The following is a 230686-nucleotide window of genomic DNA, read 5'->3' as shown; positions in this document are numbered from 1 at the left end:
GCCACCGGCAAGGGCGATTGCTACCGTACTCATAGAGCCTCCTCCCTATCCATAGAAAACCGGCCCAGCGCTGGGCATGGGCCGGTGATGCTCACTCTTTGCCATCGAGACGGATTACGGCAGAACGCTCTCGGCTTTGGCCTTCACCTCTTTGACTGCATCTTCTGCAGCGGATAGGAGGTCAGCAGCCTGCTCAACCACCGCCTCTTTAGCCTTGGCGACCGGCGCCTTCTTTACCGGCGCTTTCTTGACCGGCGCTTTCTTCGGGGCTGCCGGTTTGGCTTCAGCGGCCGGAGCCTCTTCGTCCTGAGCATCCAGCAGTTGCTGCACTACTTCGGTCAGCTCGGCCATGCGCTTGGAGAGCTTGTCGATGTCCTTGCGAGTCGGGATACCCAGACTGGCTACGGCGCGGGCAACGCGATCTTCGAACACCTGCTCCAGACGGCCCCAGGTACCGGCAGTCTTGTCAGCTACCGCAGCAATCTTCTCGTCGGCGCTTTGACGGGTTTTGGCTTGCAGCGCTTCACCTTCCTGCACCAGCGCTTCAAAAATCTTGCCGCCCTCTTCCTGCGCCTTGGCATAGGCGCCCAGACCGGCCAACCAGATCTGCTGGGTGGACTCTTTGATGGTGGAGGTGAGTTGGTTGTCGGTCACGGAACCTGCCAGCGCTTTAAGTTTTTTAGCCATGATCTTCTCCTTGAATAACGACAGATAAATGTAATGGCGACAACGAAACTGCAATCGGGTTGTGGCATTACTGATTTTTCAACTTCAGTCTAGGGACAAAAAATAGAGGGTTCTACCTAATAACGGAACAGGCACACCACCGAAATTAGGGTTTGCTCACGAACCGACAATCAAATTGCGGATTTCCATATGAATCGTGATATATCTAACAACCTAGTAACACCCTAATCAGTAGCAGGATTCTCTTTATGAACTATTTCATTACCGGCGGTAGTGGTTTTATCGGGCGTCGATTGATCAAAAAGTTATTCCAACAGCATCCCGACTGTACCGTCTATTTTCTGATGCGCTCTTCTCATCAGGAAAAATTGCCAGAGCTGTTCTCATTCTGGAATGTGGATGAATCGCGCGCGGTCCCGGTTTTTGGCGACATGACGCAACCGCTGCTGGGGGTATCGGTCGAGATGCAGGAGCAGTTGATCGGCAAGATCGACCACTTCTTCCATCTGGCTGCCATCTATGATCTCAACGCCAAGGCGGGGATCCAGCAGCAGGTCAACACCGAAGGAACCCGCCAGTCCGTGCAGCTGGCCGAACGACTCGCGGCCCGCCAGTTCCACCACTGCAGCTCTATTGCTGCCGCCGGTCTCTTTGATGGTCTGTTTCGCGAGGATATGTTCGATGAAGCCGAACACCTCGACATGCCTTATTTCCAGACCAAGCACGAAGCGGAAGGGATTGTGCGCAACGAGTGCACCATTGCGTGGCGGGTCTACCGCCCGGGCATCGTTGTCGGTGACTCCAATACCGGCGAGATGGACAAGATCGACGGCCCTTACTACTTCTTCAAGACCATCCAGAAGCTGCGCCGTCTACTGCCGCCCTGGATGCCGGCCATCGGGGTTGAGGGCGGGCGCATCAACATAGTGCCGGTCAACTTTGTGGTCGATGCCATGGTGCATATCGCCCATCAGGAGGGAGAGGAGAACAAAACCTTCCATCTGACCGACCCCAACCCGATGCGGGTTGGCGATATGTTGAGCACCTTCTCCCGCGCCGCCCATGCGCCGGAGCCTGCGATCCGCATCAACGCCTCTCTCTTTAATTTCATTCCCCGCCACCTGACCGCCATGCTAATGACCATGGCGCCGGTGCGCCGTATCCGCGATGCAGCCATCGCCGATCTGGGTCTGCCCAAGGATGTGTTCCGTCTTATCAGCTATCCCACCCGTTTCGACAGCCGTGAAACCCAGCGGGTACTGAAAGGGACCGGTATCGAAGTGCCGCCGCTGCACAGCTACGCCTGGCGGCTGTGGGACTACTGGGAGCGTCACCTCGATCCAGAACTCTTCATCGATCGCTCCCTGCGTGGTCGGGTAGAGGGCAAGGTGGTGCTGGTGACCGGGGCCACCTCCGGCATTGGTCGTGCAACCGCACGCAAGCTGGCGGGAGCGGGGGCCAACGTCGTTACCATCGCCCGCGACGAGCAGAAGATTGCCGAGACTAAAGCTGAGTTTGCCGAGCTGGGACTGACCATCGAGATCTATCAGGGGGATCTCTCCAATCTGGCGCAGGCCGAGGAGATCACCGCTCGCATCGTGGCCGATCACGGCGGCGTCGATATTCTGGTCAACAATGCCGGCCGCTCCATCCGCCGCTCCATTGAGGACTCCTTCGATCGCTTCCACGATCTGGAGCGCACCATGCAGCTCAACTACTTCGGCGCACTCAAGGTGATCATGGGGGTGCTGCCCACCATGATCGAGAAGAAGAAAGGCCACATCATCAACATCTCCTCCATCGGGGTGTTGACCAATGCACCGCGCTTCTCCGCCTATGTTGCCTCCAAATCTGCCCTCGATGCCTGGGTGCGTACAGCCGCCTCCGAGTTTGCCGATAAAGGGGTGAGCTTCTCCATCATCAATATGCCGCTGGTGAAAACGCCGATGGTCGCACCGACCAAGGTCTATGAGCAGGTACCGATGATGACGCCGGAAGAAGCGGCCGATCTGGTATGCGATACCATCATCAACAAGCACGTTCGTCTGGCCACTCGCCTCGGGGTATTTGGTCAGGTGGTTCATGCCCTGGCACCGCGTGTCGCTCAGGTCATCATGAACACCAGCTTCCGCACCTTTGCCGATCCCAAGGATGGCGACAAGTCCAAGGCCACCGCCGATCAGGTTGCCGTCTCCACCTTCATCAAGGGGATCCACTTCTAAGCCAGCGCAGTTGCAAGGAAGATAAAAACAGAGCGGGCCCGCACATTCGGGCCCGCTCTTTTATTGTGGGGGATTGCCTATGGCCTAATTGCGAGCCAGCAGAGTGAGCAGCAGCGCCGTAGTGCGGCGCGAGTAGAGCAGGGTGAGGTGGCCAATGCCGGCCAGCTCGATATCTTCCATGCCCGCCAGACGCTGGCGCTCCTGCGGCATAACCACGTTATCGTGGCTGGTGCGCACCGAGATCCCGGGAACGCAGAGCGCCACAGAAGCAAAGCGCTGCAACCAGCCAGAGCCCGGCTCCATCTCCCGCGCATTGGCACCCACCCCCAGCATCGCCAACTGGCTGCCCTGATGGGGCGTTGCCAGCGTGATAAGGCTTGCCACCTTGTCGCCGCCATGGACCGCCAGATAGTCGCGGCAGACCAACCCCCCCATGCTGTGGCCGATCAGCACCAGCTGGCTGGCACCGGTTGTCGCGAGCACATCGTCAATTCGCTTGGCCAGCAGCGGCACCATCTCGTCGATATGACCAAATGGCGGCGTCAGGGTAATGGTGGCCACCACATGACCCGCAGCTTCCAGCCGGGCGCGCTGGGTACGCCAGATGCCGCGGCTGCAACCATAGCCATGGACCAGCAGTACCGGCCGTCTGCCGGGAGGTAGCCTGTCTGGCGCCATCAGCAGCGGCTCGAAGGGGAGCAGCCAGGTAAAGGTGTAGAGGTAGGCGAGCATCTCGCGTGCCATCATCTTCACTCTCGCCGGCATGCCGATGGCCGGGGAGGGGTAAAAGCGGGTAAATAGCCAGCTACCGAGTACCACCAGGCAACGCAGGGTGAGCAGAGCCAGGATCACAAACAGCAGAGTGACCAGCCATGAAAAATCCAGTACCAGATGGGCGATGCTCCCAATGAGCAGCACCTCAACCATCAGCAGAATAAACAGGTGTCGTACGATCGTCATGCCCCCATGATCCGGCGACATAGCCATAGAAGTCAAATGACGCTTTTCTACCCTGCAGGCCCCGTCACGCTTGCCCCGACATAGCCTTCCTCATTACCGTGTCAGGATATTTGCAATACTGTATATCCATACATATACTTGCATCATCATCAACAGGAGGAGGCCATCATGGCTGTTGAAATCAAATATGTTGTGGTTCGTGGGGGAGTGGAAAAAATGACTTTTGCCAGCAAGAAAGAGGCGGACGCCTATGACAAACTGCTGGATACCGCCGATGAGCTGATGGCACTGCTTGCCGGCGCCCCTGTCGAGATGACCCCGGAGCAGCAGGAGAGCCTGGCGTTTTACCTCGCCGAGCAGCGTGATCAGCTGCAAAACCTGCTGCGTGGTGGCAAGGTAGCGGCCACTGGCAACAAGGAGGAAGAGGCCGCAGCCAAGCGCAAGGAGAAGGCGCTCAAACAGGTGGCATAAGCAGTTTTTTGGTGGCCTATCGGGGTAACGGCTTGTATATCATTCACTTAAATTGCATTTATCACCATTTTTCAGGCTATTTACCCCGAAAATTTTTTAACAAAGGTGCATATTGATTGCATAAGGTAATTCAATGCCAGATTTCTGTTTCTGGCTGGTAACCAGTCAATCACACCTTTGACAAACTGGGCCAGGCCCTGTCTTTCGGTCGATACCACCGGCCATTTCTCTTCTTTTTTAACCAAGCAAGACCATGACTCATCAACCCATTCCCTTGCCGCCGGCCATGCCGCTTTTTGACAATCTCACTTATCTGGAAGAGGGCAATGCTCAGGTTAACCACTACCTCGCCAATCTCAGCCTCAACACAGTGCCTGATGCAGGTCTGGTCTATGAGCTGGCGGTCGACTGGCTGCTTGAACAGCGCCATAGCGAGAACAACTACAAGACCTACCGCAGCGAGCTGACCACCTTTTTGCACTGGTGCTTTTGCGAAGTCGCCATCAGCCCAAAGGCGCTGACCCGGCGCATCATGATGCGCTACCTCGACTACTGCCAGTCACCACCGGAGCCGCTCATCGCCTATCGCAACGTCGCCCAGTTTGTACAGGACAAAGAGTGGGGAGAGCGGTTACCCAATCCCCAATGGCGTCCATTTCTCGGTAAAAAGGAGCTGGGCCAGCCACTGCCATACCGCTTGAGCGAGCCGGCGATGAAGACCAAGCTCGCTATCCTGTCAGCCTTCTTCCAGTTCCTCATTCAGGAGGAGTACATGGATAGAAACCCGGCGCTGCTACTGCAACGGGTGAAAAAGCCCCTTGCACAGGAGGCTGACGATCAGGTGCAAGCCTTCAGCGAACTGCAATGGTCCTACGTACTGCAGGCTGCTGAAACACTCGCTCAAGACAACCCTGAACAACATGAGCGCAGCCGGTTTCTCGTTATCCTTATGTATGCCTGTTATCTGCGGATCTCGGAAGTGGCGGCCAGACCCGGCTTTACCCCCGTGATGGGGCAGTTTCGTCGTGACAGCAAAACCGGTGTCTGGGGTTACTACATACCGAGCAGCAAGGGGGGAAAACGTCGTACCGTCGCAGTCTCACAGGCGCTGCTCCACGCCCTCGAACGCTACCGTGCGTTTCTGGGACTCTCGCCCTTGCCGGCACCCAACGAGCAGACCCCGCTCTTTATCCGTCATAAAGCGGCAGCCCACGGCCGGGAACAGGGAGAACTGAATGCCAATCTGGGGATCCGTCAGCTGCGCGAACTGGTGCAGGCAGTAATAACCAAGGGTGCCGAACTGGCCGAGCTGGATGGCTTTTATCAGGATGGTGCCGAAATGCGGCAACTGACCCCCCACGCCATTCGCCATACCGGAATCACCCACGACATCAACCTCAACGGTCGACCGCTTTCCCACGTACAAGCCGATGCGGGCCACGACAGTATCGACACCACCTCCAAATACCTGCACACCAGCCAGAGCGAACGCCATGAGAGCGCTCAGCAAAAACCACTCGACAGGTTGCGATAAAGACCCGAACAAGTGAGAGATAACAAGAAATAAAAATCAGAGATAGGACTAACCAATGCCGTAATTTTACGGCATATTCCTCTCAATCGGCGCGAGCGCAATGGCTGCCACAGCGAAAGGGGGAGCCCAATACACATATTGCTCAAGCGTTTTGATAGTGAATACTTGTCTCAAAATAGGGTATTTGTGGTTTCAGAATATCGACCGAGGGGAGGGGTTGGGTGATTGCTATTTCGTGGTAGCCGAGAGAAATGGCTTGGCGCTTCAGCACAAAGTAGATAGCCATTTCATCTCTACATATCACCCCGATCAGTAATACGGAGGGAATTCCCAGACAACCATGCTCACACCATGCACTGGTGAGGGGTGTTATCTCTTACGAAGTAGGTTTTTTGTCAGTAAGGGGTTGGTTTAACAGCAATTGCCCCAACTTTCATTTAATGCCGATAAAGCTAGTTATCGGCATTAAGCCATTTGCTCTGTGTACAGATAGTCAGGAGGAAACCCAACACTTTGAAAAAAAAGGAAATCCATATGACAGTCGATCATATTGAAAAGTCAGAACACCTTGAAGCATTAGAGGTCTCTCTTCGGGAAGAATGGCATGCCATGATTGCATCAGGTGCGCCTAAAGCAGACATAATTGCTAAATCCAAAGCATATACCGCTACGTATTTTGCTAGTCAGAACTCAAGGTGCAAGTTTATCCAGCCTTATCGAGATGGGCGCTAGGTGCCGAACTCTACATTGAGGATGTGAATATGATTGAGCGTTTCAAAATTGAAAATGTGACTGAAGCTGATGCCTTCTTAAGAGATTTGCTAGCTAAATATGAGTATCGCTCTATGGATGAAGTGATTGTACGGGCACGCGAGCTTGTTTCGGATGACAATCTTCGTATGTACTTCATTAACAAGGCGAAAGAGATTCTTGGCGTCACAGCCTGAGTGGAATTCAGGCGAAACAATCTATCAAGGGGCCTCAGGCCCCTTTGTTCTACCTACAGGCCTGACTGCGCATAATGTATATTATGTTAAATGCAATATCTTGTTTTCTGTTCCCACTAAGTGAACTGTGTATAATGGCAACAATTGATCCTCTCTCCGACCGGATGTCTTAAGTGGCTGAATTAACATCAGAACAATTAAAACCTGCTTTTGCGATTGAACAGTTTCCAACCCTCAGCGAGCTAGAACCCATTCCGTTTGCTGCGCTGCAACCCAGAGCCATTTCTGCCATCAAACGGTTAGCCAGTTTTGATGGCGACTGCCCGGTCATGTTGCTCAACGGGTTCCCCGGCGCCGATTACGAAGATGTCTGCCGTACCCTCATTGCCGCATCCAACGGCAAGGATGGCGATCTGTTCGACCTCTGCTACACCGAGAACCTCAACAACCCCTTCAAACCGATCTGGCTGCGCCTGCAACCAGGCACAGGTATCGAGTTCTGCGAGATGGTTGGCGAATTGCTCAAGCTGATGAGCCACCACCTTGATGCCGAGCGTCTGGTGACCCGCATCATGCGCAAGCAGAACAATGATCCCAAGATTGATGACTTCCTCTCCGATCTGTCTGCCCATGTCGCTCTGGGTCTGGAGTTCCAGCATCCGGTGCTGATAAATCTGCTCATTCATCACGAAGAGCAAGAAGCGCCGGTGATCTACGGCCGCGACCTCAACTGGGATACCCTGTTTGGCTCCATCAACTACCAGACCGAGCAAGGCTCCGTCTATGCCAACCAGCACCTATTGGAACCTGGATTGCTACGTCAGGCCAACGGTGGTTATCTGATCCTGCAGCTGGATGAACTGCTTGATCAGCCCCACCTCTGGTTCAAGCTCAAAAACGCCATGCAAAAAGGCGAGCTGGACTGGAACGCCTATCAGGAAGGCAAGACGCTGACCCCCTTCTTCACGCCGGAAGCGACCCCCATCAAGCTCAAGCTCATTCTGGTGGGTGATCGTCTCGATGTGGCCGAGTTCCAGATGCTGGATCGGGATATGTCCGAGCGTATCTTCCTGCGCGCAGACCTAGTCTCTGAAGTGAACATCGAAGAAGATCTGCAGGAGTTTTTGCAATATCTCGCCTGGCTGCGCGAACGTTGGGAACTGCTGGATTTCACTCCTGCCGCCCTCGCCGCGCTATGCCGTCACGCCAGCCGTCTGTGCGATCATCAGGAGTGGCTCTCCCTCTCCGAGGTACAGCTCTCCGCCATCATGCGGATGGCTGACAGTCTGGCACGCGAACTTGAAGCTGACGTCGTCACCGACGAGCATATCCGCGGCGCGCTGGAGGAGCAGGATTATCGCCTCAACTATCTGGTCGAACAGTCCGATCAGGGGGTTATCGATGGGCAGATCCTGCTGCAGACCGATGGTGAAGAGATTGGCCAGATCAACGGCCTCTCCGTCATTCAGGTCTCCGGTCACCCATATGACTTCGGTGAACCGGTACGTCTGACCGCCACCGTTCATCTGGGTGATGGCGATGTGGCGGATATCGAACGCAAGGCGGAGCTAGCTGGTCATATCCATGCCAAGGCGATGATGATCATTCACGGCTACCTCTCCAACAAGTTTGGCGCCGAGAACCCCTCTCCTCTCTCCGCCAACCTGGTGTTCGAGCAATCCTATCACGAAATTGATGGTGACAGCGCTTCGCTGACCGGTCTGTGTGCCCTGCTCTCTGCCCTCGCCCGCCAGCCCATTTACCAGCACTTTGCGGTAACGGGTGCAGTCGACCAGTTTGGCAATGTGCAGGCCGTTGGCGGCGTCAACGAGAAGATCGAAGGTTTCTTCCGGGTGTGCAAGATCCACGGTCTGACAGGCAAACAAGGCATCCTGCTGCCCGGCACCAACGCCCAGCAGCTCAACCTCTCTGATGAGGTGATCGCCGCTGTCGAAGCCGGCCAGTTCCATATCCACCCGGTGGATCATGTGGAAGAGGCCATCGAGCTCTTGACTGGCTGTGTGGCGGGTGAACCTGACATGCCTGATACCCTGTTTGGCCGCATTCAGGAGCGACTGGATGAGCTGAACGGCAGTACGGCGAAAGTCGGGCTGCTGCGCGCCCTTCTTGATCGGCTGTTTGGCCGCTAATGAAGTGATCGGAGTTGTTTAGCGCACATCTGTACGCTAAATTGGCGCAGCTTTACTCATTTGAAGGAAACTCAGCGTGACCGTAGACAATTCGACCCTGGAAGCCCGCCTTTCCCTGTGTGAACAGGGCAAGAACTCTTTTACCCGTGAAGAGCTGCTGGCTTGCAGCCGTGGCGAACTCTTTGGTGAGGGTAACAGTCAGCTGCCCGCCCCCAACATGTTGATGATGGATCGCATCGTCAAGATCAATGACAACGGTGGCGAGCACGGCAAGGGCGAGATCCTGGCAGAGCTCGACATTACCCCCGATCTCTGGTTCTTCGATTGCCACTTCCCGGGTGATCCCGTGATGCCGGGCTGTCTCGGTCTGGATGCCATGTGGCAGCTGGTTGGCTTCTTCCTCGGCTGGAAAGGCGGCCCGGGCAAAGGCCGTGCGCTGGGTGTCGGTGAAGTGAAATTTACCGGCCAGATCCTGCCGACCGCCAAGAAAGTGACCTACAAGATCACTTTCAAGCGGGTCATCAACCGCAAACTGGTGATGGGCATTGCCGATGGTGTCGTTGAAGTTGACGGTCGCCCCATCTATAGCGCAACTGACCTGAAAGTGGGCCTGTTCCAGGACACCACCGCATTCTGATTGATGCGAACCTGAATGTGGCGAAAGCCACAGCGCAAAGGGGCCACGACGGCCCCTTTCCTTTTGTAATGAGTGTAATGAAGTAACTTACTTCATGAAGAGGCCTGAGCCCCGCCCTTCCATGGCATCTCGCCAACCACCAAGCCAGTGCCCACGGGCATCCAGACATTGATACGGACACGCTTCTTTCTGTTTGCCGACCACGCCAGCCTGATAACCACGAGCACGAGCTCTTTCCAGACGGTCCCGTTTCTGTCTCTTCATCATCTACGACCCTCTTCGTGGAACAAAAAAAGCGACCAATTCTTCATCGGTCGCTTTCATCTTTACCCCAGCAGGGAGGGAGGGTCAAACAAAAATTTCCATGCTAACCCCCCTCTGTGACATAAGGCACTGAACTCAATTAAATTTAAATTACAGGAAACTTATTCCTGATTTTTGAGTCCTTCCAGCTCTTCCCAGCGCGCAAATGCCTCCTCCAGCGCTGTCTCGGCAGCACTCAATGCGGCCAGTTTGGGCTGGGTCTGCTCGCTTGGCAGGGAGAAGAAACCGGGCTGGTTGATCTCCCCTTGCAGCGCGTCAAGTTCAGCTTCCAGCTGCTCAAGACGCGCCGGCAGACCATCCAGTTCAAGCTGCAGCTTGTAGGAGAGTTTTTTGCCTTTCTTCGGTGCTTCGCTCACTGTGGCTACCGGCTCGGGAGCCTTGACCGGTATGCTCTTGGCCTGTTGCTGAGCGCGCTGCTGCTCACGGGTCGCCATCATGTCGGCATAGCCGCCCACGTAGTCACTGATGCGGCCATCCCCCTCAAACAGCCAGCAACCGGTTACCGTATTGTCGATAAAGCGACGGTCATGACTTACCAGCAGCAGAGTGCCCGGATAGTCCGCCAGCAGCTCTTCCAGCAGCTCCAGAGTCTCGACGTCGAGGTCGTTGGTCGGTTCATCGAGGATCAGCAGGTTGCTGGGTTTAAGGAACAGCTTGGCCAGCAGCAGTCGGTTTTTCTCACCGCCAGAGAGCGCCTTGACCGGCGTTCTGGCCCGCTTTGGCTCGAACAGGAAGTCCTGCAGGTAGCCAAGGATGTGACGGGAGCGACCGCGCACCATCACCTCCTGCTTGCCCTCCCCGACGTTGTCCACCACCGTCTGCTCGGGATCGAGCTGTTCACGGTACTGATCGAAGTAGGCCACTTCCAGATTGGTGCCCTGACGTACCGAGCCACGAGTGGCATCTAGCTGACCCAGCAGCAGCTTGATCAGAGTGGATTTGCCGCAACCGTTGGGGCCAACCAGCGCAATCTTGTCGCCACGCAGCACCTGCAGATCCAGCCCCTCGAACAGGGTGCGCTCACCAAAGTCGAGCCCCAGCCCTTCAGCTTCAAATACCAGCTTGCCGGAGCGGCTCGCCTCATCGAGTTGCAGCTTGGCTTTGCCCTGCAGTTCGCGACGCTGGGTTCGCTCCATGCGCATCGCCTTGAGGGCGCGCACTCGCCCCTCGTTACGGGTGCGGCGCGCCTTGATCCCCTGGCGTACCCACACCTCTTCCTGAGCCAGCTTGCGATCGAACTCGGCATTTTTCAGCTCTTCGACCCGCAACCACTCCTCTTTGCCCTGCTGGTACTCGTCATAGTTGCCGGGCCAGGAGGTGATCACGCCGCGATCCAGATCGATGATCCGGGTCGCCAGCTTGTGGATAAACTCACGGTCGTGGGAGATAAACACGATGGCGCCACGGAAATCCTTGAGGAACTCTTCCAGCCAGTTGATGGCCTCGATATCCAGGTGGTTGGTCGGTTCGTCCAGCAGCAGCAGATCGGGATCACAGGCCAATGCACGGGCCAGCGCCACCTTGCGCAGCCATCCACCAGAGAGGCTGTCGAGGGTCACGTCAGGATCAAGACCAAGCAGGGTCAGCACCTGATTGATGCGGGTCTCGTACTGCCAGCCATTCTGATAATCGAGCTGCTCCTGCAGCTGGCTCATCTTGCGAATGTTGGCATCGGACGGGTCACTCGCCAGCGCCATGGAGATATGGTGATACTGCTTGAGCAGCTCACCGACGCCGGCCAGCCCTTCGGCGGCGTAGTCAAACACGGTGAGCTCGCTCGAAGTGGGCGGATCCTGCTCAAGACGAGTCACTTTCAAATCCTGCTGCAACACCAGACGGCCATCATCGAGCGGCAATTCGCCGGCAATCACCTTCATCAGGGTGGACTTGCCCGCCCCGTTGCGGCCCACCAGACAGAGGCGCTCGCCTCGCTCGATGGTCAGCTCGGCCTTGTCGAGCAACGGAAAATCACTGAACGACAGACACGCGCCGTGCAATGTTAAAAGAGCCATGTTCGTTCCTTATCTCATATGAAAAAACGGGCAACAGACTGGGTCTGCCCCCGTTTCATCGTCAAATCACAAATCAACCCTGACGAGCGAGCCAGCCCTTGAGCTCCACCAGCGTGAAGGGCCAGCCCAGCTCGCGGCCAGCCTCGTCCCGCAGCACCGGAATACGCACCCGATAGGCCTCAAGCCAGCCGGCATCGTCCATGATGTCGCAGCGGCGGGTCACATCGCCTGCCCCCGCCTCCTCCACCAGCGCCCACGCCTGCTCGCACAGGTGGCAACCGTCGGTGTGAAACAGGGTCAGCATCAGGCCTCAGCCCCGCTATCGGCATGGGTGATGATCCAGCAGTTGTGAATGTGCTGGTTGCGCTCGAAATCCTTCGGCCGGGTCTTGCCGGTGATGTTCTGGGCCTTGAGACCGACGGTCTCGAGACCGGCCAGATCCATCTTGAAGTGGCGCTTGTTATTGGAGAACACCAAGGTGCCACCCGCAGCCAGCAACCGCTTCAGGTGCTGCATCAGCAGCAGGTGATCGCGCTGCACGTCGAAGCTCTCGTCCATCCGCTTGGAGTTGGAGAAGGTAGGCGGATCGATGAAGATAAGGTCGTACTGCTCGTCCGCTTCAGACAGCCACTTCAGGCAGTCGGCCTGCACGAACTTGTGCTCCCGGCCCACCAGCGAGTTGAGGCGCATATTGTCCTGTGCCCAGTTAAGGTAGGTGCGCGACATATCCACTGTGGTGGTTTCGCTGGCACCACCAAGACCCGCGTGCACGGTGGCACTGCCGGTGTAGGCAAACAGGTTCAGGAAGCGCTTGCCCTTGGCCATCTGACCCAGCATGCGGCGGGTCTGACGGTGGTCAAGGAACAGACCGGTATCGAGGTAGTCGTAGAGGTTGACCCACAGACGGGCCCCATACTCCTGCACTTCCATCCGGTGCTGCTCTTCGGAGAGCTTCTGGTACTGCTGCTTGCCCTCCTGACGCTCGCGTACTTTCAGGATCACCTTCTCGCCGTCCATGCCGGTCACCTTGATGGCGGCCTGCACCATGTCGAGCAGACGCTGACGGGTCTTCTGGGCGGGGATATCCTTGGGCGCCGCGTACTCCTGCACCACCAGATAGTCCTGATAGCGGTCGATGGCGGCGTTGTACTCAGGCAGGTCGGCGTCGTAGAGACGGTAGCAGTCGAGATTCTCTTTCTTGGCCCACTTCTCGAGCGCCTTCAGATTCTTGCGCAGACGGTTGGCAAAGTCCTGCGCCACCTCTTTTTGCGAGGCGACGGCATCGAGCGCGATCTGGTAGTTACGCAGCTGACACTCGAGGGCACCGTTGAACAGGCGATACTGCTTGTCGGCGCGCAGGCGCAGACAGCTGAGCAGCTCGGGAGATGCGGACAGAATGGAGACTCTCCACCCCTGGAAGCTGCGACGCAGGGCATCGCCGAGGGCTTGATGCACTTCCAACAGGGCCGGGAATTCGCCAAGACGCTCGCCGTAGGGCGGGTTGGAGATCAGCATACCGACCTGACGGGCCTCCCCTTCCACAGCCGGCATCGGCAGCGGGTTTTCCAGCTTGGTGACATCGGCCTGCTTGAAGGTGATGAGATGGGCGACACCGGCGGCTTTGGCGTTATCACGGGCTTTGAGCAGCACGCGCGAATCGGCATCACAACCAAACAGTTTCACCTCGCAGCGCTGCATGCCGCGCTTGGCACGTACTTGTGCTTCCATCATCAGGCTTTGCCACAGCTCGCTATCGTGCTGCAGCCAGCGATCAAAACCGAAGCGCTCGCGGCGCAGGGCCGGAGCCATATCGGCGGCGATAAAGGCCGCTTCAATCAGCAGCGTACCGGAGCCGCACATCGGATCCATCATGGGCTCGCCGGCCCAACCGCTACGAGCAATCATGGCGACCGCCAAGTTCTCTTTGAGCGGTGCTTCACCTGTGCCCTGACGATAGAAACGCTGATGCAGCGCCGGGCCTGACAAGTCCAGCGTGATATTGGCCTTGCCTTTGCCCAGATGCGCCATGATGCGAATGTCCGGCGATTTCTTGTCCACGTCCGGGCGCACATGACCGCGCTTGGTAAAGCGATCGACAATGGCATCCTTGATCTTCAGAGCGCCATATTGGGTATTGCGAATGGAGGCGTTGGTACCGGTAAAGTCCACCGCAATGGTGGCGGTGCCGGAGAAGTGCTCTTCCCAGGGGATGGTATGCGCGCCCAGATAGAGATCCAGATCGTCGTTCATCTGGAACTCGGAGAGCACCAGTACGATGCGGGAAGCCAGACGGCTCCAGAGACAGGCCTTGTAGCCCACCGCCAGTTCGCCTTTGAAGTGGACGCCAGCCACGGTCTCACGGACCTGCTCTGCACCCAGATTGGTCAGCTCGTCGGCCAACAGGTTTTCCAGCCCCTTGGGGCAGGTTGCAAAAAATTCTTTCATCACGCTCACGGGGAACCCATAAAAATAGTCCCGCATTATACCTCATCAGGTCACTCTGAGCATGCAAAAGTGGCTGACAATGACAGGAGATACGGTGCAACAAGCGTCTATTGAACCCTTTCCGTAGAACCTTAAAAACCGCCAGTCCCCCCCTTCCCCGATTTTTCTCCTGCACACGTCGATCCAGTTTTAAAAAATCCACACACATCAACTTATTGGACAACAATTAGGAAGCATCGACCCATGTCACCCGGATACAAATAACGCCAGTGAACGAGTCACCCTTATGACCAAAACCATCCTTGTTGTGGAAGACTCCGCCAGCATCAGAGCCACCATTACCATGACGCTGCAAAGCGCCGGTTTTAGCGTGATCGAAGCGGATGATGGCAACGCGGCCCTCTCCCGCCTCGATGGCCAGCGGGTACATCTCATCATCTCCGACCTCAACATGCCGGGCATGGACGGGATGACACTGCTGCGCCATCTCAAGGCACAGGCAACCACCCGTTATATCCCGTTCATCATGCTGACGACGGAAGACTCGCCCGAGATCCGCCAGGAGGGGTTCGATGCCGGCGCCCGTGTCTGGCTGACCAAGCCATTCGAGCCGCTGAAGCTTATCGATGATGTCTACAAGGTGGTGCAACCATGATACGGGAGCACAAGGTATGAGTTTTGAACTGGATATTATGCACGCCCCTCCGACTGCCATTCTCACGGGGGAGTTCACCATCATGACGGTGGCAGAGCTGCAAGACGATCTCTTCAGTCTGCTCAACTTTCCTGTTGCCTTACTGGATTTGAGCCAGCTTGAAGCACTCGATAGCTGCGGCGCCCAACTTGTCGCCCTCCTCCAGCAAGAGGCCAATAACCAGGGCAAGCGGCTGCGGATCAAGACGGGAGATGGCAGTGAAGCCGAACTGGCGCTGGGCCAGCTCGGGTTGCTTTCGTCCCTGACCAGAGCGGAGGGGCCAGATGGACGTCAATAAAGCGCGCACCCTCTTTTTCGAGGAGGCCTACGAGCAGTGTGATCATCTGGAGCAGGCGCTCCTTGATCGCGAAAGCTACCCGGCCAATCCCGAAACCTACAATCTGATGTTTCGTACCGCCCATACCATCAAGGGTTCAGCCAGCATGCTGGGCCTCACCATGCTGGTACGCTTCGCCCACGCCATGGAAAACATGCTGGCACGGCTTCGCAGCGGCGAGTTGCAGCTCGATGAGCATCTGATCAACCTGCTGCTGGCCTGCAATGATCAGCTGCGTGACCTGTTGCAGGGGGCCGAGCATAACCCCGAGCTGCCGCAAACCGAAACCCAACAGATCCTGGCCCTGCTTTCCCAACTGCAGGGCCATCAAAGTTTGCCAGCCCAACCGGTCGTAGTGCCGCCACAAAGCGTGCTCCCTTCACAGGCTCTCAAGCGCTGGCATCTCTCTGTACGTTTTTATCCCTCGCTCTATCAGGATGGCTTCGACCTGCTGGCCTTTATCCGCTATCTCGGCAATCTGGGCGAGATCGTCTTCATCGAACCGGTCTGGCACGAATGGCCGCCCCTACAGCTGCTCGATCCGACCGAATGTTTCCTGGGCTATGAAATTGGCCTGCGCAGTGCTGAATCCCCCGAGCGGATCCGCAGTACCTTCGATTTTGTGGCTCATGCCAGCATCATCTGCCTGCTGACGCCTCATCAGGATCTCGCCGAGTTTGCTGCGCAAGGTGAACGGCTGGCCCAGTGGCGCAACGAACCACTGACGGCCCAGCTTGCCCGCTGGGAGGCTGCTGACGTCCTGACCCGTGAAGAGGCAGCCGCGATTGAACGGGGCGACTATCGCCGTAGCCAAACCAGCGAACCAGACAGCGCATCCGCCGCCCCTTCAGCATCATTTTCACAACCTGCGCAGCCAGAACCGGAACTGCCGGTAACACCTCAGCCCAAGCCCGCTCCGCTGCGCAGTGAAGGGCACTACATTCGCATTGAGGCAGCGAAACTGGACCGGCTGATCAACCGGGTCGGTGAACTGGTGATCGCCACCTCCGCGACAACCCTGCAGGCCAGATTGCGAGGGGATGCCGAGCTGGTCGAGTCGGTGGCCGCAGTCAATACCCTGGTCGAGGGGATCCGCGACGATGCCCTTACCCTGCGCATGGTGCCCATCAACGAGATCTTCAACCGCTTTCCGAGGCTGGTACACGAACTCTCCCAGCAGACCGGCAAGAACATCAGCCTGCACATCAACAACGCCGAAACCGATATCGACAAATCCATGGTCGAGAAGCTGACCGACCCCCTGATGCATCTGGTGCGCAACGCCGTCGATCACGGCATCGAGGATGAGGCGCAGCGCCTTGAGGCAGGCAAGGCGGCTGGCGGCGTGATCACCCTGAACGCTTATCACGACGCAGGCGCCGTAGTGGTTGAAGTGAGCGACGATGGTCGCGGCATCGATCGCGACAAGATCCTGGCCAAGGCCCAGACGATGGGCATGGCTCAGGAGGGAAAAATCCTGAGCGAGCAGGAGATATTTCAGTTCCTGTTCCAACCCGGCTTCTCAACCGCCAGCGGTGTCAGCGATCTTTCGGGTCGCGGTGTCGGGCTCGATGTGGTCAAACGCAATCTGGAGTCCCTGCGGGGCGAGACCACCATCGAGAGCCATCCTGGCCGCGGCACAACCTTCCGCCTGCGGCTCCCGCTAACCCTCGCCATCATCGACGGTTTTCGCATCGAGGTGGATCACTCCTCTCTGGTGATCCCCCTCGACATGATGCTCGAGTGCATTGATCTGCCGCCGGATGCCCTCGATACCCCCTCGCGCCAGATCAATATCCGCGGCGAGTGGGTCCCCTTTATCGTACTGCGCGAACTGTTTGCCCTTCCCCCCGCCGACGAGCCCGAGTTTGTCGTTATCGTCGACTATGCCGACAACCGCGCCGGCATTGTGGTGGATCGCCTGATTGGCGAAGTGCAGGCGGTGATCAAACCACTCGGAGAGCTGTTCAGGACGCTGCGATATGTCAGCGGTTCAACCATTTTGGGCAATGGCCAGCCGGCCCTCATTCTTGATGTACCACAGCTTATCGAGCTGGCCAGACGACGGGAGTTGCACTTGATCCATCAGCATGCCGATACCCACTCCGGCAGCCGAACCTGATTGACCACATACTGTTATCAACCGCTTTAACGGAGTCAAAACCATGGACTGGTTTCACAACTTGCAAGTCAGAACAAAACTGGTGCTCTCGTTTTCCATTTTGATGGTGCTGCTGGTGACCTTGACCGTCACCAGCTACTACTCCACCAAAACGATGGCACTACTGGTTAAAAACATGCACGCCAACCAACTGGTGCCCATTCGGGATCTGGCCAACGCCAACATGCAGGCGATCTACATGAACCGGGCTCTCTATCGCTACGTGCTGGAGACCAAGGAGGAGACCAGAAAGCTCAATGCAGGCAATATCCTGCGTTACGAGAGTCAGCTCAACAAACTGCTCGATGCCTATCGCAAAACCTCTTTGACCCAACCTGAAATCGATGCGCTGGCGCGCTTCGATCAATCCTGGATCACCTACAAGTCCTATGCCGATATGATCATGCGCACCGCGCAGTCGGACACCGGCGATAATGCCAACAACCAGAGAGCAACCCAAATCATGGCCGAACAAGGTCGCCCGGCCTTTGACAAGTCAGATGAGCTGCTGACCGAGCTGGTCAATATCAATAACCGCCTAGCCACCCAGTCGTTGCAAGATAGTGAAGATATCTATCAGGACAACCTGAGCTTGCTGATCCTCATCTCCTGCTCCGCCTTCGTTATCTGTCTGGTGCTGGCTATGCTGGTCACCCGCAGCATCTTGCGCCAGCTGGGTGGTGACCCCTCCTATACCGTTCAGGTGGTTTCCCGTGTCGCCGCCGGGGATCTCTCGACCCCGGTCAAGCTGCGCAGCGATGACAACAGCAGCCTGCTCTTTGCCATCAAGAGCATGGCCCATCGCCTCTCCGATATTCTCAACGAGGTGGGCGCCATGTCGGAGGCCATCGGATCGGCCTCTGAACAGGTCGCCGCCACCGCCAACTCACTGTCGCAAACCTCCTCCGAGCTCGCCTCCAGCGTCGAGCAGACCAGCGCCTCCGTCGAGGAGATGGCGGCCACCGTCAGCCAGAATGCCGACAATGCCAAGGTCACCGAGAACATCTCCACCAAGGCGGCCAGCAGTGCCACCGAAAGCGGCAAGGCGGTGGGCGAGATGGTTCACGCCATGAAGGAGATCGCCTCGCGCATCACCATCATCAATGACATCGCCAACAAGACCGACCTGCTGGCCATCAACGCTGCCATTGAAGCGGCCCGCGCCGGCGAACACGGCAAGGGTTTTGCCACCGTGGCGGCCGAGGTACGCAAACTGGCGGAGCGCTCGCAAAATGCCGCCAAGGAGATTGGCGAGCTGGCTGGCCGCTCGGTCAGCGTCGCCGAACAGGCCGGCACCCTGCTGCGGGAGATGCTGCCGGGGATCGATCAGACTGCCACTCTGGTGCAGGAGATCGCCTCGGCCTCCCGTGAACAGCGGGCCAGCGTCTCCCAGATCAATATTGCAGTGACCCAGATCAGTGATGGCATGCAGGCCTCCGCTGCCTCGGCCGAGGAGCTGAGTTCCACCTCGGAAGAGCTGAGCTCCACCGCTCTGCAACTGCAGGAGCTGATGCAGCAGTTCACCCTGCGCGGCGGCAACAACCGTCAGCCCACCCAGTTTCATGCCGCCGGTTACAGTGCCAGACCGGTCATCCCGAAAAAGAGCACGCTGAACCAACACCTGCACCATGACGACGATCTGGAGCGGGAAGTGGACGATGGCAAGTTCAGCAACTATTAGGAGCAGCCCAATGCGCACAACACATGCCCCTGATACTGTCACCTCCCACTTCCACTGCGTGACCTTCATGCTGGGAGGGGAGCTCTACGGGGTCGATATCGGCTGCATCCGCGAGATCATCGAGTTCGAGGGGATGACGCCGGTGCCCATGATGCCGCGCTTTGTCAGGGGGATCATCAACCTGCGGGGTGCCGTGGTGCCGGTCATCGACCTCTCGATCCGCTTTGGCCGGGGGCAGACCCCGATCCAGCCCACTACCTGTGTCGCAATCCTTTCACTGCCCAACAGCAATGGCGAAGAGCAGGAGATCGGCATGCTGCTCGACTCCGTCTGCGAGGTGCTGGAGATTGCCACCGACACCATAGAGCCGGCCCCGACCTTTGGCGCCCATATTCGCGGCGACTTCATCCAGGGGGTGGTCACCATCGCCCAGCAGTTCGCCATTCTGCTCGACATGCACAAGGCGCTCTCCATCGCCGAGCTGAGCGCCATGGCCGAGGCTACCACCAGCCAGCTCTTCAACAGCGAGCAAGGGGGCTATTAGTGGCGGCATCCCTCACCACCCCGGATCAGGGGCCGGTGCTCACCCAAAGAGAGTTCGAACTGTTCCGGCGCTTTATCTTCACCGCCGCCGGCATCGATCTCGCCCCCTGCAAGCGGGCGCTGGTGCAATCCCGCCTCGCCAAACGGCTGCGGGCGCTCAATCTCACCAGCTACTACGGCTACTGGGAGCGGATCAACCAGCCACAGAATGTGCAGGAGCGACAGCTCGCCATCAACCTGCTCTCTACCAACGAAACCTATTTTTTCCGCGAGGCACAGCACTTCAGCTGGCTGAAACACCATGCCGAACAACTGCACGCTAGCCGCCATCAACCATTGCGAGTCTGGTCTGCCGCCTGCTCCACCGGTGAGGAGGCCTACTCCGCCGCCATGGTGCTGGCCGAACAGCTCGGCATCAACGAGCGCTGGCGGATCTACGGCACCGACATCAATACCCGGGTGATCCCCTTTGCCCAGCGTGCCATCTATGCCGTGGAGCGGGCTCAACATGTCCCGCCCCACCTCTGGATGCGCTATTTTCAGCGCGGTCACGACGAATATGCGGGCAAGGTGCGGGTGAGACCCGAGCTGGCGAGAAAAGTGTCGTTCTCCAACCTCAACCTGCTCACCTGCGGCAACTTTATCGAGCGGGAGTTCGACGTTATTTTTCTGCGCAATGTGCTTATCTACTTCAACGAAGAGACCAAAGGCCAGGTGCTCTCCCAATTGTGTGAGCTGCTCAGACCCGGCGGATATCTGCTGGTCGGCCATTCGGAGATCATCCGCCAGCAGGATCTGCCACTGGTGCAGGAGGCCCCTTCGCGCTATCGCTGCCAACCTCAGCTTTTCAAGGATGAAACATGACCATACGGGTATTGATCGTTGACGACTCGGCGCTGGTGCGGGAAGTGCTGACCCAGATGCTGGGCAAGGCCGCCGATATCGAAGTGATGGGGGCGGCATTCGATCCCATCTTCGCCATGCAGCAGATGAAGAAGAGCTGGCCGGATGTGATCATTCTCGATATCGAAATGCCTCGCATGGATGGTCTCACCTTTCTGCGCAAGATCATGAGCGAACGCCCAACGCCGGTCATCATCTGCTCTTCCCTGACCGAAGAGGGGGCCACCATTACCCTGGATGCCATGGCTGCCGGTGCCATCTCCATCATCACCAAGCCTGCTGTCGGCATCAAAAGCTTCCTGCAACAATCGGCCAACGAGCTGATCCAGGAGATCCGTACCGCCGTCAACGCCAAGCTGCGCAACCTGCTGCCAGACCACCAGCAACCCGGCTTTACTCCCCCTCCCAAGCGCACCGCCGATGCCATGCTCTCGCCCCCGCCGGAGCGGGTCAAATTTCGCACTACCGACCGGATCATCGCCCTTGGCACCTCCACCGGCGGCACCCAGGCCCTTGAGTATCTGCTGACCAGACTGCCGGTTACCTGCCCGGGGCTCGCCATCGTGCAGCATATGCCGGGGCGCTTTACCGCCTCGTTTGCGGAGCGCTTGAACGGCCTTTCCAAGATTGAAGTCAAGGAGGCGGCCACCGGCGATCGCCTGCTGCCCGGGGTGGCGCTTATCGCCCCCGGTGGCAAACATCTGCTGATCCAGCGCAGCGGCACCCAATATCTGGCTGAGGTGAAAGAGGGTCCTCCCGTCTCTCGTCACTGCCCTTCGGTCGATGTGCTGTTTCGCTCGGTGGCGGTCAGTGCCGGTCACAACGCTCTTGGCGTCATCATGACCGGCATGGGGGATGATGGCGCCCGCGGTATGCGCGAATTGCATGACACCGGCGCTCGCACCATCGCGCAGGATGAGGCGAGTTGTGTGGTCTTTGGCATGCCCAAGGAGGCAATCGCCCATGGCGGGATCGATGAAGTGATGTCCCTTGCCCAGATAACCCAGACGCTTGGCCGTCCTGATTGAGAGGAACCACCATGTCCCTGGAACAATGGCAGGGCCGCAGCGCCCTGGTGGTCGATGACTCCCGTACCCAGCAGTATGAGGTGACCTGTCTGCTGCAAGATCTGGGCTTTGGCCAGATCCATCTCGCCAGCGATGGTCAGGATGCCCTCAACAAGCTGCAGCAACTGGAGCATGTCGATCTGCTGCTGACCGATCTCAACATGCCGGGAATGGATGGGGTCGAGCTCATCAGCCAGCTGGAGAAGCACACCGGCTATCAGATGTTTGTCGCCGTGATGAGCGCCGTGGATCGGGATGTACTGGATGTGATCCACTCCATCGCCGATGCCGGCACGCTGGAGGTGATCGGCGTACTGGCCAAACCGCTCAGAGCCCAGGATCTGCGCAACATGTTGCAGCACTGCGATCCGCGGGTCCATCGGGAGAGCAACAAATGGATGCAGCTCACCTTCACCAGCGACGATGTCCGCCATGCTCTGGAGCAAGGCCAGCTGGTTCCCTTTTTGCAGCCCAAGATCACCATGAGCGATGCCAGCCTCTATGGCTTTGAAGCGCTGGTCCGCTGGCATCACCCCGAGCATGGCACCCTGCCCCCGGTCTGTTTCGTTCATCATCTGGAAGAGGGGCCGCTGGCGCTCGATTTTTTCTACGCCTTCCTGCATGCCACCTGCGAGGCACTCAACAAACTCACTCTGCAAACCGGCCAGCTCAGCTGCTCCATCAACCTGCCGGTCTCACTGCTGACGACCGACAAGCTGGTGGAAACCATGGTAGAGGTCGTGCAGGGCCATCGCCTGCCCTGTCAGGCGATTATCATCGAAGTCACCGAGACCACCTTCATGTCCAACCTCGCTGTATCGCTCGGTACCCTCGCCCGCCTGCGACTGCGTGGCTTCGGTGTGGCAATGGACGATTACGGCACCGGCTACTCCTCGATGAAACAGCTGTCCCGCTGCCCGTTTACCGAAATCAAGATAGACAAGGAGTTTGTCCACGATGCCCATACCAGCCCCAAGAAGCTGGCCATCCTCACCTCCGCCATTGTGATGAGCCAAAAACTGGGGCTCAAAACCGTCGCTGAGGGAGTTGAGAGCGAAGAGGATTGGGATCAATTGGCCTTGCTGGGGTGTGATTTGGCCCAGGGCTATTACATCAGTCGCCCGCTGCCGGTTGAACAGATCGCCCACTGGTTCGGCGAGTGGCAGGCAAAAAACGCTATTTATCCGGAACAATAACCCTGATTGGGAAAATAATTTAAATTTAAGGTGTTATGTAATTTTGGCATGGAAAGAAAATACATCAGCATGAGGCTCTATATGATAAATCTGATCCGTCTTGTATCGATAAAAATGCGACTGATGCTCGCCTTTTTGCTAGTCAACCTGCTCCTGATCGGGGTTGGGTTTTACGGCAAGCAAAATACCTCGACCGTCAACGACATGTTGAATGATATGTATATCAACATGCTGATCCCGATAACTGATCTTTCCAACGCCAATATGCAGGCTATTTATCACAACCGATCGCTGTTTGATTATGTGATTGAGCCGACCAAACCGGGTATGGATGCCATCGCCAGTAAAATGGATGGCTTCGAGCAGAAGATGAACGAGCTGCTCAACAAATATCGTGCGACCGAGCTGACCGAGCCGGAAAAAGTGGTGCTGGCCGATTTTGATCGCGCCTGGCCCCTTTACAAAGAGGCGGCCAAAAAAGCGATGGCGGCAAGCTACGCCAATGATAACGACGGCGCGGTCAAATTGATGAAGGGTGAAGCAGCTGCAACGTTTCAGGTCGCAGATGACCTGCTCAGCAAACTTGTCGATATCAATCTGGGGATTGGTAAAAAGGCCTATGACGATAGCGATGTGATCGTCGCCCACATATCCACCGCGACCTATACCATCATCGCTATCTCGGTCGCCCTCTCGGTAGTGCTTGGCTGGCTGCTTAGCCAGAGCATCAACCTGCCGCTTGGCAACATCATGGAAGAATTGAAACAATTGGCCGCCGGTTATCTCACTGGCAGTGATAATCGTGACGGGCAAGACGAGATCACCCAGATGCAGATCTCCATGGGCAATGCCCGCCGCAGCCTGCGCAACATCGTATCCACCATGCAGCAAGCCGCCGAAGGGCTCACGGCCAGCTCCTCCCAACTGGTTGCCGCAGCGCAGCAAGTCAACACCAGCTCCCAGCAGCAATCACTGGCGACCGCCAACACAGCCGCATCGGTAGAAGAGCTGACCACCTCGGTCTCCCAGCTCTCCTCCTTTGCCAATCAGGCCAACAGCGTGGTCATGGAGTCCGGTGAAATCGCTCACGCCGGTGAGGAGCAGGTCAAGCGGGCGTCACAGGAGGTGGTGCGCGTTACCAATGCGGTCAACGATTCCGCCAAACAGGTACAGGGATTGTTTGATGACATCACTCGCATCAGCCAGATCTCGGTGATGATCCAGGGGGTCGCCGATCAGACCAACCTGCTGGCGCTCAACGCGGCTATCGAGGCCGCCCGGGCTGGCGACATGGGCCGCGGCTTTGCGGTCGTTGCCGACGAGGTGCGTACGCTGGCGGCCCGCACCACGCAGGCCACCCAGGAGATCAACGAGATGCTCCAGTCAATCCAGCAGGGGGCAACCGGCGCGGTCAAGGGGATGAACGCCTGCTCCGACAGCATGGGCACGGTACGCGAGACTACCGACAACTCCAGCCACACCATGGCGCAGGTCGATCAGAGCTCCCGCAAGGTGGTGGGCCTTATTCAGGAGATCAGCTCCATGCTGCATGAGCAGGCGGCAGCCAGCCAGCTGATCGCCCAGTCGGTCGAGGAGATCACCCAGATGTCGCTGGAAAACGTCTCGGCCGCCGAGAGCGTCAACCACGATGCCTCCCAGCTGACCGACATCATCAAACAGCTCGACGAGGGGATCCGCTTCTTCAAGGTGTAAGAGGGGATCAAAACAGGATCAGATGCAAAGTGGCGGGCAATCCCGCCACTTTTTTATTTCAACTTCACTCAGGGCAACGCCCCGTCTCGATTACCAGACACGCAATCAAGCCATTTGCCAAACAACGGCGGCATCACTATCCGGGAAAATGAAATATAAGCAAATAACGGGGTAACACTGTGAGGAAATAGAGGCAGATAAATGGAACTGAGAATGGCGGCGACAGGGCGCCGCTTTTAGTTGACCTGACGATTTTAGCTGACCTGACGATATTGCTCGGTCAGGACAATACGAGGGGTCATCCGGTTATTCATCACCTTGATAACGCCAAAACGGGACAAGGTTTTGCTGGTTGTCAGTACAAAATCCTGAGTCAGGTTCATGCAGACACTCGCCTGGTCGCCCGCTTCAATGACCATAAACTCCCCTCTGCCGTGGGGTGTATTCATCCAGACCAGATCGCCATTTTGTGGCGATATAACCGGGTGTTGTTCACCAAAAAACCAGCTTTGTGGCATCAGGGGTTTATAAAAACGGCTCACTGCGATGGCATTAAGTACCAACTGAACCTGATGAGGAATACTCCACGCCAGTTCTGCCGCTTTATCCATCAATTGATAATAGAGCGCCGCATCATCGACACAAAAAGGCTGGGTGGTAAATGAACTGGGTACCAATTGCCGCCCTTTATATTCGGTGGCAAATAGCATGTTATCAGACAGGTCCAACATCAGACGGTCATTCTGGGCATCATAGTGCCATTGCCAGCTATCGGTCGGTTGGATAAGCATGCGGGAGCCCTTACTTGATAATTACCAGTTGACTTTATTCCATATGCAGGAAATCAGCAACGTCAAATAAAGGGCTCCCCAACTATTTCTTAAATATTGGTCACAATCTCTTTGACCAGACCCGGCCCTTTATAAATAAAACCGCTATAAATTTGTACCAGACTGGCTCCGGCAGCCAATTTTTCCCGCGCCGCCATGGCACTATCGATACCACCGACCCCGATAACTGGCAGAGCGCCATCAAGCGCTTTGGCCAGATGACGGATCACCTCGGTGCTCTTGTGCTGCAGCGGACGACCACTCAGGCCACCCGCCTCACCGGCATGGGGCATGTCGTAAATCATCTCGCGCTCGAGGGTGGTATTGGTGGCGATGACACCATCGATGCCATTGCGAACCAGCGAAGCGGCAACCTGATCTATTTCCTCGAAGCTCAAATCCGGCGCAATTTTTACCGCCAGCGGCACATATTTTTTATATTGGGCAGCCAGTTCTTGTTGGCGGGTTTTCAGCGCGGCGAGCAATTCATCGAGCGCCTCGCCATATTGCAGCGAACGCAAACCCGGGGTGTTGGGGGATGAGATATTGACGGCGATATAACCGGCATGGTCATACACCTTGTCCATGCAGAAGAGGTAATCATCCTTGCCCTGCTCGATGGGTGTATCTTTGTTTTTGCCGATATTGATGCCAATTACCCCCTGATATTTGGCCTCTTTGACCCGCGCGACCAGATGATCAACCCCCTTGTTGTTGAATCCCATCCGGTTGATGATCCCCTCTGCTGGAATAACCCGGAACAGGCGCGGTTTGTCATTGCCGCTTTGCGGTCTGGGGGTAACGGTACCTACCTCGATAAAGCCAAATCCCATGGCCCCCAATGCATCAATACACTCCCCATCTTTATCCAGACCGGCCGCCAACCCCACCGGATTGGCAAAAGAAAGCCCCATAACAGTGACGGGGCGTTTCGGCAAATTCTGGCGGAAGAAACAATCGAGTGGCGTACCGAGAAGGCGGGGCAAATATTTCATGGAGAGATCGTGAGCCTGTTCCGGATTGAGTTTGAACAGGAAATGCCTGGCGATGGGGTACAACATCTTTGCTCCTTAAAGAAAGCCCCGGCAACTGGCCGGGGCTTTGGGTGTTATGCCGCTGTTATGCTTTCAGGCAATTACAGTGATCGGCAATTCAACTGGAGCAGGTTCAACTCTCGCAAGGCCACCGAGAACTTGGCGAACTCGTGAGTGCTGGTGGTCTTGAAGTCGGCCAACATATGGGTCCAACGGGACAAGAGTTGTTCATGCTCCGAAATCCAGTCGGCCAGTATGGTAGCGCATTCTCCCTGATCTTTGCACCCTTCCAGTACCACGGAAGTGAGGCTGCGCTGCTGCCAGTCCAGATCTTCGCGGAAGGAGGCTCGCGCCATCGCCTGCCAGTGGTTGCCAACCGGCTGATGGTTGATCTGGTCGAGGAACCAGTGCAGATCCAGCTTGGCGCCAAGGCGGTAGTAGACATTGGCGGCGCGCAGGATGTCGGTCTTGTGCTCCGCGGCAATCTGCGCCAGATCCAGAGTGGAGAAAAGGCTGCTCATATGAGCGACCTGACGGGCGATGGCCTCCGGCACCTGTTTCTCCACCAGCTTCTGCACTGCCAGCTTGTGCTCGGCTACTTCACTCTCATCCATGACCTCATAGAGGTGCTGACTCAAGGTTTCGAAGGCCGGACGGAAGAAGGCAATGTTCTCGCTGATGCTCCAGCTGCGGTTGCGGGCACGCAGGAACCAGCGGGTGGCGCGGCGCACAATGCGGCGGCTGTAGAACATCAGCTCGAGCTGGGTTTCTGCCCCCACCAGGTTGTCACACCCTTCGATGTCGCGCCACAGCCGGTTCATGCCAAACACCTCGCGGGCCATGGCAAAGCAGCAGGCCACTTCGGCGACCGAGGCTCCGGTCTCGTCCTTCATCCGGCTAGCGAAGTTGAGCCCCATGTCGTTGACCAGCATGTTGGCGACCCGGGTCGCAATGATCTCGCCCCGCAGCGGATGCTGGGCCAGTGCCGCACCGAACTGCTGCTGCAGTTTGGGCGGGAAGCTGGTGACCAGCATGTTGGCGAGGAACGGCTCGTCGGTCACTTCCGGGCAGTTGAGCTGCTCTTTCAGTACCATCTTGCCGTACGCCACCAGCACCGCCAGCTCGGGTCGGGTCAGCCCCTGCCCTGCCGCCATCCGCTCGGAGAGTTCCTCATCGGATGGCAGGAACTCCAGCGCACGATCGAGCTTGCCCTCCCGCTCCAGCCCCTGAATAAAGCGCTGCTGCTCTTTGAGTTGTTCAGAGCCGCGGAAGCTGGTGACCGAGATGGACTGGGACTGGCGATAGGCGTTGGTGATGACAATCTGCGCCACATCGTCGGTCATATCAAAGAGCATCTGGTTACGCTGCTTGAGCGTCATATCCCCGGCTGCCACCAACTGGTTCAGCAGGATCTTGATGTTCACCTCGTTATCGGAGCAGTCCACGCCGCCCACGTTGTCAGTAAAATCGGTATTGATGCGGCCGCCCTGACTGGCGTACTCCACCCGGCCAAGCTGGGTAAAGCCGAGGTTACCGCCCTCACCCACGATGCGGGCACGCAGATCGCGGCCATTGACCCGCAATGCATCGTTGCTGCGATCACCGACCTCGGCGTCGCTCTCGCGGGCGCTCTTCACGTAGGTGCCGATACCGCCGTTCCACAGCAGGTCGATATTCAGGCAAAGCAGTGCCTTGATCAGCTCGTTCGGCGCCATGCTGGCCTTGTCGGTACCGAGCAGGGTCTGCATCTCAGGAGTGAGCTTGATGGACTTGGCCGAGCGCAGGAAGATGCCGCCCCCTGCCGAGATCAGGCTTTTGTCGTAGTCATCCCAGGTCGAGGTCGGCAGCTCGAACAGACGCTTGCGCTCGACAAAGCTCCTGGCCGAATCCGGGTTGGGGTCGACGAAGATGTGCATGTGGTTGAACGCGCCCACCAGTCGGGTGTGCTCGGAGAGCAGCATGCCGTTGCCGAACACGTCGCCCGCCATGTCGCCAATCCCGACGCAGGTAAAATCGGTGGTCTGGCAGTTGATACCCAGCTCGCGGAAGTGGCGCTTGACCGACTCCCATGCGCCGCGGGCGGTGATGCCCATCTTCTTGTGGTCATAACCGACCGAACCGCCGGAGGCGAACGCGTCACCCAGCCAGTGGCCATACTCCAAGCTGATTTCGTTGGCGATATCGGAGAAGGTGGCCGTCCCCTTGTCGGCAGCCACCACCAGGTAGTAGTCATCCTCGTCGTGACGCACCACATCCTTGGGCGGGATCACTTCGCCAGCGATGATGTTGTCGGTCACATCGAGCAGACCGCGGATAAACAGGCGATAGCAGGCCTTGCCCTCTTCCTGAATAACGGCGCGGGGGGCGCCTGCCGGCATCTGCTTGCAGTAGAAGCCACCCTTGGCCCCCACCGGCACGATGACGGTGTTCTTCACCTGCTGGGCTTTGACCAGACCCAGCACTTCAGTGCGGAAGTCTTCTTTGCGATCGGACCAGCGCAGGCCACCACGAGCTACCTTGCCCCAGCGCAGGTGTACCCCTTCCACTCGTGGCGAGTAGACAAAGATTTCGAACTTGGGCAGCGGCAGCGGCATGTCGGTAATGCTGGACGGCGCCAGCTTGAAGGAGATGTAGGGCTTGATGTTGCCCGCCTTGTCCAGCTGGTAGTAGTTGGTGCGCAGGGTGGCGTCGATCATCTCCACGTAGCGGCGAATGATACGATCGTCATCGAGGTTGGCCACCTGATCCAGCTTGGCGGCAAGTTCCTCGTGCAGTCTGGCCCCGGTTTCCGCATGGCGGGGCATGGCCGGATTGAGACGCTGCTCGAACAGCCCAAACAGCAGGCCGGCGATATCGGGATAGCGGGTCAGGGTCTCTTCGATATAGGACTGGCTGAAGGAGACGCCGGTCTGGCGCATGTATTTGGCATAGGCGCGCAGCACCGAGACCTGACGGCCAGTGAGACCCGCCCCCAGTACCAGTCGGTTGAAGCCGTCATCTTCCAGCTGCTTGTTCCAGATGGCCGCGAAGGCCTCCTGGAAGCGCTGCTGGCTCTGCTCCAGATCGAACGGCTGATCGCTGTGTAACAGCATGGAGAAATCGAGGATCCAAAACAGCTCGCCCGCCGGAGTACGCACCTGATAGGGGGTCTCGCCAATGACACGCAGCCCCATGTTCTCCAGCATCGGCAACACGTCGGAGAGGTGGATAGGTTCGGTGCGGTGGAACAGCTTGAGGCGTACCCGGCGATCGTTCTCCTCTTCCTGAGCACGGTAGAACAACATGCCGAGTGGCTCGGCTTCACTCAAGTTGTCCAGCGCCATGATGTCGGCCACGGCAGAGCCCGGCAGCACATCTTCCTTGTAAGCGCGGGGGAAGGCGGTGCTGAAACGGCGACGCAGTTCGTTGCCGCGCGCTTCGCCATAGTGGGAGAGCAGCACGGAGTCGAGTCTGTCATCCCAGCTGCGGGCCGCTTCAATCAGGTTGTTCTGTACTTCGTTCACATCCACATCCACGTTGTTGTTGTTAACCCGCACTATGTAGTGAGTCCGTGCCAGCACGCCCTCGGTGAAGTAGACGTTGAACTCCACCTCTTCGCTGCTGCCGAAATATTGTTGCAGGATCTGCTGGGTCTTGATCCGCAGCGCGGTGTTGTAGCGCTCCTTGGTGACATAAACCATGCAGGAGAAGAAGCGACCATAGACATCGCGGCGCACAAACAGGCGCAGCATGTCCCGCTCCTGCATCTCCAGCACACCCAGACCGGTAGCCAGCAGCTCCTCTTCGCGGGCCTGGATCAGCTCGTCACGGGGATAGGTTTCCAGCACGTTCAGCAGCGCCTTGTAGGCGTGGGAGCCCTTCTCATGGCCGGAAGAGGCCATGATGCGCTCGAGACGATGGCTGATAAGCGGGATCTGGGTCGCACTGGTGTTGTAGATGGAGGAGGCATACAGACCGATAAAGCGATCTTCCCCCACCACCTTGCCATGCTCGTCGAAGCGCTTGATGCCGATGTAATCCACATAAGCCGGGCGATGAACACGGGATTTGCTGTTGGATTTGGTGAGGATCAGCAGATCCTGACTCAGCGCTGCGTGACGGGCGCTGGCCGGCATATTGCCAAGGCGCTGCCCCTCATCCTTGATGGAGTTCTTCATCAGGCCGAGACTGGAGTTCGCCTGCGGCAGGATCTCGTGATCCCCCTCCACCGCCTTGACGTCGTAGCGGCGATAGCCCATCAGGGTGAAGTTATGGGCCGCCACCCATTTGAGAAACGCGATGCAGGAGTTGACCTCCTCCTGACTCACCGGATGGTTGCGCTTTGGCAGCTCGTCGATGATTTCATTGAGCTTGGCCAGCATCGGCTGCCAGTCGCCGACCGCCAGCGCAACTTCGCCAGCCACGGATTTCAGTTCGGCTGCCAGCGCTTCCATCTGCGCTTCGCTGGTAAGGTGATCGATTTCGATGAGGAAGGCGGTTTCGACCGATGTCTGCCCGTCGGTATTGCCGAGATCCAGAATGGCGCTGATCTTGCCTTCTTCGCCGCGGATCAGGTGCAGCGGCTGGTGCAGCATCATGTGGGCGGTGATATTGAGACGCTTGAGCGCCATCCGGATGGAGTCCACCAAGAAGGGAGAATCCTGCAGGATCACCTCGACGATGGTGTGGGGGGACTGCCAGCCATGGCGAGTCAGCTCGGGGTTGTAGACCCGGATATAGGGTTCGGTTCCGCTACGCTGATTGAGGGCATTCCAGAGGCTAAGCGCCGCGCCGTAGAGATCGCTGTCGTTGCGATCATGCATGTCGGAGCTCGCCATGTTGCCGTAAAACTTGGCCACGAAGCATTCGACCAGAGAGGCACTCTTCTTGGGCAGTTTTTGATGGATCAGGCCGAGAACGTTTTCGAGCAGAACTGAGGTAGGGGCGTCTTTCAATGCCATTTTTATATTCCTTATCGGACGACATTAACCACCGACGCAGAGGCAACCACCCTGGTTACCCGCTGGTGCAGAGTTGTTGCGAAGTGTAATGGCTTGGATCAAGGAAGGCGAGAGAAGATGCTAACGGACTGTTAAAAACAAGGTGCAGATCACGGCTTAAACTGTGAGATATTTTGCCAACAGGCAAAAAAACAGAAATTCCCACTGCCTTTGTGCCACTTTTCCGGATAGATAGTGAGCACAATCAGATAATCAGTCGGTAAACTGTTCGTTTTTTGTTAACTTATGCGTTCGAGGCTGATAAAGCGATAATCGTCCTGCGTTTTGAGGCGAAAATAGCCATGTACCCCGCTGATAGCGACAAAAGGCCGGATTTTATCGATGCCAAGCTCGATGGTCAGCCCCTGTTCACTGCGCACCACCAGTCGTCTGGCGTGCCCCTGATACATCAACATCACCTCGTCACTGCTCAGCGACAGCCGAAAGGTAAATTGCTTCACGTTTACTCCCGATAGATGCCCTGTTTACCCCGCTGGCAAGCAGAGAGGATCAAAAAACGGGGCAGAGGATGACACTCCCCTGCCCCGTCGATGTTACTGCTGCAGCGCCTTGCTCACTTTTTCGAACAGATCCCGCGCCAACCCTTCGAGGTTGGCCAGGCGGGTCAGCTCGGCACGGATCAGCCCCTTGCGCCCCTCATCGAGTCGCTTGAACTGGATAAGCGGGGTGATGAGGCGGGAAGCGACCTGCGGGTTGACCTCGTTGAGCTCGATCAGCAGATCGGTCAGGAAGCGATAGCCGCGACCATCGATGGCGTGGAACTGCACCTGGTTGTTCATGGCAAAGCTGCCGACCAGTGCACGCAGACGGTTCGGGTTGCGAATGCTGAAGGTCGGGTGAGCCATCGCCTGCTGCACCTCGCTCAGCACATCTTCCGCCGGCTTGCTACCCACCAGACGCAGCCAGTTATCCAGCACCAGACCATCCCGGGCCCACTTGCCTTCAAAATCGGCCAGCAGCTCGGAGCGGCACGGCAACAGATAGCTGTTGGCGACCTGCAACGCCGCCAGAGTGTCGGTCATGTTGTCGGCGGCGGCATATTGTTGGCGCACCAGCAGGTCGGCACTGCCAGCATCGAGGGCCGCCAGATAGCCGAGCACCACGCTCTTGAGCGCGCGTTTGGCCATATCGGCATGCACCACCTGATAACCCGGCAGATGAAGGCTCTCGTAGGTCACCAGCAGCTGGTCGCCAAAGGCTTGCGCCAGCGAGGTGGTGATCTCGTTGCGCACCTGATGGATGGCATCGATATCCGCCACCTCAAACAGTTCGGCCAGGGTCGCCTCACCCGGCAGGGTCAGGATCTCCGCCTTGAGCGCCGGATCGAGTTCGGCATCTTCCAGAATGGCGATAAAGGCTGTCAGCAGGGTTTGGGAGAGCTCAACCCCCTGTCCATGCTGCACCCGGGCTACCCCGTCGATAACCGCCTTGTTGATCAGCATCTGCGCCGCATCCCAGCGGGCAAATTCGTTGCGGGCATGGCGCATCAGGAAGGCCAGCGCCTCATCGCTGTAATCAAAATGCAGCTTGACCGGCGCGGAGAAGTCCCGCAGCAGGGAGGGAACCGGCTTGACCGGCACCTGATCGAACACGAAGGTCTGCTCTGACTCCAGCACGTCGAGCACGTTGCCGATGGCCTTGCCCTGATACTGCAGCGCAATAACGGCGCCCTGCTCGTCATAGAGTTCGATATCGAGCGGAATGTGCAGCGGCAGCTTTTGCGGTTGATCCTGAGTCGGCGGCGTGTGCTGGCTCACGTGCAGACGGTAAACACCGCTCGCAACATCGTACTCGTCGGTCACGTTCAGCTCGGGGGTGCCGGACTGGCTGTACCAGCGGCGGAAACGGCCGAGATCAACCCCGGAGGCATCCTCCATCGCCTGCACGAAATCATCGCAGGTGGCCGCCGAACCATCGTGACGCTCGAAGTAGAGGCGCATACCCGCCTGGAAGGCGGTCTCCCCCAGCAGGGTGTGCATCATGCGGATCACTTCCGACCCTTTCTCATAGACGGTCAGGGTGTAGAAGTTGTTCATCTCGATCACCACATCCGGACGGATGGGGTGCGCCATGGGGCCCGCGTCTTCGGCAAACTGCGGCCCGCGCATGGTGCGCACGTTGTCGATGCGGTTGACGCCACGAGAGCCCAGATCGGAGGAGAACTCCTGATCCCGGAACACCGTCAACCCCTCTTTCAGGCTGAGCTGGAACCAGTCGCGGCAGGTCACGCGGTTGCCGGTCCAGTTATGGAAATATTCGTGACCGATCACCCGTTCGATATCGTTGTAGTCGTTGTCGGTGGCGGTCGCCGGGTTGGCCAGTACGAAACGGGAGTTGAAGATATTCAGCCCCTTGTTCTCCATCGCACCCATGTTGAAGAAGTCCACTGCAACGATCATGTAGATGTCGAGATCATACTCGAGGCCAAAGCGCTGCTCGTCCCAGCGCATCGAGTTGATGAGGCTCTCCATGGCAAAACCGGCGCGATCCAGATTGCCTTTGTCGACGAAGATCTCGAGAGCCACCTTGCGACCGCTTTTGGTGACGTAATGGTTGCGCTCCACGTCGAAATCACCGGCTACCAGGGCAAACAGGTAGCTGGGCTTGGGGAACGGATCCTGCCACTGCACGAAATGGCGGCCGTCGCCCAGATCGCCACTATCTACCTTGTTGCCGTTGGAGAGCAGGAAGGGATATTTGGCTTTGTCGGCGGTGATGCGGGTGCTGTAGCGCGCCAGAATGTCGGGGCGATCCAGATAGTAGGTAATGCGGCGAAAGCCCTCCGCTTCGCACTGGGTACAGTAGGCATCACCCGATTTGTAGAGCCCTTCCAGCGCGGTGTTGGCGGCCGGATCCAGCAGGGTGACGATGGTCAGTACGCACTCGGCGGGCAGATTGAAGATGGTCAGGGAGCTCTCGCCCTGCTCGTAGTGTTCGCAGGGGATGCCATCGATGGCGATGCTCTCTAGCGTCAGCTGCTCACCATCCAGTACCAGCGGCGCATTGTGCTCGCCGTTTCGGCGGATACGGGTAATGGCAGTGACCCGGGTCTGTGGCTCCTGCAGCTGGAAATCGAGGTCGATGGTGTCGATCCAGTAGAGCGGTGCCTGATAGTCCTGACGATATTTGGCCGTCATGGCCTGGGAGTGATCGTTCATTATTGTCTGCTTCCACGCTTGTTAAAGGCGAGAAAGAGGCTGTCACAACCAACTGGCAGGGTCAAACAATTTGCAGCAGACAAAAAGAAAGGGCGACTTGCGTCGCCCTTGCTCGTTATCTCAGTCAGATCAGCTGCGTTTGCCGGTCTTGGCCAGATCTGCCGTAATATTGGCCGCTTCGACCAGATATTCGTCAGGGGCCTCAAAATCGGCAGGCAGTTCATCCAGGCTCTTCACCGGCGGCTTGCCAAGGCGAGCCAGTCGCTCATTGGTACGCTTGAGCGCTTTCTCATCCTGCTTGGCCTGCTCTGCCAGACGTACCGCTTCATTGAGGGAGACTGACTTCTTGTCCTTCTCCTCCTTGTAGTCGGCAATGTCCTGCATCACGTAGGCAAACTCGGGATCCTTGGCGATGCGTGCATCGTGGGCCGACTTCAGCTTGGGCAGCAAACTGGCAAAGTTGCCGAGCTTGTCATACTTGGCCGACGCAATCTTGTCCCAAGGCAGAGCATTGAACTCGCGGCTCTCACCCGTCTCTTCCGGTGCAACCGGTGTCGGGAAGCTGATATCCGGTGCAACCCCCTTGTTCTGGGTACTGCCACCGTTGATCCGGTAGAACTTGGCGATGGTGTACTGCACGTGACCCAGCGGCTGCTCGTAGAAGTCGTAGACCTTGGCGAGGCTGCGATGCTGCTGCACCGTCCCCTTGCCGAACGAGTTTTCACCCAAGATCAGGGCCCGGCCGTAATCCTGCATGGCTGCCGCAAAGATCTCGGAAGCCGACGCGCTGTAGCGGTCGATCAGTACAGTCATGGGGCCGCCGTAATAGACGTTGCCATCATCATCGCCGTTGACCGTGATACGACCCATGTGATCACGGATCTGAACCACAGGGCCACTGCCGAAGAAGAGGCCGCTCAGGGCAGACGCTTCGGTCAGGGCACCACCACCGTTACCGCGCAGATCGATGATGAGGCCGTCGATTTTCTGCTTGTTGAGGGTGGAGAGCTCCTTGATCACGTCGTCGTGCAGATTGACGTAGAAGCTCGGGATCTCGATAACACCGATCTTCTTGCCTTCGGCGTTAATCACCTTCGACTTGGCCGCGCGATCTTCGAGGCGCACCTTGTCGCGGGTCAGGTCGATCAGCTCGGTCTTGGCGGTTGCCCCCTTGCCACGCTGGATCTCTAGCTTGACCTTGCTCCCCTTGGGCCCCTTGATAAGCTCGACCACGTCATCAAGACGCCAGCCGATCACATCGACAATCTTGCCATCGTCCTGCCCTACCCCGGTGATCTTGTCATCAGGCTTGAGGCGGTTGGACTTGGCAGCCGGGCCGCCGGGAACCAGCGAGCGAATGACGGTGAAATCATCCTCTGCCTGCAACACGGCACCAATCCCCTCAAGCGAGAGGTTCATCTCGGTATTGAAACGATCGGCACTGCGCGGAGAGAGATAACTGGTGTGCGGTTCGATGGCACGAGCGAAGGAGTTCATGAAGAGCTGGAATACATCCTCGCTCTCGGTCTGGGACATCCGCTTGATGGCGTTGTTGTAACGCTTGCCAAGCAGCTCCTTGATCTCGGGCCACTCCTTGCCGCTGAGCTTGAGGCTCAGGGCATCGAACTTGACCCGTTGACGCCACAACTCATTGAGTTCAGCCTCATCTTTTGGCCAAGCCGCCCCTTCCCGATCAAACACATAGTTGTCGTTCTGGGTGAAATCAAAAGGAGTATCGAGCAGTTTGAGGGCGTATTCGTACCGCTCATAACGTCGCTGCTGACTCAGGTTGAACATCTCGTAGGCGGGCGCCAGACGGCCTCTTTCAAGGTCGGTGTCAAAACCGTTACGGTACTTTTCAAAACGGCTGATATCAGAGGCCAAAAACAGGTTGCGGCTGTAATCCAGGTTCTCCAGATACTTGTCGAAGATCACGGAGGAGAAGGCATCATCCAGCTTGAACTGTTTGTAGTGCGAGCGGGTAAACAGATTGGTAATTCGCTTGCTGGCCGTAGCATGTTGGCTCTCTTGAGCCAACACAGGCAAATCACTCTCCTTGAGCACCGGCTCGATGGCCTGTGCAAGCCCGACAAACGCCAGGCTACAGGCAACGAGGGAAAAACGAATTACGCCATGCTTCAACATTTGTCTCCTTAGAGAACCAAGTGCTCTGATTTGACCCGCAGCATCATGCCGGTCTGCAGTTGGACCTGTACATCATCTTTGGTCACTTCCTTGATGGTGGCCGCAACCGGGGATTTACCCATAACAACGCGCACCCCCTGACCCACTTTCAGCGTAGCGGCATCCACTTTTACCAGCGGAGCTTCAGCGACCGGTGCTTTCTCCTGCGCTTTCGGCTTGGCAGCTACATCAGCTTTTTCGGTTTTGCGGGGAGCAGGACGACGCGGCTTCTTGGCCTTTTCATCCTTCTCTTTGGTATTGGTGCGACGGCTGGCAAAGACGCGCTCTTTGCTCTCTTTCAGAGCCTGCTTGGCGTGCTCGATGTGCTCTTCGGTCAGCAGTTCGCCCGGGTTACCATCCAGATCAACGCGAGCCTGACCGGCTTTGAGCCCATGCAGATAGCGCCAGCTGGAGGTGTATTGACGCAGTGCGGAACGCAGCATGGTCTTGGAGACTCTGGCATCGTCAGCAAGACGCTCGGCCAAATCCTGGAAGATGCCAATCTTGAGCGGCTTGGCCTCTCCTTCAGCAACGAAGCAGGCCGGGAATTTCTCGACCAGGTAGGCAACGATCTCTTTACTGTTCTTCAGCTTCTCAGTGTTTTCCATGTATAACCTTGGCTTTCAATAAACGCACGGGCACTTCCCGAGCACAACAAAGGCCCCATTATAGAGAGCTTGGGGCCTTTTGCGAACCATCTAGCAATGACTTAAAGCATGCTTTCCAAAATTTGCACCGTTTCTTCAAGACCAATCCGGTCTTCCTGGTCGAAACGGTTAAAAATCGGACTGTCGATATCCAGCACCCCGATGATCTCGTGACCCCGACGCAGCGGAATCACAATTTCAGCGTTGCTGGCACCGTCACAGGCAATATGTCCCTCGAACTGGTGCACATCATCCACCAACTGGGTCTTGCCCTGGGCAACAGCCGTACCGCAGACACCACGGCCAACCGGGATCCGGACACAGGCCGGCTTGCCCTGGAAGGGCCCCAGCACCAGAGTATCCCCTTGCAACAGATAAAAACCGACCCAGTTGATACCAGTCAACTCCTGATTGAGCAAGGCGGAGAGGTTGGCGAGTTTGGCGATCAGATCTGGCTCCCCTTCCAGCAGCGCCTGCGCTTGCCGGTTGAGGGTACGATAAAAGGCGTTCTTGTCACTCATGATTAAATGCACTTCACTCCCTGTAGACTGAAGGGAAGGTAACCTCTGAGACAAAAATTTCAAATATTTTTTCCAGAGTCCCCCTTCCCTGCCACGACATCACTATTCCCGAGCGACTGAAAGTGCCAGCTGCTGGCGCTGGCCATTGCTCCACTCAATATTGAGCAACCAGACCATCATGGGGGATGTGCAGCTTCCTACCAGCGCATTTGCCTGCCAGCCATTGCCACTTGATTCAAAATTGACAGGGATGGAGCCCATAAACATATCTCGCCCCTCGAGCCAGGCTTTGATCGGTTTAATCCCGGGGTCCCCGCCCTCCAATCGAATAATAAAATCGCGTTCAGCGCGCACAGGTAATTGTGAAATAGCAATTGCCATCGACTTTTCACCAATTAATAGGTCACAACTGCTGTGGGAAAGATCACAAATTTGATCTTTTTTGGGCTCGGAATTTTGTGCGTTATCGGCTGCAAACCAGGTGCGATAGCTCACCAGCGCCACCAGAACGGCCAGCACTAGCACAAGATGCATTACTTTCTGTGCAGTCAGTCTCTCTTTCATCAAAAACACCCTGTAAAGATGTAATAAAAATGGTCTTTTTTTGATCTCGAACAAGGTAAAACAAGCGTGTAAACGAGACCGGGCGGAGCCAAATATATCACTGTTTATACTGTTATTTTACCTGTCAGTTCAGTATCATTCCCATGGAGTTTTCATTTAGCCATCTTTTACTTTTCCTTTCGTTAACAGGTGTTAACAAGTGGTTGAAGATAGCGCGATGAAGTCCGTCCGGTTTGCCGGACAAAAAACCAAACAACAGCAGCATCGGAAGCGGAATATAACGATGAGCCATACAACTAACCATCCTGAGTACAACTACACCGTTGTTCGCCAGTTTACCGTCATGACGATTGTCTGGGGAATTGTCGGCATGTCGGTTGGCGTACTGATCGCAGCCCAGCTTATCTGGCCTGCTCTTAACTTCGACACTCCGTGGCTGACCTACAGTCGTCTGCGGCCCCTCCATACCAACGCGGTGATTTTTGCCTTTGGCGTCAGCGCTCTGATGGCAACGTCGTTCTACGTTGTTCAGCGCACCTGCCAAACCCGGCTGTTTGGTGGCCCGCTGGCGACCTTCGTCTTCTGGGGCTGGCAAGCAATCATCCTGTCGGCTGCCATCTCCCTGCCGCTGGGTTACACCTCCGCCAAGGAGTATGCCGAGCTGGAGTGGCCGATTGACCTGGCCATCACTGTGGTGTGGGTCGCCTACGCCATTGTCTTCTTCGGTACGTTAATGAAGCGCACCACTTCCCACATCTATGTGGCGAACTGGTTCTTCGGCGCCTTCATCATCACGGTCGCCGTGCTGCACATCGTCAACAACATGGAAGTGCCGCTCAGTGCCATGAAGTCCTACTCCATGTACTCCGGCGCCATGGACGCCATGGTGCAGTGGTGGTACGGCCACAACGCGGTAGGCTTCCTGCTGACAGCAGGCTTCCTCGGGATGATGTACTACTTCGTGCCCAAGCAGGCTGGACGCCCGGTTTACTCCTACCGTCTCTCCATCGTCCACTTCTGGGCGCTGATCTCCCTCTATATCTGGGCCGGTCCGCACCACCTGCACTACACTGCGCTGCCTGACTGGGCCCAGTCGCTGGGCATGGTTATGTCCCTGATCCTGTTCGTGCCCTCCTGGGGTGGCATGATCAACGGCATCATGACCCTCTCCGGTGCCTGGCACAAGCTGCGTTATGACCCCATCCTGCGCTTCCTGATCGTCTCCCTGTCGTTCTACGGCATGTCGACCTTCGAAGGCCCGATGATGGCGATCAAGACTGTCAATGCCCTCTCCCACTACACCGACTGGACCGTAGGTCACGTTCACTCCGGCGCGCTGGGCTGGGTAGCCATGGTCTCCATCGGTGCGGTTTACCACCTGATCCCGAACCTGTTCGGTCAGGGCCGCATGTACAGCATCAAGCTCATCAACGTCCACTTCTGGCTGGCGACTGTGGGCACTGTGCTCTACATCGTTGCCATGTGGATTTCCGGCGTGATGCAAGGCCTGATGTGGCGTGCAGTCAACGAAGACGGCACTTTGACCTACAGCTTCGTAGAAGCGCTGCAGGCCTCCTATCCCTTCTACTTCGTGCGCTTCCTGGGTGGCTGCTTCTTCGTCACCGGTATGCTGCTGTTGGCCTACAACGCCTATCGCACCATCACTGCGCCCAAAGGTTCCCTGGAACCTGTCGCCCAGCCAGCATGATTGAAGAGGTCCAAGAATGAGCAACAATAACCGTCACGAGATCCTTGAAAAGAACGTTCCTCTGCTGGTGGTGGCCATTATCTTCGCCATCAGCCTGGGGGGCCTGGTTGAAATTACCCCGCTCTTCTTCCAGAAGCAGACCACCGAGCCGGTGGAGGGCCTCAAGCCTTATACCGCACTGCAGATGGAAGGACGCGATATATTCATTCGCGAAGGCTGCACCAACTGCCATAGCCAGATGATCCGCCCGTTCCGTGCCGAAACCGAGCGTTACGGTCACTACTCGGTTGCTGGCGAGAGCGTCTGGGAACACCCCTTCCTGTGGGGCTCCAAGCGTACCGGCCCGGATCTGGCCCGCGTAGGCGGTCGCTACTCCGATGCATGGCACCATGCTCACCTCATCAACCCGCGTGATGTGGTTCCCGAGTCCAACATGCCTGCCTATCCCTGGCTCGACACCAATGTGCTGACCGGCGAGATGACTGGCAAAAAACTGGCGTTGTTCCGCGATCACTTCGGTGTGCCATATACCGATGCGGATATTCAGGGTGCAGGGGAAGCAGTTAAAGGCAAGACCGAGCTGGAAGCCCTCATCGCCTATCTCCAATCACTGGGCCATGCCCTGAAATAAGGAGCCTGAGATGGATTACGGCACATTTCGCGGTCTGTATACCCTGCTGTTGATGGCCATCATGATTGGCATCATCGTCTGGGCCTACAGCAAACGCCGCAAGACCTCTTTTGATGAGGCCGCCAATCTGGTGTTTGCCGATGATGAGCAAGCCGGTGCTGATAAAAAGAACGCAGGAGCGAAACAAGAATGAGCACTCTGTTTAGTATTTTCGTAACCGTCATCACCCTGGGGACCATCCTCGGCTGCTTCTTGCTGCTGATGTGGTGCCTCAAGGACAAGATGGGCGTTGAAGAAGGCAAGCCGATGGGCCACTCCTTCGATGGTATCGAGGAGATCAACAACCCGTTACCGAAGTGGTGGACCTACATGTTCCTCTTCTTCATTGTCACCGGTCTGGTCTATCTGGTCGCCTTCCCGGGTCTTGGCAATTTCAAAGGCCTGCTGGGCTGGCAAAGTTCCAACCAGGACGTACGCTCGCTGGCCGAGTCCAAGGCGGCAACCGAATCAGCCAAGGCTGAAGGTCGCGCCGTGGAGTACGACCGTGAGGTCGCCAAGGCTGACGAGATCTATGGCGCCAAGTTCCGTGAACTGACCTATGAGGCTGATGGCAAGACCTACCGCGCCATCACCGAAATCGCCAAGGATCCGGAAGCCCTCAAAGTGGGTCAGCGTCTGTTCCTGCAGAACTGCTCCCAGTGCCACGGCTCTGACGCCCGCGGTGGTCGCGGTTTCCCGAACCTGACCGACAGCGAATGGCAATGGGGCGGCCAGCCTGATCAAATCAAGACCACTATCATGGGCGGTCGTCAGGGTATCATGGCTGCCTGGGGTGAAATCCTCGGTAAAGACGGTGTGCAAGAGGTGGCGTCCTATGTGCTGAGCCTCTCCGGTCGCAAGGTCGATCTGGTCGAAGCCAAGAAGGGCGAAGCGCGCTTCACCATCTGTGCTGCGTGCCACGGCCCCGATGCCAAGGGCGGTATCGCCGTTGGTGCACCGGACCTGACCAACAACACCTGGCTCTACGGCGGTTCCCGCGAAGTGGTGGTGCAGACCATCACCCACGGTCGCCACGGTGTGATGCCGGCCTGGAAAGACATCCTGGGTGAAGACAAGGTACACCTGCTGGCTTCCTACGTTTACAGCCTGTCCCATCAGCCTGCTAAATAAAGGTCGCTCACATAAGTCGTAACATGTGATAAACACGTGATTACACAGCAAAAAGCCTCGACTCCTCGAGGCTTTTTGTTATCTTGTGTTGCAGAAAAGCTCTCTTACTCGTTAATCATTCGTTTCACGGCAGTAGCATCATGACCCAACCTGTATTCAAACCCTGGTATCGCCAATTCTGGCCCTGGTTTATCATCGCCCTCCCCACTGCCGCCGTTGTCGGCAGCATCTCTACCGCCATCATTGCCAGCAAGGATGGGGTCAATCTGGTGGCCGAGGACTATTACAAACAAGGGAAAGAGATCAATCAGGACTTGAGCAAGTTCGATCGCTCCGAAGCCCTCAATATCCGTTTCGCCCTTGAGGTCAACAGCCACGAGCTGACCCTCAAACCCGTTAGCGGCGACATCCCGCCGGGTCAGGCCCTCTATCTGTCGCTCTTCCACCCTACCCTGGCGGGGCTGGATAGCGAACACATGATCACCGCCGATGCGAGCGGTACCTATCGCCTCCATTTCGATAAACCGCTCACCGGTAAATGGCACATCCGGGTGGATGCGTTCAACCACGAGTGGCGCCTGCAAGAGACGGTACAACTGCCCACCCAGGCACCTGTCGAACTCGATCCGAAAGGACGCTAAGTCATGACCGGCTGTTTTCACTGTGGCGAGCCGGTTCCCGCCAATAGCGGCTATTCCCTCGAAATAAAGGGGATCGTCAGGCCCATGTGCTGCCCCGGCTGTCAGGCCGTGGCAGAGACCATCATGGAGTGCGGCCTTGCCAGCTATTACGACCACCGCACCGCCCCCGGCATCAAGGGGGAACTGGTGCCCGAGGAACTCGCCGCCCTCACCCACTACGATCTGGCGGAAGTGCAGCAGGAGTTTGTCACCGACAGCGGCACGGGTCGCGAGACAACGCGTGAAATCCAGCTCACGGTAGAGGGATTGACTTGCGCCGCCTGCGCCTGGCTTATCGAGCGGCATCTGATGACGCTAAGCGGTCTGCGCTACATCAACGTCAACACCACGACTCATCGCGCCCGTATCAAGTGGGACCCGGCCCAGCTCTCCCTGAGCGACATCCTCAAGGGCTTCGCCAAGATTGGCTATCGAGCCTACCCCTTCCAGACCCATCAGCAGGAAGCCCTCTACGCCAAAGAGGTGCGCAGCTACATGTTCCGGCTGGCATTGGCGGGGCTGGGGTCGATGCAGGTGATGATGTGCGCCGTCGCGCTCTACATGGACCTCTTTATCAGCGTCGAAGATGAGTTCATGGTCTACTTCAAGTGGATAAGCTTGCTGCTCTCCACCCCCATCATGATCTACTCGGCCCAACCCTTTTATATCAACGCCTGGCGCAGCCTGAAGCAGGGGCATCTGTCGATGGATGTCTCGGTATCGCTGGCATTGATCGGCGCGTTTATCGCCTCCATGTGGGCCACCGTGTTCAATACCGGTGAGGTCTACTACGACTCCATCACCATGTTCGTATTCTTCTTGCTGCTCGGCCGTTTTCTTGAGCTGAGGGCCCGGCGCAAAGCCTCCGAATCAAGCTCCAACCTGGCTCGGCTGGTACCCATCATGGCGACCCTGATCGACCAGGATAGCGAGCGTGAAGTGGCAGCCAAGACCCTGCAGGTCGGCGATCGGGTGCGGGTACTGGCAGGGGCGACGCTGCCCGCGGATGGCGTCATCGTGGCGGGAGAGGCAAGCCTCAACGAGGCGATGCTGACCGGCGAGCAGCTGCCGCTGTTCAAGCAGTGCGGCGATCTGGTCTATGCCGGCACCATCAATACCGATGCACCGCTACAGATCCGGGTGACCCACCGCATCGAAGAGTCGCGCATCTCCCAGATCATGCGCCTGCAGGATCATGCCCTCGATGACAAACCAGCCATCGCCCAGATGGCGGACCAGCTGTCGCGCCACTTTATTCTGGTGCTGCTTATCATTGCCGCAGCGGTCTGGACCTTCTGGCACTTCCACCAACCGGAGCAGGCATTCTGGATCGCACTTGCCGTGCTGGTGGCCACCTGCCCCTGCGCACTCTCGCTGGCAACGCCGACCGCGCTGACCTCGGCGACCGCCAATCTGACCCGCAACGGCATCCTGCTGCGCCGCGGCCATGTGCTGGATATATTGACCAAGGCCAACCGGATCGTGATGGACAAGACTGGCACGCTCACAACCGGTGAGATCCGCCTGTGCGCAACCACAATGCTCGGCACGCTCGATGCAGACCGCTGCTTGAGCATCGCACGGGCGCTGGAGGCCCAGTCCGAGCACCCAATCGCCCGTGCGTTCAGGCTACCCGCCGATGAAGTGGCACTATTGCCACAGGCCAGCGAAATCACGCCAGTCATCGGTCACGGCATTACCGGGCTGGTTGACGGCGTACGCTATCGTATCGGCAGCGCCAGTTGGCTTGGTATCGAAAGTGACGATAACGCCCAGCATGGTCTTGCCATCTACCTTGCCGATGAACAGCAACTGCTCGCCCGTTTCGAGCTGGATGACACCTTGCGCCCGGATGCCAAAGCGTTGATCGACGCGTTCAAGGCTGCCGGTCTGCAGACGACTATTCTGACCGGTGACAGCTCTCCCCAGGCTGACGAGATTGCCCGAACCCTTGGGGTCGACGAGCTGGTCAAAGGGGTGACGCCGGATGGCAAGCTGGCATATCTCAAAGCCCGTGAAGCAGAGGGCGAGATCAGCATCATGGTGGGTGATGGCATCAACGATGCCCCCGTGCTGGCCGGAGCGCACGCCTCCTTTGCCATGGCGGGCGGCACTGACCTGGCCAAAAACAGCGCCGATGCCATTCTGCTGGCCGATGATCTCAGTCGTCTGCTCGATGCCAGGAGGCTCGCGCTGCGCACCCGCAAGATCATTATCGAGAACTTTACCTGGTCCATCGGTTACAACCTGCTGGTACTGCCGCTGGCAGCCTGTGGTTGGCTGCCTCCCTATCTGGCCGCTGCGGGCATGTCGCTCAGTTCACTCATCGTGGTGACCAACTCGATGCGCCTCAACAGATAAGCAAACTGCAAGAAAATAGCTGAAATAGTTGCCTGCCTCCGATGCAGGCCACATTTTTGACCGATAGCGGCTGGCCCTCCTCCCGAACGGGGTTACCATGGAGGACGCTTGCCACGGATGAATGCCAAGGTACCTCTCATGAACATAATTTTTGTCCTGATCCCCATCGCCATTCTCTTCGTCGTCATCGCCGGCGTGGTCTTTTTCTGGGCCATTCGCTCCGAACAATTTGAAGATCTCGATCGCCAGGGTTCCAACATCCTGTTCGATGAAGATGAACCCCAACAAAAAGTGGTAAAGCCCTCCTCCCATGACTCACAACCTTGATCTGCTTGGTGCCCTGCTGGTAGGACTGGCAGGCTCGGCTCACTGCATCGGCATGTGCGGTGGCGTCTCCGCCGCCCTCTCCATGGCCATCCCGGCCGACAAGCAGCACTTCAGCGGACGCCTTGGCTACCTGCTCAACTACAACCTGGGGCGGATCCTGAGCTATGTGCTGGCAGGCGCGCTGGTGGGCGGCCTGCTCGCCACCACCAGTGAACTGGGCGCAGGCAAACATGCCATCGAAGGGCTGCGTCTGGTAGCCGCATTGCTGATGATCGCCCTTGGTCTCTATCTGGCCGGCTGGTGGCAGGGGATCCTGCTGCTGGAGCGCCTCGGCGCCAAACTCTGGCCCCATATCAAACCCCTTGCCGGCAAGTTTCTCCCCTTCACCTCGCCGCTGCAGGCACTCCCCTTTGGCATGGTCTGGGGCTGGCTCCCCTGCGGGCTCGTCTACTCCATGCTGACCTGGAGCGCAGCTGCCGGCTCTGCCGCTGGTGGGGCACTGATCATGCTATTTTTTGGTCTTGGCACCCTGCCGACCTTGTTTGCATTGGGGGGCCTTGCCGATCGCCTCAGATACTGGTTAACCCTGCGCAGTTTGCGCCTTGGCGGCTCTCTGTTACTCATTTTGTTCGGGGTTCATACCCTGTGGGTTGGCATAGCTGCCTTTTGAAACCCTATCCAAAACGGATGAGTTGGTGGTAAACTTGTTTGATATAAATCAATTATTCGTATGAGCCTATGATCCCGGAAAAGAAACCTGGCAGACGTATCCAGAGCGGTGGCTGTGCAATTCATTGCCAGGATTGCAGCATCAGTCAGCTCTGTATCCCCTTCACCCTGAACGACAACGAGCTTGATCAGCTCGATAGCATCATCGAGCGCAAAAAGCCGATCCAGAAGGGTGAGGAGCTGTTCAAGGCTGGTGATGAGTTCAAGTCGCTCTACGCCATTCGTTCCGGGACCATCAAGTCCTACACCATCACCGAACAGGGCGATGAGCAGATCACCGCTTTCCACCTGGCTGGTGACCTGGTCGGGTTTGACGCCATCAACAAGCAAGCTCACCCCTCCTTCGCTCAGGCGCTGGAAACGGCCATGGTGTGCGAGATCCCCTTTGAAGTGCTGGATGATCTCTCCGGCAAGATGCCCAAACTGCGCCAGCAGATCATGCGCCTGATGAGCAGCGAAATCATGGGCGATCAGGAGATGATCCTGCTGCTCTCCAAGAAGAATGCCGAAGAACGCCTCGCAGCCTTCCTGCACAACCTCTCGGTGCGCTTCTCCGAACGCGGCTTCTCTGCCAAAGAGTTCCGTCTGGCCATGACCCGTGGCGATATCGGCAACTATCTGGGTCTGACCGTCGAGACCATCAGCCGTCTGCTCGGCCGCTTCCAGAAGTCCGGTCTCATCAGCGTCAAAGGCAAATACATTACCGTGCTGGACCAGGTCGCGCTGGGCATGATGGCCGGAGCTACCCGTCCGCCCTGCGGCTGATTTTTCCCCTTACAACCCCGCTTTTATTCCGCTTTCCCGGCCGGATCCTTTCCTCTGGAATGTGATCCGGTACGTTCCAGCCCCCCTCCTCCTGCGCTAAGCTGTAATGACTAAGATTCTGCCGTCATTGGACTTTTCCAAGGAGGAGAAGATGGTCAAATATCAGAATATTCTGGTAGTTATCAATCCAGAAGAGGAGCGCCAAATCGCCCTCGAACGGGCCGTCAAGATCGCCGAGCTGGACGACAATGCCCGCCTGACCCTGCTGCTCACCATCTATGACTTCTCGTATGAAATGACCGCCATGCTCTCCGTCGAGGAGCGCGAAGAGATGCGTAACGGCGTCATCTCCCAACGGCGAGAGTGGCTGGACGAAATCCTCACCCCCTACCGCTCGCAAGGGATCGCTTGCGAAGTCAAAGTGATCTGGCACAACCGCCCCTTCGAATCCGTCATTCAGGAGGTGCTGGAGCAACGTCACGATCTGGTGGTCAAGGCCACCCACCATCACAGCTTCCTGCAAACCTTCATCTTTACGCCGACCGACTGGCATCTGCTGCGCAAATGTCCCTGTCCGGTGCTGCTGGTAAAAGAGGGGCACTGGAAACGGGGCGGCAACATCATCGCAGCCATCAACTGCTCCAGCGACGATCCGGATCAGAAACTGCTCAACGAGCGGATCACCCAGGAAGGTGGCGATATCGCCGAACTGCTCGGCTCCAGTCTCTATCTGGTCAACACCTATCCGGGAACCCCGGTCAATGTGGCCATCGAGCTGCCGGAGTTTGATCCCAACGCCTACAACGAGGCTATTCGCAAACACCACGAGACCCTGCTGCTGAGCCATGCCGACAAGTTCGGTATCGGCCATCTCTGGACCCGGGTAGCAGAAGGGTTGCCGGAAGAGGTACTGCCGGACATGGCCGAAGAGCTGGATGCCAATCTGATGATCATGGGCTGCGTCGGCCGCACCGGCCTCTCGGCCGCCTTGCTCGGCAATACCGCTGAACATGTGATCGACCGCCTTTCCTGCGACTTGCTGATCCTCAAACCGGCCGACTACAGCTGCCCGGTCGACAGCCGTCGCAATCAATCATAAGGTGCCTGGCACCTTGCCCTCCCCCGGGACATGGCTATAATAACGCGCTTATTTGTGTCCCGGGTTTTACGAGCATGCTAGAAGAGCTGAACGCCAAAGAAAAATACAGTTTCAACAAACTGCAAAAGCGCCTGCGGCGCAACGTAGGTCAGGCCATTGCCGACTTCAACATGATTGAAGAGGGCGACAAGGTCATGGTCTGCCTCTCCGGCGGCAAGGACAGCTTCGGTATGCTCGACATACTGATGAGCCTCAAAGCCAGTGCCCCCATCCATTTCGATCTGGTTGCCGTCAACCTGGATCAGAAGCAGCCCGGCTTCCCCGAGCACGTGCTGCCCGAGTATCTTGACTCCCTCGGCATCGAGTACAAGATTGTCGAAGAGGATACCTACTCCATCGTCAAGGAGAAGGTGCCGGAAGGTAAAACCACCTGCTCTCTCTGCTCACGGCTGCGCCGCGGTATTCTCTACCGCACCGCCCAGGAGCTTGGTTGCACCAAGATTGCCCTTGGCCACCACCGCGACGACATCCTCGAGACCCTGTTCCTCAACATGTTCTACGGTGGCAAGCTCAAGTCCATGCCGCCCAAGCTGGTGAGCGACGATGGCAAGAACGTGGTGATCCGCCCGCTGGCCTACTGCAAAGAGAAGGACCTGATCCGCTACGCCGATGTCAAAGCCTTCCCCATCATTCCGTGCAACCTGTGCGGCTCGCAGGAGAACCTCCAACGTCAGGCCATCAAGCAGATGATGCAGGATTGGGATCGCCGCTTCCCGGGTCGTATCGAGACCATGTTCACCGCCATTCAGGACGTGATCCCGAGCCACCTGCTCGACCACAAGCTGTTTGACTTCAAGAGCATCAACCGCGACTCCGGCATCATCGATGGTGGTGACAAGGCGTTTGATCCGCCCGAGATGCCAAAAGCACCGCTGCTGGACATCGACGAGATGGACATGCTGGATGTGATTGAAGTGCGCTAAGCCGCGCTCACAGGGCAAACGCCACACAATAAAAAAGGAGCGATAATCGCTCCTTTTTTGCTTTCTGGATCTTCCTGTTACCAACGTGACAGCGCCATCGGCATCAGCCCTTGTGCAACCAGGGGGTCAGTCGCAGCACCTCGCCCTGCAAACGCAAGGTACCACCCGCAAATGCACTCAGCTGCGCATTGCTCAAGAGCAACTGGCCATGCTGCCACGCAACGGGCTCCTGCCGGGCCCCATCGACAAGGTAGGCAGTCCCCTGCGGCTCGACCAGCGCGATCCGGATACCCTCCATCTTCGGCAAGAAGTACTTGCCGACCATGCCAGCCATCTTGTCCAGCAGCTGCTGCATCTGCTGCTGACGCTTGGCAAGCTCAGCCAGTGGCATGTCGGGAACGGCCGGCGCATCGGCCATCACCTGCACCGTCATATCGCAGGTCGCGTGCGGCTCTTTCAGGGTGACCGCAACCACCGCCTTGTCGAGATTGAGGTCGTCATCGAACGGCAGACGCAGCTCGCTGTCGATCGTTACCTCCCCCTTCACATCCTTGTCCTGCGTCGAGACCCGGGCAGAGTCGAGCGCACAGCGCTTGCCATTTTGCGGATCGGTCAGATAAAACCCCAGTCTGGCATGGCCAAACTCACCCTTGGCGAAGGTCTTCATCTGGCTGTAGAAGGCGCCATATTGCAGCTCCAGCACAGGTTGCCCAGCCATCGCCAGTGTCGGCAGCAGCAGGCTGGCCAGCAGGGTACGACGTACGGTAGAGATCACTCCATATCGACAGATCATTCAGCGTCCTTTTGCATCATGCATTGAAATGGTTGGGTCCTTCAGCCACCTCGTTAACCTCTACCGCCACCCCGCAGAGATCCCGATAGAGGATCCCCTTGCAGTTGAAGTAGAGCGGTGCCACCCAGATAAGACCCAACCCCATCGGGATCAGGGCCACAAAGAAGAGCGCAGCCATCACGCCGTGAAACAGCACCAGGCTCGGCCAGCCGCGCAAGAAGATCTTGAGCGAGACCACAATGGCCTGCGGCGGCGTCATGCCGCGCTCCAGCACCAGCGGCACGGTAAAGAGCAGCCCCATGCCGATCAGTGCGGAAGGGATAAACGAGAACATCACCGGCAACCCAATCAGTTCGAACAACGGGCCAAACAGGCTGGTGAGCAGACTGCCGAGCAGACTCAGCATGCCAAGGCGCACAAAGTGGCGGAAGAAGTCGAACACCTGGCTCGCCCGAGCGCGCACGCCGACCGACTGCTGCAAACCGAGCATGTCGAGGGCACTGGTCATGGGGGCCATGATGACGGTGATCAGCAGGCTCAGGACCATCGCCACATTCATCTGGCTGTCATCGCCGATATAGGGCACCAGCACCATGTTGCTGAGCAGGATCCAGATCGCCGTGACGCCGACAATCGCCAGCAGCAGGCCAAATCCGGTACGGCGGGTCTGTTGCCACCCCTCTTGAATGACCCCTTTCAGGTCCAGGCGATAACCCTTGTTCAAAGATTGCTCGAGAGAGCCGCCAATACGCATTCTGTTACTCAATTGACTATCCAACATCGAAAACGACCAAATCAGGTGGCACATTATAGCGACTTGGCCTGCTATTCGTAGTCGTTTTTCCTGACCACTTGCGGCCAAAAAGCCTTTAATTTCATGGATTGGCTGCATAGAATGCGGCCCTCTTTCAACATGATGGCCACTGGCTGGGGTGAGACTGGCGGATGATGAACAATCCACAGGTAATTGTCGCGCTGAACAAGATCAGCAAACTTTATGACGGCAAGGCGATATTGAGCGACCTTGACCTTGAGATCTATGACGGTGAGTTTCTCACCCTGCTGGGCCCCTCCGGCTGCGGCAAGACGACCTTGCTGCGCCTCTTGGCCGGGCTTGAATCGGTCGACGGTGGCACCATCCATCTGGCCGGTGACGAGATCACCCATATCCCCGCCGAACACAGGCACATCAACACCGTATTCCAGAGCTATGCGCTCTTCCCCCATATGACGGTGTTTGAAAACGTCGCCTTTGGCCTCGAGATGCAGAAGGTACCGGCCAGCGAGATCCGCCAGCGAGTCGAGGAGACCCTCGCCATGGTGCAGCTCACCGAGCTGGCCAACCGCCGCCCGGATCAGCTCTCCGGCGGCCAGCAGCAACGGGTCGCCATCGCCCGCGCCGTGGTCAACAAGCCCCGCCTGCTGCTGCTCGATGAATCCCTCTCGGCGCTCGACTACAAGCTGCGCAAACAGATGCAGAGCGAGCTCAAAGCGCTGCAGCGTCGCCTTGGCATCACCTTTGTCTTTGTCACCCATGATCAGGAAGAGGCACTCACCATGTCTGATCGCATCCTGGTGATGGAAGGCGGCAAGATCATTCAGCGCGGCACCCCGCGCGATATCTACGAATCGCCAGCCAATCTGTTCGTGGCCCGCTTTATCGGCGAGATCAACGTGATGGATGGTAAGCTGATCAGCCAGCGCGAGCCCGGTATCTGGCAGGCAGAGGTGGAGGGGCGCGAATGCCTGCTCCATACCACACTGCCGTTCCAGCCAGACGACAAGGTGCTGGTGCTGCTGCGCCCGGAAGATCTGCGCATTCTCGATCAGGATGACGATCAGAGCGGCGCGCTGCGGGGCAACATCCGCGAGCGCAACTACAAGGGGGCGACGCTGGATTCGGTGATCGAACTCGAAAGTGGCAAACAGCTGCTTATCTCCGAGTTCTTCGATGAGGATGACCCTGATTTTGACTACCGTCTGGGTCAGGAGGTGGCGATCCACTGGGTCGACAGCTGGGAGGTGGTGCTGCCCTATGAGCCTCACTAATCTGCGGGTATCGCGCAGCTTTGCCCACAACGGCTTTCGCAACACGGCCATCGCGCTGATCCTGGGCTGGCTGACGCTGTTCGTCTTCCTGCCCAACCTGATGATCATCGGCGTTAGCTTCCTGACCCGTGACGAGTCCGAGCTTATCGCGCCGCTCTTTACCCTGAGCAACTATGGCCGCCTGCTGGACCCGCTCTATTTCGAGGTGCTGCTCCACTCCCTCTGGCTGGCGCTGCTCGCTACAAGCATCTGCTTGCTGGTGGGTTACCCCTTTGCCTGGCTGCTGGCCCATCTGCCAGCTCGTATCCGCCCGCTGCTGCTGTTTCTGGTGGTGGTGCCGTTCTGGACCAACTCCCTGATCCGCACCTATGCGCTAAAAGTGCTGCTCGGCACCCGGGGGCTGATCAACGGCTGGCTGCTGGATCTGGGGCTTATCGAGCGACCGCTGCAGATGATGTATACCGAGGTGGCCGTCATCATCGGGCTGGTCTATGTGTTGCTCCCCTTTATGGTGCTGCCGCTCTACTCCAGCATCGAGAAGCTGGATGGCCGTTTGCTGGAGGCAGCGCGGGATCTCGGCGCCAACGGCTGGCAGCGGCTGGTGCGGATCATCTTGCCCCTCACTCTGCCCGGCATCATCGCCGGTTGTCTGCTGGTGTTCCTGCCCGCCATGGGGATGTTCTACGTCTCCGATCTGCTGGGGGGAGCCAAGCACCTGCTCATCGGCAACCTGATCAAGACCCAGTTCCTCAACAGCCGTGACTGGCCCTTCGGCGCAGCCATCAGCGTGATGCTGACGGTGCTGATGGCGCTCTTGGTCTACTGCTACTGGCGGGCAGGCAAGCTGCTTAGCAAGAAGGGGGAGCTGGCATGATGCGCGCACTGAAAGCTCTGTTCCTGCTGCTGGTGTTTGGCTATCTCTATGTGCCCATCGGGGTGCTGATCGCCAACTCTTTCAACCTGTCGAAATATGGCATCGACTGGCGCGGCTTTACCCTGGGCTGGTATGAGAAGCTGTTTGCCAGCGCCAGCCTGATGCAGGCAGCCCAGCACTCCCTGACCATCGCCGCCCTCACCGCCACCGCTGCCACCCTGATCGGCACCCTCACCGCCGTGGCGCTGTTTCGCTACCGCTTTCGCGGCAAGCAGTACGTCAGCGGTATGCTGTTCGTGGTGATGATGTCCCCCGATATCGTGATGGCCATTTCGCTCCTGACCCTGTTTGTGGTGACCGGCATTGCCCTGGGCTTCTGGTCGCTGCTGATCGCCCACATCACCTTCTGCCTGCCGTTCGTGGTGATCACCGTCTACTCGCGGCTGTGCGGTTTTGATGTGCGGATGCTGGAAGCCGCGCGGGATCTGGGGGCTGGCGAGTGGATCATCCTGCGCCGCATCATACTGCCGCTGGCGCTGCCGGCGGTGATGGCGGGCTGGCTGCTCTCCTTTACCCTGTCGCTGGACGACGTGGTGGTGAGCTCCTTTGTTACCGGCCCGGCCTACGAGATCCTGCCGCTCAAGATCTACTCCATGGTCAAGGTGGGCGTCTCCCCCGAGGTCAACGCCCTGGCCACCCTGATGCTGGTCGCCTCCCTCGGGATGGTGTTGCTAGCGCAACTGTTACTGCGCAAACGGCAGGGTTGACCCTGCCCGTTTCGTCCCCGCCATCTTTGGCGAACTCTGTCACGGTGGGCCGCAAGGCCCCATAACCCCAAGGAGTTGTTGATGACAATCCAACACAAGGCCGGCGCCCTGCTGGCAGCCGCCCTCACCCTCACCACCCCGCTACTGAGCCTGAATGCTCACGCGGCCGACGACAAGGTGGTCTACTTCTACAACTGGTCGGAATATGTGCCGGATGGCCTGCTGGAGCAGTTCCAAGAAGAGACCGGCATCAAGGTGATCTACTCCACCTACGAATCCAACGAGACCCTCTACGCCAAGCTGAAAACCCATGGCGACGGCTATGACGTGGTGGTGCCCAGCACCTATTTCATCTCGAAAATGGCCAAAGAGGGGATGCTGCAACCGCTGGATCGCGCCCAGCTGCCCAACTTCAAGCACCTCGACCCCACCCTGCTCAACCACGAGTACGACCCGGACAACCGCTACTCCATCCCCTATATCTGGGGCGCTACAGGGATCGGCATCAACACCGACATCATCGAGCAACCGGTCACCAGCTGGAAGCAGCTCTGGGCACCGGAGTGGAAAGAGAGCCTGCTGCTGATGGACGATGCCCGCGAGGTGTTCCATATCGCGCTGGTGCAGCTTGGCTATAGCCCCAACACCCAGGACAAGGCGCAAATTGCCGAAGCGTTCGAATACCTGAAAAAGCTGATGCCCAACGTCAAGGCGTTCAACTCCGACAACCCGGCCGACCCCTTTATCGCCGGTGAGGTCAATATCGGTATGCTGTGGAACGGCTCGGCCTACGGCGCCCAGCGCGAATACCCCTCCATCCAGATGACCTACCCCGAAGAAGGCGCCGTGCTCTGGATGGACAACCTCGCCATTCCGGCCAAAGCCAAGCATGTGAAAGAGGCCCACGCCCTGATTAACTTCCTGATGCGCCCCGATGTGGCCGCCAAGGTGGCCGAGGCTATTGGCTACCCCACTCCGGTCAAGGATGCCATTCCCCTGCTCACCCCGGCATTTCGCAACAACCCCATGGTCTTCCCGAGCGACGAGATCAAGCGCAAAGGAGAGTTCCAGTCCGATGTAGGGGACGCCTCCCGCCTCTACGAGCAGTACTTCCTGCAGCTGAAAGCCATGGTGGCCAAGGCCGGTTAAATCGGCGGTTAATCGGCCTTGATGGGGTTAATGGATAAGGGGGCAATTGCCCCCTTTTGCTTTTCTCGCGTCTTTTACACCTAAATACTATCTCCCTTCGATCACGAAAATACTCTTCAACTTAAAGTACATGCTAGAGATAGGAAATCACTCTTTTGCTTTTACTACAAATCCTCTATATGAACCCCTACTCGCTCAATTATCCAAGAGCTGGTTTCATGAATAATATTATTAGCTGCATCCTTGATGCCAGTTGCAGATTTTAGGGGGGTAAGTATGTTCTTCCAATTATTGCATTGGGGAGGTGGAATTACATCCCAATGAGTTGCATGTAAAACTTCATAGGAAAAATGAATCGACAGTTTACTCTTTGAATACATCAGTACTGTAGTGAGATTAAAGTAAGGTATTGATTCAAATTTTGGTTTAAAAGAAATGCTTATTATATTTTTATCATATTCATCGTTATTAGAATATTCAACGCCATCAATTACATCTTTTGTCACCATAACATTTTCAAGTTTGTACTGGTCATCACTCTCAAAGCCAGCCAATAAACTAGTTAAGGCATTTTGATAACGCGATGGTTTCTTTGGTAGTTTTTTGTACTCCTGTATTTCGTATTTAACTTGGGTATATGATGGTTTAGCAAACAACCCTAGCTTACTATTTTTATCTAGCCATTCGCCTAACAACTTTCCATTGGGCAATTCAAACTTTGAGAGATTTTGTGCATTAACTTCAAATATATCGGTAATATCAGATGGCCAGTGCTCTTCTAAGAGACTCTTATTGAAACTATCCAAATTGGCAAGAGCCTCTTCTTTCGTACAACAAAGATCGCTAGATTTGGTTTGGATCAAAGATAGCAATGTCGATGCTGAATTCGATTTTTCGATTACTGAATCATCAGCATTCTTTTGCAATCCCATATATTGGTTTATCAAATTGTGTGTTGATTCTTTTATTTCACCAAAATCTTCTAGCAATGTTGCCTGAGAAATGAATATAGGTGTCGGCGCCCCTCTTCGTTCAAGATCATCTGCGACATATGCCATTAGCTCATGATACTTAAGCTCATGTTCGCGTTCTAAAATACAAGTAAAGATACTTTCCGAAAAATAGCTAAGTTCAGGCCCTGCTGTAGACTCGGTATCTCCTCGTGACGAAAAGAAAAAATATATATTATTTAGGTGATTACTTGCTGCAGAATTTTTGAAATCCCGTTCATAGTTCGATTCACTTTTTATATACTGAGTGCCACTGTAGCATGCATCAACAAATTTTACGTATAACTTAGGGGATAGATTCCTAATAATCCCATCAAGATAGGTGTTACTTATTCCTGTTGTACCCTTTTTTGTCTGGATAAAATCAGAGCAAAGATAATAAAACTCGTTGTCAATCCTTTCGCCATGACCTGAAAAATAAAAAACCAACTCGTTTACATTCTTGTCCTTATGACCATTAACAAAACTAGTTATGGCCTTATTTATCAGATGGTACTCTTGGTTATCATTGAGATAAAGAATATCATCAAATGCTTTCACATCAGACAATACACTCTTGAATAATTCTGCATCATTTTTACAAGCAGGTAGATCGCTATAGGTATCATATTTATATTTAGATACCCCAATTATTATCGCTAAATTCAAAATGCCTCCCTAATTTTATAATGATTAGCACCACGTTCCATGTATGAGCTAGCATGCCTTGATAGCCCTAACTTTGATAAGATATCAAATGAGAATCATCTTGTTGAGTATAAAGTTATTTATCGTGCTGATTTTTTTTACTTCTTGATGAAGATCTACAAAATAGTGGTGCTTGAGATTAAAAAATGTCTTATTGGCTAGCGTAATTCAAAAAAGATGGGGCGATTCTGCACCAGACCTTTCAGTAACAACTGCTTTCTCTCTGCATAAGCGCCACCAAGATCCACATGCCCCCCAGTTGGCCAATGCTCGAAGGGTTATGCTGACAACAAAGTGGCCAACGCCGATTAATTCTGCGCTTTTTCATTACCCCTTAGGGGTGTAGATTGGCTGCGGGGGCAAGCGTTGCCCCCTCTCTTTTTTCATGACTGCCCGTGATGCTCCGCGAAGCAATCTTTCGCCGATATCGCGGGTGGCCTGAGCCAATCAGGAGTATTCATGTCCGATCTGACCCTCTTCTTCGCCCCCGGCTCCTGCGCCGTGGCGGTCCAAATCGCACTGCTGGAAACCAGCGCCCCGTTTACTGCCCGCCAGCTCAATCTGGCTGCCGGTGAGCAGCGTTCGCCCGAATACCTCGCCATCAACCCCAAAGGGCGGGTGCCGGCTCTTATTACCGAGCAGGGCACCCTGACCGAGACCCCGGCCCTGCTGCTCTATGTGGCGCAGCGCTTCCCTGATGCCAAACTGGCACCGCTGGACAACCCGTTCCTGCTGGCCCGCATGCAGGAGATCAACAGCTTCCTCGCCTCCACCGTGCATGTCTCCCACGCCCACGGTCGCCGTGGCAGCCGCTGGGCCGATGACGAGCAGGCCATTGCCGCCATGCAGCAGAAAGTCGCCAGCAATATGCGCGACGGCTTTGCCCAGATTGAACAGCACTATCTCGCCGGCCCCTGGGTACTCGGCGAGCAGTTCAGCGTGGCGGACATCTATCTGTTCGTGGTCGCTGGCTGGCTGAAAAGCGATGGGGTCGAGATCAGTGAATTCCCCAAAGTGGCCGATCATTATCGCCGAATGCTGACCCGTCCGGCGGTCAACAAAGCCCTCTCCAACTAAGTAAAAAATCAATAGAAAGGGTGCCGAGGCTCTGCTGGCACCCTTCTTTCTCTCTCCTCCCCCCGCCTTTGAGATCGTTTTCACATTTCCGTGGTTTTGCCGTGGCCCTTCCATCCTAAAAAGCCTATCTTTGCGCCATAACGCAACCGGTTGCGTAACCGGTTGCCTGATAAGAAACTGCGAAGGCGAAAGCCTGATGAGGTGCTGTATGAAACGAGGCGTACTGCTCAATGCTCCCCTGAGTGCTCTGGTGGCACAGATGGGTCACACCGACGAGATCACCGTCTGCGATGCGGGGCTGCCCATTGCGGCAGGGCCGGAGCGGATCGATCTGGCGTTGATGGCGGGCACCCCCAGCCTCGAAACCGTGCTGACCGCCCTGCTCACCGATCTGGTGGTGGAGAAGGTGATCATGGCGACCGAGATCAAGCAGATCAGCCCCGCCGCCCATCAGGCGCTGGTCGATCAGCTTGAGGCCCACGCCACCGCCCAGGGCAAGCCCATCGCCATCGAATACTGCCTGCACGAGGAGTTCAAAACCCGCTCCCGTCAGAGCAAGGCAATCGTGCGCAGCGGCGAGGTGACTCCCTACGCCAACCTGATCCTCTGCGCCGGTGTGGCGTTCTGAATCCTTCAAAGAAGGCCTCTTCAAGGAAGCTGCAAATGAGCACAACCTCCCCCCTCTCCCCCATTCTGGAGCTGACCGGGATCGTCAAGACCTTCCCCGGTGTGCGCGCCCTCGACGAAGCGGGCCTGCGGGTCTATCCGGGCCAGGTGATGGCCCTGCTAGGTGAAAATGGCGCCGGCAAATCCACCCTGATGAAGGTGCTGACCGGCATCTATCAGGCCGATGCGGGCAGCGTCAGCTATCGCGGTCAACCGGTTCACTTCAAGGGGCCGCGCGACTCTCAGGATCAGGGGATCAGCATCATCCATCAGGAGCTGAACCTGCTGCCGGAGTTGTCTATTGCCGCCAACATCTTCCTCGGTCGCGAACCGCGCACCCGTTTTGGCAGCATTGACCACAAACAGCTGCGCGAGCGGGCGAGCGGCCTGCTGGCGCGACTTGGTGTCAAACACGGGCCGGATACCCGACTCGGGGATCTCTCCATCGGCGAACAGCAGATGGTGGAGATTGCCAAGGCGCTGTCGTTCGATGCCAGCGTCATCATCATGGACGAACCCACCGATGCGTTGACCGATACCGAGACAGAGCAGCTGTTTGCGGTTATCCGCGAGCTGCGTGAGCAGGGTTGCGGCATCGTCTATATCTCCCACCGCCTCAAGGAGATCTTCGAGATCTGCGATCGGGTCACCGTGCTGCGCGATGGCAAGTGGATTGGCGAGAAGGCGGTGAGCGATCTGGATGAAGACAGGATCATCGAGATGATGGTAGGCCGTCGGCTGGAAGAGCAGTATCCGCGCCTTGAACGCGAGCTCGGCCCCGTCAGCCTGCAGGTGAAAGAGCTGGCCGGCCCTGGCGTGCGCGGGGTGAGCTTCTCCCTGCGTCAGGGGGAAATTCTGGGCTTCAGCGGCCTGATGGGCTCCGGTCGTACCGAGCTGATGAAGCTGATCTACGGCGCCAGCCCCGTCAGCGCCGGTGACATTACGGTGGATGGCCACGCGCTGGTGCCAACCAGTCCGGCCGATGGTCTGGCCGCCGGTATCGCCTATATCTCCGAAGATCGCAAAGGTGATGGACTGGTGCTGGAGCTGTCGGTGCGCGAAAACATGAGTCTGTGCGCCCTCGACGAGTTCATCAGCAACGGCAAGATCGACGGCAAGGCCGAACGGCAGGCGGTGAGCGACTATGTGCGCCTCTTCAACATCAAGACCCCGAGTCAGGATCAGCTGATAAAGCTGCTCTCCGGCGGCAACCAGCAGAAGGTGGCCATCGCCAAGGGGCTGTTGACCCGGCCCAAGGTGCTGATCCTCGACGAGCCGACCCGCGGCGTCGACGTGGGGGCGAAAAAGGAAATTTATCAGCTGATCAACCAGTTCAAGAAGGAGGGGATGAGCATCATTCTGGTCTCCTCCGAGATGCCGGAAGTGCTCGGCATGAGCGATCGCATCATGGTGATGCACGAAGGGCGCATCAGCGCAGAGTTCAACACCCGCGATGCCAATCAGGAGAAGCTGATGGCGGCGGCAGTCGGTAAACAGTGGCAAGCAGAGCAAGAGGCAGCACAATGACAACCCAAACCCTTCCCCGCCGCGGCATCATGAACAAGGCCTGGTGGATCGAGAACAAATCCCTGGTCGCCCTGCTGGTGCTGATTGGTGTCGTCTCCGCGCTCAATCCCAACTTCTTCAGCGTCGACAACCTGCTCAACATCCTGCGCCAGACCTCGGTCAACGCCATCATGGCGGTCGGCATGACGCTGGTTATCCTCACCGCCGGCATCGATCTGTCGGTTGGCTCTGTGCTGGCCCTGTGCGGTGCGCTGGCGGCGACTATGGTAGCGATGGAGCTGCCCATCTGGCTGGTGGTGCCCCTCACCCTGGGTGCCGGCGCCCTGCTTGGCGGCGTCAGCGGCCTCATCATTGCCAAGGGCAAGGTGCAGGCATTTATCGCCACCCTGGTCACCATGACCGCTCTGCGCGGCATCACCATGGTCTATACCGAGGGTCGCCCCATCTCCACCGGTTTCAGTGACGGCGCCGATCACTTTGCCTGGCTCGGTACCGGCTATCTGCTCGGTCTGCCGGTGCCCATCTGGCTGATGGCCATCGTCTTTCTGCTGGCCTGGTTCATGCTCAATCACACCCGCCTCGGTCGCTACATCTACGCCTTGGGCGGCAACGAATCGGCCACCCGTCTCTCTGGCATCAATGTGGATCGGGTGAAGCTGGCGGTGTATGGTCTGTGCGGCGCGCTCTCGGCACTGGCAGGGCTTATCGTCACCTCCCGTCTCTCCTCTGCCCAGCCGACCGCCGGCATGGGTTACGAGCTGGACGCCATCGCCGCCGTGGTGCTGGGTGGTACCAGCCTGATGGGCGGCAAGGGCCGCATCATGGGCACCCTGATTGGTGCGCTGATCATCGGCTTCCTGAACAACGCCCTCAACCTGCTTGATGTCAGCTCCTATTACCAGATGATCGCCAAGGCCAGCGTGATCTTGCTTGCCGTGATGGTCGACAACAAAAGTACCCGATAACAACGTAAAACACGCCACACACAAGGAATGAAATGATGAAAAAGCTCAATACCCTGCTCGCTGCCGCCATCATGTCCGTGCTGGGCACCGCCCAGGCTGCTGACCATACCCTGGCGATGGTGGTCTCCACCCTCAACAACCCCTTCTTCGTCACCATGAAGGAAGGTGCCGAAGCCAAGGCCAAGGAGCTTGGCTACGAGCTGGTGGTGCTGGACTCCCAGAATGACCCGGCCAAAGAGCTCTCCAACATGGAAGATCTCACCGTGCGCAAGGTCAACGCCATCCTGATCAACCCCACCGACTCCGAAGCGGTGGGCAACGCCATCCGTCTGGCCAACCGCGCCAACATCCCGGTACTGACTCTGGACCGCGGCGCCGCGCAGGGTGAGGTCAAGGCCCATATCGCCTCCGACAACGTGGCGGGCGGCAAGCTGGCCGGTGACTTCATCACCGAAAAACTGGGTACCGGTGCTAAGGTCATTCAGCTGGAAGGGATTGCAGGTACCTCCGCCGCCCGTGACCGTGGCGAAGGTTTTGCCCTGGCCGTGGCAGCCAACAAGCTGCAGGTGCTGGCTTCCCAGCCGGCCGACTTTGACCGCACCAAGGGTCTGAACGTCATGGAAAACCTGCTGGCGGCCCATCCGACCGTACAGGCCGTGTTCGCCCAGAACGACGAGATGGCGCTGGGTGCCATCCGCGCGGTGCAGGCTGCCGGCAAAGAGGTGATGATCGTCGGCTTCGACGGCACTGACGATGGCAAAGCCGCCGTGGCCAAGGGTAAACTGGCCGCCACCGTGGCCCAGCAACCGGCCCTGATCGGTGCCATCGGCGTCGAGACTGCCGACAAGGTACTGAAAGGCCAGCCGGTCGAGAAATCCATTCCGGTACCGCTGCAAGTGGTCAGCAAGTAAGTGATCGAGGGGAGGTTCGCCTCCCCTTTTCCCTCTCGTTCAGGTGCCTCCCGGCTTGGGCTCACTCAATCACTGTGTTCAAGCCAAGATGCATCAGGAGTAGTCAACATGAATCGTCTCGTCGTTCTGGGCAGTGTCAATGCAGACCACGTGCTGCGCGTTCCCCACTTTCCTCGCCCAGGTGAAACCCTGACCGGTCACAGCTATCAGGTGGTACCGGGTGGCAAGGGGGCCAATCAGGCGGTTGCTGCCGCCCGCCTTGGCGCCCCAGTCTCCTTTATCGCCCGCATCGGTGATGACGCCATTGGCCACCAGATGAAGAGCGGTTTTGCCAAAGACGGTATTGACGTGAGCGCCGTCGAGCTCGATCCCAAGCTCCCGACAGGTATCGCCATCATCTATGTGAGCGATGAGGGAGAGAACAGCATAGGTATCTCTGCCGAAGCGAACGGTGCCATCACCCCTGCCGTGGTGAAAAACCACGAAGCGATGATCGCCGCCGCCCACACCCTGCTGTTGCAGCTGGAAGTGCCGCTGGAGAGCGTCCATGAAGCTGCACGCCTGGCCCGCGCCCACGGTACCCGGGTGGTGCTCAACCCCGCCCCCGCCCGCCCGCTCTCCGCTGAGCTATTGGCACTGGTCGACCTTATCACCCCCAACCAGACCGAGGCCGAGCTTTTGACCGGCGTAAAAGTCACCGACGAAGCGAGCGCCCGCGAGGCGGCTGCGCGTTTCCACCAGATGGGCATTGCAGACGTGATGATCACCCTGGGGTCGCAGGGGGTCTATTGCAGCAACGCACAGCAGCAACAGCTGATCCCGGGCTTTCGGGTCAAGGCGGTGGATACCACTGCCGCGGGCGATACCTTCAACGGTGCCCTGCTGGCGGCGGAACTGGCCGGTGCCGATTTCCACAGCGCGGTGCGCTTTGCCCACGGGGCGGCGGCACTCTCCGTCACCCGGTTCGGCGCCCAGAGCTCCATCCCGAGCAAGCAGGAGGTCGACACCTTCCTGCTTGAGCAGACTGCGCAGGGGCACTGATGGCCAATATCAAGGAGGTGGCGGCGCTGGCGGGGGTGTCCACCACCACCGTCTCCCACGTCATCAACGAGACCCGCTTTGTGGCCGAGGAGACCCGCGAGCGGGTCTTCGCCGCCATGCGCGAGCTCAACTATGCCCCGAGTCTGGTGGCCCGCAGCCTCAAGGTGAAGGAGACCAACAGTATCGGCATGCTGGTCACCACCTCCAGCAACCCCTTCTTTGCCGAGGTGGTGCGCGGGGTGGAGCGTTACTGCTTCGAGCAGGGCTACAACCTGATGCTGGGCAACACCGAAGGTCAGGCGGAAACCGCCCTCTCCTACCTCAAGATGATGCTGCGCAAGCGGGTCGATGGCCTGCTGATCATGTGTAGCGAAGGACAGCAAGAGGTGTTCAACCAGCTCGACTGGCTCAAGAGCCTGCCGGTGGTGGTGATGGATTGGGGTCTGGTCAGCGAAGATGTGGATCTGATCGCCGACAACTCCTTCCACGGCGGTTATCTGGCGACCCGCCATCTGATTGAGCTGGGCCACACCGCCATCGGTTGCATCACCGGCCCCCACAGCCGCGCCCCCGCCAACCAGCGCCAGGCTGGCTTTGAGCAGGCGCTGCAGGAGGCAGGACTCACTGTCAATCCTGACTGGATTCAGGAGGGGGACTTTGACTGCGCCAGTGGCCATCAGGCGATGACCCGTCTGCTGGCATTGCCCGAGCGGCCCACCGCCCTCTTTGTCTGTAACGACATGATGGCGATGGGGGCCATCAGCGCCGCCCATCAAGCGGGGCTGGTGATCCCGCGCGATCTCTCCATCGTCGGCTACGACAATGTGGCGCTGGCCGAATTTATGTCGCCGCCGCTCACTACCGTCAACCAGCCCAAAGAGGAGCTGGGACGCCTCGCCGTCACCCGCCTGCTGGCCCGCATAAACGGCGAAGCGGTGGCTGACCACCTGATCACGGTTGACCCCGACCTGGTGATCAGACAATCCTGCGCCCCCGGCCGTCGGCGCAAAAGTAGATAACAACAAAAAAGGCGACTCATAGTTGCCTTTCTCTTTGCCGCCGCCTCTAGCGGTCGCGCATCTCCATCCAATTGTGCCCCTCGATCTGCTTGGGCTGATGGATGCCACACACTTCAAGCAACTCATCCACGTAGGCCGGCACCAGCAGGGAGGCGGGCCCGTAGCGTTTTTCATCGAACTGGCTGCCCACCTCGCTCGGCTCGAGATTGAGCTCTATGGTGTGAGCACCATTCAACCCCGCCTCGTGCACAAAACCGGCAGCCGGATAGACAGCCCCCGAAGTGCCGATGGAGATAAAGAGATCACACTGGGCCAGCGCACTGTAGATGCGATCAAGCCCGATCGGCATCTCGCCAAACCAGACCACGTGGGGGCGCAGCGGCTGGGGAAACTGGCAGCAGGAGCAGAGTTCCTCCTGATGAAGCTCGCCACGCCACTCGATCACCTGACCGGACTCGGGACAGCGGGCCTTGAGCAGTTCGCCATGCATGTGGATAAGGTTCTTGCTCCCTGCACTCTCGTGCAGGTTGTCGATATTCTGGGTCACCAGAGTCACGGTGCCGGGAAAAAGACGCTCGAGGCGAGCTAGCGCATAGTGGGCGGGATTGGGATGTACCTGAGGTTGCTGGAGCTGTTTGCGGCGGGAGTTGTAAAAGCGCTGCACCAGTTCCGGATCTCTGGCATACCCTTCCGGCGTTGCCACATCCTCGACGCGGTGCTCCTCCCACAAACCGTCGCAGGCGCGGAAGGTCTTGATCCCCGACTCGGCAGAGATCCCCGCTCCGGTGAGGATCACGATATTTTTGATTGTCTGCCCCATAACATGCTCCGTCTCTCCCTGCGCATTAGGTGTGACCTTAGCACAGGGTAAAAAGTGGCTCTATTCGCCCTTGGTCTTAGTAATGCCGTGGACAACCTCTGCAGGCAGCCACTCGTCCAGCACGCTCAAATCGAGGCGCGCAAAAACCATCTCGCGACCAGTCACCAGAGTCAGCGGCAGCCCCAACCGCTTGAGCATCAGCAACATGGGGCGGTTCTGGGCCAGCACTTCGGCCGTCCACTCGGCAATCCCCCCGGCTCTGGCCAGCAGCGCCAATGCCAGCAAGATCCGCCGTCCCGCACCACGATGCTGAAAGTGATCCGCCACGATACAGGAAAACTCAGCCCGATCAGGATGAAGGCGGCGACGAATGGATTGGGCCTGTGCCAGCGGACGTCCCGCCATATCCGTCAGCAACAGGGCAATCTGCTGCTCCGGGTTGTAGTCGAGAAAGTGTGATACCAGCTCTGGCGAGGGGGTTCTCTTGGCCCGCATAAAGCGCAGATAAATGCTCTGGGCGCTGAGATCCTCATAGGCGGCCAGCATCTGCGCCGGCTCGACCCCGAGCTGCTCGCGCAGCAGACAGGCTTCCCCGGAGAGATTCATCTCAATCGGCAGTGCCGAGCGGGCCACCGGATAAGGCCACCCCTCCAGCCCTTTGGCCAGACGCTCCCGCTGCATGGGCCAGCAGAGATAGCGGGGCATAGGCTACCAGCGCCCCGCGATACCGCGCTCTTGCCACATCTCGACATCAAGCAGGTTGTAGGGGTCATCCAGATAGATGTCGACTCCGAGTTCCCGCACCCGCGCCATAAAGCGGCCAAGCAGCGAATCAGCGCTCAACGACTCGATATCGGAGAGCATCCCCTGCCCCAGCAGCAAGGATTGCAGCGGCAGCCGCTCCAGCAGATCGAACGGCAGATGCTGGTTGTTGTCGAGCAGGAGCGCCAGCTTGCTCCCCGCCAGACTGGCCTGCAGCACCAGCGCAAAACGATCAGGATTGCTGAGCAGGTGATCACGGCGATGGATAAGCAGCGTCAGCTCGGACGGAGTTCGCGACTGCTCCGCCAGCCACTCCTTGAGCCGCTCCCAACGAGGTGGCAAGCCGCTTACGGCCAGCCAGACAGGTGCTGAAGTGGTGGGGCTAGAGAGCAGGCCCAGTTGTCCCAATACCTGACCCTGCCAGGTCGTGATGGTGCGGCGCTGACCGCTCAGTCGGCGCTGGCGCAGCGGGCCAAGATAGAGACCGCGCAGCAACCTGAGCAGTTCGTCGCAATCGAGCGGTTTGGCCAGCGCCGCCAGAATATTGAAGCCGGCATCGTGCAGCAGGCGACGAGCACCGTCTATCAGGGTTTGCTCATGGGCGGAGAGCAAAATGATCGGCAGTCCGTCTGACTGCAACTGTGGCTGGCCCATCAGCAGGCTGATGGCATCCTGATCCACCAGACTGAGATCGCAGATGAGCAGACGAGTGCTTCCCTCACCCAGCGCGGCAAGGCAGGCTTGCTCATCCTGCACCCAGTGACAGGTCAGCCCCAGTCCGGCGATGGTTTGCTGCAACTGCATCCCCTGAAACGGGTGATCTTCCAGCAGCAGGATCCGGCTGGCAGCAAGCCAGTTGCTCCACGCCTGATAGCTGGACAGCAGGCCCCCTTGCCAATCCTCTTCGATGGCGTAGATACCGTTATGCAGCTGAAGCTGGGGAAAGTAATCCGCCGTACGGTGCGAGTCGGGATCATAGAGCGCGATGGCCCCCGCCGAGAAGAGCCCCTCCCACTGCCAGCAGGCATCAGGCTGGGTGCGGTGCAGCGCCACATAATTTGGCAGCGTCGCCTGCTTGGCCATCTCGTAAGAGGCGCAATCGAGAGCATAGAGCGCAATAGGACGAAAACCGGCCAACCCGGGATCTTCCGAGTTAAGCAGCGCCAGCAGTTCTTCATCAGTGATGATCATCTTCAGCCCTCTTGGTCAAATGCTGGCTGACCCCATCCAGCGCCCGGGTTAACCTGACAGCCAATTCGCTGTGCTTCGATTGCTGCCACTCGTCAATAACAGTGACGATGGCGGTTGCTCCTACCATTCTGGCGGCCCCTTTCAATTTGTGTAAAGCGGCATTCACCCCTTGCTCATCCTTATTTGCCAGACACTGCTCCAGAGCCGCCAGATCGGCTCTGGTTGTATCCAGATAGAGCTGTGCCAGCTCTTTTGAGAGCAGCGATGAAGCTGCTGCAGGCTTGGCAATCGTCCCCTCTTTCTTGCCAAGCTGGTGCAGCATGGCGGCCAGCTCCCTTAACGCGACAGGCTTGTCGAGATGCCCGTTGCAACCGCACGATTGCAGTTCGATAGCCGCCTGTTCACTGAGATCTGCAGTGATCACATAGGCAGGCAGATTGCGCCAGCGAGGCGAGCCACGCAGCTTGCGGCAGAGATCGGCGCCATTCATAACCGGCATCTGCAGATCGGTCAACACCAGATCTACCTCGTGATCGGCCAGTACATCGAGTGCCAGCTGGCCATTGGCAGCGGTCAGCACCTCGGCCCCCAGCTGTCCCAGCTGTAGCTTGATCAGCTCCCGATTGACATCGTGATCTTCTACCAGCAGCACCCGCATGCCAAGACCGGGGCGGGTTGCCGAAGAGGGCTCTGTGACATCCAGCCTGGGTTGCAACAGATTGATGACGGTACCGGGCACCCAGGGTTCCCCCTGCCACTCCCAGTAATAGAATCCCTTCTCGTCGACCTGAGCCTGCAACCTGTGGTTTGCCGTGCCAGATACCTCAACCCCGAATCTTGCCAACCAGGGAGCGAGTTGCTTCACCTCATCAGGTGGCAGTGAGAGCGCCAGCTCTCGCACCTTGGGCTGCCAATGATGTGCCTGTTTGAGCAGTTTGAGCGGCAACTCGCAGAAGAAGCGGCTGCCGCCTCCCGCTCTGGGTTCGACATCTATAAGCCCCCCCATCTGCTCGATAAGCTGCTTGCAAATGGCGAGCCCGAGGCCGGTCCCAGGCGCCCTCAGCTGCCCCGCCACCGCGAACTGTTCAAACGGCATGAAGAGGGTTGGTCGCATCTCGTCGGTAATACCCGGCCCCTGATCATCCACACCAAAACGCAGGGTCGAGCCCATACTCTCGGCCCAGAGCACCACCTCGCCACGATGGCTGAACTTGATCGCATTGGAGAGCAGGTTGTGCAGAACCTGCTGAACACGATGGGGATCGAGGGTCTGCAAGGCGGGCATCGCCGGATCAAGCTGCAAACGCAATTGCAGCTGCTTGGCTCTGGCTTTGGTCCAGTGCACCGCCGCCACATGTTCGCACAGCTCGGTGAAATCGGTCGGCTGGGGCGAGAGCGACAATTTGCTGTTCTCATTGCGGCTGAAATCGAGCACATCGTTGAGCAGGCCGAGCAACTCGTCCCCGGCCTGACGGATCCGTGCCAGCGCCGAGCCCTGCTCCTGGGAGAGCGGGGTGCTGGCGAGCCACTCCAGCAGGCCGAGAATGGCGTTCATCGGAGTGCGGATCTCGTGGCTGATGGCCGCCAGAAAACGTCCCTTGGCCTGCACCGCCTGCTGTGCCTCTTCATGCGAGAGTTGCAGAGCCTGCTCCTGTTCAACCCGCGCCGTCACATCCTGCATGACCGCATAGATTCGCCACCCCTGTGGTTGGCTGCGACCACGCCCGGAGAGCTGCAACCAGCGCAGACCCTGCTCGGGATGGTGATAGCGCAGGGTACAGACGAAGGGCTTGCCCTCATGCAGCATGGCGAACATGGTACTGCGCGCCAGTTGCAAATCTTCGCGCTCCAGCAGGTCAAGCACCCGAGCCGGTTCACGGCGGATCTGCTGGCTGGCCAGCCCCAACAACTCGTAGCAGCCACGGCTGATAAACTCGATGGTGCCCACGCTCTCCTGAACCAGGAGGAATTGCAGCACCACCCCGGGCACGGTATTGGTCAAGGCACGCAGCCGTCGCTCAGCCTGACGCAGAATGCGGGCCTGCTGGCGCAGGGCGCTGATATCGGACAAGGCAATAAGATCGGTTGCTGGCGCCTGTTTCTCCAGTCGCAGCGGATGCTGCACATAGGCAAACACCTGCTCGCCAAGACTCAGCTCCCCTTCGCTCTTTTGTGATTGCACCTCGGGCAGCAGCAGTTCCGTGCCGTAACGCAGTGAAAGCCGGTGCCCCTGCTTGTTGGATTTGATCACCCTTCCCTGTTCATTACGCAAATAGACGGGAACAGGAAGGGCCTGAAACATGGTTTCGCGCAGCTCACTTTCGATTGCCAGCGCTTTTTCTGCCGCCTGCCGCTGGGCGACCTCGCGGGCCAGCTGCTGGCGCGAACGCCAGATCACCCCGATCACGATACCACTGATCAGCAGCGCTAGCGCGATGGAGCCAAACCAGGCACCATAACTGATTCCGGATTGCTGCATCACCACCAGACGGCGCCAACGCTGGTTAAGTTCGTCGATCTGGGTATTGGTCAGGGCCATCAGGTTTCTGTCTATCACGCCAGCCAGCTCGGTCTGATCCTTGCGAATGGCAAAGCCGAGTCCGAATCTGTCATCCAGCTCCTTGATCTGAAGCCCTTCCAGCAGATGGGTACGCTGCGGATATTGCAACTGGTACAGCTCGCTCAGCATGGCGTCAGCCTTGCCTTGCTGCAGCAACGTGATCCCCTGGCTCAGGTCATCGGTGCGGACCCATTCCTGATCACCCAGCTGTGCCAGCAGAGAGGGATCGTAGAGCGATTCAGGTACCAGGATTCGCTGTTTGCCCAGCTGGGAGAATTTGTCTGCGCTGATGGCGCGCTTGCTGATCAGAGCAAAACGGTTGATGGAGATCATCCGGCTGAAAGTAAAGTCATCGGCGAGCTCGGGAGACTCCGGCAAACCGGCCATCATGTCGGCCTCACCGCTGCGCAGCTTCTCTATCGCCTCGGCCTTGGTGGCCGCCGGCACCAGCATATATTTGAGGCCACTCTCCTGAGTTACCCAATTCAGAATATCTGCGCTCCACCCTTTTGCTTCGCCCTGATCGTTAATGCCACTGTAGGGCATCAGCTGCGGGTTCATCACCAGACGCACGACCCGCCTTCTGCCAGAAAGCCAGGCCTGTTCGGCGTCATTGAAATGGAGTCGGTTGATATAGAGCGCCCCCTGATCCATATAGCGGCTCAGGTCGGTATAGAGGGTACCGGCGGGCATATAACGAATGAGGGTATCGACAAACTTGGCCAGCTCGGGATCGTTGCGCATCATCAGGCGATAGCTGACCACCCGCTCATCACCAAGCAGACGGCGCAGACGCAGGCCATCGGCAGGATATTCGCGCATCAGGTAGCGCAGCTGGAGATAGTCCCCCAGATAGGCGGAGTTCTTCTCTCCCTCAAGAGCTGAATAGATACTCTCCCCTCTCCTCAGGGTTCTGAGCTCAGCCCCCGGATGCAATTCACGCAAAATTGCTCTGGTATCCGTGGCGGAAGAGACCAGAAACGTTGCCTGACGAAGATCACCCCGATAGAGAATGGCGGCATCCGTCTCCATCATCGGACGGCTGACCAACAGGCCGGTCTCCTCTCTACCCAGGGTGCCGATGTGGGGGATAATGTCGCATGCACCACGCTGCAAGGCGGCGCGGGCAGCCTGCCAGTCGGCCATCTCGGAGAGCTTCAATGGCACAGGCAACATATCGGCAAGACGGAGCAGGCGATCTTTTAGCAAGCCACCATCAGGGGTGACATAAGGCGGGGGAAGTGCAGCGGGGTAGCACACCTTGAGCTCTTTGATGGAGCGAAGGTAAGCCTGGGTTGCCGGATCAAGGGGAAGCATCATGGCCTGCAGTGGCATGGCCAGCATGGCTCCCAGCAATAATAGAGATTTTTTTATCATCGATAAGTAAAAGCCAGGCATTTGCCTGGCTTTTTATCACTCGTTGGGTTCAACATTTTCTACCCTGGCCTTGAGTTTCTGGCCAGGCCGGAAGGTCACCACGCGACGGGCGCTGATAGGAATATCCTCGCCAGTCTTGGGGTTACGTCCGGGACGCTGATTCTTCTCACGAAGGTCAAAGTTACCGAAGCCTGAGATTTTGACTTGTTCACCACGCTCAAGCGCTTGTCTGATCTCTTCAAAGAAGGCTTCCACCATATCTTTGGCTTCACGCTTGCTCATCCCGAGCTGGGTGAACAGGTGCTCTGCAATGTCGGCTTTGGTAAGCGCCATAGATCAATCCCTCAAGGATGCATTCAACTCTTCACCAAGGGCCCGCACGACATTGTCTACGGTCTCGGCAATCTCTTTCTCCTCCAGGGTGCGCTGGGTATCTTGCAATACAAGACTGATGGCCAGGCTCTTCTTGTCCTCAGCCATACCAGCACCCTGGTATACGTCAAACAAGTTTATTCCAACTACCTGATTTCCGCCAACTTTTTTAATTACTGCCAGAACATCCCCTGCCAGAACCTGACGATCAACCACCACGGCGATGTCACGACGGTTAGCCGGGAACTTGGATACTTCGGCAGCAACCGGTACTTTGGCCGGGGTCAGCTTGTCCAGCTCCAGTTCGAACATGACGGCGCGGCTCTTCAGACCCAACTTCTTCTCGAGGCTCGGGTGGATCACGCCAATGTGGCCAATCACCACGCCATTGCGCAGAATGGCGGCGCTCTGACCCGGGTGCAGGGCACTGTGTTCGGCACGCTCGAAGGTAAAGGTGGCTCCTTCGGCGGTCAAGTCCAGCACCGCTTCCAGATCCCCTTTCAAATCAAAGAAGTCGGCTGCGCGGGTTTTGATGTCCCAGTGCTCGTCGCTCTGGTTGCCGGTGATGATACCGGCCAGCATCGGCTCCTGACGGATGCCGTTCTCGGCGCTTTCATCCTTGATGAAGCGCAGACCCTGCTCGAACAGACGCACTCGCGGCTGCTGACGGTTCTGGTTGTAAACCACGGCCTGCACCAGACCCGGGAACAGAGAGACGCGCATGGCGGACATCTCGACCGAAATCGGGTTCGGCAGCACGATGGCGTCGCTCTGCGGGAACAGGGTTTGCTGGGTCTTGGGATCGACGAAGCTGTAGGTGATCGCTTCCTGGAAACCGCGATCAACCAGCAGGTCACGCACGCGCTTCAAGGTCACCTGCCCTTCTGCCTGCTCCACCATCGCCAGAGAGGCGGCGGGTTTCAGGTTCGGGATGTTGTTGTAGCCGTAGATACGGGCCACTTCCTCGATGAGGTCTTCCTCGATGGCGATGTCGAAACGCCAGGAGGGGGCCAGCGCGGTCCAGCCGTCAGCGTCAACGGTTACCTGCATGCCCAGACGGGTCAGGATCTCGACCACCTGAGCATCCGCCACGCTGATACCGATCACCTTGTCGAGCTTGGTGCGACGCAGCTTGATAGGTGCCGCTTTCGGCAGATGAGCATCGGATTTGACCTCGATGACCGGACCGGCTTCGCCGCCGCAGATATCCAGCAGCAGGCGGGTAGCACGATCCATCACCTTGGCCTGCAGCTCCGGATCCACCCCGCGCTCGAAGCGGTGGGAAGAATCGGTGTGCAGACCGTAGGCACGGGCACGGCCGGTGATGGAGAGCGGTGCGAAGAAGGCGCACTCCAGCAGGATGTCGGTAGTGGTCTCGGAAACACCGGTGCGATTGCCACCGAAGATACCTGCCATGCAGGCTGGGCCTTTGGCATCGGCAATCACCAAAGTGCTCTCTTTGAGCTTCACCTCGTTGCCGTCGAGCAGGGTCATCGGCTCGTCAGCGTGGGCACGGCGCACCACCAGTTCCCCTTCCAGCTTGGCCAGATCGAAGGCATGCATCGGCTGCCCGTATTCCAGCAGCAGGTAGTTGGTGATGTCGACGATGGCATCGATAGAACGAATGCCGCCACGACGCAGCTTCTCCTGCATCCAGAGCGGGCTCTGGGTCTGCAGGTTCAGCCCCTTGATGACTCTGCCCAGATAACGGGGACAATCTGCTGGCGCTTCAACCCGGATCGGGAAGGTGGCATCGATGGTGGCAACCGCCGGCGCCCAGGTCGGCTCGACTACGTCAACGCTGTTGAGCACGCCGATTTCACGGGCCAGACCCGCGATGCCGAGGCAATCGGCACGGTTCGGGGTCAGATCCACATCGATGCTGACGTCATTGAGTGCGAGGTATTCGCGGATATCGGTCCCGATGGGTGCATCCAGCGGCAGCTCGATGATGCCATCGGCTTCGACGTCGATACCCAGCTCGCTGAAGGAGCAGAGCATGCCGTGGGACGGCTGGCCACGCAGCTTGGCTTTCTTGATGGTGAAATCACCCGGCAGGGTCGCCCCTACTTTGGCCACACACACTTTCAGGCCCTGACGGCAGTTCGGCGCGCCGCAGACAATGTCCAGCAGCTCGGCTTCACCCACGTTGACCTTGGTCACCCGCAGTTTGTCGGCATCCGGGTGCTGGGCGCACTCGACCACTTCACCCACCACAACGTTGTTGAACTGGCCAGCCACCGCTTCCACGGCGTCCACTTCCAGACCGGCCATGGTGATCTGCTCGGCCAGTGCATTGTCACTCAACTCGGTGCGGACCCACTCCATCACCCAGGATTTACTGAATTTCATGTTCTCTCGCCCTTACTTGAACTGCTTGAGGAAGCGCAGGTCGTTTTCGAAGAAGGCACGCAGGTCGTTGACCCCGTAACGCAACATGGTCAGGCGCTCAACGCCCATGCCGAAGGCAAAGCCGGAGTATTTTTCCGGATCGATACCGACCGAACGCAGTACATTCGGGTGCACCATGCCGCAACCCAGCACTTCCAGCCACTTGCCGTTCTTGCCCATCACGTCCACTTCAGCGCTCGGCTCGGTGAACGGAAAGTAGGAAGGACGGAAGCGAATAGTCAGATCTTCCTCGAAGTAGTTGCGCAGGAAATCGTGCAAAATGCCCTTCAGCTCGGTAAAGCTGGCATGCTCGTCAACCAGCAGACCTTCAACCTGATGGAACATCGGGGTGTGGGTCATGTCGTAGTCGTTACGATAGACGCGGCCCGGCGCGATGATGCGGATCGGCGGTTGCTGATGTTCCATGGTGCGGATCTGCACACCGGAGGTGTGGGTACGCAGCATCAGATCAGGATTGAAGTAGAAGGTGTCGTGATCGGTACGCGCCGGATGGTGAGCCGGAATATTCAGCGCATCGAAGTTGTGGAAACCATCTTCAATCTCGGGACCACGGGCAACCTTGAAGCCCATCTCGCCAAACAGGCGCTCGATACGCTCGATGGTGCGGGTCACCGGGTGCAGACCGCCATTCTCGATGCGGCGGCCCGGCAGGCTGACGTCGATGGTCTCGGCAGCCAGCTTCTGATTCAGCACAGCGATTTCGAGGGCTTCACGACGCTCGTTCAGGGCATCCTGAACCTGCTGTTTGGCCTGGTTGATCACGGCGCCCGCGGCGGGACGCTCTTCAGCGGACAAGGCACCCAGGCCCTTCATCTGCTCGGTAAAAAAGCCCTTTTTACCCAGATATTTGACCCGGATTTCGTCGAGGGCGGCGATGTCGCTTACGCCCTCAATTTCGGCTCTGGCTTGGCCGACTACTTCTTCAAGCTGTTGCATGTCTTCCTCGTCACCACTCCCGGTACAGGAGCCTTTAGGCTAAATAAGGTCAAGAGGGGAATAATACAAAAAAAGCCCCTTCGCTGACCATAGTTAAGGCGCCCTTTTCTCCCTAGAAATCATTTTGTTATATCAAGTGAGTCTCGAATTCCCCCTACCCTTGTTCCAAATAGTGTTATCAACACCAAGTTTGTTGGCATATATACGCCCTATGAAGTCGTGTCGTATAGGTCCATCCGACCTTATGAGCATGAGCGTGGAAGCCAATGGATCGCCGTCAAACACAAAGAAATACAGAGGCTCCACATACCAGGTAGAGTTCCCACTACCCGACATCTGGTCTGCGGTCTTGTATCACGGTTCTGACGCTGGCGCGGGTCACTGCTGATGTGTCCATAGGACGAATCAGGGTGATAGATACTATACAACCCGACAGTTAACCCGATAATCGCTTATAAAGGGCATCACCCCCCCTCCCCTGTTTGGCTACTCCAATACGATCACGGGAAAGACCTGCTATAAACCACAAAATATAAACGTTGATTATCTGTCGGAGACGCTATGAGATCTACCTCCAATAAAAAGAGATGATGCCGATGACTCAACATCATCTCTTGTATTATTTTATTTAAAATAACAAAGCGAGTTAATAACTCTCGTTATATCCGAGCAAATTAAATTATGCATCCTTTGCCAAAAGATATTTGATCAATTGGGTGAACTGCTCTTGTGAGTTGATAGACTCAATCTTTAGCATATACTTGCCGTTGACGATAAATGTCGGGGTACTACGAATATTATATTTCTCTGTGTTACGATCGAACTGACTTACCATGGATGAAACTGCAAAGCTATCAACCGTTTTATCAAATGCCTCTACCTGTACGCCATTCTCTACAAAGAGCTTTTTAATATCATCACGATTTTGTGGAGCTTGGCGCTGTACCTGGATTTTATGAAAGAGTGATGGAGTTAACTTGCTTTCAACATTAAGTAGTGTTGAGGTTGCATAAGCCCGTTGCATCTCTTGGGCCATATCGCGCCCAAAAAAAGCGACCGGATTCTTCCTGATCGCTACCTCTTTGGGGAGGTCATGTTGTAACTGCTCAACGATGGGTTCAAATTTCGCACATGGCGGGCAGTAGTAAGAGAAAAACTCCAATACCTCTGGTTGAGCAGTAGCTGTTTGCTTGAGGACATCATAGTTGACCCCCTCTTTGAACTCTGGAGCCGCATTAGCGCAGGGAAGCATAACGATAGCAGCAAGGATCAAAAGAATTTTTTCATAAAACTTCCAGTTGATGGTCAGACAAAAATTTCATTATAGGAATTTCGACCTTGCTAAAAGCTGAACAAACATCAGCTCTTGTTACAAGAATTCCAATACATATGAGAACAATAGTTCATTAATTTTAAAACAAACTTATCAATATTAAAGTTAAAATGTAAAATCTGTTCTTACCTCAATGTTATCTTATTGGAAATTTCAGCATCAATATAACACCAAAACCCCGCAGATTCTGGACTTTTAACCCTAGTGGTTATTAAACAATGCAAAGAATAGTTTTAGGTATAACTATATATAACTAGGATAGGCACCAAGATGAATATTGATGAAAAATCGCAAAGGCAGCGTAACTATAAGTTACGAAAAAATTATTACGCTAGATAGATAAGATCAAACTTGATTTATAATTTTGAATTAATAATTTCAATTTTATTTAGTTTACTAGTGAATATATATACTGAAATCAAATATTACACCGACAAAAAAGGAGGCCTGAACCTCCTTTATTTTTTATAACAGAGCTGGATTAGACCAGAGCTGCTTTAGCTTTTTCAACCAGGGCGGTGAAAGCCAGCTTGTCGTGAACGGCGATATCGGACAGGATCTTGCGATCGATCTCGATAGAAGCCTTCTTCAGACCGTTGATCAGACGGCTGTAGGACAGACCGTTCTGACGGGCAGCAGCGTTGATACGCGCAATCCACAGTTGACGGAACTGACGCTTTTTCTGGCGACGGTCACGGTAGGCATACTGACCAGCTTTGGTTACCGCTTGTACCGCTACGCGGTAAACACGGGAACGGGCGCCGTAGTAACCCTTGGCGGCTTTCATTACTTTCTTGTGACGAGCACGAGCAGTCACACCACGTTTAACTCTTGGCATTTTTCACATCCCCCCTTATGCGTACGGCAGACAAGCGACAACACGTTTGTGGTCGGCAGCGGAAACAAAGAACTTCGGTCCCAGCTGACGCTTACGCTTACTGCTCTTCTTGGTCAGGATGTGACGCAGGTGGTTGTGCTTGCACTTGAAGCGACCTGAGCCAGTCTTCTTGAAGCGCTTTGCGGCGCCCCGGTTGGTTTTCATCTTCGGCATTTCATACTCCGCATTGTGAGTGACAACAAAATCGCAAGGCGAACCGACTCATGGGGCGAGCCCCATGAGTCAATTTCTTGTGGGCCTTAAGATTTCTTCTTAGGTGCGAGAACCATCACAGCTTGACGGCCTTCGACTTTCGGGAACGATTCGACTACGGCCAACTCTTCCAGATCGTTCTTGACGCGCTCCAGAACCTTGATACCAAGTTCCTGGTGTGCCATTTCACGACCACGGAAGCGCAGGGTGACCTTAGCCTTGTCCCCGTCTTCCAGAAAGCGAACCAGGTTGCGTAGTTTTACCTGATAGTCGCCTTCGTCAGTGCCAGGACGGAATTTGATTTCCTTGACCTGGACGACTTTCTGCTTTTTCTTCTGTTCTTTGGTGGTTTTGCTCTTTTCGTAGAGGAATTTGCCGTAATCCATGATCCGGCAAACGGGCGGCTCAGCGTTCGGACTGATCTCGACCAGATCCACTTCGGCCTCAGCGGCCAAGTTCAGTGCTTCCTGGATAGAAACGATGCCAAGTGCTTCGCCATCCAGACCAGCCAAACGAACTTCTTTCAGACGGATCTCTTCATTGATCCGGTGAGCGCGGGCTTGCGGTTGCTTGCCCAGTTTTTTTCCGCCTTTTATAGCTTATTCCTCCACTTTCTTTTGTCCGCGGGTCTGAACTTCCTGGGTCAACAGAGCGATGAACTCTTCAACAGGATAAGTGCCCAGGTCAGCCCCTTTACGAGTACGTACTGCAATCTGGCCGGCTTCAACTTCTTTATCGCCACAGACCAGCATGAAAGGTACTCGTTTCAAAGTATGCTCGCGGATTTTAAAGCCAATCTTCTCATTTCTCAAGTCCGCTTTTGCACGAAGGCCCGCATCATTCAATGCTTTGGCTACTTTCACTGCATATTCGGCCTGATTGTCGGTGATATTCATGACCACTGCCTGGGTCGGAGCCAGCCAAGCCGGGAACAGGCCTGCGTACTCTTCAGTCAGGATACCGATAAAGCGCTCGATGGAGCCCAGAATCGCACGGTGGATCATGACTGGCACGTGGCGCTCGTTATTTTCACCTACATAGGTGGCGCCCAGACGGCCCGGCAGGGCAAAGTCGAGCTGCACGGTACCACACTGCCACGCACGATCAAGACAATCGTGCAGGGTAAATTCGATCTTCGGACCGTAGAAGGCACCTTCACCCGGTTGCAGATCGTATTTCAGACCGTTGAGCTCCAGCGCTTCCGCCAGTGCCTGCTCGGCACGATCCCACATTTCGTCGGAGCCGATACGCTGTTCCGGACGAGTGGAGAGCTTGACCACGATGTTCTCGAAGCCAAAGGTGCCGTAGACGTCATAGACCATGCGAATACAGCCGGAGACCTCTTCCATGATCTGCTCTTCAGTACAGAAGATGTGCGCGTCATCCTGAGTGAAGCCGCGCACCCGCATCAGACCGTGCAGGGAGCCTGACGGTTCGTTACGGTGGCAAGAGCCAAACTCGGCCATACGCAGCGGCAGATCACGGTAGGATTTCAGACCCTGGTTGAAGATCTGGACGTGACCCGGGCAGTTCATCGGCTTGATGGCGTACTCGCGGTTCTCGGACTGGGTGGTGAACATGGCCTGGGCATATTTCTCCCAGTGACCTGAACGCTCCCACAGGACGCGATCCATCATGAACGGACCTTTCACTTCCTGATAGTCGTACTCTTTGAGCTTGCCGCGGATGAAGGTTTCCAGCTCACGGAAGATGGTCCAGCCATCGTTGTGCCAGAACACCATGCCCGGCGCCTCTTCCTGCATGTGATACAGGTCGAGCTGTTTGCCGATCTTGCGGTGGTCGCGCTTGGCGGCCTCTTCCAGACGCTGCAGATAGGCCTTGAGCTGTTTCTTGTCAGCCCAGGCAGTACCGTAGATACGCTGCAGCATCTTGTTGTTGGAGTCACCACGCCAGTAGGCGCCGGACATCTTCAGCAACTTGAAGTGGTGGCAGTGACGCATGTTGGGCACGTGCGGGCCACGACACATGTCGATGTACTCTTCGTGATGATAAAGACCGGGCTTGTCATCACGGGCAATGTTCTGATCCAAGATTTCGACCTTGTAGGTCTCGCCACGGGCAGCGAACACGTCGCGCGCTTCCTGCCAGGAGACCTTTTTCTTGATAACGTCGTAATCCTTGGCTACCAGCGCCAGCATGCGCTCTTCCAGGGCAGCCAGATCTTCATCGGTCAGGGTACGGTCAAGATCAACGTCATAGTAGAAGCCGTTGTCGATGACAGGACCGATGGCCATCTTGGTCTGGGGCCAGAGTTGCTTGATAGCATGACCCAGCAAGTGGGCGCAGGAGTGGCGCAGAATGTCCAGACCTTCTTCGTCTTTGGCAGTGATGATGGCCAGCGAGGCATCGGCTTCGATCAGCTCGCACGCATCCACCAGTTCACCGTTTACCCGACCGGCAATGCACGCCTTGGCGAGACCGGGACCGATGTCCGCAGCCACATCCATGACGGAAACAGAGTGGGCAAATTGACGTTGGCTGCCGTCAGGCAGAGTAATGATTGGCATTATATGTTTCCTTATACAGTGGTGACCCCTACCAAAGGTCACATGCGGGATGGAAAAGAGATTCAAAAAGGTGATGTTCTGGTTCTCCACAGCACTTTGCGAAGACGGCCCGCCATCCGAACGAAAGGTTCAAGGTGACAAACCAAGCCAAAACGGCCCCATGCTACCAGAAGTAACCGTGGCTGTATCGGGTTTGATGAGATTTTCTACAGTTAAATGAGACGCTTGCCGACTATTCACCAAGCAGCGGCTGCCAGTTGAAGTCAAAATCGCTGGCCCCCTCCTCGGCCAGGGCCAGTTGCTGCAGCACGTGCAGCGCCAGTTTGTTGCCCTTTTGCGCCGCCTGATAGAGCCACTGCTTCCCCTGCGAGAGATCGACACGCCCGCTCGCCCCCATCAGATGGAGCACCCCGACTTTCAGCATCGCCGGCACATCGCCATTGCGGGCGGCAAGATCCATCCAGTGAAAGGCTTCGCCCAGATCCCGCTTCACCCCAGCGCCGCGCAAATAGGCGTCCGCCAACCGGTACTGGCCAAAGGGATCGCCCGCCTGCGCCGACTGACGATAGAGTGTGATGGCCCGATTGATATCCTGCTCACTCCCCTGCCCCACTTCATGGCTCCAGCCCATCAGCGCCTGTGCCCTTGGTTGCCCTTGCTCGGCCAGCGGCGACCAGATCCGGGTTGCCTCATCAAAATGGCCGGTTCGCCAGGCACGGTTGGCCGATGCCAGCTCCTGCTCCGTGGTGAGCGGAACAAGCCGCCAGATAACCAGGGCGATCAGCGCAATGAACAGCCAGCGAGTCGTGGTTGGGCTCATATCGATTTCCGTGATCCAGTTCGCATTTTGTTTATGTAAACGAAATGTAGCCGCCGGATCAAGCCAGAGATGACCTACCGATGCAATTTAAAGTCGGGTAGTGACAAAGAGACTTGTCTTTGGTGAGCGATGATCACAGAATAACTGTATACGCATACAGTAAAGATGAAATTCATGGCCGGACGAGGCAGCAACCACAATATCGACCACCGTTTCAGCGGCCCGAGGCTCGAGACGGTCGACGATGGCTGGCACTCTTCCGATTGGGATGCCGCCTTCACAGCCTCTGCCCCCGGCACAGAAGTACGCGAAATAGAGGCCCGCAGCATTATCAGTTACAACAGCTCGCCGGATGTGCCTTTTGGCCGCTCCATCAACCCCTATCAGGGGTGCGAACACGGCTGCATCTACTGCTATGCAAGGCCCAGCCACGCCTATCTGGAACTCTCCCCCGGCCTCGATTTCGAAACTAAACTGTTTGCCAAGCTCAATGCAGCCGAGTTGCTGCGCCGGGAGTTTGCCAAACCTGCGTATCAGCCACAGAGCATCGTCATCGGCGCCAATACCGACCCCTACCAGCCTGTTGAGCAGCGCTATCGTCTCACCCGTCAACTGCTGGAAGTGCTGCTGGCCCATCGCCATCCGGTGGGACTTATCACCAAAAGCGCCATGATCCTGCGCGATCTCGACTTGCTGAGCGAACTCGCCAGAGAGGGGCTCTGTCAGGTGATGGTGTCGGTGACAACCTTGAACGAAACCCTGCGGCGACAGCTGGAGCCCCGCGCCAGCACGGGCGCCGGTCGCTTGAAAGTGGTCGAGAAGCTGGCCAGCGCCGGGGTACGGGTTGGTGTGCTAGCAGCCCCGATGATCCCGAGGCTCAATGAGCCGGAGCTGGAGCAAATCATCAAATCGGCAGCCAACGCTGGCGCCTGTTGCGCCGACTATATTCTGCTGCGCTTGCCTCACGAGCTGGCGCCGCTGTTCAGTGACTGGCTGGATGAGCACTATCCCGGCCAGAAGGAGGCAATTTTGAACCAGCTGCGGGCCAGCCGCGGTGGCGGGCTCAACAGTGCAACCTTTGGCACGCGGATGCGTGGTGAGGGACACTTTGCCGACCTGTTGTCCCAGCGCTTTCGCCTGATCAACAAGCGGCTGGGTCTTGGCAAGCGCCATGTTCAATTAAGGGAGGATCTCTTTATCCGCCCGGGCGAACAGCTGACACTCTTCTAAAAAGCCAAGGGCTGCGATGTAACATGCAAGCCTTCAGGGTGCGCGCTCATCCCTGCCCTGCTCCAACAGTTCTGCCGGGAGTCGTGACGGCTCATGGGCCACTTCCAGCGACTCGTCACCACGGGTTGGCAACTCTGCGTCACCCCATACCCGACTCCACCAGATCTCCCAGGTTATCCAACTGGTCATGTGCAGCTCCTGTGCGGTCAATGTGAACCACGCTGAGTGTGATGTCAGAATGCATCACTCGCCGGACAAGATAACGCGCTGTGATGACACGCCAGTGACAAACAAATTACTAAAAAACGTCACCTCGGCAGCATAGCAACCAGAACCATTGAAATCTGAAACTGCTCACAACTTCAGCGAACTCACCTTGAAATCCATCACAAATCCACCGGAATGCGATTGTGATTGACCCTGGTTGTGCCAAAGCTGCTCTGCCCATTTCAGGCATAGTCACAACAACAAGAAAGGGAAATAACAATGAAACACACAGCGGGAATGCTGGCGATCGCAGGTATGCTGATCGCCCCCTTGGCGCACGCCGATGTCATACTGCACGCCTTCAACTGGAAGTACAGTGAAGTGACCGCCAAAGCCGATCTCATCAAGAGTGCCGGCTATAAACAGGTGCTCATCTCACCGCCACTGAAGTCTTCGGGCAACGAGTGGTGGGCCCGTTACCAACCCCAGGATCTGCGCCTTGTCGACTCCCCCCTTGGCAACAAGCAGGATCTCGAGCAGCTGATCGCCACCATGAAGGCGCGAGGTATCGCCGTCTACGCCGATGTGGTGCTCAATCACATGGCCAACGAAAGCTGGAAGCGCAGCGATCTCAACTATCCCGGCAACGAGCTGCTGCAGAGCTACGCCAGCAACCCCAGCTACTTCGAGCGCCAGAACCTGTTTGGCGATCTGGGGCAAAACCTCCTCTCCGGTCAGGATTTTCATCCGGAAGGGTGCATCACCGACTGGAACAATCCGGGCCATGTCCAGTACTGGCGGCTGTGCGGTGGACCCGGTGACAAGGGCTTGCCGGATCTTGACCCCAACAACTGGGTGGTGAGCCAGCAGCAGGCCTACCTGCAGGCGCTCAAGGGGATGGGAATAAAGGGCTTTCGGGTCGATGCGGTCAAGCACATGAGTGATTACCAGATCAACGCCATCTTCACTCCCGAAATCAAACAGGGGATGCACGTCTTTGGCGAGGTGATCACCACGGGGGGCGCCGGCAACAGCGACTATGAAAACTTCCTCAAGCCCTACCTCGACAGCAGTGGTCAGGGCGCCTACGACTTCCCGCTCTTTGCTTCCCTGCGCGGCGCCTTCAGTTACGGTGGCAGCATGAACCTGCTGGCCGATCCGGGGGCTTATGGTCAGGCACTGCCTGGCAACCGTGCGGTCACCTTCGCTGTCACCCACGACATCCCCACCAATGACGGCTTCCGCTACCAGATCCTGAACCAGACAGACGAGTCGCTGGCCTATGCCTACCTGCTCGGGCGCGATGGGGGCTCGCCACTGGTCTACTCCGATCATGGCGAAACCCGAGACAAGGATGGCTTGCGCTGGCAGGACTACTACCTGCGCGCCGATCTCAAGGGAATGATCCGTTTCCACAATGCAGTACAAGGGCAACCGATGCAGCTGGTCGGCAGCGACAACTGCTTCGTACTGTTCAAACGCGGCAAGCAGGGGCTGGTTGGCATCAACAAATGCGGGCAGGAGCAGGAGTACTGGCTCGATACCGCCAAATACGAGATGAACTGGTATCGCAACTACCGGGATGTGCTCGATCAGAATGCGGTGATCAATGTGCAGAGCCAGTGGGTACGGCTGGCGATCCCTGCGCGCAGCGCCAGAATGTGGCTGCAGGAGTAATGATGCCCCGGCATCTCGGGCCCAGGTAAAGAAAATACACAGGCGAAGAAAATAAAAGAGCGACCACAAGGTCGCTCTTTTTATCTGCTGCAGCAAGGGGGAACGATTACTCGTCGCCCGCCTCGCCATCAACGGAACCGGCGGCGTCTGCTGCGGAATCAGTGCCTTCGGACACCTCACCCTCAGCAACCACTGCATCGTTCTCGTCTTCATCGCTTTCGGCGATGCGCTGCAAACCGACTACGGTTTCGTCTTCACCGGTACGGATCAGACGCACACCACCGGTGTTGCGACCGATAATGCTCACCTCGGCCACACGGGTACGCACCAGAGTGCCGCCGTTGGTGATCAGCATGATCTGATCGGTCTCTTCAACCTGGATGGCATCGATGACCTTGCCGTTGCGATCGTCCACCTTGATGGAGATAACGCCCTGGGTACCACGGCTCTTGGTCGGGTACTCATCGAGTGCGGTACGCTTGCCGTAACCGTTCTCGGTGGCGGTGAGGATGGCACCTTCGCCGCGCGGAACGATAAGGGAAACCACCTTGTCGCCAGCAGCCAGCTTGATACCACGGACACCGGCGGCGGTACGGCCCATCGGACGCACGCCCTTGAAGGTACCCTTGCTTTCGGTGCCTTCGCCGTTGTCGCTGCCATCATCGTCGTTGCCGGCATCGTCGTCGGTTTCGACCTCATCGTTGGCATCCGCATCGGCGCGACCGCTGCCTTCAGCGAAGCGAACAACCTTGCCCGCATCGGAGAAGAGCATGATCTCGTTGCTGCCGTCGGTGATATCCACCCCGATCAGCTCATCACCCTCTTTGAGGTTGATGGCACGGATACCGGAGGAGAGCGGACGGCTGAAGTCGGAGAGGCTGGTCTTCTTCACGGTACCGTTGGCGGTCGCGAAGAAGACATACTTCTCGGCATCATACTCCTTCACCGGCAGAATGGCGGTGATGCGCTCACCCTCTTCCAGCGGCAGCAGGTTGATGATGGGACGACCACGGGCGCCACGGGACGCTTCCGGCAGCTGATAAACCTTGAGCCAGTAGACCTTGCCGCGGGTAGAGAAGCACAGAATGGTGTCGTGGGTGTTGGCCACCAGCAGACGCTCGACGAAGTCCTCTTCCTTGATCCGGGTCGCGGACTTGCCCTTGCCGCCACGGCGCTGAGCTTCGTAATCGGAGAGCGGCTGATACTTCACGTAACCCTGGTGGGACAGAGTCACCACCACGTCTTCCGGGGTGATCAGATCTTCGATGTTGATCTCGGCACTGGACATGCTGATTTCGGTACGACGCTCGTCGCCATACTGGTCGCGCACGGCCAGCAGCTCATCGCGGATCACTTCCATCAGACGAACCGGGCTCGCCAGGATGTGCAGCAGCTCGGCGATGAGATCCAGCAGCTCCTGATACTCTTCCAGGATCTTCTCGTGCTCAAGGCCGGTCAGCTTGTGCAGACGCAGGTCAAGGATGGCCTGTGCCTGCTGCTCGGTCAGGTAGTAGTAACCGTCGCGAATGCCGAACTCGGGCTCCAGCCACTCGGGGCGAGCCGCGTCGTCACCGGCTTTTTCCAGCATGGCAGCCACGTTGCCGAGCTCCCAGCCCTTGGCAACCAGGCCCGCTTTCGCGTCAGCCGGGGTGGCACTGTGACGGATCAGTTCGATAACCGGATCGATGTTGGCCAGCGCAACCGCCAGACCTTCCAGGATGTGTGCCCGATCCCGCGCCTTGCGCAGTTCGAACACGGTCCGGCGGGTCACCACTTCGCGGCGGTGCAGCAGGAACGCATCCAGGATCTCTTTAAGGTTCATCACCTTGGGCTGGTTGTTATCGAGCGCTACCATGTTGATGCCGAACGTGGTCTGCATCTGGGTGTGCTTGTAGAGATTGTTCAGCACAATCTCGCCGGACTCGCCGCGCTTGATCTCGATAACGATGCGCATACCGTCCTTGTCGGACTCGTCGCGCAGGGCACTGATACCTTCGATCTTTTTGTCTTTGACCAGCTCGGCGATCTTCTCGATCAGACGAGCCTTGTTCACCTGATAGGGAATTTCGTGAACGATGATGGTCTCGCGACTGGTCTTCTCGTCCACTTCCACTTCAGCCTTGGCCCGCACGTAGATGGAGCCACGACCGGTACGGTACGCCTGCACGATGCCGGAACGACCGTTGATAATGCCACCAGTGGGGAAATCCGGGCCGGTGATGTAGGTCATCAGCTCGTCAATGGTGAGGTCGCCGTTTTCGATCAGCGCCAGGCAGCCGTTGACAATCTCGGTGAGGTTGTGAGGTGGAATGTTGGTCGCCATGCCCACCGCAATACCGGAGGAGCCGTTGACCAGCAGATTGGGAACCTTGGTGGGCATGACAGCCGGGATCATCTCGGTGCCGTCATAGTTCGGCACCCAGTCCACGGTCTCTTTGTCCAGATCGGCCAGCAGCTCGTGGGAGATGCGTGCCATCCGCACTTCGGTGTAACGCATGGCCGCGGCGCTGTCGCCATCGACCGAACCGAAGTTGCCCTGACCATCGACCAGCATGTAGCGCATGGAGAAATCCTGCGCCATCCGGACGATGGTGTCATACACAGCGATATCGCCGTGCGGGTGATATTTACCGATTACGTCACCGACCACACGGGCCGATTTTTTATAGGGCTTGTTCCAGTCGTTCCCCAGCTCGTTCATTGCATACAGAACGCGGCGGTGAACCGGTTTCAAGCCATCACGCACATCCGGCAGAGCTCGTCCTACGATCACGCTCATGGCGTAATCAAGATAGGAACTCTTGAGCTCTTCTTCGATGTTGACCGGCGTGATCTCTCTGGCCAGATCGCTCATAGAAAGCCTTAATCCCTAATTAGTTGTTCTTTGGCTTAAACAGCGCGACATGGTAACACACCAAGGCGGATTCCTTAAGCCACAAATCGGGCTGGTTTGACAAAGTCCGTCCGTTATAATGCCCGCCAGGACAATAGATTGCGCGCGAGTCACCCGCTCTGCGCGCCCTGCCACAGGATCTTCGATAAATGAACAGTGACGCCAATGTCGACCTGACCGAAATCGCCAAATTTGAAGCCATCGCCTCTCGCTGGTGGGACATGGAGGGGGAGTTCAAGCCACTGCACCAGATCAATCCGGTGCGCCTTGACTGGATAACCAACAAGAGCGGCGGCCTGTTTGGCAAGCGCGTGCTCGACATCGGCTGCGGCGGCGGCATCCTCGCCGAGAGCATGGCGCGCCGCGGGGCACAGGTGACCGGTATCGACATGGGCAAGGAGCCCCTTGGTGTGGCTCGCCTGCATGCCCTGGAGCAGGGGGTCGAGCTCGAGTACCGCCAGATCACTGCCGAAGCACACGCTGAAGAAGCGCCCGGCCAATATGACGTGGTCACTTGCATGGAGATGCTGGAGCACGTGCCTGATCCTGCCTCGGTGCTGCGCGCCATCGCGGCCCTGGTTCGCTCGGGTGGCCGTGTTTTTGTCTCCACCATCAACCGCAACCCCAAATCCTATCTGATGATGATCCTTGGCGCCGAGTACCTGATGAAGATGGTGCCCAAGGGGACTCACGACCATAAAAAGTTCATCATGCCCGCCGAACTCTGTCGCATGGGTGAAGCCGCAGGCCTGTTGGTGCGCGACATGAGCGGCGTCCACTACGCGCCACTCTCCAACAGCTTCCGGCTCGGTCGCAACGTCGACGTCAACTATATGGTGGAGTTCATCCGCCCGGAGCACGGCTGATGAGCGCCTCTCACCCGCAGCCCCTCGGCTGTGTGCTGTTCGATCTGGACGGCACCCTGCTCGACACGGCGCCGGATCTGGGCGCAGCCGTCAATCACGTGCTGATAAGCGAAGGCTTTGCGCCGCTTTCTGACGATATCATTCGCCAGATCACCTCCCACGGCGCCCTCGGGCTGCTCAGGGCGGGGCTCGGCGACGATCTGCTGGAAGAGCTGGGGGCAACCCGCCTGCGCAATGCCCTGCTCGACTACTACGCAGCCAATCTCTGTGTCGGCACCCGCCCCTATGAGGGGATGGTGGATCTCATCGAGTGGCTCGACGAGAAGCAGCTGCCCTGGGGCATCGTCACCAACAAGCCAGCCTTTCTCACCGAGCCGCTGCTGGCGGCTCTGCCACAGCTTGCCAGCTGTGGCGTTACCGTCAGCGCCGATACCCTGCCGGTACGCAAGCCCGACCCTGCCCCCATGTATTTTGCCTGCGAGAAGCTGGGGGTCGAAGCAGCGCACTGCCTCTATGTGGGGGATCATGTGCGCGATATCGAAGCGGGCCGCAATGCAGGCATGCGCACTGCAGTCGCTGGCTGGGGCTATCTCAATGATGAGGAAGATCCTGCCCAATGGGGCGCCGATCTGCACTTTGATACCGTGCAGGCGCTGCATCACTGGCTGCGCTACGAGCTGGGCTGAAGCTGCCAGTCGTAACGTAACAAGAGTTGGGGCATCAGGGGGTGATGCCCTTTTTTACGACCCTCTCCTGTCCCGAAAGCTAACGAGAAGAGATCGTAGGTGGATAGCCAAGGCAACTTTAACTGTCGCAAAGAGTCCATATGAAAACCTTGCTCCCGTTTCACTGAGGCAATTGTCAGCAAGCAGACAGAGAAAGTGCGCTTCACATTTTGCAGTGATAACCGAGAGCTGGACAGCTTTTGTCCCTTGTTGGGCAAGGGATAATCAGCCGCGGTTTGCTAGTAAAAAGGCCCCCTTTTCGCAAGCAAAAAAAGTTATTTAAATTTTCCATCTTCGATCGGGAGGCTTGCATTTGACGAAGCGGACGAATGAAAACCCGCTCACTGTGAGCAACCACTAACAGAGACAACAACACCCACAATTTATCCACAGCAAGCCAGTTATCCACACATTGCAATGCACAGTCGACCTCACTATCTTGTAGCTCGACATCAAAATAACACTATATCTTGTGATTCATCGCACAATAGTTACCCAACAACTGCACCGGCCTGTCCTCCTGTGACAGCCAGCAGCCGGGTGGCGTGCGATGGTTTTTCGGGAATCAACTAAAGGTCATCAGCCAATGAACTTGTTTGTGACGAAGCGTAACGGACACAAAGAACCCATCGATCTGGATAAAATTCACCGCGTGCTGGACTGGGCCGCCGAGGGTCTCGACAACGTGTCGGTCTCCCAGGTAGAACTCAAGTCCCACATCCAGTTCTATGACGGTATCCGTACCGCCGACATTCACGAAACCATCATCAAGGCAACGGCTGACCTGATCTCCGAGCAGACTCCGGACTACCAGTACATGGCAGCCCGTCTGGCCATCTTCCACCTGCGCAAGAAGGCCTACGGCCAGTTCGAACCGCCCCACCTCTACCAGCACGTGGCTCGTCTGGTCGACATGGGCAAGTACGACAAACACCTGCTGGAAGACTACACCCAGGCCGAATTCGAAGAGCTGAACGCGCACATGGATCACTGGCGCGACATGAACTTCTCCTACGCAGCGGTCAAGCAGCTGGAAGGCAAGTATCTGGTACAAAACCGCGTCACCGGCGAGATCTACGAGAGCCCGCAGTTCCTCTACATCCTGGTGGCGGCCTGCCTCTTCTCCAAGTATCCGAAAGATACCCGTCTGGACTACATCAAGCGCTTCTATGATGCGGTCTCGACCTTCAAGATCTCGCTGCCGACCCCGATCATGAGCGGCGTGCGCACCCCGACCCGTCAGTTCAGCTCCTGCGTACTGATCGAGTGCGACGACAGCCTGGATTCCATCAACGCCACCGCCAGCTCCATTGTGCGTTATGTCTCCCAGCGCGCCGGTATCGGCATCAACGCCGGCCGTATCCGCGGTCTGGGCAGCCCTATCCGTGGCGGCGAAGCGTTCCACACCGGTTGCATCCCCTTCTACAAATACTTCCAGACTGCCGTGAAGTGCTGCTCCCAGGGCGGTGTGCGCGGCGGTGCGGCGACCCTGTTCTACCCGCTGTGGCACACCGAAGTGGAAAGCCTGCTGGTGCTGAAGAACAACCGCGGCGTGGAAGAGAACCGTGTCCGTCACATGGACTACGGCGTGCAGATCAACAAGCTGATGTACCAGCGCCTCATCAAGGGCGGTGACATCACACTGTTCTCCCCGTCCGATGCGCCGGGTCTGTACGATGCCTTCTTTGCCGATCAGGACAAGTTTGAAGAGCTCTACGTCAAGTACGAGCAGGATCCTGCCATTCGCAAGAAGACCCTCAAGGCAGTCGATCTCTTCTCCCTGATGATGCAGGAGCGTGCCGGTACCGGTCGCATCTACATCCAGAACGTCGATCACTGCAACACCCACAGCCCGTTTGATCCGAGCGTGGCGCCGGTACGCCAGTCCAACCTCTGCCTCGAGATTGCGCTGCCGACCAAGCCGCTCAACAACATCGACGACGAGAACGGCGAGATCGCCCTGTGCACCCTCTCCGCCTTCAACCTGGGTGCCATCGACAAGCTGGAAGATCTGGAAGAGATGGCCGATCTGGCCGTGCGTGCCCTCGATGCCCTGCTCGACTATCAGGACTACCCGATTGCCGCCGCCAAGCGTGGCAGCATGGGTCGTCGTACTCTGGGGATCGGCGTCATCAACTACGCCTACTACCTGGCCAAGAACGGTGCCCGCTACTCTGACGGCTCCGGTCTGGCGCTGACTCACCGCACCTTCGAGGCGATCCAGTACTATTTGCTGAAAGCCTCCGTGCAGCTGGCCCGTGAATTCGGCCCCTGCCCGCTGTTTGGCGAGACCACCTATGCCCAGGGCATCCTGCCGATCGACACCTACAAGAAGGATCTGGATGCGCTGTGCAACGAGCCGCTGCATCTGGATTGGGAAAGCCTGCGCGAAGAGATCAAGTCTGTTGGCCTGCGCAACTCCACCCTGACCGCCCTGATGCCGAGCGAGACCTCCAGCCAGATCTCCAACGCCACCAACGGCATCGAGCCGCCGCGCGGTCTGGTGTCGGTCAAGGCCTCCAAGGACGGCATTCTCAAACAGGTGGTGCCCGAGTATGATCGCCTGAAAGATCAATACGAACTGCTCTGGAAGCAACCGAGCGTCGACGGCTACCTGCAGCTGGTCGGTATCATGCAGAAGTTTGTGGATCAGGCGATTTCCGCCAACACCAACTACGACCCGGCCCGTTTCGAAGGCAACAAGGTGCCGATGAAGCAGCTGCTGAAGGACTTGCTGACCGCCTACAAATACGGCCTCAAGACCCTCTACTATCACAACACCCGTGATGGTGCGGACGATGCCCAGACCGATCTGCAAGATGACGGTTGCGCTGGCGGGGCTTGCAAAATCTAAGTCACGGCAAGATCTGATAACCGGGCGGGAGCGACAAGCTCCCGCTCTCCTGTTTTCTCCATACAGACATTCTGGTAACCATGGCCTATTCAACTTTCTGCCAAACCCAAAACGACCAGCTCAAAGAGCCGATGTTTTTTGGCCAATCGGTCAACGTAGCCCGTTATGACCAGCAAAAGCACGAAGTGTTCGAGCGGCTGATCGAAAAACAACTCTCCTTCTTCTGGCGCCCGGAAGAGGTGGATGTGTCCCGTGATCGCATCGACTATCAGGCCCTGCCCCCCCACGAGCAGCACATCTTCATCTCCAACCTGAAGTACCAGACCCTGCTGGACTCCATTCAGGGTCGCAGCCCCAACGTGGCGCTGCTGCCGCTGGTCTCCATTCCGGAGCTGGAAACCTGGATCGAGACCTGGGCGTTCTCCGAGACTATCCACTCTCGCTCCTACACCCACATCATCCGCAATATCGTCAACACCCCCGCCCAGGTGTTCGACGACATCGTGACCAACGAGCAGATCCTGAAGCGCGCCGGCTCCATCAGCCACTTCTACGACGACCTGATCGAAGCGACCGCCCTCTACAACCTGCACGGTGAAGGGACCCATACTGTCGCTGGCCGCGAGGTGACCATCACCTTGCGCGAGCTCAAGAAGAAGCTCTATCTCTGCCTGATGAGCGTCAACGCGCTGGAAGCGATCCGCTTCTACGTCAGCTTCGCCTGCTCCTTTGCCTTCGCCGAGCGCGAGCTGATGGAGGGCAACGCCAAGATCATCAAAATGATCGCCCGCGATGAGGCACTGCATCTGACCGGTACCCAGCACATGCTGAACCTGATGCGCAGCGGTCAGGACGACCCCGAGATGGCCGAGATCGCCGCCGAGTGCGAACAGGCCTGCTTCGAGCTGTTCAAAGAGGCGGCCATTCAGGAGAAAGAGTGGGCCGAGTACCTGTTCCAGGGCGGCTCCATGATCGGCCTGAACAAGGACATCCTCTGCCAGTACGTCGAGTACATCACCAACCTGCGGATGGCCGCCGTCGGTCTGCAGCCAGCCTTTGCCGGCACCAAGCAGAACCCGATCCCCTGGATCAACACCTGGCTGTCGTCCGACAACGTGCAGGTCGCTCCGCAAGAGGTGGAGGTAAGCTCCTATCTGGTGGGTCAGATCGACAGCGAAGTGAATGCCGACGATCTGGGCGATTTCGAGCTGTGAGTGACGCCACCAACACGCTGACCCCTGCCCCACACTCGCCTGCCGAACAGCAGGCGGGACAGACACCACGGGTACATACCCGGGATGGCGTGCTGCACGCTCATCCCGGCGAAAGCGTGCTGGAAACCCTGGAACGCCACGGCCATCGGGTCGAGTTCCAGTGCCGCAGCGGCTATTGCGGTGCCTGCCGCACCCCGCTCATCGCGGGCAAGGTGCACTACCCCAATGTGCCGCTCGCCTTTGTCTCCCAGGGGGAGTGTCTCCCCTGCTGCTGCAAGCCGGTCGGCGCCATCAAGCTGGATATTCAGAAACGCTGATCCCGCTTGCAGCACCTCGTGCGCAGCCAAAGAGAGCAAAACAAAAAGCCGCCGGATTGCTCCGGCGGCTTTTTTAGATCCATCTCGATGCCTACTCGATACCTAAGTGGGCTGCTGGCTGCTCAACCTGCCAGCACAGACATTACAACCAGGGCGCGGCAGTCGGCCCGTGATGCAGACCCAGCTTCCAGACCCGGCCGAAGTGCTTGTAGTGACCCGCTGCGACACCGGCCTTCTCGCCCATGCCGTGATAGAGGTCGAGGTGGCCCTTCTTCACCGCGCCGCCCACATCCAGCGCAATCAACAAACGCAGCTGATGTTTGCCGGTCCAGTTGCCCTCTTTGTCGAGCAACGGCACTTCGGCGAGGATCGGGGTACCCATCGGCAACAGGGTCTTGTCGGCAGCAACGGCCGCCATCGGCAGCAGCGGAATACCGGCAGCGCCGATCACATCGTTGGTCGGACGGCGCTCGAAGAAGACATAGGAGGGGTTCTGCTCCACCAGCTCCTTGACGCTCTCCTCCGGCTGGCGGCTAGCCCAATCCTTGATGGCTTTCATCGACATCTGCTCTTTGGGCACTTCACCGCGGTCGATCAGCACCCGGCCGATACTCACGTAACCGTGACCGTTCTTGCCGCTGTAGCCCAGATATTGCAGCCGATCCTCATCGCCATAGTGAACGAAACCGGAACCCTGCACATCCATCAGGAAGTTGTCGATAAGGGATTTGCTGTAACCCAGCTCCAGCCCGCGGTTGGCCAGCGCCCCCTGATGGATCTGGGCCCGGGTCGGACAACGGCTGCCACAGTTGGGCATGGCATAGATGGGATATTTGTACTTGGCATCGGGACGACGACGCACCTCCAGCACCGGCGAGTAGTAGCCGGTGAAGAGCACGTTACCCATCCGATCCGCCCCGCCCAGCTGGGCCAGGCTGATACCGTAACGGGTGATGTCGGCAGGGTTGCCGCCATTGGCCACCCAGCGGGAGAGCTTGTGGTAGAGCTCACCATAACGGCGATTCATCTTGCCGGAGCGCTCCAGCACCAGCCGACTCTGCGGGCCAAACTTGCTGTAATCGGCTCGCGCACGGCTATTGACCCGCTCAACCCTGACCAGCTCCCCCGGCAAGGTGCCGTCCAGATACTGCTTGCCCAGATTTACTGGCACCTCGCAGTTAAGGAAACATCTGTTGTCGGTCTGTTTTTGGGGCACCTGATTTTGCTCAGAGTTGCCTGCACACCCGGCCAGACCCAGCACCACGGCGGTCAGCCAGTACGCGTGTTTATTCATATGTCCTCATATAACGCCAATAGCCATGCTCGGCGGGGAAGATGCCAAATTTGCAGGGGGAAAGCAAATGACATCAATCACTTGAAGAGGGATTTCGCCAAAGGTGACAGCTGGGTTATAACAAGGTGACAGGATGTGCGAGGTGATGGATGGAACAGCTCGAGATCTTCCCGCTGCAGAGCCCCTGCATCGGGGTCTGCGAAGTGAACAACAAGGGCTACTGCAAAGGGTGTTTGCGCAGCCGCGAAGAGCGTTTCAACTGGCTCGCCATGACCCCCGCCCAGCAGCAGGATGTAATGCGTCTGTGCCGCGCCCGCAAGGCGCGGGTCGAAGCCGCCCGCCGCAAAGCACAGGAAGGAGCTCAACCCGAGCAGCCAGAACAACCGGGCTGGGATTTTTGATCTTCTCTTGGTCTGTTACCCGCTTTCACTTCTCCTTTCTGCCACCCTTGCCAGCTCGCTGAACGCCACAAACAGGTGGTAGAAGGTGCTGGCTGGGGCATGGATTGTCAGCGGCTGACCGGTGACATCGACCTGATCGACCCATTGGCCGGGCAAGGCTGGCGTCAGGTAGTAGTGGAAGATCTGCCTCACCACCTCGCCAATCTGACGGGCAATCTCTGAGTCCCCTCGCCGTTCGTAGGCCGCCAGCAGCGCCTTGAGATGTTCGGTCTGGCACCAGAGCCGACTGGTCGCCCGATGGGGCTGTCCGTCATCGGTAAGCTCATCCATCACCAGCCCGGTCGGCCCGTGGCCGTGAGCGGTGGCAAAGCTGTTCAGGATGGCGATCCCCTCATCTATCTCGCGCTCACTCGGCCCACACGCCCATCCTTGTGCCAATGCCCGGTAACGGGCCAGCAGCCAGCACCACTCGTAGTGATGACCCGGATCGATCAGGTGCGAATCGGGATGAGTCGGGAGAAGCCGTTCATCGAAAAACTCCCGCAGCAAGATGGGCTCCAGAAAGTGCTGGAGAAACAGCTTGTAGATCTGATGGGCACGTACTTGCCAGCAGGGATCATCAAAGCTCTCGGCCGCCACCAGCAGTGCTTCGAAAAGATGCATATGGGGGTTTTGGCTGCGCAGCGAACCGGCTGGCCAGCTGGAGTGAAACCCGCCATACACAGGATCGGCAAAAAGCTGCACGATGGCCTGATAGCGCGACTCGGCCTGCTGCTGCCAGCACGGCTCGCCGCTCAAACGGTAGAGCCAGCATTCGGCCAGCAGGGCAAAGGCGTATTCGTAGCAGCACACCGCACTGTCGGCAGGAGAACCATCGGCATTAAGGGAAAACAGCTGGTTGCCGGCACCATCATCAAAATGCCTCATGCCGAACCTGGCGCAGCGCTCTGCCAACTCGCCTCCCTCATACCAGCCGAGCAGGGCTGCGTGGCTGAACACATAGATCTGCCGGCTCTGCACCCGACATCGGGTGGGTTGCCAGAGGGGCTCGCCAGCACCATCCAGCCCTTCGGCAAACAGCCCCCGTTCCCAATCAAATCCGCTTGCCCGCCAGTGAGGCAGCGCCTCCTCCACCAGCCAGCGTCGGCAGCGCTGTGCCGCCTCTCTTATCTCGTCATGCATCTCATCACCTCGCACATCTATCCAGCCCACGATCCAGTTCATGAAAAAGGGAGAGCCTCGCTCTCCCGTTATTTGCTCTCATTCTCCAAATCGGCCTAGAAGAGACCGATGGCGACCCCGACAAAGGCCACTACCAGTAACCCCAGCATTGCCTTGACCGGCGAGACATTGCGTCTGGCCATCAGATACCAGGTGCCCAGCACCACCAGCAGTGGCATCAGTTTGGGGAAGATGCCATCCAACATGGCCTGTACCTGAATATTGACCCCGTCCGAGGTAACAAAATCGAGCCCGGTGGAGAGGTTGACATAACTGGCGGCCACCCCGCCCATCACAAAGACCCCGAGCAGGGAGAGCGCCTCGCGCAGTTTGACCGACTCCGAACTCACCAGCGCCTCCACCGAGCCGGTTCCCATCCGGTAGCCCTTCATAAACAGCATGTAGGAGCCGGTGATGACGATGGCGTTGAAGCTGATGATATAAAAGAGCGGCCCCAACACGCTGCCGCCGGCGGCCAGCGCCATGCCGATGCTGAGCAAAATGGGCACCAGCATGCCCGGGATCATGGAGTCCCCGATCCCGGCGATGGGCCCCATCAGCCCCACTTTCAGGGTGTTGATGGTCTCGCCATCGATCTTCTCTCCGTTAGCCCGCTTCTCCTCAAGTCCCACCGCCAGCCCGTTGATGATGGCGCCAATCTGGGGCTCAGTGTTGTAGAAGGAGGCATGGCGTTTCATCGCCTCCATCCTCTCCACCTTGCCGGGATAGAGCTTCTTGAGTGCCGGCATCATGCCAAGGCAGAAACCGAACGATTCGAGGCGCTCGAAGCTCATGGAGGATAGGTTGTACATCATCCACGAACGCCAGCAGGCACGCAGATCCTTGGGAGTGAGAGCCACCGGCGCATTGTTCACCGGCTGGCCCGCTTGCAGCTTTGCGTCCATCAGAATTCATCCTCATCATCGGTTTGGGTGGCAGCACGGGCAGCTACTGCAGGGCGAGATTCCGGCTTGTAGTTGTAGTGGATGAGCGCAAGCAGGGCACCGATCATCACCAGCCCTACCATGTTGAGCTTGAGAAAAACGATGCCGACAAAGCCCACCAGAAAATAGATCAGCATGCTGCTCTGCTTGATGATCTGCTTGAGCAGGATGGCAATGCCGACCGCCGGCAGAATGCCGCCCACCACCGTCATGGTGCGGATCACAAGCTCAGGCAGGCTGTTCATGAAGCCTTCGATGTACTGGTTGCCAAAATAGACGGCGATAAAGGTGGGCACGAAACGCAGTACGAAGTTGCTGACCTGCGGGAAGATCGCGCTGTTGAGATAAACCCCCTTTTCATCCCCCTGCTCCAGCGCCACGTCGGCTCTGTGGTTCCAGTAGGAGTTGAAGACCATCATGAAGTTGAAGAGGATGGTACCGGCAATGCCGATGGTGGCGGCAATGGCCACGGCAACTGACGGTTCCTTGCCCGACATGACGCCGAGGGCGATGGCCGGAAAGGCGACGAAGTTGAGATCCGCCGGCATGGAACCGCCCGGCGTCACCATGGCGATATAGACCGCCTGCACCGCCACCCCGATAAGGATCCCGGTCTGGATATCACCGAGAATCGCCCCTACCAGCATGCCCGAAACCAGCGGGCGGGTAATGGTGTACCAGCCCCCGGTCAATCCCAGCAGCCAGGGGCTGCTGAGGGCACCGAGATAACAGAGTATCCCGATGAGAGTTGCTTCCAGAAACATGATGTCGGCTCCCTATTTCAGCTTTTTCTGGGCATCTGCCCAGTTGTAGTGGCTGGCGTCCGGCACCAGCCGAAAGTCAATCTCGTGGCCAAGGCTGGCAAGATAGTCAAAAGCGGCGATCTCCTGCGCCGTCACCGACTGGTTGGGGCCTATGGTGGTGGTCTGCTCGCGGGCACTCATGGGCCCCACGTTGATCTTGCCGTTGTGGTTCTCAAGAGAGATGCCGGCGGCGCAGAGCCGCTGCAGGGTGACCGGCGACTTGCCAATCACGAAGTAGCGCTTGTCACTGGCGATCACCTTGGGCAGCTTGGCAATGGCCGTCGCCACGTCGAACAGCCACACCTTGGTGTCCGGCACAGCGCCGATCATCACCTGGGAGAGCAACGGATCGGCCGCCACCTCGTCATCAATCGCGACAATGCCGTCGCAGGGCAGCTCTCTGGCCCAGCGCGTCACCAGCTGGCCATGGATCACCCGATCGTCAATGCGTACAAATGAAATCGCCATCTCGCTCTCCTAGAAGTTGTCATCTTGCTGGTGTGCCGCCGGGGCCGCGATCACCATGGATTCCAGTGCCTGGGCCAGCAACTGGCGGGCAGCCTCGTGCACATCGGTTGCCGCCAGCCAGTCGGCACTCATCAGCAGCATGGGAAAGTTCACCCCGGTCACCACGGCTACCGGCTGCGGCCATTCGGGGTCAAACGCAAAGCGGCATGCCACGTTGTAGGGTGTGCCACACTCCATGTCGCACAGCACCAGCACCCCGTCAGCCCCCGCGCCATGACGGCGCAGGGTCTGTTCAAACTCGGTGCGAAACGCCGCTATTCCCCCCTCTTCGGTAAGAGAGACTGTGGCTACGGCGGGCAGCTCGCCGTAGACCATGCTGGCGCTGGCCAGCAGGGCCGGCGCCAGTGAACCATGGGTTGCGATAAGGATCCTCAGCATCTTGGTTACCCCCTCACATAGGCTTTGATGGTGGCGATGGTCGCCCCTTCACTCTCGCCACTCGGACGGATGCGATAGCGCCCTACCGACGCCGGTACGATAAAGGTCTCGGCGTAGTGCACCACAAACGGCGCGAACGCATTGTCGGGACTCTCCACCGTTGCCTCTCGTCCCTCAATCAGATTGAGCACCTGCACCGTACCGCCGGTGTCGTGCTCGACCGGCACACTGAACCAGTGGCGACGGGTCTCGATAAATTCCCGCTCATGCAGTCCGGTACGCTCCTCGCGCCAGCCCGGCCCTTCGGCGACGAGCTCGATGCGATTGACCAGATGCTCGCGGGTCCAGTCGGTGTCGCGCTCCCACTGGATCACCTTGCTGCCATGCTCCAGATGGATGGGGCGCGGGATGCCGTCGAGCCCGACCCGACCCCAGTCCCACAGCTTGAAGGTGAAGATGTAGGGGGTTGCGCTGATCTCGAGCACCATGGCCCCCTCTCCCGAACAGTGGACGGTTCCGGCCGGGATCAGGAAGTGATCGTGCTTGCGGGCCGGGAAGCGGTTGATGAAACGCTCGTCGTCGAAGGGCTTCTCGCCGCGCTGGGCGGCAGCCAGCTCTGCCAGCATCTCCTGCGGGTCGATACCGTTGCGCGTGCCGAGGTAGACGCAGGAGTCCGGCTTGGCATCGAGCATGTAGTAGCTCTCGTCCTGGGTGTAGTGCATGCCGAACTCCTGCTGGATGTATTCGGTCAGCGGATGCACCTGCAGACTAAGCGGCTGCCCCCCCACCGTATCGAGAAAATCGAACCGGATCGGGAACTCGGCGCCAAAGCGGGCGTGTACCCGCACCCCAAGCAAGGCGCTGGGCTGGCACAGCACCAGGTTTTGCGACGGGATCTCCACCCTCACCTCGCCAAAGCGCAGATAGAGGCTGTTCTCCTCGGGTACGCAGTCAAAGCACCAGGCATAGTTGGGTTGGGCCGGGTCCAGATCACACACCTGCTTCATCCACTGCCCACCCCAGACCCCCGGGTCGAAGAAGGGCACCACCCGGAACGGCTGGCGCGCAGCCTGATGCAACCCTTGTTGCAGTGCCGCCCCCGTTACCATGGTCGGCTTGCCCCTGGTGTTGGTGTCGAGCAGAAAATCGATGGTGGGCAGCTGGGCCAATTTATGGCGGTCAAACACCCGCCATTCGATGAAGAAGGCACGCTTGTAGCGGCGCAATATGTCCTCTTCGGTGTTATCTGCACCCCAGTTACCAATCTCTTTACGACGCAGACGCTGCTGGATCTCCCAGCGGGCAAGATCGGCATAGACCCGCACATCCCCTTGCACCACCAGCGAAGCGCCGCTGCCCATCACCACCACCAGACCTTCGGCCATCTCTGCGACCTGCTGTTGCAGGCGCGCCAAGGCAACCGGGTCAAAAAACTCCACCATCTTGTGGGGTGCCAGCACGCCAAACACCCTGTCATCGGTGATGAAGCGATCCAGCATCGCCAGCACTTTGGGTTCGGGCAGGCGCGCCTGTTCCACATCGATGAGCGTGTGAGGCTCGAATCTGGCCAGCAGTTGGGTGCGCAGCTCACCCTGATCCACGCCGTGATAGCAGTCGATCACCAGCACCACTTTCGCCCTCTCCTGCCCGTTCACTTTGGCCTTCAGCTGATGGGCAATCGCGTCCCATCCCGCACAGGCGGCCCGCTCATATCCAACAACGGTCACTTCTGGATATTTGTCGTAGTTGGAAACGTAACTCGAATGAATCATTGGCTTGCTCTCTCGTTGACACCTACGACAGAGATAAATCGATTAACCCGTTAACCACAACCTGATAAACACGATTAACCTCAAACATTGGGATATATCATCGGTATTGGCGGTGAAATTCGTGATCAATCGCTCACTTGCAACCTTCTGTCATCCGAAATAAAGGTTAATCGATATATCTTGATGACACGACCATGACTGGACCCACACCATGAGCAATGTGACTGTTGCCGATATTGCCCGCCATCTGGGCGTTTCCACCGCCACCGTCTCCATGACCCTGCGCAACAAGGGACGCATCTCCGACCACACCCGCCAGCGGGTACTCAAAGCCATCGACGAGCTCGGCTATGTCTACAACCAGACTGCCGCCAACCTGCGCAACAAGAGCAGCAATCAGGTCGGTTTGCTGCTGCACGACATTACCAACCCCTTCTATGCAGAGATGACGGCGGGACTGAGCCGGGAGATGGAGCATCACGATCTGATGCTGTTTCTCGCCAACAGCGAGGAGTCAGCGGCAAGGCAGCAGCAGTTTATGGACTCGCTGCAACGCAACAGCGCCGCCGGCATGGTGATCTGTGCTGCCCAGCCCACCCCCCACAGCTTTTTCGAGAGCCTGCAGCGGCGCCATATGCCTACCATTCTGGTGGTGCGACCGGTGCCGGATGTGGCGATCGACTTTGTCGGCACCGACAACTTTCTCGGTTGCCAGCTGGCGACCGAGCACCTGCTGAAACTCGGCCACCGTCATATCGCCTTTGTCGGGGGCTCCCCCACCTCCATCAGCCGCTCCCAGCGCCTCGGTGGCTACATGAGCAAGCTGCTCGAACACGGCATCTCGCCCAAACCGGAGTGGATCATCGGTTGCGGCGCCAGCCGGGTAGAGGGCACCCGCGCCATGACGGCGCTGCTGGAGCTGCACCCCGAGGTGACGGCGGCGGTCTGCTATCAGGATGTGGTGGCGCTCGGCGCCATGCTGGCGCTGCGCAAGCAGGGGCGCCTCATCGGCCAGAACTTTGCACTGGTGGGTTTTGACGATCTGCCGGAAACCGCGCTGGTCGAACCGGCGCTCACCACCGTCTCGGTGGCTGCGCGGGAGATCGGCCGCAAGGCAGGCGAGCTGCTGCTTGAGAGGATGGCCGGCAACGACGAGCCGGCCAAGAGCATCATTCTGCCCCCTACTCTGGTGGTACGCCAATCTTGCGGCAGCCCCTAGCGGGCCGCCGCCAGCTCCGATTTACATGCCTTGCTGATCGCTGGTCACGAGGCGGGGCGTGCCATCTTCTCCGGCCAGCACCCGAACGGCAAAGCCGCGTGCGCCCATCGCTTTGTAGTCGTGACCTGCGACAGCAGGCCAGACCGCCAGCGCCGAGAGCTGCGTCTCGCCGGTGTTGACGAGTCGATGGGCCACATGGCCAGGGATATGGTGAACGCTGCCGGCAAAGACCTGCTCCAGCCGGCAGACACCGGCCATATCCTGCAGCAGCAACAACCCCTGCCCGCACAACCCGAAGTAGTATTCCGCCTGCTCGGCCCGAGCATGGATATGACCGCGGGTCATGAAAAACTCCTGCCCGACCTGACCAGCCTCCAGATAGGTCACCCCCATGTTGAGATCCCCCTCGCCACCATTGCCGGGCAGCATGGCGACCCGATAGAGCGGGGTCTCGGGCGAGAGCGCGGCCTCGGCGTGCGGGTCGGCAAAAAGCCCCTGCAAGTCAGCCAGGGTGGTGTTCTTCTCAACCAGTTCGGCGCCACCGAGCTTGCCGGTCGCAAAATTGAGCATGGGGGGGATCATGGGTGTCATCATCTGCTCCTGGGTATCGGGTTATCAGCGGGCGCAGAGGCGCCCCAAGCACCTCACGCTAGAGGGTTAATCCATTAACCACAAGCAAAACAACGCCTGCATTTTTCCCTGTATCCGGCAATAAAAAAGCGGCCCGCAGGCCGCTCTTGGTTATGACGTGTTGTCGGGTGGCAAGGCTTATGCGGTGGCCAGTTTGGCCTGCTCTTCGCCGCGTTTGAGCATGGCGTAGGAGACACCGGTCAGCAGCGAGCCTGCGGCAATCGCCACGATATACATCATGACGTTGCTGATGGCGTGCGGGATAAAGAGCACGAACAGACCGCCGTGGGGGGCCATCAGCTCACAGCCGAACAGCATGGAGAGCGCACCGGTCAGGGCGCCGCCGACCATGCAGGCCGGGATAACGCGCATCGGATCCTTGGCGGCAAACGGGATGGCACCCTCGGAGATAAAGCACAGACCCAGCACGAAGGAAGCCTTGCCCGCTTCCTGCTCCGCCTTGATGAACTTGGTACGGGCCAGGAAGGTGGCGATCCCCATGCCCAGTGCCGGCACCATACCAGCGGCCATCACGGCAGCCATGGGGGCGTAAGTTTTGGAGGCCAGCAGGCCGACACCGAAGGCGTAGGCCGCCTTGTTGACCGGGCCGCCCATGTCGAAGCACATCATGGCACCGATGATGACACCCAGCAGCACCGCGTTGGCAGAGCCCATGTTGTTGAGGAAGGTGGTCATGGCATTCATGATGCCGGCCACCGGGCCACCCACCACGTAGATCATCACCAGACCGGTAAAGAGGCTGGCAAAGAGCGGAATGATCAGGATGGGCTTGAGCGCTTCAAGGGTCACCGGCAGGCGCACCTTGTCGCTCAGGTACTTGGCGCTGTAACCGGCCAAGAAACCGGCCACGATGCCGCCGAGGAAACCGGCACCCAGCGAGCTTGCCAGCATACCGCCGATCATGCCGGGGGCGAGACCCGGGCGGTCAGCGATGGAGTAGGCAATGTAGCCGGCCAGCACCGGGATCATCAGGGCAAAGGCAGAGCCACCACCGATCTTCATCAGAGCGGCGGCCAGAGTGCCTTCCACCTTGAACGCCTCGATACCGAACACAAACGAGAGCGCGATGATAAGACCGCCCGCCACCACCATGGGCAGCATGAAGGAGACGCCGGTCAGCAGGTGCTTGTAGGGGCCTGCTTTTTCCTCTTTCTTGGGTTGGCTGACGCCGCTGTGGCGATAGGTTTTCGCCTCGTTCCACGCCTTGTCGAGCTCGACACGGGTTTTCTTGAGCGCCGCGCCTGTACTGGTGCGATAGACCGGCTTGCCGTCGAAACGGGCCATGTCCACCTCGATATCGGTGGCGAGGAACACCAGATCGGCGGATGCAATCTCCTCGGCGGTCAGGGCGTTCTGGGCACCGACCGAGCCTTGAGTCTCGACGCGGATCTGATGACCCAGCTGTTTGGCCATGGTCTCCAGCGCTTCTGCCGACATAAAGGTGTGGGCCACCCCGGTCGGGCAGGCAGTCACCGCCACGATGCGCTTGCCAGCGGCGGCCGGTTTGGCGGCAGCATTGGCAACGGCGGAGGCGGCTTGATGGCGATAGACACTGGCGCCGCTGGTTGCTGCCTCCAGCAAGGCGGCCGGATCCTGCAGGGCGAGATCCATGCTGCCCTGATAGACCCGCTTGCCATCATAGGCGGCGAGATCCACCGGAGCGCTGGCGACGACCAGCACCAGGTCGGCCGCAGCAATCTGCTCTTTTGAGGGGATCTGGCGCGGTTGCACGCTGGAGCCGACGTCGAGGGTGAGCTCCCAGCCAGCCAGTTTGGCCTGCTGTTCTATCCGTTTTGCAGCGAGAAAGCTGGTGGCAATGCCCGCCGGGCAAGCCGTAACCAAGATTGCTTTCATTGGGCATCTCCTGAGTTTTCCATTGAGGGGGTATGGCATTGAACCGGTGCCAGCGCATCCAGACGCTCTACGCGCACCTGTTCAAGCAAGGGGTTGAGCACATTGATATCGTCAAAGCCGACCGCGACCTGACTGACCGCCAAGGCCGAGACGGCGGTGGCCAGCCGCAGGGTCTGCTCCGGCACCCAGCCAAGGCTGAGGCCATGGGCGAGACCAGCCACCAGAGAATCGCCAGCACCCACGGTGCTGACCACCTGCATCCGCGGCGGAATGGCCTGCCAGACGGCATCCGGGGCAAACCAGATGAGGCCATCGGCACCGTTGGAGATCACCACGTTGGGGATCCCGCTGGCTTGAAGCGCGCGGGCACACTCGGCCTGCTCGCTCAGCGTCTTGACGGGGCGGCCCGCCCACTGGCTCAGCTCCTCCAGATTGGGTTTGACCAGGGTCGGCGCCGCCTTGATCCCTTCGCTTAGCGCCGCACCGCTGCAATCGAAGATCACCTGCTTGCCCTTGGCTTTCAGCAGGCGAATCAGATGGGCGCAGTAATCGGGGGCCACCCCTTTGGGCAAGCTGCCCGCCAGCACAAACCAGTCGGCGTGAGGGGCCAATTGGTCGATGGCCAGCTCCAGCGCACTCACTTCCCCCTGCTGGATGGTGAGCCCCGGCAGGTTGAGATCGGTGACCCGACCGGATTGCTCGGAAATCTTGACGTTGATGCGGGTGCTGCCCGCGACACGGACAAAGTGATCACCCAGTGCCCGCTCTGCAAACAGGGAGACAAAGCTCTGTTCATTGTCAGCGCCCAGCCAGCCGGTGACGCCTACCTCGCGGCCCAAATCCTTGAGCACCATGGCGACGTTGATCCCCTTGCCCGCCGCACGCAGGTTGGCCTCGCTCACCAGATTGACCTCGCCAAGGCTCATCGCGTCCAAACGAGTGGTGAGATCCAGGGCGGGGTTGAGGGTAATGGTGACAATCTTCATCAATGCGCCCCCTCGCCCAGACCAGCGGCGATCGCCTCACCGATCCCCTTGAGGGCCGCTTCGGCATCTGCCCCTTCGGCGCGAAATGCCAGACGGTGCCCGCACTTGACGCCAAGGCCGATCACCTTCATCAGGCTCTTGGCGGAGACTGCCTCGCCGCTGCCATCCAGATTGGCAACCCGTATATCTGATTCAAACTCTTTGGCCACCTTGACCAGCATGGCACCGGGACGGGCATGCAGGCCGTGGGGGTTGATGATGGTGAAGGTTTCGGAAAGACCGCTCGCTGGCCCTGCCTGCAACATAGCCAGCCCCTCGCCGCCCGCCAGCGTCGCCAGCTGACCAGCGGCCGCCAGTTTGGCCAGATTCTCCAGTTGCGGCAGATGGCCGCTATCTGCGGCGCACAGCAGCAGCATGGCGCTGACCGGCAGATCCCCTGCGCGAAGTTCGCTGCTCGGGGTGGCCAGCACCCAGCCGGTCTGGGCCGATGCTGTTTGCTGAACATTGGCGCGGGCCAGCCAGATGCCCTCGCCCAGATAGGCCGGTTCGCTTGCCAGCAGCGCGCTTACCATGGCGGCATCGCCCCAACCGGCGGACTTGGCGCGGGCAGCGGCGCCCAGCAGCAGCTGGTCACGATCATCGGCCGGGAAGTAGGCCAGGGTCAGGTATTGCACCTCTTTGGCGGCAGTGGCGCCGGTCAGGATATTGATGATGGTGTCGGCATCGGTGGCCTCTTTGAGCTGGGCTGCCGCCTGCTCATCACCCAGCACATGGGTGAGCTGGCGCAAAATGCCCAGATGCTCGTCTGATTTGGCGGCGATACCGATGGCGACATAGGCGATCTGCCCCTCGTCCCACTCGATGCCATTGGGGAACTGAGCCACCATGACGCCGGTGCTCTTCACCAGATGACGGGTGTCGGTGGTACCGTGAGGAATGGCGATGCCGCTGCCAAGGTAGGTGGCATGCTGCGCTTCACGGGCCAGCATGCCATCGACATAGCCCGCCTCCACCAGACCGGCCTCGGTCAGTTTGCCTGCCAACAGGGCAATCGCCTCGGCCTTGGTCGCCACCGACTGCCCCAGCAAGATCTGCTCTCGCACCAACTTCAACATAGCCACTCTCCATCAGATCCCGGCATCGCCGGGTCAACACAATTGAACATTCGGTTTGCCTGCCAGCTGACGATAGTCGGGATACCTCGAAATGTGATCCTGACCGGGTTTTATCACCCAGCTCTGCATCTCTGCGAAGCGGTGCTGCTGACAAGCTGAATCGTTTCACTTACACTCAGACTGAATCGTTTCAGCGAATTGATCAAGTACCCACAAAGAGCGGTTTTCAATGATATGATCCCGCGCACACTTTTCGGTGCCCTTACCAGGCAGTGCCCGTGGGCCTAGCAACTCAAACAGAGCCAATATGATGAAACTGGATGAAATCGCCGCCCTCGCCGGTGTCTCGCGCACCACAGCCAGCTATGTGATCAACGGCAAGGCCGACCAATACCGCATCAGTCAGGCCACCCGCGACAAGGTAATGGCCGTCGTCACCGCCCACAACTACCAACCGGACAGCCGCGCCGCCTCCCTGCGCGGCGGCCAGACCAAAACCCTCGGCTTTATCCTGCCCGACCTTGAGAACGCCAGTTACGCCAAGCTGGCCAAACGGCTGGAACAGGGGGCGCGGGCGCAGGGCTATCAGCTGCTCATCGTCTGCTCGGAAGATGATCCTGCCACCGAAAAAGAGCTGGCCCAGATGCTGGTGAGCCGCCATGTGGATGCCCTGCTGGTAGCCAGCTGCCTGCCGCCGGACGATCCCTTCTATGGCAACCAGCAGGCACAAGGTGTGCAGATCCTCGCCATCGACCGGAGCATGGCGGCCGATCGCTTCGTCACCGTCGCCAGTGAAAATGAGAAGGCAAGCTTTGACCTCACCGCCTCCCTGCTCACCCCGGCCATTCGCCATATCGCCTTGATCACTGCACTGCCTGCACTCACGATCAGTCAGGAGCGAAAAGCGGGCTTCGAGCAGGCCATCGCCAGCCACAGTGCTACCTGCCACCTCTGTGAAGGGGCCCACTTCTCGCGCACCGAGGGGTATCGCCTGATCAAACTTCTGCACCAGCAGCTGGGCCAGTTGCCCGAGGCGCTGATCACCACCTCCTATATCCTGATGGAGGGGGTACTGGACTACCTGCTGGAACAAGAGACCGATATGAGCCAGCTTGCCATGGCCACCTTTGGCGACGATCGGCTGCTCGACTTCCTCCCCTTTGGCATCAACTCCCTGCCCCAGCAGCACGACGCGCTGGCGAGCCAAGCGCTGGAGCTGGCACTCAAGGCGGTCAATGGCGACTACCAGAGCGGGCTGCACTATGTGAGCCGTACCCTCAAGCGCCGTCGCTAAGCCGCCTGCGGCAACCGCTCACAACCACACAGGCTGCCTGCAAAAACTGCCGGAATGGGCAGCCTGTGCGGCTTTTCTTCTCCACGCCCACCTTTGCACGCGTCTGTTTGGCCATCGGAAGATCGGCCAACCGGCCGACAGGGCTTGCAACCCCTGCTCAGGGCCCGTTTATCGCCTCATCGGCTCGCTATAAATTGAATTTATGGCTTTTGGCCATATGACCCTATTTTTACTTATACCGAACCATTCGGGCCGCTAGCGCCCCCTTTTGCCCTCTGCCGCCCCTTCCCAGCGCCTGTAGCAACCCCCTCCGATCCCGAGGGCCGGTTGAAGCGGATTGGCATCAATACCTCAAGGCGCACATTTTTTCGGCGCATAGCGCTGAGTGTAATTTTTTATTTCCACTTAATTGCCTTCCACAGCACAAAATCCGCTTTTTAGGGGTTGTCTCCGCTATTTCGATCCGTTAACGTGGCAACCATCTTTTACAACCGACAGGTTTCAGGTACAGATGTTTCCACGCCGATATTGCTAGCCTCCGGCTTTTCCCCCGGAGGCGCCTCCCGACACAGCCAACTGGCTCTCTCTTGTTTGCAACATCTCCGCTCACTTTCGGATGGATAACATGAACACCAAGACTCTGGGTTGTACCCTGTTGATTGCCGGCACCACCATAGGCGCCGGTATGCTGGCCCTGCCGCTGGCTTCCTCGTCCCTCGGTGGCCCCGCCACCCTGCTGCTGATGATTGGCCTGTGGGCCCTGATGGCCTTTACCGCCATGCTGCAGGTGGAGGCCAGCCTCAATACCGGCAAGTGGTACCTGCACCAGCTGGCGGATCACCTGCTCGGCCCCTGGGGCAAGCGCATCGCCTCCTTCTGTATCCTGATGCTGTTCTACGCCCTCGCTTCCGCCTACATCAGCGGCGGCAGCAGCCTGCTGGCACAGGCGCTGGCCGATGCCGGCATCACCCTGAGCCAGGAGCAGGCCGCCTGGGCCTTTACCCTGCTGTTTGGCGGCATGGTCTGTGTCGGCACCCGCTCGGTGGATTACCTCAACCGGCTGATGTTCACCGTCAAGCTGGTGATCATGGTGGGCGTGCTGGCGTTGCTGCTGCCGCGCGCCCAGGGCGAACACCTGCTCGCCATGCCGCTCGGGGAAGGGCTGCTGCTGGCGGGCCTGCCGGTGATCTTCACCTCGTTCGGCTTTCACGGCTCGATCCCGAGCGTGATGCTCTACCTCGGCGATTGCCCCAAGCAGCTGCGCCGGGTCTTTGTCTGGGGCTCCGCCCTGCCGCTGATCCTCTACGTACTGTGGCAGGTGGCCATTCTGGGGCTGCTTGGCCAATCCTCCCTGCTGGCCAATGGCGGCGCGCTCGACAGCCTGCTCGCCAGCGTCGGCAAGCTGGTGAGCTGGCCCGCCTTCAATCAGGCGATGCACCTGTTCGCCGATCTGGCGCTCGCCACCTCCTTCCTCGGGGTGACGCTGGGGCTATTCGACTTTATGGCCAAGGTGACCCGCCGCAAGGATAACTGGCAGGGCCGCAGCCAGACCGGCCTTATCACCTTTGTGCCGCCGCTGCTGTTTGCCCTCTACTTCCCGCAGGGCTTTATCATGGCCCTCGGCTACGCCGCCATTGCGCTGGCCATCCTCGCGGTACTGCTGCCGGTAGCGCTGGTGTGGCAGAGCCGCAAGCAGGCCCCCGCCCACCACTACCGCGCCCCGGGTGGCGTAGTGGCGCTGGGAGTGGCCGGCGCCATGGGTGTGCTTATCGTTGGCGTCCAGATCAGCGTCAGCATGGGGCTGCTGCCCGCGCTGTAATCCCCGATACTGAATGCCCCAAATAACAAAGCCCCGCCAATCTGATTGGCGGGGCTTTGTTTTATCACCACGACACATACCCCATTCCCGCCTCGCACCTGCGGGATGGAGAACCTTTCAACTACGCTTTTTCCATACGCAATTGAGTGGGGAGCAAGGTATGAAGTGGGCTGGCTGGTGGCTGCTGTTTTGTCTGAACCCGATTGCCCAGGGTGCGCCCCTGTCGCTGGCGGCGCCCGTGGAATATATCCCCCTGCTGCGCCCCTTCTATGAGGAGTGGTTTGGCAAGGCCAGGGTCGATTTCACCTTTATCCCCTGCACCAGCGCCCGCTGCAAAAAGCTGCTTGATTCCGATAGCACCATCGATGGCGATATCGCCCGGATCAAGGGCTTTGAGCAGACCCACCCGCATATGATCCCGGTTGGCACGGCGATTGGCGAAGTGACCATCTATGCCCAGAGCAAGCAGGACACCAGCTGGCCCCCTGCCAGTCAGGAGCGGGTTGGCTGCCTGCGCGGCATTCAGTGGTGCAACCGCTATCTCGACAGTCGGCGCATCGTCTGGTTCAACGATGAGAAGCAGGGTCTCGCCCTGCTCCAGCGCGGCAGAACCGACTGGGTGATCCGGCTGCTGCCCACCAATCAATCCCCCCTTGCCGCGCCATGGAAACGGGTCTCCGATATCGAGGTCTATCTCTACCTCAAAAAGAGCCGCCAGGCCGATATTGCCGCCCTTGTCCAATCCCAGCAGCAGCTGATAGCGAGCGGCCGCTGGCAGCAAATGCAGGAGCGCTACTTCTCGGCCCTGCTGACCCCCGTCCGCTGATCAGGGCACAGCCGAACAAACCGCCGAAAACCGTGTTTTATACAATCTTTTTTGCCACTAAAACCTGAACGGACAGTTCAAAACCCGTTCATGCCCGCTCGCTACACTGCCCCCTCGTTTATCGCTTTCAGGAGTTTGAAAACAATGATGTTGCATCTCACGAAGAGTTCCCTTGCCCTTGTTCTGCTTGCTGCCAGCGGCGCCCTCAGCGCGGCCGAAATCACCAACAATAATATCACCGAGGCCGACATCAAGGCGGCGCAGGATGCCTGGGGCGCGGCGCTCATCAAGATCAGTGATGACTATCGGGCCGGTGGCATTGAGCGCGCCAAAGCCACCGCCGAGGCGGTACTCGACAGCGCTTATGGCTACCAGCAGGGGCCGGTGCTGTTCAAACCCACCCTCGCCGGTGGCGAGCAGACCTTTCGCACCACCCGCGAGGGGGCGCTGGCCTATTTTGTCGGCAACAACAGCGCCTATCCGGCAGACAGCGGCTTTGCCCTGAAAAACTGGCAGAGCTACCGCTATGACAATGCCGCCGTCTATATCAACGGCAACATGGCGCTGACCATGGGCAAGGTGCATCTGGTGGATCGCGACAACAAGGAGACCACGGTCGACAAGAGCTGGGGTTTCAAGAAGGGGGATGATGGCAAGGTGCGCATCGTGCTGCACCACTCCTCTCTCCCCTACGGCGCCTGACTGGCGAAGTGCAGCTGACAGAGCTCGCCACCTAATACCAGACAACAAGCCCTGCCAGACCGGCGGGGCTTTTTTATCCGGCAAGGGTGCTCAGGACGCCATGGCCGAGCCCTCTTTACTGCTACCCTCAAGGGCAAGCCATTGAGCGCACAACAGATCCATGCTCATCCATCACCTCGGGAGCCCTACACCATGACCATACTGCCCATCTATGCGGCCCTGCTTGCCCTGCTCTTTGTCCTGCTCAGCGTACGCACTATTCGCACCCGTCACCGCCAGAAAGTGGCGCTCGGCCATGGCGATGATCCCGCCATGCTGCGGGCCATGCGGGTACACGCCAACTTTGCCGAGTATGTCCCCCTCGCCCTGCTGCTCATCTATTTCGTCGAAACCGGCAGCCATGCCCCCTGGCTGGTTCATCTGCTGGGGAGTGCCTTGCTGCTTGGTCGCCTCTGTCACGCCTTCGGCATGAGCCGCACGCCGGAGAATTTCCGCTATCGGGTAGTGGGGATGGGGCTGACCTTCACCGTCATTTTGCTGAGTGCGGCCTGTCTCCTGATCACCACCCTGCTCTCCTGACCAGAGCGGGTCAGCCAAACGCGGAGCTGCAGAAGCAGAAATAGAAAAGCCCTGCCGATATGGCAGGGCTTTTCGTTTAACCGTTCAGAGCGGGAGAGTGGCTCTCCTTGCCCTTACTGGTTATGGCTGGCGCGACGGGGACGACGGGCCTGAGCCGGCTTGGCGGCGCCATCAGCAGGACGCTGACCACCCTGGGGCTTGGGCTTGCCGCCGTTGCCGGAGCGGTTAGCGCCTGCGTTGCCACCATTGTTGCCGGAGCGAGCGGCACCCTGACGCTGGCCTTGACCTTGCGGACGCGGCGCACGGCGCTGCTCGCTCGGATCACGGGGCTCTTTGCGCAGCGGCGCGCCGATACCACGGGCGATGTTGTCGAGGGTCTCGCGGGACGCTTCGAAGCCGGGCACCTGCTCGCAGGGGATGTTCTGCTTGGTCAGACGCTCGATGGCTTTGATCAGTTTGCCTTCATCGGCCGCGACCAGGGAGATGGCGTGACCGGCAGCACCGGCACGACCGGTACGACCGATACGGTGTACGTAATCTTCCGCCACGTTCGGCAGCTCGAAGTTCACTACCTGCGGCAGCTTGTCGATATCGAGGCCACGGGCCGCGATGTCGGTCGCCACCATCACGCGCACGCTGCCATCCTTGAAGCCGGCCAGTGCGCGGGTACGGGCACCCTGGCTCTTGTTGCCGTGGATGGCGGCGGCACTGATGCCATCTTTTTCAAGCTTCTCGGCAACGCGGTTGGCGATGTGCTTGGTACGGGTAAAGACCAGCACCTGCTGCCAGTTGTTGCTGGAGATCAGGTGGCTCAGCAGGGCAATCTTGTTGGCCTTGTCGCACGGGTGAACCAGCTGCTCGATACGCTCGGCGGTGCTGTTGCGCGGGGCGACCTCGATCACTGCCGGGTTGTCCAAAAGGCCGGTTGCCAACTCGCGAATTTCATCGGCGAAGGTAGCGGAGAAGAGCAGGTTCTGGCGCTTTTTCGGCAACAGGGTCAGGATGCGGCGGATGTCGCGGATAAAGCCCATGTCAAGCATGCGATCCGCTTCGTCCAGCACCAGGATCTCCACCTCGTCAAACTTGACGGCATTCTGGTTGTAGAGATCGATCAGACGGCCCGGACAGGCCACCAGCACGTCCAGACCACGGCGGGTCGCCATCATCTGCGGGTTGATGCTCACGCCACCAAATACCACGTGGCTGCGCAGGGGCAGATGCTTGCCGTAGTTGCGCACGCTCTCGCCCACCTGGGCGGCCAGCTCGCGCGTCGGGGTCAGTACCAGCGCACGGACGCGGTTCGGAGAGACCTTGCGCTTGCTCTCCATCAGACGTTGCAGCATCGGCAGGGTAAAGCCTGCGGTCTTGCCGGTCCCTGTTTGGGCCGCCGCCATCAGATCGCGGCCAGCCAGAACGGCGGGGATCGCTTGCTGCTGAATGGGAGACGGGGTGTCGTAGCCTTGTTCGGCAACGGCACGCAACAAGGGTTCGGCCAGACCGAGGGAAGTAAAACTCATAGTTACCTGCTAGGGATAGGGGCGCCGACAATCCGGGATGGGGCTCCTCTGCTGAGCCGATGCCATCTCGCCAGACTCGGGCCTGTTGAGAACACAACGATTTCCCCGGGGAGCAGAGCAAAGGGGAAAGAATAGGGGCGCAGTCTAGCGGAGTTATTGAGGAGAAACGAGAAAAATGTGATGTTCCTCCCAGCACGAGGAGAAAATCCCGCCTTCCCTGCCCCAATTTCTCCCGTTTATCCGATCTTTTACTACTGCCCTATTAACATCAGACACAATAAAAACACTCTGTTGTCAGCAAGGCACGGAGATCAAAAAGATCAGGGATGATGAGGTTTATATGAAGAGGCAATCAGGCTTTCCCATGAGATGGCCACTCTGGCTTGCCCTGCTGCTGTTGTGGGCGATGCCGGCACAAGCCGACAAGCAGGTTTTCACCGTGGCCTGGAGCCACTGGCCCCCCTTCAGTCAGCTCAACAATAAAGGGGAACTGGCAGGGCTCGATATCAGCCTGACCCGCCAAATCCTAACCAAGGCGGGTTTCACTCCCAAATTTCGTGAAATTCCCTGGGCCCGGGCACTCCATCTGGTGGAGCATGGCCAACTTGATATAGCGATGGGCGCGCTGGCGCTGCCGGAGCGCGAGCAATATGCCCGCTTCTCGGCCCCCTATCGCCACAGCGCCTACGTGCTGCTCAGCAACGATCCCATTCCTGGCCAGCAGGATCGCTGGGCCGGTTACCCGACCCTCTCTGCGCTGTGCAACGCCAAGGGGCTCAAGGTTGGCAAGCTGCGCGGCACCCGCCCGATGCAGCAGTTGGAAAACTGCCCGGCACTCAAGGAGGTAACCGAGTACAACGCCGACGACCGGCTGATCGATCTGCTGCTCGCCCGCCGCCTCGACGGCGTCATCATGGAGTGGCAATACGCCCGTTATCGCCTCGACCAGCTCGGCGCCACCGGCTTTATCAGCTGCCAGTTGCTGCTCCACCACCAGCCGGTCAGCCTGATGTTTGCCAAAGAGAGCATCAGCGATGAGCAGCTCGTCAGCATCGACAAGGCGATCGCCACCCTGCCCAAAACCGATCGCAACTTTCCGCCCCCCACATGCCGCCTGAGCGCTGCACCCGCTGGCGATGAACCCCCGCTGCATTAACCCGAGCGGAGAAAACAAAAAGGCGACCCAAAGGTCGCCTTTTTCATGCTGGCCAATCAAGCGTTGATCCGCCAGTGGGTCGTTATGCCGATCAGCGCAGTTGCGGCGTCTGGGTCAATACACCCTGATTCTGGGCGCGGTGACGCAACAGATGATCCATCAGCACCAGCGCCAGCATCGCCTCGGCGATGGGCACGGCACGGATGCCGACGCACGGATCGTGGCGCCCCTTGGTGATCATCTCGGTAGCCTCACCCTCGGTGGTGATGGTCTTGCCCGGCACCGTGATGCTGGAGGTAGGCTTGAGCGCCATGCTCACCACGATATCCTGACCGGATGAAATACCGCCCAGAATGCCGCCCGCATGGTTGCTGGCAAAGCCGGCCGGGGTCATCTCGTCACGGTGCTCGGAGCCTTTTTGCTCCACCACCGCAAAGCCGTCACCGATCTCCACCCCTTTCACCGCATTGATGCCCATCATGGCGTGGGCGATGTCGGCATCGAGGCGGTCAAACACCGGCTCACCGAGGCCCACCGGCACATTGCGCGCGATGACCTGCACCTTGGCACCAATGCTGTTGCCCTCTTTCTTCAGATCACGCATGTATTGATCGAGCGCTTCCAGCTTGCCCGCATCGGGGAAGAAGAAGGGATTCTGCTCGATCTGCGCAGCGTCAAACGCCTCGGCCTTGATGGGGCCAAGCTGGGAGAGAAAACCGGTGATCTCGATGCCATGCACCTGTTTGAGGTACTTCTTGGCAATGGCTCCCGCCGCCACCCGCATCGAAGTTTCGCGGGCGGAGGAGCGACCACCGCCGCGATAGTCGCGCTGACCATACTTCTGGTGGTAGGTGTAGTCAGCATGGCCCGGGCGGAACAGATCCTTGATGTCGGAGTAATCCTTGGAGCGCTGATCGGTGTTCTCGATCAAGAGCCCGATGGACGTACCGGTGGTTCTCCCCTCAAACACCCCGGAGAGGATCTTCACCTCGTCCGGTTCACGGCGTGGCGTGGTGTAGCGGGAGGTGCCGGGCTTGCGCCGATCGAGATCCCCTTGCAGATCCGCCTCGCTGATCTCCAGCCCCGGCGGGCAACCATCGACCACGGCGCCCAGCGCCAGACCGTGGCTCTCGCCGAAGGTGGTTACCCGAAAGAGTTGGCCAAAACTGTTCCCTGCCATAGGCGCTCCTGCTTAGTTTTTGTAGATGGCAAAATGATCCTGATACTGCACCAGCTCGTTGCGCGTCATCACGAACACACCGTGGCCGCCGTTCTCGAACTCTACCCAGGTAAAGGGGATTTCGGGGAACTGGGATTCCAGATGGATCATGCTGTTGCCCACCTCGACCACCAGCACGCCGTCATCCTTGAGGAAGTCGGCCGCATTGGCCAGCAGGCGCTTGGTGAGCTTGAGACCATCGCTGCCGGAGGCGAGCGCCAGCTCCGGCTCGTGACGGAACTCGTCCGGCAGATCCGACATATCTTCGGAATCCACGTAGGGCGGGTTGGAGACGATGAGATCGTACTTGTCGCCCGCCGGCAGATCGCGGAACAGATCGGAGCGGATCGGGATAACCTGCTGCTCCAGCCCGTGATCGTTGATGTTGCGCTCGGCCACGTTGAGGGCATCAACGCTGATGTCGATGGCGTCAACCTCGGCGTCCGGGAACTCGTGAGCCATGATGATGGCGATGCAACCGGAGCCGGTGCAGAGATCCATGATCCGGGTCGGCTCCTGTTTGAGGAACGGCGCGAAGCGGTTGGCCACCATCTCGGCGATGGGAGAACGGGGAATGAGTACCCGCTCGTCAACGTAAAACTCCCAACCGGCATACCAGGCCTTGTTGGTGAGATAGGGCGCGGGAACACGCTCCTGCACGCGGCGCACGATCAGTTCGGCAATCCGGTGACGCTCGCTGCTGGTGAGACGGGAGTGGCGCATCGCCGGATCCACGTCCGGCGGCAGATGCAACGCGGGCAGTACCAGCTGCACAGCCTCATCCCAGGCGTTGTCGGTACCATGTCCGTAGAAGATACCGGCGTCGTTGAAACGACTCATGGCCCAGCGCAACATGTCCTGGATGGTGTGCATCTCGGCAACCACCTCATCGATAAATATCTTGTCCAAATCCACCTCCAAGTCGAGTAATATCCGGCCCGAGAATTTTATACAGCGAGCAAGACGAGTACCTGATGAAAAAAACGCCCTCACCGACAGACGAGGAAACCCAGCTGTTCCGCGATGCGATAAAAGGTACCCGGAAAATCAAGCAAGATACCATAAGGGCCGAGTTACGCCCGGTCAAGCAGAAACGCGAAATGCGCGAAAGCCGCGAATCCCTTGGGGTTGACCACTATTTCAGCGATGAGTATCAGCCCCATCTCGAGGACGATGGCCCGACCCGTTATGTGCGCGAAGATGTGTCGAAATTCGAGCTGAAAAAGCTCAAGCGGGGCAGTTATCCGCCGGAGATCTATCTCGATCTGCACGGCATGAACCAGCATCAGGCCAAACAGGAGCTGGCGGCCCTGCTCACTCTCTGCCAGAAAGAGAACATTCACGTCGCCTCGGTGATGCACGGCATCGGCAAACATATCCTCAAACAGCGCATTCCAAGCTGGCTGGCCCAGCACCCCAACGTGCGCGCCTTTCATCAAGCTCCGCGCGAATGGGGCGGCGACAGCGCCATTCTGGTCTTGCTGGATATCGAGGAGTAGCTCGTAAAATCGGCAACCTATACTGAATATCAATACGTTATTGACAGTGGAGGTTGCATGTTTACACGAGGCTCCCATGCCGACATCAAGTCATCCCTCGACGCCATCGGCGCTGCCGTGGCGGTATTCAGCCTCGACAAGGATGACCACTTTGTTCTGGTATCAGCCAACGACACCTTCGCCAAGGCCTTCGAGATCGAGGTGCTTGGCTGCATTGGCAAACGGCTCAACGAAATGTTTCCCCGCTACATCACCAGCAGCATCGAGCAGCCGATGCACGAGTGCGTGAGCCAGCAGACCGGGGTGGAGAGCGAACTGCCCATCGATAGCCTGTCGCGCACCAGCTGGTGGCGCTTTGTCCTCTCCCCCATCATTCCCGAGCAGGCACGGATCAACAGGATCATCGTCACCGCCATCGACATCACCGCCAAGAAGCAGCTGGAAGATGCGCTCACCACCAGCCGCCGCCGTTTTGAAGCGGTCGTCAACTCCGCCTATGACGGCATCATCAGCGTCAGCAGCGAATCGCGGATCGAACTTATCAATACCGCTGCCTGCGAGATGTTCGGCATCGACGAGAGCTATCTTGGCAAACGGCTGGAGACCCTGCTGCCGCAACGGTTTCGCGCCAACCATGACAGCTACTTCAAGGCGTTCAGCAACTCCCCCATCAATTCACGCCCCATGCATGCCCGCGCCTCCGTGGTAGGGCTGCGCCGCGATGGCAGCGAATTTCCGCTGGAGGTCACCATCGCCAAGATCAATATGGGCCAGACCACCGAGATGACCGCCATCCTGCGCGACATCTCCGAACGGGCGCGCCTGGTGGAAGAGCTGAAGGTCGCCGCCACCACGGATCCCCTGACCGGTATTGCCAACCGGCGCCGTTTCGATGAGCTGGTCAACGCCGAGATGCAGCGCTGCCAGCGCTTTGGTCACACCATGGGCCTGCTGCTGATCGACATCGATCACTTCAAGGAGGTCAACGACACCTTTGGCCACCAGCAGGGGGATCAGGCGATCCTGAGTCTGGTCAACCGGATCGGCAAACAGCTGCGCGAGGTGGACATGCTGGGGCGCTGGGGCGGCGAGGAGTTTATCGTGCTGCTGCCGGAGACCTCGCTGGAGCTGGCCTGGGCCAGCGCCGAGCGGATCAGACTGGCGGTGGAGTCGGCCCGCCATGCGCTATCCGGAGCGCTTGAGGTCTCACTCACCATCAGCATCGGGATCAGCGCCAGCAAAGGCCCCCTCGACAGCGTGGAGAAGATGGTCAGACGGGCCGACACCGCCCTCTATATGGCCAAGAAACAGGGGCGCAACTGCTGTCGCAAGGAGGAGCCGGAGCCGACCTGATGGCTCGGCCCCTTCTTCAGTCACGACGGCTTGCCCCTCGACCAGTCACAAAGAACCATTCATTCGTTATCACAGCCAGTTCGGAGCCACGCCACCTTGAGTGGCGTGGTGCTTTTTACCCGCCCCCATACACAGATTGTTTCACTGGCCTGACAGAGTTAACCATCGCTTTTACACAGGTGAAATAATGGCGCACGGCCAGCACGGCAGGTCTCTTATTGCGATGGCGCTTTGCCGCGACAATGCCCCCCTCCGATCACCCTCAGATAGCGGTCAAGCAGACTCCGAATGACCAGCAAACACGATGCAAAGTGAGCACAACCGGATTAAGGATGATCGGGAGTCACAAAGGCCTGTTCACTCATAGTCCACCGGTTGAGGGTGGTCGGCAAAATGGCAGAGGTTTATCCGGTGTCAAAGGTACCGGAAAATGCACCGTCAGCATGCCGCCGTTGGCCAACTGCCAATCGAAAAAGTCATCAAATCCGGCACTTGTCACGGCACGGATCACCTTGGCGACAACCCCATGTGCGACCAGCAGCACCCGCTCCCCTTGCGCGTTCGAGGTCAGTTCTAGCAGCCCTTGCGACACCCGGGCAACTACCCCATCCAGCGTTTCCCCACCGGGTGGTGCCTCTGGCCACTCTTATTAATCCCGATATCCAGCGCGCCCTGATACCGTCCTTCCGCATTGGCTTGCGTCTCGCCATGGCGGATAACAACCAGCTCCATACCAACCTCCTTTGTTGGGGTTACCCTGGTTTTACTTCCCTTTGGGATAACGGGGATGCTCGTCCTGGATCGGCAACCAGGGCAGCTGGCTGTCGGTATGGATGTGGTAGGTTGGCGCAACAGCATCCGGATTATCGAGGGAGGCGATGGCCAACGTGAGATACTCAGGGTACTGGGTGCTGCGATACGTAAGGGAGGAGCCACACTCGGCGCAAAATCCCCGGCGGATAAAATCTGAAGACGCATACTCGGTCGGTTTGCCGCATAACCACTGCACCTGTTCGGCGTGAAAGTCCATCCAGGCCCCGACCGGTGCCCCCGTGGAGCGCTGGCAATCACGACAGTGACAAAAATCGGCCGCAACAGGTGCAGTCAGCACCTCATAACGGATCGCCCCGCAATGACAACCGCCCTTCATCTTGCCCCCTTTGTTGCAATTTTGCACAAGCCAAAGAGCTTACCAATATAAACCGATCGTTCACATCAATTTTCTCAAGGGAATAAGCGACAAGGTGCCGAGATAAAGCTGCGCGATATAGCAAGACCTCACCATTTTGGTGATAAATGACATTTTACCAATAGGGGAATTACTCCCCTAACGCGCAATGAGAGGATTCATTTAATGATGGGAAATGAATTAGCCCGCAGTGTGCGACAATTATCAGGGGACGCCAACTTATGGAGCTAACCAACCAACATGTAAAACGGCTGCCCCTCACTTCTTCCAACATTATTTTATTTCAACTTTCAGATAAAAATCGTTCTGTAAACCAAGACTAAAGCACCATTAAAAACACCAGATAATATTCAGTGATGCACTTTTGAATTAACGAGGAGAAGGAGTTACCCTCCCTCTCCTCTTTGGGCGTTAAATTACACCATCTTATTTGGCAGGCACCACAACCCAAGGGCCACCCTTGGTTGGATCATCACCCTGCGTCCACCATTTGGCCTGATAGACAACGCCTTTGTAGCTCACCTTGCTGCCAGCGGTATAGACCTTGGTCGCTTCCCAGGCCGGGTTGCCACCGATGGGCGGTTCGCTCGGATCGACCGGCGGCGGAGTCAATTTGTCTACGACCCGCACTTTCGGCCAGTTGGCGTGGGAGCCGTAGAAGTTGGTCACGCACTTCTGGTAATCGCCCGGCACCAGCGCCGAGTAGGCGGTCTGGAAGCCGACCAGCTCACACTCGAAGGAGTAACCGCCCGGGCGATCCGGATAGTATTTCCAGTTGCCATCCCAGTTGGTGTAGAGCACGTCGGTGGCGCCGTTGAGGTTGAGGCTGCCATAAGGCGTCTGCTGCCAGCAGGTATTCTTCTCATCGGCCTTGACCGGGATCTGGTAGTGATTGGCCAGCCCTTCCCAGTAGCGAATACGGTTGACCGGCTGCCCCTTGTCCTTGTTCTGTTCGCCACACTCGATGCCGCCATTGATGACGTTGATGGTGGTGCCAAAGCCGTAGCCGATACCGGCATCCACTTCCCGTTTGGAGGGTACCCAGGTGCGGTCAATCACGTGCAGCATGGCCGGCTTGGGTGCCTGCGGTGTGAGGAAGAACCAGATGGCCGAGGCGAGGTTGAGCCAGGAGTCCGCCACCAGCCCCGGGTTGTTGAGCAGCACGGAGGCATCGCCATCGAACATCGCCTCGGAGAAGGCACCGTAGTTGAAGTGGTAGGAGAGCTGCTTGGCACCGCGACCGAAGTAGCCTTGTCCGGTACTGCAGGGCCACTTCTTGTTTTGCCAGTCGTTCTGACCGCAGCCGGTGGTGTAGCCGGTCTGTCCCTCTGACCAGCCCATCTCGCGCACATGCACCAGCGCCTGCTGCCACTCTTCCAGCCCCAACGGGTTGTCGGAGACATTGTCCTTGGAGATATGGCCCCCCGTCTCCTGAGAGAAGTGGGCAAAGGCGGTCACGATGGATTTTTTACAGATCGCATCGGAATCACGCCCGTCAGTATATTCCCCGCAAAATGCCGGAAATTTACCGATAGCACGCAAGAACCGGACATAGGTGTATTCCGGCGCTGCCATCTGGGTTAAATAATCCCATTCCGACTGGGGAAATACCCGTTCAACCCGTTTTACGTTGTCAGGGTTGCTTGCCAACCCGGGTTCAATGGCATCGACTATTTTATTGGATCGGGTCGCCAACGCCTTGGCCCAAATTGCATACATGGGATTGGCTGTCTTGGCTTTTTCCACGGCAGCCACATCAGAGGCAGCAATAACATATCCACCGGGGTTCTGCGGATCGGGTTGAATATTCATGGTTGCGCTCATTGCACTATAACTTGGCAATGCGCAGGCAGCCGCAATCAACCAGGCACAACGCTTGGGTTTGAACATAAATCACAGTCCTTGTTTGAATATAGGGCGCTACAAGAGTAGGTGTTTTATTAACTAATTTCACGATGAGAATTAAGAAATAAAACAGATTTGTGAGCCATTTCACCTTGTCAGAAAAATTAGCAATGAACCGACACAAAGAACTCATACGAAACAATTTTTGACAAGGTGGCACCAGTAAAACTGGATCCGCGCGAGTGGATGGAGTGGCTACCACCCGTACATTTTTTTAGACGCAAAAAATGGCTGACAAGAGGAGCTTGTCAGCCATTCGAAACTATCAAGCAGCAGGGAGGCCAGCGACTCAGGATTCTGCTTTCACGGCGCGGATCAGGATGTTGCGCGGCGTCATCGGTTTGGCACAGAACTCCCCCACCTCGACCCGATAACCCTGCTCTTGCAGGAACAAGGCTCTATCGAGGGCAAGCCAGATCTCGAGGGGACGGCGAAACAGGTGACGCACCAGCTCCATCCGGGCGACAGCGCCAAAACGCGCCTCCCCTTTGGTTACAAAGGCGTCGTAGTCCAGTCCGCTCGGCAACGCGATCCCCTTGCGCTCGGCAGCCCAGTCGCAAAATGCCGCGAAACTGCCGGTCAACAGGCTCTTCTGCATATTGGGCACCGGCAGATACTCATCGATCCCGCGCACTTCCCGTTGCAGGCAATCAAAGGCGAGCCGCCACACCACCTCCTGCTCACGCAAGCGGGTGATCCGCGCGCCGCCGGTCACCGTCTCCTGCAACGGCAGTTTGAGATCGGCCTTGGCCAGACGCAGCGCACTGCCCTGAGCGGCTTGAGAGAGCGGACGGTAATCCGAGGTGCGGATCAGATGGTAACAGCAGGGGGAAATGGTCACCCCGCAGGCACTGCGCTCGGCCACTTGCGCCAACAGATGGGTGTGCAACTCGCCACAGGCATGCAACGCCATGGCGTGGTGCTCGGGCGCAATAAGCTCGGCAGACTCGGGAGCAAAGGCATCGGCGCAGCAGAAGATCATGGTGGCGCCATCACGCTCGGCCAGCTGACGACCCTCTTCACAGAGCTGCTCTTGCAATTCGAGGCTCAAGACCGACGCATGACGATGACGTGATACCAGTCGCCCAAGATGCCCTTTGCCGGCACACCACTCCAGATAAGGTCCCTGATGTGCGGGCAGGCAGGCAGTGAACGCCTCTATTTGCGCCTGCTTGCGCCCCGGCATATGCAGCGCCATCTCCTTGCTGCAACTGATAGGCTCGGGGGTAAAAGGCTCAAGCTGACTGAGTTGCAGCAACACCTCGCCATCGGCAATCCAGGGGGAGAGCAACGAACCAAGGGCCGCCATGTCGCCATCAAGTTCAGCCAGTTGCTCCAGCGTGAGAGCATCGAGCTGTGCCACCAGCTCCGGTGCCTCGTTGGCAAAGGGCATGGTCAGGTGGTGATAGGGCTGATATTGCCACCAGCGCCGATGGCGGATCAGCAGCTGATCCAGTTGTTGAAAGCGTTGCGCCAGCACAGGAGCCTCTATCCGGTAGTCAAAAGGAGGCTCATTCTAGCGATCCCGCTTCAAATTGCACTCCTGCTGCGCAGTAAAGTGCCGCTCAAGGGAGTAGCCTGACCCGGCTTGCTACCCGACCTGACAAAATGCGGGGTTTTATGCTATATTCCGCCCCCTCTTTGATGCGCCCCGCCCGATGCGGGTCGTTTTACTACCAACCAGGGGATCAATAACATGACCATCAACGCCATCCTGCAAGCGCGCGCAGGCGCCAAGTGTGAACTGTGCGGCGCCGAGCAGGCACTGACCGCTTTCGTGGTACCCCACTCCCCCGCCAGCGATGATGATCACAGCGTGGCCATCTGCGATACCTGCTGCGGCCAGCTGGAGCAGCCGGAGACCGTGGTTGTCAACCACTGGCGCTGCCTGGGCGACAGCATGTGGAGCCAGGTGCCGGCCGTTCAGGTCATGGCATGGCGCCAGCTGAAAGCCCTCTCCGCCCAAGGCGAAGTGTGGGCTCAGGACATGCTGGACATGATGTACATGGAAGAAGAGACCAAGGCCTGGGCCGAAGCGGGCATGGCTTCCGAAGATGACGACAGCGTGCCGACCGTTGACTCCAACGGTGCCGTGCTGCAAGAGGGCGACTCCGTCACCCTGATCAAGGATCTGGACGTCAAGGGCGCCGGCTTTACCGCCAAGCGCGGCACCCTGGTCAAGGGCATCCGCCTGACCAACAACCCGCTGCATATCGAAGGCAAGGTCAACGGTGTGCAGATCGTGCTGGTCGCCGCCTACCTGAAAAAGGCGTAATACCGCTCGGCAACTTGTGCCGACGACAATAAAAGGATGGCCAACCGCCATCCTTTTTTATTTGCCGCCCCTTTATGAGCCACATATCAGCAGCACAAAATAACTTTTCAGCCATCGCCAAGCCACATACTTTCGCCAATACGACATATTGCAAACCAGCCATACACCTGACCCATATTCGTACGTTGTGGTGTGCAACTATGTGGCTCCCTCCCCTTTTATCCTGCAGCACACCTCCCCAGAGCCCCTGCTGCGCCGGTTTGATTACGCCAACCTATTCACACTTACTGTCACACTTGCCTTGACCACTATCGGCGACTAACAGCAAGGCTTTGCTCGCATGCCCGTATAGGCTCACAAGCGGAACGCTCTCGTCCAACAGGACTCTTATCAGATGGCGGTAATATATTGGTGACCAAGCTCTTTTTCTCAATGGCTGGCAAGCGCGTCTCGCAAGGCTGCTCGAGCAGGAAATTGGCTAGAAACCACTGGGCTATTTTGTGAGCAAGGACAAAAATTGACTAAAAGCAGGTCATAGAGGCTTGACTTTATATTTTAAAAAAGAAGGAGGAACGAGGTAAGGCGATAAGAAAATAACGCTATAAATAACCCCTCCCCCAATCGATGAAACAGCTCGAAAAAATTGGCACAAGGGTTGTGCTCGCTGCTGTGCTCGCCAAAAGTAACTCCGTGGACAAGCCGGCAATATATCGGGCAGATGACCAATATTGTCCGGTTAAGCACCCCGTTAATTTGTCATCTGTTGTTCAGGCACTGAACATGAGCGATGAATCGCAAGGTAAAAATGGCGATAACCGGATAAAAAACAGCCCCGTCACACGCGCTGTTGCGACGGGGCCATCTTGATGGTTTCAGGCGGGAGAGGTCACGCCCCCTTTTTCTGGCGGGCCTTGTGCTCTTCCAGCAGGTTCTCCGGCGGGGGCGGCACCTGCAGGTAGAATCCCTGCATGGCCAACGCCTCCATCACCTTGCCGACTTCAGCCAGCCCGAGGGGTTTGGCTGGGTCCAGTTTGGTCATCAGCACCAGCTCGGGACGACCAAAAACTGCCATCAAGGGGGCCGGTACGCGGGAAAAGTCCTCTCTTCTTTCAACAAAAAGGTAGGTCTCGGCTTTTTTGCGACTTTTATAGACTGCACACAACATGGAAATTGATATAATCCGACGAGTTTATTGCCTCTGATGGGGGCAAACTATAACATCAGGAATTGAATAACAATAACGGATTAGCATCTCTGCCTCGGGGAAGATTCATGGTTGAGCGCGATAACGAATTGAAAGGGACCACCTTCACTATTTCTGTGTTGCATATCAGCGATGGCGAGCCAGAGCGGATCCGTCAGTTGTTGGCGGAAAAAGTGGCTCAGGCGCCCTACTTCTTTAATTGCGCACCGCTGGTGATCAATGTTTCCCGACTGGAACAGATCCCCGACTTCGAACAGCTCAAGGAGCTGGTGGAGTCGGAAGAGTTTGTGCTGGTCGGCATCACGGGCGCGCGAAGTGAAGAGATGAAGACGGCGGCCAAGGCGGTGGGCCTTGCCGTAATGGCCTCGGGCAAGAGTCGCAAGAGCGATCCCCAACCTGAGCCAGAGCCGGTGGTGGCACCTGCCGCCCCCGTTACGCCCCCTGAGCCGGAGCCGGCCCCCCTCATCCCGACCCGGGTGCATGTGGGCCCGGTGCGCTCCGGCCAGCAGATTTATGCTGCCGGCACCTCGCTTGTGGTGCTGGGCTCAGTCAGTCCGGGGGCCGAAGTGCTCGCCGATGACAGCATTCATATATATGGCACCCTGCGTGGCAGAGCCATAGCCGGAGCCCGCGGCAATACCCGGGCCCGGATCTATTGCCAGCAATTACAGGCCGAGCTGCTCTCCATCGCTGGCACATTCCAGCTCAGCGATGCATTGCCGGCAGGCCTCATCCAGCAACCGGTCCATATCCGGCTGGATAATGAACAACTCCGTATAGACCGTATCAAATAGAGTTACAAGGAAGCGAGAATGGCGCGAATCATAGTCGTTACATCGGGTAAAGGTGGCGTTGGCAAGACCACAACCAGCGCGGCCCTGAGTACCGGTTTAGCCCAGCGTGGCCACAAAACTGTGGTCATCGATTTTGACATCGGTCTGCGAAACCTGGACCTCATCATGGGCTGCGAGCGCCGCGTGGTGTATGACTTCGTCAACGTCATCAACGGTGAGGCCAACCTCAATCAGGCCCTCATCAAGGACAAGCGCAGCGAGAACCTCTATATCCTGCCGGCGTCCCAGACTCGTGACAAAGATGCCCTGACCAAAGAGGGTGTCGAGAAGGTGCTGGAGCAACTGGCCGAGATGAAGTTTGACTACATCGTCTGCGACTCTCCGGCGGGGATCGAAGCGGGCGCATTGATGGCCCTCTACTTTGCCGACGAGGCGATCGTCACCACCAACCCGGAAGTCTCTTCCGTGCGTGACTCCGACCGGATCCTCGGCATCCTCTCCTCCAAATCCCGTCGTGCCGAGCGCGGTGAAGACCCCATCAAGGAGCACCTGTTGCTGACTCGCTACTGCCCGACCCGCGTCAATCGCGGCGACATGCTGAGCGTGCAGGACGTGCAGGAGATCCTGGCCATCCCGCTGCTCGGGGTGATCCCGGAGTCACAGGCCGTGCTGCGTGCCTCCAACTCGGGCGAGCCGGTCATTCTGGACAAGGAGTCCGATGCCGGTCAGGCCTATGATGATGCGGTTTCCCGTCTGCTCGGTGATACCAAGGAATTTCGTTTTCTGGAAGAAGAAAAGAAGGGCTTCTTTAGCCGACTGTTCGGGAGTTAAACATGTCATTATTGGATTATTTTCGTTCCAACAAGAAACAGAACACCGCACAACTGGCCAAGGAGCGGTTGCAGATCATCGTTGCTCACGAGCGTTCATCCAGAGGGGGGCCGGATTACCTGCCCCAGCTCAAGCAGGATATCCTCGACGTGATCCGTAAATACGTCAACATCGATCCGGACAAGATCACCGTCCAGATGGATCAGAAGAGTGACGAGCTCTCCGTTCTCGAGCTCAACATCACCTTCGCCGATGACAACAAGAAGGGATGAGCTGACGCCATATGCGTGACCCCTTCCCTCAATGAAGACCGGATCCCCTGGCTGGATCCGGTTTTTTATTGCCTCAACCTGGCGAAGCGCCTGCAACCGGCTCGCCAAGGAGTCTGGCGACAGCTAGAATAGCGCCGCCTTCGCTTGCATCGGCCAGCGAGGTTTCTTCTCTTTTTTCTGGAACAGAACTTATGTCCTTGAATGACGAAATGCACAGCGTCGAAGAGCTGCTCGACACCGCCCTTGAACTCTTTATGGAGCTGGCCTCCGACAACCTGCCGGAGCAGGAGATCATCCGCTTCAATCAGGAGTTCAACGATCGCGGCCTGCTGGCAGAAACCGACCCGGCCGACGACTGGGAAGCGGATGTGGGTTTTGCCGTGAGTGATGCCGAATACGCCGAGATCTGGGTTGGCCTTGGCAACGAGCAAGAAGAGTACGAGCACCTGTTTGCCCGCATGCTGCTCTCCCGCCGTGTTGACGAGAAGTTCTGCCACATCGAATGGCTGCCCCAATAATTCCGGATCCCGATGATCCGAGCCAGTATGTCTGGGAGTCTGACTCTGACGCCCGGCAGATGGCGCCTGAAACCCCGCCCCCCTCATTGGGGCGCCGGGTGTTGAAGTGGGTTGGCAAGGCCTTGCTGGCCGGGCTTGTCTGCTCGGTCGTCTCCGTCTTGCTGCTGCGCTTTATCGATCCCCCCATGTGGAGCTGGCGCATCGAGCGAGCCCTCTTTCCGCCTGCCAAAGTGGCACAAGTGCGCCATGAGTGGGTGGATCTGGAGTCCATCTCCAAAGAGCTGCAGCTGGCGGTGATTGCCGCCGAGGATCAACGCTTTGCCGAGCACAACGGTTTTGACATGGACGCCATCAATGCGGCGCTCAAGCACAACCAGCACAGCGAGCGGGTACGGGGTGCCAGCACGCTGAGCCAGCAGACCGCCAAGAATCTCTTTATGTGGAGTGATCGCAGCTTCCTGCGCAAAGGGCTGGAAGCCTGGTTTACCCTGCTGATGGAGCTGGGCTGGGACAAATCCCGCATCCTCGAGATGTATCTCAACATTGTGGAATTTGGCCCGGGTATCTATGGCGCTGAAGCCGCAGCCAACTACTACTTCGGCAAACCGGCCAGCCGGCTGACCCGCTACGAGGCTTCACTGCTGGCCGCCGCCCTGCCCAATCCCTGGCGCTATCGGGTCAAGCCACCTTCGCCCTATGTGCAAAAGCGGGCGGTCTGGATCCGCCGCCAGATGGGGCAACTGGGTCAGGTGACCCTCAACCGGGTCTATCAGGCCAATTGATCATCAGGCGCCACCGGATTTTACCGGTGGCTCCTGCCCCGCCTCCGCCGGCTCCTGATTGAGGGGCAGAGAGTGCCACCACCAGCTCTCCCGTCGTCGCTTGATCTGCTGTCGTCTTGTCCGTAACCGCATCGCGTCGTCCCCACACCTATTCACCCGCCACTTAACCATACCCCCGATATGACCGGTTGGACAGGTCGTACCCCGCGGCGCACTGGTCTGGCCGCCACCGCCAATACTTGTTACAGTAGCGGCCTCGATGTATCTGGAGTGATTTCATGGAACAGCGTACCCCGGATCAGCTGGTCGAATGGGCCTATGATCAGTTTCTTGAGCAGGCCGCCGACATGCTTGCCCCCGAACAAATCGTCGATATCACCCTGGAGTTTGAACAGCGTGGCGCCGTGGAGGCGACCCTGCCCAATGCCGACTGGTCGGCAGAGCTGGGTGAGCCGGTCGATATGGAGCGCTGGGTCGAAGTGTGGGTGGGTCTGCTGGATCATCAGGAGGAATTCGAGGTGATCTTCGCCACCTTCCTCCTGCCCCGCCTGATCACGGAAAATCAGGTTTATGTGCGCTGGCACCGCCAGCAACAGGCATAAAAAAGGCGCCATCGGCGCCTTTCTTTCTGGCTTCCCATGCTCAGGGCTGCGCTGCGATGGCCTTGGCCAGACAGCGACGGCACCAGCAGGCACTGGCCGCCGTCATCGGCAAAGTCGGCAACTGACGGCACCAGCACTGCTCGATGGTCATCCCGGCGGAGAGGGCGCAATAGGCCGGTTCACCACAGCCCGGACAACGGTGAGTGCTCCTGGTGCCATCCAGCTCGGCCATCACTGCCAGCTGGGCATCGCTCTCCATCGCCGACCAGTGACCGATCTCGGTCAGGGTGCGACCACAGCCAAGGCAGAGGCCATCCTTTGCCTTGCATAGCCCGATGCAGGGACTCGGCACTTACTCCTGCTCCCCGCTCTGGGCAGCAGATCCCGCCTCGGTCAGGGTGATGGCATTGTCTTCAATGACGATCTTGCCCTGCTTGTAGAGGCCGCCGATCGCCTTCTTGAAGGTGCCCTTGCTCATGGCAAAAAGCTTGTAGATGAGCTCGGGTTCGCTCTTGTCACCCACTGCCAGACTGCCACCCTGCTTTTTCATCCGGGCCAGAATGCGCTCGCCGGCATCGTCCACCTTGGCCATACCCGGCTTTTGCAGGGTCAGATCCAGCTTGCCATCGTCGCGCACCTGCTTGACCCAGGCGGTCTGTGGACGGCCCGTCATCACTCGGCCAAACACTTCGTTGCGAAACAGCATGCCGGGGTACTGGCCGTTGACGATCACCTTGATACCGAGGGGAGAGTGTTCACCGGGCAGAGCTGTCACCTCGTCTCCCGCCTTGAAGGGGGGCTTGGCGGTGCTCAGGAAGCGCTCGAGGCGGCTGGTACCCACCATGCGCCCCTCGTTGTCCAGCATCAGACGCACCAGATAGACGTGACCCACCTGCATCGGCTTGTTCTGCTCGCGGCTTGGCACGAACAGATCCTTTTTCATGCCCCAGTCGAGGAAGGCACCGATCTTGTTGGCGTTGACCACCTTCAGTCCGGCAAACTCGTCCACCATGGCGAAGGGCTTGTCGGTGGTGATGACCGGCTCGCAGTCGGCATCCAGATAGAGGAATACCTGTACGCTCTCCCCCTCCTTGATCCCCTCGGGAAGCTGGCGCTTGGGCAGCAGCAGCTCGCCGTATTCGTCGGCTGCCAGCCAGGCGCCGCGATCTTCGAGTTCAACGACGGTGAGGGTGTTCATCTTGCCAATCTGTATCATGGTGCTCTCTTTTTTCATTACCCGGACGGGCCGGCTGGATCACGGCCCCTATGGCCGCGCATGTTACCCCAAGAGGGGTGATCCGGCCTAGTCCCCTCGCCTCACTCTGACCGGTCGATGGCGATATAATCGCCATTCAACCGTCCCTTTGCTGCAAATACCCCCACATTTAGGTAGACTTCGCGGCTGCTCAAATCCAGAGGAACTGTCGATGAACCCATCCACTCGTACCCGTCATCTCAATCAATGGATCCAGACCCACAGCCAGCAGGCGATGACTTATCCCGCTCTGCACGGCTTTTTGTGTGCCCGTCTGGTCGGGCCGGATGCCCCTGACTGGCAGGCCCCGCTGGCCGGTCTGTTGCCCCATGACGCCGAGCTGGATGAAAAGAGTGGCGAGGCCCTCACCCATCTGATCGCCGAACTGGAAGCGCAGGCAGATGAAGCCCAGCTGGCCCTGCCGAGCCAGTGCCGCCTCCCCACCGACAACCCGCAGCAGGTCTTTGAACAGAGCCACCCGCTCGGGCAGTGGTGCTACGGCTTCAGTCAGGGCTTTGCCACCTGGCCCAAGCCAAAGGATTTGAACGACCCGACTACCCAGTACCGTTTCAGCCTGGCCGCCGAGCTGAGCCTGTTTCGCGACAAACAGATGGCGCAGATGCTCTATAGCGCCGCCGCCAGCGAACTCCCCTTTGCCGAGTTCTGCAAACGCCAGCGCCAGAACATGAAGACCGCCCTCAACCAGCTGCTTCAGCTCGATCAGTATCAGGCCGCGCCGAGCGCCGATGTAGCCCTCGACAGCGAGCAGGCCCAGCAGTGGCAACGCTGGTTCGAACTGGCGGACAACTGCCGGGATCATCAGGCCCGCCTCGGCTGGTTCGAGAAGATCATCGCCGATGCCAACCCGCTGTTTGATGCCAGCTTCTGGCAGCAGCTGGGTGGCCACGGCTGGAGCGCGCCGGAAGTGCGCCCCTTGCTGGCAGCCCGCGCCGGTCGCGCCGACTGCTTGCTGCGCCTTGGCAAGCTGGACGAAGCCAGGGAAGAGTATCTGGCACTGCTGGCCATCTGCATCCCCGACGAGCTGGGTTGCCGCTACAACCTCTCCTCCCTCTACGCCCTGCAGGGCGACTGGCAGGCGCTGGCCGAATTGCTGGTACGTTTCGACGAGGCCTCTAGCTGGTTGCTCTACAACCGCGCCCTGATGATCTTTGCCCGCGAAGGGGCGGATGCCGCCCGACCCCATCTGCTGGCCGCCATCAATGCCAACCCGCACGTTCCGGCCTGTCTGCTCGGTCAGCGCAAGCTGCCAAAGCAGGAACCGATGAGCTGGCAGGCGGGCAGCCGCGATGAGGCAACCCTCTACACCATGCACACCCGCGAGGCCTGGCTCAAGCAGAGCGCCCTGCTCTGGCTGCGCAAGGGCTGACCACTTCCGGATTAAAATCCCGGCGAACTGACCCGGTTTTTGTCTGATGGCGTGCGTCACCGCACATTTCATCGCAACCGGGTCAGACAAACTCGCTTGAGTTTCGTATCATCAATGTCAAAGTATCAAAAGAAACTGCATCTGATGCAGCCGTCACAGCAGGGTGTAATATGTCAAAAATCATAGCGTTACTCGCTCACTACCCGCCCTATCAGTTGGTACATGCCGCCGAAATGCTACGGGATACCTTCGAGCAGTTTTACGAACAGCGTTACCAGCTGACCGTTCCCCAGTGGCGTCTGATGATGGTGCTCGGCCCCAACTACCCCATCAGCCAGAAAGAGCTGGTCGAGGCGAGCGGCATGGACAAGGTGCGTATCTCCCGCGAGATCCGCCGTCTGGCCGAAAAAGGCATCATCTTCACCGAAAACAGCGAGCAGGATAAGCGCATCAGCCTGGTCTCCCTGACCGATAGCGGCCTCGCCCTGTTCCAGCAGCTCAAGAGCGAAGCGGGCAGCTGGCAGCATACCCTGACCGACTACCTGCCCAGTGAATCCCGCGAGGCGATCCGCCAGCATCTGCACAGCGTCAGCGCGGCCATCGAACAGCTGCACTCCCTCGACAAGGAGAAATAAGATGGATCTGAAGAAATTTGCCACCATGGACGTCAACATGCTGCTGAGCCTGATCAATATGCAGCTACGTGATCGTTACGATGATCTGGAAGACCTCTGCAAGGCGCAGGATCTCGATCAGGTGGCACTGGAAGCACGGCTGGCCAGCGGTGATTTTCACTACCAGCCAGAGCAAAAACAGTTCAGATAGGGATCGGGATCACAACGTCAGCAGCCACAGTGGCACCGGGGCCAAAACCTGATATGGTCACTCAAGCCTCGGCAGTGCGATGAACGGATACATCACACTGTCATACGAGGACGCTACTCTCGCTGCCAGTGAGCAAACCCAAGGATGACCCCATGACGTTGAACCGCGAACATTTCCTGATCACGCTCTGCATGCTGCTGATGATCAGCCTCTTCACCCCGCAGATCCCGCAAAGCGCCGAACAGTGGCTCACTGCACTGATGGTTGGCTCCCTCGCGGCTGTGGTGTTGATGCTGATACGCGGTTGTCGCCGCTTTATGCTGGAGTAGCCTCTGCACCTGCAACGGGTTCTGTGAACGCAACAAGCGTGAAAAAACAAACGCAGCCTGATGGCTGCGTTGTAGTTTATGGCGGGGCTGATTGCCCTTGCTGGCAAACGGCTTAGATAGCCAGCGTCTCGAGCTGCGCCTTGGCGGCTTCAATCCCCTTGCTCTGGGCATCCGGGCCCATACCCATCCCCTCGGCGTAGATGAAATCCACCTCCTTGATACCGATGAAGCCCAGCACGGTGCGCATGTAGGGGGTCACCAGATCGGTGGCGCTGCCAAAGTGCATGCCGCCGCGGGGGCTGATCACCAGCGCGCGGGTGTTTTCAACCAGACCGACCGGACCGGTTTCGGTGTAACGGAAGGTGACACCGGCACGGGCAACCAGATCGATCCAGTTCTTCAGCTGGGTCGGGATGTTGAAGTTGTACATGGGGGCGGCAATCACCACCAGATCGCTCGCCTTGAGCTCTGCGATCAGTTCGTCGGACTGGGCGATCACCGCCAGCTGACGTTCACTCAGGTTGTCACCACCGCGCAGGCCGGAGGCCAGCTCGCCATCCAGCACCGGCAGGTTGAGGGCCGCCAGATCACGCACGGTGACGACATCATCCTGATGGTCAGCCAGGAAGCCGTCGATCAGGGCGTTGGATTGGGAATATTGACCCAGGATGCTGGATTTGAGAACGAGGATATTGGCCATGGTGAAACTCCATTTGGTTGTCGGTTGAACAGCAGCGCTGTCGATGGAGGTCACTCTAAACATTGCGCTTCTTTGCTGATAGCGAAAATAGATGCTCAACTTGTTCAAAAATTTTGATATTGGTTGATTGCGCGGCAACGGGCGCATCAACCCTTGGCAGAACAAACGATTGCCGCTATGATCCGCCGCACTTTTTTCAGTGACCCGGATCCCATGGCCCACTCGCGCAGCCACTCCCCTTTCGCCGGTGCAGTCTGGATGATGGTAGCAGGCCTCTGTTTCGCCGCCGTCAACAGCCTGAGCCAGTATGTCAGCTTCAAGCTTGGCCTCCCCTCGACCCAGGTTGCCTTTCACCAGTACCTGATCGCCCTGATCTGCCTGCTGCCCTGGCTGATCCGCCACGGTTTGCGCCAATCCCTGATGACCAACCAGCTGCGCCTGCATCTATTGCGGGTCGCTCTGGCAGTGATCGGCATCCAGTTCTGGCTCTGGGCGCTGGCCGAGCCCGTCCCCATCTGGCAGGGTATCGCCCTGCTGATGACGTCACCGCTGTTTGCCACGCTGGGCTCCGCTCTCTTTCTCAAAGAGCAGGTGAGCCGAGCCCGCATCGTGGCCACTCTCTCCGGCTTTGTCGGTGCCATGCTGATCCTCGCCCCCTGGAATGATGATTTCAGCTGGGCCTCTCTGCTACCGGTGGCAGCGGCGCTGTTCTGGGCAGGCTACTCCCTGCTGGTGCGCTATCAGGCGGCGAGCGAATCGTCCCACACCATCGTCGTCTACCTGCTTATTTTCAGCACCCCGTTCAATGCCATGCTGGCGCTGCCGGAGTGGCAGTGGCCAACGGAAAGCCAGTGGCTGCTGGTAGCCGCCTCCGGCGTGTTGTCGGCTCTGGCCCAGATGTCCATCGCCCGCGCCTACAGCGTGGCGGAGGCCTCCTTCATCCAGCCCTTTGATTTTGCCAAGCTGCCGATGAACGTACTGGCAGGCTGGCTGGTGTTTGGCTGGGCGCCGCCCGGCCGACTGTGGCTTGGCGCCGCCATCATCATTGGCGCCATCACGTTGCTGACCCATCTGGAGCAGCGCGCCCGACCATCCGTTTCCTGAGGTACGCCATGCGTGCCTCTTTTTTTGCCCGCTATTCCCGCAATCACGTGTGCGATAGCGATCATCAACAATGACCAACGACATCAGGAGAGATCGTATGTTTGGAACCGCAACCCGCCCCGGCGCCACCCGCGCCCTGCTGCTGGGCTCCGGCGAACTCGGCAAGGAAGTGGCCATCGAGTTGCAGCGCTTCGGCATCGAAGTGATCGCCGCCGACCGCTATGCCAACGCCCCCGCCATGCAGGTGGCCCATGCCGCCCGGGTGCTGGATATGCTCGATGGCGCCGCCCTGCGCGAGCTGGTCGCCGAGATCAAACCCGACCTCATCATCCCCGAGATCGAGGCCATCGCCACCGATACGCTGGCAGCCCTTGAGCAGGAGGGGGTCAAGGTAGTGCCCAATGCCCGCGCCACCCAGCTCACCATGAATCGGGAAGGGATCCGCCGTCTCGCCGCCGAGACCCTGGGCCTGCCCACCTCCCCCTACCGCTTTGCCCAGAGCAAGGAGGAGTTTGTCGCCGCCGTAGAGACCATCGGCATGCCCTGCGTGGTGAAGCCGGTGATGAGCTCATCCGGCAAGGGACAGAGCGTGCTGCGCGATCTCGCCAGGCTCGATGAGAGCTGGACTTACGCCCAGGAGGGTGGCCGCGCCGGTCGTGGCAAGGTGATCGTCGAGGGCTTCGTTCCCTTCGAGTACGAGATCACCCTGCTCACGGTACGCGCCGTCGATGGCATTCACTTCTGCGAGCCTATCGGCCACCGGCAGGAAGATGGCGACTACCGCGAATCCTGGCAGCCACAGGTGATGAGCGAACTGGCGCTGGCCCGCTCCAAAGAGGTAGCGGCCAAGGTGGTTGAGGCCCTCGGTGGTTACGGCCTGTTCGGGGTCGAGCTCTTCATCAAGGGCGACGAGGTGTGGTTCAGCGAAGTCTCGCCGCGCCCCCACGACACCGGCATGGTGACTCTGATCTCGCAGGATCTCTCCGAGTTCGCCCTGCATGTGCGCGCCATTCTGGGGCTGCCGGTAGGCACCATCACCCAGTACGGGCCAAGCGCCTCTGCCGTGGTGCTGCGCGAAGGGCACAGTCAGGATATCCGCTATCAGGGGATTGGCGAGGCGCTTGCCAAGGTGCCGGGTGCCCAGCTGCGACTGTTTGGCAAACCGGAGATCGCCGGTCGCCGTCGTCTTGGCGTGGCGCTGGCCCGGGGTGAAGATTGCCGCGAGGCGGTCGAGCAGGCCAAAGCCGTTGCCGCCAGCGTCGAGGTCATTTTCTAAACGCTGCTTTTTCGCCGCACCGGAACAAACGTTTGCCGGTGTGATCGGGCGCAAGGGGCATGGCAATGCCCCTTTTGCATTTGCTCGTCAGGCTTATAATCCCCTCTTCAATTTTTTCAGGAGTACAAGATGTTAGCTGCCGTGATCTTCGATATGGATGGTGTTCTGATCGACTCGGAACCCTTTTGGCAACGGGCCCAGATCGCCGTGTTCTCCGAGCTGGGTCACCCCCACACCGTCGAGGATTGTGAGTCGACCATCGGCGTGCGCATCGATCAGCTGGTCGCCCACTGGTATCGCCTGCGTCCGTGGAGCGGCCCGAGCCAGGACGAGGTGGTGCAGCGCATTCTGGATCGGGTCAACGCCCTGATCCTCTCCGAAGGTCAGGCCAAGGCCGGCGTGCTGGAGGCACTCGACCTTATCGAAGCGCGCGGCCTGAAAGTGGGTCTGGCCACCTCCTCCCCCTTTGCCATGGTGGAAGCGGTGCTCGGCAAGCTCGGCATTCGCGATCGCTTTATGGCGGTTCACTCCGCTGAAGTAGAGCGTTTCGGCAAACCGCACCCGGATGTCTATATCCACGCCGCCGAAAAGCTGGGGGTTGAGCCGGTACACTGTCTGGCCATCGAAGACAGCTTCACCGGTCTGCTGGCGGCCAAGGCGGCCTCGATGAAGGCGCTGATCGTGCCGGATCCGGCTTTAGTGGGAGACCCGCGTCTGGCTATCGCCAACTACCAGCTGAGCTCGCTGGCCGAACTCAATAGTGAAATGCTGGCCAGCTGGGCCAAATAATTCGCCCGCACCAGCCGTTCGCATCCTTCACGGGGCCGCAGGCATACCTGTCTGTGGCCCCTTTTTTATGGATGAATAGGAGCCAAAGGATAGATACCCACCTAGCGGCAACAAGAGGAAAACCGGCCGGATGCACAGCCCCCCTCCCGGATGGCCAAATAGCCTTTTTGGCCAGTAAAAACCGCCGTTCAGCCCCTTCCATTACCAACCATTAGTTGGCAATAACAGCTACAAATCGCCGATTAGAAACCAACTTTCGGGCCATTTTTGCCCCGGCAGTGTCTGCTGATCCCCTTTTCCGATCCGGGTTTGATCCCTGTCATACCGCCTTCATAAACGTGCGCTTGCTCGCGGTTACCCTGCGCCTGCGCAGCTAGAATCAAGGGAGACAGGCGGCCCGTGGGCCCGAGGAGGTTATCATGATCGAGTACACCAGCAAGCGCATCGTCTGCCCCCACTGCGGCCACCATACCCGGGTCGAGCTGGATGCCAGCCAGGGGGATCAGGAGTTCTACGAAGATTGCATGGCCTGCTGCAATCCGATCCACCTGCGGCTGCATCGGGATGAAGAGCGCGACCGTCTGCAACTCTTCGTGGATGCTGACGACGAGCAGATGTTTTAAGAGCGGCCGGATAGCAAAAGGGGCGTGACTCGCGAGAGTGACGCCCCTTTTCGTTTCGTGGTCAGCGGTAGATGCTGCCCTGCCGCGATTTCGCTCTGGCCCAGAGCGTCTCGTCATCGAGATCGGTCTGGATCAGCTCGATGGGCACCCCGGCATCATTGATCACCGCCACCCGATAATCATCGATCGGCTCGTAGGGCCCCAGGATCACCTCTTCCCCCTCGATGGCGGCCGCCAGATCATCCACCTTGAAGGCGACGTGAGGTACGGTTCTCAGCAGCTCGTGCAGCGGCGAATCGTCGGTAAAGTAGTGCCACTGAACCCGAAACCGCCCCGGGTTATCCTCGGTATACATCCCCACCTTTTCGCTGTGGATGCCATGGGGCAAGGCCACGGTGCTGGGGATGCCAAAGTGGTGAAAGGTATAGTTCAGGCCCGGTTTCATCTGCGCTTTTCCCTGACGTCAAGCCATTCGGCTGGCCAGTACCCGCTCCACCGTATCGACGATGGCCTGGGTCTGGGGATCGATCTCGATATTGGTCGGCCAGCCGGCGCGTACCCAGCCGAGGTTGGTGCGAGCCAGCGTCTCGGGGATCAGATGGACGCAAAACTCGCGCTCGCGCACCTCGCCGATGGTCAGGCTGATGCCGTCAATGCCGATATACCCCTTGGTCAGCACATATTTCATCAGCTCGGGGGCGAGGCGATACCACACCTGACGGTTGTTGGGGGTGTCGATCACCGAGGTCACTTCCGCCATCCCGATAATGTGGCCGGACATGGCGTGACCGCCGATCTCGTCACCAAAACGGGCGGCCCGCTCCACGTTGACCTTGTCCCCCACCTGCAGCTTGCCGAGGTTGGTCAGGCGCAGGGTCTCCTGCATCAGATCGAAACTGACCAGATCCCCTGCAATCCGGGTCACGGTGAGACAGCAGCCGTTGTGAGCCACCGAGGCACCCAGAGCCAGCCCTTCCCCCCACTCCCGGCTGGGCATGCGGATCACGTGGGTACGAAATGAAGCACTCTCTTCGATGGCGACCAGCTCGGCCACACCTTGCACAATTCCGGTAAACATCATCACCTCTTTGTTTCTGGTAACACGCTCTGTTTTTTTATCGCGGCCTGTGCCGCTTCTTTTACACAATCCGCTTTTTACACAATTCGTTTCATACAAACTGTCACACCTGCTCCGCCGCCTCAGACCGCGCCAGCACACTCGCCCGGCGCTGGGAATGGATGACCACTATGCCAGCCAGCACGATGAGCAGACACCCCGCCATACTACTGAGGGTCGGCATTTCACCAAACATCAGATAGCCACAGAGGGTAGAAAAAAAGATCTGGAAATAGAAGAAGGGCGCCAGAGTAGAGGCCTGCGCATACTGCATCGCCTTGATAAGGCAATATTGAGAGAGCAGGGTCACCACCGGCAGCGCCAGCAGATAGGGCCAGTCGGCAAGCCCAGGGAAGCGCCACAGTGCGGGCTGCCAGCAGAGCGCGACCATTGCCACCATCCCCAGCATGAAGCAGGTGACGATCAGGATATCGAGGGTGGTCAGACGTGGATCCACCAGCTTGGTGATGAGGTTGTAACCGGTGTTGGCCAGCACGATGATCAGTGGCAGCAGGTAGTAGAGGTTCGCGTCCCCCCCGTCGGGATGGGTCACCACCAGCACGCCAAACAGCCCCAGCAACACGGCCGCTACCTTGGTTCGGGTCAGACGCTCCCTGAAAAAGATGACACCGGCCACCACAAAGGCCAGCGAGCCAAGCTGGCAGATGATGGTGTAGACGTTGAGCGGCACATGGGCCAGCGCAATCACCGAGACCAGCGCACAGACCAGAAACAGCAGCGAGCGCAGCAACAGCCAGCGATCCACCGCCAGCAGCGCCGACACGGTGCGCCTTGGCAACAACAGCAGCAGACCGAGGAAAGGAACAAAGAAGCGAAACCAGACCATCTCCATCACGGAGTAGCCATGGAGTACCAGATATTTGTCCGCGCCATCCTTGAGCGTCAGGGCGAGAAGAGCAAACAGCGTCAGGAAGATCGCCAGTGAGTTGCGCGAAGAGAGCAGCATCAAAGAGGCCGAAACAGGAAAAGGGGGTAACCAAATTAACGGGCTTGCCGCAAATTACAACCGCGAGACTGACAAAATGGGAGCAAAACCGCTATATTTGCTCGCCTTTTTACTTTCAAGGAAGCAAATCATGATGGTTTATGAGTGCTGTGAAGCGATCCGTATCGCCTATAACCAGATTGGCTCCGGCGAGCAGGGCTACGTGCCGAAGGCCATCGCCGCCGCTATCCGCGCCCTCAACGCGGTCGCCGCCGATGAGCGGGTGCCCGCCGAACTGCGTGAACAGGCCGCCTATGCGGCAGCCAACCTGCTGATCAGCGATCACGAAGACGCCTGATCCCGCTGCCGGGGCGGCAACTATTTCGTCCTGGATGAATTTCAGGCTAAAATGCCTCCCCCACCCTTTGCATGCCCGCCCGGGTGTGCAAAGGCTCTTCCCGATTTCCGCTCTTTCTCTATCTATCTGATCCACTCGGAGGTGTCAGTGCAACGTTATTGGTCCGAGGCGAAGCAGCTCGTCCGTCTAGCCAGCCCCATTCTGGTCGCCCAGGTCGCCCAGGTCGCCATGAACTTCGTCGATACCGTGATGGCGGGTCAGGTGAGTGCGGTCGATCTGGCCGCCGTGTCGGTGGCCTCCAGCTTCTGGCTACCGGTGATCCTGCTGGTGCAGGGGATCATCATGGCGCTCACCCCCATCGTTTCCCAGCTCAACGGCGCCCGCAAGCGGGATCAAATCCGCCCGGCCGTCCATCAGGGCTTCTGGCTGGCGCTCATCGTCACCCCGCTCGCGATGATTGCGCTCTATTACAGCCCGCTGGCGCTGCAGTTCATGGATGTGGAGCCGGTGATGGCGGCCAAGACCACCGGCTACCTGCACGCCATCCTGTGGGGTCTGCCCGCCTTCGTGATGTTCCAGGTGCTGCGCAACTTCAGTGAGGGGCTCTCCCACACCATGCCCACCATGGTGATCGGCTTTGTCGGGCTGGCGGTCAATATTCCCGCCAACTACATCTTCATTCACGGTCACTTCGGCATGCCAAAGCTCGGCGGTGTCGGCTGTGGCGTGGCTACCGCCATCGTGCTGTGGGCCATGCTGCTGGCGATGATCCTCTACGTGAAGCTCTCCTCTCATTTCAAGGAGATCAACCTCTTCTCCCGACTCGCACGCCCCAACGGCAGCCGGATCTGGCGCCTGTTCCGCTTGGGGTTCCCCATCGCCATGGCCATCTTCTGCGAGGTGACCTTGTTTACCGTGGTGGCCCTGATGCTGGCCCCCTTCGGGGCCGAGACGGTGGCGAGCCACCAGATTGCGCTGAACTTCTCCAGTCTGGTCTTTATGCTGCCCCTCTCCATCGGGGTGGGCGTGACCATCCGGGTCGGCCACAGCATCGGCGAAGGTCAACCCCATCACGCCCGGGTGGCAGCCCGCACCGGCCTGCTGCTGGGGATGGGCATTGCCGCCCTCACTGCAGCCCTGACGGTGCTGCTGCGCGAGCAGATTGCCTCTATCTATACCGATGATCAGCAGGTGATTGCGCTAGCCGCCCTGCTGCTCTTCTTTGCCGCTGTATACCAGATCTCCGACTCGGTGCAGGTGGTCGCGGCGGCGGCGCTGCGTGGTTACAAGGATACCCAGGCGATCTTCTACGTCACCATCGTCGCCTACTGGGGGCTGGGGCTGCCGACCGGCATGATCCTGGGTCTCACCGACTGGGTGGTTCCGCGGATGGGGCCGCAGGGCTTCTGGATTGGCTTTATCGTCGGCCTCACCAGTGCCGCGCTGATGCTGGGGGCTCGCCTGCGCCATATCTATGGTCGCTTCGCGACGCCGGAGGCGTGCACTACCCTGTCGCGGGCCCAGTAAAAGCGGCAACTCGCCTGCAAAATCAACAGGCTGCGCAAGAACTGGGCAAACAGTCTCCTTTGTGCGTATGGCCTGTTGACAGCCTTGGGGGGCATGGGTAGTATGCCGACCACGCCAGCAATGCTGGCGTAGTGAAGTGGGTTTATAGCTCAGTTGGTTAGAGCACTACCTTGACATGGTAGGGGTCGTTGGTTCGAATCCAATTAAACCCACCACTTTTCTGTGATGCGTCCTTAGCTCAGCTGGTTAGAGCACCACCTTGACATGGTGGGGGTCGGTGGTTCGAATCCACTAGGACGCACCATCACAGATTGCTGTTATGCGTCCTTAGCTCAGCTGGTTAGAGCATCACCTTGACATGGTGGGGGTCGGTGGTTCGAATCCACTAGGACGCACCATAACAGTTTGAATATATTGCAGATGTAAGTTTGATGTGGGTTTATAGCTCAGTTGGTTAGAGCACTACCTTGACATGGTAGGGGTCGTTGGTTCGAATCCAATTAAACCCACCACTCCCCTGCAAAACAGAAAGTCGCATTGCGCACCCTGCGTCCTTAGCTCAGCTGGTTAGAGCATCACCTTGACATGGTGGGGGTCGGTGGTTCGAATCCACTAGGACGCACCAGATTTGAAAAGCCCGCTCGATGAGCGGGCTTTTTGCATTCTCTCCCCTGCCTTCTCGCACTTTTTTTGCTGCGCCAACAAAAAGCCCGCATCACCATTTGCATGACACGGGCTGAATAGACACCGCCAGACCATCAGGCCTGCACGGCAATATCGTACTTCTTTATCTTGCGATAGAGGGTGGCAATCCCGATCCCCAATGCCTGCGCCGCCAGCTTCTTGTTGCCAAGCCGCTGCAGAGTCTCCTCGATCATCTGTTTCTCCATGCTCTCCAATCCACTCTCTCCCGGGGCAGGATCCAGCAACTTCTCCGGCATCACCGCCATTGGCACTTGCGCTGCCACCGGTTCGCCCGGGATGGCGCTCAGGGGCACGATGGGGATGGTCTGGGTGACCACCGGATGGGGATCCTGATTGCGGATGATGTTGGGCGGCAGCAGGCTGCTGTCGATCACCTCACCCGCCTGGCTGACGTTGACCAGATATTCGATGAGGTTGCTCAGTTCGCGCACGTTGCCCGGCCAGCGATACCCCTTGAGCAGCGCCATCACCTCCGGCGTCAGGCCGGGGTAGACGGTGCCGATCCGGCTGGTGTGCTGGTTGAGGAAATAGTGGGTCAGCAGCTCCACATCCCCTTCCCGCTCGCGCAGCGGCGGCAGGTTGAGAGGGATGACGTTGATGCGATAGAAGAGATCCTCGCGAAACTTCCCTTCGGCGATGTACTGGTCGAGATGCTGATGGGTGGCGGCGATGATGCGAATATCCACCGGCACCGGCCGGCTGGCGCCGATGGGTGTCACCTCCCGCAGCTCCAGCACCCGCAGCAACTTGGCCTGCATGGTGAGCGGCATGTCGCCGATCTCGTCGAGGAACAGGGTGCCCTGATGGGCCGCCTGAATAAGCCCCTGCTTGCCACCGCTGGAGGCGCCGGTGAAGGAGCCCTTCACATAGCCAAACAGTTCGCTCTCCAGCAGCTGCTCGGGGATGGCGGCACAGTTGATGGCGATAAAGGGTTTGTCATGGCGCGGGCTCAGGCGATGAACCGCGCGGGCCACCACCTCCTTGCCGGTGCCGCTCTCGCCACAAATGAGCACGCTCGACGGGCTCTGGGCAATGCGCTGCAACAGCCGCTTGAGGTTGCGCATCGGCTTGCTCTCGCCGATCAGCAGGTCGATGCGCACATCGGGATCCGGCTCGCGCACCTGCCCGGAGTGGGACTGGTGAAAGGCCATCAGGAAGAGCTGCTGCCCCTGCACATGGTGCAGCTGACCGATGATCAGCTCCTGGCGATCGCCCAGGGTGAAAATGTGCTGGATATGACCGCTGATCTCCTGCCGGGCAAAGGTGAGCGGGCGGATCCCCACCTCACGCCCCTGCAGTTGCTCCGGCTGGCAGCCCAGATGATGCAGCGCCGCTTCGTTGGCAAAGCGCACCTGATTCTTCTCGTCGAGCAGCAAGCAGCCCTGATCCATGTGGGTCATCAGATCGAGGAACACCTTGTTGACCCCGTCCGACAGGCCGCGCGAGTCGAGCAGCTTGGCCACGAAGATGGTGGAGATGTGGCGCACATAGTCACACACATCCTGCAGATTGTTGTTGAGACGGGCCTGCTGCTCGGCGCTGAAGGCGACCAGACTGATTACCCCGATGCACCCCTCGTCCACCATGATAGGCACCCCGAGGAAGGCGCGCTCGCGACAGCTCTCCTTGCAGCTGCACCCCTCGCAGACCGGATCATCACTGGTGTGGGTAACGATCTTTTCCCGCTGATTGTCGATGACATAGCGCAGCAGGCGGGAGTCCCCCTCCAGCTGGCGGCCAAAAAACTTGCCATAGGGGCCAGTGCCCGCCACCCGCACCATATCGGCATCGACGATCTCGACCTCAAGTTGCAGCACACTCGCCAGCATCTTGGCAAAACGCAAGATGGTGGGCTGGATCTGCATCAACAGACACTGGTTGCTCACGGATCTCATCCATCATTCCTTTTTGTTCTTGTTGTTCTCCCTCTAAAGGGAGCCATGCTGGCCAGATACTAAGGGATATCCGCCAGCACAACTTCGGGGGGGATCACGAAAAGGGAAAATGAATGACGGGGATAATGAGCACAAAGATGAAGATAAAAACCAACAAAAACAAAAATATAGAAGATGTGAGCAAGATCAGGTCGGCAGGTGAAGCGCCAGCCAGACTGACAGCGGGATCACCACCACCGAGAGAGCATTGCCGCCGAGCACGATACTGGCCACCTTCTCCGGCTGACAGTGGTACTGCTCGCAAAGCATGTAATTAAGCACCGCAGGCGGCAGGGAGACCGACAACATCAGGAGCGGGATCCACTCCCCCTTGAGAGGCAACAACCATATCGCGAGCAGCAGAGACAGACCGCCCGCCAGCAAATAGAGCAAGTTGCATTTGAGCGCCAGCCCCAGATGATCCAGCTCCCCTTCCGTCAATCTAATTCCCAACGCAAAGAGCATCAGCGGCACCGAGATCTGCCCGACCAGCGAGGCGGTGGTCACCACATACTCCGGCAGCGCGATATGCAGATTGGCTACCAGCAATCCGGCCAGCGCGGCCCAGAGCACCGGACTGCGCAGCCAGAGCCAGCGGGAGGTGTTGGCCGAGAGGATAAACATACCGACCGAGAAGTGCAGCAGGTTGGAGAGCACAAAGAGGATAACGATGGCCCCCAGCTGCTGCTCGCCAAAGGCCAGCACCATCAGGGGAATGCCGAGGTTGCCGGTATTGCGGAACATGGCGGGCAAAATGAGCGCCGCCCGTTCAATCCCCTTGAGCCTGAGTAGCGTGAGCAGCAGACCGGGCAGCAGGATCACCATCGCGCCGGCCGCGATGAGCGGCAGATGCTCCCCCAGCGCCAGCGGATACTTGACCAGGGCGGAGAAAACCAGCGCCGGGGTAAACAGCTCGATATTGGCACGATTGACATAACCGAGCGCAGCCTCTGGCCGCAATCGGCCATAAAGAGCGCCAAGCCCGACCACAGCAAACACGGGGATGACGATATTGAGCAGGGCGCCGAGCACAGGGAGCTCCTGTTACAGTTCGCGGGCAGGCTTGCCCATCAGTAGTTGCGGATCGAGGGTTACCTCTTTGCTGCCATTACTGATCCAGAGCTGTCCTTCCGAGATGGTGCAGGTGAGCTGCATGGTGCGCTCCACCATCTCGGTAAGCGGCAGGGTCTGGCTCTCGGAGAGCTCGATGATGCTGAGGTTGTCGTGCAGGCCAAGCTTGCCCTGATTCTGCTTCCACCAGACGCTGGTGCCGCGGCCGCCATAGAGATAGAGCACCACTTCACGGGCGCGGTTGCAGGCCTTTTTCAGCCGCTTCTCATCGGGCTGACCCAGCTCAATCCAGAGCTCGATCTCGTCCGAGTAGTTCTTGCGCCAGAGCTCGGGTTCGTCATCGGCGCTGAGCCCCTTGGTGAACTCCAGCCGCTCGGCAGCATGCCAGGCAAAAGCCGCCAGCCGGATCATCATCCGTTCGTCGGTTTCGGAGGGGTGGCGCGCCAGTGTGAGGGAGAAATCCTGATAGAGGTTGCGATCCATATCAGACAAGCTGATCTGGGCCTTGAATACGGTTGCCTTGAGAGCCATAGAAAACCTTGAATACCCTGTGACAAGTGGGGGTAGAAAATATGGCCGTCAGTGTAATCAAAATCAGTGGCAGGTTCGAACCTTTCTGCCCCCAGGCCTGGATTTAAGTGCTTTAAAAGACAGAAAAAACAAATGCCAGTCCGAAGACTGGCATTTGGCGGTATCAAGAAGCGACTCACTTCTCGGCGGACTGGACTCCGAACGCATTGAGCAGCGCACAGCAGGTGACTGCCACGGCTACGAATCCGCTCAGAAAGATAAAGGGCATGGCCCCGTATCCCAGCACAGTCCAGATGGTGTGTTCAAGAAGACTCATTGTGTGTCCTTCATCCAGTGAAAGGTGTGTTCCTTTTGGCGGATGTAGGCTCCGCTCTCGTGAGGCCATTTGACCTCAATGTGAGTATGAGTCCAATGCCACCAAAGTAATAAATGCAGGGTGCATTTGAGCTGGATCAACTTTTTCGGCCGAATATCCATCCAGATCAAGCGATTAGATGGCCATTATCGGGCCAGCCCTGCCTCTGCACGTCTTGTGACGTAAAACGACCGGCAGCGTGACTCAATGGCATAAAAAAACGCGCCCGGTGGCGCGTTTTTGAATGTCCGGCTGACGATCAGTTGTCACACAGATCGTTGGGCATATCCTGACGCAAGCGGGTCCAGAGTTTGCCTGACTCGATACCGTACTGACGCACTGTCATAAAGACGGCTTCATGGTTTTTGGTCTCGGCCAGACCAAGCAGCGTCTTGTAGTAGGCATCTGCGGTCTCGCGGGCCTGCTTGTCGGAGAAATAGTAGCTACCGACCCGGCTATACAACCCTTTAAAACCGTTCAGGATCAGCGCGTAGATCGGATTGCCGGAAGCAAATGCCAGCTGGTGATGCAGGCGATAATCGAACTCGGCATAAGCCTGTGGATTGTTCTCGACCCCATCGGCGCCACGCAGGATCTCGGCGGCCTGCTCCGGATTGTGACGGATCGCCCCGCGAATAAAGATGGTGCAGATGTGGGTACGGGCAGAGAGCAATTGGGCTATCAGATCCGGCACCTTGTCCTGATCGAGACGAGCCAGCGTCTCCAGAATATTGAGACCCGAGGTTTCCCAGAAGTTGTTCACCTTGGTCGGTTTGCCATGCTGGATGGTCAGCCAGCCATCACGGGCCAGTCGCTGCAGCACTTCACGCAAGGTCGTCCGCGTCACCCCGATCAACTCGGACAACTCACGCTCGGCGGGCAGAATGGATCCGGGAGGAAAGCGATTGTTCCAGATGGACTCGATGATGTATTCCTCGGCAAACCCTGCAGGGCTCTGCGCTTTTATAACCATGAATTGACTCTGTTGTAATGCGTAAAAAGGCTGACGAATGATATCAAAGCGATGATGGCTGGCAAGCAGAAGGTCAGTCCTCTGCTCACATCGGGACAAATATTGTTGATAACTTGTATTCAATCACATCCCTTGTAGTGGGAAGCCGCTCAATGTGTGGTTATTAAACCACCATCAAGACCGCTTCCGGCCTGCTCTTATTTATAATCGGCCCGCTTTTTGATTAAAATCACGTGACATCAACTCGTGAAAGGTCAACATCCGGACGTACTGGTCGCTCCATCATTGACTGCATGGATGCAAGATCCCAACAACAACCCAGAGACCCAACATCATGCCAATAAGCCTCGGGCAGGCATTTGCCAAGAACTTCCTCGGCAATGCCCCACACTGGTATAAAAGCGCCATTCTGCTGTTTCTGGTGATCAATCCGATCGCCTTCTATCTCGACCCCTTCAGCGCGGGCTGGTTACTGGTGGTGGAATTTATCTTCACCCTTGCCATGGCCCTCAAGTGCTACCCCCTGCAACCCGGCGGTCTGCTGGCCATCGAGGCGGTGCTCATCGGCATGACCTCTGCCGAACAGGTCAAACACGAGCTGGTCGCCAACATCGAAGTGCTGCTGTTGCTGGTCTTTATGGTGGCCGGCATCTACTTCATGAAGCAGTTGTTGCTTTTCGTCTTTACCAAGCTGCTGATCGGGGTGCGCTCCAAGATCCTGCTCTCCCTCTCCTTCTGTCTGGTCTCCGCCTTCCTGTCGGCGTTTCTCGACGCCCTGACCGTGATTGCAGTGGTGATCAGCGTGGCAACCGGCTTCTACGCCATCTACCACAAGGTCTCCTCCGGCAAGGAGTTCGGCAATCCCCACGACCATACCCAGGATCAGGAGGTGCCCGAACTCAACCGTCAGGATCTCGACAACTTCCGCGCCTTTTTGCGCAGCCTGATGATGCATGCCGCCATCGGTACCGCCCTGGGTGGCGTCTGCACCCTGGTGGGCGAGCCGCAGAACCTCATCATCGGCGAGCAGGCGGGCTGGCACTTTGGCGAGTTTGCGGTGCGCATGGCCCCCGTCACCCTCCCCGTCTTTATCTGCGGTCTGCTGACCTGCGTGGTGGTCGAGCGTTTCCGCTGGTTTGGTTACGGCACCCTGCTGCCGGACAACGTGCGCGCCATCATGGAGGAGTACAACCGCTACGAAGAGGCGAAGCGCAGCCCGCAGGACAAGGCCAAGCTGATTGTCCAGGCGCTGATCGCCGTCTGGCTCATCATCGGTCTCGCCCTTCATCTGGCGGCGGTAGGCCTCATCGGCCTCTCGGTCATCGTGCTGGCCACCTCGCTCACCGGCATCACCGAAGAGCATGCGCTGGGCAAGGCGTTTGAAGAGGCACTGCCCTTCACCGCACTGCTGGCGGTCTTCTTCAGCGTGGTGGCGGTGATCATCGATCAACAGCTGTTCAAACCGGTGATCCAGTGGGTACTCTCGGCCGACCCCGAGCAGCAGCTGGCCCTCTTCTATATGGCCAACGGTCTGCTCTCCATGGTCAGTGACAACGTCTTTGTCGGCACTGTCTATATCAACGAGGTGAAGACCGCCCTGCTCAACGGCGCCATCAGTCGCGAGCAGTTCGATCTGCTGGCCGTGGCCATCAACACCGGCACCAACCTGCCGTCAGTCGCCACCCCCAACGGTCAGGCCGCCTTCCTCTTCATGCTGACCTCGGCGCTGGCGCCGCTGCTGCGCCTCTCCTACGGTCGCATGGTGTGGATGGCGCTGCCCTACACCCTGGTGCTGGGACTGGTCGGCTTCTTTGCGGTCGAGCTGCTGCTCGGCCCCGCCACCCAGTGGTTCTATCAGCAGGGATGGCTGGTGCTGTCAGAGGGTGCTGCCGCCGTGGCGCCCGCACTCCACTGAACTCATTGTGCCTAATCGAGAAGGGTCCCTGCGGACCCTTTTCTTTTGCTGTCCGCTCTGCTCTAATTCAGCCACTATTTTTTTCAGAGAGATCAATCAGATGATCGAGTTTCTGCGCCGTTTGGCAGCCAATCGACTGGCGTGGGGGCTGCTCGCTGCCTCCGCTCTGTTCCTTGAGCTGTGTGCCCTCTTCTTCCAGCATGTGCTCGGGCTTCACCCCTGCGTCATGTGCGTCTACGAACGGCTCGCCACCCTGGGTGTGCTCACGGCCGGTCTTGTTGGTCTCATCGCTCCGCAGAAGTGGTATCTGCGCTGGAGCGCCATGCTGCTGTGGGGATACAGCGCCTTCCGTGGCTTCCAGCTGGCCCTCAAGCACGTCGACTATCAGATGAACCCCTCCCCGTTCAACGTCTGCAGCCCGTTTGCCGACTTCCCTAGCTGGGCCCCCCTCGATCAGTGGATCCCCTGGCTCTTCTTCCCGGACGGCGATTGCGCCGAGATCAGCTGGCGTTTCTTCGACTTCTCCATGCCCCAATGGCTGGTCGCCATCTTCGCAGCCTATCTGCTGGTTTTCGTGGTAGTAGCCATCGGCAATCTGGTGAAAGGACGCTGCTGCAGCTGACGTTTGCGTGGACGTAGAGATCGTTAACAACAAAAAGGGGGAGCCATTATGGCTCCCCCTTTCTCATGCTTTCTGACCGCTGGTTACGCCTTGGCGGCGCCCATCTTGGCCTTGATCGCCCCGATGACCATTGGCAGCAGCGAGATGCCGATGATGCCGAAGATAAGCAGGGTAAAGTTCTGGCGCACCACCGGCAGGTTGCCAAAGAAGTGGCCCGCATAGACAAACGACAACACCCACAGCAGACCACCAACCAGATTGAAGGCGAGGAAGCGCGGATAGGTCATGGCACCCATGCCGGCCACGAAGGGGGCGAAGGTACGCACGATGGGCAGGAAGCGGGTAATGATGATGGTCTTGCCACCATGTTTGGCATAGAAGGCGTGGGTCTTCTCCAGATAGTCGCGGCGGAAGATTTTTGAATCCGGGTTGCGGAACAGCTGCTCGCCAAAGAAGTGACCTATGGTGTAGTTGACCACGTTGCCCAGCACTGCCGCGATGATCAGCACGGCCGCCAGGGTATGGACATCCAGCACGCTGCCCACGGTGAGCGCACCGGCAGCAAACAGCAGGGAGTCACCCGGCAGGAAGGGGGTCACCACCAGTCCGGTCTCGCAGAAGATGATGAGAAACAGGATGGCGTAAACCCAGATGCCGTAGTTTTCAAACAGCTCTTTCAAATGCACGTCAACGTGCAGAATAAAGTCGATTGCAAAGAGGATCAGATCCATTTTTCCATACTCGTAAAGTGAACGGCGTGGAGTCTACGCCAATGCCAGTCGGCCCACAATCGCTGGGCCGGCCTCTTTTTAAGCCAGCTAACCCCTCAGCCAAATGAAACCGTTTTTCCTGCTGAACCGCCCGCCCTGACTTATCCAGCAAGCGGGAAAATGGTGACAGAGAGTGTGACTTACTGCTTTACCTCCAGCTCGTGGCGCACCTGCTGCGGCAGGCAACGCTCCCAACCCCACAGCAGAATTAGCAGCAGGGTCGCATCGTCGAGCCAGCCAAAAAGCGGGATCATGTCCGGCACCAGATCTACCGGACTGATGCCGTAAAGCAGGATAAGGATCACCAGCCCCTTGGCCCACCAGGGGGTACCGGGATGGCGAAAGCCCTGATAGAGGCGGCGTACTCGCCGCCAGAGCAATCCGCGTCTGGTGCTCATGACTCTATCAGCTCGCTGCGCAACCGCTGGATCTGATCCCGCAGTGCGGCCGCCTGCTCGAACTCCAGATCCCGCGCATGCTGGAACATCTGCTCCTCCATCCGTTTGATCTCTTTGGCAATCTCGCTGGCAGAGCGGGCATGGTACTCCCCTTGCGGCTCGGCGGCCTTGCGGCTCCCTTTGCCCGGTTTGCCGGTGGGACGGCTTCCCCCCATGTCCATCACATCCCCCACCGACTTGTTGAGCCCCTTGGGCACGATGCCGTGCTTGAGGTTGTGGGCATGCTGCAGGGCACGGCGTCGCTCGGTCTCCTCGATCGCCACCTGCATGGAGTTGGTAATGGTATCGCCGTAGAGGATGACCTTGCCGTTGAGGTTGCGCGCCGCCCGGCCTATGGTCTGGATCAGCGAACGGGTGGAGCGCAGGAAGCCCTCTTTATCCGCATCGAGAATCGCCACCAGCGATACTTCCGGCATGTCGAGACCTTCCCGCAACAGGTTGATCCCCACCAGCACGTCAAACTTGCCGAGGCGCAGATCGCGGATAATCTCCACCCGCTCCACGGTATCGATGTCGGAGTGCAAGTAACGCACCTTGACCCCGTGCTCCGCCAGATATTCGGTCAGATCCTCAGCCATTCGCTTGGTCAGGGTGGTGACCAGCACCCGCTCCTCCACGGCAACCCGCTTGCGGATCTCGGAGAGCAGATCGTCCACCTGGGTGCTGACCGGCCGTACTTCCACCTCGGGATCGAGCAGACCGGTGGGACGCACCACCTGCTGCACCACATCGCCACCGGATTTCTCCAGCTCGTAGGGGCCGGGGGTCGCCGAGACAAACACCGTCTGCGGCATCAGCGCCTCAAATTCGTCGAACTTGAGCGGCCGGTTGTCGAGCGCCGAGGGGAGCCGGAAACCGTACTCCACCAGGGTCTCCTTGCGGGAGCGGTCCCCTTTGAACATGGCGCCGATCTGCGGCACCGTGACGTGGGACTCGTCGATGATGAGCAGGCCATCCCCCGGCAGGTAATCAAACAGGGTGGGCGGCGGCTCCCCCGGCGCGCGGCCAGAAAGGTAGCGACTGTAGTTCTCGATCCCGGAGCAGTAACCCAGCTCCTGCATCATCTCCATATCGAACTGGGTACGCTGGCTGATGCGCTGCTCCTCCACCAGCTTGTTGAGTGACATCAGCTGCTCGCGACGCCCTCTGAGCTCCTCCTTGATGTGCTCGATGGCACCGAGGATAGTCTCGCGCGGAGTGGCATAGTGGGTCTTGGGATAGATGGTGTAGCGCACCACCGTCTGCTCGATGGCGCCGGTCAGCGGGTCGAAGAGGGAGAGGCGCTCCACCTCCTCGTCAAACAGCTCCACCCGCAGGGCCAGCTTGTCCGATTCGGCGGGGTAGATGTCGATCACCTCGCCGCGTACCCGGAAGGTGCCACGCTGGAAAGCCATGTCGTTGCGGGTGTACTGCAGCTCGGCGAGCCGGCGCAGGATATCCCGCTGGTTGATCACATCCCCCACTTTCAGATGCAGCATCATGCTGAGGTAGGCCTGCGGATCCCCCAGACCATAGATGGCCGACACCGAGGCGACGATCACCACGTCGCGCCGCTCCAGCAGCGCCTTGGTGGCCGACAATCGCATCTGCTCGATGTGATCGTTGATGGAGGCATCCTTCTCGATGAAGGTATCGGTGGTCGGCACATAGGCTTCGGGCTGGTAGTAGTCGTAATAGGAGACGAAATACTCCACCGCATTGTCGGGGAAGAACTCCTTCATCTCGCCGTAGAGCTGGGCGGCCAAGGTCTTGTTGGGGGCCAAAATCATGGTCGGGCGATTGAGGGTGGCGATGACATTGGCCATGGTGAAGGTCTTGCCTGAACCGGTCACCCCGAGCAGGGTCTGGTGGGCCAGCCCTGACTCGATACCATCGAGCAGCCTGGCTATTGCAGCGGGCTGATCCCCGGCAGGTTGAAACTGGCTGGCTAGTTTGAACAGTTTGCTCATGAAGACTCCCGACACAAAACAGCAAGTAGCGCAGTGTAACCGAGTGCTCCCCGGCGGTACACTCGCTTGCGGTGGCGCGAACGGCTTGACCCTCTCCGGCGCCTTCTGTATGATGCCCCTCCTTGCCTGATGTTCCCCCGTAGTTCAGTCGGTAGAACGGCGGACTGTTAATCCGTATGTCACTGGTTCAAGTCCAGTCGGGGGAGCCAATTCCTCACCATATCGGTGCAAGTTATCCACTTTAGTGCCCTCCCCAGCTTTTTTTAATGCACAAGATCCCGTTTGCGGATCCGTTTCCCGTTTCCTCCCGCGCTCCCCCTAGCAGAGTTTTCTTCTGTCATATCTAACTATTTGATTTTTATAGCAAGTTTTTTTCTGCGGTATTTTTTGAACAGCACTTGCAGCCCAGTCGTGACGCGGCTTTCCGGCCGATGAACAAGATTCATGAACAGGGTTATCCACAGATTCTGTGGGTAACTGCCGCAATCCCTGTCGGGACGCGGGATAGCTGGCAACCCCGGCTTTTCAGGAGCGGTTTTGCAGCGAAACCTGATTTTATGCTGTTTTTACGCATCTCTGGTCAGTGGCGCAAAAGGGGTCTTTTGAACCTTTCTCGAGATATCTTTTTGCCAGGCCAGTCAGGCTGGGCGAACGGGCAAATCATCCCCTGTTTCACCTCGTGCCCACCCGCTGATCCCGCTGGTTGAATCTTCTGAAACTGATCTCGATCAAGCGTTGTGGCAGCAGAATCTAAAGTTTTTACCTCTGCCATCCCCTAAGCGAGGCCACCAGCATTTTTCACTAATTGACACTGGGGGGCACAGCAATAAGCTCCCTCTTTTTCCCCCTTGCCCCCCTATCGCCTCGAAATAGTGCGAGATCCCTTTCGATTAATCGGCCCCTTGCGCTTCTTTATTGGGGATAGATCCGGCACAATATCGGCCCCACTTTTTTCCTCGGTTTTTCCGGGCATGACCATAGACTTTGTGACACTGCTACATCAAAGCGACTCCCTGCTGCTCTTCGTGGTGCTGGCTTTTGGCCTGCTGCTTGGCAAGGTACGGATTGGCAACTTTCAGATTGGCAACACCATAGGTGTGCTGTTTACCGCCCTGCTGTTTGGCCAGATGGGCTTCGAGTTCACCGCCACGACCGAGAATGTCGGCTTCATGCTCTTCATCTTCTGCGTGGGGATCGAAGCCGGGCCCCACTTCTTCAGCGTCTTCCTGCGCGATGGCATCCACTACATCACCCTGACCCTGGTGATCCTGCTGACCGCTCTCTTCCTGACGGTAGGGCTGGCCAAGTTCTTCAATCTGGGGCCCGGGATGGCGGCTGGCATTCTGGCGGGATCGCTCACCTCGACCCCTGCGCTGGTCGGTGCCCAGGATGCCCTGCGCAGTGGCCTGCTCAACCTGCCCCATCAGACCGATATGCAGGCGGTGCTCGACAACATGGGCATCGGCTACGCCCTGACCTATCTGGTGGGTCTGGTCGGCCTGATGCTGGTAGTGCGCTACCTGCCGTCGCTGGCACGGCTCGATCTCAACACCGAGGCGCAAAAAATTGCCCGTGAGCGGGGTCTCTCCGACAGCGACAGTCGCAAGACCTACCTGCCCATCATCCGCGCCTATCGGGTTGGCCCCGAGCTGGCAGCATGGATTGGCGGCCGCACCCTGCGTGAGACCGGCATCTATCCCCACACCGGCTGCTATGTGGAGCGGATCCGCCGCAACGGCATTCTCGCCAGTCCCGATGGCGATGCCGTCATTCAGGAAGGGGACGAGATCGCGCTGGTGGGCTATCCCGAAAGCCACGAGAAGCTGGACGTCAACTACCGCAACGGTAAAGAGGTGTTTGATCGCAACCTGCTCGACCTGCAGATCGTCACCGAAGAGATCGTGGTAAAGAACGACTCCGTGGTGGGTCGTCATCTGGTGGAACTCAACCTGACCGAGAAGGGGTGCTTCCTCAACCGGGTGGTGCGTTCCCAAATCGAGATGCCGTTCGATCGCAACATCATGCTGCAAAAAGGCGACGTGCTTCAGATCAGCGGCGAAAAACAGCGGGTAAAACTGCTGGCCAACAAGATCGGCTTTATCAGTATCCACAGCCAGACCACGGATCTGGTGGCCTTCACCACCTTCTTCGTGCTGGGGCTGCTGATCGGTTCCGTCTCGCTGGTGTTCGGCCAGATTGAATTTGGCCTCGGCAACGCGGTCGGTCTGCTGCTGGCAGGCATTCTGATGGGGTATCTGCGGGCCAACCACCCTACGGTCGGCTACGTGCCCCCGGGCGCCCTGCGACTGGCCAAGGATCTTGGTCTGGCGGTCTTTATGGTGAGCACCGGTCTCAAGGCGGGTGGCGGCATTCTGGATCACCTGAGCGAAGTGGGTGCCGTGGTACTCTTCTCCGGTATGCTGGTCACCACCCTGCCGGTACTTGTCGGCTACCTGTTCGGGGTCTGGGTATTGAAGATGAACCCGGCGCTGCTGCTTGGCGCCATCACAGGTGCCCGTACCTGCGCCCCCGCCATGGATGTGGTCAACGAGGCCGCCAACAGCTCCATTCCGGCGCTTGGCTACGCAGGAACCTATGCGGTGGCCAACGTGATGCTGACGCTGGCAGGCTCCTTTATCATCGGCTTCTGGTTCTAGCAGCCATCATGTTACCGCTAACAAAGAAGGGAGCCTCAGGCTCCCTTCTTGCTATCTGATTTTCTCCCAAGACGCGGAGCAGGCTCATTGGTGTGATCTCACCTGACTCCAACCATCTACGCTGTCTGCCCCCTATCCTACAATGGTTGACGCTCTGCTCTGCTCTGCTCTGCTCTGCTCTGCTCTGCTCTGCTCTGCTCTGCTCTGCTCTGCTCTGCTCTGCTCTGCTCTGCTCTGCTCTGCTCTGCTCTGCTCTGCTCTGCTCTGCTCTGCTCTGCAATGAGTGATGGCAGATCACGGAAACAAAAAAAGCGCCCTGAGGCGCTTTTTTCATATCAACCGGATGATCAGGCTTTGAACTTGCTGAACACCAGGGAGGCGTTGGTACCGCCAAAGCCGAAGCTGTTGGACATGACGGTGTTGAGCTCGGCCTCTTCGTACTCGCGCACGATGGGCAGACCTTCCGCTTTCTCGTCCAGAGTCTCGATGTTGATGCTGGGGGCGATAAAGCCGTGTTCCATCATCAGCAGGGAGTAGACAGCCTCGTGCACGCCGGCAGCGCCCAGTGCATGACCGGTCATCGCCTTGGTGGCGGAGATCTTGGGGCCGTTGGCGCCAAACAGAGTCTGGATGGCTTCCAGCTCCTTGGTATCGCCAACCGGGGTGGAGGTACCGTGGGTGTTGATGTAATCAACCTTGCCGACACCCTGCATCGCCATCTTCATGCAACGCACAGCGCCTTCGCCACTCGGGGCAACCATGTCGTAGCCATCAGAAGTAGCACCGTATCCGGTCAGCTCGGCATAGATGTGAGCACCACGGGCCAGAGCATGTTCCAGCTCCTCAACCACCAGGATGCCGCCGCCACCGGAGATAACGAAACCATCGCGGTTCGCATCATAGGTACGGGAGGCTTTTTCCGGCGTGTCGTTGTACTTGGTAGAGAGCGCGCCCATGGCGTCAAACTGGATGGTAGAGGACCAGTCCAGCTCCTCGCCGCCACCAGCGAAGACCACATCCTGTTTGCCAAGCTGGATCAGCTCCAGCGCGTGACCGATGCAGTGAGCAGAGGTTGCGCAGGCGGAGCTGATGGAGTAGTTGACCCCCTTGATCTGGTACGGGGTCGCCAGACAGGCAGAGGTGGTGGAAGACATGGTGCGCGGCACCATGTAAGGGCCCACACGCTTGACCCCTTTCTCACGGGCGATGTCCACAGACTCCGAGGTGTTCTTGCCGGAAGCACCACCTGAACCGACCACCAGGCCGGTACGCTCGTTGGAGACCTGCTCTTGCACCAGACCGGCATCTTCAATGGCCTGCTGCATGGAGAGGTAGGCGTAGGCCGCAGCGTCACCCATGAAACGCATGACTTTACGGTCGATCAGTTCAGACGGCTCGAGTTTGATATTACCCCAGACACGGCTGCGCAGGTTGTGCTGCTCGAACTGCTCGGAATAGGTGATGCCGGATTTACCTGCTTTCAGGGAGGCCAGCACTTCTTCCTTGTTGTTGCCGATACTGGAGATGACGCCGATACCGGTGATCACTGCTCTTCTCATTAATTCATCTCGTCTGGAAAAACTGGCGCCAAGTCTACCCGCTTTCGGCTGCCAAACTGGTCTGCTTTCACGTAGAATGCCCGCGTTTTTGTGACGCGAGCCGAGGAAAACGTGAGTCAAACATCCTTACATCATGCCCGATTGGACTGGAACGAGGCGGGAACTCCAGTCTCCAGTGAGTTCGGGGATGTGTACTTTTCCAATGATAACGGTCTAGCTGAAACGCGCTATGTCTTTTTGCAGCAAAACCGGCTGCCAGCGCGATTTTTGCACCACGATCGTGACACTTTCGTGATAGGTGAGACAGGTTTCGGCACAGGTCTTAACTTTCTGGCGACAATGGCAGCCTTTCTTGAACAGGCGCCCCAAACCGGTAACGGCTCTCGCCTTCACTTCATCAGTTTCGAAAAATACCCCCTGACCCAGGGCGATCTGCGCAAGGCGCTGGCCGCCTGGCCCGAGCTCTCTTCCTTGAGCCAGGCCCTCATCGAACAGTGGCCCATTCCAGTGTCCGGCTGCCATCGCCTTATCTTTGCCAGTGGCCGGATCCGGCTCGATCTCTGGTTGGGCGATATCAAGGACATGATGCCGCAACTGCCCCACCACGCAGAGGGGCTGGTGGATGCCTGGTATCTGGATGGTTTTTCCCCCGCCAAAAACCCCGAGATGTGGACGCAGGCGTTGTTCGACGGTCTGGCTCGCCTTGCCCGTCCTGCCGCCACTATCGCCACCTTCACCTGTGCCGGCTTCGTGCGCCGCGGCCTGATTGCAGCGGGCTTTGCCATGAAGAAGGTGAAAGGGCACGGTAGCAAGCGGGAGATGCTGGCGGGGGATCGCATCGACAAGCAGCCGCAACAGACCATTGCCCCCTGGTATGCACGCCCGGCAGGCAGGGATGGCGAGGTGCTGATCATCGGTGGCGGCATCGCCTCGGCCATGACGGCGCTCTCGCTGGTAGAGCGTGGCCGCAAGGTGACCCTGCTCTGTGAAGATGACGAGCCAGCCAACGGCGCCTCAGGCAACCGCCAGGGAGCCCTCTATCCACTGCTTAACGGCGAGCACGATGCGCTGTCGCGTTTCTATTCGCTTGCCTTTGGCTATGCCCGCCACCGCCTGCTGGCACTGACCGAGCGTCATCCCGTCGCCTTTGCCCTGTGCGGGGTAACCCAGCTCGGTTATGACGACAAATCGGCAGCCAAGCTGGCGAAAATGAGTCAGGGCCCCTTCCCGTCCGAGCTGATGCAATCCCTCTCGACCGCGGAAGTAGAACAGGTCGTCGGCCTGCCCTGCGGCCACAGCGGCGTCAGCTACCCGCTGGGCGGCTGGCTCTGCCCGGCAGATCTCACACGCGCCGCGATCAAAGAAGCCCAGGCCAGCGGCCTGCTTGAGGTGGTGTTCAATACCGAGGTGGTTGCCATTACCGAACAGGTGGATGGCTGGCAGGTCGAGAGCCGTGACGGACACCGCTGGCAAGCCCCCAATCTGGTGGTTGCCGCCGGACACAAGCTGCCTGCGCTCATCCCCTTTGCCCAGCTGCCGCTCTATCCGGTGCGCGGTCAGGTGAGCCATGTGCCGACCTCAGCCAGCCTGAGCCGGCTCAATACCGTGCTCTGCTACGATGGCTACCTCACTCCGGCCCATAACGATCACCACTGCATCGGCGCCAGCTATGGCCGCAACCAGACCGATCTTGCGTTTCGCGCTGAAGAGCAGCGCCAGAACCAGGCGCGGCTGCAAGCCTGCCTGCCGGAGCAAAACTGGCCCGGCGAGGTGGATGTCAGCGGCAATGAGGCTCGGGTAGGCGTGCGATGCGCCAGTCGGGATCACCTGCCGGTAGTGGGGCCAGTCGCCAGATTGGCAAGCCTGGCGGATCACTACGCCGGGCTGCACACCGATCAGCAAGGTGCCACCCCCCTACCGTGCCACCCCGGCCTCTATGTGCTGGGGGCGCTGGGCTCACGGGGTCTCTGCTCGGCGCCGCTTTGTGGCGAGCTGCTTGCCAGCGAGATCTGCGGTGATCCGCTGCCGCTGGCAGCCGATCTGCTGGAAGCGCTCCACCCGGCCCGCTACTGGGTACGCAAGCTGCTCAAGGGCAAAGCGCTGGCATAATGCCAACCCCCCGAAACGACAAGGCCGCCCACAGGGGCGGCCTTTCTCTATGTGATGTGTATATCTCGATTAGCCGGACTACTTGGGCCAGTGGACTCCAAGTTGCTCGCCATAACGGGTTTGTCGCTGAAAATCGGCAATCCGGCTGCGGATCTTCACCAACTCTCCCTGCCCCGCCGCCCAGGCGGCATAACGCAGTGCCTGACAGTCGCTGTGAGCAGGCAAGCCAGCAATGGCGCCGCCAACCTGATTGGCACCTTGCTGAACCATCTCCTTGAAGCGGGACTCATAGTCGAACATGCTGGCCAGCAAGCGAGCCCAGCGCTGGCGCGCCGGATCAGCCGCGTTGTTCTTCCCTTCACCACTATTTTCACTCTGGCGCCAGCGGGGTAACTCAACCGTTGCACGGGTGGTGACGGTGACTCTGCTCAGCTGACAGAGCCCCTGCAGCTGATCGGTCTCCAGTTGCCAATCGAGCTGATAACTCGCCTTGCCAAGCACGGGTTTGCCGTTCACCTTGGGGGCACTCTGGGCGATGGCCCGAGCCAGTTGATCTGACTGGGCAGCACTGACCTCATAAAAACGAACATTGATACGGGACTCGGGGACCACTTGCGGCCTGATTGGCTGCGCCTGACTCGCCTGGGGCAACAGCAGCGCCGCAACCCCCACTACCACTCCATAGAACTTGCTGACCATGCCAGACTACCTTCCTTGATTGCACGGGCGAAGTACCGACCTTGGGGAAACGCGCCGCCACACAGATAACGTCTATAGCCTATGTGTGCCAAAGATATGGCGCAACACAATGATGGACCAGAAATCAGAGCCCGCTCACAGGTTCCGTGAGCAGAGTATGGCACAAGGCCAAATCTGTATTTTTATTGGGCAGAGCGACTGATGCGCAGCCAGTTGAGGTGGTAGTTTTTCACATTGATGTCGTGACCATCTATCTGAATGAACTGATCATTTTTAAGACGGTTGGCAAAAAAGTCCTGATCTGCCCCCTCTTTCAGCCACAGCTCGCAAAGCCCCCGTTTTCCCTCCCCGGGATAGAACCGGGGGATCACCAGCACCGCCACACCGTCCACCCGGATGCCATTGCGATTCATGCACTCCCCCTCACTCATGCGCGATGCCAGCGCGGCATAACGGGGAATCTGCCCTTTGGCCACCACCACTACACCGTAGGAGTGGGCTGCCATCAATCGCCGCATGGCGACTGCCTGATGGGGGCCGGTCTGATGGAATCCATCGTTCTTCATGGCAACGGCCGGCAGCGGCAGCAACATCCAGCAAAGGAGCCATATCCAGCGTTTAACACCTGACAAACGACGAAAAACCATACAAAAGCCTCAAAAGAAAACCTGAGGGCGGCAAGGCTATTACGTCAAGAATTCAGGGTAAAGCACCTTTACCCTTCTTTAATTCTGCAAAACTGGCCAAACGTTGATTAGGTTCACACTGCATCGAGTTTCATATCGCCAAATTACCTCTATAGGAATAGACTCCGAACCCCTCTTGTTTAATGGAATGGAATAGATGCTGGAACTCATCATCGGCACCCTGGTCACTCTGGTGGTCGGGCGCGCCATCTTCAAAGGATACTCAGCGACCGGCGTGTTGCTGAGCGGCGGCTTGCTGCTGCTGGTCGTCACGGCCCTGATGGGCAAGCCGGTGCTGCCGAGCAAGGTGACAAGCACCGGTTATATCGCCACCGATATCTTCGAATATGTCCGCTTCCTGCTCAACGATCGTGGCGGCGGACTGGGGATGCTGATCATGGTGCTGTGCGGCTTCGCCGGCTACATGAGCCACATCGGTGCCAACACCATTCTGGTCAAGCTGGCCAGCAAACCGCTCGGCATCATCAAATCCCCCTATATCCTGCTGGTTGCCGCCTATCTGGTGGCCTGTGCCATGTCGCTGGCGGTCAGCTCCGCTACCGGTCTGGGCGTGCTGCTGATGGCAACCCTGTTCCCGCTGATGGTCAACATGGGGATCTCCCGTGGTGCCGCAGCCGCCGTGTGCGCCTCACCGGCCGCCATCATTCTGGCACCTACCTCGGGTGACGTGGTGATGGCCGCCCAGGCCGCCAACATGCCGCTGCTGGACTTTGCCTTCAAGCTGACCCTGCCCATCTCGCTGGTCGCCATCGCCTGCATGGCGGTGACCCACTTCTTCTGGCAGCGCTACCTTGATCAGAAGTCCGGCGAGCACAACGAGCCAGTGGCGCCGAGCGACCTCATCACCACGGCGCCCGGTTTCTACGCCATTCTCCCCTTCACCCCCATCATCGGGGTGCTGGTGTTTGACGGCAAATGGGGCCCGCAGCTCGATATCGTCACCATCATCGTCATGTGCATGGTGCTGGCCAGCCTGCTGGAGCTGGTACGCCTGCGCAACGGCAAGGAGCTGCTGGATGGTCTGCAGGTCTGCTGGCGCAACATGGCCGACGCCTTTGCCGGCGTTGTGATGCTGCTGGTCGGTGCTGGTGTCTTCGCTCAGGGTCTGATGACCATCGGCTTTATCGACACCCTGCTGGCCCACGCCCAGGATCTGGGCTCTGGTGGCATGATCATGATGCTGTCACTGGTGGTGATCACCACCCTGGCCGCTTTCACGACCGGCTCGGGCAACGCCCCCTTCTACGCCTTCGTGGAGCTGATCCCCAATCTGGCCACCAGCCTTGGCATCAACCCGGCCTATCTGGTGATCCCCATGCTGCAAGCCTCCAACCTGGGCCGCACCATTTCACCGGTCTCCGGTGTCGTGGTCGCCTGTGCGGGGATGGGCAAACTCTCGCCATTTGAAGTGGTCAAACGCACTTCGCTGCCAGTGGCCGTCGGCCTGCTGGTGGTGATCGTCGCTACCCAGATCATGGTTCCGGCCTGATCGCTGACCAGCCCGGTCTGCGCCGGGCTGGTATCTCTCCCCCCCTTTGCAGTAGACTCTGTGCTCTTTTTCCCCAAAGGAGGACCGAGATGAGTATTACGGTTCAACTTGCCCACTTCAGTGATTGCCACTCCCATTTCGATGGTGCGCCGATAAGCTTCACCCCCGCCGGAGAGTCCCAGTGGCGCACCCAGTGTGGCGGTTATGCCCGGATCCTGACCCGCCTGACCCAACTGCGCGCGCAAGCGGCAGCAGCAGGTCGCGGCTGCCTTTTTCTGCACGGCGGCGACTCCTTTCAGGGCTCCCTCTATTTCAACCGGTTCAAGGGGCGGGCCAACGCCGACCTGCTCGCCATGCTGGCCCCCGATGCCATGGTGATTGGCAACCATGAATTCGATCTGGGCAACGGCCAGTTGGTGGAGTTTCTGCGCCAGCTCGATTTTCCGGTGCTCGCGGCCAATCTGGACAACAGTCAGGAACCGGCCGATACGCCTCTTCGCCTGTGGGATATTCCCCACCTCTACGACGCCCATCAGCCCTGGCATCGCCGGGTCATCGATGGCGTCCCCTTTGCCCTGCTCGGGATCACGCTGGCCCAGATGGCGGCCATCGCCAATCCGGATCCCCACACCCGCTTCCACGGGGTGAACGAGACCCTGACCCGGGTCATTCGCGAGATCAAGGGCGAAGGGATCCACCATATCGTGCTGCTGAGCCACCTCGGGCTGGATCAGGACAAGCTGCTGGCCGAACGCTTCCCCGAGATCAGTCTCATTGTTGGCGGCCATACCCACAGCCTGCTGGGGGATCTTGCGCCGCTGGGCCTGCCAAGCGAAGGGGATTATCCCCTGATGCACAATGGCGTAGCCATCATGCACGCGGGCCACAGTGCTCTCTGCCTTGGCGTCTGCGAGCTCACCTTCGATGAAGCTGGCCGCGTGGCAGATAGCCACGGCCAGCTGGAGTGGCTCCCCTGGCAACCCTGGCCGTTCGGCTCCACGCCGCCAGCAGGACTCACTTTCTGCGAGCCGGATGCCAGGCTGGAGCAGCATCTGGCCAAGCGCTACCGGCCGGAGATCGAGACCATGACCCAGCGCATCGTCACCAGACTCGATACACCGCTCCCCCATCAGCGCCTGCCGGATGCCAACCTGCCTCACGGCAGCCATGTCGCACCGCTGGTGGCCCATGCCATGCTGATGGCGGCCCGGGAACAGGTGGGCGAGGTCGATTTTGCCCTGCACAACGCAGGTGGCGTGCGCTGCTCGCTGGAGCCGGGCCCCTTGAGTGAGGCCGATATCGCCGGTCGCCTGCTCCCCTTTGCCATTCCCCTCACCCTCTACCGGGTACACGGCCACGAGCTGGCGGAAGCGCTGGAGAATGCCATCGACAACGCCACCAATAATGGCGTGGTCGGCAATGGCAACGGCAGCTTCCCCTACACCGCCGGGGTGCGCTTCACCTACCAGGCCGATAGGCCGAAAGGTCAGCGTATTACCCGTCTGGAGTGGGAGCCTGCGCCAGACTGCTGGCAACCGGTGGAGTCCGACCAGGTCTATCGCGGGGTATCGAGCGCCTATACCGCCTCCGGCAAGGAGGGCTACACCGCGCTGACTCGCACCCTGACCCAGCACAATCAGGAGCTTGGCATCACGCTAGCCGATGCCTTTATCCGTTGGGCTCGCCATCAACCCGCCCTGCGGGCCATGCCGCCGAAGGTCGAATACCTGGCGTAAAGGCCCATCGATGTGCCGGTCTGCATTCACACCGGGCAGACAGGCACTTTTCGTCTCTGAAACCGCTCTTTTTCGACAATATTTGCCCCGGATGGGCCTGCACCATTGCATCATCCGCGCGGGCTCGGCAAGATAGGCCCGCTTTCAAGACCAGCTTCAGGAACAGGCGATTTAATGAATCACTCCATCCGTTTCACTCCCCCCCGCGTCAATCCGGCCATCAGGCCCACAGCCATCTTGCTGACCGGTCTGCTGGCGCTGCTCTTCTGCCTGCGCAACCCGCTCGTTCATGCCATGGCGCCGGGGTTTGACGCCTCGCTCTTTGCCGTCATGGGCAAAATGTGGAGTGAAGGAGGCGTGCTCTATCGCGACATGATCGATATCAAGGGACCGATGATCTTCGCCCTCGATGCACTGGGGTATGGTCTGGGTGGATTTGTCGGGATCTGGGCGCTGGAGTGGGTGCTCTGCTGGCTTGGGCTGATGGCCAGCTGGCAGGCTTTCTCCCAGCTTGGCCTCTCGGTCAGGGCGCGCCTTGGCGCCATGCTGGCACTGCTGGCCCTCTATGGTACCCGTTACTACTACGGCAACATGACCGAGGACTGGACTTTCCACCTCGCCCTCATCGCCCAGTGGGCCTTCATCACCCTGTTGCTGGACAAAGGCTTTCGCTGGTGGCCGGCGCTGGTGGCTGCTCTCACCTTTGCCATCGTCGCCTGGATGCGTACCAACAACGGCGCCTTCTGGGGTGCTTGGTATCTGGTGCTGTTCTGCCACTGGTGCCTGCACGAGAAGTGGCGTGACGCCATCCTGCTGCTTGTCTCCAGCCTGCTCGGTCTGGCGCTGATTGGCGGCCCCCTCTACGGCTACTTCCAGCAGCACGACCTGCTGGCGGCCTTCAAATACTACGCCTTCGACATCTTCTTCGAGGGGAGCTACGGCAACGGCTTCTCCCCCATGGTGGGGGCCGTCGGCTTGCTGCGCACCGGTCTGGTGATGCTGCTGCCCCCCTTCATCCTGCTGATGCTGAGCCGCCGTCAGGAGTGGTATCTGCCCGCCCTGCTGGCAACCTTCTTTGGCGTGCTGTTTACCCTGATCGCCAACTCGGTCTCCGGCCATGTGTTCGATCACTACGATGTGCTCTATCTGCAGCTGGCTCTGCTGCCGCTGGCGGTACTGCTGGATCGCAGCGAGCAGAAGGCCGATGCCCTCGGTCTGCTCTGCATCTCGCTGGTGGTGCTGACCGCCAGCTGGCTGCTGGCCCAGCAGCTGGTCTTCGGCTGGAGCACCAAGGAGTGGTCCCTCGAGCGGGTTAACGAGGTGCTCGGCACCAGTTTGCTGTGGGCCCTGCCGGTACTCATTCTGGTGCCCCTGTGGCGCGCCTGGGATGTGCGCAGCGCCACCCCCTGGCTCGCCACCCTGGCCATGCTGCTGCTGATGATCAACAACGCCTGGGAAGGAACGCTCAAGGGGCGCCCCTTCAACCCGGCCGCGCAGGTGCGGGTCGATCGCATCAAGGCCGAGACCAGCCCGAGCGACAAGATCTGGGTCGACGGCATCCAGCCGCAATATTATCTCTGGACCGATCGTCAGCCGGCCTCTGCCTATCTCTTCTTTGCCAACGTCAACCCGCCCTATGACGTGCGGGCACGGGTGCTGGCGGACATCCAGCGCCAGAACCCCAAGTTCATCATCGCCAAGCCGGATCGGGTGAGCGAGGAGCTGAAAAAGCCGAGCTCGCCCTCCCATCTCGCTTTCTATCAATACCTGACCAGCCACTATGAAGAGGTGGATCCGGGTCTCTATCGTCGCCGATAACCAGCGCAGAGACGTAAAAGGGCGGCCATTTGGCCGCCCTTTTTCCATCCCCTCACTCCTCACCGGTAGGCAAGCAGGCCCGCGATGACTACAATGGCCCACTTTTGGATGTAACGGGTGACAGACATGGCGGAACTGACCTATCTCGGGGGCTATCCCGAAGCGCTCAAGGCACAGGTGCAACAGCTGATCGCGGCAGGCAAACTTGGCGAGATGCTGGCCAAGCGCTATCCGGATAGCCACCAGATCCAGAGCGACAAGGCGCTACTCGCCTACACCATGGAGCTGAAAAACCGCTATCTCAAAAGCTCTGCGCCCCTGTCAAAGGTGGTGTTTGACAGCAAGATCAACGTCATCAAGGATGCCCTCGGCCTGCACACCTACATCAGCCGGGTACAGGGCAACAAGCTCAAGGCCAAAAACGAGATCCGCATCGCCGCCCTGTTCAAGGAGGCACCCGCCCCCTTTCTCAAGATGATCGTTGCGCACGAGCTGGCCCATATCAAAGAGAAGGATCACAACAAGAGCTTCTATCAGCTCTGCCAGCATATGGAGCCCGACTATCATCAACTGGAGTTTGATCTGAGGCTCTGGCTCACCTGGCGCGATATCGACAAGGCCAACCGCTAGGTTGACGGTGGTTTCAAGGAGGAAACATGTCATTTGCCGCTATCCCCTTTAGCGCCCCGCACGTTATTGCCAATGTGGTGATTGCCAATTTGTGCCGCGCAGCCCGTCCCCGAGGCATGTCACACCGGCTGCTGGCCCTGTTCATGCTCTGCTCTTTCTTCTCACACGGGGCAGAGCGCTGGCAGAGCGACAGCTATATTACCGAGAGTTTTATGGCCATCGCCATGGAGCGGGAGTATCACGAAACCGCTCACCCGCGCTTCACCCGCTGGCAGCAACCGGTGCGCTTGCAGCTCATCAACGAGTCGGGGGACAAGCCGCTGCAGGCGGAGGTGGTCAAGGTACAAGCCGCCCACCTCGCCCGCATCACCGGCCACCCTATCAGCATGGTGACCAGCAAACCCAACCTCACCCTCATCATGACCGACTACCAGCGGATGAAGGGTTGGGCCAAGCGCACCATGGGCAACGCACCTTCGGTCAATGCCGCGCTCAAGGAGGGGCTCTGCATTGGCCACTTTGCGACCAACAAGCAGCACGAGATCAGCAGTGCCACCATCATCATTCCGGTTGATTACAGCCGCGCCAAGGGGCGCTTTCTCGACTGCGTAGTGGAGGAGTTTACCCAGGTGATGGGGCTGCCCAACGACTCGGACAAGGTGTTTCCCTCCATCTTCAATGACAACAGCATCGACAGCTTCCTAACCGGCCTCGACTATGTGCTGCTCAAGCTCGCCTACCACCCTGCCCTCAAGGCGGGGATGAGCAGCGACGAGGTTCGGGCGGCCCTGCCGCTTGCCATCAAGGATCTGCGCGCCAAAGGCGAGATCAGCGAGGCAGACCGCCGCGTTCAGCAACAGAGCCTCAAAAGCTGGGCCGGGCTCTGAGTTTCAGCCAGCACCAAGCGTCAACTCGGGAAGCATCAGCTCCGGCTCACCCGGCGAGCCGGCACCAAAACAAAAACGCAGCCATGGGCTGCGTTTTTGCTGTCAAATCCACCAGTGGCAAGCCTTTTCAGGAAGCCAGACTCTCTTCCGGCATCCAGCTGTCTGCATTTTCCCACACCTCCTGCACCATAGCCTCGGCAAGCTCCTTGTCCTCCTTGCTGGCACGGCTGACGGTCAAGGACATGCTGCTGCCCGGGGCGACGCGGACATGGAGATCGGGGAACTTCTCGCCCAGCTGCTTGAGCAGCTCCTGGCGCAGCGCTTCCATGGTGGAGGTCGGGATCTGATGTTTTTTGTCGATGATGATTTCCAGACGCATAGGATACTTCTCCATGATGAATAACTGTATTTTTATACAGTATTCCTGAAAAGTAAAGTACCCGACAAAAAAAGAGGCAAATGACCCCTAAAAAAGATCGAGCTGCTGGCCGCAGATCCGCTCGAACGACTCACCGACAAAGGGGAGGATCGCATCGGCAATGGGTTTGAGCTGCTTGTCGATGTAGTGTTCATAATCGATGGGGGTGCGCCGGTACTCCAGCGGCTCGGGGCCATTAAGGGTCATCAGATAGGCGATGGAGCCCCGATGCTGATAGCGCTGGGGCAGACCGCGGCGCAGGTTCTCTTCATCCGCCAGACGCGCCGCCCGCACATGGGGTGGCACATTCTTCTGATACTCCTCGAGCTTCTGGCGCAGCCGCTTGCGATAGACCAAGAGCTCGTCGTGCTGGCCGGCCCGGGTCTCGTCCACCATGGTACGCACATAGCTGCCGGGATCCTGGTCGTGAAACACCATTTCGTAGAGACGGGTCTGAAACGCCTTGGCAAGGGGCGTCCAGTCGGTGCGCACCGATTCGAGCCCCTTAAACACCAGTTGCTCCTCTGCCCCCGCCTCCTTGCCAGCCACCAGCCCCGCGTAGCGCTTCTTGCTCCCCTTCTCCAGCCCGCGGATGGTGGGCATCAGGAAGCGGCGATAGTGGGTCTCGTACTGGATCTCCAGATAGCTCGGCAGGTTGAACTCGCGCTTGATCAGCGCAGCCCAGTTATCGTTGATCATCTTTGCCAGCCGCCGGCCAATCTCGTCCGCCTGTGCGGGACTGGTCTCCTTGCCAAGGTGCACGAAGGTGGAGTCGGTGTCGCCATAGATCACCTCGAAACCCTCCCCTTCGATCCACTCCCGGGTCTGCTGCATGATGCCGTGACCGCGCAGGGTGATGGAGGAGGCAAGCCTCGGGTCGTAGAAGCGGCAGCCCCCTGAGCCCAATACCCCGTAGAAGGAGTTCATGATGATCTTGATGGCCTGGGAGAGCGCCTTGTTGCTGGCAGCCTTGGCCCGATCCCGCGCCGCCCACAGGGTGGCGATGAGATCCGGCAGGAAGTGGCGCTCGCGGGAGAACAGGGCGCCGCGAAAGCCGGGAATGGCGTGGTCGGGATGCTGCAGCCCCTCGATGAGCCCCATGGGGTCGATGCAGAAGGTGCGGATGATGCTGGGATAGAGGCTCTTGAAATCGAGCACCAGCACGTGGCGATAGAGGCCGGGTTTGGAGTCCATCACATAGCCGCCGGGGCTTGCCAGCCCACCGTCGGCCGGCAGATTGGGCGCCACGTAGCCGCCGCGATGCAGCCGCGGCAGGTAGAGGTTGGTAAACGCCGCCACCGAGCCCCCTACCCGGTCCAGCTCAAGGCCGGTGAGGGAGGCACGCTCGATGGCAAAGGGGATGAGGTGGCAATAGTCGAAGATCTCCCACACCAGCTTGCAATCTTCCAGGTTGTAGCGGGCCAGCGCCTCCTTATCGGAGTGGAACAGCTCGGTGATCTTCTCCCCCCGGTTGGCCACATCCTCGATATCCTTGCCACGGCCAAGCAGCTCGCTCGCCACCGCATCCAGGCTGTAGCTGGCAAACTGCCAGGTGGCGCTTTTCAGGGTGTCGATGCCATCCAGCACCATGCGCCCGGGGATAATAACGTTGCCAGTCTGGGGGTCGTTGCGCGATGAGCGCCAGAAGCAGAGCTCGTGGCCGCGCCCCAGCCGCAACCGCCGCTTGTTGAGCTCGGCGCGGCGCAGCAGCAGGCGAAAGTCGAAGTTGACCACGTTCCAGCCGATGACCAGATCGGGGTCGTGCCGCACAAACCAGCGCTCCAGCGCACTCAGCAGGGCGCTCTCGTCAGCGACCCACTCGACCCGGGTTCCCCAGCTGTCGGCATCGGCCTCCGGCGTACCGATCATGATGACCCGTGCATCCTCTTCGCTGTAGAGCCCCACCGAGAAGAGCGCACCATCCATGGCACACTCCACGTCCAGCGACACCCAGGAGAGGGTCGGCGTCACCGCCTGCGGTGCGCAGCGCGCCTCGTTCACCTCCCAGTAGCCGTGCTTGCCCCCTTTCTTGAGAGTGCGCCCCTCGAAGCGCACGCCGGCGGTAATGAAACGCTCCATCAGGTAGCGCTCCGGCAGCCGGATATCCGCCTCGAAGTGCTCAAGCCCGCGGATGAGCAGCAGCTCGATGGCGCGGTGAAAGGCGCTCAGGGTGGCAAAGTAGCAGCCCACTACGGCGCGGCCGTCGAAGGTGTGCATCGGCAGACGGCGAAACCGCCCACTCACCCCGGCCCCCTTGAACAGCTCGGCGGCTTCTTCCATATGGCTCTGTGGCAGAAAGAAGACCGGCTCCTGCCCCGGCACCACCACCCGCACCGGTCCCTGCTCGCTCCAGAGCCACATCACAATCTCGGTGCGTTCCGGCTGCTCGCCACGGCCGCGCACATCCCGTCCGTGACGGGTCAGAATAAAGCCATCTCGCGGCGGTGTAGTGGATGGGATGGACGGGTGATCGGTCATGCAAGTCATCGGGATCAACATGGAGATGGGAGTATTGTACGTTCATACAGTGCTTTGCTGCAATTGCCACGCCAGCCGCCATGGCCTAACCAAGCTCAAGCTGCGAGCCGCGCCGCAAACTGGTAAGCTCGGCCAGAGTGGCAGCTAATGCCGGTGGTGGCTGTATTCGCGATGCCATTCATCCCCCCACTCTTCACCCGATATCAGGAGGCCATGGTGGCGCTTTACTCTCTGCTGGATCAGCTGGCCATTCCCTATCAGCGCATCGATCACGCCCCCGTCTTCACCTGCGAGGAGGCCAGCCGGCTGCTGCCCGACCTGCCTGCCGCCAAGAGCAAGAATCTCTTCCTGCGCGACCCGAAAAGCGAGCGGCTGTTTTTGGTGGTCACACCGGAGGAGAGCCGGGTCGATCTCAAGGCGCTGGCAACCGCCCTTGGCGTCAAGCGGCTGAGTTTTGGCTCGCCAGAGCGGCTCGAGGCCGTGCTTGGCCTTACCCCGGGTTCGGTCACCCTGCTCGCCATGGTGCGCGACAGGGAAAACGCGGTAGAGTTGGTGGTGGACGAGGCCATCTGGCAAGCGGAGCAGATGCAGTGCCATCCGCTGGTCAATACCGCCACCCTGATTATCCGCCTCGACGATGTGCGCCGCCTGCTGGCCCACCTCGGCCGGAAAGCCACCGTCATGCGGCTGCCGGTCATGGCCACTGATTGAATGGCAGGTGCAACCCCCACGGCACGGGAGCAGCCAGTGCCAACCCGCTACGAATGCCGCCCGGCTCGCCTGACCGATACCGCTGCCTATCGCAACTATGTGGCCGAGTGTGCCGACGCCGGATTGCCCCTCTATCAGGTCGCACAATTTGATCCTGACAGCTGGCTACAAGCACTGCTGGATCATGCCAAAGGGCATAACCTGCCCAGCGGCTATCCGACCACCACCACCTATTTTGCCCTCGATGCCGGGGAGATCCTCGCCACCTTGCGCCTGCGCCACGATGACAACGAGGCCAGCCAACAGTGGCTGGGCCACATCGGTTACGAAACCCGTCCCTCCCGTCGTGGCGAAGGGGCTGCGAGCTTGCTGCTTGGCTGGGTACAGCAACACATTTTGAGCAAGCCGGTATTGGTCAGCTGTGACGAACAGAACCAGGCCTCCTGCAGGGTGATTGCGAAAGCAGGCGGAGTATGGCTGGCGCGACGCTTCCATCCGGGAGATCGCTGCTGGTTGGCGGTGTACCGGATATTCCCTCTGCCCCATCCGATAGAACACGCCCCAACATAACCAGCCGATAGCAATAAAAAGAGCGCCCGAGGGCGCTCTGGTGGCGAGAGTGACAAACCCTCAGTAGCTGTCTTCCTGCTCTGCCTTAATCCGTGCCTGACGGGCATAAGCCTCCTCTTCAGCACTGGCGATCTCGTCAAGCACGGCATCGAGATCAATGGCCTCCCGGCTCTCCTCGAACTGACCGGTCAGCTCGCTCTGGGGCGTGAGCTTGCCGTCCTCGTAAAGCGCCCACATCTCTCCGGCGTAGTTCGTTTTGAGCAGCTCGGGGGCATACATGCCGTAGTAGTTGCGCATGTTGTTGACGTCACGCTCCAGCATGGCTCTGGCCTGATTGTTGGCGGCCGCATCCACCACCTGCGGCAGATCGATGATCACGGGCCCCTGCTCATCCACCAGCACGTTGAACTCGGAAAGATCGCCGTGAATAAGACCGGCGCAGAGCATGCGTACCACATACCCAATCACCTTGGCGTGATCCGCCAGCGCCTGCTCATGGCTGAGAGCCACGTCGTTGAGGCGGGGTGCCACATTGCCATCGGCATCGGTGACCAGCTCCATCAACAACACGCCATCGAGACAGACATAGGGCTTGGGCACCCGCACGCCAGCTGCCGCCAACTTGAACAGGGCATCCACCTCGGTGCTCTGCCACACCTCTTCGTGCTGCTTGCGACCGTACTTGGAGCCCTTCTCCATGGCGCGGGCGCTGCGGCTGTTGCGCACCCGGCGCCCCTCCTGATAGACCACCGCCTGCTTGAAGCTGCGCTTGGACGCCTCCTTGTATACCTTGGCGCAGCGAGTTTCGTCGCCACAGCGCACCACGTAGACATCGGCCTCTTTACCGCTCATCAACCGGCTGATGACCTCGTCAACCAGGCCGTCATCAACCAGGGGTTGGATTCGATTTGGAACTTTCATGACCGCCCTTTCACTCTCTCTGCCCGTTGCAAAATTGTCTGTTGCACGTCCACCTGCCCATTTTTCTGTCCGGACACTCAGTTATCCACTGCCTGCCCGCTGTTTGTCCATCTTCCGGCACTGAAAATTCCCCTCCGGGCGAGCCACGGCAACAAAAATGGCCCGCAAGCGGGCCAGTTCAACTCAGGGCTCGGGGGGTAATCCCTGGCGGATCCGCTGGATCCCCGCCTCATAGAGGCCATCCGGCCCCTCCTGATGCTCCTGAGTTTCGAAAATCTTGAGAAACCACATGTACTGTTCGGGGTGCCGAGTCACCTGCTGTTCCACCATGCGGTTCATGGCGACCACATCCGCCATCGCATCCGCAGTGGGGTAAGGATCGAATGGTGGTTCAATCTCCAGCAGATAGCAGCCGGCATCCTCGTCATAGCTGGCGAAGATGGGCACCGCCTTGGCGCCGGTCAGCTTCACCAGCTTGGGTAGCGCCGGCAGGGTCGCTTTGGGATGGCCAAAGAAGGGGGCGAAGACGCTCGCCTCCCGACCATGATCCTGATCCGGCAGGTAGAAGAAGCTGGCACCGCCGCGCACGGACTTGATCGCCGGCTTGATGCCTACGCTGCGCTCATACACCTTGCCCCCCTTGGCCCGCTCCCGGTTGATATACCAGTCGAACACCTCATCCTTGGCGCTCTTCATCATGGTGCACATGCTCATCCCCTGTAGCGGGAAGTAGCGCCCCAGCATGTCCACTGACCATGTGTGGGGAACGACCAGGATCACCGGTCGGCCAGCGGTACGCTCCGCCTCGATATGCTCCCAGCCGCTCACCTTGATGTTGCGCAGCAGGTGCGCCGGACTGCGCCAGGTCAGCTCGCCAAAGCCCATAAAGGTTTTGAGGCCGACCCGGATTGATTTGAGCAGCAGGGCTGCGCGGGCCGCCTCATCCAGCTCGGGAAAACAGATCTTGAGGTTGGTATCGGCGATATAGGCCTGCTTTTTCGAAAAACGCAGCAGAGTGGGCGCCACCAGATTGGCAAAGCCGTCCCGCACGCGCGCCGGGATGAATGCAAGCAGGGAGAGCAACCCCAGCGCACACCAGCTACCCCACCATTTGGGGTGGAGCAGACGGGGATGAAATGTGGTGTCAAATACCGGATCTAATGGGGACATGTCAGCCATCAAGTCATGAAAAACAAACGGTTATTGTAGTTATCCTGACATTTTTTTCTACCCTGTGCCCCTTGGCTCCCATTCGCAGAGGTGATGGCCATCCCACTCGGGATCAAAAAATGGCCCTCTCGGGGCCATTTTTATCGAGCAAGCGCAACGGCTGCCGCCAGACTGCGCGCGATCAGGCGTAAGGAGAAAGCCCCTGACGAATGCGCTGGATGCCCGCCTCGTAGAGACCATCGAGCCCCTCCTGATCCTCACGGGTATCGAAGATCTTGAGGAACCACATGTACTGGCCGGGATGACGGGTCAGCTGCTGCTGCACCGTGTCGTTCATCCGGCAGGTATCGGCCATTACATCCGCAGTGGGGTAATTATCGAACGGCGCTTCGATCTCCAACCGATAGCAGTGATTCTCTTCGTCATAGCAGGCCAGCAGCGGCACCGCCTTGGCGCCACTCACCTCCACCAGCCGCGACAGCGCCGGCAAGGTGGCTTTCGAGTGGCCAAAGAAGGGGGCGAAGATACTCTTCTCGCGACCATGATCCTGATCCGGCAGATAGAAGAAGCTGCGACCACTCTTGATGGTACGGATCACCGCCTTGATACCGGCGCTGCGCTCATATACACGGCAACCATTTTTGGCGCGGGCCCGGTTGAGGTGCCAGTCAAAGACCGGGTTGCGCGCCCGCTTCATCATGGTGCACATGGGCACCCCACGGCGGGTAAAGCAGTAACCGGCGGCATCCACCGGCCAGGTATGGGGTACCACCAGGATCACCGGCCGACCAGCCGCCTGCTCCGCTTCAATATGTTCCCAGCCACTCACCTGCATCCGGCTCATCAGATAACGCTCGCTGCGCATGGTGAACTCGCCGAAGCCAAGCAGGCTCTTGAGCCCCACCCGGATCGAGGTCAATGCGATGGCGTCGCGCTCGGCCGGACTCTTGTGCGGAAAGCAGATCTCCAGATTGGTTCTGGCGATATAGAGCTGTTTTTTCGAGATACGAAACACTAGCGGGGCCAGCCCCTCGGCCAACCGGTCGCGCAGACGCACCGGAACAAACGCAAGCACCATCAACACACCGAGTGCCAGCCAGCTGAACCAGTAACGGGGGTGAAGGAAACGAACTTCAAAAGCGGGGTTGAACAGGGGATCTTGGGGGGACATGATTCACGGTTTACGTCAAAAAGGTGGTGTATTGTAGACGCCCTGACAGGTAATACCAGTTAAATCCGCTATATCACACACGATAGGAAGTTTCGTACGACAGAAGTGGCGAAAAGGTAAAAAAATGCCCCGCATGGCGGGGCATTTTACTTATTACACAACCAGCGGGTGGCTCTTTGTCCATCTATCGTATGACTGGTCGTTTATCCCGTCGCTCCCAGAGCGCACTGCTTATCCATTTTCCGACGTCGCATCTTCAAGATTTAACGATGAGCTCCCTGGCGGGCAATGCCGCGGTTCATTTCCGCATCACGCTGCGGCAGAAAAAACATCAGGTAACGCAGGGCCACATAACCGACGATGACGGTGGCCACCCCCAGCTCGAAGTGGGCCAGCAGGCGGATCTGCTCGACATAGTGAGCGCTCTGCTCAAACCCTTCCACCAGATGAGCCACTTTGAACAGGGCGGTGGCACCGATCACCAGCGGGAAGGTAAAGGCGGCATAACCCGGCGAGAAGGGCAGACGCAGCAGTTTGATGAAGGCCAGATAGATGATGCCGGTCATCAGGATCGCGATACCAAACAGCATGGCCACCAGCAGCAGGGAGGGATCCTGGCTGACAGTCAGGTAGCCGGCCAGCGAGAGACTTGCCGGCGCCGCCAGAATAGCGATGGTCGGTTTGGCTGCATCCGGGACTTCGTGGCTGAAGATGAGGCGATAGAGCATCAGCGGCAGCATCAGACCGTAGCAGATGACCCCGAACCAGAGCAGCACGTTGGCCAGCGGCGCAAACTGACCGCCCGGGAAGGCGACATCAGCCACGATGATCCCGACCGGCGGTACGAACCAGCTCGGCACCATGTGGTGGATCTCGAACTCTTTGGCGCGATGCCAGATAAAGGTAGCCAGGAACAACAGGTGAACAGCCACGGCAAACAGCCAGAGCGCTTCACCCGCTTGCGGAGCAAGCATAGTGAGCGCTTTGGAGACCACCATAGTGCCCATGGCATAGGTCGGCACTACGCTACCAACTACCGGGTGTGCCAGATCCTGCATCAGCAGGTTCGGGTGGAACAAAAACTTGAAGGTAAGGATCACCAGCAGCACGGCGGCAATAGCGGCGCCCAGCAGCTGCATCCGTCCATCGAAGTGACCTGCATTCTCCCAACACCAACCGAGACTGGCAATGCCCAGCGCCAGACCCGCCATGGGGGTTGGCGCAGCAGCCAGGGATTTACGGGTTCTTGCGATCATGATGACACCTTTCTATTGATGACTATGGCGATAGGATAATGGCCCCTTCTCGTTTACGATATCTAAATGAATTGAATCACTCATTCAGGATTACCAAACACGATGAAACTGACCCTGCAACAGCTGAAGGTGTTCGCCACCATCGCCCGCTATGGCAACCTTGGCCTGGCTGCCAACGAACTCTGTCTGAGCAAGGGGGCCGTCTCCCAGTCACTGCAGGAGTTGGAGCGCCAGCTCGCCACGCCGCTGTTTGATCGCATCCACCCCAGATTGCAACTCAACAACGAGGGGCGCCTGCTGCAACCGGCCGCCGAAGAGCTGTTGACCCGGATGCAGGATATCGAAAACCTGTTTCGTGCCGATGCCGAGCCGAGCGGCCAGCTGCGTCTTGGCGCCAGCCAGACCATCGGCAACTACCTGCTCCCCACCCTGCTCGCCACCAGCAAGCAGGAGCTGGGGCTCCCCCCCAAGGTGACCATCAACAATACCCATCTGCTCTGCCACGCACTCGCCAACTTCGAGCTGGATATGGCACTGATCGAGGGGGAAAACCACCATCCCGATCTCGTCACCGAACCCTGGCTGCAGGACGAGATGCTGGTGATCGCCCACCCTGATCACCCGCTGGCCAATCAGGTGGCTCTCTCTCTCTCCCGACTGGGTGGTGAGACCTGGGTGCTGCGTGAACCCCAATCTGGCAGCCGCGAACAGTTTATCCGCCAGATCCAGCCCGGCCTGCCCAACTGGCAACCAGGCCTTGAGCTCAACACCCTGGAATCCGTGATGCTGGCGGTGGAGAAGGGGCTCGGCATCTCTTTCATCTCCCGCCTCGCCGCCTCGGATCGTCTGGCTGATGGCCGGCTGGTCGCCCTGCCCCTCACCCGCCGCTTCCCGCGCCAGCTCTCCCTTATCTGGCACAAGCAGAAGTACCACTCCGCTTCCCTGCGCCACTTTATTCACTTCTGCCGGGCTCAGCTGAACGATGCCGAGGTGATCAGCGCGGAGTAACGCACGATCATAACGCCGCAGACAAACCGGCACACCAACTGCTGAAAGGCACAAAGCAAAGAGGGAGCCACGGCTCCCTCCCTTTTATTTGCTCGCTGAGTATCACTTCGCCAGGCTGCGCAACCAGCTGATCTCCTCGCCCCAGATGGACTCGTCGATGGTCTCGAGGATCAGCGGAATGCGATCAAAACGGTCATCGTTCATGATGTGGTGGAATACCGCCTCCCCCAGATTCCCCTCGCGCAGGCTGTGGTGGCGATCGACCCGACTGCCGAAGGTGCACTTGGCGCCGTTGATATGCATCCCCTTGAGATACTGAAAACCCACCGTGCGGTCGAACTCGGCAAAGACAGTGGCGCAGCTCTCGGCGGTGCGCAGATCATAACCCGCAGCAAAGGCGTGGCAGGTATCGAAGCAGATCCCGACCCGGCTCTTGTCCTCCACCCCCTCGATAATGGTGGCGAGGTGCTCGAACGACCAGCCGAGATTGGTCCCCTGCCCGGCGGTATTTTCGATGACCGCCGTCACCCCTTCACTGCGCTCCAGCGCCCAGTTGATGGATTCACTCACCAGCTTGAGGCTGGCCGCCTCGGGGATCTGTTTGAGATGGCTGCCGGGATGAAAATTCAGATAACACAGCCCCAGCTGCTCGCAGCGCTTCATCTCATCGAGAAACGCATCGCGGGATTTGGCGAGGCCATCGGGATCCGGGTGACCCAGATTGATGAGGTAGCTGTCGTGGGGCAGGATCTGCTCCGGCAGAAAACCGGCCTTGTCGCAGGCCGCCTTGAAGGCGCGGATGGTGGCATCCGACAAGGGGGCCGCCTGCCACTGACGCTGATTCTTGGTAAAAAGCGCAAATGCGTTGGCCCCGATGGCCTGGGCGCGGGCGATGCAGTTTTCCACCCCGCCAGATGCGCTGACGTGGGCTCCAATATATTTCATAACGTCTCCTCAGTGAGGAGCTATTATGCCGTCTCTCCCGATAGATGCCAAAACGCGGTGACACTTTGTAACGCCCTTCCCGACACGCTCACCCTGAATATGAGTAGGGGCGCGGTGTGATAACTCAATCTGGTCATGCCTTCTATCGGTTGAAATGGTACTTTTTGTATGGAGATGATATTCACCTGCCAGTTGCCCGTACAAGAGAATGGTTATAGTGCGCAAATTGTGAAACAAACGGACCCCATATAGCGTCATTTATCGTATTCATAGGGAAAACCAATAAGAGAATACAAGTAATATACTCCATTTCCCCAGGACACATTCACCTTGCCCCTGACTAAAGGTAAAACAATTAAAAATGTGTATACCCCCCCTAACTAATAGTGTCATCAGGCGATAAGCTGATTAATGCGCCCTTATACTCTCTAGTAGATAATTTATTTAATGAAGTAACCTACAGGAAGCCAATCACCACTATCTTTACTCAAAGTAATAGTCTCACTAGCAGATCCAGCATACTCAAACTTGGTAATAAACTGTATGATCATGTACTTCCCATCAGGTCTACCAGGAAGGCACTCTGATTTCTCCAGTGCAATCTCAGAACGTAGAACAACCATACCTAAAGGATGACGAAACTTGTCCAATGCATCATGCCATTGAGAGACAGAGAGCTCAGATTTGAATGCATTATCAGTTAATTCGTAGCTTTGGTTATAATATCCAGCATCAACGGTTTCAAGCCATGCTCTCGCTACTGATAGTGCATCATTTTCTTGAGCTGCAACAAAAAATGAAACCAAACAAGTAAAAGTAACAAGCCCCTTTTTCACCTTAAACTCTTTTATTATATTCGTGCATTCTGGGCAACAAGGAAGCCTCCTATTTAGGTCTGCAACCCGGTAGCACTTGGAGCAAGCCTAATGGCTTATCCCAAGAAACCGACAAATCCTGACGATGGTCAGCCTTGCGAACTGCTACAACAAGAAGACTCACAGGATTGCGTTGCTCGCTTTTTTAAAATGGAAATTCCGTAGTCCTTTTTCAGTTCTTCAACAACAGCTTCAAAAAATTCGGCCTTTAGCCTCATTTGCTCCAACTGTTGCTCGAGCTCCTTGATGCGCTGCTCAGCTGTCTGCTTGTCGAGATACGACATGACGTTGCTCCTGCCGGTTTTCCTGAATGGGTAAAAAGGCTAGTGCTTGCAAGCAGGCTAGCCTTTTCGTTCAGATCGTTCTGCGACAGTTTAAAAGTCTGTGGGATATAGTGCAGTCTACGTTTTACACCTGCCCCATCTTGGCCACCTCCAGCTTAAGAAGAAGGTATAAACCATACGAAGGGCCAGATATTAAATAAAAAATGTGGTCATAGGAGTGCGAACCCGATTATAGAACAGCTTCCCTACCATACTATTTGCAACTACCCTATGACCACCAAAGCCGTCGCTACGAAAATTGCCAGATTACCAGACCAGAGGAACCAAGGGTTGGCTCGACAAAAGACGTAGTGGCAAAGGACGGCACTACTTACATCTCGAGCACAGGTGTTAGCTCGATATCAAAAACTTGCGTTTCCATTATCTTGAAAATTATCAAGATTAGACTTATCGGCGCTAACTGTGAACAGCCAGATGCCTGTTTAGGTGAAATCTCGACATAATTTTCTTAAACTCTTTGATATCTTCTGCATGAAGCGTCAAAGCCCAATGGGCACGGTGTTCACCATAATCCAGTCCACCAGTGTAAATAATCGTATGATTTTGAATGCGTAGTTGGTTTCGATGAGCCTCCATCTGCAGGCCTATCTCAGGAAACCAAATGTGCAATGCTCCTGATGTAGTAAATGTAAATTGAGCAACTTGCTCATTTTCCCCTGCAAGCCTAAATGTCTTTTCAAAAACCTGGATTTGCATAGCAGCTCCTAGTTGTTGTCAACATCTAATTTTCATTCTATGCATTGACTACAATGGGATCTAGCCATTTAGGCTTCAGCACGTCATTATCAGAATATTCCGAATCAGTATGCGCTAAAATTAAAATAGTAAGACTAGCTTTCCATTATTTATATGATCTATTTTCCCAGGGCGTTTAGGGAAGGTGGGAACGTGACTCATGCTGAACCTCATCCACGAAACCGACGGGGACTCGTTCGATAAGAAAATGACTTGTTCGTATCTTCCCCCAATCACCCAGCCACAGTGTCATAACAAGCAGTGTGAAGGGATGAGGCGAAGAGTCTTTTTGGGGAGGGAGAATATGCCGTACATCAGACCCGAACTGTTTACAGCACCGGGATATTGGCACGTCTACCAAGAAAAGCGCAGCTGACACATAGAGAACCGTATCAGCTGCGCCATAGCTATGCCTCAATGCTTCTGATGGCGGGTGCTCATCCAGCCTATCTGGCCAAGCAACTTGGTCACAAAGACTGGGGTATGATCCGCACCATTTATGCTCAGTGGGTTAGCAAGGACAACCCTAATTACAGGAATGAACTGGCTGAAAAACTGGGTGTTGTTGACCCATATATGACCCACGAGCAACAGGCCAAAGCATAAGGCATTGAACCTAAATGGTTTTATGCCTTAAAACGGCATCTTGAACCCTGGCGGCAATTGCATGCCACCGGTCAGTTCGCCCATCTTGGTCTTGTTCTGCTCTTCCACACGACGCACGGCATCGTTGCAAGCGGCGGCAACCAGATCTTCCAGCAGCTCCTTGTCATCTTCCATCAGGGAGGGATCGATCTCGATGCGACGTACGCTGTGGCTACCGGTCATGGTGACCTTGACCATGCCGGCACCGGCTTCACCGGTCACTTCCATCTGGGCAAGCTGCTCTTGCATCTTCTGCATACGCTCTTGCATCTGCTGGGCCTGTTTCATCAGGTTACCCATTCCACCTTTACCAAACATATGTCGTCTCTCGTCTTGAAATCCGGCATCCAGCGCCGGGCTGTGGGCTTGTCTGTCCTAGATGGGGACAGCCAAACTGCTTTTCAACCGGGAGCCAGCTCCCGGCCACGGAATTTAGCGGTTGAGGGGCTCGATGCTCTCGTGATGGAGCACGGCACCAAACCGCTGAACTAAAAACTGTACGTTGGGATCCTGCTCCAGATCCCGGGTCACCTGCTCGCGTACCCCGAGATAAAGGCGGTGTTCGATCTCGAGGGGGGTCTCCTTGTCAGGCACCACACCAAGCGTCACCTCGACCTGCACCGGTTGACCCAGCGCAGGCCCGATGATCTCGGCCAGATCGGCGCGCGCCTTGTCGCTCACCAGATGGCGCTGCTCGGGCTTGAGAGTCAGCAACACCTTGTCCCCCTCACGCGTCATCACCGAGTTGATGGCGAGCTGGCGCAGCCGACCGCCTACCTGGGTGTGAGCAATCAGCTCGGCCCACGAGTCACCACAACCATTGAGCAGTGAGGAAGGGATAAGGCGGGTCGCCTCCCCCTCTTGCGGCTCCTCAGAGCTCTCAAGCTCGTCCCAATCAATGGTCTCCATCACTGGCTGGGCGAGCTCGCTCTGCGCCACAGGGGCAGCCGCCACCGTCGTGGTCATCGGCTGGGTCGCAGGAGCAGGGGCCACTGCAGGCTCAGTGACACTGCGCTCACCAGGTCGATAGCTCGGCTGCCCAGCCAGATCCCAGGGTGGCAGGTCGGTTGGCTGTACAGGCTGGGTAGCGGGAGCCGCTGTGCGATTGGGCGTACTGCGGGCAGGCTCAGGCACGGGCGAGGCCATAAAGCTCTGGCTGAGGTACTCCTCGTAATCCCCGTTATCACCCGCCTCGTCATAATTTTCGGCGTAGAGATCCACCGGCGGCTGCTCGCCAAACTGGACCATGGCGGGGCCACTCGGGGTGGCAGTTTGGCTGATAGCAGGCGACGGCGCACTCTGCGGCTGAGGTGCTGGCGCAGAGGCAACTGCCTGACGAGCTGGCGCAACTGGCACCGCCCGAGGAGCAGGAGCAGCTGCGCTGCTCTCTCCACGCTGGCGACTACGCAGCATATTGCGTTTGCCAAGCAGGCTTTGCATGCTCGATACCGCAGATACAGGTTCGGGCGCTTCCGAAGCAGATGCAGCCGGAACGCTATCCATCTGTACAGACGTCATCTGTGCAGGCGCCATCTCTGCAGCGGCCATCTGCGCAGTGTCGGTTGGTACCGATGGGTTCGGGTTTGCAGCAGCCCCCTCCCCCCAGCTCGCAGTATCAACCGCCATGCTGCTATTCGCGCCAGAGAGCGGGGCCGACTCGGCCTGATAACCCATACCGGCCGCCTCGCGCAGCAACTCATCCTGCTGGCTAAAGAGCTGGGCGGCTTGCGCCTCCTCTTCACCGCTCTCCTCATCCTGGCCGGTTACCTCGGTCGTGGCCGTCATGGCATCGGCAGAAGCAGTCTGTGCAGGGGGTGGAGTATGAGTTGCAGGCTCAGCGGCCGGGCGCTTTCCCAGCAGCGTCGGGGCTGCCCCCATCCCCGTGCTGGCCGAGCCAGTCATGGATGGGGGAAGCGCCGTCAGCGTGGCGGGGTGCAATACCTCGCGCCGTGGCGAGAAGGCGAGCATCCGCAGGCAAGTCATCTCCAGCGCGGTGCGGCCATCGGGTGCCCAGGGCAGATCTTTGCGGCCACCCAGCACAATCTGGTAGCAGAGCTGCACCTCTTCCGGGCTCATCGCCTTGGCCAGTTGCAGCAGGGAGTCGGCATCCGCTCCCTGCTCCTGCACGCTGGCAGGCAGCAGCTGCGCCATGGCGATGCGATGCAGCAACCCTTCGAGCTCGGCGTGGAGCTGATCAAAATCGGGGCCAAGGGTGGCGATCTCGCTGATCTTGGCCATGGTCGCCGGCGCATCCTGCCGCAAAATGGCTTCCAGCAGCTGGTGCAGATGACGGTGATCGAGCGTGCCCAACATCGTCAGCACGCTGTCGAGGCGGACGCTGCCGTTGCCGTGCGCCAGCGCCTGATCGGTCAGGCTCAGGGCATCGCGCATGCTGCCGTCGGCCGCCTTGGCCAGCGCCAACAGGGCGCGCGGCTCAAAGGGTTGTCCCTCCTGATCCAGCACCCATTCGAGCTGCTTGGCGATCTGGGTCTGATCAAGACTCTTCAGATGAAACTGCAGGCAGCGCGAGAGAATGGTGATCGGCAGCTTCTGCGGATCCGTGGTGGCCAGCAGAAACTTCACATAGGGGGGCGGCTCTTCCAGGGTTTTCAGCAGCGCGTTGAAGCTGTGACGCGACAGCATGTGCACTTCGTCGATGAGATAGACCTTGAAGCGGCCACGGGCCGGACGGTATTGCACGTTGTCGAGCAGCTCGCGGGTATCTTCCACCTTGGTGCGGGACGCCGCATCGATCTCCAGCAGGTCGACAAAGTTGCCCTGATCGATCTCGCGGCAGGTATCGCAGACGCCACACGGATGGCTGCTGATTCCCTGCTCGCAGTTGAGGCTCTTGGCCAGAATACGGGCAATGGTGGTTTTGCCGACGCCGCGGGTGCCGCTCAGCAGATAGGCGTGATGCAGCCGTCCCTGATCCAGGGCGTTGGTCAGGGCAGTCAGCACATGTTGCTGACCAACCACTTGTTCAAACGTATGGGGGCGCCATTTACGCGCCAGAACCTGATAGCTCATAAATCCATCATGCAGGGAAGACAGGGCATTGAGGCCGGATGCTAACACAAATGGACGGGAGGCTGTATCGGCTATCGGTCAGAGCGGGAGGGATCGCTTGAATTTCAAACCGATGCCCGCACGGGCACCGGTTTGGAGGCTGGCAACAGGCTGACGATAGCAGCCTGTTTATCAAACCGGGGGGCTTATTCGCCCGGCAGTTCAACCAGAGAGACCACCTTGACGCCAGCGGCGGTCAGGCGGGCATCACCACCGAGAGACGGCAGGGAGATGATGAATGCGGCATCAGCCACAGTACCGCCAGCGCGACGGATCAGCTTGACGGTGGCATCGACGGTGCCGCCGGTCGCCAGCAGATCGTCCACTACCAGTACCTTGTCACCGGGCACGATGGCGTCGGTGTGCAGTTGCAGGGTGTCGGTGCCGTATTCGAGGGCATAGGACTCCTCGATGACAGCGCGGGGCAGTTTGCCCGGCTTGCGGACCGGCACGAAGCCCAGACCCATGGCATAGGCAACCGGCGCGCCAAAGATGAAGCCGCGAGCTTCGGTACCAACAATCTTGGTGATCCCTTGATCACGATAGTGATTGGCCAGCAGATCGATGGTGGCTTTGAACGCCTCGGCATTTTCGATCAGGCTGGTAATGTCGCGAAACAGGATGCCCGGCTTCGGATAGTCGGGAATGGTCTTGATGCTCGCTTCGATAAATTTCAGGGTTTCCGGATTCATGGTTTGACCGTTTGTTTTTCGACCCAGATGGCCGTTTTATCTTAGTCTTCCCGCCAGCGGGAAATAAAAAAGCCTGTCACGCAAGAATGACAGGCCGACTCCATAGCATTATTGCCGCAATAGCTTAGGGACTTCACTTCTCCATTGCAACTGGCTCCAGCACCGGCAGGCGCATTAACCAGGTGAGCAGGATCACCATTATGAGAAGCAACAGCCCCCTGACCCATAGCAGCGGCACCACCGCCAGCGACACCGAGAAGGTGAGCAGAATGAAGATAATGGCGCGCCGCCGTGCATGCCGGCGAATACCGCGATACTGCTGCCAATCGGCAATGGGTGGGCCAAACCAGGGATGGCTTAGCAGCCAGTAGTGAAAACGGGGGGACGAGCGAGCAAACAGAGCGGCCGCCAGCAGCATGAAGGGGGTCGTCGGCAGCAGTGGCAACACGATGCCAACAATGCCGGTCACAAAGGCCAGCCACCCCAAGATCATCAGACACCAGCGCTGCATTGCCACCTCTCATCTCTGTTTATGGCTGTCTAGCCTAACAGAGTTTGGCTGATAGCTGACAGCGGGGCACAACCCCACTACAATCTGCCCTCTTTTTTCTCCTTATCTCTTCGGAAAGCAGTTATGCGCGTTATTTTGGCCCCCATGCAGGGGGTACTGGATCACCTGATGCGGGAGGTACTGACCTCCGTCAACGATTACGATCTCTGCGTAAGCGAATTTATCCGGGTCGTTGATCAGCTGCTGCCCGCCAAGGTGTTCTATCGCCTCTGCCCCGAACTGCTGCAAGATGGCAAAACCCGTGCGGGAACCCCGGTACGGGTCCAACTGCTGGGCCAACATCCCGAATGGCTGGCCGAGAACGCCGTGCGCGCCATCGAGCTGGGCTCCCCCGGGGTCGATCTCAACTTCGGCTGCCCCGCCCCCACCGTCAACAAGAGCAAGGGCGGCGCGGTGCTGCTCAAAGAGCCCGAGACCATCCATCGCATCGTCAAGGCAGTGCGCGACGCGGTGCCCGCCCATCTGCCGGTGAGCGCCAAAATTCGCCTTGGTTACGATGACAAGGATCTCTATCTGGAGAACGCTCATGCTGTTCATCAAGGCGGCGCCAACGAGCTGGCCGTCCATGCCCGCACCAAACGTGAAGGGTACAAGGCGCCCGCCCACTGGGAGTATGTGGATGCCATTCGCCGCGCCTTGCCGATCCCCGTCACGGCCAACGGCGAGATCTGGGATCATCAGGATGCCCTGACCTGTGCCAGCGTCTCCGGCTGCGACTCCCTGATGGTGGGGCGCGGCGCCATCTCCCTGCCCAATCTGGCCAATGTGATGAAAACCGGCTGCCCCCACATGAGCTGGGCCGAGGTACTGCAATTGATGGTGAGCTACACCGAGCAGGACTTGGCCAGCGAAAAGGCTGACTACTACCCCAGCCGGATCAAACAGTGGTTCAGCTATCTCAAGCGGGAATACCCGGAAGCAGATCTGCTGTTTCAGGATATCCGGGTACTCAAAGAGACGGATCCCATCCGCGATGCCTTGCTGCATGCGGCCAAAAGCCACGGCTAACCGTCGTTAACTTGACTCATATCATCTTGATAAAGTTATCGGATCCCTATACTGCCCCGAATCTGTCGTCTGTCCTGTGGGGGATAATGTGTGTGAAATGACGCAAGCGCAGTTGACTGTCTGGCGTAATCGCCTGCTGTCCGACTGGGCCCAGGTACGAGAAACGCTGATCGGTCAGCTGAAAGCCTGTCGCCGTGACGAGTGGGCCGAAAAGTTGGATCACTGCGAACAGGATCAACTGGTCGAGCTGACCAGCCGGCTGGATCTACCCAAAGTGGAGCAGAGCGTGGCGCATCTCAAACGGATCGATGCCGCACTCTGTCAGATGGATCTCGGCCTCTACGGCCTCTGTTCCGACTGCGAAGAGCCTCTGGCCATCGAATCGCTGGAACTCGATCCGACCCTGCAACGCTGCCCGCGCTGCGAAGCCCGCTATCGCAAGGGATTCCACGCCCACGAGCTCTGAAAGATGCACCAACCGGTGCATCCTCTCTTTACTGCCTCACTGGTGACACTGCCATTCCTGTCCAATACTCGACTATATGAGCCGGTTCGAGGGGATGAGTCGTGTACAGACTCTTGTTGTTATGGTGTTTATGCTGTCAGGCCGCCGCACAGGAGTCTTTGGTCGTTGGCTGGGGCGACTGGCAGCCGTTCAGCTATCGCAATGAACAGCATCAGCTGCAAGGGCTGGATATCGAACTGCTCAATGCCATCCTGCAGCGGGCTGACTATCAGGCTCGCTTCATCGAAATGCCCTGGACGAGGGTGCTGCACGAATTGGAGTTCGGCACGGTTCAACTGGCCATGTCCGCCAACATCACCACCGAGCGTCAGCAATATGCCCGCTTCAGCCATGCCTATCGGGAAGAGGAAACGGTCATCATCATCCGCAAGGAGGATGAAGAGCGCTGGCGCAACCTCACCACTCTGGAACAGTTGATCAATACTCCCGCTTTTCATATCGGTCTGCTCAAGGGGTTTGACTACGGCGAGGCATTCCGCCGCCTTGTCGCCGACCCCAAGGTAAAACCTCGGCTACAGGAGCGATTCACCCTGGAGCAACTGCTCAAGATGCTCAACGGCGGGCGGATCCAGGGGTTTATCCTCGATCCGAACAGCCTGCAGGAGTGGGAGCATCAGGGCATCACCTTGAAACAGCTCCATATCCTGCTACATATCGAGCGCACTCCGGTTCACCTGATGCTCAGCAAGAAGAGCACATCGCAAGCCCAGCTGGATCGGCTCAATCATGCGATCGACCAACTCAAGCAAAGCCCCGAATATCAGCAGATCCTGACCCGCTACACGTCAGGGCTGCTCGCCGAATAACAACGGGAGAGCCGATGGCTCTCCCGTTCTCTACGCAGGTTCCGTGAAATAACGTATCAGTAACCACTTCAACTGCACGACTGACCAAGCACAATGCCGGCCAGATGAGAGAAGTGATGGATCTCGTGAGTAGCATCACACTCACCGCTCTGTTTGCCCGGGTTATACCAGCAGGTAGCCAACCCCTGTGCGGCCGCACCGGCAATATCGGTCTTGGGATTGTCACCCACCATCAGCACTCTGGCCGGATCCGGAGCCCCCATCAGCGAGAGGGTGTGCTGAAAAATGGCGGGATCTGGCTTGGTAACCCGGATCTCGTCGGAAATAACCAGCGGAGCGAACCACTCGCTCCAGCCCAGCTTGCCAAGTCTGCCTCGCTGGGGAACGCTGAAACCGTTGGTGATGATGCCCATCTTCACCTTGTCCTTCAGCAGCTGTAGCGTCTCCACCACCCCATCAAGGGGCATGCTCAAAGCAACGATCTGCGCCAGAAAGGTATTGTTCATCACCATGGGGTCAACCTTGACCTGCTCGGCAAAGAGAGAAAAACGGGTCTCTTGCAGCGCTGTAGCATCGATTTCGCCATTGTTGTACTGCTGCCACAGACCGTGGTTAAGGGTGTGATAGGCCGCCATGCCAGCCTCATCCACCTGTACGCCATAGTGGCGAAGGGTTTGCTCCAGCGCCTGTGTCACCGGGAAATCGAGCAGGGTCTCATCCAGATCGAACAGCACCCAGTCATAGCTTGTCTTGTTCACAAAAATCCTTGTCATCAGTCAGGTTGTTCCATGCTGTGGCGCCCCGTTCTGCCCAGTGGACTGGCCAGCAGATCCAGCGTCAGACGCACGCCAAAGCCAGTTACTTCGCTTGAAACCACCCCGTTGCCTCCCTTGTTGCGAAAACCGCTCAGGTCAAAATGCAGCCAGGGAGTCTGCTCGGGGACGAAATGGGAGAGAAAACGGGCCGCATCAATATGATCCGGGGAGCTGCCCGGCGCACACTGCAACAGATCGGCCCATTCACTCTCGATGTTGTCGTCATAATCCTCATCGAGCGGAAACGGCCAAACTCGCTCGCCGCTACGCTGCCCCATATTGACCAGCGATACCAGCCATTCGGTGCGGTTGGTAAAAACACCGCTGTAACGGCTGCCCAGCGCCCGTTTGCAGGCACCGGTCAGGGTGGCGTAGTCGATCAGCAGATCCGGGGTATCCTGCGCTGCCATCGCCAGCGTATCAGCCAGCACCATCCGCCCTTCCGCATCGGTATCGACCACTTCGATGGTGGTACCGTTGATGGCCGTGACGACCTCCCCGGGCCGATAGGCATGAGGGCCAATATGGTTCTCGGCAATCGCCAGCCAGCAGTGAACTTCATAGGGTAGCTGGGCTCTGCTGATGGCATAGAGGGTACCGAGGGCTACCGCGCTGCCTCCCATGTCGAGATGCATGCCATACATGCTGCCGGAGATCTTGAGGTTGTAGCCGCCGGAATCGTGGCAAATGCCCTTGCCTACCAGCGCAATACGGCGCACTGGCTTGGGGGGGTAGTAGCTGAGCTTGACCATGGCGCCCTGATTGTCTTCCGAGCCGCGGGCCACGGCCAAAAAGGCGCCTGCCCCCAGCTCGGCCAACTGGCCCTGATCATAATGGAGGCAGTGCCATCCCTCCTCCTGCGCCAACTGGCTGAGAAACTCGCGATAGTTGGCTGCGGTCAGCTCGGAAGCGGGCAGCACCGCCAGATGACGGGCCAGCCCGTTGCCGCCCGCTTCGCTGTAGATCCGGGCCAGATCCAGCACCACCGCCGGGGACACAACTACCTGCTGATAGCTCCAGCTGCTTTCACTGCGGCTCTTGCTGGTCGGCAGCGGCATATTGGCAGCAAGCAGGGTGGAAAGCACCAGCTCGGCCAGCACTCCCCGCTCGGAGGCAGAAAAGCCCTCGAGATGAAGACCGACCCGCTCGGCTTTTAATCCGGACAACGGCGCAATCCAGCTTCGCACCTGCTTGTAGAGGCGGTGATCCCGCTCCACGCTGCCCGCAACACAGACGACCAGCAGCAGGCTGTTGCCCTGCATCAGGGTAAAGGGGGCTTTTTTGCCCAGCGCCAGCAGGGTGTTGACACCCGATAGCTGGGGATGAGCCAGGATCGCCTCCTTCTGATCTTCGGCGATCAGCAATATCTGTACAGGAAGCGCCTGCTCGAGGGCCTGGACGAGAGTGGCATCCTGGCAATCGATAGCGGGAGGAAGATAGGTAAAGGGAGTGATCACAGGCATATACCTCATCCGTGAAGAGATACCTGATCATACCTAACAAACAGGCGGGACGACCAGTTTTGCCCTGAAAAACCAGCACAAACAACATCTTCACCACGCAGGAGTGATATTGCGCAATGTCTGTAGAGTATTTGGAAAGAGAAAAATTGGGGTGATGAAAAGTAGCTGAAAAAGGAAAAACAGAGAGGAAGTTGGTTGCGGGGGCCGGATTTGAACCGACGACCTTCGGGTTATGAGCCCGACGAGCTACCGAGCTGCTCCACCCCGCGTCCGAATTGTCACCCCAGACCGAGCAGATGTCTGTGGCGTTTGTCTGCCTTCGATGGTTTACACATCGCAGGTTGACGAAAAAGTTGGTTGCGGGGGCCGGATTTGAACCGACGACCTTCGGGTTATGAGCCCGACGAGCTACCGAGCTGCTCCACCCCGCGTCCGAATTGTCACCCCAGACCGAGCAGAAGTCTGTGGCGTTTGTCTGCCCTCGATGGTTTGCACAATCGCAGGCTGACGAAAAAGTTGGTTGCGGGGGCCGGATTTGAACCGACGACCTTCGGGTTATGAGCCCGACGAGCTACCGAGCTGCTCCACCCCGCGTCCGAATTGTCACCCCAGACCGAGCAGAAGTCTGTGGCGTTTGTCTGCCCTCGATGGTTTGCACAATCGCAGGCTGACGAAAAAGTTGGTTGCGGGGGCCGGATTTGAACCGACGACCTTCGGGTTATGAGCCCGACGAGCTACCGAGCTGCTCCACCCCGCGTCCGAATTGTCACCCCAGACTGAGCAGAAGTCTGTGGCGTTTGTCTGCCTTCGAGTGTTTGCACAATCTCAGGTTGACGAAAAAGTTGGTTGCGGGGGCCGGATTTGAACCGACGACCTTCGGGTTATGAGCCCGACGAGCTACCGAGCTGCTCCACCCCGCGTCCGAATTGTCACCCCAGACCGAGCAGATGTCTGTAGCGTTTGTCTGCCTTCGAGTGTTTTCACAATCGCAGGCTGACGAAAAAGTTGGTTGCGGGGGCCGGATTTGAACCGACGACCTTCGGGTTATGAGCCCGACGAGCTACCGAGCTGCTCCACCCCGCGTCCGAATTGTCACCCCAGACTGAGCAGAAGTCTGTGGCGTTTGTCTGCCTTCGAGTGTTTGCACAATCTCAGGTTGACGAAAAAGTTGGTTGCGGGGGCCGGATTTGAACCGACGACCTTCGGGTTATGAGCCCGACGAGCTACCGAGCTGCTCCACCCCGCGTCCGAGGTGGCCAATAATAGGCGCCAGCGCACAGATTGCAAGTAAATATATCAAAAAAAGTTTATTCGTAGATTTATACGACAAAGAGTGCGGTCTTTATCAGCATCATGCTGTTTTTTCAGGCAAACGGATCAGGGAAAGGCATCCGGCACTACACTCAATAAGCTGAACACTCCTCATTTTGGGTAGGTATGATATGCGCATCTCCGCCGGACATTGCCGTCAGTTGGGGGCTACACCCGACAGTCACGGCGTCAACTTCGCGATCTGGGCACGCCTGGCCAGCCGGGTAGAACTCCTGCTCTTCTCCAGTGCAGGAGATTGCACCCCGGAGGTGATCCCGCTCTCGCCCCGTTTCAACCGTACCGCCTATTACTGGCATATCCATATTGAAGGCCTGCCCATCGGGCAGCGTTACGCCTATCGCATTCAGGGCCCATGGCGCCCCTATTGCGGTACCCGCTTCGATGGGGAAAAGGTGCTGCTCGATCCCTATGGCCGCAGCATCGAGCTCGGCCCCAACTACGATCGCTGGGCTGCTGCACTCCCGGGCAGCAACATTGCCAGCTGTGCCAAGAACCGGGTGGTTGATACCCGCCACTATAACTGGGAGGGTGACAAGCTACCGGCCCACTCCCTCTCGCGCTCGGTGATCTACGAACTCCATTTGGGAGGCTTTACCAACTCACCAAGCTCCGGGGTTGCGCCTGAACTGCGCGGCACCTATCTGGGTCTCATCGAGAAGATCCCCTATCTGCAATCCCTCGGCGTCACCGCCGTCGAGTTGCTGCCGGTGTTCCAGTTTGATCCGCAGGATTCGCCCAAAGGGCTCTCCAACTACTGGGGTTACAGCCCCATGTCCTTTTTTGCCCCCCACGCCCAGTACGCCTGCGGCGACGATCCGCTGACCGAGTTTCGCGACATGGTCAAGGCACTGCACAAGGCCAACATCGAGGTGATCCTCGATGTTGTCTACAACCACACGGCGGAAGGGGGCAACGATGGCCCCACCTTCTCGTTTCGCGGCATCGACAACGAGGCCTACTACATCCTCGACAACAACCAGCAGGACACCAACTACTCGGGCTGCGGCAACACCTTCAACGGCGCCCACCCGGTAGTGCTGCGGATGATCATGGACAGCCTGCACTTCTGGCGGCAGGAGATGCACGTCGATGGTTTCCGGTTTGATCTGGCAGCCATTTTGTCGCGGGATGAATCGGGCCAACCGCAGGCCAACGCCCCCACCCTGCGTACCATAGATACAGACCCCAACATCGCCGACATCAAGCTCATCGCCGAAGCCTGGGATGCGGGGGGACTCTATCAGGTAGGATCACTCGCCGGCGCGCGCTGGCGTGAATGGAACGGTCAGTTCCGCGACGATGTGCGCCGTTTTCTGAGGGGGGACGATAACAGCGTGACGGCCTTTGTAGAGCGACTCTGCGGCAGCCCCGATATCTACCACTATCACCATGCCGACCCCGAGAAGAGCATCAACTTCGTCACCTGCCACGACGGCTTTACCCTGTGGGACTGGGCCAGCTACAACCACAAGCACAACGAAGCCAACGGCGAGCAGAACCGCGATGGCTGCGATCACAACTTCAGCTGGAACCACGGCCACGAAGGGGTAACGGAAGATCCCCAGATCAACGCCCTGCGTATGCGTCAGGCCAAGAACATGATGGTGGCCACCCTGCTCTCGGTGGGCTCCCCCATGCTGCTGATGGGCGATGAACTGCTGCGCACCCAGCATGGCAACAACAATGGCTACTGTCAGGATAACCCGACCTGCTGGATGGACTGGCAACCCAACGCCCGCAGTCAGGAGATGTTCCGCTTCATGAAGGAGCTGATCCAGTATCGCAAGCACCTGTTCCAGCGCCCCGAGCAGGAGAGCATGCCGCTGTCGCTCACCGAAATCCTGCGCCACAGCGAGATCTGCTGGCACGGCGTCAACGCCATGCAGCCTGACTTCAGCACCCACTCCCACGCCATCGCCATGTCGGCCCTCTCGAGCGAAACCCGGCTGGCACTCTACGTGCTGTTCAACGCCTACTGGGAGCCCCTCACCTTCAACCTGCCTAGCCCCCCCAAGGGTGTCGGTGGCTACTGGCGACGGATCCTCGATACCGCCCTCCCCTCGCCGCAGGATATCTGCACCTTCGGCATGCCGCTGGAAGGGCTGACCCGCGAATATCTGGCCCAGCCACGCAGCAGTTGCCTCTTTATCTGCGGGGCAGACGACTTCTACTGATGCCCCCTCCCGCAAACAAAAAGCCCCCGGATCACATCCGGGGGCTTTCTCTTTTTCAGGGCTTGCTTGCCTGCGTCACACCAGCTGATGGAGCACGCTGGTGGCGGCGAGCTGGGCGATGAGCAGACCACACAACGAAGTTGAAACCACAACCGGCGCAGTATCACGCTGCAGATAGAGCGGGCTGAACCAGAGCAGCAGGGAGGCCACCAGCAACGCCGCCTGCGTCACCACCGCTGGGATCAGGGCATCGAGATTGGCCTCACCCCCTTGCCAGCCCACCAGCACGCCCAGCCAGATCAGGCTGGCCATGGCACCAACCAGACCGGCCAGTGGCAGCAGGGTATTGAATGCCTGCAGGCGGTGACGCGCCCGCAGCAGCATCAGGTGGGCAAAGGCCGCACCCAGCATTGCCATCTGCAGCAGACCGCTGACCCAGCCCTGCAGTTGCAGCAGGCCCACGCCATAAACTGCCAGCGGCAACGCCGGCAGCCAGAGCAGGGAAGATGGGATGGAACGTTTCCCCTCCAGCCGTGACTGGGCAAGCGACAGGCCCACGCCCAGCACCAGCGCCGCACCGCCGCTCCAGATCAGCCAGCTGGCCGCCTTGGCCTCTACCGCCAGCATCAGCGAAAGGGCGGTAATGACCCAGATGGAGAAGAGTTGCTGGCTGATGCGCGAGCGTTGGCCAGGGCAGAGATCACCGCGCCAGAGCACGATGCCAAGGGCAATGAGCGCTCCCAGCGCCATCAGGCCGGTCAGGGGAAAAAGCCAGAAAGGGAGTTGGACGAACATGGCGCCTCCAGCAAAGGGTGTCGAAATGCGCCATGATGGCGCCAGAGAGGGGCCGAGTATACCCAAACCCGGCGCCATCCCCAACGCCTGACATCACAAGTGGCGGCCTTAACGCTGGCCGCGGGCCAGTGCCACCACCCGGGCAAACATCTGGCGGATCACCGGCGGTATATGTTCAGCGCCGAGCCTCTCCGCCTCTTCGACCACCGCCAGCGCCATGCCCGGCTTGCTGCGATGATGGATCGCCTTGTTGATAATATGGCTGGCACTCCACATGGCGCGGCCACCGACACCGGCTTCGCGCCGGAATACCCCCTCAAAGCCATTGTTGTAGAGGTAGTGCTCGATATCGACCGCAGGCAGCTGGGTCAGCCGATCCCGCTCCCTGTCGCCTTTGAGCTGACCGCGAGCCGAAGCGGCATACTTGACTCCCGCCTCGTCGCCATCGGCCAGCAGATGCCACTCGATGCCAAAGTCGCGCGCCACCTTGATCAGCGGTGACTGGCCACACTGGGCAAACTCGATGATCCGCACCCCCTCGGCCCGCAGGCTATAGCCACAGATCTGGGCCAGCTCCGAGAGCAGCCAGATCTCTGTCTCCCCTTCCACCAGCAGCCAGCAACGGGCAAACAGCGACATGGGCCGGTTGATCCGCACATGAAAGGCAATCTTGCGCAGATCGTCGCTGCTGTAGCGCTCGCCACCCAGCTGGTGGCAGAGGATATCCTGCTGGCGCCGCACCAGCCGGCGCACCTGATTGAGCGGCAGGGAGGAGAGCAAGTCCCCCGAGTTGGTGGTGAGCAGCTTCTGGCCCGGCAACTGCTCCAGCAGTCCCCACGCCAGTGCCAGCATGGTTGGATGGAGCCGGCTTTCGGGATCTTCGAGGATCATGATGGGACGAGCCCCCTCCTCCAGCTCGCGGTTGCCGCGTGCCTGCAGCAGGGTCGCCGCCATCCCCGCCATCGCCAGCTGCAGGGCGCGGTTGTCCGCCTGACGCAGCAGGGTGTGCAGGTTGCCCGGATTGCGCAATGTCATGGGGCGATTGATGATGTCACGCTGGCTGCGCGGCTTGTTCTTGATGGGCGCCAGCGCGTTGAAGTAGTGATCCATCAGCTGGCGCACCGCCTGCAACGCCTCCTTGAGCTCGGGCTCGCCAATGCGCTGGGGCTCGTCGATCAGCTTGTCCGCCAACTCGTTCAGACGATGCTCGGAGAGATCACCCCACTGCAATGTCTCCACCCCGTTGCGGGCGGTGCGGGCATCGCGCAGGCGAAAGACCGGGTTCATGGTGATGAGCATGCAGACCAGCTCGTGAGCATTGGCGATGGGCAGGCTCTTGCCCACCCCGTCGAGAAAATCGTGCAGGGTCGCGACCGTGCCATCCTCCAGCAACTCGGCACTGGCGCGGTAGTGAATGCGATTGAACTTGTCCTTGTGCAGCACCCAGGCGGGACAAAGTCGGGCCAGACGGCGGGAGTGCTGGCACATCTGCGGTCTGTGTTCACAGAAGGTGAGCACCAGTTGCAGATGGCGCGCCGGGGCAAGCTCGGGATCTTCCGGCCGGTGGAAATCCTCGGCGCCAAACTGATAGGGCTCGGCATTTTGCCCCAGCAGACACCAGAGGGCGCGCAGCAGGCTCGATTTCCCCCAGGTGTTTTCACCGATCAGCACTGTGGTATGGTCAAGCCCGAGCGACAACCGATTGATGCCGCGAAATCCTTTAACTTCAATACGTTCCAGATACATCCAGCCATGTCCACGTCACTCTGATGGAGCAATAGTGGCAAAGTTGCCGGAAAAATCCTATCTGGTAGCGCCCTTTTTCAGCGGGAACTGTGAGGAATGGCAGGTTCGGGCGGGGTTGGCTCGGTCAGGCGCCCCTGCGGGGCATTCCAGTGGTTGAACCAGAGGTGGCGGGTACGGATCTGGCGCTTGCGATGATTCAATGGCGGCTCCTGTTTGTGGCACTGCGAAATGACGGGGTGAGCGAACTCACCGGAACGCATTGAGTCTCGCGGTTAACTGTGACAGGAGGATGACAGCCGGGCACGCCACTGCCCCGGCGTCAGGCCAAACGCCTCGCGAAAGCGGTTGCCAAAGTGAGCCTGGGAGGAGAAACCGCACTGGCTGGCGATCGTCGCCAGCGGTTCAACACCTGCCAGCAGCTGTTTGGCCCGCTTGAGGCGCAGCTCCAGCAGGTAGCGGTGGGGCGGGCAGCCCAGGCTCTGACTGAACATGCGGGCGAAGTGATACTCGCTCAGACCCGCCTGCTGCGCCAGCTGGGCCAGCGTTACCGGCTCGGCCAGGTGAGCATGAAGGTACTCCTGCACCCGCCGGATCGCCACCGGAGCCAGCCCGCCACGTACCGTCGGCAGTGCAGGCGCCGCCTCGGTATGGTGGCGATAGGCGTGGAGGATCAGCATCCAGGCGCCGTGAGAGAGCGCCAGGCGGTCGATGCCGTGCTGCCACTCAAGCTGCATCAGCTGACTCTGCACCAACAATGCCGCCTTCGGATCGTCGATAAAGGTCTTGTCCAGCAGTTGCAGGTGGCGCCCCTCGCGGTCGCACACCTCCTCGGCGATGCGGGTCAGGTGGGCCGGGGTGAAGTAGAGGTGGAAGAAGCGAAACTCCTCGCGCACCAGCCATTCGGATCTGTGGTGATCCGGCATGATGCACACCTTGCCGGTGCCACCACAACCGCCCGGCCCGTCGAGCCGCTCGGTCTGCTCGCCCCCCTGCAGATAGACGCTCAGGGTGTGGTGGCCCGGCTTGTGGTAGCGGGTCTGATCGTAGCAGTTGCGCCAGCTGGCCACGCCAAGCCCGGGCTCCAGCCAGCAGGAGTCCTCCAGCCGGGCGCCGGTGCTGACCAGTGCATCGAATACCCCTGCCGTTTTCATCTGACCCTGCCTCTCCCTGACGCTCCCGGCAAGCCCATCCTGCCGTCCGCTCATCTTACCGACTGACGCCCGGGATGACAGCGGCCCACAAACAAAAACCGCAAGATGGTGCAAGCCAGCAAGCCCCTGCCCACCCCATGCTGGAATACAAACCTACCTGCTTGTGGAACAACCGATGAACCTTCTGCTCTATCTCGCCACCGTCCTTATCTGGGGCAGCACCTGGATCGCCATCGCCTGGCAGCTTGGCCCCATCCCCATCGAAGTATCGGTGCTCTACCGCTTCTTGCTGGCGGCGGTGGCGCTGTTTGCCCTGCTCACCGCCAGCGGCCGCTTTCCGCGCCTGCCGTGGCACGGCCAGCGCTACGCGGCGCTGCTCGGTGCCCTGCTCTTTTCCACCAACTTTCTCTGCTTCTACCACGCCACCCGCTATATCCCGAGCGGCATGTCGGCGGTGATCTTCGCCAGCGCCAGCATCTTCAATGGCCTCAACCTCTGGCTGTTCGAGGGCAAACGCCCGAGCCTGCGCTGGCTGCAAGGGTCGCTACTGGGGCTCTTTGGCACCCTGCTGCTGTTCTGGCCGGTGCTGGCAGATGCGCAACTGGGAGCAAACGGCTGGAAGGGATTGCTGTTCGCCTGTGGCGGTACCCTCTGTTTTTCGCTGGGCAATCTGGTCTCGGCCCGCGGCCAGCGCCACGGCTACCATGTGTTGCAGATAGTGCCCTGGGGCATGGTTTACGGCGTCGTGCTGTTGCTGGGCTGGGTCACATTGCTCGGGCAGCAGCTGGTGGTGCCGACCGACAGCCACTATCTGGCGGCCATGGTCTACCTCGCCCTGTTTGGCTCGGTCATCGCCTTTACCGCCTATCTGACCCTGGTGGGGCGCATCGGGGCCAGCAAGGCCTCCTACGCGACCGTGCTCTTTCCGCTGGTGGCACTTACCCTTTCGACCTTCTATGAGGGATTTGTCTGGCAGCCGGTGTCGGTGGTCGGCGTGGTGGTGAGTCTCATCGGCAATCTGGTGATCTTCGCACCGCCCTTGAAGAGCTGGCGCATTGGCCCGTTCAAGGCGGTAAACGACACTTGCTCCTGAAGCGACCAGCCCCTAAGGTAACGCAGATCCAATCTGTCGATGACAAGGGGGCGAGATGTTACTGGAAGGGCTGGAGACGCTGAGCCTGCTGGCAAGTGAAGGAACCATGGCCAAGGTGGCCAGCCGCCTCTATATCAGCCAGTCGGCGGTGAGCAAGCGCATTGCCCAGCTGGAGCAGCGCCTTGGCAAGAAGCTGATCGAGCCGGAGGGGCGCCAGATCCGGCTCACCCCGCAGGCGCTGGAGCTGCTGGAGCGGGTAGCGCCGAGCCTGGCCGAGATGAAGGGGGTACTGGCCGACAGCCAGGATCTGGCTGATCACAGTCCCCTCCCCATCGCCTGCTCCGAGACCCTGCTGGCCGGTTATCTCGCCCACTTCATGCGCGGCTACCTTGGCCGCGACCCGCATCTCGCCCTCTCCACCCACCACACCCCGGTCATTCTGGCGCGGGTGCGCAGCGGCGATGCCCTGCTCGGCATCTGCGCCGGTCGCCTCCCGCCCGGCCATGGCCTTGGCGCCGAGCTGCTGCTGGAGGAGCCCTTCTATCTGGTGGGAGAGGCGCAGCAGAGCCTGCCCCCTGCCGCTCAGGGCGGTGGGCGCAAGATCCTCACCATGGATCTGGAGAACCCCGCCAATCGCTATCTGCGCGAGCCCCTCGCCGCCCTCGGCCTGGAGCCCGCCATGGAGCTCGACTCCTATCTGGCGCTGATCGAGCTGGCCAAGGCCGGTATCGGCCCGGTGCTGCTGCCTGCCGGTCTGCTGGCGCTGGTGGGGGAGCAGGGAGAAACGGCCCGCCTGCTGCCGGCACTCGCCCGCCCGCTCCATCTGGTCTACCGGCCAAATAGTCTCAAGCGCGAGCGCATTGCCAAACTGGTCAACGCCCTGCGCAAACACTTCAGCCATTACAGCGACACACCGCGCTAACGCTGTAAAACCGCAGATATGACAACGGGGCCCGAGGGCCCCGTTAACAATTGCGATGCGGCAAGCAAGGCACACATCAGATCCAGGCAAACAGCTCGGGATACTGGCTCCACACCAGCTTGGCGGACATCAGCAGGGAGACGGTCACCAGCAGCGGCTTGATCAGCTTCACCCCTTTTTTCAGCACCATTTTGGAGCCAAAACGGGCGCCCACAAATTGCCCCAGCGCCATGCAGAAACCGACGCTCCACACCACCTTGCCGCCGAGGGCAAAGAACAGCAGGGAGGCGATGTTGGAGGTGAAGTTGAGCAGCTTGGTGTGGGCGGTGGCCCGCGCCATGCCAAAGCCTGCCAGCGCCACGAATCCGATGGCAAAGAATGAACCGGTCCCCGGCCCGAAGAAGCCGTCATAGAAGCCGACCCCGCCCCCCACCAGCAGCGCAAATAGCATGGGGGTCAGGCGGCGGGAGCTCTCGGCGTCGCTCACCCGCGGCGAGAAGAAGAAGTAGCAGGCAAAGGCCATCAGCAGAAAGGGGAGCAAGCGCTCCAGCACGGCGGCATCGATGGTCTGCACCGCCAGCGTGCCCACGGCGGCGCCGATAAAGGTGCAGATCACCGCAGGCCAGATCATGGCCCACTCCAGCAATCCTCTGCGGGCATAGAACCAGGTGGCGGAAAAGGAGCCGAAACTGCTCTGCAGCTTGTTGGTGCCAAGCACCAGCGCGGGGGGCATGCCGGTGGCCAGCAGGGCCGGTACCGTCAACAGGCCGCCGCCACCGGCGATGGCATCGATAAAGCCGGCGATGAGCGCCACGCCAAACAGGGCAAACAGGGTAACCAGTTCCAATTCCATCCATAGACCTCACGGGATTGGGTTGCCCGACACAGGGGCAACCGGGGGGAGAATAAACACGCCGGGCAGAGGGGCTGCACTGACTGCCGGTTATCCTAACGGGCCAAAGTCCATGAATCTAACGAAACAGTGGCAGCCAATTGATTCCTGATTTTCACTAATTTTGGCTCACGCGCCCCTGCCCCTCAGCTCAGGCAGCGCTTTGTGGCGCCGGTGACTCCACTTCCGATCCCTTGATGGCGGTCAGAGCCGCCAGCAGCGGCACCTCGTCATCACCGGGGAAACGGCTGACCCGACCGGCCATGTAGCGGCTGCTGAACAGATTGAACCAGTGCTGCAGCGCCTGACCGGCCCTGAGCTCCCCGGCAACTTCCAGCACACAGGCGGCCACCTCGGCGGTACAGAGGTGCTCCTCGCTGTTGGCCACCCGCATGCCATAAGTAGAGAGCGCATCGGGTTTGATGGCCAGCACCGGAAAACCGTCGAGATAGGGGCTCTTGTTGAACATCTTGCGCGCCTCAGGCCAAGTGCCGTCGAGCAGGATAAAGAGCGGCTTCTTGCCGGGCGCAAGCACAACCTCGCCGGTCAAACGGGCCGGCTCCTTTTCGCAGGCGGGAAAGACCACATAGGGCTGCCAAACAGGATCGGCCAGCAGGGCCAGCAGCTCGGGATGGGGCTCGGTGCGCGACCAGAGAAAGGCCCAGGTGGTATCCGGCAACACATCGGCGATGAGACGGCCGGTGTTGGAGGGCTTCATCGGCTCGCTGTCATACATCAGCAGGCAAAAGCCCGCCTCCGCTTTGAGCTCGGGGCGCCACTCGCAGGCACACCAATCCTCACGCAGCTGACAGGCGGGACAACGGGCCAGGGTGCCGCCACGGGCGAGAAACGGTCGGGTAGAGATACTCTTGCGCCAGGCCCGCAGGCGGTTGACGGCGTGATCAGGAACAGGCTTCATCTAGGTTCACAACTGGAGTCAAAACAGGAACGGCAACGGTGCCCACATGTCACGGCGCCATAAGCGCCCGATAACAGGGGTTCTGCCGGAAAAGCGCAAGATTGTACCCAGTTACGTGCTGGTGGAACAGCAATCCCTGCCCCTTTCGCCAGGCACAGTGCCAAATCCTTTTGCCTTACGACTCCTGACAGGTGCGCAGCAGCTCCAGCAACAGGCTACCGTCACGCAGCGCCTTGTGCACCTGCACCGAGGTGGGCTTGGTGGGATCTTCGTAGAAGTGGGTGGATTCGATCTGCAGCCGCACCAGATACTCGGCCGGCAACTGGCTCGCCAGCGACTGATGCAACATGGGGAACAGTAGTCGATCGGCACGGGTGATCTCGCCCCCCAGCAGCAGCTTGCCCGGATTGAGCAGACAAATGAGGTTGGAGAGCACCCGCGACAGGCGCCCCGCCGCCTGATGGAGAATATCCTGACAGAGGCTGTTGCCCGCCAGCGCCAGCTCGCACAGCTCGCGAATGGTGACGCTCTCGGGCAGATCGTGCTCCTGCATCCGCTCGCGCAGATCCCGGTATTGCGCCTCCAGCGCCTGATTGGTCACTAGCGTGCAGGCGCAGCCAAAGCCGCCGCAGTAGCAGCGCTGGCCATAGGGTTCGAGCTGCAAATGGCTGAGATCGCCGAGCAGCGCATTTTCGCTCTCGATAAGCTGGCCATTGACCACCATGCCGACACCGATGTCGTTGTGAACGAACACCAGCACCGCATCGGCGCAATTCTTGGCGGCTCCCCACTCGCGCTCTGCCTGGATCCAGGTGCGCACGTCGCCGCTCACCAGCACCGGCACAGCAAAGGCCTCCTGCAAAGTCGGCCCCAGCGGCCAGTTGCGCAGATCGTAGAAGGGGAAGTGCTTGACCATGCCGGAGTGGCGCTCTACCTGACCCGGCAGACAAAGGGCGATGCAGGCAAGGTTGAGGGCCTTTTTCGGCAAGAAGCTGCGAATGGCGTGAACCAGGCTATCCAGCAGTTCGCCGCGCTCGGCCTCGGTAAAAATATGGCGATGGCGCGCCAGCGAACGACCGGTGAAGTCGAACAGCGCCATGTCTACATAACCACGCCCCAGCCGCATGGAGAGAAACTGGAAGCGGCGCTCGTTGATGCGCAGCAAGGTCTGGCGACGGCCACGCCCCACCGAGCTTTCACCACAGGTGACCACCAGCCCGCTGTCGAGCAGCTCGCGGGTGATTTTGGTAATGCTGGCGGGAGAGAGACCGGTCAAGCGGGAGAGATCGGTGCGCGACAACTCCTTGTGCTCTTCCAGGCTGGCATAAACCAGGCCGTAGTTGAGCTGGCGGATCAAGTCGATACTACCTTTCACGATCTCATTCATAGGCTATGGGGCAAACGCAGACACAGAGGGCGGCAATTTTCACACATTATTGGTCAATCCCCAAATAAAGTGCGGCCTGAACCGGGGTTCAGACCGCATCTTGTGGCACTCGTCACCTGACAAGGCAGGATCAATAGCGGAACTGGGAGACCAGCTTGCGCAATTTGTCGCCGGTATTGGCCAGATCACGGGTGGTGCTGTTGGACTCGACCGCCGCGCTGGTCAGCTCGCTGACAATCTGCTGGATGGCCACCAGGTTCTTGTTGATCTCCTCGGAGACCGCGTGCTGCTCCTCGGCGGCCGTGGCGATCTGGATGTTCATGTCGTTGATGGTGCTGACCGCCATCACCATGCTGTCGAGGGAGCTTGCGATGTGGCTCGCCTCCTGCACCGTCTCCTGGCTGCGCTCCTCGCTTGCCTGCATTACATCCACCGCCTGTTTTACCCCGCCCTGCAGACGCTGGAGCATCTCGTTGATCTCCTTGGTGCTCTGCTGGGTACGGCCGGCAAGGGATCGCACCTCGTCTGCCACCACCGCAAAACCGCGGCCCTGCTCGCCGGCACGGGCCGCTTCGATGGCCGCGTTCAGCGCCAGCAGGTTGGTCTGCTCGGCGATGCCGCGAATGACCTCCACCACAGAGCCGATCTTGCCGGTCTCCTGCGCCAGCTGCTCGATAACGCCGGAGGCGGTATGTACCTCGCCCACCAGCCGGTTGATGCTGTTGATGGCGGTGCTGACCACGCCGCGCGCCGCGTCGGATTCGCGGGCCGCATCGCTGGTTGCACTGGCGGCATTGGAGGCGCTGGCCGCCACCTCTTGCGCGGTCGAGCTCATCTCGGTCACTGCGGTGACCACCTGATCGGTCTCCCGGCTATGGCCGTGCATCTGCTGGTCGTAGTGCTCGCTAAGGTGATGCAGCTTGTCGACGGCGCTGAAGAGGTGGTTGCTGGTCTCCCCGACCTGACTCACCACCGACTGGATCCGCTCGACGAAGCGGTTGAAGGCGCTGGCCAGCTGACCAATCTCATCTTTGCTCTGCACCTTGAGACGTTGGGTCAAATCCCCCTCGCCGTTGGCGATATCGTTCAATGCCAGCACCGCATCTGCCAGCGGTTTGCTGACCCTGTTGCCGACAATCACGGTCGCCACCAGAGTGACGCCCAAAATCACCAGGATCACCAGCACCCCGACCTGCAGCGAGCTGTTCATCTTGCTCTCCCGCTCGGCACGCAGGGTGGCCAGTTCGTTGTCGATGTCATCGATATAAAAGCCGGTCCCTATGATCCACTGGTATTTGTCCAGCACCAGGGTAAAGGCCAGCTTGGGCGCATCACGACCGATGGAGGGCTTGGCCGTCCAGTATTCGGTAAAGCCATCCCCCTGACGGGCCGACTTGAGGATCTCCTGAATAAGGAACTTGCCCTTGGCATCCTTGTCATTCCAGCGGTTTTTGCCCTCCAGTTCGGTGCGAACCGGCAGCAATATGGTGTTGCCCTCAAAGTCATAGACAAAGAAGTAACCGTCGCTGCTGTAACGCAGCGGTCTGAGCAACTCTTTGACCTTTTGCCGATTCTCCGGTGAATCAGGCAAGGAGTAGACAGCGTTGATGGCAGTCTGAGCCATCATGATGTAACTGCTGAGCAGCGCCTTGCGATCCTTGATCGCCTTCTCCCGCGCCACCACCAAATCAGACTCCAGATCGCTTCTGGAGAGCATGTAGTTGCTGAGATTGACCGCCAGTGCCATCAACAGCACGGGGAGCGCTCCGAGTAACAGGATTTTCTGCTTTAACGTCATTTTTCACATCCTTGCAGCTGTTTTTATTGGAATTCCTTGCCCAATCATCAGTATAGGTGCTGGCAGTTCGCGGCTCGCTTTCGTTACAATTCCCTTAAAATAAATCGGCCAATTAGCGAAAAACATGACTCTTTGCCCTTGCGGTTCCAACCTTTCTCTCGAACTGTGCTGCGGATCACTCCACGGCGGTGCTCCCGCTCTCACCCCAGAACAGCTGATGCGCTCGCGCTACAGCGCCTTCGTGCTGGGTCTTGGGGATTATCTGGTGCATAGCTGGCACCCCGACTATCTGGGAGAGCTGACCGCAGAACTGCTCTCCCAGACCGATACCCAATGGGATGGCCTCGAGATCATCGCCAGCCAGGGCGGCCCCGACGACATACTCGGCATGGTGGAGTTCAAAGCCTGGTTCGTGGAAGGCGAGACTCGTCACTGCCTGCATGAACGTTCCCGCTTTGTGCGTTATGAGGCTCGCTGGGTCTACACCGACGGCGAGATAGATCCCGTCCCGCTCCGCATTGGGCGCAATGATCCCTGTCCCTGTGGCAGCGGCAAGAAGTTCAAGAAGTGTTGCGGCAATTGAGGCTGACTACTTAAATGAATCTGTAACGCGGGAGCATCGGGACCATGATCCATGACACAACAGACTCAGCAGTCACCCTTCAAATCAATCAAGGATCGTATCAAGGCCAATAAGGAGAAGGGCATCTCCATCCAGGGGCCCGATGTCATGGATTATCTCTATCCCGCCAGCAAGGTGGGGATCGAGGTGATCACTCCGACCGGTCAGCTGCGCTCCCTGCCTGCCGTGCTGATCGGCGCCGACAAGGCGCGCATCATCTATTTCAGCCTGCCCGCCACCACCCCGGCGGATGCGGCACTCTACTGCCAACCGGGTTACCGCCTCACGGCGGCCATCATCTGCGAGCGGGGGGTGGGAGCCATGCTCTGCTTCGAGGGCTTTATCGAGCAGTTCAACAAGCAGCCCCAGCTCTTCACCATGCGCCAGCCAGAGAGCATGACCCTGTTCAAGATCCGCAAGGAGATCCGCTACCCAATCAGTTGCACAGGAGTCGCTCTTTTTGCCCAGCACCCGCTCAACATCCATCTGGTGGACTTTTCGCTGGCAGGTTGCGCCTTCAGCACCCACCATCAGGCACCGACCATTCCCCTCAACCACTCGCTTGAGCTGCGCCTCGATGCCTCTAGCGCCAACGGGATGCCCTACCAGCTGACCGGCACAGTGCGCAACCAGCGCCAGATCAACAACTACCCCGTCTACGGCATGCAGTTCGACGCAGCCGGCCTGCAACAAAGCGAAACCTTTTTGAAGCACCTCGAATTCAATGGCCATCAGATGGTCGTTCGCACTCAAGCTGGCGCTGTTGCGAACATCGCCATGGGCCACTCCGCCCCCTGAAAGGGGCTATTGTCAGGCCGATCCCGATCACACTTCTGAGCATTAACGGTCGAAAATGTTCGATCACGCTCATTTATTTGGTCTGAATCAAACATTTTACTCACGGTTAACGTCAAACTTCTCATCAATGTGAGTAGCGAGACCGGCACCAATGCAAAGAATAACTACACAAGTCGTCATCATAGGCGGCGGGGCCACCGGGGCAGGCATCATGCGCGATTGCGCACTGCGCGACATTGACTGCATTCTGCTCGAACGGGACGATATCGCCGCCGGCACTACGGGGCGCAACCATGGCCTGCTCCACTCGGGAGCACGCTACGCGGTGACGGATCAGGAATCCGCCCGCGAGTGCATTCAGGAAAACCGCATCCTCAAGCGGATTGCCAGCCACTGTGTCGAGGACACCGGCGGCCTCTTCCTCACCCTGCCGGAAGATGACATCAATTTCCAAACCACCTTCATGGATGCATGTGCCCGCGCCGGGATCGAAACCCGTCAGCTCGATCCCCGCGAAGCCTTGCGTATGGAGCCCAACGCCAACCCGGCGATGATCGGCGCAATCCACGTGCCGGATGGTACGGTCGACCCGTTCCGCCTCGCCGCCGCCAACGTGCTGGACGCCAAAGAGCACGGCGCGCGTATCTTTACCCACTGCAAGGTGCTGGGACTCTTGCGCACTCAGGATCGGGTACACGGGGTCAAGGCGATCAACACCCGCACCGGCGAAGCGTTCGAGGTTGAGTGTCAGGAGGTGATCAACGCCGCCGGCATCTGGGGCCAGCAAATTTGCGAATACGCCGATCTCGGCATCCGCATGTTCCCGGCCAAGGGATCCCTGCTCATCATGGATTACCGCATCAACCAGCTGGTGCTCAACCGCGCCCGCAAACCGGCGGATGCGGACATTCTGGTGCCGGGCGATACCATCTCCCTCATCGGCACCACATCCAGCCGCATCGATTACAACAAGATTGACCAGCTCACCGTCGAGCCCGAAGAGGTGGAAGTGCTGCTGCGCGAGGGGATCAAGCTTGCCCCCATCATGGCGCGCACCCGTCTGCTGCGCGCCTACGCCGGCGTTCGCCCGCTGGTGGCGGTGGACGGTGACGACACAGGCCGCAACATCAGCCGCGGCATAGTGCTGCTCGATCACGCCGAGCGCGATGGCCTCAAGGGCTTCAACACCATCACCGGCGGCAAGCTGATGACCTACCGCCTGATGGCGGAGTGGGCCACCGATCTGCTGGCCAAGAAGCTTGGCAACAGCAAGCCCTGCCGCACTGCCGAGCTCAATCTGCCCGGCTCGCGGGATCCGGAGAAGGTCTCCGCCCCGGGGCTCTCGGTGCCTGCCGAAGGGTCGGCCCAGTACCGCCACGGCGAGCGGGTTATCGCCTTCTTCCGTGACAATCCGAAAGCCAACGCCCTCATCTGCGAGTGCGAGATGGTCACCGCCGGTGAAATCGAATACGCCCTGCGCGAGCTCGATGTGGACAACCTCATCGACCTGCGCCGCCGCACCCGTCTGGGGATGGGGCCCTGTCAGGGCGAGCTGTGCGCCTACCGCGCCGCCGGCCTGATGCAGGAGTACGGCAAGGCCGACGGCCGTCAGGCCTGCGTCATGCTGCGCCAGTTCCTGGAAGAGCGCTACAAGGGCACCCGCCCAGTGCTGTGGGGCGATGCCCTGCGCGAGGCCGAGTTTACCTACTGGATCTACGAGGGGCTGTTTGGCCTTGGCGAGTGGACCACACCGCAGCTGGTCACCGATGCGCCACGCGCCCCCGGGCAGCACAATGCCACTCACGCCACTGAGAAGGAGAGCCGTCATGAAGTTTGACAATATCGTTATCGGCGGCGGCATGGCGGGTCTCTCGGCCGCCCTGCGTCTGGTGGAAGCAGGCCAGAAGACGCTGCTGATGGCCTCAGGCCAGAGTGCCCTCCACTTCTCCTCCGGCTCGGTCGACCTGCTGGAGAGCGAGGGAGATCCCCGCGCAGAGCTGCCCGCCTTTATGGCAGCTCATCCGGATCACCCCTACAGCAAAGTCGGAATGCAGAATATCGAGGCGAGCCTGGCCGATCTGCAGCGCCACTGCGCCGAGCAGGGGCTGCCGCTGGTGCGCCACGAAACCAATCACCAGCGCCTGACCCCCATCGGTACCCTCAAACGTACCTGGCTCTCCCCCGATACTTGCGCCTGCGTCACCGATGCACCGATCCCGGACGTGCTACTGCTGGCCACCCTCGAAGGCTTTCGCGACTTTCATCCGGCACTGGCGGCGGCCAATCTGGCGACCCATCCGCGCTTTGCCCACTGCCGCATTCTGACTGGCGAAATCCGCCTGCCCCAGCTGGCGGAATTCAGCCGCAATCCCCATGAGTTTCGCTCTGCCGATATTGCGCGTCTGTGTGACAAGCACCATCTGGTGGCCGATCTGGCCAGCGAGATCAGTCGAATGGTGCAAGAGAGCGGCGTGCCCGACTGCCGCCATATCGTGCTGCCCGCCTGCCTGTCGCTGGGGCTGGTTGGCCCGCGTCTGGCGGAGCTGGAGCAACGTACCGGATGCACCATCAAGGAGGTGGCGACCATGCCGCCATCGCTGATCGGGATGCGGATGCAGGAGGCGCTCAAGCGCCGCTTCATGGCCCTTGGCGGCACCTTCCTCACCAGCGAGCGGGTGCTGGGCGCCCGTTACGAGGGGGATCGGGTGGTCGGCGTACACACCCAGAATGGCGATGACCAGCTGTTTGAAGCGGACAACTTCGTGCTCGCCTCCGGCAGCTTCTTCAGCCGCGGGCTGGAGTCCCGTCTGCGCGGCATTCGCGAACCCATCTTCGATGCCGATGTGCTGAGTCTGGAAGAGCGCGACGCCTGGGCCGGTCGCCGCCTGTTCGATCACCACCCCTTTATGGGCTTCGGGGTCAAGACCGACGACAAGCTCAGAGTGCTGCGCGGCGGCAAGCCGCTCACCAACCTCTACGGCGCCGGCAGCGTGCTGGCGCACTATGACCCCATCAAAGAGGGATCAGGTTCCGGTGTCGCGGTTGCCACCGGCTGGCAGGCCGCCGGCCATATTCTGGGTGCCGCCCAATGATGATTTTGTCCCATATCCCGTGCCTTCACACCCTACGGGAGGAGAACTGACATGCTACTGGATCACGCCAACCAAACTTTCGATCAGTGTATCAAATGCACCGTCTGTACCGCCTACTGTCCGGTGGCCAAGGCCAATCCCGCCTACCCCGGCCCGAAACAGGCGGGCCCGGATGGGGAGCGGCTGCGGATCAAGAGCCCGGAGCTCTTTGACAGCGCCCTCAAGCACTGCACCAACTGCAAGCGCTGCGAAGTCGCCTGCCCGAGTGGAGTACGCATCGGCGACATCATCGCCAAGGCCAAAGACAAGTACAGCGGCTTCAAACCGGGGATCCGCGAGTTCGTGCTCTCCCACACCGATCTGATGGGCAGCATGTCTACCCTGATGGCGCCGGTGGTCAACTTCACCACCGGCCTCAAGCCGATGAAGCTGGTGCTGGACAAGGCGCTGGGGGTCTCCTCCCACCGCGACCTGCCCAAATACTCCCAGGGCACCTTCCGCGGTTGGTACAAGAAGCAGAAAGAGACTCAGGCCCGCTTTGCGCGCCAAATCGCCTATTTCCACGGCTGCTACGTCAACTACAACCACCCGCAACTCGGCAAAGAGCTGGTACAGGTGCTCAACGCCATGAACATCGGCGTGCAATTGCTGGAGCGGGAGAAGTGCTGCGGCGTGCCGCTGATTGCCAACGGCTTCATGGACAAGGCCAAGCAGCAGGCGGCCTTCAACATCAAGCAGATGGAGAACTCCCTGCTGGGCAACGAGATGCCGCTGCTGGCCACCTCCTCCACCTGCGGCTTTACCCTGCGCGATGAATATCCCCACCTGCTGGAGCAGGACAACCACAAGGTGCGGGATCGCATCTCGCTGGTGACCCGCTTCCTGTGGAACGAGTTCTACAAGGGCAACAAACCGGCGATGAAACCGCTCAATCTGCACATTGCCTACCACACCCCCTGCCATATGGAAAAAATGGGGGGTGTCATCTATACCCTCGAACTGCTGCGCGCCATTCCCGGGGTCAAGGTGACGGTGCTGGAGTCCCAGTGCTGCGGGATCGCCGGCACCTACGGCTTCAAGTCGGAGAACTACCAGACCAGCCAGACCATCGGCGAGGGGCTATTCGATCAGATCAACCGCCTGGCCCCCGATCTGGTGATCACCGATTGCGAAACCTGCAAATGGCAGATCGAGATGAGCACGGCGTTTCGCTGCGAACATCCCATCCACCTGCTGGCTCAGGCACTGGCCTGATCGGCTGATAACAAAAGACAATCCACGCAGAGATAAACAAAGAGCCGGCAATTGCCGGCTCTTCCTTTTACGTTTCTCGCCCGCTATCAGGGATGCTGGATGATCAGGCTGTGGTTATCCAGCATGCTCTGCAGGATGTCGTGGGACGAGGTGCTGGTAAGATTCCAGCTGTTCAGATCCACATCCTTCAGGGTGATCTGCTGAGTCACCTGACCACCGTTGGCCGAGGTCACCGAGAGATTCACATCGCTCAGACCATTGCTGCCGCTCGTCACCGACGCCGAGAGGTTGCTTAGCAGACTTTCGACGCTGGCTCCCGGACCACCCCGCAGCAGGTCGGCCAGATCGATCCTGTCCCCCTGTTCCGGATGGAAGTCGGTGATGGTATCGACTGCGGGCTGCCCCTGACTCCCCTCATCCCCCTTCTGCCAGACAAAGAGATCGCTGCCGGCACCACCGGTGAGGATATCGTTGCCTTTGCCGCCATGGAGCACATCGTTCCCAAGCCCTCCCACCAGACGATCATCGCCTGAAGAGCCAAAGAGGATGTCGTCATGCTCGGACCCCAACAGCTCATGACCGCTCTGGCTGTGGATAGTCAGGGTATCGAGTGGCGTGCTGATGGTGGAACCGCCGACACTCGACTCGGCGGAGATCCCCAGTACATGATCCCCATCGCTCAGGCCGTTGAAGTAGAGCGGTACCGAGTGATCCGCCGGGATCAGCCAGTCACCGTTGCTCTCCTGATGTCCCACGGTCAGGCCATGTTCATCCTGTACCTGAGCGTTCCCCAATCCGCTGATGCGAATGGATAGCTCACCGGTTGCCGGATTGACCACGCAGGCCTGCAGACTCAGGGGCACCAGCGCCCCCTGCAGGGCATGGATCTCGTGCTGGGTCAGTGTCAGGCTCGGCATGTCCGGCTCGGGCGTGACATTGATGGTCACCTGATCGGTGTCGCTCAGCGGGCCACCCGCACCACTGTTGCCCTGATCCGAGGTGGTGACGGTCAGGGTATCCTCTCCCCAGAAATCTTTGGCCGGTTCATAGTGCAGGCTGCTTGCCAGCAACTGGTTGAGATCGGCCAGCGACCCCACCAGAGCGATCTCGCTGGTACCCGCCCCCTGCACCATCACGGCGCCAGTTGCGCCCAGCAGGGTAAGCACACCATGCTCGACCCGCAGCACCATGGAGACAGGCGCGCTGCCGGCATCCACATCCTTCACGCTGATACCGGATAGCGACAGAGAGCCATCCTCTTTGACCGTCATGCTGCCCGGCAGCTGATTGACCGGTGCATCATTGACCGGCAGCACCTCGATGGGTACCACATCGGTGTCGCTTAGGGCCCCACCGCTACCGGTATTGCCAAGATCATTGGTCACCATGGTGAGCTGATCCTGACCATTGAAGTCCTGTGCTCCCAGATAGGTCACCCCGCCCGCCAGCAGCGCATTGATGGCGGCAAGCGAGCCGCTCAGCACCAGCGAGCCCGTGCCACTGCCGGTCACGGTCACGCCGCTGCCGGCCGCCAGGGTCAAGGTGCCGTGGCCAACCGAGAGGCGCACCTCGATGGGACTGTTGCCCGCATCCACATCTTTGACCTGCAAGCCATCAATGCGGTAAGGCACATCCTCTTCGGCAACCAGCGGCGCTGTGGGCAGCTGATTGATCGGCGCATCATTGACCGGCAGCACCTCGATGGGCAGCACATCGGTATCGCTGAGAGCCCCACCACTACCGGTGTTCCCCTGATCGTTGGTGACCATGGTCAGGGCGTCATTGCCGTAGAAATCACTGTTCCCCTGATAGGTGACCCCGCCCGAGAGCAAGGCATTGAGATCGGCCAGCGTGCCGGTCAGTATCAGAGAGCCAGTGCCGTTGCCGACCACCGTCACGCCGCTGCCAACTGGCAGCGTCAGGGTGCCATGTTCCACCGACAGGGTGATCTTGATGGGGCTGCTGCCCGCGTCCACATCTTTCACCTGCAAGCCGTGGATGACGAAGGGCTGATCTTCCTGCGCGACTTGTGGGGTCGTTGGCAATACGTTGATTGGCGCATCGTTGACCGGGCTCACATCCACATGAATAGTGCCATTGACTTCAGGGCCAAGGGCACCGTTGTCGAGGCTCTGAGCTATGACCTTGAGATCCAGCGCGCCGTTGGCATCATTGGTTACCAGCTCGACAGAACCCAGCTTGCCGCCCTCGGTGGTGACCTGCCAGCGACCGCCTCCCAGATCAACAACCGTCCCCGCCACGCCGTTTGGCAAGCGGATCTCGGCACCATCAGGAACTCCTTCTATGGTGACCCGAACCTGCTCCGGCTTGTTCTCATGCACATTACCCGCATTGCCGCCGGTTGGTTGGTTATCCCTGGTCTCCAGCCCCAGATCCAGCGTGATCACATCCCCTTCGGTGCCACTCGCCTGCCCTTGAATATCGGCAATGAGGGCATCTCCCACCGGATTGACGGTCACGGTGAAGCTGCCGCTGGTTTCAAGGGGAATGGTGAGCCCCTTGTCGAGGGTAAAGACGCTGAGTGACAGATCCACGCTGCCGCTGAAATCGGCCGGCGGGATCAGGGTCAGCTTGGCAAAATCGGTGCCTACAGGTACTTGCCAGACACCACCACCGTTATTCACGGCAGGGGCCGAGAGGGTAAAACCATCCGGTACCCCCTTGATCTGCAACGCCACTATCTTCTCGGAACCGTCGTTATCGATGAGGGCGGCACCAAAGCCAGCCAGGCTGATGGCACCATCTTCGTTGCCCGATACATCGTGCAGCGTCAGGGCTGCCGGATCGTTGACCGGTCTCACCTCAAAGCCGACCTGCCCGCTCCAGCTACCGCTGTCGGTCACCTGCTGACCACCGACCAGCGCGGTATCGACAATATCGACCTTGATGTCGAGCGGTACCTGACCGCTGAAGTGCTCTTTGGGCACAAACACCAAGTCCTTGAGGGCTGCCACATCGCTGACCACCAGGGTGTTGACCGGCTTGCCACTGCCATCAAGGAAGTAGCCATATTTGGCATCCACCGTGATGGTGACCCGCTCCACGGTTTCAAGGCCACCATTGGCGATGGAGGGGCTGATATCGGCCAGTTTCACCGAGAGATCGAGGTGGATCTCGCTATCTTCCAGATTGTCCGGCTGTCCGTCATGGTTGGTATCCAGCACGGTCAAAGTCAGTTCCGGGTGCTCGCCACGGCCACCATTCACATCGACCACGGGGGCCACATCGACCCGTACCGTGCTGCTGACGACCTTGATATCGCCACTGGCGGTATCCGTGTTGACCACCTTCACCTCGATATTGAGCGAGCCGGCAAAGTCTTGCGGCAAGCCGAGGGTCAGCCCTTCCAGACCAGCCAGTGACGGCGGTACCTTGATGACATACTCACCGGTCGAGATGTTGTATTCGGCGCCGCTGATGGTGACACCCGCCGGCAGCCCCTTGAGGACTATGGTCACCTCGTCGCTGGCCTGATCGGTGGCACCGATATGGATCACGCCTTTGAGCTGCTGACCAAAATCAACCCGGATATCCTCCTTGCCCACCAGCACCGCGTTGTCGTCGATATCGACGGTCGCCGCAGCTTCCTTGTTGGTCGTCGGCGTCGCCTCGAAGGTCGCATCCGTGTTCAGGCTCACCTTGACATGGGCACTGGCATCGCCATCGTCACCCCGGTCGATCACCATGGCATCGATACGGATCGGTTGAACCTTGCCGACAAACCCGTCGGGCGCATGCAGCTTGAAGCTGCCGAGGTTGCCCGCCGGTACGATCCAGCTGCCGTTACCGTTGTTGATGCCGCCAATCACCACAAACTGATCCCCTGCACCACCGTTCAGCACCGGCAGGTTAATCACCAGATAGTCGATCTCCTCCACGCTGGAGGGATCGAGGTCGGTAAAGAGGAAACGCCCTGCCAGATCGATATCGGCACCGCCCTGCCCCACGAGTGCGCCACCAGTTTGGGTCAGCACGCCATCGGGCTCCACCACCGCCTGAATATCGACGTGCAGGTTGCCATCGATCACCTTCTCGGCCACCGTGCCCGAATCCACATCGTGCTGGGTCACTGTGACCTGGCTCTGGATATTGGTATCCCGATCGCTATCCTCCGGCCCCTTCACCAGCAGTTGTCCCCCGTTGAGCAGGCTGTCGAGCTGGGCGGCCGTCAGGGTGACCTGGCCACCCACCACGGTCAGCTGGCTCTCCACGCCGCCGACTCGCAGCCAGATCTGGTAGCCATCCTCCACCCCGGAGAGACTCAGCGCAGTGACCTTCTCGGCACCGTCCGTAAGGGTCGGATGCCAGTCAAGCACGGTGAACTGATCTTCCAGGCCGTGGCTGGTCTTGCTGTAGTCGGTCGCATCGATCTCCGGCTCCACCTTGATATGCAGCGGTACCTCGAAGCTCTTGCTGTCGCCATCGTTCTCGGTGACCACCACCCTGGCGACAAGATGCAGATCCGCCGTGCTGTTGTGGGGTGGCTGAATAAGCAGATTGCCAAAATCGGAGACATTGACCTGATAGGTTGGCTTGCCGCTGGCATCGAGTCCGGCAAAAGTGAGGGTCAGCTCCTTGCCGCTGGCATCAAAGACTCGGGCCCCTTCCGGCAACCCTTGCAGCACCACGTTGAGGCTCTCGGAAGTATCGTGCGGGGTATCGACCCACTCGCCCGAGGTGAGGGTAAAGTTGAGCGGCGCCCGCCCATCTTCGCCCACGGTAATGGCATAGCCTGTCCCTTCGGCCTCCCAGCCGGTATTGCCAAGCTCGAAGTGAGGCTGATCCACCACCCCCACCAGATCCACATGAATGGTCTGGGAGCCGGTCTCTTTCTCGTTCACCACGATGTGGGTCTGGCCATTGGCATCGGTCAGGGTGGCGCTGTCTTTGACCACGCCCTTGATGGTCAGATCGAAATCGACGTTGCTGTTTTTGGGCGGCAGCAGCTTGAGCTCATTGATGCGCTCAAAGGGCACCTCGTAATACCCGGCTGCATTCTGACTGACGGCAACGCCCCCCAGCAGCAGCGTCGCCCCGGCGGGCAGGCCACTGATGCGTACAAAGAGCCGCTCGGAACCATCGGTGGTGTCACCCAGGTGGGCGAGGCCAATCTTGCTGCCCAGATCGAGCAAGGTATCCTCTTTGCCCTGAATATCGCGCACGGTGAGTTTGGCGTCATCCGCCAGCGGATTGACGTTGATCACCAGCTCAATCTTGTCTCCCTGCGCCGTACCCTGACCCGGCGCGATCGGGTTCTGCTCCGTGCTGATCGGGGTCACCGACAGCTTGATGTCACCACTGAAATCCTTGGCCGGAACCACGGTCACCTTGTTGATATTGGCTGCAGATACGGTATAGAGCCCGCTGGCGTTTGGCTTGAGTTCAACCCCGTTGAGCATGAGCGTGCCCTTGCCCGTCTCCCATTTGATCTGGTAGGTCAGGGTCTCGGAGCCATCCGTATCGGTGAGGCCCGCTTTCACATTGAGCTTGATGCCGCTGCTGTCCTCACTGGTATCGTAATGCTGGCTGGTGTGACCTGCATCCCACACCGGCTTGTCGGCCACGCCGCGCACCGTGATGGCAAGATCGCCGGTGACTACAGCAGGGGCATCCCCCTCGGTCACCCCCACCTGCAACTGCACCTGGAAGTGCAGCGGCTGGCCCTTGTTGCTCCAGGTAGACCAGTTGGCATCCGGCACAAAAGTCACCCCCTGGGTGCTGTAGTGCACATTATCACTGGTCACCATGGCCGCTGGCGGGACGATAAACCACTTGCCATCCGCTGTGGTAGCAAGGGCAACCCCGTTGTAATAGAAGGTGCCATGAGCATTGGCTGGCGCCTGAATAAGGAGCTGATCTACATGTTCGCCCCGGTCGAAATCGCCGATATCGAGCTGCATGTTGATGAGGATACCGGCGCTCGGATCCTGAGCCCCCTGATCTTCGTTGCCGGTTGCCGCAGTGACGGTGAAGCTCACCGGCTCATCCCGCAGATTAAGGGTCAAGGTGCTGTCGGCGCGGTCACCGTCGCCATCCACCAGATGGGCGGTGATGACCTGACGCAGCTGGGCATTATCGTGATCAAAGCCGCTGGCCGGCGTGAAACGGTAGCTGCCATCGGCCGAGATGGTGAGAGAGCCCATCACCTGCTTGCCATCCGGACTCATCACATCCCGGGTGAGTGAGCCATTGACGGCATAGGTCTGGCCATTGATGGTGATCGACTCCACCCGGGCGCCATCAGCCCCTTCGTTGGCGGCTGGCAGCAGATCACCGCTGACGGAGGCACTCCCCTCGTTCAGGGTATGAGCCAGCACAGTGCCAATAGGCATATCGTCCTGTACCGTCACGGTCACGCTGACATTGGGGCTACGATCGCCATCGTGATCGGTGACAAAGAGCGGCACCTCAATCGCAAGATCATCTTTACCCTGAATACCGTGATCGAGCTGCCCCACCAGATAGACGCTGTAACTGCCGTTCACATCGAGGTGGATCCAGAAAACCGACTTGCCACCCTCTGCCGTAGCCAGATACCAACCCGGGCTGTGAGCGGCCAGCGTCACCGACTGACCGTTGGAGGTCAGGTGGTTAGCCTGGTTGAAGGCGGCCACGTCGAGTTCAAGGGAAGCAACCCGATCCGAACCGGCGCTAATGGTCACCTTGCCGCTGGCCGTTTCACCCAGATCTGAGGGCATGGTGCCCGGATGCTGGCTGGCAGAGCCATCGAGGGCAGACTCCTTCACTGTGACCGAGTCAATAGCGGAGATAATGGGGTTCACGCCATCCGTCACAGTGATGGTGGTTGAGCCCTGGCTCTGGCTGCCATCGCTGTCGGTTACCTTGATTGGCAAGGTCAGGTTGAGTTTGTCATCCGCCCCGTGATCCAGGTTGGTATGCACTGTCACCTGATAACCTATCTCTGCGCTAGTGTGAGCGGCGATGCTGGCGGGCACAGTGGGGATGGACACCGTCATCACCACAAGACCGCCGCTGGTTACAGCCTGGAAGGTGTGACCATCCGTGCCAACCGCTTTCCAGGTCAAGGCTTCGCCATTGTGGGTAATGGGCTTGCCGCTGGCATCCATAACCTGACCGGAGAGCGTCAGTCGCACATCGGTCACAGGATCCGAGTCAGCTTTGATGATGATCTTGCCGCTCGCCTGCTGGTCATCCACCGCCGAGTTGGCACCATCGAAACGCCCTTCGCTGAGGGTTACACCAGTCAGAGTCAAGGTCGGTTTATCCCCTTCCCCAATCTGGATATTGAGGGTGCCGCTGGTACTATCGTTATTGCCGCCCGCCTTGTCGTAGTCGTTGACGATCACCTTGATGGGCAGCTCGGTCACGGCGTTGGCGCCCTGATGGATCCCCTGATAGAGGGTCACCTGATAGTCAAAACCGTTCTTGCCCGCCTGATCCAGCGTGCCAACCAGCCGCACCTCAAACACCTCGACGCGCTGGCCGTTGACCTCGACATAGCCCTTGAGCAGCTGACTACCCGGGATGGCGGGATCCCCATCAAGCAGTTCGTATTTGACACTCTGGCCGAGGGCTGTGAGCGCCGGTTGCTGACTGCCCTCGGCAAACGCCACCTCGACCACCCGATCCGACCCTGCCTGCACGTCGAAGTGACCGGTTTGACTCAGACTGTTGCTGCCGGTGAGGTCCCCCTCATCCAGAGACACGCCTTTGCCCGGAATAAAGCTAGGTGCCTTGCCATCCGCGATGGTAAGCGGCAGCGTGGTACCGATGCGATCGCCATCCTTGTCGGCCAGGGTGACCGCCAGCGGCAGGTTGAGGGATTCGCTCCCCTTGTGATCCAACTCACCACTCAGGGTGACCTTGGCGGTGACGCTCCAGTTACCGTTGTTGTCGACCAAGCTCAGCTCGGCGCGCAGGATCTCGCGACCATCTGCCGTGGTGCCAACCAGCTGGCCGTTGGCGTCGAGGGAGAAACTGATCGGGCTGCCATGGCTGGTGAGTCCGGTCAGGGTGCTCTGGATAGCTGCGATGTCAAAACCAAGAGAGTTAGGGTCAAGGGCATCGCTGCCATGCGCGACCGAGAAACTCATGGTGCTGACGGCAGCCGTCTCCCCTTGCGCCATCTCGGTCATCGTAGTGCCAGTCACGGCGGAGATGGTCGGATTGGCACCATCCCCCACCGCCACGGTAATGGTGGAGGAGACTTTGTCACCATCGCTGTCGAGCAGGGTAAAGCCCGCCTTGAGCAGGCTGTCGGCACTGCCCTGATCCAGCGGTTGATGGAGGGTAAAGCTGTATTTGCCATCGTTGCCGAGGGTCAGCTCAAACACCAGTTTGCCATCTGGGGTGCGCCCCTCTATCAGGTGCTCAGCCACCGTGATGGTCACGGCCTGCTTGCCCGAAGTGAACCCTTGCAACCCCGGCTGGTTGGCATCGAAGGTGATGCTGGCCAGCGGATCGCTGCCCGCGGTGATGGTCAAATCACCGTTAAGGGTCTGCTCCTGCTGCCAGTTGCTATCTTCGGTGAAAGTGAGGGAGACAGGATCGACCTGTGGCAAGGCACCATCGGTAATGGTGATATTGAGGGTGCCGAGGTTGCTCTTGTCGCCGTCAAAATCGGAGCCCTGTACCTTCAGGCCAAAGTTGAGGCTGTTGGTCGCTTCCGGCTCGTCAAACACGCCGGTCAGGGCGACGCTGTACTTGCCATCCAGCTCGATGGCGACGGTAAGGATCGTATTGCCCTGCCAATCCTTGACGGTCAGCTGGTTGCCCTGCACCTCATAACTGGTGGGACGCCCCTGGCTGGTGAGCCCAGCGAGCGCTGGTTGGCTCGCCTCAAAGTTGAGGGAGACCAGACGATCGCTACCCACCGTGACCGGCAGTTGACCATCGATGCGCTGGTTGCCCCCTTCTTGCAGCGAAACGCCCTTGTCCAAACCGAGTTCGGGGTCAAGGCTGTCCGTCACCGTGATGGTGGTTGAGCCCTGGCTCTGGCTGCCATCGCTGTCGGTTACCTTGATTGGCAAGGTCAGGTTGAGATTGTCATCCGCCCCGTGATCCAGGTTGGTATGCACCGTTACCTGATAGTCGATGGTTGCAGTGGTATGAGCGGCAATGCTGGCGGGCACAGTGGGGATGGATACCGTCATCACAACCAGACCAGAGCTGGTCACTGCCTGGAAGGTGTGACCATCCGTGCCAACCGCTTTCCAGGTCAAGGCTTCGCCATTGTGGGTAATGGGCTTGCCGCTGGCATCCATAACCTGACCGGAGAGCGTCAGTCGCACATCGGTCACAGGATCCGAGTCAGCTTTGATGATGATCTTGCCGCTCGCCTGCTGGTCATCCACGGCAGAGTTGGCACCATCGAAACGCCCTTCGCTGAGGGTTACACCAGTCAGAGTCAAGGTCGGTTTATCCCCTTCCCCAATCTGGATATTGAGGGTGCCGCTGGTACTATCGTTGTTGCCGCCCGCCTTGTCGTAGTCGTTGACGATCACCTTGATGGGCAGCTCGGTCACGGCGTTGGCGCCCTGATGGATCCCCTGATAGAGGGTCACCTGATAGTCAAAACCGTTCTTGCCCGCTTGATCCAGCGTGCCAACCAGCCGCACCTCAAACACCTCGACGCGCTGGCCGTTGACCTCGACATAGCCCTTGAGCAGCTGACTACCCGGGATGGCGGGATCCCCATCAAGCAGTTCGTATTTGACACTCTGGCCGAGGGCTGTGAGCGCCGGTTGCTGACTGCCCTCGGCAAACGCCACCTCGACCACCCGATCCGACCCTGCCTGCACGTCGAAGTGACCGGTTTGACTCAGAGTGTTGCTGCCGGTGAGGTCCCCCTCATCCAGGGACACGCCTTTGCCCGGGATAAAGCTCGGCGCCTTGCCATCCGCGATGGTGAGCGGCAGCGTGGTACCGATGCGATCGCCATCCTGGTCGGCCAGGGTGACCGCCAGCGGCAGGTTGAGAGATTCGCTCCCCTTGTGATCCAGCTCACCACTCAGGGTGACCTTGGCGTTCACACTCCAGTTGCCGTTGTTATCGACCAAGCTCAGCTCGGCGCGCAGGATCTCGCGACCATCTGCCGTGGTGCCAACCAGCTGGCCGTTGGCGTCGAGGGAGAAACTGATCGGGCTGCCATGGCTGGTGAGCCCAGTCAGGTTGCTCTGGATGGTGGTGATATCAAAACCGAGAGATGCGGGATCAAGGGCATCGCTGCCGTGGGTCACCGTGAAACTCATGTTGCTGACCGCGGCCGCCTCACCTTGCGCCATCTCGGTGATGGCGGTGCCGCTGACGGCTGAGATGGTGGGGTTGGCGCCATCACCTACCGCCACGGTGATAGTGGAGGAGACCTTGTCGCCATCGCTGTCGAGCAGGGTAAAGCCCGCCTTGAGCAGGCTGTCGGCACTGCCCTGATCCAGCGGTTGATGGAGGGTAAAGCTGTATTTGCCATCGTTGCCAAGGGTCAGCTTAAACACCAGCGTGCCATCGGGGGTACGCCCCTCGATAAGATGATCGGCCACCGTGATGGTCACGGCCTGCTTGCCCGAGGTGAACCCTTGCAACCCCGGCTGGTTGGCATCGAAGGTGATGCTGGCCAGCGGATCGCTGCCCGCGGTGATGGTCAAATCACCGTTAAGGGTCTGCTCCTGCTGCCAGTTGCTATCTTCCGTGAGCGTCAGGGAGACAGGATCGACCTGCGGCAAAGCACCGTCGGTAATGGTGATATTAAGGGTCCCGAGGTTGCTTTTGTCGCCGTCAAAATCGGTGCCCTGTACCTTCAGGCCTAGGTTGAGGCTGTTGGTCGCTTCCGGTTCGTCAAACACGCCGGTCAGGGAGACGCTGTACTTGCCATCCAGCCCGATGGCGACGGTAAGGATCGTATTGCCCTGCCAATCCTTGACGGTCAGCTGGTTGCCCTGCACCTGATAACTGGTGGGATGCCCCTGGCTGGTGAGCCCCGCCAACGCCGGCTGGCTCGCCTCAAAGTTGAGGGAGACCAGACGATCGCTACCCACCGTGACCGGCAGTTGACCATCGATGTGCTGGTTGCCCCCTTCTTGCAGCGAAACGCCCTTGTCGAGACCAAGCGAAGGATCACTGCCGTCGTTGATGGTCAGAGCCAGGTCGGCACTGGTGACATCGCCATCGATCTCTTTGGCACTCACCTGCAACCCCAGCGAGAGGCTGTCACTACCCTGATGATCGAGCGGGCCGGTAAGGGTGATCACCACCCGACCGCCCACATCGCTCCCCTGCTGTTCAGCCAGCAGCTGGGCGCGCAATACCTCTACCCGCTGACCATTGCCATCGAGGTAGTAGCCCAGCAGGGTGCGATCATCGGTAAATTCAAACGTCAGCGGATGGCCATCGCTGGCAAGACCCGAGCCGTTGAGGGTCGCCAGGGTGCCACTCTGATTGCTGAACACCAGCGAATCCACCAGCAGGGGATCGGCGGTGTGCTTGACCACAAAGCTGCTCTCCCCAACTACGGCGGCGCTGTTGGTAAAGGCATCCTCGGTCAGGGTAATGGCCGGGATCTCGAAGCTCGGTGGAGTGCTGTCCACCAGATTGATCACCAGCGGCGCTTTCACCAGATCACCGTCGCTGTCGCGGTATTCGAGGTTGAACGGCAGACTCAAGGTTTCCTGAGTGTTAAGCAGGGTCTGCTCCTTGCTCTCGGGGTGATCCAGGCTCTGGTTCCAGACGATGCGATAGCTGCCGTTATTGTTGAGGGTCAGGGTAAAGACAGTGACACCACCGGCAGTGGCGGTCAGGGTCTGGCCGCCCCAGACGTAATCGAGTGCCACTCCATGACTGGTAAGCTTCAGCCCTTCAAGGCCGCTCTGGTCAGCGGCGAAGGTGACCTGCAGGTTGCCATCAATCCCGGCGCCGGTATTGAGGTTGCCAGTCGCAGTGACTGGGCCATTGGCCAGTCCGGCTTCGGAGAGGGTCAAGGTCTCGCTCTTGCCGATCAGCGGCGCACCGTCCAAGGCAGAATTACCCGCCAGATCGGTGACGCTGGCACGCACTTCGAAAGATTGCGTGATGCCGGAGAGATCAAGACCTGATACCTGCCAACGGCCATCCGCACCGACCACTGCAGAGGTGGTAAGCAGGATCTGCCCATCGCTGCCTAGCAGGGTGATGGTCACCTTCTGTCCCGCCTCGACATTGGCGGTGGTACCACTCAGGGTGGCATTGTCGCTGCCAAAGAGTTCCACAGCATAGAGATCATCGATATCGATGGCGGCCTGGGTATCAACCTCAATAGTGAGGGTATCGCTGGCTCGGTTGCCGGCGATATCCACCGAGTCGACCCGAAAATCATAAGCTCCGTCTGCCAGCGTATCGGGCAGCTGATATTGCCAGTTGCCATTGCCGTCAACGGTAAGTACGGTGAGCACGCTGCCACCAAGGGAGAGGGTGACTGTGGCACCGGGCTCCCCCTTGCCCTGCAGCAGCGGGGTATTGTCGCGGGTCAGATCATCGCTCTGGCTGGCACCGGTGTCGCTCTCATCGGCAAGATCCAGGGTAATGGTGGTGATGGTATCGAGCAGGGTCTGGCCCAGATCGCTGGCACGGTTGCCGGCAGCATCCTGAGTATCGGCCTGAATGGTGAGGGGGCCATCCACCAGCTTGCCGGTGACGTCGCCAAAATTGGCCTCCCAGACCAGACCGGGCAGCACCACTGTGGTGACGGTGAGTCGGTTGCCTGCCTGGTCAATCAGGGTCACGGTGACCGGCTGACCGACCTCTACATCTAGCACGGTACCGCGGATGATAACGCCAGCCGCCTCGTCAGCGTTGATGATGTTGTCGCTGGTCTGCGGCTCGGTGATGGTGATGGCGGCAAAGAAGTCGCGTACTTCGGCAAAACGCAGCTCGTCGTTGGCGACAGGTGCATTGTGATCCGTATCGAAACCGGCCTCGGCCAGGGTGGCGTCATTGGTGCGATCGACCACCACAAAGCCGCCAGAGCTGGAACCCGCAACGCCACCAATATTGCCGGCAGCTGGCGCGGCGTTGCCTGCGGCGGTCTCGGCAAAGAGTTTGGTCGGGTCAACCCCCTGGCGAATGGCCTCCTGCAGGGAAGCGAGCTCCTGATCAGGCTGCGCCTCGCTGCCATCGGCCGGAACAGGATTGGCCGGCTCAGGTTGTTGTCCGGTTGGCTGCGAATCGGCATCAGCCAGTGCAAACTGCCCCCCCTGCGCGGCTTGCAGCCGATCACCGGGATGGAGCACCATCCCCACGGTTGCTCGTACGACAGATCCATCTGCACTGATGACAAACACGGAGCCCTCTATACGGGTCACCACCGTGGACTTTTCAATTTGCAACTCAGCCATACAACCTCCGGCACAACCTGATTAACGACATTATCAACAGCACACCTGACTGGATTAGCCATCTTACCGCAACCAAGTTGAAGGGTCTTTTCTCAATTTTCGACAAAAGAGACCGCAAATAGGGTATTTCGTACAATAAATGTCATGCAGGCATCGCCTTTGGTGCGACAGCCTGTGACGCAATATTGTTGCAGCCCTTTGCTGATGCGCCTATTCAAGAAAAAATAGTCCTTTTGGCAGACTTGCTTCGTAATCCCTGGTGAATCTGGATTTCAAGCGAGCCCCAGTAGCAAACGGGCAGTGCAAATGAGTGCAGCCAAACAGCAGCGCTTATCGATAATAAAGTGAATAAAAATTTAAGGTCGCGCATAGCCATTTCTCTTGCCGAGCGACGAAGAGGAGATGGCCATAGCGCCAAGGAGTGAGCTGACCTCCACAACGCCCTTTACCCGGCTTCGTAAAATCCGCTGATTTTTCTTGGCAAGACCGTCAAAACAGCCTGACTTTTCGTAAAATTCTACCCAGATCTCATTTCTGTGTTTTGCTCGTGCTGCCAATTGATCTGGCGCAACTCCCCTCCCGATAATTCATCATTTTGTTTACCAGTTTGATAACGTCGCTCTCTGAAAATGCATAAATCCGGTTTATTCACCGGTAATAACAACAGGCCTGCCACCCCGCTCGGGGTATCGATCTCCGCATCACAAAAGGGAGCCGGTCAGGCCAGACAAGGACAATGATGGGGAGTGATGATGGTGAGTTCACACAACAGACAGAGCAGACTGGGACTTGCCGCCCTGCTGCTGACCACCTGCCTTGGCACCAGCGGCTGGGCACAGGCGGCCGACGAGGCACAACCCAAGGGCAAGATCGAGGCGCGCAGCGAGCTGTTCGCCAAAGATCACGCCGATCAGTTCACCAGCTGGAAAGGCACCAGCGAGAGCCACGAGCGTACCGACGCCCTGGCGGAAGATCCGCAGATGGTGGTGCTCTGGGCCGGCTACCCCTTCTCCAAGGATTACAACAAGCCGCGCGGCCACTTTTATGCGCTGACCGACGTGCGGGAAACCCTGCGCACCGGCGCCCCCAAGACCGCCGAAGATGGCCCGCTGCCCATGGCCTGCTGGAGCTGCAAAGGCCCGGATGTGGCCCGCGTTATCGATGAAAAGGGTGAGGATGGCTACTTCAAGGGCATGTGGGCCAAGGGCGGCCCCGAGATCGTCAACACCATCGGCTGCGCCGACTGCCACGATACCGCCTCGCAGGAGTTCAAGGAGAGCAAGCCCGCCCTACACCTCTCCCGTCCCTATGCCGACCGGGCCATGAATGCCATCGGCAAACCGTTCAAGGAGCAGGGGCGCTTTGATCAGCAGTCCCAGGTGTGCGGCCAGTGCCACGTGGAGTACTACTTCAGTGGCCCCACCAAGGAGGTGAAATTCCCCTGGGACAAGGGCACCAGCGTCGAGCAAATGGAAGCCTACTATGACGAGCTGGGCTTCGCCGACTGGACGCACGCCCTCTCCAAAACACCGATGCTGAAAGCCCAGCACCCCGAGTACGAGACCTGGCGCGCCGGCATTCACGGCCAGAACAACGTCGCCTGCGTCGACTGCCATATGCCCAAGGTGCAAAACGATCAGGGCAGGGTCTACACCGATCACAAGGTGGGCAACCCCTTCGATCGCTTCGATCAAACCTGCCGCAACTGCCACACCCAGAGCAAGGAGATGCTGCTGGGGATCGTCAAGCAACGCAAGGAGGCGGTGCACGAGCTCAAGCTGAAAGTCGAGAAACAGCTGGTTCACACCCACTTTGAAGCCAAGGCGGCCTGGGATGCCGGTGCCACCGAGGCCGAGATGAAGGATATCCTGCAAGACATCCGTCACGCCCAGTGGCGCTGGGACTACGCCATCGCCTCCCACGGGGTGCAGATGCACGCCCCTGAAGTGGCGCTCAAGGTGCTCGGCAGCGCGCTGGACAAGGCTGCCGACGCCCGCACCAAGCTGGCGCGTCTGCTGGCTGCAAAGGGAGTAACCCACGAGATCGCCATTCCCGACATCTCCAGCAAAGAGAAAGCGCAAGCCGTCCTTGGCATGGATATGAAGCAGTTCAACAGCGACAAGGCACAGTTCCTCAAGACCACAGTTCCCGCCTGGGATGCCGAGGCCAAAGCGGCCGGACGGCTGGCACAGTAACGGCGCCTGCGGGCCCGACCCCCAAGTCGGGCCCGCAGCGGATGGAGGCTTCCTATGGGTGATTTAACGATGGATTTCTTACGACTGATGCTGATGGCAGCCATGCTGCTGACCAGCCTGCAGGGCCAAGCGGCCGAGCCTGCTGCCGCCCCTGTTCCGACCACTGCTGTCTCAGCCACACAGGAGGTGGAGTTTTTACGCAATCCCGACAAGGCCTGTACCGACTGCCACAAGGAGCAGGAGTATGGCATGCACGGCAAGCATGGCCAGGCGACCAACCCCAACAATCTGGCGCCAGTCACCTGCACCAACTGCCATGGTCAGCCCTCTCCCCAGCACAGGGAAGGGGTCAAGGATGTGATGCGCTTCAGCCACAGCCTGAAGGATAAAGAGAGCATCAAGCTTTATCCCATCAGCGAGCAGAATGGAGTCTGCATGAGCTGCCACGAGCCCAAAGAGCTTCGCGAGGCGCTCTGGGCCCACGACGTGCACGCCACCAAGCTCACCTGCACCAGCTGCCACCAGTTGCATCCGGCCAAGGAGCCCATGGTGGGGCTCCCGGAGAAGTCCCGCATCAAGCTCTGCGTCGACTGCCACAGCAAGCAACATGAGGCCAGCAAGGCCCGGCAGGAGCAGTCCAAACCGGCTACCGGCAAGGAGGCATCATGAGCTGCTCTCGCCGTCACTTCATGGCGGGGATGAGTGCGGGGGCCCTCATCATGATGACGGGGGCTGCTCGTGCCAACACCCGCTCCCTTGCCACCACCCTCGCCCACAGCCAGACCATCGACGGGATCCGCTACGGCATGATCCACGACGAGACGGCCTGCATCGGCTGTACCGCCTGCATGGATGCCTGCCGGGAGGTGAATCAGGTGCCAGAGGGGGTCTCGCGCCTCGAGATCATCCGCTCCGGCCCCATCGGCACCTTCCCTGATGCCGAGTACCGCTTCTTTCGCAAGTCCTGCCAGCACTGCGACAACGCCCCCTGCGTGCATGTCTGCCCCACCGGCGCCTCCCATATCCGCAAGGAGGATGGCATCGTCGATGTCGACGCGGATCTCTGCGTCGGCTGCATGTATTGTCTGGCCGCCTGCCCCTATCAGGTGCGCTTTATCAACCCGGTCACCCGGGTGGCGGACAAGTGCGACTTTTGCCGCAAGACCAACCTGGCGGCGGGCAAGGAGCCAGCCTGCGTGGAATCCTGCCCCACCAAGGCGCTGGTGTTCGGCAATCTGGATGACCCGGACAGCCACATCGCCAAACGACTGGTGAAGGAGACCACCTATCGCTACAAGCAGGCACTCGGCACCTCGCCCAAGATGTACCGCGTGCCCAAAGGGGAGATAAAGTCATGACGATGCAAGAGGCGTTTCACTTCCCTTCCCTCGTGTGGGGATTTGTCCGATCGCCATCTACCGCAGTAACAGAAGGAGGAATGGATCATGTTGCATGACGCATTTCACTTCTCCTCGCTGGTGTGGGACTGGCCCATCGCCATCTATCTCTTTCTGCTCGGCATCTCCGCCGGGGCCACCACCCTCTCGGTGCTATTGCGCCGCAAGGGGGCCGGCAGCGAGAGCGGCATCATCAAGGCGACCGCCATTCTGGCGCCGGTGAGCGTGGTGCTGGGGTTACTGATCCTCATCTTCCATCTGGCCCGCCCCTGGACCTTCTGGAAGCTGATGTTTCACTATCAGTTCGACTCCGTGATGTCGATGGGGGTCATGCTGTTTCAGCTCTACATGGCGGTGCTGTTCGCCTGGCTGGCGGTGGTGTTTCGGGCCGAGATCGAGACCTTGCGCCGTCACCTGCTGCAAGAAAAGTTCGCCTTTGTGGATGGGCTGATCGCCCTGTTGGCACGCTTTGAGCGGCTGCTGGCGCCGCTGTTGCTGCTGCTCGCCGTGCTACTGGGGGCCTACACCGGCTTTCTGCTGTCGGCGCTCAAGACCTATCCGCTGTTGAACAACCCGGTGTTGCCGGTGCTGTTCCTCATCTCCGGCGTCAGCTCCGGCATCGCCTCCACCATCTTGCTGGCGGTCACCCTGTTCAAGGAGAACCATCACAGCCAGGGGGTGAGCTTTGTCCACCGCTTCGAGCGGCCGGTGCTGGCGGTGGAGGTGTTGCTGCTGGTCTGCTTCTTTACCGGCCTCTACTTCGGTGGCGGCCAGAAGGAGGCAGCCATGTGGGCAGCCATCGGCAGCGGTTTCTGGGCTCAGGTGTTCTGGCTCGGGGTGGTGGGCATCGGCATGCTGCTGCCCCAGTTGCTGGCCCTGCTGGCCCCCGCGCCGCTGCGGGCCAAAAACGGCTATCTGGTACTGGTCTGCAGCCTGACCTTGGTGGGGATCCTGCTGCTGCGCTACTTCGTGCTCTATGCCGGCCAGATGACGGTAGTTTAAAGGTATGATCACCAGCGCCAGCCACCCTCGGGTGACTGGCGCTGGTTTGTTGCTGGCCCAATAAATTTCTGGTGATGCCACACCCGTTGCTTGGCAATGTTTTCCCCCAAAGGGAGACGACGCGGCGTGTATGGCATGACATGAATGACATCAAAGATTGAAACGGAGGTTGTGTGCTGGCGGAGCTCGGCTATCTCTCACTGTTGCTGGCGACCGGGCTCGCCCTGCTGCAAGGGCTGCTGCCCTGGCTGGGGCTGCGACTCGCCTCACGCCCGCTGCTCGGCTGTGCCCGCCCCCTAGCCCTGCTAGTCGCGCTCCTGCTCGGGGCCGACCTGCTGCTGCTCGCCAGCTGTTTTGGCCTGGATGACTTCACCCTGGTCTATGTGGCCCAGCACGCCAACAGCGCCCTGCCCCTTGGCTTCAAACTGGCGGCGGTGTGGGGCGGCCATGAGGGCTCCATGCTCTTTTTCGTCTTTGCGTTGGGGCTGTGGGGCGCGCTGGTGGCCCTTTGCTCCAGGCGGGTCGATCCGCTGATCCGCACCCGGGTATTGGCCATCATGGGGCTGATCGTCGGGCTGTTCGGCCTCTATACCCTGATCTTCTCCAGCCCGTTTGACCGCCAGTTCCCGGGGCCGCTGGAGGGGCGCGATCTCAACCCCATGCTGCAAGATATCGGCCTCATCATTCACCCCCCCCTGCTCTATCTCGGTTACGTCGGCTTTGCCGTCAACTTTGCCTTCGCCATGGCGGCGCTGCACTCGGGCAGGCTCGATGGCGCTGTGGCCCACTGGAGCCGCCCTTGGGCGCTCGGCTCCTGGGTGTTTCTCACCGCCGGCATCGTGCTCGGTTCCTGGTGGGCCTATTACGAGCTCGGCTGGGGCGGCTGGTGGTTCTGGGATCCGGTGGAAAATGCCTCCCTCTTGCCCTGGCTGCTCGGCACCGCCCTGCTGCACGCCCTGATTGTCTGCGAGAAGCGCGGCGCCTACGGCCACGCCGTGCTGTTGCTCTCCATCTTCACCTTCGCCTTGAGCCTGCTCGGCACCTTCGTGGTGCGCTCCGGGATACTCACCTCGGTGCACGCCTTTGCGGTGGACCCCAGCCGCGGCCTCACCCTCTTGTTGCTGCTCGGCTTGCTATTGACCTGCGCCCTCACCCTGTTTGCCCTGCGGGCGGACATTCGCGCCCCCTATGCCCGCTTTGGCTTGCTGTCAAAAGAGGGGCTGCTCGGCGCCGCCATCCTGCTGCTCTGCGTGGCCTGCGCCAGCGTGCTGCTCGGCACCTTCTACCCCATGGTGTTCCAGTCACTTCATCTGGGCTCGCTCTCGGTGGGCGCCCCCTATTTCAATACCATCTTCGTGCCGCTGGCCCTCTGCCTGATGGGGCTGATGACCCAACTGCCACGCCTGCGCTGGCAGCAGCTTGCGGCATATTCCAGACTAAACGCTCTGTTGCCGCCGCTGTTTGGCCTGCTTGGCGGCGGGCTCATTAGCCTTGCCTATCTGGAACAGGGATCGTTTTCCGGTAACTGGAACGGCATCCTCGCCAATATGGTGAGCCTCTGGCTGATGGCCAGCCTGCTGCTCCCGCTCTTGCAACCGACGTCGCTGCGCGAGCTCACCCTCAATCGGTTCGGTAGCCTGCTGGCCCATCTCGGGGTAGCGGTGTGTGCCCTAGGCATCGCGCAGGTGAGTCACCACAGTCAGGAGGGGGGCGCCGTACTCGCCGCCGACAAGCCCTATCGACTCGGCGCCTTCGAGTTTCGCTATGAGGGGAGCGAGCCGATCATCGGCCCCAACTACACCGCCGAGCGGATCACGCTTAGCGTGCATAAGAGCGGTAAAGAGGTGGCGCGGCTGACGCCGGAGCGGCGTCACTATAGCGTGCGCACCATGAACATGAACGAGCCCGGCATCGCGTGGGGAATGCTCGGCGATCTCTACGTGGTGCTTGGCGAGAAGATGGGGCCAGGTGCCTATGCCATGCGGCTGCACTACAAGCCGCTGGTGCGCTGGATCTGGCTCGGCGGCCTGTTGATGATGGCAGGCGGTACCCTGCGTCTGCTCGCCCGTCGGCCGCTGCTGGCTAGCCATCCTGCGCCAGCGACTACCCCCTACCCTCGGCTTGAACAGGAGTCCTTATGAATGCCCGTCTGCACCTGTTCGTGCCGCTCGTGCTCACATTGGGGCTCGGTGCCCTGCTCTGGCTCGGCCTTGGCAACAACCCCTACAGCCAGGATGAGGCCGTCGCAGGGCGCACACTGCCTGCCTGGCAGAGTGACGATCTGTTTAGTGGCGCCCCCATCCACACCGCGGCGCTCAAGGGGAATCCCTTCGTGCTCAACATCTGGGCCAGCTGGTGCCCCAACTGCCGCGCCGAGCATCCGCTGCTGGGTGAGCTAGCCAGCAGCGTGCCCCTCTACGGCCTCAACTACCGGGACAAGGGAGACGCCGCCCGCGCTTGGCTCGCGCAGGCGGGCAACCCCTATCGCGCCGTACTGGCCGACCCCGACGGCAAACTGGCCCTTGAGCTCGGCGTCTACGGCACACCGGAAACCTATCTCTTTGATGCCAATGGCACCCTGCTGACCCGTCATACCGGCCTGCTCACTCGGGAGATCTGGCAACACCAGTTTGCCCCCCAGCTTGCAAGGGCCCGCAGCAACACAGCTAGCCAGCCCGAAGTGGAAAGAGAAGCGGAGAGAGAAGTAGAGAGACAAGTGCAGGAGAGCAAGCCATGAGCCGTCTCGGCCACGCCCTGATAGCGCCGCTCTTGCTGGCCTTGAGCCTCGGGGCCCTTGCCAGCGGGGTCGACACCTATGAGTTTCGCCACCCCGAGCGGCAGACCCGCGCTCAGGATCTGGCCCGCGCCCTGCGCTGCCCCCAGTGCCAGAACCAGAACCTGGTGGAGTCAAACTCCCCTATTGCCCGGGATCTGCGGCTCGAGGTCTACCGCTGGGTGGACGAGGGGCAGTCTGATGAGCAGGTGATCGACCGCATGACGGAGCGCTTCGGCGATTTCGTGCGCTACGATCCCCCCTTCAAGCGCAGCACGGCCCTGCTGTGGGGCGGCCCCGCCCTCTTGCTGTTGCTGGCCCTCAATCGCCTGCGCAGGAGCCTGCATCGCCGGCAACCGGCGCGGGTGCCGCTTATCGGCGACAGAGCCGAGGGGGCGCTCGCCCACGACCCCAGGGCCGAGCTGAACCGGCTGATCATGGCCGAGCAGCAGGCGGGGCTTGCCCCCCACAGCCGTCTCTACCGGGAGCTGGAGCTAGCTCTCCTCGCCAACGCAACCCCACCTGCCGAACAGGCTCTGCGTGACCAGCTGGCCAGAGATCGCACCGCCCGTCCGCTGCCCAGGCTGCTGTTATGGATACTCATTGGGACTCTGTTGCTGGCGCTGGTGGCCGGTATTTATGCCGGCACCGGCCGCTATCAGGCGTGGCAGGCTTATCAGTCGCGCCCCGATCCGCTGGCGGGGTTGAGCCCGCGGGATCTGCAGGACAAGGAGCTGGGCGCCCTGCATCAACGTCTGCAAGCCAACCCCACCGATCTCGACGCTTGGGCGGCGCTCGGCCAGCTCTATCTCTATCGGATCGAGTACGACAACGCCCTGCTCGCCTACCAGCGTCTCGCCCTGCTGGAAGGGGGCGCCAGCGCAGCGACCCAAGCCGCTCAGGCAACCGTGCTCTACTACCGGGCGGGCCAGCAGCTGACTCCCGAGGCAACCCGCCTGCTGGAGAGCGCCCTCAAGCAGGACAAGAGCGAGGTGAGCGCCCTGATGCTGCTTGCCTCCGATCACTTCCTGCACGGTCGCTATAGCCAGGCCATTGCGCTGTGGCAACAGTTGCTCGATGAGGAGCGACCCCGCATCAATCGGGCCGCGCTGATAGAAGCAATTCAGACCGCGCGGATGATGGGGGGCTAGCCCGGCAGATCCGTTGTTTCTTCTCAGGACGTTAGCGCCTTCTTCCTGCCAAACCCTGCGCAATGCCAATCAATGCAAAACACCCCATGCGGGGGTGTTTTGTTATTGGCTCACCTTGGCAGGTTTATCTCGACACCCGCTTAAGGCCGCTCGCCAGCGGCCAGGCGGCGGTTGATATCGGCGATAACCGGGGCGATATCCGCCAGAGTGTCGATCACATAGTGCGCCCCCGCCGCCCGCAGTTTGGCCTCGGCCGGTGCGCGCCGGGCGGCGATCTCCGCCTCGCTCATGGCGACAAACTCGTCCCAGGTGGCGCCAAATTCGTTACCGGAAACCGACAATCCCACCGTCCACATGCCCGCGTTAAGCCCTTCGCTGATACCCGGCACGGCGTCATCCACCTTGATGCAGCGATGCACCGCACTCACTCCCAGCTCAATTACGTTGGCCAGCGCCATCCAGGGGCCGGGGCGACCACCGGCTTTGAGGTCATCGGTGGCGACCCAGTGATCCGGGCGATAGCCGTGATCGGCCGCAGCAGGTACCAGCGCCGCCATCACCGGACGGGGGTAACCGGAGCAGGAACCGATTTTCATCCCCTGCACCCGCAGAGCGTCCAGCACCGGCAGCACACCGGGGATCGGGTCTGCAAAGCGGGTCACCGCGGCAATCTGCAGCGGCATAAAGGTGTGATAAATGTGGTCCACCTCGGCATGGCTCATGGGGTGGCCGAAGCGAGTCTGCCAGCGCGCATCCACCGAGGGCAGACGGCCCAGCGCGGCGATATGATCCCACTTGCCCAACCCCATGGGCTGGCGCGCTTCGTCCAGGGTCACGGGGAAGTCATAGGCGCGGGCGAAGGCCTCGACGAAGATGGAGGTGGGGGCGAAGGAGCCGAAATCGACGACGGTACCGGCCCAGTCGAGGATCAGCGCCTCTACGTCGGTGGTCGGGTCTACAGCAATCTGCAAGTCAGTCATGGTGATGTTCCTGTTTCGGTGAAAGTGCGATCTCGCCGAGGGCGCGATCGAGAATGGCGATGGCGCGCACCAGATCGGCACGAGCGATATTGAGCGGTGGCGAGAGCTGGATGACGTTCCCCTGAGAGACCTTGAAGCTGAGCCCCAGCTCCAGACAGCGGTAGAGCAGCCGCTCGGCGGCCTGGCTATTGCGGGTGCGACTCTGATGATCGACCACCAGATCGAGCGCCCAGAGCATACCGATACCGCGCACCTGCCCGATCAGCGGGTGACGCTTAGCCAACTTGCCGAGCTCGGCCGCCATAAAACCGCCATCCTCCTGCGCTTTTGCCAGCAATCCCTCTTCGCGGATGGTAGCGATGGTCGCGAGGGCCGCCGCGCAGCCGATAGGGCTCTTCTCGTGGGTGTAGTGACCGAGCGAAATAGCTGCGGCCTGATTGAAACGGTCGCGGGTGATGAGCGCGGCAAACGGCACTACCCCGCCCCCCAACCCCTTGCCCAGACAAATGATGTCAGGCTCGATGCCGAACTCTTCAAAGCTGAACC

Annotated in this window: 201 protein-coding genes, 13 tRNA genes and 2 pseudogenes (2 of these 216 cut by a window edge); 110 read left to right on the top strand and 106 right to left on the bottom strand. The window is 59.0% G+C overall.

Annotation, left to right across the window (positions count from 1 at the left end; genetic code table 11):
• On the bottom strand, window positions 1-33 hold the start of the coding sequence (locus I6L40_RS12790; RefSeq protein ID WP_215801257.1) for a patatin-like phospholipase family protein. The gene continues 1155 nt to the left of window position 1, outside the view; the window shows 33 of its 1188 coding nt (coding positions 1-33); the start codon lies at window positions 31-33; its stop codon lies off the left edge, out of view.
• Window positions 34-114: 81 nt separating this feature from the next.
• The gene (locus I6L40_RS12785) at window positions 115-687 is read right to left on the bottom strand and encodes a phasin family protein (protein WP_042030972.1); all 573 of its coding nucleotides are present in this window, start codon (window positions 685-687) and stop codon (window positions 115-117) included.
• A gap of 248 nt (window positions 688-935) precedes the next feature.
• On the opposite strand from I6L40_RS12785, the gene I6L40_RS12780 reads away from it, so the two are divergent.
• Window positions 936-2909: an SDR family oxidoreductase gene (locus tag I6L40_RS12780; protein ID WP_156852778.1), complete on the top strand. Its 1974-nt coding sequence runs from the start codon at window positions 936-938 to the stop codon at window positions 2907-2909.
• Window positions 2910-2993: 84 nt separating this feature from the next.
• Here the strand turns inward: I6L40_RS12780 and I6L40_RS12775 are convergent, their stop codons facing one another.
• A complete protein-coding gene (locus I6L40_RS12775; RefSeq protein WP_216994347.1) occupies window positions 2994-3869 on the bottom strand; it encodes a triacylglycerol lipase in 876 nt (291 codons plus the stop codon).
• Between the two features lie 168 nt (window positions 3870-4037).
• Between I6L40_RS12775 and I6L40_RS12770 the strand changes: the two genes are divergently transcribed.
• From I6L40_RS12770 to fabA, 6 genes are all read left to right on the top strand, one after another.
• On the top strand, window positions 4038-4340 hold the full coding sequence (locus tag I6L40_RS12770) for a YebG family protein (RefSeq protein ID WP_216994346.1): 303 nt from the start codon (window positions 4038-4040) through the stop codon (window positions 4338-4340).
• A 253-nt stretch (window positions 4341-4593) separates the two neighbouring features.
• On the top strand, window positions 4594-5874 hold the full coding sequence (locus I6L40_RS12765; protein WP_216994345.1) for a tyrosine-type recombinase/integrase: 1281 nt from the start codon (window positions 4594-4596) through the stop codon (window positions 5872-5874).
• 534 nt (window positions 5875-6408) lie between these two features.
• Complete coding sequence (locus I6L40_RS12760; protein ID WP_216994344.1) at window positions 6409-6606, top strand: hypothetical protein; 198 nt, start codon at window positions 6409-6411, stop codon at window positions 6604-6606.
• A 29-nt stretch (window positions 6607-6635) separates the two neighbouring features.
• Entirely contained in the window at window positions 6636-6821 is a 186-nt protein-coding gene (locus I6L40_RS12755) for a hypothetical protein (protein WP_216994343.1), read from the top strand.
• Between the two features lie 173 nt (window positions 6822-6994).
• Window positions 6995-8971, top strand: a complete 1977-nt coding sequence (locus I6L40_RS12750) for a Lon protease family protein (protein WP_201929857.1) — start codon at window positions 6995-6997, stop codon at window positions 8969-8971.
• 76 nt (window positions 8972-9047) lie between these two features.
• Window positions 9048-9608: a 3-hydroxyacyl-[acyl-carrier-protein] dehydratase FabA gene (fabA, locus tag I6L40_RS12745; protein ID WP_033113552.1), complete on the top strand. Its 561-nt coding sequence runs from the start codon at window positions 9048-9050 to the stop codon at window positions 9606-9608.
• Window positions 9609-9695: 87 nt separating this feature from the next.
• Here the strand turns inward: fabA and rmf are convergent, their stop codons facing one another.
• From rmf to rlmKL, 4 genes are all read right to left on the bottom strand, one after another.
• Window positions 9696-9872, bottom strand: coding sequence for a ribosome modulation factor (gene rmf / locus I6L40_RS12740; protein ID WP_010674759.1), 177 nt, complete (start codon window positions 9870-9872; stop codon window positions 9696-9698).
• Window positions 9873-10033: 161 nt separating this feature from the next.
• Window positions 10034-11944, bottom strand: a complete 1911-nt coding sequence (locus tag I6L40_RS12735) for an ABC transporter ATP-binding protein (RefSeq protein WP_216994342.1) — start codon at window positions 11942-11944, stop codon at window positions 10034-10036.
• Between the two features lie 73 nt (window positions 11945-12017).
• Window positions 12018-12248 (bottom strand): glutaredoxin family protein, encoded by a 231-nt coding sequence (locus I6L40_RS12730; RefSeq protein WP_041207778.1) that lies wholly within the window; start codon window positions 12246-12248, stop codon window positions 12018-12020.
• Window positions 12248-14425 carry a bifunctional 23S rRNA (guanine(2069)-N(7))-methyltransferase RlmK/23S rRNA (guanine(2445)-N(2))-methyltransferase RlmL gene (gene rlmKL / locus I6L40_RS12725; RefSeq protein ID WP_216994341.1) on the bottom strand — a complete coding sequence of 726 codons (2178 nt, stop codon included), beginning with the start codon at window positions 14423-14425 and terminating at the stop codon, window positions 12248-12250. Before rlmKL ends, I6L40_RS12730 begins: the two co-directional genes overlap by 1 nt.
• 250 nt (window positions 14426-14675) lie before the next feature.
• On the opposite strand from rlmKL, the gene I6L40_RS12720 reads away from it, so the two are divergent.
• The 9 genes from I6L40_RS12720 (at window position 14676) to I6L40_RS12680 (ending at window position 24684) form a co-directional block, all read left to right on the top strand.
• Window positions 14676-15044 (top strand): response regulator, encoded by a 369-nt coding sequence (locus tag I6L40_RS12720; protein ID WP_041207780.1) that lies wholly within the window; start codon window positions 14676-14678, stop codon window positions 15042-15044.
• A 16-nt stretch (window positions 15045-15060) separates the two neighbouring features.
• Window positions 15061-15381, top strand: coding sequence for a lipid asymmetry maintenance protein MlaB (locus I6L40_RS12715; RefSeq protein WP_209298543.1), 321 nt, complete (start codon window positions 15061-15063; stop codon window positions 15379-15381).
• Complete coding sequence (locus I6L40_RS12710) at window positions 15368-17542, top strand: chemotaxis protein CheA (RefSeq protein WP_216994340.1); 2175 nt, start codon at window positions 15368-15370, stop codon at window positions 17540-17542. Before I6L40_RS12715 ends, I6L40_RS12710 begins: the two co-directional genes overlap by 14 nt.
• Before the next feature lie 43 nt (window positions 17543-17585).
• Window positions 17586-19262 (top strand): methyl-accepting chemotaxis protein, encoded by a 1677-nt coding sequence (locus I6L40_RS12705; protein ID WP_216994339.1) that lies wholly within the window; start codon window positions 17586-17588, stop codon window positions 19260-19262.
• Window positions 19263-19272: 10 nt separating this feature from the next.
• Entirely contained in the window at window positions 19273-19806 is a 534-nt protein-coding gene (locus I6L40_RS12700) for a chemotaxis protein CheW (protein ID WP_033113544.1), read from the top strand.
• Window positions 19806-20669 carry a protein-glutamate O-methyltransferase CheR gene (locus tag I6L40_RS12695; RefSeq protein ID WP_104014819.1) on the top strand — a complete coding sequence of 288 codons (864 nt, stop codon included), beginning with the start codon at window positions 19806-19808 and terminating at the stop codon, window positions 20667-20669. Before I6L40_RS12700 ends, I6L40_RS12695 begins: the two co-directional genes overlap by 1 nt.
• Complete coding sequence (locus I6L40_RS12690) at window positions 20666-21736, top strand: chemotaxis response regulator protein-glutamate methylesterase (protein ID WP_104014820.1); 1071 nt, start codon at window positions 20666-20668, stop codon at window positions 21734-21736. Before I6L40_RS12695 ends, I6L40_RS12690 begins: the two co-directional genes overlap by 4 nt.
• A gap of 11 nt (window positions 21737-21747) precedes the next feature.
• Window positions 21748-22971: an EAL domain-containing protein gene (locus tag I6L40_RS12685; protein WP_216994338.1), complete on the top strand. Its 1224-nt coding sequence runs from the start codon at window positions 21748-21750 to the stop codon at window positions 22969-22971.
• A gap of 81 nt (window positions 22972-23052) precedes the next feature.
• Window positions 23053-24684 (top strand): methyl-accepting chemotaxis protein, encoded by a 1632-nt coding sequence (locus tag I6L40_RS12680; protein ID WP_216994337.1) that lies wholly within the window; start codon window positions 23053-23055, stop codon window positions 24682-24684.
• A gap of 254 nt (window positions 24685-24938) precedes the next feature.
• Here the strand turns inward: I6L40_RS12680 and I6L40_RS12675 are convergent, their stop codons facing one another.
• From I6L40_RS12675 to I6L40_RS12630, 10 genes are all read right to left on the bottom strand, one after another.
• Entirely contained in the window at window positions 24939-25475 is a 537-nt protein-coding gene (locus tag I6L40_RS12675) for a cell division protein ZapC (protein WP_041207787.1), read from the bottom strand.
• Between the two features lie 89 nt (window positions 25476-25564).
• Window positions 25565-26575, bottom strand: a complete 1011-nt coding sequence (gene pyrD / locus I6L40_RS12670; protein WP_071910087.1) for a quinone-dependent dihydroorotate dehydrogenase — start codon at window positions 26573-26575, stop codon at window positions 25565-25567.
• A gap of 74 nt (window positions 26576-26649) precedes the next feature.
• Entirely contained in the window at window positions 26650-31488 is a 4839-nt protein-coding gene (locus I6L40_RS12665; RefSeq protein ID WP_071910085.1) for an NAD-glutamate dehydrogenase, read from the bottom strand.
• Window positions 31489-31766: 278 nt separating this feature from the next.
• A complete protein-coding gene (locus I6L40_RS12660) occupies window positions 31767-31988 on the bottom strand; it encodes a DUF2835 domain-containing protein (RefSeq protein WP_041207791.1) in 222 nt (73 codons plus the stop codon).
• 93 nt (window positions 31989-32081) lie between these two features.
• Entirely contained in the window at window positions 32082-34706 is a 2625-nt protein-coding gene (pepN, locus tag I6L40_RS12655; RefSeq protein WP_071910083.1) for an aminopeptidase N, read from the bottom strand.
• 129 nt (window positions 34707-34835) lie between these two features.
• Window positions 34836-36851 (bottom strand): carboxy terminal-processing peptidase, encoded by a 2016-nt coding sequence (gene prc / locus I6L40_RS12650; RefSeq protein WP_043850781.1) that lies wholly within the window; start codon window positions 36849-36851, stop codon window positions 34836-34838.
• An 8-nt stretch (window positions 36852-36859) separates the two neighbouring features.
• A complete protein-coding gene (gene proQ, locus I6L40_RS12645; RefSeq protein WP_033113534.1) occupies window positions 36860-37498 on the bottom strand; it encodes an RNA chaperone ProQ in 639 nt (212 codons plus the stop codon).
• 101 nt (window positions 37499-37599) lie between these two features.
• The gene (locus I6L40_RS12640) at window positions 37600-38058 is read right to left on the bottom strand and encodes a GAF domain-containing protein (RefSeq protein WP_033113533.1); all 459 of its coding nucleotides are present in this window, start codon (window positions 38056-38058) and stop codon (window positions 37600-37602) included.
• A gap of 102 nt (window positions 38059-38160) precedes the next feature.
• The gene (locus I6L40_RS12635) at window positions 38161-38622 is read right to left on the bottom strand and encodes a hypothetical protein (protein ID WP_071910081.1); all 462 of its coding nucleotides are present in this window, start codon (window positions 38620-38622) and stop codon (window positions 38161-38163) included.
• A 124-nt stretch (window positions 38623-38746) separates the two neighbouring features.
• Window positions 38747-38914: a hypothetical protein gene (locus I6L40_RS12630; RefSeq protein WP_156033901.1), complete on the bottom strand. Its 168-nt coding sequence runs from the start codon at window positions 38912-38914 to the stop codon at window positions 38747-38749.
• On the opposite strand from I6L40_RS12630, the gene ccoN reads away from it, so the two are divergent.
• The 11 genes from ccoN to ttcA all read left to right on the top strand — a co-directional run bounded on the left by ccoN (window position 38906) and on the right by ttcA (window position 49075).
• A complete protein-coding gene (ccoN, locus tag I6L40_RS12625) occupies window positions 38906-40330 on the top strand; it encodes a cytochrome-c oxidase, cbb3-type subunit I (RefSeq protein ID WP_042031008.1) in 1425 nt (474 codons plus the stop codon). The genes I6L40_RS12630 and ccoN overlap by 9 nt on opposite strands.
• Before the next feature lie 16 nt (window positions 40331-40346).
• A complete protein-coding gene (ccoO, locus tag I6L40_RS12620; RefSeq protein WP_041207796.1) occupies window positions 40347-40961 on the top strand; it encodes a cytochrome-c oxidase, cbb3-type subunit II in 615 nt (204 codons plus the stop codon).
• A 10-nt stretch (window positions 40962-40971) separates the two neighbouring features.
• The gene (locus tag I6L40_RS12615; RefSeq protein ID WP_041207797.1) at window positions 40972-41154 is read left to right on the top strand and encodes a CcoQ/FixQ family Cbb3-type cytochrome c oxidase assembly chaperone; all 183 of its coding nucleotides are present in this window, start codon (window positions 40972-40974) and stop codon (window positions 41152-41154) included.
• Entirely contained in the window at window positions 41151-42131 is a 981-nt protein-coding gene (gene ccoP, locus I6L40_RS12610) for a cytochrome-c oxidase, cbb3-type subunit III (RefSeq protein WP_041207798.1), read from the top strand. The genes I6L40_RS12615 and ccoP overlap by 4 nt, the downstream gene beginning before the upstream one ends.
• Window positions 42132-42271: 140 nt before the next feature.
• The gene (locus I6L40_RS12605; protein WP_033113527.1) at window positions 42272-42772 is read left to right on the top strand and encodes a FixH family protein; all 501 of its coding nucleotides are present in this window, start codon (window positions 42272-42274) and stop codon (window positions 42770-42772) included.
• A 3-nt stretch (window positions 42773-42775) separates the two neighbouring features.
• Entirely contained in the window at window positions 42776-45172 is a 2397-nt protein-coding gene (locus tag I6L40_RS12600) for a heavy metal translocating P-type ATPase (protein WP_216994336.1), read from the top strand.
• Between the two features lie 138 nt (window positions 45173-45310).
• Window positions 45311-45499, top strand: a complete 189-nt coding sequence (gene ccoS, locus I6L40_RS12595; RefSeq protein WP_043850927.1) for a cbb3-type cytochrome oxidase assembly protein CcoS — start codon at window positions 45311-45313, stop codon at window positions 45497-45499.
• Entirely contained in the window at window positions 45483-46169 is a 687-nt protein-coding gene (locus tag I6L40_RS12590; RefSeq protein WP_071910075.1) for a sulfite exporter TauE/SafE family protein, read from the top strand. The genes ccoS and I6L40_RS12590 overlap by 17 nt, the downstream gene beginning before the upstream one ends.
• A 68-nt stretch (window positions 46170-46237) precedes the next feature.
• Window positions 46238-46993, top strand: a complete 756-nt coding sequence (locus I6L40_RS12585; protein ID WP_033113524.1) for an FNR family transcription factor — start codon at window positions 46238-46240, stop codon at window positions 46991-46993.
• Window positions 46994-47144: 151 nt separating this feature from the next.
• Complete coding sequence (gene uspE / locus I6L40_RS12580; protein ID WP_042031012.1) at window positions 47145-48092, top strand: universal stress protein UspE; 948 nt, start codon at window positions 47145-47147, stop codon at window positions 48090-48092.
• Between the two features lie 74 nt (window positions 48093-48166).
• A complete protein-coding gene (gene ttcA / locus I6L40_RS12575; RefSeq protein ID WP_005336634.1) occupies window positions 48167-49075 on the top strand; it encodes a tRNA 2-thiocytidine(32) synthetase TtcA in 909 nt (302 codons plus the stop codon).
• 103 nt (window positions 49076-49178) lie between these two features.
• Here the strand turns inward: ttcA and I6L40_RS12570 are convergent, their stop codons facing one another.
• Both I6L40_RS12570 and I6L40_RS12565 read right to left on the bottom strand, forming a co-directional pair.
• Window positions 49179-49868: a DUF2987 domain-containing protein gene (locus I6L40_RS12570; RefSeq protein ID WP_203131514.1), complete on the bottom strand. Its 690-nt coding sequence runs from the start codon at window positions 49866-49868 to the stop codon at window positions 49179-49181.
• A 16-nt stretch (window positions 49869-49884) separates the two neighbouring features.
• Window positions 49885-50622: a hypothetical protein gene (locus I6L40_RS12565; RefSeq protein ID WP_043850773.1), complete on the bottom strand. Its 738-nt coding sequence runs from the start codon at window positions 50620-50622 to the stop codon at window positions 49885-49887.
• A 191-nt stretch (window positions 50623-50813) separates the two neighbouring features.
• On the opposite strand from I6L40_RS12565, the gene potA reads away from it, so the two are divergent.
• The 4 genes from potA to I6L40_RS12545 all read left to right on the top strand — a co-directional run bounded on the left by potA (window position 50814) and on the right by I6L40_RS12545 (window position 54707).
• Window positions 50814-51917, top strand: coding sequence for a spermidine/putrescine ABC transporter ATP-binding protein PotA (gene potA, locus I6L40_RS12560; protein ID WP_203976176.1), 1104 nt, complete (start codon window positions 50814-50816; stop codon window positions 51915-51917).
• Window positions 51904-52791, top strand: coding sequence for a spermidine/putrescine ABC transporter permease PotB (gene potB, locus I6L40_RS12555; RefSeq protein ID WP_104014835.1), 888 nt, complete (start codon window positions 51904-51906; stop codon window positions 52789-52791). Before potA ends, potB begins: the two co-directional genes overlap by 14 nt.
• Window positions 52788-53558, top strand: coding sequence for a spermidine/putrescine ABC transporter permease PotC (potC, locus tag I6L40_RS12550; RefSeq protein WP_005336644.1), 771 nt, complete (start codon window positions 52788-52790; stop codon window positions 53556-53558). Before potB ends, potC begins: the two co-directional genes overlap by 4 nt.
• Before the next feature lie 81 nt (window positions 53559-53639).
• Window positions 53640-54707, top strand: coding sequence for an extracellular solute-binding protein (locus tag I6L40_RS12545; RefSeq protein WP_216994335.1), 1068 nt, complete (start codon window positions 53640-53642; stop codon window positions 54705-54707).
• A gap of 164 nt (window positions 54708-54871) precedes the next feature.
• On the opposite strand, the gene I6L40_RS12540 is transcribed toward I6L40_RS12545, so the two are convergent.
• A complete protein-coding gene (locus I6L40_RS12540) occupies window positions 54872-56365 on the bottom strand; it encodes a caspase family protein (protein WP_216994334.1) in 1494 nt (497 codons plus the stop codon).
• A gap of 498 nt (window positions 56366-56863) precedes the next feature.
• On the opposite strand from I6L40_RS12540, the gene I6L40_RS12535 reads away from it, so the two are divergent.
• The 7 genes from I6L40_RS12535 to I6L40_RS12505 all read left to right on the top strand — a co-directional run bounded on the left by I6L40_RS12535 (window position 56864) and on the right by I6L40_RS12505 (window position 63610).
• A complete protein-coding gene (locus I6L40_RS12535; RefSeq protein WP_216994333.1) occupies window positions 56864-57481 on the top strand; it encodes a glutathione S-transferase family protein in 618 nt (205 codons plus the stop codon).
• Between the two features lie 208 nt (window positions 57482-57689).
• Window positions 57690-58109: a D-ribose pyranase gene (gene rbsD, locus I6L40_RS12530; RefSeq protein WP_216994332.1), complete on the top strand. Its 420-nt coding sequence runs from the start codon at window positions 57690-57692 to the stop codon at window positions 58107-58109.
• 35 nt (window positions 58110-58144) lie between these two features.
• A complete protein-coding gene (rbsA, locus tag I6L40_RS12525) occupies window positions 58145-59674 on the top strand; it encodes a ribose ABC transporter ATP-binding protein RbsA (protein ID WP_071910062.1) in 1530 nt (509 codons plus the stop codon).
• Window positions 59671-60639: a ribose ABC transporter permease gene (gene rbsC / locus I6L40_RS12520; protein ID WP_041207818.1), complete on the top strand. Its 969-nt coding sequence runs from the start codon at window positions 59671-59673 to the stop codon at window positions 60637-60639. The genes rbsA and rbsC overlap by 4 nt, the downstream gene beginning before the upstream one ends.
• Before the next feature lie 35 nt (window positions 60640-60674).
• Entirely contained in the window at window positions 60675-61550 is an 876-nt protein-coding gene (rbsB, locus tag I6L40_RS12515) for a ribose ABC transporter substrate-binding protein RbsB (protein WP_041207819.1), read from the top strand.
• A 108-nt stretch (window positions 61551-61658) separates the two neighbouring features.
• Window positions 61659-62591: a ribokinase gene (gene rbsK / locus I6L40_RS12510; RefSeq protein ID WP_216994331.1), complete on the top strand. Its 933-nt coding sequence runs from the start codon at window positions 61659-61661 to the stop codon at window positions 62589-62591.
• A complete protein-coding gene (locus I6L40_RS12505) occupies window positions 62591-63610 on the top strand; it encodes a substrate-binding domain-containing protein (RefSeq protein ID WP_216994330.1) in 1020 nt (339 codons plus the stop codon). Before rbsK ends, I6L40_RS12505 begins: the two co-directional genes overlap by 1 nt.
• A gap of 46 nt (window positions 63611-63656) precedes the next feature.
• On the opposite strand, the gene cobB is transcribed toward I6L40_RS12505, so the two are convergent.
• From cobB to I6L40_RS12440, 13 genes are all read right to left on the bottom strand, one after another.
• Entirely contained in the window at window positions 63657-64430 is a 774-nt protein-coding gene (gene cobB / locus I6L40_RS12500; RefSeq protein ID WP_043851104.1) for a Sir2 family NAD+-dependent deacetylase, read from the bottom strand.
• 60 nt (window positions 64431-64490) lie between these two features.
• Window positions 64491-65135 carry a GNAT family N-acetyltransferase gene (locus I6L40_RS12495; protein WP_071910055.1) on the bottom strand — a complete coding sequence of 215 codons (645 nt, stop codon included), beginning with the start codon at window positions 65133-65135 and terminating at the stop codon, window positions 64491-64493.
• 3 nt (window positions 65136-65138) lie between these two features.
• A complete protein-coding gene (locus I6L40_RS12490; protein ID WP_042031024.1) occupies window positions 65139-66383 on the bottom strand; it encodes a response regulator in 1245 nt (414 codons plus the stop codon).
• Window positions 66370-70341, bottom strand: a complete 3972-nt coding sequence (locus I6L40_RS12485; protein ID WP_216994329.1) for a transporter substrate-binding domain-containing protein — start codon at window positions 70339-70341, stop codon at window positions 66370-66372. The genes I6L40_RS12490 and I6L40_RS12485 overlap by 14 nt, the downstream gene beginning before the upstream one ends.
• A 15-nt stretch (window positions 70342-70356) precedes the next feature.
• Window positions 70357-70653 (bottom strand): integration host factor subunit alpha, encoded by a 297-nt coding sequence (gene ihfA, locus I6L40_RS12480; protein ID WP_005300715.1) that lies wholly within the window; start codon window positions 70651-70653, stop codon window positions 70357-70359.
• Window positions 70654-70656: 3 nt separating this feature from the next.
• Window positions 70657-73044, bottom strand: coding sequence for a phenylalanine--tRNA ligase subunit beta (pheT, locus tag I6L40_RS12475; protein ID WP_216994328.1), 2388 nt, complete (start codon window positions 73042-73044; stop codon window positions 70657-70659).
• Window positions 73045-73056: 12 nt separating this feature from the next.
• Window positions 73057-74040, bottom strand: coding sequence for a phenylalanine--tRNA ligase subunit alpha (gene pheS / locus I6L40_RS12470; protein ID WP_011706167.1), 984 nt, complete (start codon window positions 74038-74040; stop codon window positions 73057-73059).
• Between the two features lie 679 nt (window positions 74041-74719).
• Window positions 74720-75292, bottom strand: a complete 573-nt coding sequence (locus tag I6L40_RS12465; RefSeq protein WP_071910327.1) for a thiol:disulfide interchange protein DsbA/DsbL — start codon at window positions 75290-75292, stop codon at window positions 74720-74722.
• A gap of 562 nt (window positions 75293-75854) precedes the next feature.
• The gene (rplT, locus tag I6L40_RS12460; protein ID WP_005300683.1) at window positions 75855-76211 is read right to left on the bottom strand and encodes a 50S ribosomal protein L20; all 357 of its coding nucleotides are present in this window, start codon (window positions 76209-76211) and stop codon (window positions 75855-75857) included.
• A 15-nt stretch (window positions 76212-76226) separates the two neighbouring features.
• Complete coding sequence (gene rpmI, locus I6L40_RS12455) at window positions 76227-76424, bottom strand: 50S ribosomal protein L35 (RefSeq protein ID WP_005300673.1); 198 nt, start codon at window positions 76422-76424, stop codon at window positions 76227-76229.
• Window positions 76425-76510: 86 nt separating this feature from the next.
• Window positions 76511-77041, bottom strand: coding sequence for a translation initiation factor IF-3 (infC, locus tag I6L40_RS12450; protein WP_156852818.1), 531 nt, complete (start codon window positions 77039-77041; stop codon window positions 76511-76513).
• A 21-nt stretch (window positions 77042-77062) separates the two neighbouring features.
• Window positions 77063-78991: a threonine--tRNA ligase gene (gene thrS / locus I6L40_RS12445; RefSeq protein ID WP_033112468.1), complete on the bottom strand. Its 1929-nt coding sequence runs from the start codon at window positions 78989-78991 to the stop codon at window positions 77063-77065.
• 232 nt (window positions 78992-79223) lie between these two features.
• Window positions 79224-79811: a tetratricopeptide repeat protein gene (locus tag I6L40_RS12440; protein ID WP_216994327.1), complete on the bottom strand. Its 588-nt coding sequence runs from the start codon at window positions 79809-79811 to the stop codon at window positions 79224-79226.
• A gap of 174 nt (window positions 79812-79985) precedes the next feature.
• On the opposite strand from I6L40_RS12440, the gene I6L40_RS12435 reads away from it, so the two are divergent.
• A complete protein-coding gene (locus I6L40_RS12435) occupies window positions 79986-81041 on the top strand; it encodes a PA0069 family radical SAM protein (protein WP_216994326.1) in 1056 nt (351 codons plus the stop codon).
• Between the two features lie 33 nt (window positions 81042-81074).
• Here the strand turns inward: I6L40_RS12435 and I6L40_RS12430 are convergent, their stop codons facing one another.
• Window positions 81075-81230, bottom strand: coding sequence for a hypothetical protein (locus I6L40_RS12430; protein ID WP_208736416.1), 156 nt, complete (start codon window positions 81228-81230; stop codon window positions 81075-81077).
• A gap of 297 nt (window positions 81231-81527) precedes the next feature.
• On the opposite strand from I6L40_RS12430, the gene I6L40_RS12425 reads away from it, so the two are divergent.
• Complete coding sequence (locus I6L40_RS12425) at window positions 81528-82925, top strand: alpha-amylase family protein (protein WP_254204025.1); 1398 nt, start codon at window positions 81528-81530, stop codon at window positions 82923-82925.
• Between the two features lie 106 nt (window positions 82926-83031).
• Here the strand turns inward: I6L40_RS12425 and gyrA are convergent, their stop codons facing one another.
• On the bottom strand, window positions 83032-85779 hold the full coding sequence (gene gyrA, locus I6L40_RS12420) for a DNA topoisomerase (ATP-hydrolyzing) subunit A (protein ID WP_216994325.1): 2748 nt from the start codon (window positions 85777-85779) through the stop codon (window positions 83032-83034).
• A gap of 188 nt (window positions 85780-85967) precedes the next feature.
• On the opposite strand from gyrA, the gene ubiG reads away from it, so the two are divergent.
• The 5 genes from ubiG (at window position 85968) to yfaE (ending at window position 91794) form a co-directional block, all read left to right on the top strand.
• On the top strand, window positions 85968-86684 hold the full coding sequence (ubiG, locus tag I6L40_RS12415; protein ID WP_216994324.1) for a bifunctional 2-polyprenyl-6-hydroxyphenol methylase/3-demethylubiquinol 3-O-methyltransferase UbiG: 717 nt from the start codon (window positions 85968-85970) through the stop codon (window positions 86682-86684).
• Window positions 86684-87370 (top strand): HAD family hydrolase, encoded by a 687-nt coding sequence (locus I6L40_RS12410; protein WP_216994323.1) that lies wholly within the window; start codon window positions 86684-86686, stop codon window positions 87368-87370. The genes ubiG and I6L40_RS12410 overlap by 1 nt, the downstream gene beginning before the upstream one ends.
• Before the next feature lie 625 nt (window positions 87371-87995).
• Window positions 87996-90263: a class 1a ribonucleoside-diphosphate reductase subunit alpha gene (gene nrdA / locus I6L40_RS12405; protein ID WP_041207840.1), complete on the top strand. Its 2268-nt coding sequence runs from the start codon at window positions 87996-87998 to the stop codon at window positions 90261-90263.
• Window positions 90264-90343: 80 nt separating this feature from the next.
• Window positions 90344-91477 carry a class Ia ribonucleoside-diphosphate reductase subunit beta gene (gene nrdB, locus I6L40_RS12400; RefSeq protein ID WP_019445145.1) on the top strand — a complete coding sequence of 378 codons (1134 nt, stop codon included), beginning with the start codon at window positions 90344-90346 and terminating at the stop codon, window positions 91475-91477.
• A complete protein-coding gene (gene yfaE, locus I6L40_RS12395) occupies window positions 91474-91794 on the top strand; it encodes a class I ribonucleotide reductase maintenance protein YfaE (protein WP_071910040.1) in 321 nt (106 codons plus the stop codon). The genes nrdB and yfaE overlap by 4 nt, the downstream gene beginning before the upstream one ends.
• A 142-nt stretch (window positions 91795-91936) precedes the next feature.
• Here yfaE and mltA read toward each other — a convergent pair whose 3' ends face one another.
• Complete coding sequence (mltA, locus tag I6L40_RS12390) at window positions 91937-93088, bottom strand: murein transglycosylase A (RefSeq protein WP_071910038.1); 1152 nt, start codon at window positions 93086-93088, stop codon at window positions 91937-91939.
• Between the two features lie 149 nt (window positions 93089-93237).
• Here mltA and I6L40_RS12385 point away from each other — a divergent pair, with 149 nt between their 5' ends.
• Window positions 93238-93489 carry a DUF1289 domain-containing protein gene (locus I6L40_RS12385; RefSeq protein ID WP_071910036.1) on the top strand — a complete coding sequence of 84 codons (252 nt, stop codon included), beginning with the start codon at window positions 93238-93240 and terminating at the stop codon, window positions 93487-93489.
• A gap of 15 nt (window positions 93490-93504) precedes the next feature.
• Here the strand turns inward: I6L40_RS12385 and I6L40_RS12380 are convergent, their stop codons facing one another.
• The 6 genes from I6L40_RS12380 to I6L40_RS12355 are packed head-to-tail and all read right to left on the bottom strand — an operon-like array spanning window position 93505 to window position 99135.
• The gene (locus I6L40_RS12380; protein ID WP_254204024.1) at window positions 93505-94713 is read right to left on the bottom strand and encodes an AGE family epimerase/isomerase; all 1209 of its coding nucleotides are present in this window, start codon (window positions 94711-94713) and stop codon (window positions 93505-93507) included.
• Between the two features lie 53 nt (window positions 94714-94766).
• Window positions 94767-95615: a PTS system mannose/fructose/sorbose family transporter subunit IID gene (locus tag I6L40_RS12375; RefSeq protein ID WP_043851918.1), complete on the bottom strand. Its 849-nt coding sequence runs from the start codon at window positions 95613-95615 to the stop codon at window positions 94767-94769.
• Complete coding sequence (locus I6L40_RS12370; protein ID WP_071910034.1) at window positions 95615-96418, bottom strand: PTS sugar transporter subunit IIC; 804 nt, start codon at window positions 96416-96418, stop codon at window positions 95615-95617. Before I6L40_RS12370 ends, I6L40_RS12375 begins: the two co-directional genes overlap by 1 nt.
• A 12-nt stretch (window positions 96419-96430) precedes the next feature.
• On the bottom strand, window positions 96431-96925 hold the full coding sequence (locus I6L40_RS12365) for a PTS sugar transporter subunit IIB (protein WP_071910032.1): 495 nt from the start codon (window positions 96923-96925) through the stop codon (window positions 96431-96433).
• Between the two features lie 9 nt (window positions 96926-96934).
• Window positions 96935-97363, bottom strand: a complete 429-nt coding sequence (locus tag I6L40_RS12360) for a PTS sugar transporter subunit IIA (RefSeq protein WP_071910030.1) — start codon at window positions 97361-97363, stop codon at window positions 96935-96937.
• A gap of 5 nt (window positions 97364-97368) precedes the next feature.
• Window positions 97369-99135 (bottom strand): class I mannose-6-phosphate isomerase, encoded by a 1767-nt coding sequence (locus I6L40_RS12355; RefSeq protein WP_071910028.1) that lies wholly within the window; start codon window positions 99133-99135, stop codon window positions 97369-97371.
• A gap of 211 nt (window positions 99136-99346) precedes the next feature.
• Between I6L40_RS12355 and I6L40_RS12350 the strand changes: the two genes are divergently transcribed.
• Window positions 99347-100354 (top strand): LacI family DNA-binding transcriptional regulator, encoded by a 1008-nt coding sequence (locus I6L40_RS12350; protein ID WP_071910026.1) that lies wholly within the window; start codon window positions 99347-99349, stop codon window positions 100352-100354.
• Window positions 100355-100375: 21 nt separating this feature from the next.
• On the opposite strand, the gene I6L40_RS12345 is transcribed toward I6L40_RS12350, so the two are convergent.
• From I6L40_RS12345 to fruB, 4 genes are all read right to left on the bottom strand, one after another.
• A complete protein-coding gene (locus I6L40_RS12345; RefSeq protein WP_216994322.1) occupies window positions 100376-100945 on the bottom strand; it encodes a glucose-6-phosphate isomerase family protein in 570 nt (189 codons plus the stop codon).
• Between the two features lie 177 nt (window positions 100946-101122).
• Window positions 101123-102859 carry a PTS fructose transporter subunit IIBC gene (gene fruA / locus I6L40_RS12340; RefSeq protein WP_216994321.1) on the bottom strand — a complete coding sequence of 579 codons (1737 nt, stop codon included), beginning with the start codon at window positions 102857-102859 and terminating at the stop codon, window positions 101123-101125.
• A complete protein-coding gene (gene pfkB / locus I6L40_RS12335) occupies window positions 102856-103845 on the bottom strand; it encodes a 1-phosphofructokinase (RefSeq protein WP_216994320.1) in 990 nt (329 codons plus the stop codon). Before pfkB ends, fruA begins: the two co-directional genes overlap by 4 nt.
• The gene (gene fruB, locus I6L40_RS12330; protein ID WP_216994319.1) at window positions 103845-104960 is read right to left on the bottom strand and encodes a fused PTS fructose transporter subunit IIA/HPr protein; all 1116 of its coding nucleotides are present in this window, start codon (window positions 104958-104960) and stop codon (window positions 103845-103847) included. The genes pfkB and fruB overlap by 1 nt, the downstream gene beginning before the upstream one ends.
• A 307-nt stretch (window positions 104961-105267) precedes the next feature.
• On the opposite strand from fruB, the gene cra reads away from it, so the two are divergent.
• From cra to I6L40_RS12305, 5 genes are all read left to right on the top strand, one after another.
• Entirely contained in the window at window positions 105268-106254 is a 987-nt protein-coding gene (cra, locus tag I6L40_RS12325) for a catabolite repressor/activator (protein WP_216994318.1), read from the top strand.
• A gap of 625 nt (window positions 106255-106879) precedes the next feature.
• Entirely contained in the window at window positions 106880-108073 is a 1194-nt protein-coding gene (locus I6L40_RS12320) for an aromatic amino acid transport family protein (RefSeq protein ID WP_041207855.1), read from the top strand.
• Window positions 108074-108233: 160 nt separating this feature from the next.
• Entirely contained in the window at window positions 108234-108899 is a 666-nt protein-coding gene (locus tag I6L40_RS12315; protein WP_216994317.1) for a hypothetical protein, read from the top strand.
• A gap of 144 nt (window positions 108900-109043) precedes the next feature.
• Entirely contained in the window at window positions 109044-109601 is a 558-nt protein-coding gene (locus I6L40_RS12310) for a hypothetical protein (protein ID WP_041207857.1), read from the top strand.
• Window positions 109602-109793: 192 nt separating this feature from the next.
• Complete coding sequence (locus tag I6L40_RS12305; RefSeq protein WP_216994316.1) at window positions 109794-110180, top strand: MAPEG family protein; 387 nt, start codon at window positions 109794-109796, stop codon at window positions 110178-110180.
• Between the two features lie 113 nt (window positions 110181-110293).
• On the opposite strand, the gene I6L40_RS12300 is transcribed toward I6L40_RS12305, so the two are convergent.
• Window positions 110294-111697 (bottom strand): DEAD/DEAH box helicase, encoded by a 1404-nt coding sequence (locus I6L40_RS12300; protein ID WP_071910007.1) that lies wholly within the window; start codon window positions 111695-111697, stop codon window positions 110294-110296.
• Between the two features lie 406 nt (window positions 111698-112103).
• On the opposite strand from I6L40_RS12300, the gene I6L40_RS12295 reads away from it, so the two are divergent.
• Window positions 112104-112853 (top strand): ABC transporter substrate-binding protein, encoded by a 750-nt coding sequence (locus I6L40_RS12295; RefSeq protein WP_254204104.1) that lies wholly within the window; start codon window positions 112104-112106, stop codon window positions 112851-112853.
• A 91-nt stretch (window positions 112854-112944) separates the two neighbouring features.
• On the opposite strand, the gene aroC is transcribed toward I6L40_RS12295, so the two are convergent.
• Window positions 112945-114033, bottom strand: coding sequence for a chorismate synthase (aroC, locus tag I6L40_RS12290; protein ID WP_071910003.1), 1089 nt, complete (start codon window positions 114031-114033; stop codon window positions 112945-112947).
• A gap of 12 nt (window positions 114034-114045) precedes the next feature.
• Window positions 114046-114981: a 50S ribosomal protein L3 N(5)-glutamine methyltransferase gene (gene prmB / locus I6L40_RS12285; protein ID WP_071910323.1), complete on the bottom strand. Its 936-nt coding sequence runs from the start codon at window positions 114979-114981 to the stop codon at window positions 114046-114048.
• Between the two features lie 65 nt (window positions 114982-115046).
• Here prmB and smrB point away from each other — a divergent pair, with 65 nt between their 5' ends.
• Both smrB and I6L40_RS12275 read left to right on the top strand, forming a co-directional pair.
• Window positions 115047-115571, top strand: coding sequence for an endonuclease SmrB (gene smrB, locus I6L40_RS12280; RefSeq protein WP_041207861.1), 525 nt, complete (start codon window positions 115047-115049; stop codon window positions 115569-115571).
• A gap of 57 nt (window positions 115572-115628) precedes the next feature.
• Window positions 115629-116924: a diguanylate cyclase gene (locus I6L40_RS12275; protein WP_071910001.1), complete on the top strand. Its 1296-nt coding sequence runs from the start codon at window positions 115629-115631 to the stop codon at window positions 116922-116924.
• 361 nt (window positions 116925-117285) lie between these two features.
• Here the strand turns inward: I6L40_RS12275 and I6L40_RS12270 are convergent.
• The 4 genes and pseudogenes from I6L40_RS12270 to I6L40_RS12255 form a co-directional block, all read right to left on the bottom strand.
• A pseudogene (locus I6L40_RS12270) lies at window positions 117286-117656 on the bottom strand (histidine phosphatase family protein).
• Between the two features lie 31 nt (window positions 117657-117687).
• Entirely contained in the window at window positions 117688-118074 is a 387-nt protein-coding gene (locus I6L40_RS12265) for a GFA family protein (RefSeq protein WP_071910000.1), read from the bottom strand.
• A 465-nt stretch (window positions 118075-118539) separates the two neighbouring features.
• Entirely contained in the window at window positions 118540-120003 is a 1464-nt protein-coding gene (locus I6L40_RS12260) for a chitinase (RefSeq protein WP_082044079.1), read from the bottom strand.
• 304 nt (window positions 120004-120307) lie between these two features.
• Complete coding sequence (locus I6L40_RS12255; protein ID WP_083593305.1) at window positions 120308-121498, bottom strand: methyltransferase; 1191 nt, start codon at window positions 121496-121498, stop codon at window positions 120308-120310.
• Between the two features lie 216 nt (window positions 121499-121714).
• On the opposite strand from I6L40_RS12255, the gene I6L40_RS12250 reads away from it, so the two are divergent.
• Complete coding sequence (locus I6L40_RS12250) at window positions 121715-122293, top strand: alkylphosphonate utilization protein (RefSeq protein WP_216994314.1); 579 nt, start codon at window positions 121715-121717, stop codon at window positions 122291-122293.
• 886 nt (window positions 122294-123179) lie between these two features.
• Here the strand turns inward: I6L40_RS12250 and I6L40_RS12245 are convergent.
• Entirely contained in the window at window positions 123180-123458 is a 279-nt protein-coding gene (locus I6L40_RS12245) for a YcgL domain-containing protein (protein ID WP_201931262.1), read from the bottom strand.
• A gap of 107 nt (window positions 123459-123565) precedes the next feature.
• Here I6L40_RS12245 and minC point away from each other — a divergent pair, with 107 nt between their 5' ends.
• The 5 genes from minC to mtgA all read left to right on the top strand — a co-directional run bounded on the left by minC (window position 123566) and on the right by mtgA (window position 126694).
• A complete protein-coding gene (gene minC, locus I6L40_RS12240; RefSeq protein ID WP_033112498.1) occupies window positions 123566-124291 on the top strand; it encodes a septum site-determining protein MinC in 726 nt (241 codons plus the stop codon).
• An 18-nt stretch (window positions 124292-124309) separates the two neighbouring features.
• The gene (gene minD, locus I6L40_RS12235) at window positions 124310-125122 is read left to right on the top strand and encodes a septum site-determining protein MinD (RefSeq protein WP_033112499.1); all 813 of its coding nucleotides are present in this window, start codon (window positions 124310-124312) and stop codon (window positions 125120-125122) included.
• A gap of 2 nt (window positions 125123-125124) precedes the next feature.
• Entirely contained in the window at window positions 125125-125394 is a 270-nt protein-coding gene (minE, locus tag I6L40_RS12230) for a cell division topological specificity factor MinE (protein ID WP_033112500.1), read from the top strand.
• Window positions 125395-125585: 191 nt separating this feature from the next.
• Window positions 125586-125912, top strand: coding sequence for an HI1450 family dsDNA-mimic protein (locus tag I6L40_RS12225; protein ID WP_033112501.1), 327 nt, complete (start codon window positions 125586-125588; stop codon window positions 125910-125912).
• Window positions 125897-126694: a monofunctional biosynthetic peptidoglycan transglycosylase gene (mtgA, locus tag I6L40_RS12220; RefSeq protein WP_071909995.1), complete on the top strand. Its 798-nt coding sequence runs from the start codon at window positions 125897-125899 to the stop codon at window positions 126692-126694. Before I6L40_RS12225 ends, mtgA begins: the two co-directional genes overlap by 16 nt.
• Before the next feature lie 3 nt (window positions 126695-126697).
• Here mtgA and I6L40_RS21125 read toward each other — a convergent pair whose 3' ends face one another.
• The gene (locus I6L40_RS21125) at window positions 126698-126826 is read right to left on the bottom strand and encodes a hypothetical protein (protein ID WP_255933624.1); all 129 of its coding nucleotides are present in this window, start codon (window positions 126824-126826) and stop codon (window positions 126698-126700) included.
• Window positions 126827-126972: 146 nt separating this feature from the next.
• Between I6L40_RS21125 and I6L40_RS12215 the strand changes: the two genes are divergently transcribed.
• The gene (locus I6L40_RS12215) at window positions 126973-127296 is read left to right on the top strand and encodes an HI1450 family dsDNA-mimic protein (protein WP_041207870.1); all 324 of its coding nucleotides are present in this window, start codon (window positions 126973-126975) and stop codon (window positions 127294-127296) included.
• 40 nt (window positions 127297-127336) lie between these two features.
• On the opposite strand, the gene I6L40_RS12210 is transcribed toward I6L40_RS12215, so the two are convergent.
• Both I6L40_RS12210 and I6L40_RS12205 read right to left on the bottom strand, forming a co-directional pair.
• Window positions 127337-127648: a DUF1289 domain-containing protein gene (locus I6L40_RS12210; RefSeq protein ID WP_071909993.1), complete on the bottom strand. Its 312-nt coding sequence runs from the start codon at window positions 127646-127648 to the stop codon at window positions 127337-127339.
• Window positions 127649-128530, bottom strand: a complete 882-nt coding sequence (locus I6L40_RS12205) for a S1 RNA-binding domain-containing protein (protein ID WP_071909991.1) — start codon at window positions 128528-128530, stop codon at window positions 127649-127651.
• A gap of 193 nt (window positions 128531-128723) precedes the next feature.
• Between I6L40_RS12205 and I6L40_RS12200 the strand changes: the two genes are divergently transcribed.
• The 4 genes from I6L40_RS12200 to I6L40_RS12185 all read left to right on the top strand — a co-directional run bounded on the left by I6L40_RS12200 (window position 128724) and on the right by I6L40_RS12185 (window position 131092).
• Complete coding sequence (locus I6L40_RS12200) at window positions 128724-129938, top strand: UPF0149 family protein (protein ID WP_071909989.1); 1215 nt, start codon at window positions 128724-128726, stop codon at window positions 129936-129938.
• 170 nt (window positions 129939-130108) lie between these two features.
• Window positions 130109-130573 carry a MarR family winged helix-turn-helix transcriptional regulator gene (locus I6L40_RS12195; protein ID WP_033112507.1) on the top strand — a complete coding sequence of 155 codons (465 nt, stop codon included), beginning with the start codon at window positions 130109-130111 and terminating at the stop codon, window positions 130571-130573.
• 1 nt (window position 130574) lies between these two features.
• A complete protein-coding gene (locus I6L40_RS12190; RefSeq protein ID WP_071909987.1) occupies window positions 130575-130763 on the top strand; it encodes a DUF4250 domain-containing protein in 189 nt (62 codons plus the stop codon).
• Between the two features lie 152 nt (window positions 130764-130915).
• On the top strand, window positions 130916-131092 hold the full coding sequence (locus I6L40_RS12185) for a hypothetical protein (RefSeq protein WP_185227192.1): 177 nt from the start codon (window positions 130916-130918) through the stop codon (window positions 131090-131092).
• 112 nt (window positions 131093-131204) lie between these two features.
• Here the strand turns inward: I6L40_RS12185 and I6L40_RS12180 are convergent, their stop codons facing one another.
• Window positions 131205-131792, bottom strand: coding sequence for an FMN-dependent NADH-azoreductase (locus I6L40_RS12180; RefSeq protein WP_071909984.1), 588 nt, complete (start codon window positions 131790-131792; stop codon window positions 131205-131207).
• Window positions 131793-132005: 213 nt separating this feature from the next.
• Here I6L40_RS12180 and I6L40_RS12175 point away from each other — a divergent pair, with 213 nt between their 5' ends.
• The 4 genes from I6L40_RS12175 (at window position 132006) to I6L40_RS12160 (ending at window position 135584) form a co-directional block, all read left to right on the top strand.
• Window positions 132006-132896 (top strand): DMT family transporter, encoded by an 891-nt coding sequence (locus I6L40_RS12175; protein ID WP_042030652.1) that lies wholly within the window; start codon window positions 132006-132008, stop codon window positions 132894-132896.
• Between the two features lie 97 nt (window positions 132897-132993).
• Window positions 132994-134172, top strand: a complete 1179-nt coding sequence (gene purT / locus I6L40_RS12170) for a formate-dependent phosphoribosylglycinamide formyltransferase (RefSeq protein WP_071909982.1) — start codon at window positions 132994-132996, stop codon at window positions 134170-134172.
• Window positions 134173-134301: 129 nt separating this feature from the next.
• On the top strand, window positions 134302-134961 hold the full coding sequence (gene hxpB, locus I6L40_RS12165; RefSeq protein ID WP_071909980.1) for a hexitol phosphatase HxpB: 660 nt from the start codon (window positions 134302-134304) through the stop codon (window positions 134959-134961).
• 419 nt (window positions 134962-135380) lie between these two features.
• On the top strand, window positions 135381-135584 hold the full coding sequence (locus tag I6L40_RS12160) for a CPXCG motif-containing cysteine-rich protein (protein ID WP_033112514.1): 204 nt from the start codon (window positions 135381-135383) through the stop codon (window positions 135582-135584).
• Window positions 135585-135645: 61 nt separating this feature from the next.
• On the opposite strand, the gene I6L40_RS12155 is transcribed toward I6L40_RS12160, so the two are convergent.
• The 3 genes from I6L40_RS12155 to I6L40_RS12145 form a co-directional block, all read right to left on the bottom strand.
• On the bottom strand, window positions 135646-136029 hold the full coding sequence (locus I6L40_RS12155) for a VOC family protein (RefSeq protein ID WP_071909978.1): 384 nt from the start codon (window positions 136027-136029) through the stop codon (window positions 135646-135648).
• Window positions 136030-136047: 18 nt separating this feature from the next.
• The gene (locus I6L40_RS12150) at window positions 136048-136662 is read right to left on the bottom strand and encodes a riboflavin synthase (RefSeq protein WP_041207881.1); all 615 of its coding nucleotides are present in this window, start codon (window positions 136660-136662) and stop codon (window positions 136048-136050) included.
• A 103-nt stretch (window positions 136663-136765) separates the two neighbouring features.
• On the bottom strand, window positions 136766-137668 hold the full coding sequence (locus I6L40_RS12145; protein WP_071909974.1) for a DMT family transporter: 903 nt from the start codon (window positions 137666-137668) through the stop codon (window positions 136766-136768).
• 130 nt (window positions 137669-137798) lie between these two features.
• On the opposite strand from I6L40_RS12145, the gene I6L40_RS12140 reads away from it, so the two are divergent.
• From I6L40_RS12140 to I6L40_RS12110, 7 genes are all read left to right on the top strand, one after another.
• Entirely contained in the window at window positions 137799-138005 is a 207-nt protein-coding gene (locus tag I6L40_RS12140; protein ID WP_019445841.1) for a YaeP family protein, read from the top strand.
• Window positions 138006-138152: 147 nt separating this feature from the next.
• Window positions 138153-139532, top strand: coding sequence for an MATE family efflux transporter (locus I6L40_RS12135; RefSeq protein ID WP_071909972.1), 1380 nt, complete (start codon window positions 138153-138155; stop codon window positions 139530-139532).
• A 138-nt stretch (window positions 139533-139670) separates the two neighbouring features.
• Window positions 139671-139747, top strand: a tRNA-Val gene (locus I6L40_RS12130).
• Between the two features lie 12 nt (window positions 139748-139759).
• Window positions 139760-139836 (top strand) — tRNA-Val (locus tag I6L40_RS12125).
• Between the two features lie 17 nt (window positions 139837-139853).
• Window positions 139854-139930, top strand: a tRNA-Val gene (locus I6L40_RS12120).
• Between the two features lie 37 nt (window positions 139931-139967).
• Window positions 139968-140044 (top strand) — tRNA-Val (locus tag I6L40_RS12115).
• A gap of 36 nt (window positions 140045-140080) precedes the next feature.
• Window positions 140081-140157, top strand: a tRNA-Val gene (locus I6L40_RS12110).
• A 133-nt stretch (window positions 140158-140290) separates the two neighbouring features.
• Here I6L40_RS12110 and I6L40_RS12105 read toward each other — a convergent pair.
• From I6L40_RS12105 to fadR, 5 genes are all read right to left on the bottom strand, one after another.
• Window positions 140291-142132, bottom strand: coding sequence for a sigma 54-interacting transcriptional regulator (locus tag I6L40_RS12105; protein WP_071909970.1), 1842 nt, complete (start codon window positions 142130-142132; stop codon window positions 140291-140293).
• Between the two features lie 186 nt (window positions 142133-142318).
• The gene (locus I6L40_RS12100) at window positions 142319-143203 is read right to left on the bottom strand and encodes an AEC family transporter (RefSeq protein WP_071909968.1); all 885 of its coding nucleotides are present in this window, start codon (window positions 143201-143203) and stop codon (window positions 142319-142321) included.
• Window positions 143204-143215: 12 nt separating this feature from the next.
• A complete protein-coding gene (locus I6L40_RS12095) occupies window positions 143216-143773 on the bottom strand; it encodes a YaeQ family protein (RefSeq protein ID WP_042030612.1) in 558 nt (185 codons plus the stop codon).
• Window positions 143774-143948: 175 nt separating this feature from the next.
• Window positions 143949-144089, bottom strand: a complete 141-nt coding sequence (locus I6L40_RS12090; RefSeq protein WP_071909966.1) for a TIGR02808 family protein — start codon at window positions 144087-144089, stop codon at window positions 143949-143951.
• A gap of 298 nt (window positions 144090-144387) precedes the next feature.
• Window positions 144388-145101 (bottom strand): fatty acid metabolism transcriptional regulator FadR, encoded by a 714-nt coding sequence (gene fadR, locus I6L40_RS12085; RefSeq protein ID WP_033115828.1) that lies wholly within the window; start codon window positions 145099-145101, stop codon window positions 144388-144390.
• 334 nt (window positions 145102-145435) lie between these two features.
• On the opposite strand from fadR, the gene nhaB reads away from it, so the two are divergent.
• Together nhaB and dsbB are read left to right on the top strand one after the other, a co-directional pair.
• Window positions 145436-147016: a sodium/proton antiporter NhaB gene (nhaB, locus tag I6L40_RS12080; protein WP_216994313.1), complete on the top strand. Its 1581-nt coding sequence runs from the start codon at window positions 145436-145438 to the stop codon at window positions 147014-147016.
• Window positions 147017-147116: 100 nt separating this feature from the next.
• Entirely contained in the window at window positions 147117-147638 is a 522-nt protein-coding gene (gene dsbB, locus I6L40_RS12075; RefSeq protein WP_071909962.1) for a disulfide bond formation protein DsbB, read from the top strand.
• Window positions 147639-147721: 83 nt separating this feature from the next.
• Here dsbB and I6L40_RS12070 read toward each other — a convergent pair whose 3' ends face one another.
• From I6L40_RS12070 to uvrB, 3 genes are all read right to left on the bottom strand, one after another.
• The gene (locus tag I6L40_RS12070; RefSeq protein ID WP_033115822.1) at window positions 147722-148369 is read right to left on the bottom strand and encodes a DedA family protein; all 648 of its coding nucleotides are present in this window, start codon (window positions 148367-148369) and stop codon (window positions 147722-147724) included.
• Window positions 148370-148548: 179 nt separating this feature from the next.
• Window positions 148549-148806, bottom strand: coding sequence for a YkvA family protein (locus I6L40_RS12065; RefSeq protein WP_071909960.1), 258 nt, complete (start codon window positions 148804-148806; stop codon window positions 148549-148551).
• Entirely contained in the window at window positions 148803-150815 is a 2013-nt protein-coding gene (uvrB, locus tag I6L40_RS12060) for an excinuclease ABC subunit UvrB (RefSeq protein WP_042030616.1), read from the bottom strand. The genes I6L40_RS12065 and uvrB overlap by 4 nt, the downstream gene beginning before the upstream one ends.
• 133 nt (window positions 150816-150948) lie before the next feature.
• Here uvrB and I6L40_RS12055 point away from each other — a divergent pair.
• The 3 genes from I6L40_RS12055 (at window position 150949) to I6L40_RS12045 (ending at window position 153755) form a co-directional block, all read left to right on the top strand.
• Window positions 150949-151024, top strand: a tRNA-Asn gene (locus tag I6L40_RS12055).
• 762 nt (window positions 151025-151786) lie between these two features.
• Window positions 151787-153472: an aspartate:alanine antiporter gene (locus tag I6L40_RS12050; protein ID WP_033115819.1), complete on the top strand. Its 1686-nt coding sequence runs from the start codon at window positions 151787-151789 to the stop codon at window positions 153470-153472.
• A gap of 142 nt (window positions 153473-153614) precedes the next feature.
• The gene (locus I6L40_RS12045) at window positions 153615-153755 is read left to right on the top strand and encodes a hypothetical protein (protein ID WP_216994312.1); all 141 of its coding nucleotides are present in this window, start codon (window positions 153615-153617) and stop codon (window positions 153753-153755) included.
• Window positions 153756-153819: 64 nt separating this feature from the next.
• Here the strand turns inward: I6L40_RS12045 and fabB are convergent, their stop codons facing one another.
• Window positions 153820-155031, bottom strand: coding sequence for a beta-ketoacyl-ACP synthase I (gene fabB / locus I6L40_RS12040; RefSeq protein ID WP_071909954.1), 1212 nt, complete (start codon window positions 155029-155031; stop codon window positions 153820-153822).
• Window positions 155032-155121: 90 nt separating this feature from the next.
• On the opposite strand from fabB, the gene mnmC reads away from it, so the two are divergent.
• Window positions 155122-157140 (top strand): bifunctional tRNA (5-methylaminomethyl-2-thiouridine)(34)-methyltransferase MnmD/FAD-dependent 5-carboxymethylaminomethyl-2-thiouridine(34) oxidoreductase MnmC, encoded by a 2019-nt coding sequence (gene mnmC / locus I6L40_RS12035; RefSeq protein ID WP_192849727.1) that lies wholly within the window; start codon window positions 155122-155124, stop codon window positions 157138-157140.
• 78 nt (window positions 157141-157218) lie between these two features.
• Here the strand turns inward: mnmC and I6L40_RS12030 are convergent, their stop codons facing one another.
• Entirely contained in the window at window positions 157219-157839 is a 621-nt protein-coding gene (locus I6L40_RS12030; protein WP_071909950.1) for a DUF922 domain-containing protein, read from the bottom strand.
• 182 nt (window positions 157840-158021) lie between these two features.
• On the bottom strand, window positions 158022-158432 hold the full coding sequence (locus I6L40_RS12025; RefSeq protein WP_232097909.1) for a hypothetical protein: 411 nt from the start codon (window positions 158430-158432) through the stop codon (window positions 158022-158024).
• Between the two features lie 250 nt (window positions 158433-158682).
• Here I6L40_RS12025 and dcuC point away from each other — a divergent pair, with 250 nt between their 5' ends.
• From dcuC to I6L40_RS12000, 5 genes are all read left to right on the top strand, one after another.
• The gene (gene dcuC / locus I6L40_RS12020) at window positions 158683-160035 is read left to right on the top strand and encodes an anaerobic C4-dicarboxylate transporter DcuC (RefSeq protein ID WP_033115719.1); all 1353 of its coding nucleotides are present in this window, start codon (window positions 158683-158685) and stop codon (window positions 160033-160035) included.
• Between the two features lie 89 nt (window positions 160036-160124).
• Window positions 160125-161771 carry a bifunctional UDP-sugar hydrolase/5'-nucleotidase gene (locus tag I6L40_RS12015; protein WP_071909946.1) on the top strand — a complete coding sequence of 549 codons (1647 nt, stop codon included), beginning with the start codon at window positions 160125-160127 and terminating at the stop codon, window positions 161769-161771.
• A gap of 174 nt (window positions 161772-161945) precedes the next feature.
• A complete protein-coding gene (locus I6L40_RS12010) occupies window positions 161946-163589 on the top strand; it encodes a hypothetical protein (RefSeq protein WP_071909944.1) in 1644 nt (547 codons plus the stop codon).
• 126 nt (window positions 163590-163715) lie between these two features.
• A complete protein-coding gene (locus I6L40_RS12005; protein WP_071909942.1) occupies window positions 163716-164219 on the top strand; it encodes a M48 family metallopeptidase in 504 nt (167 codons plus the stop codon).
• 26 nt (window positions 164220-164245) lie between these two features.
• The gene (locus I6L40_RS12000) at window positions 164246-165106 is read left to right on the top strand and encodes a DUF2927 domain-containing protein (RefSeq protein ID WP_071909940.1); all 861 of its coding nucleotides are present in this window, start codon (window positions 164246-164248) and stop codon (window positions 165104-165106) included.
• A 127-nt stretch (window positions 165107-165233) separates the two neighbouring features.
• On the opposite strand, the gene I6L40_RS11995 is transcribed toward I6L40_RS12000, so the two are convergent.
• Together I6L40_RS11995 and I6L40_RS11990 are read right to left on the bottom strand one after the other, a co-directional pair.
• Window positions 165234-165485 (bottom strand): DinI family protein, encoded by a 252-nt coding sequence (locus I6L40_RS11995; RefSeq protein ID WP_033115714.1) that lies wholly within the window; start codon window positions 165483-165485, stop codon window positions 165234-165236.
• Window positions 165486-165572: 87 nt separating this feature from the next.
• Complete coding sequence (locus tag I6L40_RS11990) at window positions 165573-168011, bottom strand: DNA polymerase II (protein ID WP_216994311.1); 2439 nt, start codon at window positions 168009-168011, stop codon at window positions 165573-165575.
• Between the two features lie 204 nt (window positions 168012-168215).
• On the opposite strand from I6L40_RS11990, the gene I6L40_RS11985 reads away from it, so the two are divergent.
• Window positions 168216-168713, top strand: a complete 498-nt coding sequence (locus tag I6L40_RS11985; RefSeq protein ID WP_192849728.1) for a prolyl-tRNA synthetase associated domain-containing protein — start codon at window positions 168216-168218, stop codon at window positions 168711-168713.
• A 36-nt stretch (window positions 168714-168749) separates the two neighbouring features.
• Entirely contained in the window at window positions 168750-169283 is a 534-nt protein-coding gene (locus tag I6L40_RS11980; RefSeq protein WP_239693779.1) for a GNAT family N-acetyltransferase, read from the top strand.
• A gap of 60 nt (window positions 169284-169343) precedes the next feature.
• Here I6L40_RS11980 and I6L40_RS11975 read toward each other — a convergent pair whose 3' ends face one another.
• From I6L40_RS11975 to I6L40_RS11960, 4 genes are all read right to left on the bottom strand, one after another.
• Window positions 169344-170204, bottom strand: a complete 861-nt coding sequence (locus I6L40_RS11975) for a PA4780 family RIO1-like protein kinase (protein ID WP_216994310.1) — start codon at window positions 170202-170204, stop codon at window positions 169344-169346.
• 183 nt (window positions 170205-170387) lie between these two features.
• Window positions 170388-171383, bottom strand: coding sequence for a lipid A biosynthesis acyltransferase (locus I6L40_RS11970; protein WP_071909934.1), 996 nt, complete (start codon window positions 171381-171383; stop codon window positions 170388-170390).
• Between the two features lie 172 nt (window positions 171384-171555).
• Window positions 171556-172545 carry a lauroyl-Kdo(2)-lipid IV(A) myristoyltransferase gene (gene lpxM / locus I6L40_RS11965; protein WP_071909932.1) on the bottom strand — a complete coding sequence of 330 codons (990 nt, stop codon included), beginning with the start codon at window positions 172543-172545 and terminating at the stop codon, window positions 171556-171558.
• A 263-nt stretch (window positions 172546-172808) separates the two neighbouring features.
• Complete coding sequence (locus I6L40_RS11960) at window positions 172809-173801, bottom strand: TDT family transporter (RefSeq protein ID WP_071909930.1); 993 nt, start codon at window positions 173799-173801, stop codon at window positions 172809-172811.
• Window positions 173802-173903: 102 nt separating this feature from the next.
• Here I6L40_RS11960 and I6L40_RS11955 point away from each other — a divergent pair, with 102 nt between their 5' ends.
• Complete coding sequence (locus I6L40_RS11955) at window positions 173904-174809, top strand: LysR substrate-binding domain-containing protein (RefSeq protein WP_071909928.1); 906 nt, start codon at window positions 173904-173906, stop codon at window positions 174807-174809.
• Window positions 174810-174911: 102 nt separating this feature from the next.
• Here I6L40_RS11955 and nfo read toward each other — a convergent pair whose 3' ends face one another.
• From nfo to I6L40_RS11935, 4 genes and pseudogenes are all read right to left on the bottom strand, one after another.
• On the bottom strand, window positions 174912-175754 hold the full coding sequence (nfo, locus tag I6L40_RS11950) for a deoxyribonuclease IV (protein ID WP_043850477.1): 843 nt from the start codon (window positions 175752-175754) through the stop codon (window positions 174912-174914).
• 440 nt (window positions 175755-176194) lie between these two features.
• Window positions 176195-176590 carry a DUF4019 domain-containing protein gene (locus I6L40_RS11945; protein ID WP_071909924.1) on the bottom strand — a complete coding sequence of 132 codons (396 nt, stop codon included), beginning with the start codon at window positions 176588-176590 and terminating at the stop codon, window positions 176195-176197.
• Between the two features lie 179 nt (window positions 176591-176769).
• Window positions 176770-176892 (bottom strand): annotated as a pseudogene (locus tag I6L40_RS21040) (IS3 family transposase); the annotation flags it as partial.
• A 477-nt stretch (window positions 176893-177369) separates the two neighbouring features.
• Window positions 177370-177669, bottom strand: a complete 300-nt coding sequence (locus I6L40_RS11935; RefSeq protein WP_071909920.1) for a hypothetical protein — start codon at window positions 177667-177669, stop codon at window positions 177370-177372.
• Between the two features lie 384 nt (window positions 177670-178053).
• On the opposite strand from I6L40_RS11935, the gene I6L40_RS11930 reads away from it, so the two are divergent.
• Entirely contained in the window at window positions 178054-178314 is a 261-nt protein-coding gene (locus I6L40_RS11930; RefSeq protein WP_071909918.1) for a tyrosine-type recombinase/integrase, read from the top strand.
• A 27-nt stretch (window positions 178315-178341) separates the two neighbouring features.
• Here the strand turns inward: I6L40_RS11930 and I6L40_RS11925 are convergent, their stop codons facing one another.
• The 4 genes from I6L40_RS11925 to I6L40_RS11910 form a co-directional block, all read right to left on the bottom strand.
• Complete coding sequence (locus I6L40_RS11925; protein ID WP_041210739.1) at window positions 178342-178671, bottom strand: YbaB/EbfC family nucleoid-associated protein; 330 nt, start codon at window positions 178669-178671, stop codon at window positions 178342-178344.
• A 114-nt stretch (window positions 178672-178785) separates the two neighbouring features.
• Complete coding sequence (dnaX, locus tag I6L40_RS11920; protein WP_071909916.1) at window positions 178786-181383, bottom strand: DNA polymerase III subunit gamma/tau; 2598 nt, start codon at window positions 181381-181383, stop codon at window positions 178786-178788.
• Between the two features lie 185 nt (window positions 181384-181568).
• Window positions 181569-182114 (bottom strand): adenine phosphoribosyltransferase, encoded by a 546-nt coding sequence (gene apt, locus I6L40_RS11915; RefSeq protein ID WP_033113563.1) that lies wholly within the window; start codon window positions 182112-182114, stop codon window positions 181569-181571.
• A gap of 133 nt (window positions 182115-182247) precedes the next feature.
• Entirely contained in the window at window positions 182248-182625 is a 378-nt protein-coding gene (locus tag I6L40_RS11910; protein WP_071909914.1) for a YbaN family protein, read from the bottom strand.
• A 123-nt stretch (window positions 182626-182748) separates the two neighbouring features.
• Here I6L40_RS11910 and dusC point away from each other — a divergent pair, with 123 nt between their 5' ends.
• The 3 genes from dusC to I6L40_RS11895 all read left to right on the top strand — a co-directional run bounded on the left by dusC (window position 182749) and on the right by I6L40_RS11895 (window position 185025).
• Window positions 182749-183693, top strand: a complete 945-nt coding sequence (gene dusC, locus I6L40_RS11905; RefSeq protein WP_216994309.1) for a tRNA dihydrouridine(16) synthase DusC — start codon at window positions 182749-182751, stop codon at window positions 183691-183693.
• A 97-nt stretch (window positions 183694-183790) separates the two neighbouring features.
• Window positions 183791-184159: a TraR/DksA C4-type zinc finger protein gene (locus I6L40_RS11900; protein ID WP_104014906.1), complete on the top strand. Its 369-nt coding sequence runs from the start codon at window positions 183791-183793 to the stop codon at window positions 184157-184159.
• 158 nt (window positions 184160-184317) lie between these two features.
• A complete protein-coding gene (locus I6L40_RS11895) occupies window positions 184318-185025 on the top strand; it encodes an ABC transporter substrate-binding protein (RefSeq protein WP_254204023.1) in 708 nt (235 codons plus the stop codon).
• Between the two features lie 68 nt (window positions 185026-185093).
• Here I6L40_RS11895 and yjjG read toward each other — a convergent pair whose 3' ends face one another.
• The 9 genes from yjjG to I6L40_RS11850 all read right to left on the bottom strand — a co-directional run bounded on the left by yjjG (window position 185094) and on the right by I6L40_RS11850 (window position 188549).
• Complete coding sequence (yjjG, locus tag I6L40_RS11890) at window positions 185094-185783, bottom strand: pyrimidine 5'-nucleotidase (protein WP_216994308.1); 690 nt, start codon at window positions 185781-185783, stop codon at window positions 185094-185096.
• Between the two features lie 14 nt (window positions 185784-185797).
• Window positions 185798-187297, bottom strand: coding sequence for a leucyl aminopeptidase family protein (locus I6L40_RS11885; RefSeq protein WP_216995428.1), 1500 nt, complete (start codon window positions 187295-187297; stop codon window positions 185798-185800).
• Between the two features lie 198 nt (window positions 187298-187495).
• Window positions 187496-187572, bottom strand: a tRNA-Met gene (locus I6L40_RS11880).
• An 85-nt stretch (window positions 187573-187657) separates the two neighbouring features.
• Window positions 187658-187734 (bottom strand) — tRNA-Met (locus I6L40_RS11875).
• An 86-nt stretch (window positions 187735-187820) separates the two neighbouring features.
• Window positions 187821-187897, bottom strand: a tRNA-Met gene (locus tag I6L40_RS11870).
• An 86-nt stretch (window positions 187898-187983) separates the two neighbouring features.
• A tRNA-Met gene (locus I6L40_RS11865) sits at window positions 187984-188060 on the bottom strand.
• 86 nt (window positions 188061-188146) lie between these two features.
• A tRNA-Met gene (locus tag I6L40_RS11860) sits at window positions 188147-188223 on the bottom strand.
• An 86-nt stretch (window positions 188224-188309) separates the two neighbouring features.
• Window positions 188310-188386: transfer RNA gene (locus I6L40_RS11855), tRNA-Met, on the bottom strand.
• A gap of 86 nt (window positions 188387-188472) precedes the next feature.
• A tRNA-Met gene (locus tag I6L40_RS11850) sits at window positions 188473-188549 on the bottom strand.
• A gap of 196 nt (window positions 188550-188745) precedes the next feature.
• Between I6L40_RS11850 and glgX the strand changes: the two genes are divergently transcribed.
• On the top strand, window positions 188746-190809 hold the full coding sequence (gene glgX, locus I6L40_RS11845; protein ID WP_071915083.1) for a glycogen debranching protein GlgX: 2064 nt from the start codon (window positions 188746-188748) through the stop codon (window positions 190807-190809).
• A 75-nt stretch (window positions 190810-190884) separates the two neighbouring features.
• Here the strand turns inward: glgX and I6L40_RS11840 are convergent, their stop codons facing one another.
• The 4 genes from I6L40_RS11840 to I6L40_RS11830 all read right to left on the bottom strand — a co-directional run bounded on the left by I6L40_RS11840 (window position 190885) and on the right by I6L40_RS11830 (window position 194501).
• Complete coding sequence (locus I6L40_RS11840) at window positions 190885-191604, bottom strand: hypothetical protein (RefSeq protein WP_071915081.1); 720 nt, start codon at window positions 191602-191604, stop codon at window positions 190885-190887.
• Between the two features lie 108 nt (window positions 191605-191712).
• Window positions 191713-193350, bottom strand: coding sequence for an ATP-dependent endonuclease (locus I6L40_RS11835; RefSeq protein WP_041210275.1), 1638 nt, complete (start codon window positions 193348-193350; stop codon window positions 191713-191715).
• 77 nt (window positions 193351-193427) lie between these two features.
• The gene (locus I6L40_RS21120; protein ID WP_255933577.1) at window positions 193428-193550 is read right to left on the bottom strand and encodes a hypothetical protein; all 123 of its coding nucleotides are present in this window, start codon (window positions 193548-193550) and stop codon (window positions 193428-193430) included.
• A 72-nt stretch (window positions 193551-193622) separates the two neighbouring features.
• On the bottom strand, window positions 193623-194501 hold the full coding sequence (locus I6L40_RS11830; RefSeq protein WP_156128762.1) for a helix-turn-helix domain-containing protein: 879 nt from the start codon (window positions 194499-194501) through the stop codon (window positions 193623-193625).
• Window positions 194502-194676: 175 nt separating this feature from the next.
• On the opposite strand from I6L40_RS11830, the gene I6L40_RS11825 reads away from it, so the two are divergent.
• Both I6L40_RS11825 and I6L40_RS11820 read left to right on the top strand, forming a co-directional pair.
• The gene (locus I6L40_RS11825) at window positions 194677-195594 is read left to right on the top strand and encodes a DMT family transporter (RefSeq protein ID WP_216994307.1); all 918 of its coding nucleotides are present in this window, start codon (window positions 194677-194679) and stop codon (window positions 195592-195594) included.
• Window positions 195595-195649: 55 nt separating this feature from the next.
• Window positions 195650-196516, top strand: coding sequence for a LysR family transcriptional regulator (locus I6L40_RS11820; RefSeq protein ID WP_071915076.1), 867 nt, complete (start codon window positions 195650-195652; stop codon window positions 196514-196516).
• Window positions 196517-196592: 76 nt separating this feature from the next.
• On the opposite strand, the gene I6L40_RS11815 is transcribed toward I6L40_RS11820, so the two are convergent.
• From I6L40_RS11815 to I6L40_RS11800, 4 genes are all read right to left on the bottom strand, one after another.
• Window positions 196593-197369 (bottom strand): TSUP family transporter, encoded by a 777-nt coding sequence (locus tag I6L40_RS11815; RefSeq protein ID WP_043851743.1) that lies wholly within the window; start codon window positions 197367-197369, stop codon window positions 196593-196595.
• A gap of 190 nt (window positions 197370-197559) precedes the next feature.
• A complete protein-coding gene (locus I6L40_RS11810; protein WP_216994306.1) occupies window positions 197560-198327 on the bottom strand; it encodes a tRNA-uridine aminocarboxypropyltransferase in 768 nt (255 codons plus the stop codon).
• Between the two features lie 175 nt (window positions 198328-198502).
• Complete coding sequence (locus I6L40_RS11805) at window positions 198503-199714, bottom strand: ROK family transcriptional regulator (protein ID WP_033116113.1); 1212 nt, start codon at window positions 199712-199714, stop codon at window positions 198503-198505.
• 130 nt (window positions 199715-199844) lie between these two features.
• The gene (locus I6L40_RS11800; protein ID WP_033116114.1) at window positions 199845-201512 is read right to left on the bottom strand and encodes a methyl-accepting chemotaxis protein; all 1668 of its coding nucleotides are present in this window, start codon (window positions 201510-201512) and stop codon (window positions 199845-199847) included.
• A 124-nt stretch (window positions 201513-201636) separates the two neighbouring features.
• Between I6L40_RS11800 and I6L40_RS11795 the strand changes: the two genes are divergently transcribed.
• From I6L40_RS11795 to glpC, 5 genes are all read left to right on the top strand, one after another.
• The gene (locus I6L40_RS11795) at window positions 201637-202095 is read left to right on the top strand and encodes a YchJ family protein (RefSeq protein WP_083593576.1); all 459 of its coding nucleotides are present in this window, start codon (window positions 201637-201639) and stop codon (window positions 202093-202095) included.
• A 51-nt stretch (window positions 202096-202146) separates the two neighbouring features.
• Window positions 202147-202932 (top strand): PilZ domain-containing protein, encoded by a 786-nt coding sequence (locus tag I6L40_RS11790; protein ID WP_041210283.1) that lies wholly within the window; start codon window positions 202147-202149, stop codon window positions 202930-202932.
• Between the two features lie 151 nt (window positions 202933-203083).
• Complete coding sequence (gene glpA / locus I6L40_RS11785; RefSeq protein ID WP_071915071.1) at window positions 203084-204769, top strand: anaerobic glycerol-3-phosphate dehydrogenase subunit A; 1686 nt, start codon at window positions 203084-203086, stop codon at window positions 204767-204769.
• Window positions 204759-206024, top strand: a complete 1266-nt coding sequence (gene glpB, locus I6L40_RS11780) for a glycerol-3-phosphate dehydrogenase subunit GlpB (RefSeq protein WP_216994305.1) — start codon at window positions 204759-204761, stop codon at window positions 206022-206024. The genes glpA and glpB overlap by 11 nt, the downstream gene beginning before the upstream one ends.
• 51 nt (window positions 206025-206075) lie before the next feature.
• The gene (gene glpC / locus I6L40_RS11775) at window positions 206076-207278 is read left to right on the top strand and encodes an anaerobic glycerol-3-phosphate dehydrogenase subunit GlpC (RefSeq protein ID WP_071915067.1); all 1203 of its coding nucleotides are present in this window, start codon (window positions 206076-206078) and stop codon (window positions 207276-207278) included.
• 86 nt (window positions 207279-207364) lie between these two features.
• Here glpC and I6L40_RS11770 read toward each other — a convergent pair whose 3' ends face one another.
• On the bottom strand, window positions 207365-220642 hold the full coding sequence (locus I6L40_RS11770; protein ID WP_216994304.1) for a retention module-containing protein: 13278 nt from the start codon (window positions 220640-220642) through the stop codon (window positions 207365-207367).
• Between the two features lie 749 nt (window positions 220643-221391).
• Here I6L40_RS11770 and nrfA point away from each other — a divergent pair.
• The 7 genes from nrfA to nrfF all read left to right on the top strand — a co-directional run bounded on the left by nrfA (window position 221392) and on the right by nrfF (window position 229160).
• Window positions 221392-222837 carry an ammonia-forming nitrite reductase cytochrome c552 subunit gene (gene nrfA / locus I6L40_RS11765; RefSeq protein WP_216994303.1) on the top strand — a complete coding sequence of 482 codons (1446 nt, stop codon included), beginning with the start codon at window positions 221392-221394 and terminating at the stop codon, window positions 222835-222837.
• A gap of 54 nt (window positions 222838-222891) precedes the next feature.
• Window positions 222892-223506 (top strand): cytochrome c nitrite reductase pentaheme subunit, encoded by a 615-nt coding sequence (gene nrfB, locus I6L40_RS11760; protein ID WP_071914228.1) that lies wholly within the window; start codon window positions 222892-222894, stop codon window positions 223504-223506.
• Entirely contained in the window at window positions 223503-224195 is a 693-nt protein-coding gene (nrfC, locus tag I6L40_RS11755; protein WP_071914229.1) for a cytochrome c nitrite reductase Fe-S protein, read from the top strand. Before nrfB ends, nrfC begins: the two co-directional genes overlap by 4 nt.
• 87 nt (window positions 224196-224282) lie before the next feature.
• The gene (gene nrfD / locus I6L40_RS11750) at window positions 224283-225236 is read left to right on the top strand and encodes a cytochrome c nitrite reductase subunit NrfD (protein ID WP_071914231.1); all 954 of its coding nucleotides are present in this window, start codon (window positions 224283-224285) and stop codon (window positions 225234-225236) included.
• A gap of 173 nt (window positions 225237-225409) precedes the next feature.
• Window positions 225410-227377, top strand: a complete 1968-nt coding sequence (gene nrfE, locus I6L40_RS11745; protein ID WP_216994302.1) for a heme lyase NrfEFG subunit NrfE — start codon at window positions 225410-225412, stop codon at window positions 227375-227377.
• The gene (locus I6L40_RS11740) at window positions 227374-227973 is read left to right on the top strand and encodes a DsbE family thiol:disulfide interchange protein (RefSeq protein WP_216994301.1); all 600 of its coding nucleotides are present in this window, start codon (window positions 227374-227376) and stop codon (window positions 227971-227973) included. The genes nrfE and I6L40_RS11740 overlap by 4 nt, the downstream gene beginning before the upstream one ends.
• Window positions 227970-229160 (top strand): heme lyase NrfEFG subunit NrfF, encoded by a 1191-nt coding sequence (nrfF, locus tag I6L40_RS11735; protein WP_216994300.1) that lies wholly within the window; start codon window positions 227970-227972, stop codon window positions 229158-229160. The genes I6L40_RS11740 and nrfF overlap by 4 nt, the downstream gene beginning before the upstream one ends.
• Window positions 229161-229300: 140 nt before the next feature.
• On the opposite strand, the gene phnX is transcribed toward nrfF, so the two are convergent.
• Together phnX and I6L40_RS11725 are read right to left on the bottom strand one after the other, a co-directional pair.
• Window positions 229301-230140 (bottom strand): phosphonoacetaldehyde hydrolase, encoded by an 840-nt coding sequence (gene phnX, locus I6L40_RS11730; RefSeq protein WP_071914240.1) that lies wholly within the window; start codon window positions 230138-230140, stop codon window positions 229301-229303.
• Window positions 230133-230686 carry the 3' end of an aspartate aminotransferase family protein gene (locus I6L40_RS11725; protein ID WP_216994299.1) on the bottom strand. Its footprint extends 871 nt past the window's final position, so only the last 554 of its 1425 coding nucleotides appear in the window; its start codon lies beyond the right edge, outside the window; it ends in the stop codon at window positions 230133-230135. The genes phnX and I6L40_RS11725 overlap by 8 nt, the downstream gene beginning before the upstream one ends.

Source organism: Aeromonas sp. FDAARGOS 1410 (genome assembly GCF_019048745.1).
In the GTDB taxonomy this organism is placed as follows: Bacteria; Pseudomonadota; Gammaproteobacteria; order Enterobacterales; family Aeromonadaceae; genus Aeromonas; species Aeromonas jandaei.
The sequence above is the reverse complement of the archived record's forward strand: the minus strand, read 5'-3'. Positions and strand labels throughout refer to the sequence as shown.

What these genes read in the sequence shown, in the direction of transcription:
- I6L40_RS12785 (WP_042030972.1), bottom strand. Translation starts at nt 687, where the DNA reads ATGGCTAAAAAACTTAAAGCGCTGGCAGGTTCCGTGACCGACAACCAA.
- I6L40_RS12780 (WP_156852778.1), top strand. Translation starts at nt 936, where the DNA reads ATGAACTATTTCATTACCGGCGGTAGTGGTTTTATCGGGCGTCGATTG.
- I6L40_RS12775 (WP_216994347.1), bottom strand. Translation starts at nt 3,869, where the DNA reads ATGACGATCGTACGACACCTGTTTATTCTGCTGATGGTTGAGGTGCTG.
- I6L40_RS12770 (WP_216994346.1), top strand. Translation starts at nt 4,038, where the DNA reads ATGGCTGTTGAAATCAAATATGTTGTGGTTCGTGGGGGAGTGGAAAAA.
- I6L40_RS12765 (WP_216994345.1), top strand. Translation starts at nt 4,594, where the DNA reads ATGACTCATCAACCCATTCCCTTGCCGCCGGCCATGCCGCTTTTTGAC.
- I6L40_RS12760 (WP_216994344.1), top strand. Translation starts at nt 6,409, where the DNA reads ATGACAGTCGATCATATTGAAAAGTCAGAACACCTTGAAGCATTAGAG.
- I6L40_RS12755 (WP_216994343.1), top strand. Translation starts at nt 6,636, where the DNA reads ATGATTGAGCGTTTCAAAATTGAAAATGTGACTGAAGCTGATGCCTTC.
- rmf (WP_010674759.1), bottom strand. Translation starts at nt 9,872, where the DNA reads ATGAAGAGACAGAAACGGGACCGTCTGGAAAGAGCTCGTGCTCGTGGT.
- I6L40_RS12735 (WP_216994342.1), bottom strand. Translation starts at nt 11,944, where the DNA reads ATGGCTCTTTTAACATTGCACGGCGCGTGTCTGTCGTTCAGTGATTTT.
- I6L40_RS12730 (WP_041207778.1), bottom strand. Translation starts at nt 12,248, where the DNA reads ATGCTGACCCTGTTTCACACCGACGGTTGCCACCTGTGCGAGCAGGCG.
- rlmKL (WP_216994341.1), bottom strand. Translation starts at nt 14,425, where the DNA reads ATGCGGGACTATTTTTATGGGTTCCCCGTGAGCGTGATGAAAGAATTT.
- I6L40_RS12720 (WP_041207780.1), top strand. Translation starts at nt 14,676, where the DNA reads ATGACCAAAACCATCCTTGTTGTGGAAGACTCCGCCAGCATCAGAGCC.
- I6L40_RS12715 (WP_209298543.1), top strand. Translation starts at nt 15,061, where the DNA reads ATGAGTTTTGAACTGGATATTATGCACGCCCCTCCGACTGCCATTCTC.
- I6L40_RS12710 (WP_216994340.1), top strand. Translation starts at nt 15,368, where the DNA reads ATGGACGTCAATAAAGCGCGCACCCTCTTTTTCGAGGAGGCCTACGAG.
- I6L40_RS12705 (WP_216994339.1), top strand. Translation starts at nt 17,586, where the DNA reads ATGGACTGGTTTCACAACTTGCAAGTCAGAACAAAACTGGTGCTCTCG.
- I6L40_RS12700 (WP_033113544.1), top strand. Translation starts at nt 19,273, where the DNA reads ATGCGCACAACACATGCCCCTGATACTGTCACCTCCCACTTCCACTGC.
- I6L40_RS12690 (WP_104014820.1), top strand. Translation starts at nt 20,666, where the DNA reads ATGACCATACGGGTATTGATCGTTGACGACTCGGCGCTGGTGCGGGAA.
- I6L40_RS12685 (WP_216994338.1), top strand. Translation starts at nt 21,748, where the DNA reads ATGTCCCTGGAACAATGGCAGGGCCGCAGCGCCCTGGTGGTCGATGAC.
- I6L40_RS12680 (WP_216994337.1), top strand. Translation starts at nt 23,053, where the DNA reads ATGATAAATCTGATCCGTCTTGTATCGATAAAAATGCGACTGATGCTC.
- I6L40_RS12675 (WP_041207787.1), bottom strand. Translation starts at nt 25,475, where the DNA reads ATGCTTATCCAACCGACCGATAGCTGGCAATGGCACTATGATGCCCAG.
- pyrD (WP_071910087.1), bottom strand. Translation starts at nt 26,575, where the DNA reads ATGTTGTACCCCATCGCCAGGCATTTCCTGTTCAAACTCAATCCGGAA.
- I6L40_RS12665 (WP_071910085.1), bottom strand. Translation starts at nt 31,488, where the DNA reads ATGGCATTGAAAGACGCCCCTACCTCAGTTCTGCTCGAAAACGTTCTC.
- pepN (WP_071910083.1), bottom strand. Translation starts at nt 34,706, where the DNA reads ATGAACGATCACTCCCAGGCCATGACGGCCAAATATCGTCAGGACTAT.
- prc (WP_043850781.1), bottom strand. Translation starts at nt 36,851, where the DNA reads ATGTTGAAGCATGGCGTAATTCGTTTTTCCCTCGTTGCCTGTAGCCTG.
- proQ (WP_033113534.1), bottom strand. Translation starts at nt 37,498, where the DNA reads ATGGAAAACACTGAGAAGCTGAAGAACAGTAAAGAGATCGTTGCCTAC.
- I6L40_RS12640 (WP_033113533.1), bottom strand. Translation starts at nt 38,058, where the DNA reads ATGAGTGACAAGAACGCCTTTTATCGTACCCTCAACCGGCAAGCGCAG.
- I6L40_RS12635 (WP_071910081.1), bottom strand. Translation starts at nt 38,622, where the DNA reads ATGAAAGAGAGACTGACTGCACAGAAAGTAATGCATCTTGTGCTAGTG.
- ccoN (WP_042031008.1), top strand. Translation starts at nt 38,906, where the DNA reads ATGAGCCATACAACTAACCATCCTGAGTACAACTACACCGTTGTTCGC.
- I6L40_RS12630 (WP_156033901.1), bottom strand. Translation starts at nt 38,914, where the DNA reads ATGGCTCATCGTTATATTCCGCTTCCGATGCTGCTGTTGTTTGGTTTT.
- ccoO (WP_041207796.1), top strand. Translation starts at nt 40,347, where the DNA reads ATGAGCAACAATAACCGTCACGAGATCCTTGAAAAGAACGTTCCTCTG.
- I6L40_RS12615 (WP_041207797.1), top strand. Translation starts at nt 40,972, where the DNA reads ATGGATTACGGCACATTTCGCGGTCTGTATACCCTGCTGTTGATGGCC.
- ccoP (WP_041207798.1), top strand. Translation starts at nt 41,151, where the DNA reads ATGAGCACTCTGTTTAGTATTTTCGTAACCGTCATCACCCTGGGGACC.
- I6L40_RS12605 (WP_033113527.1), top strand. Translation starts at nt 42,272, where the DNA reads ATGACCCAACCTGTATTCAAACCCTGGTATCGCCAATTCTGGCCCTGG.
- I6L40_RS12600 (WP_216994336.1), top strand. Translation starts at nt 42,776, where the DNA reads ATGACCGGCTGTTTTCACTGTGGCGAGCCGGTTCCCGCCAATAGCGGC.
- ccoS (WP_043850927.1), top strand. Translation starts at nt 45,311, where the DNA reads ATGAACATAATTTTTGTCCTGATCCCCATCGCCATTCTCTTCGTCGTC.
- I6L40_RS12590 (WP_071910075.1), top strand. Translation starts at nt 45,483, where the DNA reads ATGACTCACAACCTTGATCTGCTTGGTGCCCTGCTGGTAGGACTGGCA.
- I6L40_RS12585 (WP_033113524.1), top strand. Translation starts at nt 46,238, where the DNA reads ATGATCCCGGAAAAGAAACCTGGCAGACGTATCCAGAGCGGTGGCTGT.
- uspE (WP_042031012.1), top strand. Translation starts at nt 47,145, where the DNA reads ATGGTCAAATATCAGAATATTCTGGTAGTTATCAATCCAGAAGAGGAG.
- ttcA (WP_005336634.1), top strand. Translation starts at nt 48,167, where the DNA reads ATGCTAGAAGAGCTGAACGCCAAAGAAAAATACAGTTTCAACAAACTG.
- I6L40_RS12570 (WP_203131514.1), bottom strand. Translation starts at nt 49,868, where the DNA reads ATGATCTGTCGATATGGAGTGATCTCTACCGTACGTCGTACCCTGCTG.
- I6L40_RS12565 (WP_043850773.1), bottom strand. Translation starts at nt 50,622, where the DNA reads ATGCGTATTGGCGGCTCTCTCGAGCAATCTTTGAACAAGGGTTATCGC.
- potA (WP_203976176.1), top strand. Translation starts at nt 50,814, where the DNA reads ATGATGAACAATCCACAGGTAATTGTCGCGCTGAACAAGATCAGCAAA.
- potB (WP_104014835.1), top strand. Translation starts at nt 51,904, where the DNA reads ATGAGCCTCACTAATCTGCGGGTATCGCGCAGCTTTGCCCACAACGGC.
- potC (WP_005336644.1), top strand. Translation starts at nt 52,788, where the DNA reads ATGATGCGCGCACTGAAAGCTCTGTTCCTGCTGCTGGTGTTTGGCTAT.
- I6L40_RS12545 (WP_216994335.1), top strand. Translation starts at nt 53,640, where the DNA reads ATGACAATCCAACACAAGGCCGGCGCCCTGCTGGCAGCCGCCCTCACC.
- I6L40_RS12535 (WP_216994333.1), top strand. Translation starts at nt 56,864, where the DNA reads ATGTCCGATCTGACCCTCTTCTTCGCCCCCGGCTCCTGCGCCGTGGCG.
- rbsD (WP_216994332.1), top strand. Translation starts at nt 57,690, where the DNA reads ATGAAACGAGGCGTACTGCTCAATGCTCCCCTGAGTGCTCTGGTGGCA.
- rbsA (WP_071910062.1), top strand. Translation starts at nt 58,145, where the DNA reads ATGAGCACAACCTCCCCCCTCTCCCCCATTCTGGAGCTGACCGGGATC.
- rbsC (WP_041207818.1), top strand. Translation starts at nt 59,671, where the DNA reads ATGACAACCCAAACCCTTCCCCGCCGCGGCATCATGAACAAGGCCTGG.
- rbsB (WP_041207819.1), top strand. Translation starts at nt 60,675, where the DNA reads ATGAAAAAGCTCAATACCCTGCTCGCTGCCGCCATCATGTCCGTGCTG.
- rbsK (WP_216994331.1), top strand. Translation starts at nt 61,659, where the DNA reads ATGAATCGTCTCGTCGTTCTGGGCAGTGTCAATGCAGACCACGTGCTG.
- I6L40_RS12505 (WP_216994330.1), top strand. Translation starts at nt 62,591, where the DNA reads ATGGCCAATATCAAGGAGGTGGCGGCGCTGGCGGGGGTGTCCACCACC.
- cobB (WP_043851104.1), bottom strand. Translation starts at nt 64,430, where the DNA reads ATGGGGCAGACAATCAAAAATATCGTGATCCTCACCGGAGCGGGGATC.
- I6L40_RS12495 (WP_071910055.1), bottom strand. Translation starts at nt 65,135, where the DNA reads ATGCCCCGCTATCTCTGCTGGCCCATGCAGCGGGAGCGTCTGGCCAAA.
- I6L40_RS12490 (WP_042031024.1), bottom strand. Translation starts at nt 66,383, where the DNA reads ATGATCATCACTGATGAAGAACTGCTGGCGCTGCTTAACTCGGAAGAT.
- I6L40_RS12485 (WP_216994329.1), bottom strand. Translation starts at nt 70,341, where the DNA reads ATGCCTGGCTTTTACTTATCGATGATAAAAAAATCTCTATTATTGCTG.
- ihfA (WP_005300715.1), bottom strand. Translation starts at nt 70,653, where the DNA reads ATGGCGCTTACCAAAGCCGACATTGCAGAGCACCTGTTCACCCAGCTC.
- pheT (WP_216994328.1), bottom strand. Translation starts at nt 73,044, where the DNA reads ATGAAATTCAGTAAATCCTGGGTGATGGAGTGGGTCCGCACCGAGTTG.
- pheS (WP_011706167.1), bottom strand. Translation starts at nt 74,040, where the DNA reads ATGCAACAGCTTGAAGAAGTAGTCGGCCAAGCCAGAGCCGAAATTGAG.
- I6L40_RS12465 (WP_071910327.1), bottom strand. Translation starts at nt 75,292, where the DNA reads ATGCTTCCCTGCGCTAATGCGGCTCCAGAGTTCAAAGAGGGGGTCAAC.
- rplT (WP_005300683.1), bottom strand. Translation starts at nt 76,211, where the DNA reads ATGCCAAGAGTTAAACGTGGTGTGACTGCTCGTGCTCGTCACAAGAAA.
- rpmI (WP_005300673.1), bottom strand. Translation starts at nt 76,424, where the DNA reads ATGCCGAAGATGAAAACCAACCGGGGCGCCGCAAAGCGCTTCAAGAAG.
- thrS (WP_033112468.1), bottom strand. Translation starts at nt 78,991, where the DNA reads ATGCCAATCATTACTCTGCCTGACGGCAGCCAACGTCAATTTGCCCAC.
- I6L40_RS12440 (WP_216994327.1), bottom strand. Translation starts at nt 79,811, where the DNA reads ATGAGCCCAACCACGACTCGCTGGCTGTTCATTGCGCTGATCGCCCTG.
- I6L40_RS12435 (WP_216994326.1), top strand. Translation starts at nt 79,986, where the DNA reads ATGGCCGGACGAGGCAGCAACCACAATATCGACCACCGTTTCAGCGGC.
- I6L40_RS12430 (WP_208736416.1), bottom strand. Translation starts at nt 81,230, where the DNA reads ATGACCAGTTGGATAACCTGGGAGATCTGGTGGAGTCGGGTATGGGGT.
- I6L40_RS12425 (WP_254204025.1), top strand. Translation starts at nt 81,528, where the DNA reads ATGAAACACACAGCGGGAATGCTGGCGATCGCAGGTATGCTGATCGCC.
- gyrA (WP_216994325.1), bottom strand. Translation starts at nt 85,779, where the DNA reads ATGAGCGATCTGGCCAGAGAGATCACGCCGGTCAACATCGAAGAAGAG.
- ubiG (WP_216994324.1), top strand. Translation starts at nt 85,968, where the DNA reads ATGAACAGTGACGCCAATGTCGACCTGACCGAAATCGCCAAATTTGAA.
- I6L40_RS12410 (WP_216994323.1), top strand. Translation starts at nt 86,684, where the DNA reads ATGAGCGCCTCTCACCCGCAGCCCCTCGGCTGTGTGCTGTTCGATCTG.
- nrdA (WP_041207840.1), top strand. Translation starts at nt 87,996, where the DNA reads ATGAACTTGTTTGTGACGAAGCGTAACGGACACAAAGAACCCATCGAT.
- nrdB (WP_019445145.1), top strand. Translation starts at nt 90,344, where the DNA reads ATGGCCTATTCAACTTTCTGCCAAACCCAAAACGACCAGCTCAAAGAG.
- mltA (WP_071910038.1), bottom strand. Translation starts at nt 93,088, where the DNA reads ATGAATAAACACGCGTACTGGCTGACCGCCGTGGTGCTGGGTCTGGCC.
- I6L40_RS12385 (WP_071910036.1), top strand. Translation starts at nt 93,238, where the DNA reads ATGGAACAGCTCGAGATCTTCCCGCTGCAGAGCCCCTGCATCGGGGTC.
- I6L40_RS12380 (WP_254204024.1), bottom strand. Translation starts at nt 94,713, where the DNA reads ATGAACTGGATCGTGGGCTGGATAGATGTGCGAGGTGATGAGATGCAT.
- I6L40_RS12375 (WP_043851918.1), bottom strand. Translation starts at nt 95,615, where the DNA reads ATGGACGCAAAGCTGCAAGCGGGCCAGCCGGTGAACAATGCGCCGGTG.
- I6L40_RS12370 (WP_071910034.1), bottom strand. Translation starts at nt 96,418, where the DNA reads ATGTTTCTGGAAGCAACTCTCATCGGGATACTCTGTTATCTCGGTGCC.
- I6L40_RS12365 (WP_071910032.1), bottom strand. Translation starts at nt 96,925, where the DNA reads ATGGCGATTTCATTTGTACGCATTGACGATCGGGTGATCCATGGCCAG.
- I6L40_RS12360 (WP_071910030.1), bottom strand. Translation starts at nt 97,363, where the DNA reads ATGCTGAGGATCCTTATCGCAACCCATGGTTCACTGGCGCCGGCCCTG.
- I6L40_RS12355 (WP_071910028.1), bottom strand. Translation starts at nt 99,135, where the DNA reads ATGATTCATTCGAGTTACGTTTCCAACTACGACAAATATCCAGAAGTG.
- I6L40_RS12350 (WP_071910026.1), top strand. Translation starts at nt 99,347, where the DNA reads ATGAGCAATGTGACTGTTGCCGATATTGCCCGCCATCTGGGCGTTTCC.
- I6L40_RS12345 (WP_216994322.1), bottom strand. Translation starts at nt 100,945, where the DNA reads ATGACACCCATGATCCCCCCCATGCTCAATTTTGCGACCGGCAAGCTC.
- fruA (WP_216994321.1), bottom strand. Translation starts at nt 102,859, where the DNA reads ATGAAAGCAATCTTGGTTACGGCTTGCCCGGCGGGCATTGCCACCAGC.
- pfkB (WP_216994320.1), bottom strand. Translation starts at nt 103,845, where the DNA reads ATGAAGATTGTCACCATTACCCTCAACCCCGCCCTGGATCTCACCACT.
- fruB (WP_216994319.1), bottom strand. Translation starts at nt 104,960, where the DNA reads ATGTTGAAGTTGGTGCGAGAGCAGATCTTGCTGGGGCAGTCGGTGGCG.
- cra (WP_216994318.1), top strand. Translation starts at nt 105,268, where the DNA reads ATGATGAAACTGGATGAAATCGCCGCCCTCGCCGGTGTCTCGCGCACC.
- I6L40_RS12320 (WP_041207855.1), top strand. Translation starts at nt 106,880, where the DNA reads ATGAACACCAAGACTCTGGGTTGTACCCTGTTGATTGCCGGCACCACC.
- I6L40_RS12315 (WP_216994317.1), top strand. Translation starts at nt 108,234, where the DNA reads ATGAAGTGGGCTGGCTGGTGGCTGCTGTTTTGTCTGAACCCGATTGCC.
- I6L40_RS12310 (WP_041207857.1), top strand. Translation starts at nt 109,044, where the DNA reads ATGATGTTGCATCTCACGAAGAGTTCCCTTGCCCTTGTTCTGCTTGCT.
- I6L40_RS12305 (WP_216994316.1), top strand. Translation starts at nt 109,794, where the DNA reads ATGACCATACTGCCCATCTATGCGGCCCTGCTTGCCCTGCTCTTTGTC.
- I6L40_RS12300 (WP_071910007.1), bottom strand. Translation starts at nt 111,697, where the DNA reads ATGAGTTTTACTTCCCTCGGTCTGGCCGAACCCTTGTTGCGTGCCGTT.
- I6L40_RS12295 (WP_254204104.1), top strand. Translation starts at nt 112,104, where the DNA reads ATGCCGGCACAAGCCGACAAGCAGGTTTTCACCGTGGCCTGGAGCCAC.
- aroC (WP_071910003.1), bottom strand. Translation starts at nt 114,033, where the DNA reads ATGGCAGGGAACAGTTTTGGCCAACTCTTTCGGGTAACCACCTTCGGC.
- smrB (WP_041207861.1), top strand. Translation starts at nt 115,047, where the DNA reads ATGAAAAAAACGCCCTCACCGACAGACGAGGAAACCCAGCTGTTCCGC.
- I6L40_RS12275 (WP_071910001.1), top strand. Translation starts at nt 115,629, where the DNA reads ATGTTTACACGAGGCTCCCATGCCGACATCAAGTCATCCCTCGACGCC.
- I6L40_RS12265 (WP_071910000.1), bottom strand. Translation starts at nt 118,074, where the DNA reads ATGAAGGGCGGTTGTCATTGCGGGGCGATCCGTTATGAGGTGCTGACT.
- I6L40_RS12260 (WP_082044079.1), bottom strand. Translation starts at nt 120,003, where the DNA reads ATGTTCAAACCCAAGCGTTGTGCCTGGTTGATTGCGGCTGCCTGCGCA.
- I6L40_RS12250 (WP_216994314.1), top strand. Translation starts at nt 121,715, where the DNA reads ATGACCATCAACGCCATCCTGCAAGCGCGCGCAGGCGCCAAGTGTGAA.
- I6L40_RS12245 (WP_201931262.1), bottom strand. Translation starts at nt 123,458, where the DNA reads ATGTTGTGTGCAGTCTATAAAAGTCGCAAAAAAGCCGAGACCTACCTT.
- minC (WP_033112498.1), top strand. Translation starts at nt 123,566, where the DNA reads ATGGTTGAGCGCGATAACGAATTGAAAGGGACCACCTTCACTATTTCT.
- minD (WP_033112499.1), top strand. Translation starts at nt 124,310, where the DNA reads ATGGCGCGAATCATAGTCGTTACATCGGGTAAAGGTGGCGTTGGCAAG.
- minE (WP_033112500.1), top strand. Translation starts at nt 125,125, where the DNA reads ATGTCATTATTGGATTATTTTCGTTCCAACAAGAAACAGAACACCGCA.
- I6L40_RS12225 (WP_033112501.1), top strand. Translation starts at nt 125,586, where the DNA reads ATGTCCTTGAATGACGAAATGCACAGCGTCGAAGAGCTGCTCGACACC.
- mtgA (WP_071909995.1), top strand. Translation starts at nt 125,897, where the DNA reads ATGGCTGCCCCAATAATTCCGGATCCCGATGATCCGAGCCAGTATGTC.
- I6L40_RS21125 (WP_255933624.1), bottom strand. Translation starts at nt 126,826, where the DNA reads ATGCGGTTACGGACAAGACGACAGCAGATCAAGCGACGACGGGAGAGC.
- I6L40_RS12215 (WP_041207870.1), top strand. Translation starts at nt 126,973, where the DNA reads ATGGAACAGCGTACCCCGGATCAGCTGGTCGAATGGGCCTATGATCAG.
- I6L40_RS12205 (WP_071909991.1), bottom strand. Translation starts at nt 128,530, where the DNA reads ATGAAAAAAGAGAGCACCATGATACAGATTGGCAAGATGAACACCCTC.
- I6L40_RS12200 (WP_071909989.1), top strand. Translation starts at nt 128,724, where the DNA reads ATGAACCCATCCACTCGTACCCGTCATCTCAATCAATGGATCCAGACC.
- I6L40_RS12195 (WP_033112507.1), top strand. Translation starts at nt 130,109, where the DNA reads ATGTCAAAAATCATAGCGTTACTCGCTCACTACCCGCCCTATCAGTTG.
- I6L40_RS12190 (WP_071909987.1), top strand. Translation starts at nt 130,575, where the DNA reads ATGGATCTGAAGAAATTTGCCACCATGGACGTCAACATGCTGCTGAGC.
- I6L40_RS12185 (WP_185227192.1), top strand. Translation starts at nt 130,916, where the DNA reads ATGACGTTGAACCGCGAACATTTCCTGATCACGCTCTGCATGCTGCTG.
- I6L40_RS12180 (WP_071909984.1), bottom strand. Translation starts at nt 131,792, where the DNA reads ATGGCCAATATCCTCGTTCTCAAATCCAGCATCCTGGGTCAATATTCC.
- I6L40_RS12175 (WP_042030652.1), top strand. Translation starts at nt 132,006, where the DNA reads ATGGCCCACTCGCGCAGCCACTCCCCTTTCGCCGGTGCAGTCTGGATG.
- purT (WP_071909982.1), top strand. Translation starts at nt 132,994, where the DNA reads ATGTTTGGAACCGCAACCCGCCCCGGCGCCACCCGCGCCCTGCTGCTG.
- hxpB (WP_071909980.1), top strand. Translation starts at nt 134,302, where the DNA reads ATGTTAGCTGCCGTGATCTTCGATATGGATGGTGTTCTGATCGACTCG.
- I6L40_RS12160 (WP_033112514.1), top strand. Translation starts at nt 135,381, where the DNA reads ATGATCGAGTACACCAGCAAGCGCATCGTCTGCCCCCACTGCGGCCAC.
- I6L40_RS12155 (WP_071909978.1), bottom strand. Translation starts at nt 136,029, where the DNA reads ATGAAACCGGGCCTGAACTATACCTTTCACCACTTTGGCATCCCCAGC.
- I6L40_RS12150 (WP_041207881.1), bottom strand. Translation starts at nt 136,662, where the DNA reads ATGTTTACCGGAATTGTGCAAGGTGTGGCCGAGCTGGTCGCCATCGAA.
- I6L40_RS12145 (WP_071909974.1), bottom strand. Translation starts at nt 137,668, where the DNA reads ATGCTGCTCTCTTCGCGCAACTCACTGGCGATCTTCCTGACGCTGTTT.
- I6L40_RS12140 (WP_019445841.1), top strand. Translation starts at nt 137,799, where the DNA reads ATGATGGTTTATGAGTGCTGTGAAGCGATCCGTATCGCCTATAACCAG.
- I6L40_RS12105 (WP_071909970.1), bottom strand. Translation starts at nt 142,132, where the DNA reads ATGAGATCCGTGAGCAACCAGTGTCTGTTGATGCAGATCCAGCCCACC.
- I6L40_RS12095 (WP_042030612.1), bottom strand. Translation starts at nt 143,773, where the DNA reads ATGGCTCTCAAGGCAACCGTATTCAAGGCCCAGATCAGCTTGTCTGAT.
- I6L40_RS12090 (WP_071909966.1), bottom strand. Translation starts at nt 144,089, where the DNA reads ATGAGTCTTCTTGAACACACCATCTGGACTGTGCTGGGATACGGGGCC.
- fadR (WP_033115828.1), bottom strand. Translation starts at nt 145,101, where the DNA reads ATGGTTATAAAAGCGCAGAGCCCTGCAGGGTTTGCCGAGGAATACATC.
- nhaB (WP_216994313.1), top strand. Translation starts at nt 145,436, where the DNA reads ATGCCAATAAGCCTCGGGCAGGCATTTGCCAAGAACTTCCTCGGCAAT.
- dsbB (WP_071909962.1), top strand. Translation starts at nt 147,117, where the DNA reads ATGATCGAGTTTCTGCGCCGTTTGGCAGCCAATCGACTGGCGTGGGGG.
- I6L40_RS12070 (WP_033115822.1), bottom strand. Translation starts at nt 148,369, where the DNA reads ATGGATCTGATCCTCTTTGCAATCGACTTTATTCTGCACGTTGACGTG.
- I6L40_RS12065 (WP_071909960.1), bottom strand. Translation starts at nt 148,806, where the DNA reads ATGAGCACCAGACGCGGATTGCTCTGGCGGCGAGTACGCCGCCTCTAT.
- uvrB (WP_042030616.1), bottom strand. Translation starts at nt 150,815, where the DNA reads ATGAGCAAACTGTTCAAACTAGCCAGCCAGTTTCAACCTGCCGGGGAT.
- I6L40_RS12050 (WP_033115819.1), top strand. Translation starts at nt 151,787, where the DNA reads ATGACCATAGACTTTGTGACACTGCTACATCAAAGCGACTCCCTGCTG.
- I6L40_RS12045 (WP_216994312.1), top strand. Translation starts at nt 153,615, where the DNA reads ATGGTTGACGCTCTGCTCTGCTCTGCTCTGCTCTGCTCTGCTCTGCTC.
- fabB (WP_071909954.1), bottom strand. Translation starts at nt 155,031, where the DNA reads ATGAGAAGAGCAGTGATCACCGGTATCGGCGTCATCTCCAGTATCGGC.
- I6L40_RS12030 (WP_071909950.1), bottom strand. Translation starts at nt 157,839, where the DNA reads ATGGTCAGCAAGTTCTATGGAGTGGTAGTGGGGGTTGCGGCGCTGCTG.
- I6L40_RS12025 (WP_232097909.1), bottom strand. Translation starts at nt 158,432, where the DNA reads ATGTTGCTGCCGCTGCCGGCCGTTGCCATGAAGAACGATGGATTCCAT.
- dcuC (WP_033115719.1), top strand. Translation starts at nt 158,683, where the DNA reads ATGCTGGAACTCATCATCGGCACCCTGGTCACTCTGGTGGTCGGGCGC.
- I6L40_RS12015 (WP_071909946.1), top strand. Translation starts at nt 160,125, where the DNA reads ATGAGTATTACGGTTCAACTTGCCCACTTCAGTGATTGCCACTCCCAT.
- I6L40_RS12010 (WP_071909944.1), top strand. Translation starts at nt 161,946, where the DNA reads ATGAATCACTCCATCCGTTTCACTCCCCCCCGCGTCAATCCGGCCATC.
- I6L40_RS12005 (WP_071909942.1), top strand. Translation starts at nt 163,716, where the DNA reads ATGGCGGAACTGACCTATCTCGGGGGCTATCCCGAAGCGCTCAAGGCA.
- I6L40_RS12000 (WP_071909940.1), top strand. Translation starts at nt 164,246, where the DNA reads ATGTCATTTGCCGCTATCCCCTTTAGCGCCCCGCACGTTATTGCCAAT.
- I6L40_RS11995 (WP_033115714.1), bottom strand. Translation starts at nt 165,485, where the DNA reads ATGCGTCTGGAAATCATCATCGACAAAAAACATCAGATCCCGACCTCC.
- I6L40_RS11990 (WP_216994311.1), bottom strand. Translation starts at nt 168,011, where the DNA reads ATGACTTGCATGACCGATCACCCGTCCATCCCATCCACTACACCGCCG.
- I6L40_RS11985 (WP_192849728.1), top strand. Translation starts at nt 168,216, where the DNA reads ATGGTGGCGCTTTACTCTCTGCTGGATCAGCTGGCCATTCCCTATCAG.
- I6L40_RS11975 (WP_216994310.1), bottom strand. Translation starts at nt 170,204, where the DNA reads ATGAAAGTTCCAAATCGAATCCAACCCCTGGTTGATGACGGCCTGGTT.
- I6L40_RS11970 (WP_071909934.1), bottom strand. Translation starts at nt 171,383, where the DNA reads ATGGCTGACATGTCCCCATTAGATCCGGTATTTGACACCACATTTCAT.
- lpxM (WP_071909932.1), bottom strand. Translation starts at nt 172,545, where the DNA reads ATGTCCCCCCAAGATCCCCTGTTCAACCCCGCTTTTGAAGTTCGTTTC.
- I6L40_RS11960 (WP_071909930.1), bottom strand. Translation starts at nt 173,801, where the DNA reads ATGATCGCAAGAACCCGTAAATCCCTGGCTGCTGCGCCAACCCCCATG.
- I6L40_RS11955 (WP_071909928.1), top strand. Translation starts at nt 173,904, where the DNA reads ATGAAACTGACCCTGCAACAGCTGAAGGTGTTCGCCACCATCGCCCGC.
- nfo (WP_043850477.1), bottom strand. Translation starts at nt 175,754, where the DNA reads ATGAAATATATTGGAGCCCACGTCAGCGCATCTGGCGGGGTGGAAAAC.
- I6L40_RS11935 (WP_071909920.1), bottom strand. Translation starts at nt 177,669, where the DNA reads ATGCAAATCCAGGTTTTTGAAAAGACATTTAGGCTTGCAGGGGAAAAT.
- I6L40_RS11925 (WP_041210739.1), bottom strand. Translation starts at nt 178,671, where the DNA reads ATGTTTGGTAAAGGTGGAATGGGTAACCTGATGAAACAGGCCCAGCAG.
- dnaX (WP_071909916.1), bottom strand. Translation starts at nt 181,383, where the DNA reads ATGAGCTATCAGGTTCTGGCGCGTAAATGGCGCCCCCATACGTTTGAA.
- apt (WP_033113563.1), bottom strand. Translation starts at nt 182,114, where the DNA reads ATGAATCCGGAAACCCTGAAATTTATCGAAGCGAGCATCAAGACCATT.
- I6L40_RS11910 (WP_071909914.1), bottom strand. Translation starts at nt 182,625, where the DNA reads ATGCAGCGCTGGTGTCTGATGATCTTGGGGTGGCTGGCCTTTGTGACC.
- dusC (WP_216994309.1), top strand. Translation starts at nt 182,749, where the DNA reads ATGCGCGTTATTTTGGCCCCCATGCAGGGGGTACTGGATCACCTGATG.
- I6L40_RS11900 (WP_104014906.1), top strand. Translation starts at nt 183,791, where the DNA reads ATGACGCAAGCGCAGTTGACTGTCTGGCGTAATCGCCTGCTGTCCGAC.
- glgX (WP_071915083.1), top strand. Translation starts at nt 188,746, where the DNA reads ATGCGCATCTCCGCCGGACATTGCCGTCAGTTGGGGGCTACACCCGAC.
- I6L40_RS11840 (WP_071915081.1), bottom strand. Translation starts at nt 191,604, where the DNA reads ATGTTCGTCCAACTCCCTTTCTGGCTTTTTCCCCTGACCGGCCTGATG.
- I6L40_RS11835 (WP_041210275.1), bottom strand. Translation starts at nt 193,350, where the DNA reads ATGTATCTGGAACGTATTGAAGTTAAAGGATTTCGCGGCATCAATCGG.
- I6L40_RS11830 (WP_156128762.1), bottom strand. Translation starts at nt 194,501, where the DNA reads ATGAAAACGGCAGGGGTATTCGATGCACTGGTCAGCACCGGCGCCCGG.
- I6L40_RS11825 (WP_216994307.1), top strand. Translation starts at nt 194,677, where the DNA reads ATGAACCTTCTGCTCTATCTCGCCACCGTCCTTATCTGGGGCAGCACC.
- I6L40_RS11820 (WP_071915076.1), top strand. Translation starts at nt 195,650, where the DNA reads ATGTTACTGGAAGGGCTGGAGACGCTGAGCCTGCTGGCAAGTGAAGGA.
- I6L40_RS11815 (WP_043851743.1), bottom strand. Translation starts at nt 197,369, where the DNA reads ATGGAATTGGAACTGGTTACCCTGTTTGCCCTGTTTGGCGTGGCGCTC.
- I6L40_RS11810 (WP_216994306.1), bottom strand. Translation starts at nt 198,327, where the DNA reads ATGAAGCCTGTTCCTGATCACGCCGTCAACCGCCTGCGGGCCTGGCGC.
- I6L40_RS11805 (WP_033116113.1), bottom strand. Translation starts at nt 199,714, where the DNA reads ATGAATGAGATCGTGAAAGGTAGTATCGACTTGATCCGCCAGCTCAAC.
- I6L40_RS11800 (WP_033116114.1), bottom strand. Translation starts at nt 201,512, where the DNA reads ATGACGTTAAAGCAGAAAATCCTGTTACTCGGAGCGCTCCCCGTGCTG.
- I6L40_RS11795 (WP_083593576.1), top strand. Translation starts at nt 201,637, where the DNA reads ATGACTCTTTGCCCTTGCGGTTCCAACCTTTCTCTCGAACTGTGCTGC.
- I6L40_RS11790 (WP_041210283.1), top strand. Translation starts at nt 202,147, where the DNA reads ATGACACAACAGACTCAGCAGTCACCCTTCAAATCAATCAAGGATCGT.
- glpA (WP_071915071.1), top strand. Translation starts at nt 203,084, where the DNA reads ATGCAAAGAATAACTACACAAGTCGTCATCATAGGCGGCGGGGCCACC.
- glpB (WP_216994305.1), top strand. Translation starts at nt 204,759, where the DNA reads ATGAAGTTTGACAATATCGTTATCGGCGGCGGCATGGCGGGTCTCTCG.
- glpC (WP_071915067.1), top strand. Translation starts at nt 206,076, where the DNA reads ATGCTACTGGATCACGCCAACCAAACTTTCGATCAGTGTATCAAATGC.
- I6L40_RS11770 (WP_216994304.1), bottom strand. Translation starts at nt 220,642, where the DNA reads ATGGCTGAGTTGCAAATTGAAAAGTCCACGGTGGTGACCCGTATAGAG.
- nrfA (WP_216994303.1), top strand. Translation starts at nt 221,392, where the DNA reads ATGATGGTGAGTTCACACAACAGACAGAGCAGACTGGGACTTGCCGCC.
- nrfB (WP_071914228.1), top strand. Translation starts at nt 222,892, where the DNA reads ATGGGTGATTTAACGATGGATTTCTTACGACTGATGCTGATGGCAGCC.
- nrfC (WP_071914229.1), top strand. Translation starts at nt 223,503, where the DNA reads ATGAGCTGCTCTCGCCGTCACTTCATGGCGGGGATGAGTGCGGGGGCC.
- nrfD (WP_071914231.1), top strand. Translation starts at nt 224,283, where the DNA reads ATGTTGCATGACGCATTTCACTTCTCCTCGCTGGTGTGGGACTGGCCC.
- I6L40_RS11740 (WP_216994301.1), top strand. Translation starts at nt 227,374, where the DNA reads ATGAATGCCCGTCTGCACCTGTTCGTGCCGCTCGTGCTCACATTGGGG.
- nrfF (WP_216994300.1), top strand. Translation starts at nt 227,970, where the DNA reads ATGAGCCGTCTCGGCCACGCCCTGATAGCGCCGCTCTTGCTGGCCTTG.
- phnX (WP_071914240.1), bottom strand. Translation starts at nt 230,140, where the DNA reads ATGACTGACTTGCAGATTGCTGTAGACCCGACCACCGACGTAGAGGCG.